This window comes from Clostridium sp. NkU-1 (genome assembly GCA_001312405.1).
On the sequence record BBDR01000001.1, the window covers coordinates 57672 to 283809 of the forward strand.

A 226138-nucleotide genomic window follows, 5' to 3' on the forward strand; every position below is an offset into this window, starting at 1 on the left:
TGTATCCAACCCGCGAAAGATTGAATAGAGAAAAGAAGAGAAATACTGGTTGCTATTAAGAGAATTTTTGCTTTTTTTCATACTAACCTCCTATTGTAGATGTTTTGTATTCAATTATATATTACAAGTAAGTAGATTACAATGAAAAGTGAATCAAGGTGATTACGGTAACGCTGACACCGGATCAGCATGGGGCGTTGCAGTATATGGGATTGGTGGAACAGGGTCCCGAAGGAATTTGTAAGATATATTTAATAGTATGTTCTTAAGTAGAAACATATAATTATACTAGCAGGTACAAACTGCTGGCAATCGTGTATAGGATGGTAGGCCTCGATTCTACATAGAATGGAGGTGTTGCTCATGAAGAATCTTGACTTTAAGGACCTAATGTCTTTTGGTATGTTCCTTCTAGCACTGCTGACATTCGTCATTAAGACATGTCGCTAAATGCAAAAAGCCTTCCCTGTACTTTGGCCGGTTGGGAAGGTCTTTGCTTTTCTAATTAGCCAACCACCCTGTGGCGATTGCCTTTTTTTATTATATTACACCTACTGTTGAAATATTACAACAAATTGCTGCGGGTAACCAAAATTTCGGGTCCGCCTATACTACCATAACCCATCTGCAATTCTTTTGGCGTTTGTCCCGATTCCCAATACTCCCATATAGATTCCTACCTATCGTAGTACTGCTCAAACCACGTTGGATGTCTTTGATTGTTTATTTCCTTTTTAGTATCCGGCTGCCGAAAGAAACCGCAGCTTGTATGGTCCGCCCCGCAACCATCCTTGTCTCTGATGTAATGAGGACACCTGTTAACGTCTTCTGCAAGCCCACATTTCCCTAACATATTGATCACCTCAGCTACATTGTAATTGAATGTATGTTCTGAACGCAATAGAAATAGTGATTTAATTACTTGGAGCATATTTGAATATTTCGATAATTATCTTCCTTTGGAAGGTGCTGAAAATCACTCTGCAGAAGAAAATGAATGGTTTAATAAATATGCGAAAGCTCTTAGAGCGGCTTCCAGCTTTAAATTTGGGTCGTAGAAAGATTCGTGGAAGTGATTTGGAAAAATACATAGAAAACTACCCAGTAGAAAATCAGGTAATAAAGGAGAGCGAAATAAAAGTAGGGAGAAAAGTAAAAATTTAAATTTTGCAATATTTACATAAAGATTCAAATCAGGGTAATATCGTAAAATATCTATCCCAAGAAGTTGAGTAAAGGAGGAAGATATGCATTACATTGACGTAAAAAGCGTGATGGAAGTTATGAAATCCTTATAGCAAGCTAAATTGAATAGCATGGAAAATTCCGTTGTACTAGTACAAGTCCATGGGGTTGACTAGGAAAAGTTATCATGGTTGATATTGTTAACTCGCAGGTATCAGAAACCAAGCATAATAGAGCCGAATAATCGGCTGTATGGTTGACAACGAAATTTTGCACAGTCTAAATAAAAGGACGCTCAATTTTGAACTGTAAGGGTGGAGGTTTCCATTCTTAAAGGGAGCCGTTTTATGAAAATACAAGATGAATTACCAGAAAGCAAGGTGATATTATGAAAGATACAATTACCACTGTTGGTACACTCGATCCCTGGAAAGCTTTTGAAGCCCTTGGAAGGATCATCGGTGATAAGTATGGGGCGGAAGTTAAATTGATAAGTCTCAGAGAAAAAGAAACTAATGAATATAATTCTGAAAAAGAAAAGTCCGGCTGTTACCGGGAAAAGTAATTGCACATTGAAATTGGATATGTTACCATTGTGACATGGAACAATCGTGTCACTGCAAGGGATTGGCCTTCCATCATACATAGATGGGAGGTGATGCGGATGAAGTATGACTTTAAAGACCTTATGGCCTTTGGTACATTCATTTTAGCATTGCTTCCCTTTATTTTTGTTAATTGTAAGTAGCATTTTTCTATAAAGTCCCAGAGATGGGCAATAGAAAATCCCCCTTGTATACTTGGTCGGTATCGGGGGATTTCTATCTTCAATATGGGCCAACCCCTTGTATTGGGGCGGTTGTTCCTTTTGTAATTCTAATATAGCATATCTGACAATGGCATTCAAGCTATTTAGGAATTTTCAACTATAATTTTTTTTAAATCGTATTTTCATCTCTGTTTGAAATTCCTCAGTTCCATGATTTACTATCCAATTTAAAAGTTCATCCGGAGTTCGTATATGTTTCTCACGAATTATGACAGAGGACTCAGATCTAAAAGCCTCTTGAGTGTTACGCAAAAAACAATCTAAGCTGAGGTCGGCATTATCAGATATCATGGTACTGCTTGTCTTTTTTTGGGTCTAGGCAATGAAATGCGTCATAAAGTCCTTCGACATTTACAATATAATTACCGTCTTTAAGTGATATGATTCTAAAATCAATATTTATAGCTTGTTCTATAGCACGATTAATAAAGGCGGTCGTGATTTCGCCCATATTTACTGCGTGCTGCTTCACCTTTTCTCTGTGTTCAGGGGTCATGCGAACTTTAACTTCTACAAAATTTTCCATATATTTTTTTGTGGGCTTTGATTTGGGCTGCGGTGTTCTTTTTCTTGATTCTTCCATATTTGTTCTCCATTCTACTTTACGGGTGAGTTAGTAACGATCTCTATATGATTTCGTATATATAATAACACAAAGGATAATATACGACTATATACATAATGAATATACGACCAAATAATCGTTCATTATTACTATAGATATATACGACCATATACAATGTGATGTAATTACAAGTTAGCAAACCACCGATAACCCGAAAAGATTATGAAATTCCAGTCAATATACCTGTGAGTGAGCCAAGGTAAAACCAATAGCCAGGAAGATTACCGGAACAGTGCAAGGATTCAATCCCAATGAGGAGGTACCAAGGTTGGCGAACAATAGGCCGGTAAGAATCCAACAGAAGGAAAGAAAAACAATCGCATGGGAGAAAGGACCATTGAAAACAGAGTAAGAAAGCTCAAAGCAATTGAGGAGCAGATGAAAACACTGGAACTGGAGGTGGACAAGCTTAAAGAGGAAATCAAGAAGGAAATGGAAGCCAGAGGAGTGGAGGAGTTAAAAGCCGGGGATTTCCTTGTAAGGTGGAAATGTGTTATAGGTGGTCGATTTGACAGCAAGGCATTCCAGAAGGAGTATATGAGGCCCTCTATAGCCAGTATGTGAAGCAATCAGTGGGTAAGCACTTTACGATAGCATAACAGGCCAGTAAGCGTCCAGGGCTAATAAAAGAATTTAACCCGATCACACACCAATGCAAAGGGGTACTCTGATTATATCACAGATTTATCCCGTTGCAAACCCAAGGTAAAGGAGAAGTTAAAAAATGAGCATAGCAGAAGAAATGATTGTAAAACTCCTTAAAATGTCAATCGATTTAAGTATAGAAGAACTTGAGTCCCTTCGGTCACTATGGATAAAAGAGATAAATGCTGTTGATCAAAGTAAGGAGTTGCAGCATTCTTGTAATAAATTCATGGATTTGGTTATTCAATTTAAGAAGGAAAACTTGGAGTGTGAATATGCAAAAAATGATTCTTGTGTCGGTTGAGCGGTACAGTCGCTTGGTAGATAGCTATTATGAAGCAAGGGAAGAATTGAAAGAGCTTAATAAATCTTTGGAATCAGTAAAGCAGTTTAGAGAAATGCCATGGCGTATTGATAGAGTATTAAGGCTCCTAATGGAGATGGATGAGAAAGCATTGGATCGTGTATATTATTTATCTTTGGGAGTTTCGGGAAAAGCAGTTTGATGTTGAAGAATGTGGAGAAGAGCAGCATATAGTGTTTTTAGTTGCTGCCTTTCTAAAAAGGAGTGAAACAATATGGCAGTAGATAAGAACGGAAAGACGTTACCAAAAGGAGTTACCCTGCGTTCAGACGGTAGATACATGGCCCGTTTCCAGTATGATGGAGAGCGGTATACCATTTATGATATTAATGTCAAAGGCCTACTGGAAAAGATGGATAACATGAAATATGAGTTGAAGCATGGAATTTTCTGTAAGCCCAAAGAAATTACGGTTTCTGCCTGGTTTGAAACATGGTTGGAGCAGTATAAGAATAATACGAGCAAAGCTTCGACAATCCAGACATACAGTCAATCTTACGCAAGTTATATTGATCCGATCTTAGGCAAAAGAAAAGTGACAGATATTCAGCCGCAGGCTTTACAGAAAATCATTAATGATCTTTACAAAAAGGGATTCTCCAAGTCCAGGGTTAATTTTGTATTTGTTATATTGTCGGGAATGTTTAATCAGGCACAAAAGAATAAGTTAATAATAAATAACCCGGCTGATGCTCTGGTGTTTCCCAAATACAGGAAAAAGGGTCAAAGTGAAAAGAGGGTAATGTCACTGGAAGAGCAGAAGGTATTTTTGAAATATGCAAAAGGGTCTGTATACTATGCTTTTTACATTATGGCTTTATCAACGGGAATGCGTGTCAATGAGATAACCGGCCTGCAATGGTCTGATATAGATTGGAAGAATAAGCTGATCCATGTAACAGGGACCCTGGTATATCTTCGTGAGGGAACGGGGCGGTACAAGGATAGCCCGAAGACAGAGAGCAGCCGGAGAGATAGACCAATGCTTAATAATATAGAAGAACTCCTGAAAAGCATCAGGCATAGGCAGCTTGAAAACCGGTTAAAACTGGGCGAAAAATGGAAAGAAGAAGATAACCTGAAAAATATGGTCTTAACTTATGAAGATGGCGGAGCATTTTGGGATACGGGGATACGGGCAGGCATGAAAAAAATTGCCAATAAGATCAAGAAAGATGGTATAGAATTCGATCCGATAATCCCGCATACCTTACGCCATACATTTGCCACAAGAGGCCTGGAACAGGGAATTCCATTAAAGGCCATGCAGGTGATCTTAGGCCATAGCAGCCTTGCCATGACTGCAGATTTATATTCGCATGTACTGCCAGATACGAAAGCCGAGGAAATGAAAAAGATCGAAAAAAATACTGTGAAAAATTAGAAGTGGTGTCAAAGTGGTGTCAAGTCAAAAAAAGAGGACTATCCAAATTATTTTGGAAGCCCTCTTTTTCCTTGTAAATAAAAGGTTTAAAGCAGATAACGGGAATCGAACCCGCCTCCTCAGCTTGGGAAGCTGATGTTCTACCAATGAACTATATCTGCTTAGTCTTATTTGACACGTTTTATATTATACCATAGGGTGCTGGAAAAGTTCAATACCTTTTTATAAATTTAGCAAAAAAAATGCCAGAAACTTGCCAAAAATGGAAGAGGCATTGTATAATGGGATATGACAATACCAGATGTGGAGGAGTATCATGGCAAAAGCACAGTATAATGCGGACAGTATTACCGTTTTAGAAGGCCTTGAGGCGGTTCGAAACGTCCGGGCATGTATATAGGAAGCGTTGGGACAAAGGGACTGAACCATTTGATTTATGAGATTGTAGATAATGCGGTGGACGAGCATCTTGCCGGTTACTGCAATCAGATATGGGTCACCCTGGAAGCGGATGGGTCTTGTACCGTAAAGGATGCAGGGCGTGGAATTCCGGTGGAGATGCACAAAAAGGGAATATCGGCAGAACGTGTGGTGCTGTCCACCCTTCATGCAGGCGGTAAATTTGATAATGATGCCTATAAGACCAGCGGCGGCTTCATGGAGTCGGTTCCTCAGTTGTGAACGCCCTGTCTGCCCACATGAAAATTAAAATATATAAGAATGGTCTGATTCATTACGACGAATATGAGCGGGGCATACCAACGGTAGAACTGGTGGATGGCCTGCTTCCCACGTTAGGAAAAACAAAGGAGTCAGGAACAGAGATCAATTTTCTTCCAGATGGAGAGATATTTGAAAAAATCCGTTTTAAAGCGGAATGGTTAAAAAGCCGTCTTCATGAAACCGCGTATTTGAATCCGGAGCTTCATATTACCTATGTCAACAAAAGGCAGGGAGAAGAGGAAACCGTCATTTATCATGAGCCGGATGGAATTATCGCTTATGTGAGGGAATTAAATACCGGAAAGGAGGCAATTCACGATCCCATTTATTTTAAGGGGACCCTGGATAAGGTTGAAGTAGAGGCTGCCCTGCAGTTTGTGGATACCTTTGAGGAGAATATCCTTGGCTTCTGCAACAATATTTTCACCCAGGAAGGGGGAACCCACCTGGCTGGATTTAAGACCCGTTTCACGCAAATGATCAACAACTATGCAAGGGAACTGGGGATTTTAAAAGAAAAGGATGCCAACTTTACAGGAGCGGATACGAGAAATGGTTTAACGGCTGTTGTAGCGGTAAAGCATCCGGATCCTATTTTTGAAGGACAGACCAAGACAAAGCTTGCAAGCGCCGATGCCACAAAGGCAGTATTTACTGTGGCAGGAGATGAGCTGCAGCGGTATTTTGACCGGAATCTGGAAGTTTTAAAGGCAGTGATCGGCTGTGCGGAAAAGTCTGCGAAGATCCGTAAAGCAGAAGAGAAGGCAAAGACCAACATGCTTTCCAAATCAAGGTTTTCCTTTGACAGCAACGGAAAACTGGCAAACTGTGAAAGCCGTGATGCAAAAGAATGTGAAATTTTTATCGTAGAGGGAGATTCTGCAGGCGGTTCCGCAAAAACGGCCCGTAACAGGCAGTATCAGGCCATCCTTCCTATCCGTGGTAAGATACTGAACGTGGAGAAGGCATCTATGGACAAGGTACTGGCCAATGGGAGATCAAGACCATGATCAATACCTTTGGCTGTGGCTTTTCGGAAGGGTACGGCAATGATTTTGATATTTCAAAGCTGCGTTACCATAAAATCATCCTTATGACCGATGCCGATGTGGATGGAAGCCATATTGACACCCTTCTTCTTACCTTTTTGTACCGGTTTATGCCGGAGCTTATTTATAATGGACATGTGTTTATAGCCATGCCGCCTCTGTTCAAGGTAATTCCAAAGCGGGGAGAAGAGCAGTACCTTTATGATGAGAAGGAGCTGGAGCGCTACCGCAGGACCCATACGGGAGAGTTTACCCTGCAAAGGTATAAGGGACTTGGAGAAATGGATGCAGAGCAGCTGTGGGAAACAACTCTGGACCCTGAACGGCGGGTGCTAAAACAGGTGGAGATCGAGGATGCCCGTATGGCTTCAGAAATAACCGAAATGCTCATGGGAAGCGATGTGCTTCCAAGGCGGCAGTTTATTTATGAGCATGCGGATGAAGCCGAGATTGACGCGTAAGGAGAGGTAGTAATGGCAGAAAAAAATCATTAAAACAGAATATTCCGAGGAAATGCAGAAAAGCTACATGAATTATTCCATGAGCGTAATCACTGCCAGAGCGATCCCGGATGCAAGAGACGGCTTAAAGCCGGTACAGCGGCGAGTATTATATGATATGAGCGAGCTTCGTTTGAATCATGATAAGCCCCATCGGAAGTCGGCGCGTATCGTGGGTGATACCATGGGTAAATATCATCCCCATGGGGACAGCTCCATTTATGAAACGTTGGTAGTCATGTCCCAGATATTTAAAAAGGGGATGCCTCTGGTCAATGGCCACGGAAACTTCGGCTCCATTGAGGGGGACGGAGCAGCGGCCATGCGTTACACGGAAGCCAGGCTGGAGAAGTTTGCTGAGGAAGTCTATTTAAAGGACTTGGATAAGACGGTTGATTTTATACCCAATTACGATGAAACGGAAAAGGAACCGGAAGTCCTTCCTGTGCGGGTCCCAAACCTGCTGATCAACGGGGCGGAAGGAATTGCAGTAGGCATGAGCACCAGCATTCCTCCCCACAACCTGGGTGAAGTTATAGATGCAGTCCGGGCATATATAGACAAACCGGATATTACCATAAAGGAATTAATGGAATATTTGCCTGGACCGGATTTTCCTACTGGCGGCATCATCGCAAATAAAAGCGATCTGCCTGCCATCTACGAAACCGGTGCAGGAAAAATCAAGCTCAGAGGCAAAATTGAGGTGGAGCTTGGAAAACGGAAGGCAGATAAGGATAAGCTGGTAATCACTGAGATCCCCTATACCATGGTGGGCGCCGGGATCAATAAGTTTCTGATTGATGTGGCAGACCTGGTTGAGAGCAAAAAGCTTACGGATGTGGTGGACATTTCCAACCAGTCCAACAAAGACGGGATCAGAATTGTTCTGGAGCTGAGAAAGGATGCAGATGTGGAGAGAATCCGCAACATCCTATATAAGAAAACAAAGCTGGAAGACACCTTTGGCGTCAACATGCTGGCCATCGCGGAGGGACGTCCGGAAACCCTGGATTTAAAGGGAATCCTTAAAAATTATCTGGATTTCCAGTATAAAAATGCTACCAGAAAGTACCAGACCCTTTTGGAAAAAGAACTGGAAAAGAAAGAGATCAGGGAAGGTCTTATAAAAGCCTGTGATATCATTGATTTGATCATCGCAGTTTTAAGAGGTTCCAAGAACTTAAAAGACGCCAAAAACTGTCTGATGACCGGAGATATTTCCAATATAAACTTCCGGGTCAAGGGATTTGAAGAGGATGCGAGGAAGCTGTGCTTTACGGAAAAACAGGCGGGAGCCATTCTGGAAATGCGCCTTTACAAGCTGATCGGCTTAGAGATCCTCCAACTGGAAAAGGAGTATAAGGAAACGCTGGCTAAAATCGCTGAATATGAAAAAATCCTGTCCAGCCGCAAGAACATGGATGCGGTCATTAAAAAAAGACCTGGACAATATCAAAGCAGAATATGCAACTCCAAGAAGAACGCTTATTGAGGATGGAAGGGAAGCAGTTTATGAGGAAGAGGCAGTTGTCATATCAGAGGTCGCCTTTGTCATGGACCGGTTCGGCTACTGTAAGGTGCTTGATAAGAATACGTATGAAAGAAATAAAGAAACCATTGAAACAGAGAATCCTCATGTGGTAAACTGCTTTAATACGGATAAAATATGTATCTTTACCAATACGGGAAATTTACATCAGGTGAAGATTCTGGATATCCCCGGCGGCAAGCTGCGGGATAAAGGAACGCCAATTGATAATCTGAGCAAGTTTGACGGAACCAGGGAAGAGATCATATACTTATGCAATGCACAGGGCCTAAAGGGCCGTAAATTATTGTTTGCCACCAGACAGGCTCTTGTAAAGCTGGTACCGGGCGAGGAATTTGAAACAAATAACAGGACCGTAGCAGCAACTAAGCTTCAGGATGAGGATGGAGTCATCAGCGTCCAGCTTGTGGAAGGACAGACAGATGTGGTGCTTCAAACATCGGCAGACGTATTTTTGCGTTTCCAGGTGGAGGAGATCCCCGAGATGAAGAAGAACGCCAGAGGCGTGCGGGGAATCAAGCTGGCGCCCGGTGAGGAGCTGGAGACCGTGCATCTTTTAGGCGAGGATCCTATCATTCATTATAAGGAAAAAGAGGTCCACTTAAACCGGCTGAAGATTGGAAAACGTGACGGGAAGGGCAGCAAGGTACGCCTTTAATGCTCTGCTGCAGCATACATTTTAAAGAAATGTATCTGTGTGACGCACAAATGTATTTTTCTGGCGAATAAATATTGATTTTTTTTCACTTTGTTATAGGATAGTTAAGAATTTAGCATATGATAGGATTACAAAATGAAAAGAAAAGAGGAGAAAGCGATGGAAAAAAAATTGCGAGTTGGCGTTTTAGGAGCAACCGGTATGGTGGGACAGAGATTTATTTCTCTTCTTGAGGACCATCCATGGTATGAGGTGGTGACAGTGGCAGCAAGTCCTCGTTCTGCTGGCAAGTCTTATGAGGAAGCAGTGGGCGACCGTTGGAAAATGACCACTCCAATGCCTGAGTCCGTAAAAAAACTGACTGTTATGAATGTAAATGAAGTGGAAGCGGTTGCTGCCAGTGTTGATTTTGTTTTCAGCGCCGTGGATATGACAAAGGAAGAAATTAAGGCCATTGAGGAAGCTTATGCAAAGACCGGTACGCCGGTAGTATCCAATAACAGCGCCCATCGCTGGACACCGGATGTCCCTATGGTGGTGCCGGAGATCAATCCTGAGCATTTTGAAGTCATTGAGGATCAGAAAAAGCGTCTGGGTACGGATCGGGGATTCATTGTGGTAAAGCCCAACTGTTCCATTCAAAGCTATGCCCCTGTTTTAACGGCATGGAAGGAATTTGAGCCCTATGAAGTGGTTGCTACCACCTATCAGGCAATCTCAGGAGCAGGAAAGACCTTTAAAGACTGGCCGGAGATGGTAGAAAATATCATTCCTTATATAGGAGGAGAAGAAGAAAAGAGCGAGCAGGAGCCTCTTCGCCTCTGGGGAAAGGTTGAAAATGGAGAGATCGTAAAAGCAAGTGAACCTGTGATCACCTGCCAGTGCATCCGTACCCGTGTTAAATGGACATACAGCGGCTGTATTTGTAAAATTCCGCAAAAAACCGACTAAAGAGGAATTAATTGACCGCTTAGTGAATTTTAAGGGCCTTCCTCAGGAACTGAAGCTTCCAAGCGCTCCCAAGCAGTTCATACAGTATTTAGAAGAAGATAACCGTCCTCAGGTAAACCTTGATGTAGATTTTGAAAAAGGAATGGGAATTTCTGTAGGGCGTTTAAGAGAAGATTCGGTTTACGATTATAAGTTTGTTGGCCTTTCCCACAATACGGTCCGCGGAGCGGCCGGCGGTGCGGTTCTTTCAGCAGAGCTTTTAACCGCAAAGGGATATATCAAAGCCAAGGAATGATTGGATCATAAAGCTCCCGGCCTTCAGAGGGAGCTTTCAATAAAAGGCATATGGAGGAAGGAAAATGGCATACAAGAAAGAGCTTTGGGGAAACATGCCCGATAAAAGGGAAGTGTATTTGTATACACTGGTAAATAGAAACGGAGTTTCCGCTTCTTTCACAAATCTGGGTGCAGTTTGGGTCAACATGAATGTGCCTGACAGGGATGGAAAAATGGTTGATGTGGTCCTGGGATTTGACAGTGCAGATGAGTATCTTTTAAATCCGCCTCACTTTGGAGCTCCCATTGGAAGGAACGCCAACCGCATTGCAGGTGCGAAATTCAGCATTAATGGAAAAGAATATAGGCTTAAAGCAATAATGGACCTAACAATCTTCACAGCGGCCCGGATCTTTACCAGAGCCGTCTTTGGGACAGTGAGGCAGAGGAAAATGATCTGGGAACCAGTGTCAGCTTTTCCCTCCTTTCACCGGATGGAGACCAGGGATTCCCAGGGAATGCAAACATTACCGTAACCTATACTCTTACACCGGACAACAGCCTTGAAATTTCCTACCATATGATCTGCGATGCAGATACCGTAGCAAACTTTACCAATCATAGTTATTTCAACCTGGACGGCCAGGGCGGTACAGATGCCATGAAGCAGCGTGTCTGGATTGACGGAGATGCTTATACGAGAGCGGATAAAGGTTCGATTCCCACCGGAGAGATCACTCCTGTTAAGGGGACTCCCATGGATTTCACGGTGATGAAACCCATTGAGCAGGATATCCATGAAGAATATGAGGCCCTGATATACGGCGGAGGTTATGATCATAACTGGGTCTTAAACCACCTGCCAGGTGAGGTTTCCCTGTGTGCCGCATCGGAGTCAGATAAGACAGGCATCCGGATGGAGGTTTATACAGACCTTCCGGGAATGCAGTTTTACACTGCAAACTTCTTAAATGATGGAATGAAGGGCAAAGGAGGAGCGGTATATGAAAAACGCTGCTGCTATTGCTTTGAAACCCAGTATTATCCTGATTCCGTGAATAAACCGGAATTCCAGTCTCCAGTCTTAAAGGCCGGCGAAGAATACAAGACAACAACCATTTACAAGTTCTCCAATATAAAATAGAAACGAACAGGAAAATAAACCAGGGACGCAGAACACTGCGCCCCTGCTCTTATGTGAAAGGACTTTAAAATATACATATGAACAAGCAGAATGGAAAAGGGAGAAAGGCGCTGTCTGTCTTAGGCCTGATTGTAACAACCATCATATGGGGCAGCAGCTTTGTTGTGATGAAGAATTCGGTGGAAGTGGTTACCCCGGTCTACTTGCTGGCTTTACGCTTTACTATTGCTTCTGCCTCGCTGGTAGCCGTGTTCTGGAAGCGGGTGAAAAAGATCTGTAAAACCGATCTGATGTGCGGCGGGCTTTTAGGCGTGTTTTTGTTTGTCAGTTATTTTTTTCAGACCTATGGGCTTAAATATACCACTGCCAGTAAAAATGCATTTATCACCACATTGTACGTGATTCTGGTGCCGTTTCTCCATTGGTTTTATAATAGAAAAAAGCCTTCCCGGAACAATGTGGCAGCAGCAGGGATCGCAGTGCTGGGGCTTGCTCTGTTGTCCCTGGAGGGAAACTTATCGGTGAATGTTGGGGATCTGATGACTTTGGTATGCGGCTTTTTCTTTGCGTTTCACATTGTTTTTATTGACCGTTATACCGAAGACCATGACCCCATTATTTTGACTGTGATCCAGATGGCCGTGGCGGCAATATTAAGCTGGGTAATTGCTCCGCTTCTGGAAGGTTCCTTAGATTTAACTGCGATTGATCCTTCCATGATGATGGGGTTGCTGTATCTGGGGATTTTTGGCACCATGATCTGTTTTCTTCTGCAGAATATGGGGCAAAAGCATCTGACTCCCAATACTTCTTCCATCATTTTATCATTTGAAGCCGTATTCGGGCTGACGTTTTCTGTTCTGTTTCTGAGGGAACAGGTGACGATAAAACTGGCTGTTGGATGTGTTCTGATGTTGGCCTCTGTTATCTTATCTGAGTATAAAAGGAAAGGCGCCGCAAAAGCATAGTTATCAGAAAGATTTGCCATTCATGAATTTTAGTGTTATAATGGAAGAGTTACTATCATAAGGCGGTAGGGAGATATATGTCGAAATCGTTATACATTGCAGAAAAACCAAGTGTGGCCCAGGAGTTTGCCAATGCTTTAAAGGCGAATGGACGGCGCAGGGATGGATATATAGAATCGGATCAGGTGATCATTACCTGGTGCGTAGGACATCTGGTAACGATGAGCTATCCGGAAAGCTATGATCCCAAATTCAAGCGGTGGAGCCTTTCCACCCTTCCTTTTCTTCCCAAGGAATTTAAGTACGAGGTGATCCCAAACGCTGAAAAGCAATTTAAAATTGTAAGCAGTCTGCTGAACCGTCCTGATGTGGAGACCATTTATGTGTGCACGGACTCCGGGCGGGAAGGAGAGTACATATACCGTCTGGTGGCGCAAATGGCAGGGGTCAGGGACAAGAAGCAGAAGCGTGTGTGGATTGATTCCCAGACAGAGGAAGAGATTTTAAGAGGCATCCGGGAAGCAAAGGATGAATCTGAATACGATAATCTTTCGGCCTCCGCCTATTTAAGGGCAAAAGAAGATTATCTCATGGGAATTAATTTTTCCCGATTGCTTACACTAAGATATGGGCAGAACATTTCCAATTATTTAAAGAGCGGGAAGAATACGGTAATATCCGTCGGCAGGGTCATGACCTGTGTCATGGGAATGGTGGTACGGAGAGAACGGGAGATAAGGGAGTTTGTTAAGACCCCGTTTTACCGTGTAATCGGAACCTTTTCCAGAGAGGATGCAGCAAACCCCGAACTATCGGGCATGGATTTTGACGGGGAGTGGAAAAGCGCCCCAGGATCCAGGTATTTTGAATCCCCGTTCCTTTATAAGGAAAACGGCTTTAAGGAACGAAAATACGCAGAAGAGCTGATCAGTACCCTGTCTCTTATGAATCCCATGGAAGGAACCGTTGCTTCCATAGAAAAGAAAAAGGAAACAAAGAATCCTCCCTTGCTTTACAATCTGGCTGAGCTTCAGAATGACTGTTCCAGAATGTTTAAGATCAGCTGATGAGACCTTGAAGCTGGTTCAGGAGCTTTATGAAAAGAAGATGGTCACTTACCCAAGAACCGATGCCAGAGTTTTATCCACGGCGGTTGCAAAGGAAATCCATAAGAACATAGCCGGGCTTAAGGGCTTTGAACCTATGGCGGAAGCAGCGGCAGAGGTTATGGAGAAGGGTTCCTACAAGACCATCGAAAAAACCAGGTACGTCAATGATAAGCAGATAACGGACCATTATGCCATCATACCCACCGGTCAGGGACTGGCCGCATTAAGGGGCCTGTCTCCCTTAGGACTAAAGGTTTATGAGGTCATAGCAAGAAGATTTATATGCGTCTTTTATCCGCCGGCTGTCTATCAGAAATATGCACTGGAGCTTGTGGCGGATACAGAGCCTGCACCGGTTAACCAGGTGCCGGGCAAGGAACATTTCTATGCCAATTTCCGTGTCATGCTGGAAGCGGGCTATTTAAAAGTCGCCGAGGTATCCTGGGGAAAAAAAGAAGCAGCAGGATGAAGGAAAATCAGAAACTCCCTCTGAAGACAACGGACAGGAGGAAAGCAATCCAGAATCCTCTCAAAATCAAATGGACAATCCCGCATTCATTGCCATGCTTGGAACCCTGAAAAAGGGAATGAAGCTTTCTCTTAAAAAGCTGCAGATTAAGGAAGGAGAAACCTCCCCGCCCAAGCGCTATACATCCGGTTCCATGATCTTAGCCATGGAAAATGCCGGACAGCTTATAGAAGATGAAGAGCTACGCGCCAGATAAAGGGAAGCGGAATAGGAACCAGTGCTACCCGGGCTGAGATTTTAAAAAAAGCTGTTTCATATCAAGTATCTTTCTTTAAACAGCAAGACTCAGGTAATTGTTCCCACTCTTTTGGGAGAAATGATTTTTGACGTAGTCAATGCTTCCATCAGACAGCTCCTTAATCCGGAATTGACGGCAAGCTGGGAAAAAGGGCTGAATTATGTGGCTGAGGGGACCATTACCCCGGAAGAATATATGCAGAAACTGGAGAATTTTGTTGCCGGGCGGACCGCAGGAGTTTTAAGACTCAATAATCATTACGATCTGCATGGTGTATTTGATGCTGCGGCAGCTAATTATAAAAAAACAAAAATAGGAGATTATAAAATGAAAAAAAGAAGATATGACAAACCAGGACTTATTTGATACCACTCATACCATAGCCAAATTATTATTTGAACAGACCACTTATCCATGGGAAATTCTTCCTAAAATCAGTGAATTCATCGTTTCCCTGGGACAGCGTCTTCCAAAGGATGAGTATGTTCACGTAGGAAAAGCGGTGTGGATCCATAAATCCATAAATCTTCCGCCAACAGCCTGTATGGGTGAGCATGTAATCATCTGCAAGGGCGCACAGATCCGTCATTGTGCATTTATCAGAGGCAATGCCATCATAGGAGAAGGTGCTGTAATAGGAAACTCTTCTGAAATTAAGAATTCCATTCTTTTTGACGGTGTACAGGTTCCTCACTATAACTATGTAGGAGATTCCATTTTAGGATATAAGTCTCATATGGGCGCTTCTTCTCTGGCTTCCAACGTAAAAACCGATAAGTCTCTTGTTACAGTTCATGCAGAAGACGGAGATATTGAGACAGGGCTTAAGAAATTCGGCGCGATCATTGGCGATTTCACTGAAATTGGCTGCGGTGCAGTCTTAAATCCAGGAACCGTAATCGGACCGAAATCCATTGTTTATCCTCTTTCCTGCGTCAGAGGCTGTGTTGACGCTAATTCCATCTATAAGAATCAGGGAGAAATCGTAGAGAAAAAAATTATTGAGGAATAAGGAACAATACAATGGATAAACAACACACTGCGACGAAGAACGGGACCTTTGGTTCACGGATCGGGTTTATTCTAGCTTCTGTTGGCTCTGCGGTAGGTATGGGGAACATCTGGATGTTTCCCTACCGCCTGGGGCAGTATGGGGGAGCTGCTTTTTTATTGGTGTATTTCGGCTTTATTTTTTTGTTTGGCATGGTCGGGCTTTCCGGCGAGTTTGCTTTTGGAAGGCTGACTGGGACAGGCCCTATTGGTTCCTATGATTATGCCATGAAGACCAGGGGCAAAAAGGGCGGAGCCTTTCTTGGAGCCATTCCTTTGATTGGTTCTCTTGGCATTGCCATTGGCTACGCTATTATTGTAGGCTGGGTTCTTAAGTATCTGTTCGGTTCCCTGACCGGTGTAATGATGAATACGGATGCAAGGGAGTACTTTTCCGGCATGACAGGAAAATTCGGCAGTGTGCCCTGGCATTTTCTTGTGGTGGTCATTACTGTGGCAGTACTGGCAGGAGGCGTTTTAAAGGGCATTGAAAAAGTGAATGCAATCATGATGCCGTCTTTTTTTATTTTGTTTGCGATCATTGCAGTACGGGTCTTTTTTTCTTCCAGGCTCTCTGGCAGGCTATGAATATCTGCTGGTTCCAAGATGGGAGTACTTGCTTAAGCCGGAAACCTGGGTGATGGCCATGGGACAGGCATTCTTTTCCTTATCCATTACAGGCTCCGGAATGGTCATTTACGGAAGCTATCTGGATAAAAAGGAAGATATTCCCAAGGCGGCCCTTACTACCGCATTGCTTGATACAATTGCGGCGCTTTTGGCTGGTTTTGCCATTATTCCGGCGGTCTTTGCCTTCCAGATGGATCCTGCAAGCGGTCCTCCTCTTATGTTCATCACGGTCCCCAAGGTCTTTTCCATGATTCCGGCAGGAAGATGGGTGGCAGTGCTGTTTTTCCTCTCCGTGTTGTTTGCCGGGGTGACTTCTTTGGTAAACATGCTTGAGGTGTGCTCAGAGGCTGTCCAGACCCACCTCCACCTGTCCCGTAAAAAGTCTATTTTCTTAGTAGGGGCCGCAGTATTTATTCCTGGGCTTTTCATAGAATATGAGCCGTATATGGGATTCTTTATGGATCTGATTACAATATATGTAGTTCCTTTTGGTGCTGTTTTATGCTCCATCATGATTTACTGGGTTTTAAAAGACGGCAGGATCATGGAAGAATTAAACAGGGGACGGAAGAAGCCATTAGGGGCAGCTTATCTTTTTACTGCAAAATTCGTTTATGTTTTTCTTGCTGCATTGGTGTTCGCACTTAGCATCCTATATAAAGGAATCGGATAAAAAATATCTAAAAGAAACGCGCATGAAGCGGCTTAATATGCCAAATCAATGCGCGTTTTTTGCATTCCTTTGTGTCTGCTACTTTGTGCCGAAAATTCTATCCCCTGCATCTCCCAGTCCAGGACAGATATAGGCGTTTTCATTTAACTGGCGGTCCAGATGTCCGATGTAGATCTGTATGTCCGGATGTGCCTCACGAAGCTTCTCTAAGCCTTCCGGAGCAGCGATAATGGCCATGAACTTGATATTCCTTCCACCATGCTGTTTAATGAAATCCACAGCGGCTATTGCGGAACCGCCGGTTGCCAGCATGGGATCGGTGACAACAATGGTTCTCTGCTCAATAGGGCTTGGCAGCTTACAGTAGTATTCGTGAGGCTCATGGGTAACTTCATCACGATAAAGGCCGATGTGGCCCACTTTTGCGGAGGGAACCAAAGCCAGGATTCCGTTGACCATGCCAAGTCCTGCACGAAGAATGGGAACGACAGCCATTTTTTTACCGGCAATCATAGGAGTCATGCAGGTCTCAATGGGAGTTTCCACCTCTACATCCTGTAAGGGGAGATCTCTTAAAGCTTCAAATCCCATCAGCATTGCAATCTCTTCGATAAGGGCGCGGAACTCATTGGTTCCTGTCCTTTTATCTCTTAAAATAGAGATCTTGTGCTGAATAAGCGGGTGGGTAAAAACAGTTACATTGTCCATTGAAAAGTCCATAATAGTTTTAAATCCTTTCTTTATACTCTTAGTGTATCAGGGGTTTCCAGCAATATGAGGCTCATAAGAGCTCCGATTATGTCCGCTGGAAACAGACCTGAAATGTTTCATGAAATGGGGCTTTCTTTAACATTAAGTTCTCCAAGCTGTGGGAATCCAAGTCAAAATACCGCAAAAATAATTCCACCCTGTGCTAAAGGCCGGTTTCCTGGGATCACGGTTCCTTCCGGTCGGATAACTGCGGTGGCAGCGGCCAAAAGCGAAGGAGGAACCAGGGAATACAGGAACCTTAAATTTAGTACAGCAGTGGAATATTAAGGTGCCAACACTTAAAGAAAATAGTGCCGGCCATGGAATGAAACTTATCAGTAAGGGTATGCACCGCAGCGCCGGATATAGGGAACAGGTGCTGGATGCTGAGCGGATAATCCCAGGTTGTCAGTTTTTCGTTGTTACTCATTATTTTACCCCATTTCTTTTTATTTTCCGTCCTATTTTATCAAAGAAAGGGGTAAAAGGCAACTATTTTTCCTATTTTGTCTCGGGAGTATATTTTATCAGTGCAAAATCCCCCAGGCTATGAGGAACTGGAATGGAAATAATAATGGTGCCGTGATCTTCATAGCTAAAGGATTCCGGAAAAGCAGGAGTGGAGTCTGAGGATACTGATTCCATGGGAAAATCCCCTTGTTTGAACATTTTTGCATATGTTTCCTGACTGGTTTCAGCAAGGAAAGGAATTAAGGCTTCTGTAAGTTCAGGAGAAGTATTGTAGAACTGGCAGTTATCGGAACGGATGTATTCAGCCAGCACGTTTGGATCGGCATAATCCTTGAGTCTTATATTCTTTGCCTGGGATATATCAACCGTATTGGTAAAAAACACATTGACCGGATGAGCTGCTCCATCCCCGGAAATAAGTCCGGTGTATATGGCGGTGATCCGCTTTCTGTCTACGGAGTTTACCTTGGCTGTAATAGAAAGGCTGTCCTTTTCTGTGTTGACAGAATAGGCTTTTAATATCTCCAGGGCATTGCTTTTTAACAGAGAGTTGATTTTTTCCTCCATTGCGCCATCCTCTAAACCGGAGATGGCAGGGTATTGAATGGAAACATTTCCTTCTTTATAGGTGTGGAGGGCAGCAGTGATGCCGGAGACAGAGGTGCTGTTGTCTGTTTCTTTTTGCTGAGCCTGGTTATCAGGGTTTTCGATTTTTACAGGCTCTGGCGCTTCGGTGGCAGAGGACATGGATTCTCCGTCCGCAGCCGCAGAGGTGCCTGGCAAATCGGTCTTAACATAATTTTTTTGTCCGCAGCCGCTTAAAATCAGGGCGCAGGTGATGAAAAGGGCTGGGATAACTGTGTTTCGTTTCATAGGATTACCTCCCTTCATTTTTGCGGATTTTTTACAGTATATCACAAATATCGGGGCTGTGTCCGGGATTTTTCACGAATTAAGAAAAAAAATAGGAAATTATTGGAAGTGGGTGCTGCCAAACAGAGAAAAGGCCCTGGAAATCTGATTCTTTCAGATCTCCAGGGCCTTGCTCCCTGCCAAGGGTGTAGTGCCGGCAGTGGGACTTGAACCCACACGATGTTGCCATCAACGGATTTTGAGTCCGCCTCGTCTGCCATTCCGACATGCCGGCCTTTACTTGCAACGCTCATTATTCTATCATAGGATTTTCCATTTGGCAAGTGTTTTTTTGTGATTATTAAATTGAAAATGAACAAAATATATTGTATGATAGATAGAAGATGTATTTAAGGAGGTGTCTGGACCATGACATGTAAAGAAGTAGAACGTCTGGTCATGCCATACATCAATGACGAACTGACGGACGACGAACTGGAGGAATTTCTGAAACATATGGAGTCCTGTCCGGATTGCCGGGAAGAGCTGGAAATATACTTTACTGTGGACGTGGGAATCAGGGAACTGGATTCTGAAACGGGGAATTATAATATAAAAGGAGCGCTGGAGTCAACCATAGAACAGTCCAGACAAAGGCTTCAGGTCATTCGGTGTATTAAAATTGCCAGGTATGCGGTAGCTACAGTCAGCGCAATGGCACTGATTTTTACAGTCCTTCTGCAGTGCCGGATCTGGATGCAGTGGGGCTTACTATGATGGGAAAACGTACCCTGCAGGTATAACCTTGTGCCCCAAACGTGTGGGCAGGAAAGAGGAAACACCCTGCGGGTATACTTTTATGCCCAAAAAGCATGGGCAGGAAAGAGGAAACATGAGCAGAAAAAAAATAGTATTAGTAGATGGAAGCAGTATGCTAAGGAACGCCTTTTATGGACTTCCTTCCAATGGAGCGAAAGGGATTCAAAGCCTGATCATGAAGCTTTTGGAGGCAAAAGAAGCGGACTACCTTGCTGTTGCCTTTGATTCTGAAACAGAAGGCAGACAAAAGGAATCATATAAAAATACAGCAGTGTACGAGGGGCTTTTAAAGGAGGAAGAGGGTTTAAGGGAAACGCTGCTTACCCTGGATATTCCTGTTCTTAAAAAGGAAGGATATACTTCAACCGATGTTTTGGCTTCATTGGCAAAAAGATGCCAGGAGGAAGAGGGGGAAATCGTGATCCTGTCTGATGAGCGAATACTTTTACAGGCAGTGGAAGAACATGTGACCCTTAAGATTCCGGCTGTCGGGGAAGAGGGGCTGGAGTTTAAAGCCTATTCCACAGAGCTTGTACGGGAAGAGCTTGGCCTGGAGCCAGAGACTCTTGCAGGTGTTTTTGCACTGGCAGGAGAATGGGGAATCGGTGAGAAAACCGCCTGTCAGCTGATAAGGGAACATCACAGCGTTGAAAATATTTATAATCATATAGAAGCAATAGAATCTCAGAGAATCCGGGAAGCACTTAGCGGGAATCAGGAAGCAATAAGGCGGAAGCAAGCGCTTGCTACCCTTCGCAGGGATTGCGATATCCACCTGGATTACACGAAAACCCTTGAACAGGCAGAGATTCAAAAAATAATTGATATGGATTTCGTTCCGGCCTCTTTCCCGGGAGAAGAGGAGGAGCCGTCACTGGAATCAGGCTTTCACGCAGTTACAGACCTTTCAGAGGCTGAGTCCATATTCTTAAAGTGCGCAGCAGGCAGCAGGCTGGGGCTGCAGCTGGTGGTTGAGGACAAGGCCGTATCAGCCTGTCTCTTTGCTGCAGTGAGACAGAAGTGTACTGCTTTATTCCACAGGGCGCTCTTAAGCCGGAATACCTGGCAGAGAAAGCAGAGGAAATCTGTAAGAGGGCAGGACAGACAACCGTCATTCACTTAAAGAGCCAGCTTGCGTTTTTAAAGCTTATGCCGGAAAGTCAGGTTTTTGATGCAGCGTTGCCGGATATCTGTTAAATCCGTTAAAGGATTCATATGAATACAATGATCTGGCAGAGGATTATCTGGATCTTTCCATCCCATCCAAAACAGAGCTTTTAGGAAAAAGCTCCTTTAAGTGCGGGCTGGAGGAAAACAGGGAAAAAGCCGTTTCCTGCATCTGTTATATGTCCTATATTGCCTTTAAATGTCATGACCTGCTTTGTGAGTCACTTAAAAAGGCAGCCATGGATAAGCTGTTTTATGAAATCGAAATGCCTTTGATCTACAGCCTGTTTCATATGGAGGAAGCAGGAATCCGCGTGGAAAGGGAACGCCTGAAGGAATATGGGGATCGTTTAAAGGTCCGTATCGCGGAGCTGGAGCAGAAGATATATGAAGAAACGGGAGAAACCTTTAACATCAATTCCCCCAAGCAGCTGGGAGAGGTACTCTTTGACAATATGAAGATTCCGGGAGGGAAAAAGACAAAAACCGGTTATTCAACAGCAGCTGATGTATTGGAAAAGCTGGCGCCTGACTGGCCTGCGGTCAACTTAATTCTGGATTACAGACAGCTGACCAAATTAAATTCCACTTACGCAGACGGGCTGGCAGCCTACATTGGGCCGGATGAGCGGATTCACGGAACCTTTAACCAGACGATCACAGCTACGGGAAGAATCAGCAGTACGGAACCTAATTTACAGAACATTCCGGTCCGCGTGGAGCTGGGAAGGGAAATCAGAAAGGTTTTCGTGCCTCAGGAGGGCTGCGTGTTTGTGGATGCGGACTATTCCCAGATTGAACTGAGAGTGCTGGCCCATATGTCAGGAGACCAGCGCCTAATCGGGGCCTACCGACAGGCGGAGGATATCCATGCCATCACGGCTTCCCAGGTGTTTCATGTTCCTCTTGATGAGGTGACTCCTCTTCAGAGAAGGAATGCAAAGGCTGTAAACTTCGGCATTGTATATGGAATCAGCTCCTTTGGACTGAGTGAGGGCTTAAGCATCACCAGAAAAGAGGCTTCGGAATACATCAGCAAATATTTTGAAACCTATCCTGGAGTGAAATCATTTTTAGACGGTCTTGTGGCTGAGGCAAAAGAACAGGGCTATGCGGTCAGTATGTTTGGCAGACGCCGTCCCGTTCCTGAACTGAAATCCTCCAACTTCATGCAGCGCTCCTTTGGCGAACGGGTCGCATGAATTCTCCTATCCAGGGCACTGCGGCAGATATTATCAAGATAGCCATGATCCGCGTGGACAATGCCTTGAGAAAACAGGGATTAAAATCTCGGATCGTCCTGCAGGTCCATGATGAACTTCTCATTGAAGCATATCAGGATGAGGTTGATAAGGTAAAAGAGCTTCTGGTGGAAGAAATGAAGCATGCGGCAGAGCTTGCAGTGTCCCTTGAGGTAGAGGCCAATGTAGGGGATTCCTGGTTCGATGCAAAGTAAAATATCTTTCAGACTGCTGTAAGGTATTTTATGGGCTGGCGCCGGATAGACCTGGAGCTATGTCCATCCGGCGGGGCGTTGCCTTCATAAGAATAAAGGGTTGGTGTAAGGATGAGAGTGATTGGATTGACCGGAGGGATCGGAGCCGGAAAAAGCCTGGTTCTTTCTATTTTAAAGGAGGAATACGGTGCGGAAGTGATCAAGGCGGATGAATTGGCCATGAGCTGATGGAGCCAGGAAAAGAAGGGTATCTGGCTGTGACAGAAGCTCTGGGGGAGAACCTTTTAAAATCCGATGGAACCATTGACCGTAAAGCCCTGGCCGCACGTATTTTTCAGGATGACGGGGCAAGGAAAACCGTGGATGACATCATTCACCCTATGGTATGGAAAACCATAAGGGATAAAATTTCTGCTTCCCAAGCAGAGCTTATTGTGGTAGAATTTGCAATTATGAATGAAAAAATGGATGACAGCTGGGAGGAGATGTGGTACGTCCGTGCGTCAAAGGAGAACAGGATCCGCCGTTTAGCGGAAAACAGGGGCTATACGAGGGAGCATTCGGAACGCATCATAGCGAGCCAGGCCTCTGAATCGGAGTTTTTAAAACGCTGTACGCGGGTGATTGAAAATGACGGTTCCATGGAAGATGTGAAAAGCCAGCTGGCTGAAATATTGAAAAGCAGAGGGAAACACCCTGCGGGTATATCATTGCCCACAGAAAGCAGGCTGAAAAGAGGAAAGAATGAGATTGGTAAGTATTGCAAGCGGAAGCAGCGGAAACTGCATTTATGTGGGCTCCGATTCCACCCATATCCTGGTGGATGCCGGGATAAGCAACAAACGGATCGAACTGGGATTAAATGAGATAGGAATAAAGGGTAGTGAGCTGACCGGAATCGTCATCACCCATGAACATTCCGACCATACAAAAGGGCTTGGAGTCCTGGCCAGGAAATATGGGGTTCCCATTTATGGGACAAGAGAGACTCTGGAAGAGATATCAAAACAGAAGTACCTGGGGGAATACCCCAGGGAGTTATTTTGTGCCATCAGGCCTGACGTGGATTTTAATGTGGGGGATCTGGAAGTAAAGCCCTTTTCCATTGACCACGATGCGTCAAATCCGGTGGCTTACAGGATCCAGCATGACCGCAAGTCTGTTGCGGTTGCCACGGATATGGGACATTACGACCAGTATATTATCGAGCATCTTCAGGGACTTGATGCAGTGCTGATAGAGTCCAATCACGATGTGAATATGCTGCAGGCAGGACCTTATCCCTACTATCTGAAACGCCGGATCCTGGGAGATCACGGACACCTTTCCAATGAGAATGCGGGGCGGCTTTTGTGCTGTATTCTCCATGAAAACTTAAAAAAGGTACTGCTGGGCCATTTAAGCAAGGAGAACAATTATGAAGAGCTTGCTTATGAAACCGTAAGGCTTGAGATCACAGAAGGAGATAATCCATTTAAGGCATCGGATTTTTCCATAGCGGTTGCAAAAAGAGATCAGATGTCGGAAATTATCACCGTATAATCTAATGAAAGAGGAGAAACATTATGAACAAAACGATTATTACAGTAGTTGGAAAAGACACCGTAGGGATCATAGCAAAGATTTGTACTTATCTGGCAGGCAACCAGGTGAACATATTGGATATTTCCCAGACCATTGTTCAGGGCTTTTTTTAATATGATGATGATTGTGGATATCAATGACGCAGCAAAGCCGTTCGGGGAGCTGGCTGACGAGCTGGAACAGATTGGTGATGAAATCGGGGTAAAGGTAAAATGCCAGCGTGAGGAAATTTTTACCAGCATGCACCGTATCTGATAACAAGTTCAAGGCTTAAGAAAAGGATGGGTTCCCGATATGTTAAATATGTTTGAAGTGAATGAAACCAATAAAATGATCGAACAGGAGCTGCTTGATGTGCGTACCATTACCATGGGCATCAGCCTTCTTGACTGCAGTGACGGTGACTTAAAAGCTGTGAATGAAAAAAATTTACAATAAAATCACAACCGTTGCAAAAGATCTTGTGGCAGTGGGAAAGGAGATTGAAAAGGATTTTGGTATTCCCATTGTGAATAAAAGAATTTCCGTAACTCCCATTGCCATAGTCGGCGGTGCAGCCTGCAAGAGCCCGGAAGATTTTGTGACCATTGCACAGACCCTTGACCGTGCTGCCAAAGAAGTGGGAGTAAATTTCATCGGCGGCTATTCTGCCTGGTGAGCAAGGGAATGACAGCAGCAGATAAAAACCTGATCTGCTCCATACCTGCAGCCCTTGCCTGTACGGAACGTGTATGCAGCTCTGTCAATGTAGGTTCCACAAAAACAGGCATTAACATGGATGCAGTGGCCCTTATGGGAGAGACTGTAGTGGAAACGGCAAAGGCCACAAAGGACAGTGATTCCCTCGGCTGCGCCAAGCTGGTGGTATTCTGCAATGCGCCGGATGATAATCCTTTTATGGCAGGAGCGTTCCACGGGGTGACGGAAGCGGATGTTATCATTAATGTGGGAGTCAGCGGTCCGGGGGTTGTTAAGACTGCCATTGAAGCGGCCAGGGGAAAGGATTTTGAGGTTCTCTGCGAGACGATTAAGAAAACTGCCTTTAAGATAACCCGTGTGGGCCAGCTGGTTGCCCAGGAAGCATCTAAAAGGCTGAATGTTCCTTTTGGAATCATTGATTTATCTCTTGCACCGACTCCTGCCGTTGGCGACAGCGTGGCTGAAATCCTGGAAGAGATCGGTCTGGAACGGGTAGGCGCACCGGGCACCACGGCAGCCCTTGCCCTGTTAAATGACCAGGTAAAAAAAGGGCGGCGTCATGGCCTCCTCCTATGTAGGCGGTTTAAGCGGCGCGTTTATTCCGGTCAGCGAGGATCAGGGAATGATCGATGCAGTAGCCATGGGAGCTTTGAACATAGAGAAGCTGGAAGCAATGACATGCGTTTGCTCGGTTGGCCTTGATATGATTGCAATTCCGGGAGATACACCTGCCACAACCATTGCAGGTATTATTGCAGACGAATCTGCCATCGGAATGGTTAACCAGAAGACCACGGCAGTCCGCATTATCCCGGTTATTGGAAAATCCGTTGGAGAAACAGTGGAATTCGGCGGTTTATTAGGATATGCTCCTGTTATGCCGGTCAGCCGGTACTCCTGTGAAAAATTCATAACCAGAGGCGGACGGATTCCGGCACCTATTCACAGCTTTAAAAATTAATTGCCCTGGAGGAAGGATACAGGAGATGAATATTTATTTGATTCGCCATGGACGGCAAAGCAGCAAACTCTGTAATGTTGATGTGGATCTATCCGAGGCAGGCTGCCGCCAGGCGGCATTAGTCGGGGAACGGCTGGCTTTAAAGGGCATTGAAGCAGTATATTCCAGCCATTTGATCCGGGCTGTGGAAACTGCCAGGGAGGCAAACCGGTATTGGAATGCAAAGCACATCATAAGGCAGGAGCTTAGGGAGATTTCCTTTGGAGAAATGGAAGGCATGGCGGATGAGGAGATAGCAGCAAGATTTAAGGATTTTAAGAAAGAACAGGAACGGATGGCGCAGGATTTGCCTTATCCTGGAGCGAGAGCGCCGGGGACGTAATAAAACGGGCCATTCCTGTCCTTGAAGAAATTGCTGCAAGCGGTTACCAGAATGTTGCAGTTGTGACTCACGGAGGAGTGATCCGTACCGTGACCACAGCGCTGCTTCATATGGAACCGAAATATTACCGCCTCCTTGGAAATTCCCTTGAGAACTGCAGCATCACGGAAGTGTGCTGGAATGAAAAAACAGGGCGTTTTTTTCATGGAACGTTTTAATGATTTTGCACATCTGGAACCTTACCCGGAGCTTTTGCGGGTAAGCTGGGTGGAGGCAGAAAACTGAAAGCAGAAACACCCTGCGGGTATGCCTTTATGCCCAAAAAGCATGGGAGAGAAAAGAGGAAACACCCTGCGGGTATACCTTTATGCCCAAAGAGCATGGGCGAAAAAGAGGAAAGGAATTGCCTGATTTTATGGAACAGAAGGAACAAGAACATTTAATTGAAATAGTCAGAGAATTTCTCGATGAAAATCTGCTTCGGATCGTAATCAGCAATCCATCGGATAAGCAGGGCGTTTCCAAGGTAAAGGTACGCCCGCTTTTGCTAAAGGGAAGCCTGGTATTTCAGGCGGAGGAGCTGGTGGGAAACCAGGCTTTTCATAAGAATTATTCTGCAGAGGAATGCATAACCTATATTGCAGATCTGTTAGATGGAAAGCTGCGCCAGATGGAACTGGAATCCCGTAAGGGCCAGGTAAGAGTTCTGGTGAGTAAAAAGGGAAGTCCCAGCATCAAGGTGAAGCGGCAGCAGAAAATTGAGGCACCTTCCCTGTTCCCCAGCATAACAGGCAGAAGAGTTATATTATAAAGGAAGGAACCCCGGTTCCTTTTCTGGTGGATCTAGGAGTTATGACGGCGGAAGGAAAAGTCATTGCTTCAAAGTACGATAAGTTTCGTCAGATCAACCGTTTTTTGGAATTTATTGAGGATATCCTTCCCAGGCTTGATAAAAAAAGAGAAAATGTGATCATTGATTTTGGATGCGGGAAATCGTATCTGACCTTTGCCATGTATTACTATCTTCATGAGCTGAAAGGGTATTTGATCCGTGTCATCGGGCTGGATTTAAAGCAGACAGTCATTGATGACTGTAATCGCCTGGGAGAACGGTATGGATATGATAAGTTAAAATTTTATCATGGAGATATCGCTTCCTATGAGGGAGTGGACCATGTAGATATGGTGGTGACCCTTCACGCCTGTGATACCGCTACGGATTATGCCCTGGCAAAAGCGGTCCGCTGGGGGGCTTCTGTCATTTTGTCAGTTCCCTGCTGTCAGCATGAACTGAACAAAACCATGCATCAGGAGCTAATGGGTCCTGTATTCCAATATGGACTGATCCGGGAACGGATGGCCGCCCTTTATACCGATGCCCTCAGGGCGGAAATTCTGGAAAACCAGGGATACCGTACCCAGATCCTGGAATTCATCGACATGGAGCACACTCCGAAGAATATTCTGATCCGGGGAGTAAAGCAGGGAGGAAAGAAGGATAACCGCAGGGAGATTCAGGAAATCATGGAATTTCTCCATGGGAAGCTGACCCTTGCAGGTCTGCTGTTAAAAGAGGATGGGAAATAGAAAGCAGATGGTAATTTTTGATCATTTGTGGTATGATATAATAAACAGCTTAAGGAGGAGTAATCAGTGCCTTTCATCAATTCTAAAGTAAATATCACATTATCAGAAGAAGAGAAAACAGCACTAAAAACAAGGCTTGGACAGGCTATCAGCCTCATTCCAGGTAAGTCGGAAAGCTGGCTCATGATTGGCTTTGAAGATAACTGTTCCCTTTACTTTAAAGGAAAAAATAATACAAAACTGGCTTTTGTGGAAGTGAAGATTTTTGGACATGCATCAGAACGGGATTACGACAGGCTGACTGCTGAAATCTGTAAAATCTATAAGGATGTGCTTTCCATTGCCCAGGATAAAATTTATGTGAAGTATGAGGAAGTGGATCACTGGGGTTGGAATGGAGGAAACTTTTAACTGCGCTGCTGATTCTTAGGTCAGGAGGAATGGCTTATGGAGCTTTGGGATGTTTATGATGAAAACCGGGCAGCTACCGGTAAAACCCATGTTCGCGGAGTTCCGCTGGGTACAGGAGAATACCACCTTGTAGCGGATGTATGGCTGGTAAACGAGAATCAGGAGATTCTGCTGACCAGAAGGCATCCGGATAAACCCTATGGCCTTATGTGGGAATGCACCGGAGGCTCTGTTCTTGTTGGAGAAACAACTGTCCAGGGAGCTCTGCGGGAGCTTTCAGAAGAGGTTGGGATTCGGGCGGAAAAAGAGCGGCTCCTTCTGATTCATTCCGTCCGTCTGAAGGAGCGGTTTGTGGACACCTATATCACCAGACAAAATGTTACCATAAAAGACATAACCATTCAGCAGGAAGAAGTGGTAGATGCGAAATTTGTCACATTTGAACAGCTTCTTGAAATGTGGAAGCGGGGAATCGTAGTTCCCAAATCCCGGTTTCTTCTATATAAAGATAAGATCAGCGAATTCCTTCAACCGCCGTCATAGGATGACGACGGAATGAGTGAACTCATTTTTCATTTTTATTCCATATTTGTCCTGAGCAATAGTCTGATAAATATGGGAGCAGTAAAAATCCTGCCGGAGCATGGACCAGGCTGCTCCGGAAAGAATGAGCCTGGAATCGGCAGTTTTTGTGATGAGAGGGATGCTCCCTCTCTTTTTTATTTCTCCCATAAGGTCTGTGGAAGTTTTTTTAAAGCCTAAAACACGGGCATATGGGGCATAACCGGCGTTCCGTCCCAGAGTGACCTGGTGGGAAGTGATCCCAAGGGCGATATGGAGAAGGGCCCGGCTGATCCGGGTATAGGTATACTGCCTTGTTTTTAAGTGGTTGATTTTTTCCTCAAAAGAAAAGAAATCCGGAAGCTGCCTTAAAAGTCTGGCCGCCAATTCCTCTGAAACATCGGCATACTTTTCAAAGGGAATTCCCTCATAGTCCAGTTTAAGCAGGGTAGTGTTCAACAAAGCGCTCAAATCATCAGGAAACACTGGAAAGCCCTTGGCCATCATCTGTTTTACGGAATCCGGCACCTGTATCAGAGAAGATTCCCCCTTTGTGAGAATATCCGGGTTTTCATGAAGGGCCTTCCGGATTCCGGTGGCAGAGCTGAAACCTTCTGGGGCAAGGCTGGTATCGTGATATCCATACCCTTTTCTGGAAATGGTGACGGGAGTCATTGGGCTTTTCTGCCGGTAAAGGGCCTTGCAATATTCAACTCCCAGAATGTTATTTGGGGATGCCAGAATGGAGGCGTCCTCTTCGTCCAGGATCCCGCAGGAGATGAGGCCTTGTTTCTGGCCTGGGGAAAGGTCGCCCCTTTTTTCAGCTCCCTGCGCAGCTCCTTCGTATAAACAGGGGGTTCCGTGGCTAAAATAGAAGCAATACCGGAAAGTTTTTCCACATTTCCGCATTCGCTTCCAAAGCAGAGGCCGCCAACTACTCCCAGATTATTAAGGAGGGCAACACCGCAGGCGGCAAAATCCTCAGCACTGCTGGAGGCAAAGACTGACGGAAGCTCGATCACAAGATCAGCTCCGCAGGACAATGCCATGGCTGTTCTGGTATATTTATCATAGATGGCAGGAGATCCTCTTTGGACAAAATCTCCGCTCATGGCAACGATGCAGTACTCTGCCTGTGTTAGCTCCTTGGCCCTCCTGATATGATAGGCGTGTCCATCGTGAAAAGGGTTGTATTCAGCGATAATGCCAACGGCAAGAGAATCTTTGTTTTTCATCTTAAAAAAAATATCCTTTTTCTTTTTATTATACTCTATTATGCGATTGTTTCGCAAAAAAATGCAAATTATTTTAGCACAACACTTGAAAATTTTAACGAATCCTCATAGAATAGAGTGAGAATCGGTGAAAAACATCGATTAAAAGAACAGGAGAATAGATAGGTATGAATTTTATCGTTGAAACATCAGCTCGACATGTACATCTAACTCAGGAACATCTTGAGATTTTATTTGGAAAGGGCTATGAGTTAACAAAGAAAAAAATATTTATCCCAGCCAGGTCAGTTTGCCTGTGAGGAGAGAGTAACTGTTATAGGATCTAAGGGTGAGTTTAAAGGAATTTCCATTTTGGGACCGGTTAGAAAAGCGACTCAGATAGAGCTTTCCGCAACCGATGCCCGTTCCATTGGAATTGCTGCGCCCTTGAGAGAATCCGGCGACGTTGCTGGCAGTGGTGCGTGCAAGATCATTGGACCTGTCGGTGAAATCGAGATAACAGAGGGCGTGATCGTTGCAAAACGTCATATCCATGCAACTCCTGCAGAAGCAGAAAAGCTTGGTGTTAAGGATGGTGAAATCGTATCTGTGAAGGTTGCTACAGATGGTAGAAGCCTTATCTTCGGAGATGTGGTTGTACGTGTAAATGAAAAATATGCTTTGGCAATGCACATTGATACAGATGAATCCAATGCAGCAAGCTGCAGCAGAGAACAGTACGGTGAAATTATTAAATAAATAAAGGAGAATCAAAAAAATATGAAAATTTTAGTTATTAACTGCGGAAGCTCTTCCTTAAAATACCAGTTGATCGATATGGAGAATGAGGGAGTCTTAGCAATCGGTTTATGCGAGAGAATCGGCATTAACGGTTCCAGGCTGTCCCACAAGGCAGAAGGAAAAGAGAAAATGGAACTAGAAAAAGAGATGCCGGACCATACCGTTGCTATCAAGATGGTTATGGATGCCTTGGTTGACCCAACATACGGCATAATCAAAGATACCAGTGAAATTTCTGCAGTAGGACACCGGGTTCTTCATGCCGGCACAATTTACAGCGATTCCATCGTAGTAAATGAAGATGTGAAAAAGGTTATCCGTGACTGTTTTGATTTAGGACCTTTGCATAATCCGGCAAACTTAATGGGAATCGAAGCATGTGAGAAAGCAATGCCAGGAGTTCCTAATGTAGCGGTATTTGATACCTCTTTTGGTATGGGAATGCCTGAAAAAGCCTCCATGTATGCAATTCCTCAGGAGTATTATGAGAAATACAGCATTCGCCGTTACGGCTTCCATGGGACAAGCCACAAATTTGTATCCAATGAAGCCTTAAATTATTGTGATCTGGATCCTAAGAACGGCAAGGTAATTGTTTGCCATTTAGGAAACGGAGCCAGCATTTCTGCCTCCATCGGCGGCAAGTGCGTGGATACCAGCATGGGACTCACTCCTTTAGAGGGACTTATCATGGGTACCAGAAGCGGTGATATCGATCCTGCCGTTGTACAGTTTATCTGCAATAAAGAAGGCAAGAGCGTCAATGAGGTACTGGACATTTTAAATAAAAAATCCGGTATCCTTGGTATGTCCGGCGGTATTTCCAGCGATTTCCGTGATGTGCAGAAGGCACAGGGAGAAGGAAACCATCTGGCTGATGTTGCCATTCAGGCATTTATTTACCGCGTGGCAAAATACATCGGCGCTTATGTAGCAGCAATGAACGGCGTTGACGCCATTGCGTTTACTGCAGGCGTAGGTGAGAACGATAGACCTATCAGAGGTGCAGTTTGCGAATATTTAGGCTATCTTGGTGTTTCCATTGATGATGAAGTCAATAAGACAAGAGGAAAACGTGTCATGATCTCCACACCTGATTCCAAGGTAAAGGTATGTGTAATTCCTACCAATGAAGAGCTGGCCATTGCAAGGGAGACAAAGGCTCTGGTATAATCCGGGGGAAAATGTACATGATGTTGTGTATGGGTTACAGTTCAGCCATACCATTCATAATTTAACCGACAAGCAGCGATCGCTGCTTGTCGGTTATGAGCAAGTAGTAAAGTGGATTGCGAATATCTGCTTGACCGCCCTATGGAAACATTTGTACAATTTGGTGAGCAGGTTTCCACCTGCGAACCGCCAAATGTTTCTACATGGCTGAACTGTTACTTCAAATATGGAAATATTTGTTGACAAATTGTGCACCCATATGTATAATAACATAGGTGCGTATTAGGAGACTAGTATGCTTATTAATTTAACTGAGTTGTTCACCCTGGAAGGGAAAGAGAAAACTTACACACCCGATCTTGAGATGAAGGTCTATCACGGACCAGGTGGTGATTATGAAGTGGTGGATGCAGAACCTGTGCTGCTGCGGATTATGAACCTGGGAGACAAAAAGCTGGAAGTGGAAGGCAAGGCGAAATTAACTTTGCTCATTCCATGTGACCGCTGTTTGGAGCCAGTGCGTGTTGACCTGAGTTTTGATGTGATCCGTGCCCTTGATTTAGGTGAGACGGATACGGGAGTTGTGGAAGATTTCGAAGAACAACCATTTGTTAATGGTTATAATCTGGATGTAGACCAGTTGGTTTGTGATGAACTCATACTGAACCTGCCTATGAAGGTTCTCTGCAGTGAAGACTGTAAGGGGATTTGTAATAGATGTGGAACAAATCTCAATCATGAGACTTGTGACTGCGATATTAGGTCTACAGACCCTAGAATGGCAGTCATCCAGGATATTTTTAAAAAGTTTAAGGAGGTGTAACCATGTCTATCTGTCCAAAGAACAAATCTTCTAAAGCGAGAAGAGACAAACGTAGAGCAAACTGGAAGATGAGCGCTCCAAATTTAGTGAAGTGCAGCAAGTGCGGTGAACTTATGATGCCTCACAGAGTATGCAAGGCTTGTGGTTCTTACAACAAGAAAGAAATCATCAACGTTGAGGCTTAATAATTTCTGCAAATGTTGTGGAAATATTATTTAATGCCGTATCAGGTCTTATTTAAAAGGAGACTTTAAGAAAAAGCTGTTGCTCAGAAATTGGGCTCCAGCTTTTTTATTCTCATTGTTAAGATATGTTCCATTCTCCGCGTTTCCGGCAGTTCTTTAATATCTCTGATTTTCCTTAAATCCATGTAATTCAATACGAGCAGCACATACAATTTTAAAGTTCCAAAAAAACAATATGCTATTCGCAAGTTTCAAGCAAAAAGAGCATCTTGCCTCATTAAAGGCTTAAACGGAAGAAGGAGAAAAAGTGTATAATACTAAGTTTGCTTTAATTAATAGCCAGGAGATATATCCGGAACATAAAAACCATGAGCATGACAGAGGTTGTAGTCGGTATAGAGCTGCATTAGGAGAGCCGGAAAGACACACTGCATATGTTATGAATGATGAAGATGGCCGAGTCACTACATATTTTACTTTTAATCCGAAAAATTTTTAATAATTTCATTTTTCCTGAAGCGCTTGAATTTGCAAATATTGGCTTTTATGTTATAATAATAAGTAAAAATAAAGGGTTCTGGAGGTGTGATTTGGCAAAGCAATATACTAAAAAAAATGATTCGGGATATGTGCGTTAAAATGCTGAATGAGCGCCCGTTGAATAAAATCACAGTAAAAGATATTGTTACAGCCTGTAATATTAACAGAAATACTTTTTATTACCATTATCCTGATATATATGCCATTCTATCGGAAATCTTCCATTCGGAGCTTCAAACTGCCATTGATGAATATAACGATACCCTTTCATGAGGAAGGCTTTCTTGTTGCAGCGAAATTTGCAATGGAAAACAGAAGAGCCGTTTATCATGTATATAATTCCATGCAGAGAGAGGAATTGGAAAACTATATTTTCAGCGTCGCCGGAAATGTTATGTACCGTTATGTCGAAAGGGAAAGCGAAAGCAACGGGATCCAAGCTTCCACCAAAGATAAAAAACTCATAGCCTCTTTCTATCAATGCGCTCTTACTGAAATGGTGCTGCACTGGATAGGCTCAGGAATGAAAGAAGATCCCAATGTAATTATCAGACGCATCGGCGAACTTTTTGACGGTCATATTACACTGTCTCTTAAAAGGAGCGGAAAGCTCAATTTTTAAAATATTGTCAAATAAAATCGATAATTAAAGCAAACAAACCTTAAAATAAGCAAATAGGCCGGATAGACAGGGCAATATTTCAATCTGATTTTTCTGAAGCATTTGCCGCTTACGGAATTCGATTATTTTAAGATCAAAATGTTAGACAAATAAGCCCAAGTGTTCAATTTTCGAACACTTGGCTTATTTGTCTAATGAAAAGTTGTGAAAATGTTATATGATAAACTCAGTTAGGAAAAAAGAGCGCCGGCTTTCGCAAAAATTGAAGAAATTTTGCCTGTTGTTAAGGCCGGATGAACGCTCAAAACTCTAATTACAGCAAAATAGCATGAAGGGAGTAACAAAAGCCTGTTATTCATTTATTTTGCTATACATCACTTTAGTTACTATTTAAAGTAAAAATCTTGAAAGAGGGGCTAAGAATGAAAATTAAAACTCATGATGAAAGACTTACTCTTACAAACGGCACCTATCATGCTTTGGTTCATGCAAGAAAGCCGGAAGGAATCGATGATAAGAAAGCTTATTTAATCGGTACAGGCATCGGAGCTTGGCAGCAGGCTGTTTTTTGATTCGGGACGCCCATATGGACGGCAGCAAAATTGTTTTTTTTAGAGCAGCTTGACCTTCCGGGAGGTTCTTTGGACGGTGCAGTTATGCAAAACGCAGGTTATGTAGCACGCGGCGGCCGTGAAATGGGCCAGTGTTTCGAGGTTCTCTGGAACTTGTTCAGTTCTTTACCTTCAACAGAGGATCCGAATATGACTGTATTGGATCATCTGTATTATACAAACCTTGAAGACCCCAACTTCAGCAATTGCCGTATTACAAAAGAACGCGGCGTTCGCTATGACAACGGTAAATTCAATTTAGGCCAGAAACTTGCAAAAGAACTCGCTATGTTTGTATCAACATCCGATGAAGAGCTTGAAAACAAAACCATAGAAGACGTATTCTCCGACGAGCTTCTTGACAGTGATTTCTGGACATATTGGAGAACTATGTTTGCCTTTGAAAACTGGCACAGCGCACTTGAAATGAAGCTTTACATGAACCGTTTCATACATCATGTGGGCGGTTTACCTGACCTTTCAGCTTTGCAGTTCTCACGCCATGACCAGTATACTTCCTTCGTAATGCCTATGGTTAAATATTTGAAGGAAAATGGAGCAACATTCAGATATGGAATTACCGTAAACAATGTAGAGTTTGCGATTTCTCAAGAAAAGAAAGCTGCTACAAAGATTATTGCAGTAGATAAAGAAGGAAAAGACATTTCCATAGACTTGTCGGAAAATGATTTAGTATTTATTACAAACGGTTCCATGACAGAAGGTTCCGGATACGGTGATGACAATACGCCTGCTCCTTTCAATAAAGAGCTTGGCGGATGCTGGAAACTTTGGAAAAATATTGCCGATCAATGCGATGAATTCGGAAGACCGGATAAATTCTGCGGAGAGCCTGAAAAATCCAATTGGGAATCCTGTACTGTAACATGCCATGACGAAAGCGTGCCCAAATATATTGAAAAGATTACAAAACGCTCACCTTATACAGGCCGTACAGTAACAGGCGGTATCGTTACCGCATTGGATTCTTCATGGCTTATGAGCTGGACAATAAACCGTCAGGAACAGTACTACGGACAGCCTGAAAAAGACGTTGTAGTCTGGGTATACGGTTTATTCTCTGATGTTCCGGGAGACTATATTAAAAAGCCCATGAGAGACTGTACCGGCAAGGAAATAACAAAAGAATGGCTGTATCATATAGGCGTACCTGTTAATGAAATAGAGGAGTTAGCCAATACATGTACAGGTATCCCGGTAATGATGCCGTACATAACTTCTCAATTTATGCCCCGTGAATCTGGTGACCGTCCTTATGTAGTGCCTAAGAATGCAGTAAACTTTGCTTTCCTTGGACAGTTCGCTGAAACATTGGATGATCCCGGCCGCGATACAGTATTTACCATTGAATATTCCGGGCGTACAGCTATGGAAGCCGTATATGTTTTAACCGGAGTGGAAAAGGGTGTTCCTGAAGTATTTGCTTCCCGTTACGATATTCGTTATCTTCTCAGCGCAGGTATATGTCTGCTTGACGGAGAAAAACCCAAGTTAGACTTGCCACCTCTTACAAAACGCAAGATTATGAAGCAATTAGCTGGAACGGACATTGAGGTAATGCTGAAAGACCATGGGGTTTTATAAATTAGCCAAAGTTGTGAAATCAGATAAAAAAGTTAAAATCCCGGTTTTTTTAAAAGCCGGGATTTTAATTTATAGCCAGTCAAGTTAAAAAAATGTATAAATTCCGTTTAAGAAAGGTTCTAAAAGTCCTATAACGGTTTTCAATTTCGTTTACGGTAAAAATAAAAGTAACAGAAGCCTATATCAGTCATAGAGCATGTTTTGAAACTTCTAAAAATGCATTGTTCATGGATTTTAAAACAAGCTCTGGTTCAGAAAAAACGGACCGTTCCCAAGGAACCGGGATGATGAACTGCGGAAAACAGGCTTTTGTTACTTATTTGAATTTATTTGACTATAAATATTGTGCAAAGGGGAATTTTCCATGAAGGATAAACACAACATTGAACCGCGCTGTATTCCCTCAATTGAAGCCATGCAGGAGCAGTATGAAAAGCAGCTGCGAAAGGAAGCTTCACAGTTATTAGAGGATGAGCACAATAGAATTACAGACGGGCAAGGAGGCTTTTTTTTAAGGCCTTTAGAAGATTTGAACAGATAAGCGAAAGCTCTGTGGCGGATGAAAATACAGACATTGAATATTTTGAAAAATACAGGGCCTATGTTGAAAAGGAAACAGCAAATCAGGGTCTGACAATAGAGGAAATTGAAAATCTTATTGAGTACGAGACTTTTTTTTCTTAAATGGGAAAGGCGGGTTAGCTATGAGAGCAATCATTATTCCCATCACAGAAGCAATTCCGCTACGAGATACAGAATTGACCGTATAGAGCGCCTAAAAAAAGAGATAGAAACGCTTTTGGACAGCTCTGCCGAAGCATGGGAATTTTATCATACCCGCCAATTGCTGAGCGATATAGAAACCCAGCATCAGCAGCGTTTAGTAACGGTTCCTTATGTAATGGAAGCAAAGGAAAAGGTAATAGATTCTTTAAACCTTGGAATGCCGGTATATATTGTAGGGCATTTAGGAAGCGGAAAGACCCAGCTTGCCACGGAAGCTGCCATGGATTTTTCAATACAGAATAAAATTCAGGCAGACCTTGAAGATCAAATGGAGAAATGGTATTGCGCCAATCCAAAGGCCGGAGAAAAAGAGGCTATTGAAAAATTCAAGGAGATAAATACACAGCGAAAGCAGCATTATAAGGAAATATTGACAAATGGAACGCAAGAAGAAATAGAGTATTTGCAGCCGCTCTTTATATCCGGTTCTCACAATCTGACCTATGAAGATATGTTTGTGGAGAAGACACTGACCCTCAAACATAGCTTTTCTCAAAAATCCTATAAAGATTATCTGGATATGATCATCGGAGATTTTTATCAGTGGATGCATGAAAACGAAGATAAGCTTCAGCAGATGACGGAAGAAGAAAAGCTTCAGCTTAAAATACAGATATGGAACAGTTTCTCCGATTTATTGGTTGCAAGCAACAGTGCTTTCGGTACGGAAATCAAGAAAATTGAGAAGGAAATATTAATCGCGGTAAAAGAAGGCCGGCCTGTAATAATTGACGAGATTAACACCATCGCGATGCAGAATCTCATTGCATTAAACGATATACTGCAGCGCCATGCAGGGGGTACGGCTTATATAACAGGGGTAGGCCCTGTCTTGATTAAGCCTGGGTTTGCATTTATAGGAACAGGAAATTTGTCTACCCAGATGGTTAATTACGAAGGCACGAACGAGCTTAACCCTGCGTTTAAATCCCGGTTTGTAACTATAGAATATAATTATGTTCCCCAGAATACCAAAGGCTCTATGGAAGAACAGGCAGACCCGGAAAAAAATGAACTTTTCAGAGTTATTATTGCAAGGCTTTCAAATGCCAACGGAACAATTCAAATTCCCAATCCCAAACGGACCCTTGAAGAGCTGTTTCGGTTTTCTCAGCTTTGCCGTGTTACCCAAAATGTATTTATGGGAAAATGGAAGGATGAAGAGCAGAAGGATTTTTCCGGCGAGGAGCTGGAGCTTAGAGAATCTGTATTGTCCATAAGAAATATTCTGCACGTTTTGGATAATTGGAATCAAGGAGAAGAAAAGGATTTAAGCAAGGCCCTGTGGGATGGATTTATAAGCTCTATCACTTATTCCGACGATCAGAATTATATTCTTTCTCAGGCAGTGCGCTTTGGCTTTTTTTCCGGCAGAGGAAGGCTGGAAGATTGAAACCAAAGGCATAGGAGAATCAACCACCACTTACGACGAAATCAGAACCCGCCCGTATCGCTATGTTCGCCCCAAACCCAGACCTTGAGCCATTTGGATGTAGTTCATATGCTTTTTGGAAAGGGTACCCAAAGAAAAAACATACCGGAAGAATTAAAGAATATTTTTCAATCGGACCTGGAAGATACGCTGAGGATTGATGCAAAAAAAATATCAGCTGCTGGATCAGAAATTATCCCATTTAGAACATTCAAAAGCTCTCCTTGAGCATTTGGAGAATCATGGAGGCTAAAATGAAGCTGAATTTATCGGTTGATGAGGAAGAATTTAAAAAGCAGGTAAAAGACCTAAGGCAAAAACTAAATAAAATTCGGGAAACAGGCATTTTAGACGATGATTTTGAAAAATGCCTTGAAGTGCTTTCTGCTAAGGAGGAAAAGCTTCTTACGGAGATGATTCCCCATTACAGGGCATATGCAGGAAATTCAAAAGACGCCATAAAAACAGAATCTGTAACAAGGCTGGGTGCCTGTGGCTTTGAAGGATTTTTTTCAAAGTGTTTTAAGGCTTTCCGAGGATATGTTTGTTGCCGGAAGTACAGATTGTGCATTGCAATTTTTTCAGATAAGCAAAAGAACGGAACCTTCCGGCAAGGAAAGGATTCAGGAGGAATGGAGTCCGCCTGTTAAAGATATTAAAGAAAAAATCTCGGCCTTTCACAGGCTTAATAAGAATGAAATTCTGCTTTTTGGAAGCAAAGGTGGCTGCTATTTATTATCGTGCAGCAATTTTAAACAAATCCCCAATGGAAGCGGGGAGATGCATATAAAAAAGATAGAGACAGAAACAGGAATGAGCTGGTTTGGACAATGTCTGTCCATAAGCCATAATTTGATAGCCGCGGAAAAAGAGCAGGAAGAGCTGGTTTTGCTGGAACTAGTTAAAGAAAAAGAAGAATACCGCCTGATCCTCCATAAAGACGCTTCTCTTCCTATTTCAAACATAAACGGAATGGAGAAAACAGGAGCGGATGATTTTGCCGTCGGCACCAAAACAGGAGAAATATATTTTATAAAACGGAACTATCATAATCTTTCTATCGTAAATAAAATTAAAATTCCAGATTGCGAAATACGCAAAATCCATTGTCTTGAAAATGAAAAGGGGCAGAAGGATACTCTATTGTCCATAGGGAATAATGGTAAGCTTCATATCATTTCTCTTGACGGAGGGGATATAAACATTCCTGATGAAGGAGATTTTCTTAAAGGGAATCTTTTTGATGCAGAGTCTTCAAAAGGAACAGCCGTAATATTAAGCGAAGACGGAATTATATATTTGCTGGAAGAAAATTTCGGAAAATGGCATATCAATAAGGATTCAATTATGGAAGGGGCCTTTTTTTACCGATGTGCTGAAGCTTTATCCATCAAAGTATTTGCTGATGGGAGTAGAAGGCGAATTATGCACACTAAATATTAATAGAATCGATACCCCGGAAGCTTTGTGGGAGCTGCCGTTATATCAGTAGGAGGGAAAGGGGCTTGCCTAATTATGATGAACAGAAGCTGATAGAAGAGTCAACAAAATATGTGGAATCCTTTTTGCAGAGAGAGCAGCGTTCGTTAGTTACGTTTACTGGGGATTCCAGTTTGATGTATATACCTGATCCAAAGCTTGAAAGATTTTTGTTAAATCCGTCCAAGGGCATATTATATCTTCCGCTGGCGGCTTTTTTGGACAGGGACTTAGACGAAAATCAGATTTTATGGCATATTTATTATGAGCTTGCCATGTATCCCGATTGGAAAAAAACAAACGAAAGCCTATCTGTACAGAGGCAAAGGGTGGAAAAAAAGAAAAAGACAGAATGACCGGATATATCCTTCATCGCATTGAGAAAGAAGGGCTTGGAAAAGATAGCGCATATCAGCCGGATATTATAGCCGGATATGTTAAAAAGGAAATACTTGATGCTCTGCACAGGCTGGATAAGCTTACTTCCTTTTTAAGGGTACTGCAAATGTGCCCTGTTTACAGAGATGAAGCTAATTTTAAAAAGATAGCTGCATATATGGAGCAGACAGGCAATAAAATGAAGGCTATTGATGAAATGCCGAAGCACAGGGCATTTATCAATAGTTTTATCCTTAAGGAAATTTATAAATCAACGCCTGAGATAAAAGGATGCGGTGAGAATCCATTGAGCAAAAGGATATTGAATCAGCCTTTTTGGATTTTATTCATTCTCAATTAGTTAGGCAGATAAACAGCGAAGAGGGTGTTTTAGAAAGAGATTCCCTGATTCGTTCTTTTATTTATCCTGTATTTGAGCAATTATGGAAAGAAGAAATAGATGCAATGGACTTTTTTTAAATCCCAAGGCGCATCTCAGGAACAGGTAAGTGAAAGAAAAGGCCCTTTTGAACAATCAGAAGAAGAAAAAAAGGGATACATTGGAATCCACTGAGGAAGAAGAAAAAACGATCCTTGAAGAGATGCTGGACCAGCAGGAGAAAAACAATGAAATAGTTCAAAATACAATGATTGGAAAGGTGGACTTAACATCTTACGGCATCAGCCAGAATGATCAGCAGCTTTTTCAGTATTATTCAAATAAAATGAAGCCGGAAAGAGAGCAGATGCGTCAATTCTGGAGTAAACTTATTGGTGATGCCAAAAAAAGAAATCAGCGTAAAAAAAGACAGGCAAATAAAAGGTAAGCTGGACGTTAACAGTTTTATTGCCGCCTATCCTGATTTTGTAGAAGCGGAGAAAAAAGGAAATTATAAAAATCTTCCCGTGTTCAGCAGATATTTGCTGGAAACCCAGGCAGATCAATTGCCGGAACGAATCGAAATTTCTTTTGTTATAGATAATTCAGGCTCCATGAATGCTGCAAAGATTGAATCAGCAAGAGAAGCACTGGCCGTAACGTTGCTGTCAATTGATGATTTGAACAGATATCTTAAGCGAAATGCTGAACAATTAAACCAGAAAATAAAAGTCTTGAGCGAAACATGGTTTTTCGGAAGTCAATATTATCATATGAAAGAATTTAACGACAAAACCTCCGGAGAGAAAGAATCGGCGGATATAATCCGTTCCATCGTAAGGCTTAATTCCACCGATGGCGCTACAGACGATGCAAGCTGCCTGAAAGAAATATCCGGAAGCATCACTCCTGCAGAAGAAAGGCAGCTTAAAATGGGAAAGCTAATAAAAATAGTTTTTGAAATTACTGACGGAGCCTCCAGTTTTCCCGGCCTCACCAAGGACGCTGTCCAAGAGCTTTTATCGAAAGATGTCGCCCTTTACGCTTTTCAAATCGGAAAGAACAGTGCAGCCAGCGAAAGCACATTTAATTTTATATGGAATGACGGCTGCAAGGAGCTCACGGCATAATTTTAGGGGAACAAGTAGAGAAGCTTCCGAAAGAACTGGTGAAAGCCGTAAAAAAGAATATGCAGTCTATTTTCAAGGGCTGACGGATAAGCCTGAATGCGGGGAATGCCAACTGCGGCTGATTGGGATCCGGAGGATGCATTAGTGATGAAAAAAATCAATTAGTAGAATAGATAAGTAATGAGAAGGTAAATAAGAAGCAATTTTCCCACTTTTATAAAAAAAAGTTCAAAAGTCATTGTAAAAAAATGTTAAAAAACACTTTACATTCAATATATAATATGTTAATATGCATATGTAACCGGTTACATAAAGGAGATTTAAGAAATGAACATACGGGATATTGCCAAAAAGGTGGGGGTTTCTTCTGCGACTGTATCCAGAGTGATCAATCAGTCTGGATATGTAAAGGACGAAACGAAGCAGAAAGTTTTAGCAGCGATTGAAGAAGCAGATTTCGTACCGAATGCCATAGCAAGAAGCTTAAGCATCCGTGACTCTTCCAGTATTGGGGTTATTGTCCCGGATATAGCCAATGAATTTTTTTCCAGCATCATAAGCGGAATGGGAGAGCTGGCGGCTAATAAACAGTATAACATTGTTTTGTTTGATACAGGCGAAATGCAGGAAAGAGAACACCAGTACCTTCAGATGGCAGAAGGCCAAAGACTTTCCGGATTGATCATAACCCCGGTTTCCGAGCTTGACAGGGTGACTCTGGATAAGCTGATCCAATTTGAAAACAAGGGGATTCCGGTGGTTTTAGTTGACCGTAACATTAAAAATTCCAGTCTGGATGGGGTTTTTGTAGAAAATGACGCCGCTGCTTATAAAGGAGTGGAAGCGCTGATTCATGCCGGTCACCGTAAGATCGCAATCATTACAGGCCCAAATACTTCTATGCCAGGAAAAGACCGGTTAAAGGGATATAAGGCGGCCTTAAGCGATTATAAGATTGAGCTTAAGGAAGAGTATATTGTATCCGGTGACTTTAAGATCATCAAGGCATATGAACGGACAAAGGAATTGCTTCAGCTTCCGGATCCGCCGACAGCGATTTTTGCCTCCAATAACCAGACCAGTCTGGGAGTGCTCAAGTATCTTACCGAGCAGAGACTTAAAATAGGCAGGGACATATCAATCGTAGGCTTTGACCAGATTGAATCCCTTAAAATAATTGATTACAGGTTATCAACCATTGAACGTGATGCAAAGAGACAGGGATATGAAGCAATGGCAATGCTGATTGACAAGCTGTCCAATAAAGAGAGCAAAAGCTCCGGCAGAAAAATCTTTGTTCCGTATCAGGTGGTGCTTCGCGGGTCAGAATTAACAAAATAGGCTGCGGTTAGCAGTTTATTTTTACCCCGGGTATGTAACCGGTTACATACCCGGGTGATAGATAATAAAAGAAAAGAGGAGAAAAAAATGGATATTGCAAAATTAGTGGATCACACGATGTTAAAGGCAGATGCTACATCAGAAACAATTAAGAGATACTGTTCAGAGGCAAAAGAATATGGATTCGCATCGGTGTGCGTGAATACATGTCAAGTACCTCTCGCCGCACAGGAATTAAAAGGCAGCGGCGTAGCTGTTTGCTGTGTGGTTGGTTTTCCCTTGGGAACCATGATGACTTCAGCAAAGGCATTTGAAGCCTCCGAAGCAGTGAAGGCAGGCGCAGATGAAGTGGATATGGTAATGAATATCGGCGCCATGAAGGATGAAAATTATGATCTGGTGCGTGATGATATAAAAGCAGTTGTAAAGGCTTCCCAGGGCAAGGTCGTTAAAGTTATTTTAGAAAACTGCCTCTTAACAAAAGAGGAAATCGTAATGGCCTGTGAGATTTCTATAGAAGCCGGAGCAGATTTTGTAAAGACATCCACAGGTTTCAGCACAGGCGGAGCAGAGCCGGAGGATGTGGCACTCATGAAGAAGACAGTAGGTGACCGGGCAAAAGTAAAGGCAAGCGGAGGAATCCGCACATCGGAAGAAGCCCGGGCTATGATAGAAGCCGGAGCGGACCGGATTGGGGCAGGCAACGGTATTGTCTTACTATAAGGAAGGAGAAGAGTTATGGGGAAAAAGGTAACAGTTTTCGGAAGCTTTGTAGTGGATCTGATGGGTAGAAGTCCCCATCTTCCGGTTCCGGGAGAAACCGTTAAAGGAAGCATTTTTAAAATGGGTCCAGGCGGCAAGGGATTCAACCAGGGGGTAGCTGCTTATAAGGCGGGAGCCGATGTGACCATGGTAACAAAGCTTGGGGAGGATGGATTCGCTGATGTGGCCTTAAATACCATGAAAAAGCTGGGAATGGATACGGGACGGATATTCCGTACCAGTCAGACAGAGACAGGCTGTGCGCTGATCATGGTGGATGAAAACACCAGCCAGAATGAAATCGTCGTTATTCTGGGCGCCTGCGACACGATTACAGATGAGGAGGTAGAGTCAATTTCAGACCTGCTGGATCAATCAGAATTTCTGCTGACCCAGCTGGAAACCAATATTTCTTCCGTGGAAAAAGTAATCGATCTTGCATATGAGAAAGGCGTAAAAATCATTTTAAATACAGCTCCTGTACAGCCGGTCAGTGACAGTATTTTAAGCAAGGTGGATTTAATCACGCCTAATGAAGTAGAAGCTGAGATATTAACCGGGATACCGGTGGATGGGGAAGAGAATGCAGGAAAAGCTGCAGACTTCTTTTTTTGAAAAAGGAGTCAAAAATGTACTTATTACCTTAGGGGGAAAAGGAGTTTACCTGGCAACTCCTGAGAAGAGGGGCATCCTGCCTGCTTACCGGGTAGACGCAGTTGATACAACCGGAGCAGGGGATGCATTTAATGGCGGCCTGGTGGCAGCCCTGGCAGAAGGAAAGGATTTATGGGAGGCGGCGGCCTTTGCCAATGCATTAGCCGCAATTTCGGTACAGAGAATCGGAACTACACCGGCCATGCCTGACCGGGAGGAAATTGACTCATTTATAAGAGAGCAGAAGGAGGAACGGTCATGTTAAAAACAGGAATTTTGCACCCTCAATTAGCAAGGGTCATGGCAGAGCTCAGGCATATGGATATGCTGGTGATCGGAGATGCCGGGCTTCCTATTCCCAAGGGAGTGGAACGGGTAGACTTAGGCTGGAAGCCGGGAAGTCCCTCTTATCTGGAGGTTCTGGAAGAAATAGAAAAGTATATGGTAACGGAAAAGGCCATATTTGCAGAGGAGGCCCTTGATGTGAGTCCGGGACTTCATGAGAAGGCGCTGGCTCTCTTGCCGGAAGGCATTCCGGTAGAGTATGTGCCCCATAAGGAATTAAAAAAAGATCACTGAGGGGCCAAGGCGATCATCCTGACAGGCGAATTTACAGGATACACCAACGTAGTCCTGGTCTCAGGCTGCGCATATTGACCGGAAGCAAAGGGGAAGTGGTGAAAACATATGGGAGGAAGGTTAGTTTTAAAACTGGAATCAATCGTAAAGACGTTTCCCGGTGTCAAGGCTCTTGACGGGGTGCATCTGGAGATTTATGAGGGAGAGGTACATGCCCTGTGCGGAGAAAACGGAGCGGGGAAATCTACCTTAATGAAGATAATTGCGGGAGCACAGCCTTATACTTCCGGCGCCATGTACCTGGATGGGGAAGAGGTGGTGTTCCATTCCGCAAAAGACGCAGAAAAACATGGAATCGCCATGATCTATCAGGAATTTAATATGGTTCCGGAATTGTCGGTGGCTGAAAACATGTATCTTGGAAGGCTTCCGGTCAATCAGTTTGGGAAGGTGGACTGGAACAGGCTGTACCGGGACGCACAGGAAAACCTGGATCATCTGGGCTTAAAGTTCAGTGCAAGGACTAAAGTCAGAAATTTATCTGTGGCAGAGGCTCAGATGACGGAGATTGCCAAGTGCCTGACCATTGGAGCAAAAATCATTATTATGGATGAACCAACCGCAGCGCTGGCAGAAGAGGAAATCCAGATTCTCTTCCGGACGATTGAGGAACTGAAGAAAAAGGGAATTGCAATCATTTATATATCCCACCGAATGGATGAGATTTTTCAGATTTCAGACCGCCTTACCGTCTTCCGGGATGGAAAGTTCGTTGCATCAAAACTCATTGGAGAAACGGATTATGATGATGTGGTATCCATGATGGTCGGACGCAATGTATCCAACCTGTACCCGGTAAGGGATTATACCCCTGGGGAAGTGGTATTTGAGGCCAGGAAGGTGAACAGCCGCGGAGTCCATAATGTCAGCTTAAAGCTTCATAAAGGAGAAATTTTAGGAATCACAGGCCTTTTGGGTGCCGGTACCATAGAACTCTCCAAGCTGATTTACGGTGCTATGCCAATGGACAGCGGGGAAATTTATGTACATGGTGAAAAAAAGGACTGTTCTTCTCCTAGAAAAGCATTAGAAGCAGGTATCGGCTTTGTCTCGGATGACAGGAAACAGGAAGGGCTTGTTTTAATAAGAAGCATCAAAGAAAATATTTCCATGTCTTCTTTAAAGAAGCTGACCAAAGGATTCCGGTTAGACAACAAGCTGGAAATGGAACGCGTAAAGGAACAGGTTAAAGCGTTGAATATTAAAGTCAGTTCTGCACACCAGCCTGCCGGAAAATTAAGCGGCGGAAACCAGCAAAAGGTAGTGTTTGGAAAGGTGCTTTTAGCAGATTCTGATATTCTGATTTTAGATGAACCACTCGGGGAGTAGATGTGGGAGCCAAGGCGGAAATCTATGCCATTATGAATGAGCTGACGAAGGCAGGCAAGAGCATCCTGGTAATTTCCACGGATCTGCCGGAGCTTATTGGAGTCAGTGACCGTGTCATTGTCATGCGGGAAGGAAGAACGGTATTAGAGATCTCCAAACAGGAAATGAATCAGGAAAAAAATATTAGCGCATGCATCTGGAGGGGTAAGCGAAAATGAATCAGGAAACTAAAAAAACGGTTAATCAACCAAATAAATATATATCGCTCGGTTTTGATCTTACTGGTAATCTGTCTCTTTGCCGCCTTTTTATCGGAAAGCTTTTTAAGTGTTTCCAACCTGTTTAATGTGTTTAAACAGGTGACAGTTGCCGGTATTATCGGATGCGGCATGACCTTTGTGATCCTTACCGGCGGAATTGATCTGTCTGTAGGCTCCATTCTGGGGTTTGCCGGAGTTGTAGCCTCCGGTGTGCTGGCCTCTACCGGTAATACCTTTCTGGCGGTACTGACAGCAGTTGCAATAGGAATTACCTGCGGAATTGTAAATGGATTTTTTTATTTCTCAGTGCGGGATTCCCCCATTTATTGCAACCCTTGGAATGATGACCCTGCTTCGGGGCTGCGTTTTGGTCTACACCAAAGGTTCTCCCATTCCGGTCAAGGTAGATTCTTATAAATTTATTGGAAAAGGTACGGTTCTGGGGATTCCGGTGCCTGTTATTATATTGATAGCACTTTTCCTGCTGGCACATTATATATTGACACAGACCAGCTTTGGACGCAGCATTTACGCATTCGGCGGAAACCGGGAAGCAGCCCGTTTATCCGGAATTTCAGTAAAAAAGACGGAATGGATGGCTTACATCATTAACGGTTTCTTAAGCGGCATTGCGGCAGTGGTTTTAACAGCCAGACTGGGGTCTGCCCAATCCACCAGCGGACAGGGGATCGAGATGGATGCCATTGCAGCGGTCATACTTGGAGGTACCAGCTTAAGCGGTGGAACCGGATTTGTGCTGCCTACTGTGGTAGGTGCCATGATCATGGGAATTATTGATAATATTCTTACGCTTATGAACGTAAATCCCCATGCCACCAATATTGTAAAGGGCGCAGTTGTACTCATCGCAGTGTTAGTGGACAAAAAGGTTAAGGATTTATCTGCAAAAGCAGAATAAATAAAACTATTAATGTAAAAGAAGAAGGGAAGGTACAAAATTATGATGAAAAGAAAACACATGGCAGCAGTAGCAGCCGCAGGACTTGTCCTTGCATCACTGGCAGGATGCAGCAGCGGAGAGAAGGCGCCTGAAACCAAACAGGAGACCGCACAGACGGAAGCAGCTACGACAACAGGAGAGGCCCAGGCAGAGGCTAAATCAGAGGGCAAGAAATACGTGGTAGGACTTGCCATGAATACCCAGACAAATCCATTCTTCGTGGATGTAAAAGACGGGGTACAGAAAGCCGCAGATGAATTAGGAGTGGAGCTTTATATTACAGATGCCCAGGATGATCCTGCAATTCAGATGAAGGATGTAGAAAACCTGATCACCAAAAACCAGACTGCATCATCATTGATACCTGCGATTCTGATGCAATTGTTTCTTCCATTGAAGCATGTAACGAAGCCGGTATCCCGGTGCTTACCATGGACCGTGAGGCAAGCGGCGGGGAAGTAGTTTCCCATATTGCTACGATGCCATCAAATCCGGAAAACTGGCCGGCCAGTATCTGGTAGACACACTGGGAGGCAAAGGAAATATCGTAGAAATCCAGGGTATCATGGAACCAATGTGGCCCAGAGCCGTTCCCAGGGCTTTAATGAAGTTATAAGCCAGAATCCTGACATGAAGATCGTTGCCTGCCAGGTTGCAGATTTTGACCGTTCCAAGGGCATGAGCGTAATGGAAAACATCCTTCAGGCCAATGACCACATCGACGGATTATATGCAGCCAATGATGAAATGCTTCTCGGTGCTTTGGAAGCGATTGAAGCTGCCGGCCGTTTGGATGAGATCACCATGATCGGCTGCGATGCCATTGATGACACTCTTGAAGCCATTAAGGCAGGTAAAGTCGAAGCAACGATTGCAGAACCGCCTTTCTTCCTTGGAAAAGCGATTATGAACTCTGCATACAATTATTTACAGGGCAAAGACGTAGACAAGTATGTGATCCTGGACAACGAACTGGTAACCTCTGATAATGTAAATGAATTAGTTACAAAAGAATAATTGATATATATATATTGGCTGGGGCATCAGACTGGTTTAATCGGTCTGGTGCCCCAGTTCTTTTTATGGGACGTGACAATATCTGTAGATTCTGAAAAGATTTTCGCTATTGCTTGTGATATAATTTCTACAGTTTTAAATAATGTTGGCCCAATTAAAAGAATGCATTGATTCAATTGCAATGAATGCGTTAATCATAACAGGTATAGGGCTTCTGAATGTTCAGAGCCTTTGTTTTTCATTTCCTGCAACTTTTTTTGCATCTGAAATCATCTATATAACAGAAAGGCAAAAATGTCTGGTAAAGGACAGAAAGGGTAACGAATGAGACAAGAGATTTATGATAAGATGACAGGCTACATCATTGAAAACCAGAAAAAGTTTTACCGGCTGGCATTCAGCTACGCCCGAAACCAGGAGGATGCTCTGGATATTGTTCAGAATGCGGTATTAAAAGCGCTGGATCATTATGAATCCTTAAAAAAATACCGATGCCATCAAAACGTGGTTTTACAGGATTCTTGTAAACGAAAGCATTTATTTCCTCAAGAAAAACAAAAAAGAGATTGCCTCAGGAGAAGAACTGGGTCTGGAGATCCCCTATTATGAACAGGGCTTTGAACCATCGGATGACCTTTATAACGAGATCAACCGGTTGGATATGGAAATACAAAATATCATTAAGCTTCGTTTTTTTTGAAGAAATGTCGCTGAAAGAGATTGCAGAGATCACCGGTGCCAATTTAAACACGGTAAAGGCAAGACTGTACCGTGGCTTAAAAATGTTAAAGCAGAATATTCAGGAGGTAAACTTATGAACCAGTTGGAGGATGCCAAAAAAAGATACGATGAGACTCCCATTCCCGAGGAATTAAGCGGCCGCATACAGGGGGCCATCGAGCAGTTTGAAGGTAAAAAAGCAGCAAGCAGCCAGAATAATACTGGGAATGGAAAGAGACGGAATTATAAATGGGGGCTGGGAACAGCGGCTGCTTTCTTTATTACATTTACAGCGGCGCTGAATATAAACACAGCATTTGCAGAGGAGGTACATCAGCTTCCGGTTGTCGGTGCCATCGCCCGGATCCTTACCGTAAGCTCTTATAAAAAGACCGTTGGGGATGAAAAAATTTCGGTAGAAGTACCGGGTGTGGAATTTATCCAAAATGACACCCACGGACTTTCTAAACAAATAAATGAAGAAATCCAGGAGATCTGCAGCAAATATGCGGATGAATCATTGGAACGGGCAAAGGAATACAAACAGGCATTTTTGGATACAGGCGGAACAGAGGCAGAATGGGCGGAACATAAGATCGAGATCAAGGTGTGGTATGAAATCAAGGCCCAAAGCGATGATTATCTTTCCTTTGTTGTAAGGGGAACAGAGAGCTGGACCTCTGCCTACAGCCAGGAAAAGTACTATAACATAGATTTGAAATCAGGAAAGCTATTATCCCTTAAGGATGTTCTTGGAGAGGATTATATCAAGAAATCGAACGAAAGCATTAATAGCCAGATGGAGGAAAAATCAAAGGAAATTGGTATTCCGTTTTTTACTCCTGAAGAGGGCGGCTTTGAAAGCATTTCGGATGAGACAAAATTTTATATGAAGGAGAATGGAAATCCGGTCATAGTTTTTGACAAATATGAGATAGCGCCTGGAGCAGCCGGGTCGGTTGAATTTGAAATAGAAAGGTAAAGAGCGAATTGTGTTTATTGCACTGTAAGACAGGCCGACTGGAAACCAAGGGTATCTTCCCAATTCTTGCACTTTTCATTCCTATGAGTTACAATTAAACCCTCCACTATAACACCAGACTTTTATATGCTGCTATTATGGTGGAATAGAATGGTGGTGATAGAATAAAATGAATACTTACAAGACCTCTGAAATTGCCCATAGTATAGGAATCCATCCCAATACGGTACGTCTTTATGAAGAGCTTGGGCTTATTCCCAAACCAGAGCGGAGGGCAAATGGTTATCGCATTTTTACAGATTTTCATATGGAACAGATTAAGTTCACAAGAATCGCCCTAAAGGTTGAGGTTTTGCAAAATGGATTGAGAAAACAGGCAATTACAATTATTAAGACATCGGCAACTGGAAATTTTAACAAGGCAATTGGTTTGACGGAACAGTATCTGCAGCAGATAAAAAATGAGCAAAGAAACGCGGAAGAAGCCATAGGGATTACTCAAAAGCTGTTATCAGGCGGCAGCAGGAGCAAAAAACTGACACTATGGTTTTAACCAGAAAAGAAACGGCCGATTATTTACAAATTTCAATGGATGCTTTAAGAAATTGGGAAATGAACGGCCTGCTCACGATAAAACGAAAACAAAACGGTTACCGGATTTATACGGATGAAGATATTAGACGGCTCAAAGTCATACGTTCCCTGCGCTGTGCCAATTACTCCCTTTCGGCAATTTTGCGGATGCTGAATACATTATCCCAAAATCCCAAAGCGGATATCCGGCAGGTGATTGATACGCCTGACAAAAGCGACGATATTATTTCCGTATGTGATAAACTTCTTACCTCTTTGCATTACGCTGAGGAAAACGCAGAAGCTATGCTGGCCCATCTTAAGAAAATGAAAAAAACGATTTGAAACAAACCCTACACTTTAACACCAGACTTTGCTCTGGTGTTATTCTTTTGGTGAAAAGAATAAACAGGAGGGATTTTATCGCATGGAAACAACCATTGAAGTGAAAGGACTTTGCAAGTCTTACGCCCAGGTTAAAGCGGTGGAGAATATTAATATCTCAATTCGCCGGGGGGAAGTGTTTGGCTTGCTGGGAGCAAACGGCGCGGGTAAAAGCACCACAATCGAATGTATCCTGGGAACGAAAAAAACAGGATAGCGGAACAATATCCATTTTGGGAATGAATCCGCAAAAAGACCGGAAAAAGCTTTTTGAGCGGGTTGGGGTTCAATTTCAGGAGGCCAATTATCAGGACAAAATCAAGGTACATGAGCTTTGTGAGGTTACTGCTTCGCTTTACAAACACACCCGGGATTTTGGTGTTCTTCTAAAACAGTTCGGACTTTCTGACAAGTTAAAAAGCCTGGTCAGTGAACTTTCGGGAGGTCAGAAGCAACGGCTTTTTATCGTCCTTGCTCTGATTCCAGATCCTGAAGTGGTGTTTTTAGACGAGCTGACAACAGGACTCGATGCCAGGGCGCGGCGGGAGGTGTGGAAGAGCCTTTCCCAGTTAAAAGAAAAAGGGATCACCATTTTGCTGACCTCTCATTTTATGGATGAGGTGGAAGCCCTTTGTGACAAGATCATGATTTTGAAAAGTGGGGAGAGCATATTTTGCGGTACCATAGAGGAAGCGGTTGCAGCCAGTCCTTATGAAAAATTGGAGGATGCGTATCTTTGGTATACCGATGGGGAGGGTGAACATGAAAACATTTAAAACGATGCTTAAAACAGAAGGAAAATTGTCCCTTCGTGGGCTGGATATGTTTATTTTTGCTATCTGCATGCCGGTTGTGGTGGTTGTGATCTTAGGAGCAGTTTTTGGAAATAAGCCCGCTTTTGATGGCGCTGATTATACGTTCCTGGAACAATCCTTTGGTGCAGTGTCAGCCATTGCCATTTGCGCCGGAGGCGTGATGGGGCTTCCTCTTGTTGTATCTGATTATCGAAGCAGAAAGATATTAAAACGGCTTAAGGTGACGCCAGCTGCCCCCGCCCTTATTCTGACGGTACAGGTTGTCATTTATGCGCTTTATTCTATTGCCTCCCTTATCCTTGTTTACATGACAGGGACGATATTTTTCGGATATCAATTAAAAGGTTCATGGCTACCGTTCCTGGGGGCATATTTGCTGGTCATGTTATCCATGTTCAGCATTGGGCTGTTGGTGGGCGGAATTGCGCCCAACACGAAAATAGCCGGTGCCGCCGCCAGCCTGCTGTACTTTCCGATGCTTATTTTTTTCTGGTGCTACCCTGCCTTATGAGGTGATGCCTGCTGCATTTCAGAAAGCAGCAGATATCCTGCCATTGACACAGGGAATTAAACTTCTTAAGGCTGCTTCACTGGGGCTGCCAATGGACAGGGTTTTCATTCCGGTTACGGTAATGATCGGGATTGCAGTAATATGTATCAGTATTTCCCTCCGCTTTTTCAAGTGGGAATGACAGAACTTACCGCGTCAATGATTATGGCTGTTTTTCTTTTTTTACACTACTTCCTTCACCCAGGCGGACATGTTATAATGACAAAAGAATCGGGGCAGAGCAGGGGGATAATCATGTTAAAAGTACTAATAGCGGACGATGAAGAAAAGATCTGCCAGTTGATCGAGAAGCTGATCGACTGGCAGGCACTGGATATGACGCTCAGCGGTGTGGCAAATAATGGGATCGAGGCACTTGAAAAGATCGAAGCCCTTTCTCCTGATGTGGTGATTACGGATATCCGGATGCCGGGATATGATGGACTGGACCTGGTAAAAAAAGACCCGGGAACTGAATGTAGGCATGGAATTTGTGATCATCAGCGGATACCGCCATTTTGAATATGCCCAGACGGCGATCAAATATGGGGTCAGCGATTATTTGTTAAAGCCCATCAAAAAGCAGGAACTGACGGAAACTCTGGAAAAAAATCAGAGTAAGGTATAATGAAAAAAAGCGAGCAGCTGACCTACGAGGAGCGGGTCAGGCTGGCAAGAAAAAGCGATGCAGAAAGGCTTAGGACCACCTGGTTTTCCAATGTCCTGTACCGGGATCGGAGCGAACAGGATTGTTCCAGCCTGGAGGAAATCAATAAGCAGTATTATTATCAGCTAAAGCCGGGATACTTTCAGATCGTTTGTGTCAAATTTGATGGAATTTCCATGCCTGACGAGAAAAACCTGGAATTTCTGACAGAAAAGACAACTCAGATTGCAGAGCAAATGCTGAAAGGCCAGGTATTTGACTGGGAATTGTACGTGGAGAACAGCCATATTTACCTGTTTCTGAATTATGGAGAGGAAAACAGGAAGCTCATCCGCCGGCAGTGTAAAAACATATTAAATGAGCTTGCTGTGCTGGAATCCATTCTGGAAGGACTTCGCGTGACCATTGGCTTTGGCACAGCCGTTTGGAATATCACCCAGATAAGAAGCTCCCTCAAATCCGCCAGGCACTTAGTGGAACAGCGGCTGGTGGCAGGAAACGGCAAACTCCTGGAAGGGGAACTGCGCAGTTCCTTTCATCTGGCATCAAGCCAGTGGTTCACCCAGTTTAACCAGAATATGAACGCGGCTCTGGAAACCTGGACCGGCAGCAGGTGGGTGCTTGTCTGATGAAGCTGAAAGAAGGACTTTTGGAGCAGCCGGATATGACCGGGCATGAAATTCTGCAGATGTGCAGGGAAGTTTGCAATCTTTATCTGTTTTTCATGAAAATCATAAAATTCCAATTGAACAGAATTTTATGGAACGGTTTAATCAGGGAGTGGAATTTTGTTCCTCTGCAAGAGAGGTCCTGCACTACCTCATAAGGGAGATTTCCACATCCTACGATAAGGCCGTAGCCGGAAAGATGCAGGAGAATAACCGCCCCATACGCATGGCTAAAAAAATATATCAGGGATCATTACAGGGAAGCAATTACCCTGGAAACCGTCAGTGAAGTCGCCGGATTCAATCCTACATATTTCAGTTCCCTGTTTAAGAAAGAGACCGGAAAGAATTTTCTGGAGTTTTTATCTGAGGTGCGTATGGAACAGGCGAAAAGCCTTCTAAAGGAAACGAATTTAAATGTTGCATCCATATGTGAGGAAGTGGGCTATAGCGATGTAAAGTATTTTACAAAGAACTTCACCAAATATTCCGGTTTAAAGCCAAATGAGTACCGGAAGCTTTATTCCTGATGGGAGGCGTATTATGAAGGAAAGGTTACGGTTTCTGTCCGTCAGGGTGATTCTTCTTTTGGCCGGTCTTTTGGCCGGGTTCATACTATTGCTTTGCTATTCCCTGTACTTAACCAGGGGGCAGCCGGAACAAATCTGGCTTTTCATGGCGGCGTCCGTACTTCTGGCCCTGTTTTTTTACGGCGGATATTATGGAATTTATAAGCCATGCAGGAGACCAAACGGGTGGAGCGGCAGTTCGCTTCCGGCAGTGTTTTAAATGACTTATTTATAATACGCTATCCCTACTGTCCGGAATCCGAGAAAGTAAATCAAAGGTTTCTGGAAATGCTGGGAACCAGGGAACTGATCAATGTTTCAAAAAAGCAGGCGGAATATCTGGCCCTCCAAAACCAGATCAATCCCCACTTTTTGTACAACACCCTGGAAGGCATACGAAGTGAGGCGCTGAGCCTTGGAGTGGACAGTATCGCGGAGATGACAGAGGCTCTTGCCACCTTTTTCCGCTATACCATTTCCAATGTAGACCATCTGGTAAACTTAGAGGATGAGCTTGCAAATATTGAGAATTATTATTATATCCAGCAGTTCCGTTTTGGAAAGAAATTACAGTTAAATATTCTTTATGCATGTTCCGAGGAGCTGGATGAAATGGATATCCTGCAATACCGTCTGCCAAAGCTGACCCTCCAGCCGGTTGTTGAAAATTCCATTTATCATGGGATCGAACGGAAAATAGGAGAAGGGCATCTGATTATTAAAATTTTAGTGACCGATTCCCGGCTGATCATCAAGGTATCTGATGATGGGCTTGGCATGGAGGCCGGCAGAGTCAGGAAGCTGAATGAAAAGCTTAAAAGCCTGTCCTTAGATGACGTGAACCCTGATATGGACCGGAAAGGCGGAATTGCAATCCAGAATGTCAACAACAGGATCAAGCTGCTCTTTGGAGAGGAATATGGGATCCACGTCTACAGCCAGGTGGGAGCAGGGACAGATGTTGAGATATCCCTTCCTCTGGTAAAGGATTGACCGGACAGAGAGGTGATGAGATGAGAAAGGAAATTCTCCGGCTGAATCATGTTACTCTGGAAGAAAACGGGGAGCGTTATCTGGATAATATGGACTTTTATATTCTCCAGGGAGAAATTATGGGGCTTATCGTTTCTGATGCAAAGGGCTGCTCTCAGCTGATCCGCCTCATCTGCCATAATATTCCCATAAGCTTTGGCGGAGTGTATTATGAAGAAAAACGGGTAAATCATTATTCCCACCCGGATTTCACTGAGAACCGGGTTTATGTCATTGAGGAGAGGGGACGGCTCATAGACAGCCTTACCATATCCGATAATCTGTTTGTTATGCGGAAAGGGTTTAAAAAGTATATTATTAACAGCAGAGTGCTGGATCGTCAGGTAGAGCTATTGATGAGGCCGCTGGGGCTGTCCATTGATCCCAAGCGCCGGGTTTCAACCTTAAGTGCCTTTGAGCGCTGCGTTGCTGAGCTTTTAAAAGCCATTCTGACTGGCTGCAGGCTCATTATTCTGGACAGGATCAGCAATTTTTTTAAGCCAGATGGAGCTAAAACAGTTTCAGGATATTATCAGAGAGCAGGCAAAGCGGGGAACCGCATTTCTTTATATGGGAAACCATCATCAGGAGGTGTTCCAGATCACGGACCGGGCGGCTCTTTTTCACCAGGGTACCATTTGGAAGGTGTTCGAGAAGGAAGAAATGGTGGATACGGCCCTTCAGCCTATACCATATCCTTTGACTTATCCGGCAGCCAGATCCGGGAACCAAAGGAGGAGGCTGTCCTTAAGCTGGAGGGAGTGCATTTGAATGGGAAAGAACCGGTGGACTTTTCTCTGAGAAAAGGGGAATGCCTCATGATACTGGATACGGATAACCAGACCTGGGAGCCTCTGGTGGAGGTTCTGTCCGGCAGCAGGGGAATCAGGGGCGGCAGGATTTACCTGGGGGAAAGGGCTTTTGCAGGAGAGGAGCCTACGGACTTTTTTTAAGGAAGGGGTAGCCGTTATTCCCGATGATCCGGCAGAAACCTTTCTGTTTCGGGATATGAGCTATATGGAGAACTTAACCTTTCTTCTGGACCGGAAGGTGCGGCTTGGAAATCTAAAGCGCAGCCATCTTCGCAGTGTTCGAAAGGAATATATGAATAAGGCGGGACCCTGTATTGATGCGGTGAAGATTGACCGTTTAAGCCTGCGGGAAAAATACGGACTGGCCTATTACCGGATCCATCTCCTTCACCCCAAGGTCGCCGTGTGCGTACAGCCCCTGGCAAAGGGGGACATGTACTTAAGGCGTTATGTGCTGGATTTGATCCAGGAGCTGAAAAACAGCGGGATCTCGGTACTCATTCTTACCAGCAACCTTGCCGACAACATGGATGTGTCGGACCGGATGATAGTCCTGCAGGATGGAAAGGCGGCGGCAGAATACACGAAAGAGGAATTCTATAAAGTTGGCTGGTGATAAAAAGGATTAACAGGCGGTCTGACTGCCAAAGATTGCCCCCCTTAAACGGAAGAATCTCCCCTACTTTCCATGAACTTCCGATGGTATACTGATTACAGAAGCTAGAATTTGAGAGAAGTATGAGGGTGAGAGGTATGCAGGAAGATATTGTGCAGATGCAGAATATTACAAAAACATTCCCTGGTGTAAAAGCGCTTGACGATGTTTCATTTTACTTAAAGTCAGGCGAAGTCATGGCACTGTTGGGTGAAAATGGGGCAGGAAAATCAACACTTGTTAAAATATTGAGCGGTGTCTATCCAAAAGATGGAGGGACCATTGAGGTATTCGGTTCTGATATTCGGGAAATGACCACACAGAAGGCAAAGGAACTGGGAATAGCGATCATTCATCAGGAACTGAACATGTGCCAGCATTTGACGGTAGCGGAAAACATTTTCCTGGGACGGGAACGGACAAGGGGAATGGTCCTTTCTGAAAAAGAGATGAACAAGGCGGCGGCCGAGATTCTGGGACGGATGAATATTGATTTAGATCCGGAGGAGCTGGTAGGCAGCCTGGCAGTATCTAAGCAGCAGATGGTTGAGATCGCCAAGCACTTTCCATGAATGCCAGGGTCCTGATCATGGATGAGCCTACGTCGGCCCTGACATCAAAGGAGATCAATGATCTGTTTGCAATCATTAAAAAGCTGAAAAAGGAAGGCTGCGGAATCGTATACATATCCCACCGTCTGGAAGAACTGAAACATATCGTGGACCGGGTCACAATCATGAGGGACGGAAAATTTATCACTTCCATGGATTTTGATCAAAGGCAGATGGAAGAGATCATTGCCCATATGGTAGGCCGTGAAATAAAACAGAAGTTCCCCCGTGTTTCATGTCCAAAAGGGAAAAGGATCCTGGAGGTCCGTAACTTAAATGCCGGGCGGATGGTCCGAAACATTAATCTGGAGCTGTACGAAGGTGAGATCGTGGGCATTGCCGGGTTAATGGGGGCAGGGAGGACGGAAACCACCAGAGCCATATTTGGAGCGGATCCAAAGGAAACAGGGCAGATTTTCCTGGATGGAAAAGAGGTCAGCATACATAACGTGGAGGATTCCATAAAAGCAGGCATTGTACTGGCTCCTGAGGACAGGAAAAAGGATGGCCTCTGCACGAAGCTCAGCATACGGGACAACATCTCTCTTCCCAATCTGGATATCCTGTGCGGAAAGCTGGGGATCGTCAACAGGAAAAAAGAGAGGGAAATGACGGATAAAACAGTGGTTTCCTTAAAAATCAAGCTGCCAAGCGCAGAGGTGGATGCCGGAAGCCTGTCAGGCGGCAACCAGCAAAAAGTAGTGGTGGGTAAATGGCTGGCAAGGAATTCACGGGTGGTTATTTTCGATGAACCTACCAGGGGAATCGACGTGGCTGCTAAGGTAGAGATCTATAACCTGATGAACGAATTAAAACAAGAGGGGATCGGCGTTTTGTTCGTTTCATCGGAAATGCCGGAAATCCTTGGCATCAGCGACCGGATCATTGTCATGTGTGACGGGAAGATTACAGGGGAAGTGATGACAGCTGAGGCGACACAGGATCAGATCCTTAAATTTGCGACTCAGTTTGAAAGCAAGATCAGTTAAGAGAAGGGCAAGGAGAGGTAACATGAATAGTAAAAGACAGAGTTGGTATAAAAGGCTGTTCGCCGTTAGGGGGATGGGGCAGGTAGTCACCGTGGGAGTGGGACTTATCGTCATGTGCGTTGTTTTTGGCATCATAAACTACATTCTTTTCCGGGAAAATGTTGCGAATCTATTGCGCCAGATTGCGCCCATCCTGTTAATCGGCATCGGCCAGTCCTATGTATTGATCACCGGCAATATTGATTTGTCCATTGGTTCCGTTGTCGGCATGAGCTGCATGATATCTGCGACCATGATGACAAATGGCATAAATCCGTGGGCAGCGGTACTTCTTACCCTGATATGCTGTCTGATCGTAGGAGTGGTCAACGGTTTACTGGTAGCCAAGTGCAAGCTTCCGCCCTTTATTGCAACCTTAGGCACCATGACGATTGCCAGGGGCGTTGCCAGATCGTCAATAATAACTACAATACCGATGCCATCGGAGACGGGGCAAAGGGGTTTCGGGATTTCTTTTATTATGGAAAGGTTGCCGGAGTGTATAATACGGTGATCATAGCCATTGTTTTATGGCTGGTATTTAATTTCCTCTTAAGCAAAACAAGGACCGGCCGGCATATTTATGCAATCGGAAGCAACATAGAGGCCTCCAAGCTATCCGGGGTAAATATTGTCGCCACCACCACAAAGGCTTATCTGGTCAGCTCCTTTTGCTCCTGTATCGTAGGACTGGTGATCTGCGCAACAAGCGGCATGGGTACCATGGATGCCGGCAATGCCTATGAAATGTATGCTGTGGCAGCTTCCGTAATCGGAGGAGTGTCAACCTGGGAGGACAGGGAATCTTAATCGGTACGGTGATCGGTGCTTCCATCTGGGGCGTTCTGCAGAATGGCCTTCAGTTTGCAGGTGCTCCGGTTGCGATCCGTAACATTGTTATCGGCGCCATTGTGGTGATCTCCGTATTGATCGATGTAATTGTTAGAAGCGGAAAGCTTGGTAAGAAAAATAAGTTAGAACCATAAACAAGGTATTGGAGCCTAAGGCTTTGATATAGGCAGACTATAAAATATCCAAATTTAAGGAGGAAAAGGTTTATGAAGCGGAAAGTATTGGCGGCTATTCTTTCTATGGGAGTGATTGCCTCTATGGCAGGCTGCAGCAGCGGGCAAAAAGAGGCAGCAGCGACGACTGGGGCAACAACTAAGGCTGCAACCGAAGCTGCAACCACAGCAGCAGAAACTGCGAAAGAGGCAGCTTCCGGCGGAGGCTCACACAAGGTTTACTTAATCACCATGGATCAAATGGACCAGCACTGGGTAAACGTGGATGCAGGTGCCCAGAAAGCCGTAAAGGAGCTTGGAAATGTAGATTATAAGTGGCTGGCTCCTGATGTAAAGGATGACGCAAAGCAGATCGAATGCATTAACAATGCCGTAGCAGGAGGCGCAGAGGCCATTTTACTGGCGGCAAACGGCCTGATGCAGTGACTGCATCGTTACAGGAAGCCATTGACGCTGGAGTGAAGGTGGTATACGTAGACTCCGCAGCATCCCTGCCGGCAGTCCAGACCCTTGCAACAGATAACAAAGCAGCCGGAAAAACAGCCGGTGAAGAAATGATCAAAGCCTTAAAGGCCAATGGAATCGAATCAGGCAAGATCGGCATCGTAAACGTAAATGCTGCAACCGCATCCACAGTAGCCAGAGAAGAAGGCTTCCGTTCTGCATTTGAGGGAACAAAATTTGAGATTCTGGAAACTCAGTACGGAGAAGGCGATGCGGCAAAATCCAAGGATATTGCTGCAAACTATATCACCCAGGGCTGCGTAGGCATTTTCGGAGCCAATGAAGGCTCTACCGTAGGAACCGGCAATGCCATTCAGGAAGCAGGCGAGACTGTAATCGGCGTAGGCTTTGACAAATCCGACATGATCCTTCAGCTGATTAAGGAAGGCTATCTCCTGGCAACCATGCTCAGAATCCTGATGTTATGGGATATGAAGGAGTGAAGACAGCGGTTAATGCCCTGGAAAGCAAGGACACAGGAGATAAGAACGTAGACACAGGAGTTTCCGTCCTCACAAAAGAAACAATAAAATAAAATGCGAATATAAGCGCAGATATATTTCATAATAGGAAAAGAGCAGGGCCGGTACTTCGGTTCCTGCTCTGTTGGCATATGTTTCTTAATGAAGGGAAAATAGCTGTTGGATGAGCCGGCAGGCAAAGCGGATTTACTTATAATAATAGAAGGGCTGAGGTTTTACGATGCATATACTGGGATTTGATATTGGAGGAACAAAGTGTGCGGTGTTTCTTTGCCGCCTGGAGGGCGATACGATTATATGGATTGAACGGAAGGAAATACAGACAACATCAGATTGGAGAGCAGTGTTGGACACCTTATGCGGCTGTGGGGAAGGGATGCTTGAAGCCCATGAGGTTTCCCGGTCTGACTGCCGTATCGGGATATCCTGCGGAGGCCCGTTGAGTCCTGACCGCACGGTCATCTGCTCTCCTCCTAACCTGCCGGGCTGGGACGAAGTTCCCGTTGTTTCCTATCTGTCGGAAAAGTTCCAGATGCCTGCCAGGATGTTAAACGATGCCGATGCCTGTGCCCTTGCCGAATGGAAATATGGGGCTGGAAAAGGATCTCTTCATATGATATTCCTCACCTTTGGCACCGGCCTTGGCGCAGGTATGATTTTAAATGGCCGTCTATATACAGGAGCCTGCGGCATGGCAGGAGAAGTGGGGCATGTCCGCCTTAAGGAGGACGGGCCTGTTGGATATGGAAAGGCAGGGAGCATGGAAGGATTTTGCAGCGGCGGCGGAATCCGGCAAACGGCAGTACAAAAGGCAAAGCAGATGGAAAAGCAGGGGAAAAAGGCCTCTTTTCAGACAGGAGAAATGGAGAAGATCAGGGCAAAGGATGTGGCAGAGGCCGCCAGGGCCGGCTATGAAGATGCCGCAGAATTATTGAGTGAGTCGGGAACGTATTTCGGAAGAGGACTGTCCATGCTTATTGATATCCTGAATCCGGAGGTAATAGTTGCCGGCAGCATATACGCCAGAGCCCATGAATTCATGGAAACAGCCATGTGGGATGAAATCCATAGGGAGGCTCTTGCTTCTTCTGCAGCCGCATGCAGGATCGTGCCAGCCGGTTAGGTGAGAAGATAGGGGATTATGGAGCCGTTATGGCTGCGGTTTATGAATAGTATTTATGATTTTTTTGAAAAGGAGTGACAACTGGCGGGGAACGTGATAAAATAACCCATGCGCCTCTTAAAGAGCGATATAATTTTTGAACAGAGGATGGAAAATAATGGAAACCGATATGACAAGAGGCAATCCTCTTCCAATCATTTTAAAATTTACGCTTCCGCTTTTAATGGGAAATATTTTTCAGCAGCTATATAACATGGCAGATACCATTATTGTTGGCCGTTTTGTTGGACTGATGCCCTGGCCGCAGTAGGCTCTACCGGTACTATCATGTTTCTGGTTATTGGATTTTCCCAGGGAATGAGCACTGGATTTACGGTTCTTACCAGCCAGCGCTTTGGAGCAGGGGATGAAAATGGTGCGAAGCGCTCTGTGGCTAATGGGATCATCCTGTCATTTTTTGTTGTTGCGGCCATGACAGTATTAAGCCTTGCCTTTATGAGAACACTTTTAAGGGCCATGAACACACCCGGGGATATTTTTGAGGATGCTTATACCTACATTTCCATCATATGTATGGGAATTGTTGCAAATGTATTTTACAATCTGTTTTCCTCTTATCTCCGTTCCGTCGGAAACAGCCGGATCCCCCTTTTGTTCCTGATGTTTTCTGCCAGCTTAAACGTGGTGCTGGATCTTATTTTTATTATTAATTTTAAGATGGGAGTGGCCGGAGCTGCCTGGGCGACCAATCTTTCGCAGGGGATATCCGCAATCCTGTGTATCTTCTATATTTATAAAAAGGTGCCGGTTTTAACTCCAAAGAGGAATCACTGGAAACTGAATGAGGCGGATACAAGGCGCCAGCTTTCCGTGGGAATTCCCATGGCTTTTCAGTTTGGAATCACTGCATCAGGAACCATCATCATGCAGTCAGCTGTTAATCTATTCGGTTCAACCGCAGTAGCAGCCTATACGGCCGCCAATAAGTTTCAGGGCATGGTCATTCAGGGAATGCTTGCCATGGGTCAGACAATGGCTACGTATTCGGGTCAGAATTATGGAAAGGGTGACATAGGAAGAATCCGCCATGGCGTCAGGCTGGTGCTTGGGACGGGGGTCGTGTATTCGGTTCTTTGTTCTGTTATTGTCTGCTTAGCCCTTCCCTATGCTTTAAGGCTGTTTTTCTCGGGAGATGTGGATATAACGGAAATGCTTCCATGGGCGAAAACCTATATTTATCTATGTGCCGTTTTTTATATTCCTCTTGGAATGATTTTCATATTCAGAAACACCATGCAGGGATGCGGCTATGGCTTTCTTCCATGCTGGGAGGAGTTGTGGAGCTTGCTGCCAGACTGGTAACGGCTGCAGTGGCGATCAGGCTTTTAAGTTTTCCCTTAGCCTGTGCCTGTGATCCGGCCGCCTGGTTAAGCGCCGGGCTGTTTACATTAATTTCATATGTCTATATTATGAAAAAGGTGGAAAAAAACAGGGAAAGCAAAGGTCCTGTCTGATCTTTTATTTTTCTTAATTTAATATTGATTTATAGTATAATATTTAGTATATTATGTAATAGATTATCTTAGGCGATATTTGAAAGGAGAATCATGATGATAAAAGTAGCTGTTGACGCCATGGGCGGTGACTATGCACCGGTAGAGATGGTAGCCGGAGCCGTAGAGGCGGTGAACGCGAATAAAGAAATCCAGGTTCTCTTAGTAGGGCAGGAGCATATTGTATCAGAGGAGTTAAGGAAACATACGTATCAAAAGGATCAGATACAGATTGTGAATGCGTCAGAGGTAATCGAGACGGATGAACCTCCGGTTAACGCCATACGAAAGAAGAAAGATTCTTCCATCGTTGTGGGGATGAATCTGGTAAAGCAGAAGGAGGCGGATGCATTTGTATCGGCTGGCAGTTCAGGCGCTATACTGGTTGGCGGACAGGTAATTGTCGGACGGATAAAAGGGGTGGAACGACCGCCGCTGGCACCGCTTATCCCAACGGAAAAAGGCGTTTCCCTGCTGATTGACTGCGGAGCCAATGTGGATGCAAGACCATCCCACTTGGTACAGTTTGCCAGGATGGGATCCCTTTACATGGAGCATGTAGTGGGAGTTAAGAATCCAAGAGTGGCTATCGTTAATATCGGCGCAGAAGAAGAAAAGGGAAATGCGCTTGTAAAAGAAACCTTTCCACTGTTAAAGGAGTGCAAGGATATCCATTTTACCGGAAGCATCGAAGCCAGGGAGATTCCGCATGGCGGTGCAGATGTCATTATTTGCGAGGCATTTGTAGGCAATGTAATCCTGAAGCTTTACGAAGGAGTAGGAGCGACCTTAATTAATAAGGTAAAACGCGGTATGATGGGAAGTTTAAGAAGCAAAATAGGAGCTCTGCTTGTAAAGCCTGCGTTGAAGGAAAGCCTGAAATCATTTGATGTATCTGAGCACGGCGGAGCGCCGTTATTGGGACTTAATGGCTTGGTTGTAAAAACCCATGGGAATTCAAAGGCAGTAGAAGTGAAGAACTCCATACTTCAATGCGTAACCTTCAAAGAACAGGGAATTAATGATAAGATAAGAGAAAGTCTTAAAAAGAATGATGAAAATCAAGAATAGGAGAGAGGAAGGAAAAGAGATGGAATTTGAGAAGTTACAGAACATAATTGCAGAGGTATTAAATATTGAGCCGGATGAGGTGACCATGAACTCCACATTTGTGGATGACCTTGGTGCTGACTCCCTTGATGTGTTCCAGATCATTATGGGTATTGAGGAGGAATTTGATATTGAGATTCCAACGGAAGTGGCAGAAAACATTGTAAGTGTCAATGACGCAGTAGAACAGATCAAGAATGCTTTAAATTAATAGATGTGGGTGCTGCCGGGGACCTTTGGGTCTGTCCGCAGCACCTTCTTTCATAATGAGAAGAGGTGTATGATGAGCAGAAATTTAAAAGAACTGGAGGAGCGGATCGGCTACCGTTTTTCGGACAAGCGTCTTATGACACAGGCCATGACCCACAGCTCCTATGCCAATGAACACCGGTTAAATAAGCTGGAATGCAACGAACGCCTGGAGTTTTTGGGTGACTCTGTGCTTGAGGTGGTTTCCAGTGACTGTCTGTATCACAAGTATCCGGATAAGCCGGAGGGTGATTTGACAAAGATACGTGCCAGTATCGTCTGCGAACCCACTCTTGCCTATTGTGCAGAGGATATAAGGCTTGGAGAGTATCTGCTTTTAGGCAGGGGGGAAGAAGCTACCGGAGGCAGAGGACGTGCGTCGATTGTTTCTGATGCTATGGAAGCGCTGATTGGGGCCATTTATCTGGACGGTGGTTTTGCTAATGCAAAAGAGTTTATCCTTCGTTTCATCATGAATGATCTGGAACATAAGCAGCTCTTTTATGATAGCAAGACTATCTTGCAGGAGATCGTACAGAGTAAGACAGAAGAGCCTTTGAGCTATGAACTTTTGCGGGAAGAGGGACCGGATCATAACAAGGTATTTGAGACGCAGGTCCTCATAGGCCAGGAGATTATCGGCCAGGGAACCGGACGGACGAAAAAGGCAGCGGAGCAGGTGGCTGCCTATCATGGGATTCTCAGCCTTAAGGGCATGGACAATAATAAGGAAACACCCTGAGGGTATACCTCTATGTCCAAAGAACGTGGACAATAATAAGGAAAAGAAAGGGCAGGCCCTGTGAAGCCTGTCGGAGTGAAATATGTATCTAAAAAGTATTGAAATCCAGGGTTTTAAATCTTTTGCCAATAAGATCGTCTTTGAATTTCATAACGGGATCACCGGCATCGTAGGCCCTAACGGCAGCGGCAAGAGCAATGTTGCCGATGCCGTGCGCTGGGTGCTTGGTGAACAGAAGGTAAAGCAGCTTCGAAGCTCCAACATGCAGGATGTGATTTTCTCCGGAACAGAATTGAGAAAGCCACAGGGCTTTGCCTATGTTGCCATTACCCTTGATAATTCCGATCACCATCTGGCCATTGATTATGACCAGGTAACGGTTTCAAGGAGAGTATACCGTTCCGGCGAAAGCGAGTACATGATCAATGGCAGTGCCTGCCGTTTAAAGGATATTTATGAATTGTTCTATGATACCGGAATCGGAAAAGAAGGCTATTCCATCATCGGACAGGGACAGATTGATAAGATTTTAAGTGGAAAGCCGGAGGAGCGCAGGGAATTATTTGATGAGGCCGCCGGCATTGTTAAATTTAAACGGCGCAAGCTCATTGCCCAGAAAAAGCTTGAAGATGAAAAACAAAACCTCATCCGTGTCAATGACATTCTAACAGAGCTTGAAAAGCAGGTAGGCCCCCTTGCAAGGCAATCTGAGGCGGCAAAGGAATATCTCCGTTTAAAGGAAGATTTAAAAAAAGTATGATGTCAACCAGTTCCTGATGGAGACAGAGGGGATCCAGGTACAGGTGAAGGAAAACCAGGAAAAGGAAACCATTGTATCCCGTGATCTGGAGGATGCAAAGCAGGCATCGGAAGGCATCCGGGAAAAATATGATGCTCTGGATACATATTTAGCGGAGCTGGAGGAGGCCATCAGCAAAGCCGGCAATGAGAAAAATAAATCCAACATGGAAATGGGAAGCCTGGAAGGCCGGATCAATGTATTAAAGGAACAGATCAATACGGAACAGATGAATGCGGAGCACATAGCCGGACGCATGAGGGCTATTGATTCTGAAATCCAGATGAAAATGGCTCAGGCAGCCACTTATGAGGAAGAGCGTTCCGTGATTGCCGACCAGGTAAAAACCGCGGTAAATGAACTGAAAGAAGCGGAAGAAGTCCTGTATTCAGAGGAAGAGAAAATCCGCCTTTTGGAGCAGCAGATTGAGGAAGGAAAGAGCAGCATCATTGATATCCTCAATGAAAAAGCTTCCCTTACAGTAAAACAGCAGCGGTATGAAACCATGCTGGAACAGGTGAATGTGCGCCGTTCTGAGGTTTGCCAGAAGCTTTTAAAATTTAAGAGCGATGAGTCGGAACAGGAAGAACAGCTGGGAGCTCTTCAAAAGGAAGCAGATGAGATAGAAACCAGAATCGCGGAAGGCCAGGAAGCCCAGGCATTCAGCGAGAACCGGGCTGAGGAACTGGAAGGCGAGGTCAAAAGGCTTAACAAAAACTTAAATGACAAGCAGCAGGAATACCATACCAGTTATACAAAGCTGGAATCCTTAAGAAACATTGCTGAACGGTATGAAGGCTATGGCGGCAGCATCCGCCGCATTATGGAGGTAAGGGACCGGGTTCACGGCATCCACGGGGTTGTGGCGGATCTAATTACAGTGCCGAAAAAAATATGAAATTGCCATTGAGACCGCTCTTGGCGGAAGCATTCAGAATATCGTTACTGATTCCGAAGAAACTGCCAAGCAGCTCATTGAATACTTAAAGAAAAACCGGTATGGAAGGGCCACCTTCCTTCCCTTGACCAGCGTCGGCAGCAGGGACTCTTTTCGCCAGGACCGGGTTTTAACGGAGCCGGGAGTTTTGGGGCTTGCCAATACCCTGGTGGAAGCGGATAGCCAGTATAAGGGCCTTTTAAATCACTTGCTGGGCCGTGTGGTTGTGGTGGATACCATTGAACACGCCATTGCCCTTGCAAAAAAAATTCCAATATTCTTTCCGGATCGTAACACTGGAGGGAGAACTTCTCAGCGTAGGCGGTTCCATGACAGGCGGTGCTTTTAAGAACACAAGCAATCTTTTGGGGCGCAAGCGTGAGATGGAAGAACTGGAAGAGATCTGCTCCAAGGCTCTTTCCGATGTGGAGCGGCTGGAAAAAGAACTGGTGATGAACGAGGGACTCCTTGGGGATAGCAGGGAAGAACTGGAAAAGATCCGGGCAGAGAAACAGCAGCTTTATTTAAAGCAAAATACGGTCAAAATAAATATACGCCGGATTGAAGATAAAAAAGAAGAAATCAAAGAATCCTACGGAGACTTGGAGCGGGAAAACGGCCAGCTTGAAGTGCAGATACGGGAGATTGGTGCCAGCCAGCAGGAGATTTTACAGCCATTGACAAGCTGGAAACCCAGAACCAGGAAACAGTTGGAGAGCTGGAACAATTAAATGGCCGGCTTGAAACTGCCAGGGCAGACCGGGAGCAGTATTTAAAAGACTTATCATCAGTTCAGCTGAAAACCTCAGGTCTAAAGCAAAAGGATGATTTTGAACTGGAAAATATCCGGCGTGTAAAGGAAGAGGTTCACCGTCTGGAGGAAGAACGTTCCGGCCTTTCAAGCGGAACCAATGGTTCCAATTCCATTATTGAAGAGAAACAAAAGGAAATTGAGGCATTAAAGGGAAAAATCCAGGAAGAAAAGGTATATTCGGAAGAGTTGGAAGGGATCATAAACGAGAAGTCCACACAAAAAGAAGCAAGTTCCAGGGAACAGAAGGAATTATTCCGGAAAAGAGAGGAGCTTACGGGAAGAATCAGCCTTTTGGATAAAGAACTGTTCCGCCTGCAAAGCCAGAAGGAAAAGCTTGATGAGTGGATGGAGAGCCATGTCAATTACATGTGGAATGAATATGAACTGACTTTTTCTACTGCAAAGGAATTAAAAAATCAGGAATGGACGTCACTGCCTGAGATCAAGCGCATGATCCAGTCCTTAAAAGATGAGATCCGGAAGCTTGGCAATGTCAATGTCAATGCCATTGAGGATTACAAAGAGGTATCAGAGCGTTATGAATTCATGAAGACCCAGCACGATGATCTGGTAGCCGCAGAGGGTACTGTTAAAGATCATCGATGAGCTGGATACGGGAATGAGAAGACAATTCGAAGAAAAGTTCCGTGAAATACGGCTGGAGTTTGACAAGGTGTTCAAGGAGCTTTTCGGAGGAGGACGGGGTGCTTTGGAGCTGGTGGAAGGTGAGGATATCCTGGAAGCGGGAATCCAGATCATATCCCAGCCGCCCGGCAAGAAGCTTCAGAATATGATGCAGCTTTCCGGCGGGGAAAAGGCTTTGACGGCCATTGCGCTGCTGTTTGCCATCCAGAACTTAAAGCCTTCTCCATTCTGCCTTCTGGATGAGATCGAAGCAGCCCTTGATGATTCCAATGTGGACCGTTTTGCAAAATACCTGCATAAGCTGACAAAAAAATACGCAGTTTATTGTTATTACACACAGACGTGGTACCATGGTGTCTGCAGACCGTCTGTATGGTATTACCATGCAGGAGAAGGGCGTTTCAACGCTTGTATCTGTAAACCTGATTGAAGAAGATTTAGAAAGTTAAGGAGGCCGACTATGGGTGAGAAAAAGGGATTCTTTGGGAAGCTGGTTGCTGGGCTGCAGAAAACAAGGGATAACATCATCGCGGGCGTAGATTCCATATTCAGCGGTTTTTCAGCCATTGATGATGAGTTTTATGAGGAAATTGAAGAGATCCTGATCATGGGAGATCTGGGCATCCAGACTACCATGTCGATTATGGAGGATTTGAGGAAAAAGATAAAGGAACAAAATATCAAGGATCCCATGGAATGCAAGCAGCTTCTCATGGACAGCATCATGGAGCAGATGGATCTTGGGGAAAATGCCTATGAATTTGAGAGCCGGCGGTCCGTCCTTTTGATCATCGGCGTAAATGGAGTGGGAAAGACCACATCAGTAGGAAAGCTTGCCGGACAGATGAAGGATGACGGAAAAAAGGTGATCGTAGCCGCTGCGGATACGTTTCGTGCGGCAGCCATTGAGCAGCTAAGCGAGTGGGCAAAAAGGGCCGGAGTGGACATCATTGCCCAGCAGGAAGGTTCCGACCCGGCGGCAGTTGTCTATGATGCGGTAGCTGCGGCAAAATCCAGACATGCGGATATCTTAATCTGCGATACAGCAGGACGCCTGCATAACAAGAAAAACCTGATGGAAGAGCTTAAAAAGATCAACCGGATCATTGACAAGGAATACCCGGAGGCTTACCGGGAAACCCTGGTAGTGCTTGATGGGACCACAGGACAGAATGCTCTTGTCCAGGCAAAGCAATTTATGGAGGTTGCTGATATTACCGGGATTATCCTTACAAAGCTTGACGGAACCGCGAAAGGGGGAATCGCGGTGGCTATCCAGTCGGAGCTGGGGATTCCTGTAAAATACATTGGGGTAGGAGAGAAACTTGATGACCTGCAGAAATTCAATGCAAAAGAATTTGTAAGCGCATTGTTTCACGTAGAAGAGAAAGAAGAGGCGTAAAGTATGTTGACATTGGAAAAGTTTGAAGAAGCATCAGAAGCTGTTAGCAAAGTTATCCTGGAAACAAAACTGGTATACAGTGAGTATTTCTCCAACCAGACGGGCAATAAGGTATATTTTAAGCCGGAAAATATGCAGTATACCGGCGCTTATAAGGTGAGAGGGGCTTATTATAAGATCAGCACCCTGTCGGAAGAAGAGAAATCCAAAGGCCTTATTGCCGCCTCTGCAGGCAATCACGCCCAGGGCGTTGCCTATGCGGCAAAGCTGGCAGGCATTCCGGCAACCATCGTTATGCCAACTACTGCGCCTCTGATGAAAGTGAACCGTACCAAGGGCTATGGTGCGGAGGTCATACTGGAAGGTGATGTCTTTGATGAGGCCTGCAATTATGCCTATAAGCTTGCAGAAGAACGCGGGCTTACCTTTGTCCATGCCTTTGATGACTTAGACGTGGCGTCCGGACAGGGAACCATTGCCATGGAGATCATCAAGGAGCTTCCTACCGTTGATTATATCCTGGTTCCCATTGGAGGGGGCGGTCTTTGCGCAGGTGTGTCCACTCTGGCTAAGATGCTAAACCCCAAGATCAAGATCATCGGCGTGGAGCCGGCAGGCGCCAACTGTATGCAGGAATCCTTACGTCAGGGAAAGGTGGTTTCCCTTCCAAACGTCAACACGATTGCAGACGGAACTGCCGTGAAATGTCCGGGAGGAAAGCTTTTCCCCTACATCCAGGAAAATGTGGATGAGGTCATCACCATAGAAGATTCTGAACTGATCGTGGCATTCCTTGACATGGTCGAGAACCATAAGATGATCGTGGAGAATTCAGGACTTCTGACGGTTGCGGCATTAAAGCATATGAACGTGGATAATAAAAAAATTGTTTCCATCTTAAGCGGAGGAAACATGGATGTGATCACCATGGCTTCCATTGTCCAGTTCGGACTGATGCAGAGAGACCGCATCTTTACGGTGTCCATTCTGCTTCCGGATAAACCGGGAGAGCTTGCAAAGGTTTCCGCACTTCTTGCAAAAGAACAGGGAAATGTCATCCGTCTGGATCACAACCAGTTTGTCAGCATCAACCGGAATGCGGCAGTGGAACTTCGCATCACCCTGGAGGCATTCGGAACGGAACATAAGAATATGATTATGGCAGCACTTACGGCAGCGGGGTACCGGCCCAAGCTGGTTAAATCAAAAGGGACTTACGGGGATTGATATTATTAACCAGCGACATAACTTCATATCCATTTGTATCTGAATTAAATAATGTCGAAAATAGTCAAATAGTGTCGATAAATTCAAATTGTAAAAGTTTGAGAGGAGAGTATAATTATAATGTAACTAATAATTTATATAAATGAAGTGATTACGAAACTCAAAAAAAACAATTAATGTGTCTAAGTTTAAAAAGACCAAATATAATTATGAGTCTTAAAATAAGATTATTACTAATTAAAATAAAGTAAAATAAGATGCATTTTCACAGTTCTTGAAGAGAAGGATCTAATTATAGCTAGATAATATGATATTTTCAACGGTTTTGGAGTTTCGCAAACACCTGTTTATATAAATGTATATAAGGAGGGATTGGTTAAATTGAAAAAGTTGAAAAAATGGACAGCAGTAATTTTAATGGCCTTAACTGTCAGTACCATGGCAGCACCTCAGGCGATGGCGTCCACGCCCATGGAAGATTTCAGGAAGGAAGACAAAGGACCGGATGCAGCAAAAGGGATACTGATATCGGAAGAATGGGGGTTCGATGAAAATGGTGAGCCATATGTTGAGCGGACCTATGTAAAACCACAAAATCCGAGATTGCGTGTTCATGACAGTAAGGATGTTACCAAAACCAGGGTATGTGGCACAGGAAGTGCAAAAATGACTGTTGAACTCAGTGCAAGCTTTGAATGGGACAGCAGTGATAAAAGAGTAGAAGTATATGATGTGGAAGGTCAGGTTACCGATATGGATGGAGTGTATGAAGTATATGATGAAAAGACTGTAATTTCTGGAAATGGGACCAGCAAAGCTACTGCCACATACACTTGTAAAGGAAAAAAATCACTTAGTTATGTAAATGGAAAAATTAATATTTCGTGTAATTATAATGGGAAGATTACCAGCAATGGGACGAGATGATGGTAGATGAAAGAACATCTGTAAAATACATAGGGAAAATATGTTTATTCTCACTTCTTGTAACCATGGCGGTAGCTGGCTGTTCCTATGGACTGATTTATTTTCAAAGTGAGTGGAATTGGGTATTGGGTATTGCTTTTACCCTGTTGCTGCCCATATTTATACGGAAATTTTTTTTCTAAAATTGACATCTATTGGATGAATGCTCTTGGAATATTATTGTTTTGGTGTATTTCCAGTTCTGTGAGCCTTTATGTGAACGATTTTTTCATAGACCATGACATTTTTTTGGACAGTGATTTGTTTGCCTTCATTCATGGCCCGGATTGGACAAAATCAATACGTCAGCTGTTATTCCCCATTCCCATTGTTCTATTTGCCTTCTGTGTAAATGTCAGACAGTTCAAAGTCTGGAATCATATAATAACAAAAAAGACTTTTTTGCCTCTCTGTGCATTAGTTAAAACGGGTATAGTTGGAATAATACTGGGAACCAGCAACATATATGGAACTTATATGGTTTATACTTCAACCACAATGGTTGAGTATACAAATAATGGAACCATGGCGAAAAAAACAGTTGAGCACTCTTCCAATCTGGCATTGGTATTGATTTTTGCCGTAGTTTTTACTGTTGTAGTCTGGAAACTGTACCCTCAATTAAAAAAGTATTATATACTGATTATAACATTTTACTGCGTAAAATACTTTTTGTTTAATTTTCTGGATTGGTTTTCTCTACTACTGGCAACTGAAGACATGAGAAGTCTTTTTCCATACTTGGCTTTTAATGCGGGCATTTGTATAGTCATGTTTTTGCTTTCTGCGGTTATAAGCAAGATGTTGATTATTTGTGAAAAAAAGAGGGAACTGTTTATATCGTAATGTGACAGAAAAAGATAATTAGTTTTACAGGTTCATGAAAGTGCATATGTTTTACAAAAGGGGGCTACTCTACAGATGAAAATCATCTGTAGAGTAGCCCCCCTTTTTCTTTATGCTGCCTGATTGAACCTGTATTCCCTGGGTTCTTCCAGTCATAATACAATCCCTGCGGCACAAAGGCTATGGATTAGGGCTTGTGTCAAAAAAATATTATATTGAATATTATTATATTGTAAGTATATATTAAGGGGGCGCAATATTGTTATGAAAATACAGGGAAAAGAATTAAACGAATTGAAAGAAGAAGTATTGAGATCTGTAGAAGGAAAAACAGATGAAGAAAAGAGAGAAATGCTGAGAGAAAGATTTAATATTGATTGGGACATTCCTAGACGCTGTGGCGATTCCAGAGGACCATGTAAATTTTGGTATGCCCAAGTTTTCACTTATTGCAGCACAAGGGAGTTAGAGGAAGAATTGAATTTCTTCTTATTCTTAATCAATTTTTTTGGACATCTTTTTGGTTTTTGTTTCAGCGAAGAGAGTACAGTTTTCTTAGGCTGTACATGCCCTTGCGGCAGTAAACAAATAATTCTTTATTATTCAATCGTATTTAAGGATTAATGATCTTACCCTCTTTTGATGGTGCTGGAGGTTCCCCCGGTTGATTTACCGCCAGGGGGGGAACCTCTTTTTTGCATTGATTATTCCAGTCTATATTATAAAAAAAATAATTGATTTTACCTGCAATCTGCATAAGCCTTGAAAGCTGGTTTGATCAAAAGATAAACCGGAGGCATGATTTAATTTCCTTCATCTTTATACGGATAGGTGATCCGGTTTTCGTGTTCTCTTGGTGATATGCCGGTAACCTTTTTAAATACCTTGCTGAAGTAATAAGGATTATCAAACCCCAGTTTATCAGAGATTTCATACATCAGGTACTGGTGGGTATCAATAAGCTCCATGGCATGCTGTATCTTGACCTGGGCAATGTAATCAGACAGGGTGGTCCCTGTGAGTTTTTTAAAGGTGTTGCTTAAATGCCCGGAGCTTATATTTAAAGCTTCCGCAACATCAGCCAGGGTCAGCTTCTCCATGTAGTGCTCCTTAATGTAGCTTCTGGCCAGATCCACCAGCTTGTCGGAACGGGTGGACTTCCGGTCCTCCAAAAGACGGCACAGCTTCTGGCAGAAGCTTCTCAGCCATTCTAAGATGTCCTCCAGACTGTTAAAATGATTCAGCTGCTCTGCAATGTTGATGGTATAGGGAAAGATCTCCTGATAGCTGTCATCCCCTGTTTCAAAAAATGAATAAAGATAGGTGTAAATATTGATGCAGGCGCTGGTGGCCTGTTCCTTACGAGGCCTATTTTCCCGGAACAGGGTGATGATGTCTTCAAAGATGGAGGCCAGCTTTTCACTGTCGTTCTGGCTTATATAAGCAGCCAGATCCTTTTTAAATACATTGATGTTGAATTTCTTCGCATGGCTGGAATGGGAAGACTGTCCTTCGTAAAATACCACCTGGGATGAAGAATCAAAGTAGTAATATTCCAGTGCGGTCAAGGCCTCTGAGAATGCCTGTGGAAGCTCTGAAATTTTTTTTCTTTTGCCCAGCTGACACCGTAAACAGCGGACAACTCAAAATAAGTCTTTAAAGCAACACTGAACTTCTGGCAGAATTCCCTTATAACGCTTTGGGAAAAGGCTCATCTTTTAAGGAGGCTGTAAGGAGAAAAGTATCCTGCCGGTATTCCAGGACCGTATAATGAAAGAAAAACCTTGCTGCAATTCCGCCCAGTATATCAATAAGCTGCCTGCTGACGGAATGAAGGTCATAGCTCCCCCCGCCTGCTTCAAAATCAATATGGATAGGGTTTAAGGAAAACAGGATGACAAAAGGAGCCGGATACTGCTCTTCAAGTTCTGCAGGGATATCAGGAACTGCCTCCTGAGTAAGAAAAAGGCGGCGGAATGTTGTCTTTGCCAGGTCCTCCTGGTTATTCTTAAGCTGGCTGTCAAGGAGCCGGTTCTGCTTATTAGCCAGCAAATCAAAGGCTTCCTTGGCCCGTTCCAAAGCGGCCACAAGGGCTTCCTCATTTAAATCGATTTTCACAAGATAATCGGAGGCACCCAGTGAAAGGGCCTTTTTCACCAGATGGAATTCCTCTAAGTTTGTTAATACGATAAAAGCAAAGTCACAGCCGTTCTCCTTGCATTTTTCCACCAGATCCAGTCCGTTCAGCACGGGCATCCGGATATCTGTTATGACGATATCCGGACGAAGATCCATGATCATGTCATAGGCGGAAGGACCGTTGGTTGCCTTTCCAATAATAGTGCATTCATAGTTTTCCCATATGATCAGGGATGCGATGCCGGCCAGAATGAGCGGCTCATCGTCTATAATTATAATTCGGTACATGCTGTCTTTATACCCCTTTGTCAGCCCTTTCTAAAATTCCAGAGGAAGGGCAATGGTAATCAATGTGTATTGGTCTAATTCGCTTTCCAGCGTTAATCCGTATTCTTCTCCGTAAACCAGCTTTAATCTCCGGTCCACATTCGGAAGCCCGATTCCGCTCATGTTGCTTCTCGTGATGCGGGAAGTATCTGTCAGCAGTGTTTCAATGCCTTCCGGGGAAATGCCGATGCCGTTGTCCCTTACTGTAATATAAAGAACGCCGTTTTCAGCAAAAACGTGTATCTGTATCAGCGTTTCTTCCGCTTGGTTCGATTCCGTTAAAGATGGCGTTTTCCACAAGCGGCTGAAGGGTCAGCTTCACGATTTTGGCATCGTATAAAACTTCCTGGTCAACCTGGGTGGTCACATCAAAAAGTTCAATATACCGGATCTTCTCTATAATAACATAATTTTGCAAAAAATCCAATTCCTGACGAAGTGTTACTTTTTCATTGAATCCCTTTGCCATGTTCTTTAACAGAGAGGACAGGGCAGTGACCACCTGGACGATCCCGCTGTTTTTCTGCATGGTTGCGATCCATTTGATAGAATCCAGGGTATTATATAGGAAATGGGGGTTGATCTGGGCCTGAAGCATTTTGATTTCCAGATCTCGTTTTTCCTTTTCACTTTGAACTCTGGTTTCCAGAAGGTCAGAGATCCTGTTGGACATCTGGTTGATCTGTTTTCCTATGCTGCCGATTTCGTCATCTGTTTCAATGGAGCGGTCCGGGTCGAAATTTCCCTGGGAAATAAATTCCAGGCGTTTTTTTCAAACGGCTGATCGGGGCGCTCAGCTGGCGGGCTATGAACCAGGACAAGGTCAGGCCGATGCCGCAGCAGAAAAAGAATATAAGGGCAATGGTCCCCCCGATCATGCCATGATCCAGATTTAAGTCTGAAATTGGAAGGATCTGAAAGAAAATCAGCGCTGACGGCTTGTCTCTGATAGGAAATGATGCAATCCTCTCCGTTCAGCCAGGTGCGGAAATTGCCCTGAGGCTCTTTTAAGTTTTTAAAAGTGACCAGCAGATCGGAAACATCATAAGCATTTCCATTAACAGAGGAAATGATGCTTCCATCTAAAGTGGCTGCATAGAGAATCTGTCCATCGCCCATGCTTTCCAGGGTATCGGAAAACAGGCGGGGAGAAATGGCCAGAAATATCCAGGCATCTTCCGGCTGGCTTCCGGAGACATATTTTAAAGGCCTTAAAAGAGGAAGAAGCTTTGGGGTGTAATTCGTTGGAGAAAAAGGGTTGTCCTCAAGGGAAAGAAGATACTGTGTATTTTCACGGGAAAGCATATCATGGAACCAGAGCGCATTTTGAATGTCATTGACATCGTGAGTAGAGCCGTAGGCACTTCCTGCCTGCAGGACTTCCCCGTTGTTATAAAGTGCAATTTTATAAATATATTTGCTGTATCCTGAAATCGCACAGAAATCCCTCAGCACATTGGAGGCGTACAGCTTGATATAGGCGGATTCCCCGTCTGACCGTTTCAGGGGGGGAGCAGAAAATAAAGACTTTCTTTCGGAACAGGTCACAACAATGTTGACCATCTCCTCATAGGCGACTTCCATCCGGTCGGACAGAATCTGGATGCGGTTGACGGAATTTTCCGTTTCGTTCTGAATGGCATCCTTATAATAAGAGCGATAGTTATAAAAGCTGACTGCGCAGGCAATACTTATAACTACCAGAAGATTATACAGAAGAAATTTGTACTGGAATGTGCGGGGCATGGCAAGGATCCTTTCACGAGAATAAATTCAATAATATCATATCCTTTATTCTGTATAAATTCAACGAATATAGAAATTAATCTTAAAAAAGTATAAAAATCTGAATATAATACATGTTTGAAACCATGAAAGTCTGGTAAGGGTAAAAAAAATAATAGAATTATGCAAATCGTTTATTCCGATATGAACTCAAATCTGGTATCTTATATACCATAAGGAACACACACGCGTGGTTCTAAAAAAAAGGGAGGTTTCAATCTAATGAGATTAAAACGAGTTTTAGCTATGGCGCTCGCAGCCGGAATGGCATGCGCATCTCTGACTGCCTGTGGCAGCAAGACATCTGAGAGCAGTGCTGCAGGTGCAGACGGAGCAACAACTGCTGCAGAAACAACAAAAGCAGATGATAAAGCAAAGGGCACAGGGGAGAAGAAAGTTCTTTCCGTTACTACATGGGATTATGATACGACACCTACATTTCAGACAGTCGTTGATGCTTACATGGCGAAAAATCCAAATGTTGAGATTAACGTTATTGATACATCAGCTGACGAATACAATAATTCCCTGGGAATCAGCTTATCCGCAGCACAGCCGGATCCAGATGTAATCTGGGTAAAGGACATGGGCTCCATGCTTCAGATGGCAGATAAAAATCAGCTTCTTCCTCTGGATGATTTCATGAAGAAGGACAACGTTGATTTATCTGTTTACAATGGTGCAGCAGAGCAGCTTCAGTACAACGGAGCCACTTATGGACTTCCATACCGTTCCGACTGGTATGTATTATACTATAATAAAGATCTTTTTGATGCAGCTGGTGTTGCCTATCCGTCAAATGATATGACCTGGGATGAGTATGATGCCCTTGCAGCTAAGCTGACCTCCGGAGAAGGCAGTTCAAAGGTATATGGAGGACATAACCATATATGGCAGGCACTTGTATCCAACTGGGCTGTTCAGGATGGAAAGCACACAGTGTTGAAAAGGATTATTCCTTCTTAAAGCCATGGTATGAAGAAGCTCTTTCCTTACAGGATAATGGTTATATTCAGGACTTCTCTACCTTAAAAACAGGAAATATCCATTATTCTTCCGTATTCAAAAATCAGCAGTGTGCCATGATGCCAATGGGAACCTGGTTTATCGCAACCATGATCCAGTCCCGCGCATCAGATGAAACATCCTTTAACTGGGGCATTGCAAGGATTCCACATCCTGCTGATACAGAGGCTGGCTACACAGTAGGAGCTCTTACTCCTGTTGGAATCAGCGCTTACACCGATGAGCCTGACTTATCCTGGGATTTTGTGAAGTTCGCAACCAGTGAGGAAGCAGCAAATATCCTGGCTGAACAGGGAGTATTTACCGGTATCCAGACAGAAGATTCATTAAAGACCATTGCTTCTGCACAGTTCTTCCCAGAAGGAGAATCCAATCTTGAAGCGCTGTCTTATAGCCACTATATATTTGACCGTCCTTTAGATCCGAAGATTACTGAAATCAAAACTGTACTTGAAGAAGTTCATGAAATGATCATGATTAAGCAGTACACCGTTGATCAGGGAATCGAAGAGCTGAACAAGCGTGTTGCGGAGATCAAGGGCTGGTAAAAAAATTGATTGCCCGGAGAGCGCCTTTTCTAACATTATGGCAAGGCGCTCTTTTGCGGCAAAAGCAGGTGAAAAGGAGGTTAACCCTGTATGAAAGAAGTAAAAAAGACAATGACGTCACATCAAATGAAGGCGATCCGAAGTAACCTGATTGGTTATTCATTTATTCTACCTAACTTAATCGGATATGCAATTTTTGTATTCATTCCCGTTATCTTTTCTTTTGTTTTAAGCGTTATGAAATGGGATGGCTCCCGGGCGCCCATGGAATTCGTAGGATTAAAAAAATTTCGCTCAGATTTTCGGTGACAGGATATTTGTTCAATCCTTTATTCACACGATTCAATACGCACTGCTTACGGTAATCCCAACCTTAGTGCTGGCGCTTTTACTGGCAGTTCTGTTGAATAACAAGTTAAAGGGGATCGCAATTTTCCGTACAGCACTGTATTTCCCTTATATTGCTTCCATCGTAGCAGTAGGCGCGGTGTGGAATATGCTGTTTCAGCCGGACTTTGGACCAATCAATGAATTCCTGAGATTCATTGGAATTTCCAAGCCCCCCAGGTGGGTTGTGGATGTGAAATGGGCCATGGTAGCCATTTCTGTGGTAAGCGTATGGAAATACATGGGATACTATATGATCGTATATTTGGCAGCCCTTCAGGGAATCTCAGGTTCTCTTTATGAAGCGGCCGGAATTGACGGGGCCAACGGCTTCCAGAAGCTTCGGTATATTACCATTCCCATGCTGACGCCAACCACATTCTTCGTGCTGATCATGCTGACGATCCAGTGCTTTAAGGTATTTGACCTTGTATATGTAATGACAGGAGGAGGTCCTGGTAATGCCACCAAGACTCTGGTCAATTACATTTATGAAAAGGCGTTTACCAGCTGGGAGTTTGGACCTGCAAGCGCGGGAGCCTGGTTCTGTTTTCAGTAGTACTTGTTGTCACCCTGATTCAGTTTGCCGGTGAAAAGAAGTGGTCTAAAGATTTGATGTAAGGAGGGAAAGCGATGAGAACAAAAACAAAGAATTTAAACATATTTCTGTATCTGGGATTGATTGCTTTATCCCTTTTTATGCTGGTGCCCTTTTATTGGATGGTGATTTCTTCTTTAAAGCTTAATAAAGACGTATTTTCCGTACCTATGACGTGGTGGCCGGAATCGATGCATTGGGAGAACTACAAAATCATCTGGAAGAAGCTGCCCCTTGTGACCTTCTTTCTCAATACCGCCAAGCTGACGGTCATCACGACCATAATCCAGCTGTTCACCAGCTGCTTTGCTGCTTACGGTTTTACAAAGACACGTTTTAAAGGCAGAGATTTAATCTTCCTTATGTATGTAACGACTATAGCCGTACCATGCAGGTCTACATGGTTCCTCAGTTTATTCTGGTTTCCAAGCTTGGCCTAAACGATACCCACTTAGGATTAATCCTGATGCAGGCCTTTTCCGCATTCGGCGTATTTTTGATCCGCCAGTTTTATATCAGCATTCCTGACGAATTATGCGAAGCAGCCAGGATTGACGGGTTAAACGAGTACGGCATATTCGCAAAAATCGTATTTCCTCTTGGAAAACCGGCGATGGCAACTTTGACTATCTTTACGTTTACCAATGTATGGAATGATTTCATGGGACCGCTCATCTATTTAAAGACAAAGGAATTAAAGACCATTCAGTTGGGAATCCGTATGTTTATATCCCAGTTTGGAGCTGATTATGCATGGATCATGGCTGCTTCTGTATGTTCTTTGATCCCGGTTATCATTGTATTTTTAAGCTGCCAGAAGTTCTTTGTAGAGGGCGTTGCAGCCAGCGGAATCAAGGGCTAACTGGAAAGATCAGGAAACACCCTGCTTTACACCTAATGCCCGATAAGCTGGGCAGGCTCTAAAGCTGGGTGGGCTCTGTCCGAAAAGATGGACAGTAAGAGGAAACACCCTATGGGTATACCTTTATGTCCAAAAAGATGGACAGTAAGATGAAACACCCTATGGGCATACCTTTATGTCCAAAAAGATAGACAGAAAGAGGAAAGGAAAAGTATATGGCACAGACATTGGAACAAATAAAAACTTATCCTGGAATGGAAGAGGGGATGATTCAGAAGGCTCTTGATGATGCGGCAAAGATCGTCAAAGAAAACCTTTCGGTATTTACGGATAAATTCCAGTCTTCCAACAGTTTTAACGGATTTTATGAGGCAACAGAAAATGTAGAATGGACAACAGGATTCTGGACAGGAGTGATCTGGCTGGCTTATGAGCATACCGGTGATGAGGCATTTCGGAAAGCAGCGGAAGTACAGGTGGAAAGCTTTCTTAACAGAATCGAGAATAAAATTGATGTGAACCATCATGATATGGGATTTTTATTCAGCTTGTCCTGTGTGGCAGCCTATAAGCTGACCGGCAATGAACATGCCAAAAAGGCGGCCCTTTTAGCAGCGGACCATCTGGCAGAACGTTACAGGGAGAAAGGAAAATTCCTTCAGGCCTGGGGAAATCCGGGAGAGCCGAAGGAATACAGACTGATCATTGACTGTCTGTTAAATCTTCCCCTGCTTTACTGGGCAACGGAAGTAACGGGAGATCCTTCTTATGAAGAAAAGGCGGAAAACCATATAAAGACTGCTATGAAATGCATTCTGCGTCCCGATGATTCCACGTACCATACTCATTTCTTTGATGTGGAAACAGGAGAGCCGACTTATGGCGTGACCCACCAGGCAACCGCAATGGCTCTGCATGGGCCAGAGGCCAGGCCTGGGCATATACGGAATTGCCTTAAGCTACCGGTATTTAAAGAATACAGAATACATGGATTTATTCTGCCGTGTAACCGATTATTTTATCGAACATCTGCCGGCTGATCTTGTTCCTTACTGGGATTTTGACTTTGATACTGGAAGCACGGAGCCGAGAGATTCTTCCGCTTCAGCCATTGCTGTCTGCGGAATCCTGGAAATGGCAAAATATCTGGAAAAAGATAAAGCCATGGTATATTTAGATGCAGCTGACAAGATGCTAAGAGCACTGGCAGATCATTGTGCCAATAAGGATTACAAAAAATCCAATGGACTTTTGCTTCATGGCACCTATGCCAGAGAGTCCAAGGAGAATACCTGTACAAACAGGGGCGTTGATGAGTGCAACACCTGGGGCGATTATTTCTACATGGAGGCTCTTACCAGGCTTTCAAAGGACTGGGAACTGTACTGGTAAGAACTGTGTAAGTATAAGGAGAAAAAAAATGAAAACAAATCTGCTGTATGTCTTTGCCGACCAGTGGCGGGCTCATGCCATGGGATATATGAACATGGACCAGGTGGTGACTCCAAACATTGACTCCTTTGCCCAGGAGAGCATGAGGTTTACCAATGCTTACAGTACGTACCCCTTATGTTCTCCTCACAGAGCTTCCCTGATGACAGGGAAATATCCCTTCCGCGCGGGGATGTGGACCAATTGCAAGATAGGTCTGGAAGAAAAGGTCATGCTAAGACCCCAGGAGATATGTATCGGAGATGTGCTGAAGACGGAAGGATATAGCACGGGCTATATTGGAAAATGGCATTTAGATGCTTCGGAGCTTAACTTTACCTCTGATCCAAAATCAGGCGCAAGAGACTGGGATGCCTATACGCCGCCAGGGGAGAGAAGACATGGATTTGACTACTGGCTGTCCTACGGAGCCTGGGATGACCATTTGGATCCCCATTATTGGCAGGATGATGAAAAACAAATAAAACCGGGTAAATGGTCTGCGGAATTTGAAACAGATAAGGCCATCGAATACATGGAAGCCAGGAAAGGGGATGAGCAGCCTTTTGCGCTGTTCTTATCCTATAATCCTCCCCATCTTCCTTATGAACTGGTACCGGACCGGTATTATGAAAAGTTTAAGGATCTGGAAATCCATTACCGGGAAAACGTACCGGAGGAGATGCGGGAAAAAGGCGGGCTTCTGGAAACCCAGACAAGGCAATACTATGCCGCAGTCTATGGGATTGACGAACAGTTTGGAAGAATCCTTCAATATTTAAAGGATCATAATATGGAGGAAAATACCATTGTCATCCTGTCTGCGGACCATGGAGAAATGCTTGGTTCCCATGGACTGATGAGTAAAAACATCTGGTATGAGGAATCCATCCACATTCCCCTTATGATACGTCAAAAGGGGAGAGTTAAAACCGTGGACAATGATGGAATCTTTGCAAGCCCGGACCATATGCCTACCATTCTGGATCTTTTGGAACTTCCCATTCCGGAAACCTGCGAGGGCTACAGTCATGTAAAAGGAATGTTCGGAGAGGACGAGAACGAGCCTCAGGATATGCTGATCTGTTCCTATCCTGGCGGAGCAGAGCTGGTAAAGTCATTTTCCGACAAAGGCCTGACCCATAAGGCTTATGGCTGGAGAGGTATCAAAGATAAACGTTATACCTATGTCATTTTTAATGGATATGCTCCTGGAGAGGAGCAAAAGGAATATCTTTATGATAATGAGGAAGATCCTTATCAGAAAAATCCGGAGCTATTGGAACCGGACTGCCAAAGAGCGGAAGTTTTGGCATACCGGGAAAAGCTTAAAAATTACCTGCGCCAGACGGAAGATCCGTTTTTATGGGAGCGGCAGGATAAGATATAAGATCAATGAAAAATAGGAGGCAGCCGATTTATTCGGCATCCTCCTATTTCATTATGGATAGATGAAAGCTGTTTAACGATTTTTGAACTTTTCCCATCATACGTATGGATACGGAGTAGGTTTCTTTGTTATCCATGAGAAGCATGGCGTTTTCCCTCGAATATTTTAATACATGTTTCAGATTTACAATGGTGGATCGGTTGCATTGACAGAAACCAGAATTCAAGGTCGCATGGAATTCTTTTAACGAGCCTGAAATCTGCCGGATCCCGGTTTTGGTATGTATGGTGAGTTTGTGGGAATCATCGCCAGTTGTGATAGCTACAATGTCATTTTGATCCAGAACCAGAGAATCTTTATCAACTTTTATTGACAAGAGGCGGTTGGAGGAGTCCAGCTGCGCCTTATAGTTCCTTTCTGCGTTTTGAATGCAGGAGCAGATTTGTTCTGGCAGGGTATCCGTATCATCTTTTGCAATAAAGTCCATTGCTTCTACCTTATAGCGGAAGGTAAGAACAGCCATTTCACTATGAGTAGTTACAAAAACAATATAACCGCGGGGATCATATTTGCGTATTTCCTGGGCCAGCTCAATTCCATTTTTATTTGCCTGCAAATCAATGTCTAAAAAAATAAAGCCCAGTAGTACTGGAACGTCTCCGTATGGAAAGTAGATCTTCTGGTTTTGAAGCTGAGCAGAAAAGTTTGGATTCCGTTGGATTCATTATTAGATATTTTTCAATGATGTCTTCCCAACGGTCTAACTGTTTTTTTATTATCTTCACAAAGGTAGATGTGGATCATTCTTGTACTCCTTATGAACCATTATGTACTAGGATCAGTTCCTGTGTGAAATATGGTTCTTCATATGTAGTGTTCCAAATAGCATTTTCATAGTTTTTTAAAATCATATCTACGTTAAAAAGGCCGATTCCTCTATGCTTGCTTTTGGTAGAAATTTCAAGGCTGCGAAGCATTGATATTGCATAAGTTGGAGGAAAAGCCGTATTTTGTATAATGAGATGGAGATCCTCTTCTTTATAAAACATGCAGAAATGAACTTCCTTTTCTTCTGTTTCCATAGCAGCTTCCATGGCATTGTCTAAAAATATACCTAGGATTCGGGACAAATCCAGGCAATCCATGTTCAGTTCATTGATAGGCTCAGTCAGTTCTATTTCCGCTTTAACGCCAATTTCCATCATATAGACAAATTTGGAGGAAAGAAGACTTTTTAAGGCGGTATTTTTTATATTGGAAAGATTTCCCAACTTGGTATCTGATTCTGTAAAAGCACGGCTGATAGGAAGTATTCTTTCTCCATAATATTCTTTTAGGCTATCCATATCATTTTCTTTCATAAACCCTGACATAGTAATAAGTATATTCATGTAGTCATGCTTGAACTTTCGCATAACGCCGTAGGAATTTTCCAAGCGTTCCGTATAGGCACGAAGATTTTCAAATTGTGCCATGCGGTGCTTGTAAGCCTGTTCTCCCATAGTGACCTTATATACAGAATACATGAGAAAGACTGTAATTGCAAATAATAATAGAAAGATAATTCCATTTAATGCAATGACACCGTAATTGTAGCCAAGACGTTCCCCATAGGAAAAATTAAATATATATAGTAACACTAAAAGAAACAGATTAATAAAAATGGCTTTCAGTAAATGATGATTAGTTAAATATTGCGAAAGTTTCAACTTTTTGTGAATATACCAACCTATCAACTTTGTTGTAGTTCCACAATATACAGAATAAATCCATGCAAAGGTTATGATTGCCTTACCATTGACTGAAAAGTCGGTTAAATCTATATTAAGAAAGAAGGTCATTATCCACATAAGTAAATAGCTGAAAGAAATACTATATAGATAGCCAAATAAATAACAGGACATACTTAGATAGTGATTATTAGTAAATAAAAACATTAAAAGTGTGAGACCTGAAAAGGTTATAAATGTACTGGCTTGTCCATATATCTGATTAAAAAGATAGAGAGTAATAAAAGCATATAAAAATATAATAAGTCGTTTAAGTTTTGTCAATTTATTAGGAAGCAAATGTACACAAAAAAAAGTAATCACATAACGCTCCCGTAAATGTATAAATAAAATAAGTCATGATGTATCTCCTCGCCAGTAGATTTATGCCTTTATTTTACATTGTTGTAAATGGAAAGTAAAGGAAATTGTATGAAAAGTAAACGCATTTTACGCTTAAGAAGAATAATGCTACGAAAATTACAAAAACATCTTTTGGCAAAGAGATATGGTAATATATAGTCAAAAGGTGGTGATAAAGTGAGTATTTCCCAAATTGCTGTTGATTTTTGCGATTGGCTGAATAAGATAAATCCCAAAAGTCCAGAAGAGAATGAAGTGATTCAATATGGGATGGAATTATTTTTAGATAATATTATCAAGTTTATTGTTATCTTGATAATCGGAATTGTCTTGGGAAAAGGATTTGAGACACTTGTAGTATTATCCACATTTAGTGGCTTGAGATTACAAGCTGGTGGCATTCATGCTAAAACAGGCTGGGGATGTGGATTAGGTTTGTTATTGGTATGGGGAATATCAATTTTAGGTCATACCTTCGTTGAGGTAAAATCGGTATTTATACCGTACATCTATTTCGTTTCTGTCTTAATTATTGTTTGTTGTGTTCCAAGGTCAATAAATATTGAGTATTTTAGTTCACAAGACAAATTGAAAAAGAAATTGTCTTCCGTTATTGTCTTAACCTTGATGGTGGCAGTTGCATTTTTTAATCCGGTTTTTAGAGGCCTGATTATTTATCCAGTTATTTTGGAAGTATTAACGTTACTTCCTGAAAATAAAGTAAATATTAAAGGAGAAAATGAATGATGAAGAAGACAGCAGTAGAAAAATTGCAGAAAATGTTAGTGAAAGTATCCCTTAACTCTGTAGGTAAAAGTTTCCCGGCTTCAATTTATGAAAGAAAGATTCCAAAATCAGTTTTAAAGATGCATGATGAGAAAGCTAAATAGGAAATTAATGAGGAAAAGAATGTTGTTTATTAATTTAAGCACAGATAGTCCGGTATGAGTTATATAATGATTTCATTATAAAAAGAAAAAAGCGTTGTTATGCAAAAAAAGTAATACATATAAATTATTGTAAAATTTTCAAATCCAATTAGTTGAATGTGTATTAATGACTACTGTAGTAACAAGGGGGAAACTTTTGTCTGGATCAATTAAGATTCCAATAAACAGCTTAAATAAATATATGGAATTTTTATTCATTCAGGAGTTTTATGGATACTCAGTAGAATAAGCTAAAAATAATTGCTGCCCTTTGAATTTACTTCAAAGGGCAGTTAGTCAATTACATGAAATTGAATGAAAACTGTTTTAGACTTGATTTACTTGCATGAAGTTTACCGGACCTTTCCTATGAAAAGGGAAGACAAAGATAGGAGAAAAGCAGATGAGAGAAAACTTATTTCGTAGAATTCTAAGACTGGAAAAGAATTTAGCAGACGCTTCTGTGCAAAAGAATATCATGTCAAAGCACAGAAAGAGAAAGATCATTCCAGATGAATATTATATAGATGTGATAACAATCATACCGGAAAGGAAAGCTATGGTAGAGATTGAGAGTATTGATCTTTAACCAGAATCAGTAACTGAAGGAGTGTTAGCAAAAGTAGGAATAGAGAAAGAATGTGACGTTCGTTATGTTCCTGCAATTATTGTCTGTGCTGTTACCATTTAGTACACCAAATAACATTCCCGCCTATCTTTCCATGAAATATAGAGAATCAAACAGGCACGTTTTATTAGCGTCGGATTTCCTCCGGCGCTTTTTTATGTTGGTTTGTATCCCAGTTGAGCATGCAAAACGTTCGAAACATAAACTACCCCCTATGCGGACAATGTCAATTTGAGCAAATGACTAATAAAATTCATAAGCACAAAACACTTGACAAAATAATCAAAACTTATATCCGCAAGCCATTGTGAAAAAGAGTCTCAGCCGGACTACTCCATGAATATCTCCGTTATATATGCGATTTCACTGGCAGGAATCTTAATCCCGAAAATATTTTCTGCATATTCTAATTTGTGTTCTACCGTGTACATAAGCTCATGGTTTTCAGTGGTAAAACCGTTGAGCCGGGAATAGCTCCAGGTCTCTCCGCGAATGGCCCGCTCCAGCATATTACAGCAATGGCACAGATATTTGGCTGCAATTTCATTGGAATAAGGGATTTTGAGATCCAGCAATGTAGCCTTCAGGCATTTTTCAAGTACATTAACAGCCTTGGTGGTGTCTAGAAATACCGTAGTTTTTGAAATTACCTTGTCTACTAAATTCTGAATAAAAGCTTCCTGGGAGCTTAAGTTAGCTGCACGGGTACTGTGGGTCTGACTGGCAGGAGTCAGGAGAGAGAAGTCCGAGCGGTTAGACAGAATCTGACGAATAGTTTGCAGAAGCAAAGGCAGGGTGACGGGGTAGAGGATGTTGGTGTCGATGCCAGTTTGTCTGGTAATATATTCGTTGATGGTGGTCAACGGCTCCATATCGGTGAAAATCAGGATGCCGGAGCCACGGTTTAACTGTTTTGCCTTTTCCACTGCCAGATCCAGGCACTCCTTTAAGCTCATGGAAGAGGAGAAGTTGATATAATCTATAATATAGTCATCATAAATGGTTTTCAGGGCATAACTCACCATGTCCGAGGCAATCGTTTCTCCATGGCAGATCACTAAAAGTCCCAGATTTACTGTTGTTATCCAGTTGGAAAAAATGGCAAAATAGGAGGCCAGGTAATCAATCTCACGGTTGGAGAAATAACAGGAGTAAATTTGAGATAGATTTTCCATGATATCCAGAGCCATCTGATATTCTTCCGGGAAACTGTCCATGGAAGCGGCGGGAGCCTCGTTAGGATCTGGCAGCGAATGGCTGTCTGCTCTTTTTAAAAAATTGGTGATATGCAAAAGAATCCCATATAAAAGATGGATATGCTTTTTGCTCTCATCAAACTTGCCTTTCTTTTGCAGCTGAGCGATAACAATCTGGAATACAATAGGATAGATATTCCGCTTAATGGCGTGAAGCTCCGTATCCCTGCAGTTGGACAGCCGGGCGATGTTGTCCACTACGGTCTGATAAATGTTGTCAATGGATTCGATATCCATGCTCAGATGGTTTTCCAGAAGCTGCTGGTGGCTGGTCCCGGATATGGAGGGAGCGGATTTAAAAGAATTTAAGTATTTGGAACCTCCGTTTTGGTCCAGCTCAATGTACTGGTCAGGTATTTCCTCCAGGATATGGCGGACAAGATCCTGTTTGTTTGCGGTACAATCTGTGAAAGAAAGAAGCTCTTGAGACAGATCGTGAAGATGGACGTAAACAGTCCTGCAGTGGTTAGAGAGGCTGTCCAGATAGGCGCGGGAGCAGGCGGTCTTGATCTCATTAGCCAGTTGAATGATATTTCTAGTATAGTTCATGGCCGCCAGACAGGAAACTGCGTCTTTGGAAATTTTTATAGGAAGATGGATGGTGCGTGCTTCCTCAGAAAAGAGCTGGATTATCAGCTCTATTTTTTCGTGGATACCCCGATCCTCCAGATCAGGAACGGAAATGGCAGAAGGAAATCTTTCCGCCAGAATGCGAATGGGATCATTGCTGCTTTTGCAGGTAGTGGAGGCGATTATCATACACTGGATGTCACGCAGGGAGGTATCACCGATGCGGTTATAATAGTTTTTAGTTATTACTGAGGCAATAAGTTCCATGGAGGCAGGGGATAAGTACTCGATTCCATCAAAGAAAAGGATTCCCCCTTTTGCTGCGTCCAGGAAGCCCCGCCGCGATTTGTTAGAGACTACATCTCTGGCCAGCCCCAGAAGCTGTTGGGAAAACAGTTTGGGATTGTCAGAAAAGCTATGGCAGGTCACGGGAATAAAGGGAACGGCACTGTCAGATGAGACCAGCGTTTTTTTGTATAGATACATACAGTGAGCGAATTTGCTTTTGCCCACGCCGATGGAGCCGCAGAGCAGGGTGTGCAGCCCATAGGGCGGATAGGAAACGGAGGCCTTGGCAAGGGCAATGATTTCCTTAAGACTGGTGTCCGCTCCGATCAGCTCTTCCAGAAAGATGGCTTTGTCTGATTGTTTCCTGTTGTCTGAAGCCTTGATCAGATTGGAAAGAACTTCACCTTTTGCCACGGTCTGAGGGATAAAAAAGCCCGGATGGTATTCTGACACCAGCTTTCTGTCCAAAAACAAGGTGGGTTTTCCCTGAAATTTAATCAGGAGGCCATCCCGCCAGAGATCATTTAAGGCTCTGGATACGTTGGCTCTGTCCATTTTAAGATCAATGGCAAGGGTATAGGCATCGACGCCCCGGCCGTCAATATTTCCGCTTTCAAGAATTTGCAGGGTCTGTTTCCGTACGGAATTCAGTATTATTGTGTTCTGTGCCATTGCAGCGGCTCTCCTTTGTATTTTTTTATAAAAATGAGTGTAATATCTTGGTGAAATTTTAACACGGATCATATTGAAACGCAAGGAGATATATGAAAGTGTGTAAAAACCATTGTCGTACTTTGACACACTTTACACAAAAAGTGTTTACTTCTTTTATAAAAAAAATAAAAATTATGTAAAATGCATAAACACAAATAAGAAATGTGTGGATTTATGATGAAATTTTACAAAATAAACCCTGTTACAGTATGATGAGAGCAAGAAAAATCATGTAAGGAGGTTATATGAGTAAAGTACTTTTATTAAGTCATGGGGATTTAGCCAGGGAAATATGGGCCACATCCAACATGGTGCTGGGAGAGATGTCAGGAGTGGAGTATTTGACGCTTCCGCTGGGTACAGATTTAAACCGTTATGAGCAGGACATCCGCCGTAAAATAGAGGAAGCGGAAGATGGGCTCCTGATACTGACTGACATTTTTGGAGGAACGCCGTTTATCACAGCCTCTCGTGTGTTCGCCTCACTGGAGGACAAGGACCGGGTGGAGATAGTAACAGGCATGAATCTGGCCATGGCCATTCAGGTATTTAATTTTGTGGGAAATATGCCGGTAAAAGAACTGAAAAAAAATCGCGGTGACAGCGGGGGCTGAGGGAATCGTGGACTTGAAGGAACGGATATGAGAGAAGGGAAAGGAGCAGAAAATGAGCGTCAGGATGATTCGAATCGATGACCGGCTGATCCATGGCCAGATTGTTGCGGCATGGGCGAAAAACCTGTCCATCAAACGGATATGGATTGTAGATGATGATGTGGCTAAGGACGCATTTATCACGAATGTAATGAAAATGGTATCTCCGCCGGATACAGAGCTTGTAATTACTGGTACTGACAAGGCAAGGGAAATGGCGGAGGAATTCGATGCTGCGGACAAAAACACGCTGATCCTGGTGAAATATCCAAAGGTCGCCAGGCTGTTGTTTGACACAGATATCAGACTCAGAGAACTGAATGTGGGCGGAATGGGGGCAAATGCAGAACGCAAAAAGCTGTTTAAGAATATTTCTGCCAGTGAGGAGGAACGGAAAACTTTAAAAGATATGAAGGAATCCGGAGTAAAGGTGTATTTCCAGGTAACACCCAATGAAAAGCAGACACTATTTGAAGGATAAACGGTAAAGGGGGAAACAACATGTTAATTCAATCGATTTTAGTAGCTTTCTGGGCATGGTTTAACGGCATGGTGGTATCGGAATATCTGGTATGGATCGTCAGAGGTGCGCCGCTTGTAAGCGGAACCATTACTGGGATTCTGATGGGGGACTGGCGTTCCGGCGCAATGATCGGTGCTACCATCCAGCTGCTGTATATGGGGCAGGTGACAGTAGGAGGCATTTCATCTTATGATAAATCCTATGCTGGCATTATCGCAACTGCAGTTACCATTGCATCCCACCAGACACCGGAGATTGGAATCACGCTGGCAGTTGCTCTGGGGACTCTGGGCTTGATTGCCAGCAATATTTTCATGACGGTTTGCGTGGCATTTGTGCATATGGCTGATAAATATGTGGAAGAGGGAAAAACCAACAGGATATGGATTTACAACTGGCTGCTTCCCAACCTTTTGTGCGGGCTGCTGTGGGGAATTCCAGCTTTTCTGGCCGTATACTTTGGCTCCTCTTATCTGGAGGCGTTTATGAATCATATTCCGGCATTTGTGTCCAAGGCACTGACCACCGTGGGCATGATTCTTCCGGCTTTGGGGATCGCGATGATGCTTAAGACTGTGTTCAACCCCAGGTTTGCTCCATTTATCGTGGTAGGGTTCCTTTGTGTGGCATACCTTCATATGGATATCATCGCCTGCGCCCTGTTAGGCGGGGCCTGCGCAGTTCTTTACTGGACCCTGAATCTGGACAAACTGACAGAAGGAGGAAATTAAAGATGGATGAAAACATTGTTGCAGCAAATGAAAACAATGAAAAGAAGCTAAGAAAATCGGATTTGCTCCGTTGCTTTTTGATCTGGGAGACCACTTCCGAATCCTGCTTAAGCTATGAACGTTTAATGTCCTTAGGCTTCTGCCATGCCATGACACCTGTAATCAACCGTCTTTACAAGACAAAGGAGGAGCGGGCGTCCGCATTGAAGCGCCACATGGTATTTTTCAACACAGAGAACAATTGGGGGGCGTTTATTCCAGGAATTGTGTGCTCCATGGAAGAGGAGAGGGCCAACGAAGGCACCATCAGCGAAGAGATGATCAACAGTGTCAAAATTGGTCTGATGGGACCTCTGGCAGGTATTGGGGATACCATTACCCAGGGATTGTTCAAAACCGTTCTGCTGGCAATTTTTGTGGATATGACTTTAAAGGGAAACATTGCGGCGCCGTTTATTTATGCAATCCTTATGGGTGCTTATATTGGAGGGATGGGGTATTTTACGTTCTTCTCCGGCTACCGCCTGGGGCAAAATGTGCTGGGCAAGATCACTGATGTAGCAATCATGAGGAAGATCACTAACAGTCTTTCTATCCTGGGACTGATTATTGCAGGAGCCATGATGGTGAATAATGTTTCCATTGTGACGCCTCTTGCTATCAATATTGGTAAGACCTCTGTCATCATTCAGGATTTGCTGGATTCTATTCTTCCTGGTATGTTAAGCGTGATTTTTGTTATGCTGTGCTTTGGGTTAATGAAGAAAAGAGTCAGCGTGTTCAAAATCATGATCATTTTGTTTGCAGTTGCGATTATTGCGGCATTATTTGGAATTTTATAAAATCGCGAGATCAGGTCGCAACGCTGATATAATCTTAATGCACTTATAGTCTGAGATGCTATAATGGATTTCTTATGAACATCCATGCCACAGCAGACAAAAAAATTTGAAATGAAAGCTTGCAGCAACACTTATTATATTTTCAAGGGTAAATATGACAGTAAAATAAAATGAAGTTCAAGTACTTTTATCACGATTTGTGCCTGAGCTAAGCGAAAGGAATGTGAGTTATTATGAGAAAAACCTGGCTTTCAGATGTAATTGGAACAGAAAAAGCGGCTTTCGGTCTGGTTCACCTGTTGGCGCTTCCCGGTGATCCGCTGTATGATGCAGAGGGAGGACTGGAAAGAATATACGAAGCAGCTTTGGCTGATGTACAGTCTCTTCAGGAAGGAGGGATTGATGCACTGCATTTCTCCAATGAATTCAGCTTTCCCTACCAGAAGAATCCTCCCAGAGAAATCATGTCTGCAATGGCCTATATGATTGGCCGTCTGAAACCGTATATCGAAGTCCCTTACGGCGCAAATGTCATCAGTAGTCCCAGCGACAGCGTGGCGCTGTGTGCCAGCGTCGGAGCAAAATTCACCAGAGGAACATTTTCTGGGGTTTACTCCGGAAACCTGGGGCTGTATGACACTGCCATCGGAGATTATGTGCGTCTGCGTCACAATCTTCATGCGGATGACGTGAAGATGATCCATTATGTGGTGCCTGAGTCAAGCGCTGATATCGGTGGGCGTGATCCTTTGGCCTCTGCGGTAGCGTCCAAGTTTATGAATATGCCGGACGGATTTGCCGTGCCGGGAGCAACTGCCGGACAGTCTGCAGATATGTCTTTGCTGCATCAGCTGAGAAAGTCTATGCCGGATATGGTCCTGGTGGCTTCCACGGGCGTGAAGTATGAGACGGTTGATGATATATTCTCAATTTGTGATGCGGCATTTATTGCCACCAGCCTGAAAAAGGACGGAATATTTGAAAATCCTGTAGATAAGGATCGGGTAAAACGATTTATGGAAAAGCTGAAGGATTTTAGAAGCAGCCTGTAAAAGAGGGACCTATGTTAAAGGCAGTTTTATTTGACTGTGACGGCGTACTGTTGGACAGCGAGAGCATCTACTTTCCTGCGTTTCCCAAATACTGGGAACCCTGGGCAAGGAGGCTTCAGTGGAGGAACTGGCATATCTGATTGGGGCAGATATCCACGTTATCACTGAACGGCTGAAACAGGACTTCGGCCTGGAGAATTATGACACGGAAGAACTGATCCGCGTTCAAAGGACGCTGTTTAACGAGCGGTTTTATAAGGGAAAATTAACGCCCATGGACGGGCTTGAAGGCTTTTTGGAAAGTCTTAAAAAAGAGGGGATTCTTCTGGCAGTAGTTTCTTCCTCTGGCCAGGACTATGTAGAATATGTACTGGATCAATTAAGAATCAGGGAGTATTTTAATCTTTATATCGGCAAGGAGGCAGCCGGTCGTTCTAAGCCCTTCCCAGACCTGTACCTGGAGGCAGTCAGGCGGCTGGGGATACACGCAAATGAGGCGTTGGTGGTAGAAGATTCCCTTAACGGAATCCGTGCAGGACTTGCTGCAGGCTGTTACGTGATTGCCTACAAGGGGGCAGAGATAAAACAGGACACCTCTGGCGCCCATGAAACGGTGGAACATTACCGGGACTTGGATGGAAAAAAACTGGGGGAGAGTATCTGGCGGTTTAAATAAGTCTTCCTGACCGGCAAACGCAGAACGCGGCTTTGAGATAACAATCAAAGCCGCCGTTCTGCGTTTGAATAAACTTGATGATGCAAATAATAATTCATTTTTACGATGTCATAATAAAAATCATATTTTTAAATTTACTTACACTCTTCCAAAAGAATCCGGGGCTCAGCAACCATAGAATAATTGGTGTGGTAGATAACAAAGCCAGGAGCAGCCCCGGCTACCTTCTTTATCTGCTTTTTCTGTACATAATCCACTTCCACCTTATCATTTTCACGGCCCTTGGAATAGTAGGCAGCTAAAGCCCCGGCTTCTTCAAATACCCGGTCGGGAAGTTCCTTTCCTTCGGACTTTACGATTACATGGGATCCGGGGATTCCTTTTGCATGGAACCACCAGTCACTGTTGCCAGCCACTTTAAAGGTCAGTTCTTCATTCTGATAATTATTTTTCCCTACGTAAATATGGAATCCGTCAGAAGAAAGGTAGTGGAAGGGCTTGCTTGTGATCTTGGGCTTCTTGTCGCCGGAACGGCGATGCTTAATGTAACCGTATTCCATCAGCTCTTCCTTGATCTGAACAAGATCCTCTTCCATTAAGGCGATGTCCAAAGAGGCGCTTACGGATTCCAGATGGTCGATTTCCTGTCTGGTTTCAGCAATTTGTTCTGTCACGGCTTCAAAGGTACGCTTTAATTTGTTGTACTTATCAAAATATTTCTGCGCATTCTCTTTTGCAGACAACTGATCGTCCAGGGGAATGGTAATTTCCTCATTGGTGTAATAATTAAGGCAGACTAACTGCTTATCCCCGCCAGCTAATTCATATCCATAGGTATTGATAAGCTCGCCATAAACCTTATACTTGTCCCGCTTGTCCGTATCCTTTAGCTGCTTGGCCTGCAGGTCATATTTTTTATAATTTCGTTCCAAAGCGGTCTGCACAATTTTCCGTAAGTCCACGGATTTCTGGCGGATCCTGGTAATGGTATTTTTTGAGGCATAATAGGTTTCCAAAAGGGAACTGATGGAATCAAAGCATTGGGAAACATAGTTATCTCCCTGATAACAGGTTAAGGGAAGGGCGGAAAATTCCACAGGCTCTTCCTTTTTATATATGATATTTGGAGTAAAATGCCCTTGCTTTACATCTTCCATGATAAAGGAAAACATGTGATACAAATGAACCAGTTCCAGTTCCGTCATCCCATTGGCAGACCGGTCCCCGTCAATGGAAGCCAGGCTGCATAGTTCATGCCCCATAATGGGACTTATACCAGTCAGTTTCATATACAGCGCTTTTTGTATGGGAGCAGCCGTATTGCCGATCACATCTATAAATTCTTCTTCTGTGATGGTCAGAGGGTCCTTCTTGTCCATGGTTTGTGGAATGAAATAGGTTCTTCCCGGCAAAACCTCACGAACGGAGCTGACCTGGGCAGAAATATGCTTTATGCTGTCTAAAATCAAGTCTTCTTCATTGCAAAAAATGATGTTGCTGTGTTTTCCCATGATTTCAATGATCAGTTTTTTTGATCCTTTTGTCACCTAAATCATCAAAATGCTCTACTTCCATGCATAGGATCCGTTCCAGTCCCGGCTGGCTCACCCGGATGATGCGCCCGTTTCCAATGTGCTTTCTTAAAAGCATACAAAAATTAGGGGCGGTCATGGGGCTTTGCTTGTTTGACTCCGTAAAATAGATGAGGGGGAGACTGGCGCTGGCCGATATCAGGAGTCTCCATGTATTTTTCTGGTTTTTAACAGTAAACAGCAGTTCATCCTTTTCCGGCTGGGCAATTTTAGCGATTTTTCCGCCTTCCAGCCGGTCTTTCATCTCTGCTGCAAGATTTGCCATAACAATTCCGTCTAATGCCATTATTTGTTTTCCTCTTTCCTGCCCGCGCGATTTGGGCATAATGGTATCCCTGGAAGGGGGTCCCTCCGGTAAATGGTCTATATAATAAGGATAGTATAGCACAGAATCATATTTCTGTAAAATTTAAAACCAATTGACTTGTATTTTATTATGAATTATAATGGATGATATCTATGGCGAAAGAGAGGCATATGGAATGATCAAGAGCATGACAGGTTTCGGCAGATGCGAAACCGTCACGGATGAATATAAGATTTCCGTCGAGATGAAGGCTGTAAATCACAGATATTTGGATTTAAGCATAAAGATGCCGAAAAAGTTTAATTTCTTTGAAGCAGGGATCAGGAATCTGTTAAAGAATTATATCCAACGTGGAAAGGTTGATGTATTCATCTCCTATGAGGATTACACAGAGAATAAACTGTGCTTGAAGTATAACAGTGCGCTGGCTGCTGAATATATGGATTATTTCGCAAAGATGGAGACACAATTCGGTATTCAAAACGACATTAAGGTATCGGCCCTGGCCAGATGCCCGGAGGTCCTTATCATGGAAGAGGTGCCTGAGGATGAGGACCAGATGTGGAAGCTTCTTTCAGAAACCATTGAGGAAGCCGCAAAGCGTTTTGTGGAAACCAGAGTAGCAGAAGGAGAAAACCTAAAGAACGATCTCCTTGGAAAGCTTAAGTTTATGACTGAGCTTGTGGAATTTATTGAAGAACGGTCCCCCAGGATTCTTTCGGAATACAGAGCAAAGCTGGAGGACAAGGTGAAGGAACTGCTGGCAGGCGCTTCCATTGATGAAGGAAGAATTGCCACGGAAGTTACGATTTTTGCTGATAAAATCTGTGTGGATGAAGAGACCGTACGGCTCAGAAGCCACATTGAAAATACCTGTGCTGAGCTTAATGCAGGCGGGAGTGTGGGAAGAAAACTGGATTTCATCGCTCAGGAGATGAACCGGGAGGCGAATACCATTCTTTCCAAAGCCAATGACTTAGAAATCTCTGATAAGGCCATCGCACTGAAGACCGAGATTGAAAAGGTAAGGGAACAGATCCAGAATATTGAGTAGGAGAGTATCAGAAACATGAATGAAAATGGCATATTGGTAGTCGTATCCGGATTTTCAGGGGCAGGCAAAGGCACCTTGATGAAGGAACTTTTGAAACGGTATGATAATTACGCGCTGTCTATCTCCGCTACCACCAGAAATCCCAGAGCGGGAGAAGCAGACGGCAGGGAATATTTCTTCGTGGCAGAAGAACGCTTTAAGGATATGATAGAAAAGGAAGAATTGATCGAATATGCCCAGTACGTCAACCATTACTATGGCACACCCAAGGAATATGTTTTAAACCAGATGAGAATGGGGAAGGATGTAATCCTGGAAATTGAAATTCAGGGGGCACTAAAGGTAAAGGAACGTTTCCCTGAAGCGATTTTGGTTTTTGTTATGCCTCCCAATGCAGAGGAATTAAAGCGCCGTCTCATCGGCCGCGGGACAGAAAACATGGATGTGATCAATGCCAGGCTCCGCCGGGCGGCTGAGGAAGCGGAAGGCATGGAGGCCTATGATTATATCCTTATTAATGATAAGATAGACACTTGTGTGGAAGAGATGCACCGCATGATCCAGGTACAACATAACCGGGCTTCCAATAATATGGCGTTTTTGTCCCATATTCGGGAAGAATTAAAGAATATATAGAGCCGATTGAGAAAGGGGAATAAATGATGTTACATCCATCTTATTCAGATTTGATTAATGTAGTAAACAGCGAGGTAGAGCCAGGAGAGGCTCCTGTTGTGCAGAGCCGTTATTCTATCGTGATCGCCGCAGCCAAGAGAGCAAGGCAGATCATCGGCGGCTCAGAGCCGGAGATTCTGGGAGCCGGTAAGAAACCGCTTTCTGTTGCCGTAGAGGAACTGTATGAGGGCAAAGTGAAGATTTTAAGCGAAGCGGATGCAACAGAAGAAGACGATAATTAGGAAGAAGGCCGTCTCACTTTTGGATGAGATGGCCTTTCTCATGACATAATCTACGATCTACTAAACCTTTTATAATGAAAGACAGGAGTTTAAACATGAAGTTATTATGTGTTTCACTGGGCTGCGACAAGAATCTCGTAGATACGGAGATGATGCTGGGCCTTCTGAATAAAGACGGATATACGTTTACGGATGATGAGTATGAGGCGGATGTGATTGTGATCAATACCTGCTGTTTCATCGGTGATGCGAAAGAGGAAAGCGTAAATACCATACTGGAGCTGGCCCAGAGAAAGGTAGACGGCAAATGCAAGGCATTGATTGTAACCGGCTGCCTGGCCCAACGGTATAAACAGGAGATCATAGACGAGATTCCTGAAGTGGATGGTATTTTAGGAACCTCCACCTATGACGAGATTTCCCACGTTCTGTCAGAGGCCCTGGGCGGAAATGAACACGTTCAGCGCTTTCACGATCTGGACGGGATTCCTGAGATGGAAACAGAGCGGATTCTGACAACAGGAGGCCATTACGCCTTTTTAAAGATTGCGGAAGGCTGTGACAAGCATTGTACTTACTGTATCATTCCTTCTCTGCGGGGAAATTACCGCAGTGTTCCCATGGAGCGTCTGATAAAGGAAGCAAAAGGACTGGCTGAGAAGGGGGTAAAAGAGCTTATTTTAGTTGCTCAGGAGACAACCCTTTACGGTGTGGATCTATATGGGGAGAAATCACTTCCAAAGCTGCTTAAAGGTTTATGCCGCATACCCGGGATCCAGTGGATCCGGATCCAGTACTGCTATCCGGAAGAAATCACGGATGAGCTGATCCAGACCATAAAGGAAGAAGAAAAGGTATGCAAATACCTTGATCTGCCCATTCAGCATGCCAGTAACCGGATTTTAAAACGCATGGGCCGCAGGACCACAAAGGCACAGCTTCAGGAAATCGTGGAAAAGCTTCGGAGAGAGATCCCGGATATGGCTCTCAGGACCACCCTGATCTCCGGATTTCCAGGGGAAACTCAGGAAGATCACGAAGAGCTGATGGAGTTCGTGGATGAGATGGAATTCCAGCGTTTGGGAGTGTTTGCCTATTCCGCAGAAGAGGATACACCTGCTGCAGAATTTCCGGATCAGGTTTTGCAGGAGGTAAAAGAGGAACGCCGTGATGCCATTATGGAGCTTCAACAGGAGATTTCCTATGATTTTTCAAAGTCAATGATCGGGAAAACCCTGGAAGTCATGATCGAAGGCAAGGTGGCGGATGAAAATGCCTATGTAGGCCGTACTTATATGGATGGGCCAGGTGTGGATGGAATGATTTTTGTTCAGACGGGCGAAGAACTGATGTCAGGTGATTTTGCCAGGGTCCGGGTGACAGGGGCTATGGAATATGATTTGATAGGAGAGTTGGAGGATGAATTTACCGAATAAGCTTACGATTTTAAGGGTTTTTATGATTCCGTTTTTTGTTTTGTTTATGCTGCTGGACGGAGGTGCAAATGCATCCTACCGTTACATTGCAGCTGTCATATTCATTGTGGCCAGCTTTACGGACTTACTGGATGGAAAGATTGCAAGAAAATATGGCCTGGTGACTAATTTTGGCAAGTTTATGGATCCTTTGGCAGATAAACTGCTGGTCTGTGCCGGTCTTATCTGCTTTACAGCCCTGGGCCAGCTTTCTGCCTGGATCGTTATCGTGATCATAAGCCGGGAATTTATTATCAGCGGTTTCCGTCTGGTGGCTTCCGATAATGGCGTGGTGATCGCAGCAAGCTATTGGGGCAAATTTAAGACGGTGTCCCAGATGGTCATGTCGGTTCTTCTCATCCTGAATATTCCGGCACTGTCCTTTGTCACAATGGCGTTTATCTGGATTGCCACTATCCTTACTGTGGTTTCACTTGTTGATTATATAGCAAAAAAATTACCGTGTTCTTACGGAAGGGAGTATGTGATCATGGTTGTTGAACTGATTTCAGTTGGAACGGAACTTCTTCTTGGAAATATTGTAAATACCAACACACAGTATCTGGCGGAGAAATGTGCCTTTTAGGGCTTTCCATGTACCATCAGGTTACGGTGGGCGATAACAGGGAACGTCTTTCGGAAGCTTTGAGACAGCCTTAAAGCGCTCGGATGTTGTCATATTGACCGGAGCCTGGGGCCAACGGAGGATGATCTGACAAAAGAGGTCTGTGCAGAGGTTATGGGGTTTTCTCTGGTGGAAGATGCCCATACAAAGGAAAGGATCAAGGAGTATTTTAAAAACAGCATTTATAAAGAGATTCCAGATAATAACTGGAAGCAGGCTCTTGTTCCCCAGGGAGCGGTTGTACTGGACAATGACAACGGTACTGCTCCCGGACTTATTATGGAAAAGGATGGAAAGGCGGCAATCCTGCTGCCAGGGCCTCCAGGTGAATTAAAGCCTCTGTTTCGCGGCCAGGTAGTTCCATATCTTCAGAAGGGCCAGCCTGAAGTGATCCGTTCTCAAATGGTCAAGATCTGCGGACATGGAGAGAGCCAGGTTGAGAAAAAGCTTCTTGACCTCATTAACGGCCAGACCAATCCAACCATTGCCACCTATGCGAAAACAGCTGAAGTGCATTTAAGAGTCACGGCAAAGGCATCAAGCGATGAGGAAGCCAAAAGCCTTTTAAAGCCGGTGGTAAAAGAGATTAAAAGCCGCTTTGGGGATGATGTGTATACCACAAAAGAGGAAGAGACCATTGAAATGGCAGTTGTCCGTCTCCTTAAAAAAAATACGATTTAACGGTGACTACGGCGGAATCCTGCACAGGAGGACTGATCGCAGGGCGCCTGGTGAATGTGCCTGGGGCTTCCCAGGTGTTCCGGGAAGGCTTTATCACCTATTCCAACAAGGCAAAGAGAAAACATCTTGATGTAAGCAAGAGCACCTTGAAAAAAACACGGTGCGGTCAGCGAACAGACTGCCAAAGAAATGGCCATCGGAGGTGTTTTTGCAGCCGATTCGGATGTCTGCATCGCAGTGACAGGAATCGCAGGACCGGATTCTGATGGAGAAAAGCCGGTGGGACTTGTTTACATGGCCTGCTATATGAAGGACAAGGTTTCAGTGGAAGAATATCATTTTAAGGGGAACCGGGAAAAAATCAGGGAACAGTCCGTAGTAAAGGCACTGGACCTGCTGCGCCGTTCCATTCTTAAGAATTACCATTCATAAGACCTTACGGAAGGAGATAAATTTGGAGACCCGTTTGCTGAAAAAACAGATGACTGCAGCGTACCAGTACTCCTATGTAAGGCTGGTGCTGAATTATTATACTTTATTTGAAACCATTGGGGAAGAACCTGTGATTCCGGAAAGTTTCATTGCCTACTGCCGGCAGCTTAACGGTCTGCTTAAGGAGCATTTCTCCGGAAAAGATGTGGAAGAGGGACTGCTTAAGCTTCGGGAGGATATCACTCATGAAGTGGAAATCCTGACTTCCTACACCGACTGCTTTCAGATTTATGAATATGTTTTAAACCGTCTGGAACGGAAGTTTATAACTTTGCCGGAGACAGGACATGATGATGAAAGCTTTGCCATGCGTCTCACAGGATTTGTAAGGGATACCAGGGAAACAGCTGTTATGAACGGAAGGATCAGGCAGATCATCGGCCAGCTTCCGGTGCGTCTGACAAAACAGAAGTTTTTCAGCCTTGTCATGGAAGGACTGTCCGTTTACATTGGTTCTCCCTTGGAAAATCTTAAAGATATGATGTATACCCTCCGCAGGTCATCCATGGCAAAGCTTCCCTTGGGAATGGAAGAGGGGCATAAGGACTTCTTTGAGCTTTTGGAACAGTTCCGCCATGAGGATTACACCAATATGACCGCCGAAGGCTATGAAGAAGCTTCTTCAAGGCTTGCCATTGCCTGCCAGGGCTTATGGATGAATCCGGCCTTTACATCATGCTTCAGGATATTATCAATGATTTTTGCGTCCTGGTGTTTGCCAGGCCGGGAGCGGTCATTGATGTGAAGGAGGAGGAGCTTTATTGCTCCATGGTGGGAGAGATACTGGATAAGTTTGAAAAAGAAGATTATTCTCCTGCAAAAGAAGAATTTTTTTGACGGGCTCACCCGGCTGGAAGGCAGGCAGGAAGCTTATTATGAGCGTTATTTAAGGACTGAACTTCCGGAAGAGAGCGATGAATGGAATAAAGATCCGGATTACGTGAAAGCTGTAAATGTAGACAGGCTTTTATCCGGAAGCTCTTTTGTGGAATTAAAAGGACGGAATAAGGAGAAAGAGGCAGGCGAGGCGGAAGAAACGGCTGTTGTTGACCGTCCTTACCTGGAGAAAACGGTAAAGGAATACTTTGAGGAGCTTTTGGAGGTATTTTCCGGTGTTTCCAGGCCTGTGGCCCGGGCATCATGGCTAAGGTTTTATCAGACCTTCCTGTCTATTTTAATTCGATTGAGGAAATACAGGCATATATCGAAGGAAGTTTAAAAAGCTGCCTGGATGAAGCGGAAAAGGAAACTTGCAAGGAATTATTGGAAGAGCTGATGGATGATGAAAATAAGCTGGTTTGACCGTTTGTACGTAGGCGAGAAAGCGAAGAAGAAACGTTACCGGATCATTCAGGGAATCCGCAGGTCAAAACCTGGGTCAGGGATTTATGTGATTACGCCTGCCATAAATGGGAATAATATACTTGATATCTATCCGGCAATGACGCTTTTATGGCCCCTTTACCGGGAGGAGGAATTTCTCATTTTAGGCATTGCGTCCGGATATTGGGAAGCATTAGAGGTGGCAGGGAATATCATTAGTGATATGTACCGGAAAACAGGAGCTTTGATCTGCCTGCTTTTATAGAGGGACAGGGATACCTGTATGCCCAAAACGCATGGGCGAAAACAGGGAAAGAAGCCGGTAAGGTGTGAGGTGTTCATGCTTCATATAATTTTGTTTATACTTAAAATCTTAGGGTTGCTGGTGCTTATTGTTTTAGGACTTATCCTCACTGTGGTTCTGCTGGTCCTTCTGGTCCCGGTCCGGTACCAGGCAGAAGGATCCTATGATGGAAAGGTGAAGGGAAAAGCCAGGATTACCTGGCTTCTACATATCCTTTCCGTGTCGGCCCAGTACGAGGAGGACTTAATCGTGAGGGTCCGGTTCTTTGGCTTTCGCATTGGAAAGCCAAAGAAGATGGACTCAGAGCTTAAGGAAGCGGAGGAGATCATGGTTCAGGCCATGGAAGTCATGGAACCGGAACCCATAAAAGAAACGCTGGAAGTGAAAGATGAAATCCATGACAGGATTCAGGAAAAACCCAGGACCCTGCCGCCTCCAAAGGAGGAATCAAGGAATTTTCCGCTTCCAAAGGAAGAACCAAAAAAAGAAAAAAAAGATTCGGGATTATGAAGCTGTATGAAAGGGCCAGGAAAAAGGTTCTTATGGCTTTTACAAAACTTAAGTTTTTTTTCCTGCGGATCTGTGATACACTGAGAACAATAAAAGACAAAAAAGATGAGATTCATGCCTGGATTTCCAATAAGGAGAACCAGAAAACCGTAAAGCTGCTTTTTAGGCAGGGGAAAAAACTGATCCGTCATATCCTTCCCCGCCGGGGAAAGGGAAACATAACCTTTGGCTTTGAAGATCCGTATCTGACCGGACAAGTGCTCACCTATGCAAGCGTTATTTATCCGCTCTGTCATAAGCATTTAAACCTGTATCCTGTTTTTGACCGGAAGTTTACGGCTGAAGGAAGGTTTCGGGGTAGGATCCGCACGGGGACGGTTCTTTTCATTGGATCGCGTATGCTGCTTAATCAGAATTTCAGGCGTTTATTAAAGGGATGGCTTCATAAAGGAGGAATTGCTTAACGTGGCAGAGAATAATTTTACATCTACAGTAGAGTCGCTGTTTAAGGGAATGGATTCTTTTGTGGCAACAAAAACTGTGGTAGGAGATGCGGTAAAGGTAGATGATACGATCATCCTGCCTTTGGTGGATGTGACCTGCGGCATGGCTGCCGGATCTTTTGCAGGAGATGCAAAGCATAACGGGGCAGGAGGCATGCATGCAAAGATGAGTCCCAGTGCGGTGCTCATCATCCAGAATGGAGTAACAAAGCTGGTAAATATCAAGCAGCAGGATGCTGTAACGAAAATTCTGGATATGGTTCCGGATTTTGTCAATAAATTTGCCGGCGGTACAAAAGAGGTTTCCCCGGAAGCCTTAAAGGTGGCGGAGGAGATGGCCGCTGCAGAAGATAAGAAAAAAGCGGAAGAATAAGAAAGGGATAAGCCGCATAGGATGTCATATAGCCTGAATGGATTGAGGGATGATATGAGAAGAGTATGCGGACTTATGCTGTTCTGCTTTGGAGCAGGCATGGCAATCCTGCTTTTTATCCCGGCGACTATCGTAACGATCCTGTTTATCATTGGATGTCTGGTTCTGGGATATAACCTGTTCTGCTGCTGAGCAAGCAATGCTGTTAAAATAAATGAGGCCAGCCTTTTAAGAGGGCAGGCTCATGATAAAATGACAAAAAAATACTCCTGACTGATGCCAGCCAGGAGTTTCCTTCGATTAAGCTCTTTCAACTAATCCGGATCTTAAGCAGGAAGTACATACGTACATCTTCTTATTAGCGCCGCCATTAACTTTTACTTTAACGGACTTTACATTTGCTTTCCACATCTTATTGGATCTTCTATGGGAATGGCTCACTGCGTTGCCAAAGTGAGCAGCTTTTTCACAAATTGCACATTTAGCCATGATTGCACCTCCTTAAAAGCGACTTGGACTTTTTATGGTTGAAAAATCCACAACAAATGTATGATAACAGAAAACACATGGATTTGCAAGTGAAAATTAAAAATTTGTTTCTTTTTTTGGAAAAATCATGTATAATCAAATCAGACAGAAAGAACGGAGGTAAAGACTATGAAGGGTTATATTAACAATAGACTGGGCGAGATCCAGGTAAGCCCTGATGTTATCGCTATGTATGCCGGAACGACTGCAGTGGAATGCTTTGGTATCGTTGGCATGGCGGCTGTCAGTATGAAAGACGGACTTGTTAAGCTTTTAAAACGGGAAGGCCTGACTCACGGAATTAATGTGAACATCCAGGACAACCATATCACCATCGATTTCCATGTAATTGTAGCCTATGGGGTCAGCATTTCTGCGGTGGCGGATAACTTGATTGAAAATGTAAAATACAAAGTAGAAGAATTCACAGGTATGACAGTAGATAAGATAAACATCTTTGTCGAAGGCGTAAGAGTGATTGATTAAGGAGGAAACTACCCGTGGGTATGAAGTTTATAGACGCCAAAATGCTGCAGAAGGCATTTCTGGCAGGAGCAAAAGGACTGGAAGCGAAGAAAGAATGGATTAACGAACTGAATGTGTTTCCAGTGCCGGATGGAGATACCGGAACCAACATGACCATGACCATCATGGCGGCGGCAAAAGAAGTTGCTGCCATTGAGAATCCTACCATGGAATCGTTAGCAAAAGCGATTTCCTCCGGTTCTTTAAGAGGAGCGAGAGGAAATTCCGGTGTGATCCTGTCCCAGCTGTTCCGGGGTTTCACAAAAGAGATCGCTGCCGCCAATCAGGTGACTGCCACCGTTTTAGCCAATTCCTTTGTAAGGGCAACCGAAACTGCTTATAAAGCGGTAATGAAGCCTAAAGAGGGAACCATTCTTACTGTAGCCAGAGGAATGGCAGAGAAGGCTGCGGAGCTGGTTACCGAAACAGAGGATATTCTTGAGTTCGGCCAGAAGGTGATCGATCACGGTGATTACGTATTGAGCCAGACGCCGGAGATGCTTCCGGTTTTAAAACAGGCCGGAGTAGTGGATTCCGGTGGTCAGGGGCTTATGCAGGTAATGAAGGGCGCCTTTGACTGCCTGATGGGCAAAGAGGTGGACTTATCTGTAGAGGTTGTAAAGCAGCCGGTTGCTTCAGCTGCAGCCCATGGGGCACAGTCTGCTGACATTGATATCCGGTTCGGTTACTGTACCGAATTCATCATTAACCTGGAAAATCACTATGATGATAAAAAGGAGCATGAATTTAAGGAATATCTGGAATCCATCGGTGATTCCATCGTAGTTGTTTCCGACGATGACGTGGTAAAGGTCCATGTCCATACCAATGATCCGGGACTTGCAATCCAGAAGGCCCTTACTTTTGGCTCTTTATCCCGCATGAAGATCGATAATATGAGGGAAGAGCACCAGGAAAAACTGATTAAAGAATCAGAAAAGCTGGCTGCCCAGCAGAAGGCTGAGAGCGAGAAAAAGGCGGAGCAGAGAAAGCCCTACGGCTTTATTTCCGTTTCTGCCGGAGAAGGTCTTGATGAAATATTCCGGGGGATCGGTGCAGACTATCTGATCCAGGGCGGGCAGACCATGAATCCCAGCACAGAGGATATGCTGAACGCCATTGAACGGGTTAATGCCGACACCATTTACATCCTCCCGAACAATAAAAACATCATTTTGGCGGCCGAGCAGGCAAAAAGCCTGGTAGAGGATAAGAAGGTCATTGTGATCCCTTCAAAAACCATACCTCAGGGAATCACTGCCATCATTAATTTTGCTCCGGATTTATCACCGGAGGATAATGAAAAGATCATGACAGAAGAGATGTCCCGTGTAAAAACCGGACAAGTTACCTATGCGGTCCGGAATACCATGATCGATGACATTGAGATCCGGGAAGGGGATATCATGGCGTTGGGGGATAATGGAATTCTGGCGGTTGGAAAAGAAATTGAATCCACGGTGCTGGAAGCCCTTAAATCCATGGTGGAAGAAGAATCTGAATTAGTGACCGTTTATTACGGCAAGGATGTCAGGGAAGAGGATGCAAAAGAGCTTAAGGAAAAAGCGGAAGAGCTGTTTTCACACTGCGAGGTAGAGCTTCATGCAGGCGGACAGCCGATTTATTATTATCTTATATCTGTAGAATAAAAAAAGCCAGCGGCATTTATTATACCGGGCAGACGAGGCCTGTCTGCCCGGTTTTGCTGTGCAGGAAAAAGAGAGGAGGGGAACCTGTCTTTGAACCGGGAGCCAATTGATTCCTTAAAGGGAATCGGAGAAAAAAAACAGGAAAATTGTTTCAAAAGGTGGGAGTGATAACCGTTGGGGATCTTCTGGAATATTATCCGAGAGCTTATGATACCTATGAGGAGCCTTGTCCCATTGGGGATCTTAAGCCGGATCAGGTGATGAGCGTAGCCGGAATGCTTTACAAGACTCCGGATGTAAAACGGTACAGCCACATCCAGGTCATCACAACGACTTTAAAAGATGTGACGGGAACCCTTTTGCTTACCTGGTACAACATGCCCTACCTTCACTCCACTTTAAAAGCGGGAATGAGGGCTGTTTTCCGTGGCAGGGTGGTAAATAAAAAGGGACGTCTGACCATGGAACAGCCTGAGGTGTTTACGGCAGAGGCCTATGAACAGGTGATTCATTCCATGCAGCCTGTTTACGGCCAGACCAAGGGACTGAGCAATAAAACCATTGTCAGAGCCCAAAGGCAGGCCTTAAGCTTCGGGGCATGGTGCGGGATTATATGCCTTTTGATCTGCGCAAAAAACACGAATTGGCGGAATATAATTTTGCTGTTGAACATATTCATTTTCCGACGGACCGGAACGAACTGCTATTTGCCAGAAAAAGGCTGGTGTTTGATGAGTTTTTTTCTTTTTCTCATGGCGGTCCGGCGTTTAAGAGACAAAAGAGAGGATAAAAAAAGCGCTTATATTTTAAATCTCTCCCCCCAGGTGGAGTCTTTAAAGAAAAGCCTTCCCTATTCCCTTACTAGTGCCCAGGAAAAGGTTTTAAATGAGGTATACGGCGATCTGTCAGGAGGGCATGTCATGAACCGCCTTATTCAGGGAGACGTAGGCTCCGGCAAGACGATCATCGCCATACTCGCCCTTCTTCAGGCAGCTTATAACGGATATCAGGGAGCCTTAATGGCGCCTACGGAGGTACTGGCAAAGCAGCATTTTGAGTCCATGACAGAGCTGTTTGCCATGCATCAGATCGACAAAAAACCCATACTTGTTACGGGCTCCATGACGGCAAAGGAAAAAAGGATTGCCTACGAAAAGATTGCTTCCCATGAGGCGGATATCATTATCGGAACCCATGCCCTTATTCAGGAGAAGGTGGTATACGACAATCTGGCGCTGGTAATTACCGATGAACAGCACCGGTTCGGGGTCAGCCAACGGGAAATGCTGGGGAAAAAGGGTGAGGAGCCTCATGTTCTGGTAATGAGCGCCACGCCCATTCCGCGGACCCTGGCTATTATCATTTATGGGGATTTGGACATTTCTGTCATTGACGAGCTTCCTGCTAACCGTCTGCCCATTAAAAACTGTGTTGTGGATACCGGCTACCGGGGGAAAGCCTATGAGTTTATCCGGAAAGAGATCGCAGGCGGACGTCAGGCCTATGTGATCTGCCCCATGGTGGAAGCCAGCGAGATGATTGATGCAGAAAATGTAGTGGATTATACGAAGACCTTAAGGGAAGCGCTTCCGGGGATTTCTGTGGAATATCTTCACGGGAAAATGAAGCCAAAAGAAAAAAAACGGGATCATGGAGAGATTTGCCTGTGGGGAAATCAAGGTTCTGGTATCCACCACTGTAATCGAGGTAGGAGTAAACGTTCCCAATGCAACGGTTATGATGATCGAAAATGCAGAGCGCTTTGGCCTGGCTCAGCTTCACCAGCTGAGAGGGCGTGTAGGGCGGGGAAAATACCAGTCTTACTGTATTATGGTAGGAGCCTCGGACCAGGAGGGGACAAAAGAGCGTCTGGATATTTTAAATCAGTCCAATGACGGCTTTTTTATTGCCTCAGAGGACTTGAAGCTTCGGGGACCCGGTGATGTTTTCGGTATCAGGCAGAGCGGGGATCTGGAATTTAAGCTTGGGGATATTTTTACGGATGCCAATCTGTTAAAGATCGTATCAGATGAAGTAAAACGGCTTTTTGAGGAGGACCCGGAGCTGGAAAAAGAGGAACACCAGGAGCTTAGGGGCAAGTTAAAGGAGTACCTTGAGAAAAGCTATGATAAGCTTAATTTATAGTTAAAATCATCTGATCTTATGTTTTTTTGCAGAAAATATTTGCAATAATCGACGGCAAATGATAAACTTATTTACGTAAATTTATCAGAATAAGGAAGCAGGAGGAATGTAATGAGTAGAAAAGCTTTAAAAATGGATGCAAAAGATGCCATGAGGGAGGCGCTTGTAAGCCCTTATATGGTCACAATAATTTTTGGTGTCATTACGGTTGTATTATCTGTTGTGCAGGGATTTCTGAATGTATGGCAGGAGATGATAGAAAACGCCGGCTCTTATGGGGAAATAGGCCAGGTAGGAGCGTTTGCGGCCAGCAGCATTGTTTTTCTAATTATTTATATTCTTATCAGTACGATTATCCAGTTCGGATATCAGTCTTACTGTTTAAAGGTTGCTAACAGGGATAATACTATGTCATACGGAGATTTATTCAGCTCCATAAGGTATTTTTTTTAAAGCCCTGGGATTGCTTTTTTATGGTGTCCCTGCTTACTTTCTTGTGGGCATTACTTCTTATCATTCCGGGAATCATAGCTGCTTACCGCTATTCACAGGCCATTTTTATTATGGTTGAGGATCCCAGTAAAGGTATCATGCAGTGCATCCGTGAAAGTAAGGAAATGATGGTAGGGCATAAGTGGGAATATTTTGTTCTGGAGCTGTCCTTTATTTTATGGCAGCTTTTGGGCCTTGTCACTTGTGGCCTGGCTTATATTTATGTTTATCCCTATATGAAGGTTACTTTTGCTAATTATTATAATGCAGTAAAGCCAAAAACTGTTGTATATGAGGAAGAAGCTGTATTTGAGTAAACGATCAAAGGTTCAATTCTTTTTTTAAGAGGTTGGACCCTTGGATTATTTATGAAGATTTGCGGCTTATATGGCAAATAAATGGAGGAGCACGGAAGATGAAGTGTGTATTAATTGGAATTGCCGGAGGAACTGGTTCAGGGAAGTCGACCTTTACCAACCGGTTAAAGGCTGCATTTTGTGACGATATTGCGGTTATCTATCATGATAATTATTATAAAAAGCAGGATGGAATTTCTTTTGAAGAGAGAAAGAAGATGAATTATGACCATCCCGAAGCTTTTGAAACAGAGCTTTTGCTGGAACAGCTTCGTAAGCTGCGGGCAGGAGAAGCTGTTGATTGCCCTGTTTATGATTATTCCATGCACAACCGTTCTCAGAATGTGGTGAAGGTAGAGCCTAAAAAGGTTATTTTAGTCGAGGGGATCCTGGTTTTTGCAGATGAGCGCTTAAGGAGCATGTTTGATATAAAAATCTTTGTGGAAGCTGATGCCGATGAACGGATTCTTCGCCGTGTGATCCGGGATGTTAAGGAAAGAGGCCGGGATATCGAAGGTGTTGTAGAACAGTACTTAACTACGGTTAAGCCGATGCATTATTTGTATGTAGAACCTACGAAGCCCATGGCGGATGTTATCATAAACAGCGGCATGAATGAGGTTGCCTTCCAGTTGGTGAAAACGAATATTGAGAAGATATTGGAGACTGGTCAAGAGGACTAAAAATGTATCTGCATGAGAATGTTTATGAAGGCTCGATTTTTTTCCTAAAAATTAACATTTTACGAAAAACCTTCTAGTGTATTTCATTCTATTCCAGCCATAATAGGAGTGTAGCACAAAACACACCATGAATTATTAAAAAAAACAAAACATGGTGAATAGATGAAAAGGAGGCATATCATTATGTCAGGTAGCTCTAATACTACAAATGTACCAGAAGCAAAGGAAGCAATGAATCGTTTTAAAATGGAAGTTGCCAATGAGATTGGTGTTCCGTTAACCAATGGTTATAACGGAAACTTAACTTCCGCTCAGAATGGTTCCGTAGGCGGTTATATGGTTAAGAAGATGATCGAAGCCCAGGAAAGACAGATGGCAGGTAAATAATCTGTAAAAAAACAAAGAAACACCCTTTGTATAAACATTATGCCAAGTAAAAAAAGGATAATGGAAGGGAAACCGGGAGCTGCAGTTTCGTAACTGATAATCAGTTATAGGAGCTGCGGCTCCTATTTTTTTGAGGAATCAGTTGTATATCTTCCGAATTCATACTATAATGGTTTGGAAAAATAAAGTGAGGAATTGTTATGAGAGTAATTGCGGGGAAAGCCAGAAGGCTTGTTTTAAAGACCATAGAGGGGCAGGATACACGGCCTACCACAGATAGAATTAAAGAAACACTTTTTAATATGATTCATGGGGACATGCCTGACTGCTGTTTTCTGGATTTATTCTCCGGAAGCGGGGCCATTGGAATAGAGGCACTTAGCCGGGGAGCCAAGCTGGCGGTTATGGTGGAACAGAGCCAGGGAGCAGCAGAATGCATCCGTGAGAATTTAAAGACCACAAGACTGGAAGACGGCGCTGTTGTGATGAACTGCGACGTCATGACAGGACTTAGAAGACTGGAAGGGAAAGGGTATGTGTTTGATTTTGTATTTATGGACCTCCCTATAATAATGATTGGGAAAAAAAGGTCCTGGAATATCTGTCCGGTTCCAGCCTGATTGATGAAGATACGGCCATTATTGTGGAAGCCTCTTTGGAAACCTCCTTTGATTATCTGGACAATCTGGGATACCGGATTATAAGGGAAAAGGATTATAAGACGAATAAACATTTGTTTACTGCAAAGAAAGAGCTATAGGAATTTTTCCAAAAAGCATGGACAAAATTAAGGAAAAGGAAGAAATCATATGAGAAAAGCAGTGTATCCGGGAAGCTTTGATCCGGTGACCTTTGGCCATTTGGATATTATTAAACGTTCCGCCAGGATGTCGGATCATCTGATCATAGGAGTTTTAAATAATAATTCAAAAACGCCGTTGTTTTCTGTAGAAGAACGTGTTAATATGTTAAAGAGCCTTACCAAAGATATTCCCAATGTGGAGGTGAAATCCTTTGGAGGGCTATTAGTTGATTTTGTACGAGCTAATCAGGCGGATGCAGTTATTCGCGGGCTTCGGGCTGTAACGGATTTTGAATATGAATTGCAGATCGCACAGACAAACCGGGTTATAGCTCCGGAGATTGATACTGTGTTTTTGACGACGAATTTAAAATATTCTTACTTGAGTTCCAGCATTGTGAAGGAGATTGCCGCCTATGGCGGGGAGATAAACACGTTTGTACCTGCATGCGTTGCAGAGCGTGTAATGAAGAAGATGGAAGATAGAATGAAATAAAAGTAAGGAGTGTTCGTATTATGATGAGCAGAATTGAACAGTTAATCGGTGAAATTGAAGAATATATTGACAGCTGCAAGTACCAGCCGCTCTCAAACAGCAAGATCGTGGTCAACAGGGATGAACTTGAAGAGCTTCTGGTAGAACTCCGTCTGCGCATTCCGGATGAAATCAAGCAGTATCAGAAGATCATCAGTAACCGGGACGCCATTATGAATGAAGCCCGCCAGCAGGCGGATTCAATTTTGGCCCAGGCCAATGCTCAGACAAATGAGCTGGTCAATGAGCATGAGATCATGCAGAAAGCATACACCCAGGCCAATGATATCATTGAACAGGCCAATAGCCAGGCCCAGCAGATCGTGGAACAGGCGGTATCTGACGCCAATGGCATCAGACAAAGCTCTGTTCAGTATACGGATGACATGTTAAAGAGTCTTCAGACCATAATCAGTCATTCCATGGAAGGGGCACAAGGCCGTTTTGATGCCTTTATGACTTCCATGCAGTCAAGCTATGATATTGTTTCCTCTAACCGCCAGGAGCTGACAGGAGCAGTCACGCCCATGGCAGGAGCAGAAGAAGACGGGACAACAGAATAAAAAATATGATGGTAAGGAAGCTGTGAAGTACTTTCCAAGCTACATAGTGCCGGATGGATAATCCGGCATTTTTTATAACACTCTTTGTCTGGAAGATACCGGATAATCCTCCGAATGCGGTTACAGCCCCGATCCATAGGCCGCCGGACATCCCTGAAAAGGCATGGGAAACGGCCTTGATCCCTGTGGTGATTTCAACAAATCCCAGGATAATGGCTTTATACTGGGGAAGGTCTATGGGAATCGTAGTTATGTAAAGGGCCAGGATGGAAAAAAGCATGATATATCCCCCGATTTTCACCATGACTTCGCAGGAATCCATCAGGCTGTCATCAAAGGACTTCACGGATTCTCTGGTTATGGGAAGGGATTGGGCAGGCCCGTTTATGCCATAACAGCTCCGGGCTGCTATGGAAATAGGAAATATGGGCAGGTAGACACAGGCAAGAAGGAGCCAGGCCGGTACTGATGGAGGAAGCCCTCCGGCGGCATAGCCTAACAAAAACATGGGGCTGGGATGATTGCATATGGCTAAAAGATATTTTCCTTCTTTTTCCGAGATTCGTTTATTATCCATGAAATCACTGCAGGTCCTTGCTCCCATTGGATAACCGCAGAGAAGACCGGAAATAAGGGTATAGCTTCCTGCATCCGAAAGACAAAAGAACCGGTGAAGGATCCTTTTGACAGGGAAAATGAGGATGCGGATTGCATTTAAGGCCACAATGACATTAGAGCATATCATAAAGGGCAAAAGAGTGGGCACGACCACAGAACCCCATAAAACAAGTCCGTTTCTTGCTCCTTCAAAGGCAATGGCCGGAAATAAAAGCAGCAGAACCAAGGCGGCAACGGAAAGCAGACGGAAAAAGGATTTTTTCATGTACACCTGAATAGATTGTTTTATATAATTATATGAAATGGCATGACTGATATGATGGTGATTCTTCTTTTCATCCTGATCCTTTCCGTTTTCCAGGTAACCATGATCGATTACCTGTATAATAATCCCACCTTTTACCAGCTTGACGCTTACACCTGGGAAAGCGATGATTTCAGAAGCTTAAAGCTTGGGAAAATGGTGGTGGAATGGGATTTACTGGATTACGATACTTTGACTTCCTTAATGGTGGAGCATCAATATGATCTGACAGGGGTCACTGATCCTGCTACCCATACGGACAGACTTTTAAAGGTAAAGCCGGCAGAGTATAGAAAGCTTCGCCAGGCCTATGAGACCATTTTAACTGATTTAAAGTATTTTCCGATCCCCCAAACCGTCCAATCCGGTTCCCCGGATATAAGCTATCAAAACGGCTGGATGGATACAAGGACTTATGGGGGAGAACGTGGACATGAAGGCTGCGACATCATGGGAACGGAACAGCCCAGAGGGCATTATCCGGTGGTGAGCATAAGCGACGGAGTGGTGGAAAAAGTGGGGTGGCTGGAAAAGGGTGGCTGGCGGATCGGGATACGGACTCCAAAAGGAGCCTATCTTTATTATGCCCATCTTTACGGCTACAGCAGGCAGTGGAAGGAAGGGGACGAAGTAAGGGCAGGAGAGCTTTTGGGGTTTATGGGTGACACCGGCTACAGCCAGGTAGAGGGGACTACCGGCAATTTTCCGGTCCATTTGCATTTGGGAATTTATTTGCGGACCGACCATAATGAGGAGATGAGCGTCAATCCATACTGGATCTTAAAATATCTGGAGAAATACCGGTTAAAATATTCGTATTAGTATGTTACCGGAAGCAAAAAGCGCTTCCGATAATCGGATGGACGGGCTAAAAACTTGCCTTGCAAATTTCCATAAGCTATATTAAGATGCTTACATAGGCATAATTTACTTAATGAAGGAAAGGCTGTGCAGCCTGAATTCAGTAAATCAGCTGTTTGATGGGCTGAAAGTAAAAGGAACTTCCTTAACATATAGGAGCGACAACGTGAAAGAACGAAAGATTTCGGAAGAATTTTTAAACAGAATGAAAAATTTATTAGGGGAAGAGGAGTATGAAGCATATTTAAGAAGCTTTGATGAGGAACGGCTCTATGGGCTGCGAGTCAATACTCTTAAAATAACCCCGGAACAATTTACTAAAATGACAACCCTTAAGCTTGAACCCGTTCCATGGATCCATAACGGTTTTTACTATGAGGGAGAAGAACGTCCGGCCAAAGATCCTTATTATTACGCCGGGCTTTACTATCTCCAGGAACCCAGTGCCATGACGCCGGCAAGCCTGCTTCCCGTGGTGCCGGGAGACAAGGTCCTTGATCTGTGTGCAGCGCCTGGAGGGAAAAGTACGGAGCTGGGGGCAAAACTGAAAGGCAAAGGCCTTTTGGTGTCCAATGATATCAGCAATTCCAGGGCAAAGGCCTTACTTAAAAATCTGGAATTGTGGGGAATTGAAAATATTTGTGTCACCAGCGAGGAACCAAAGAAATTAAAGGAAGCCTTTGGCGAATTTTTTGATAAAATACTGGTAGACGCTCCCTGCTCGGGAGAAGGGATGTTCCGCAAGGATGCAGATATGGTAAAAAGCTATGAGGAACACGGACCGGAGTATTATGCCGCGATCCAAAGGGAAATTATGGATCAGGCGGTAGACATGCTTGCTCCCGGCGGGCTTCTTTTATACTCCACCTGTACGTTTTCTGTCTGTGAAAATGAAGATATCATCAGCAAGACCCTGGAATGCCATGAGGAAATGGAGTTGATTCAGCTTCCTCTTTTTGAAGGGGCTGACGGCGGCATCGGTCTTACCGGCTGTCTCCGTCTTTTTCCCCATAAGATCAGGGGAGAAGGGCATTTTATGGCAATGCTGAAAAAGAAAGGCTGCCCGGAAAGATATGAAACTTGCGGGAAGGCTGGCAGCAAACAGCCTCCTCTGCCTGATGAACTTTCTGATTTCCTTTCCATGGTATCAAAGCCCCTGGAGCGTTCCCGTATCCGGATAAAGAATGATATGGTTTACTATTTGCCGGAACATTTCCCGGACAATAAAAATGGACTGCGCTACTTGAGGACCGGACTTTTCCTGGGAGAGATGAAGAAGGGCCGTTTTGAGCCGGGACAGGCATTTGCCATGGTCTTAAAGCCGGAAGAGTTCAAACAGGCTATTTCCTGGGAAAAGCAGGATGAGAGGGTGATCCGCTATTTAAAAGGGGAAACCATTTCCTTAAAAGATGGGGAGGAACCTATAAAAGGCTGGTGCCTGGTCTGTGTGGAAGGCTTTCCTCTGGCTTTGCCAAAGGAGGCGGAGGGACATTGAAAAACAAATACTATCCGGGATGGCGGTGGCAATAATGAAGGAACTAAGACTTGATAAATATTTAACAGAGATGGGAGAAGGGACGCGAAGCCAGATCAAAGAAATGGCCAGAAAAGGCAGGATTCTGGTAGACGGCATACCGGAGAAAAGGGCGGAGCGCAAAATTGATCCAAAACAGCATCAGGTATCTGTTGATGGACGTCCGGTTTCCTATGTCCGGTTTGAATACTATATGTTAAACAAGCCTCAGGGCGTGGTATCTGCCACGGAAGATTCCAGGTACGAAACCGTGGTGAGCCTTATTAAGTCACGGAAAAGGGAGGACCTTTTCCCGGTGGGACGGCTGGATATTGATACGGAGGGGCTTCTTCTTATCACCAATGATGGAGACTTGGCTCATCAGCTTCTGTCTCCTAAAAAGCATGTAGATAAGGTTTATTTTGCCAGGGTAGAGGGGCAACTTCCGCCTGATGCAAAGGAACGCATGGAGGAAGGACTTGTGCTCTCCGATGGAACTCCTACGCTGCCGGCCCATTTAGAAGTGTTAAAGCAGGGAAAGGAAGGAGAGCCTTCTGAAATTCACCTGACCATCCGGGAAGGAAAATTTCATCAGGTAAAGCGGATGTTTGAAACTCTTGGGTGCCGTGTGATATACTTAAAGAGGATGTCTATGGGAAGCCTGATCTTAGATGAGGCGTTAATTCCAGGGGAATACCGCCCGCTTTCAGAGGAAGAGATCCGGGAATTAAAAGAATAAGGAAACACCCTTCGGGTATACCTTTATGCCCAAAATGCATGGGCAAGAATAAGGAAAGGAAGACAAAAGCAGAGAATGTTAGAGCAAAAGAAAGCAGTGATTTTTGATCTGGATGGAACACTGGTTGATTCCATGTGGATGTGGAAATCCATTGATATAGAATTTCTTGGCAGCAGAGGGCTTGCATGTCCGGAAGATCTGCAAAAGGAGATTGAAGGGATGAGCTTTTCGGAAACTGCTTTTTATTTTAAAGAGCGTTTCAAGCTAAAGGAATCCCTTGAGGAGATTAAAGACGTGTGGACGGGAATGTCCATTGAAAAATACAGGAATGAGGTTTTGTTAAAGCCGGGAGCAGGCGATTTTCTTAAATACATCACCCAAATGGGATTAAAGGCAGGAATCGCCACCAGCAATGGAAGACAGATGGTGGATGCGGTGATTGATTCCTTAAATATCGGGCAATATTTTCAGGTAGTGGCTACCTCCTGTGAAGTGACTTATGGAAAGCCCGCCCCGGATATTTATTTGAAGGTTGCCGGAGAACTTTCCGTATCTCCGGCCAATTGCCTGGTCTTTGAGGATGTCCCTGCCGGAATTCTGGCAGGAAAGCGGGCGGGAATGACGGTCTGCGCCATTGACGATGAATTTTCCAGAGAGATGGAAGAGGAAAAGCGGCAGTTAGCTGACTACTTTATATACGACTATCACCAGATACTGAAAAGAAAGGTCGAAAAATCATGATGCACGATTATCTTCCCATGAGCCGGTCTGATATGAACATCAGAGGGTGGAAGCAATGTGACTTTATCTATGTCACCGGAGATGCCTATGTAGACCATCCATCCTTTGGCCATGCCATCATCAGCCGCCTTTTGGAAGCTCATGGCTATAAGGTGGGAATCATATCCCAGCCGGACTGGAAGGATCGGGCAAGCATTCAGGTTCTAGGGGAGCCCCGCCTTGGCTTCCTGGTTTCAGGCGGCAACATGGATTCCATGGTAAATCATTATTCTGTTTCGAAAAAAACGCAGGCAGCAGGACGCCTATACACCGGGAGGAGTCATGGGAAAGCGTCCTGATTATGCAGTTACGGTTTACTGCAACCTGATCCGGTCCGTATATAAGAAAGCTCCTGTTATCATCGGCGGCATTGAAGCAAGCTTAAGGCGTCTTGCCCATTACGATTACTGGTCGGACCGGTTAAAGCATTCCATCCTGATTGATTCCCAGGCAGATTTAATCTCTTATGGGATGGGAGAAAAATCCATTGTAGAAATTGCGGACGCATTAAACAGCGGGATCGATATCAAGGATATCACCTTTATCGATGGAACGGTCTATAAGACGGACAGCCTGGAATCCGTATATGATGCTCAGATCCTCCCTTCTTACGATAAGATGAAGGCTGATAAAATGGATTATGCAAAAAGCTATTATATTCAGTATAATAATACGGACCCATTTACCGGAAAACGTCTGGTAGAGCCATATAAGGACAATCTGTTTGTGGTTCAGAATCCTCCGGCCAAGCCTCTTTCCATGGAGGAGATGGATGAGGTGTATGCTCTGCCTTATCTGAGGAATTATCATCCTTCCTATGAGGATCTTGGGGGAGTTCCGGCCATTCGGGAAATAAAGTTCAGCCTGATCAGCAACCGGGGCTGTTTTGGCGCCTGCAGCTTCTGCGCCCTTACGTTCCATCAGGGCAGGATCATACAGGCCAGAAGCCATAACTCCCTTCTGGAGGAGGCAAAGCTTTTGACAGAAGAGCCGGACTTTAAAGGATATATCCATGACGTAGGCGGGCCTACGGCGGATTTCAGGTCACCGGCCTGTGAGAAACAGATGACAAAGGGAGCCTGTCCCAACCGGCAGTGCCTGTTCCCGGAGCCTTGCAGGAATTTAAAAGCAGACCATACGGACTATATTGAATTACTGAGAAAATTAAGAAGCCTGCCAAAGGTGAAAAAGGTATTCATCCGGTCCGGCATCCGGTTCGACTATGTGCTGGCGGACCCTGGCAAAAAGTTTATCAAAGAGCTTTGCCAGTACCATGTCAGCGGACAGTTAAAAGTGGCTCCGGAGCATGTTTCAGATAAGGTGCTTTCAAAGATGGGAAAACCCCGGAATCAGGTATACCGCCAGTTTGTGAAGGAATATAACGAAATGAATGGGCGGCTTGGAATGAAACAGTATCTGGTGCCTTATTTAATGTCCTCTCATCCAGGCTCAGGGCTTTCGGAAGCCATAGAGCTTGCGGAATATTTACGGGATCTAGGATATATGCCGGAGCAGGTCCAGGACTTTTATCCAACTCCCTCCACCATATCCACCTGTATGTATTATACAGGATATGATCCACGTACCATGGAAAAGGTGTATGTGCCGGTCAATCCTCACGAAAAGGCCATGCAAAGGGCGCTGATCCAGTACCGGAATCCGAAGAACTATGAATTGGTTTCCGAAGCATTAAGGCTGGCAGGCCGTACCGATTTGATCGGATATGACAAAAAAAATGCCTGATCCGTCCAAGAACAGGTGCTCCGGGAGGTTTCTCAGACAATAAAACAGGGAAAAATCCTGGCAGCGGGAATAGAAGGCTGGCTTCAGAGACAAAAGACCGCCGGGAACACAAGAAAAAGACCATAAGGAACGTCCATAAAAAAAGCAGGAAAAAAATAAATCCAAAATAAAAGAAAAGAAGGAATCAATTATGAAGATTGCCATTGTAACAGGCGCGTCTTCCGGCATGGGAAGAGAATTTATCATGCAGATTGCTGACCGTTTTAATGGAATTGGAGAAATATGGGCCATTGCAGGAGAGAGGAGCGGCTGGAGGAGTTGTCCCCTCTTGTCCCGGTTAAGGTCCGGTCCTTTGCCATTGACTTAACGGATGACAGCAGGCTGATGAGCTTACAGGATATCCTGGCAAAGGAAAAGCCGGATGTAAAGTGGTTAATCAACGCGGCAGGTTATGGGAAAATCGGCGATGTAGGGACCATAAACATAGGGGATGAAATGGGCATGGTGGAATTAAACTGCAAAGCCCTCTGCGCTGTGACCCATATGGTTCTTCCCTATATGTCATTAAACAGCCGGATCATACAGTTTTCCTCTGCAGCGTCCTTTTTGCCCCAGCCTGGTTTTGCCATTTATGCGGCTACAAAATCCTTTGTGTTAAGCTATAGCAGGGCGCTGAATGAAGAACTGAAGGAAAAGGGAATCTATGTGACGGCAGTATGCCCGGGACCTGTGAGAACCGAATTTTTCGATATTGCGGAAACTACAGGAAAGATTCCTCTTTATAAGCGGGTGGTGATGGCCAATCCTAAAAAGGTGGTGCGTCTGGCTTTGCGGGACAGCATGATGGGGCGTCCGGTTTCCGTATACGGAACCACCATGAAGCCTTCCGGCTTTTATGCAAAACAGTGCCCCACACCGCAATCTTTCGTCTTATGAAGGGGTTAATGAAGGCCATTTAACCGAATCAAAAAGGTCGCGGATTATGAATATCCGCTTGACAACAGCAGGCAAAGGAAGAGGATTACAAAAGTGAAACGATACAGGAAGGGACAGTACGGTTACCGTAATTATCACAGAAGAACAGAACTTGGGAAGGTCCTTTCCGGGGCGGCCCTGATACTCATACAGCTATTGGCCCGGGCTATGGCAGACAGTTCATCCTGGAAAAACATCCTGACAGTCACAGCCATTCTTTCCGTACTTCCGGTGGCCAATTGGGCTTCGCCCCTTCTGGCCTCATGGAAGTACAAAACGCTGCCAGAGGAACTTTATAAAAAAAGTTTCATCCCATGAAGGAAAAAGCAGAATGCTTTACGACCTGATTATCACCTCAAGGGAAGCGATCATACCGGTGGATGCGGCTGCGGTCCATCCCACCGGCGTCTATGCTTACTGTACCGCCAAAAGGCTGGATACTGGAAAGGCGGAATGTTTTTTTAAAGGACATGTTCCTCAGCCATCAGCTAAAGATGGATGTAAGGCTCATTCTGGATGAAGAGGAATTTTTAAACAGCCTTTCTGGCTTGAGACCGGAAGCAGAGTGCAGGGATGACGGCAGCGTGGAGCGTGGAATTATGCTGTTAAAAAGCCTGTCCATGTAATCGGCAGGACAGAAATACCTTTATGCCAAAGCTCATGGCAATAGTTATAGAAATACCCTTGGGGTATCCCTCTATGCCAAAATTCGCGGCAATAATATTGAAAGGACAGAACATGCAGTCTTTGATTGTATCGAAAAATGAAGCAGGGCAGCGTTTGGATAAACTGCTTTCCAAATATTTGAATCTGGCAGAAAAAAGCTTTCTTTACAAGATGATGAGAAAGAAAAACATTACTTTAAACGGAAAAAAAGTGCGAAGGTTCGGAAAAGCTTGTAGAAGGAGACGAAGTCAAGCTTTTTCTTTCTGATGAAACCATTGGGAAATTTTCCCAGGTCAAGCTTCAGGAGGTAAAGAAAGTCTCTTTAAACATTATATATGAGGATGAGCACATCCTTTTGGTAAACAAGCTGGCAGGCATGCTCTCCCAGAAAGCCAGGGAATCGGATGAATCCCTGGTGGAATACATGATCGATTATCTGGTATCAAGCGGACAGTTATCCACAGACCAGTTAAGGAGTTTCCGGCCTTCCGTGTGCAACCGTCTGGACCGGAATACCAGTGGTTTAGTGGTAGGAGGTAAGTCTTTAGCAGGTCTTCAGCTTATGTCTGCCTCCTTTAAGGACAGGAGCATTCATAAGTATTACCAGTGTGTGGTAAAGGGCAAGATTACAGACAGACAGGTGATCACCGGCTATTTGACAAAGTCGGAAGCATCTAATCAGGTGACGGTCCATAAGCAGGAGGTCCCGGGAAGCGCTCCTATTGTGACGGAATATGAGCCGGTTAAGTGGCATGAAGGTTATACCTCCTTAAGGTAACTCTGATCACAGGACGCACCCATCAGATCCGAGCTCATTTATCTTCCATCGGGCATCCTATCGTAGGAGATTATAAATATGGGGACACCAGGGTCAATGAGGAAGCAAAAAGACTTTACCATATCAATTCCCAGCTTCTCCATTCTTATCAGGTAACATTCCCTGAGCTGCCGGAGCCTCTTGCCTATTTATCAGGCCGCACCTTTTATGCGCCTCTGCCAAAGACCTTTTCAAAAATATGCAGGGACTGGAGATAGGAGCAGAGATGGGAACCTGGAATACCAGAGGGTTAAGAGGCTCTGCCCTTGAAGACCTGATTAACCGCAGCAATGAAAGCTACCGGGAAAAAGGATTGGCCCTGATTCAGAAGATACCGACGCCGATCACTCCCATTTCCATTGATAAGGAAAGCCGCCACATCACTCTTGCCTATTTTGACCAGAAGAGCACGGTGGATTATATTGGGGCCGTACAGGGGATTCCGGTATGCTTTGATGCAAAGGAATGTTCGGCCTCCACGTTTCCCCTTCAGAACATCCATCCTCACCAAGTCGCTTTTATGGAAGAGTTTGAAAGCCAGGGAGGTATTGCTTTTATCATTTTATCCTATACTCAGAAGGATGAGATTTATTATCTTCCATTTGACCGGCTGAAATTGTTCTGGAAGCGGATGGAGGATGGGGGGCGGAAAAGCTTTACCTACGATGAGGTGGATAAAACCTGGCAGATCCGGAGGTGCCGGGATATTTTCGTTCACTACCTGGAACTGATTCAAAAAGATTTGGATAGAAGAGATTGACAAGAACCACTTTTTCCCCTATAATTGACTACACGTTATCGAATTATCACTTTACCATAAGAAAGCGATATAAAATGATAAACCGTGAAAATAATTTTCTTCACTGCATTTATGGCGGCTTATCATGGAAGAGCAAAGCAGAAGACGGAGGTTATTATGGCAAATAAACTGTTACATACGCCGGATGGAGTCCGGGATATTTATGGAGCGGAGTGTACGAGAAAGGCTGCTGTACAGGAAAAGATGTTAAAGGTTTTCCATCTGTGCGGATATCAGGACATTGAAACTCCAACCTTTGAATTTTTTGATATTTTCAACGAATCCCGGGGAAGTGTCAAGGCAAAGGAGATGTTTAAGTTTTTTGACAGGGATAACCACACCTTAGTGCTCCGTCCGGATGAGACGCCTGCCATAGCCAGATGTGCGGCAAAATATTTTCTGGACGAGGATATGCCCATCCGTCTTTGCTATATGGAAAGAACCTTTATCAATAACTCCAGCTATCAGCAGGCTAAAGGAAGCCAGCCAGACCGGAGTGGAGTTTATTGGTGATGATTCTGCGGATGCAGATGCAGAGATCCTTTCCATGGTGATAGGGGCCTTGAAGGCAGCAGGGCTTACGGAATTTCAGGTGGAATTAGGTGAAATGGATTTTTTTAAAGGGCTCATAGAAGAGGCCGGCATGGACGAGGAAATGGAAGAGAGCCTAAGGGAGCTTATTGAAAATAAAAATTATTTTGGCGTAGAAGAACTGGTAATGGCCCAGCCCATTTCAGAGGAGTTAAAGCAGGTGTTTTTAAAGCTTCCGGAGCTGTTTGGCTCCCTGGATCAGATCCAGGCGGCTCGGGAACTGACTTCCAATCCTAGAGCGCTGAAGGCGATTGAGCGTTTGGAGGAGGTACACCGGATTCTTGAATATTACGGGCTTTCTGATTATGTTTCCTATGATCTTGGCATGCTGAGCCAGTACCAATATTATACCGGAATTATTTTTAAGGCCTACACTTATGGAACCGGAGATTATGTGGTCAATGGCGGCAGATATAATAAGCTCTTGGAACAGTTTGGAAAGGCTGCTCCTGCTGTGGGATTCGGAATATCGGTTGATGAGCTTTTACTGGCCCTTTCCAGGCAGAAGATCGAGATGAAGGTTGATCTGGTGAATACCATGATCCTTTATGAGAAGGAAGCCAGGGAAAATGCCATCCGCCTTTCCGGCCATTTCAGAGGTTCCGGCATGGCGGTCCAGCTCCAGCTGAAAGATCCGGCCCGTTCCATTGAAGACTATCAGGCATACGCACGGCGCAGGGATTTAAATAATCTGCTGTATCTGGATCACAGCGGTTTTTCCGTAAAGGTCATGAACCTTATTCTGGACCGCACAGATGAGATACCGTTGTCGGAATATTTGAGATAAATGGGGGAGCATATGAGATATCTGACTTTTGCCCTGGCAAAGGGGCGGCTTGCGAAACAATCACTTGAAATGTTCGAAAAAAATCGGGATTACCTGCGAAGAGATGAAGGACAAGGATTCCCGGAAGCTGATCTTCACCAACGAGGAGCTGGGCGTGCGGTTCTTTCTTGCAAAGGCCAGTGATGTGCCTACATATGTAGAATATGGGGCGGCTGATCTTGGTGTGGTGGGAAAAGATACCATCCTGGAAGAAGGAAGAAAGCTTTATGAGGTCATGAACCTGGGGATAGGAAATTGCAGAATGTGCGTCTGCGGCCCTCCATCGGCAGGGGAACTTTTAAAGCATCATGAAAGGATCCGTGTTGCCACCAAATATCCGGCTATTGCCAAGGACTATTTTTACAATAAAAAGCATCAGACAGTTGAGATCATAAAGCTTAACGGCTCCATTGAGCTGGCGCCTATTGTAGGGCTTTCTGAGGTCATCGTGGACATCGTGGAAACGGGAACCACCCTTAAGGAAAACGGACTTACGGTATTGGAGGAAATCTGCCCATTGTCTGCCCGCATGGTTGTCAACCAGGTAAGTATGAAACGGGAAAACGACAGGATCACAAAGCTGATCCATGATCTGCGTACCCTGCTGCAGGAGGAAAACCGATGAGAATTGTAAAACTTAACGAAACTTCCAGACAAAATATTCTTGCTGATTTATTAAAAAGAGATCCTAATAATTACGGCGCATATGCCGATACGGTTCAGGAAATCGTGGAAACGGTAAAAAGGGAGGGAGATAAGGCGGTATTTGCTTATACAGGAGAATTTGATAAGGCGGAAATAAACAAAGAAAACCTTAAGGTAACAGAGCAGGAAATTGAGGAAGCCATGAAGGAAGTGGATCCCGGGCTTATGGAGATCCTTCAAAAATCCATGAAAAATATCCGGCAGTTTCACGAAAAACAGAGGCAGTACAGCTGGTTTGACAGTAAACCGGATGGCACCATCCTGGGCCAGAAGGTCACACCCTTAGAAAGCGTAGGCGTTTATGTTCCAGGCGGAAAGGCTGCTTATCCGTCTTCGGTCCTGATGAATATCATTCCGGCAGAAGTAGCAGGAGTGAAACGCATTGCCATGGTGACTCCGCCGGGAAAGGATGGAAAGATCAATCCTGTTACATTAACGGCAGCTCATCTGGCGGGAGTTACGGAGGTTTATAAGGTGGGCGGAGCCCAGGCTGTGGCGGCCCTTGCCTTTGGAACGGAATCCATCCCTAAGGTCAATAAGATTGTAGGGCCTGGGAATATTTTTGTGGCTTTGGCAAAAAAAAGCGGTTTACGGGCATGTGAGCATTGACAGCATTGCAGGGCCAAGCGAGATCCTGGTGCTTGCAGATGAGAGTGCCAATCCCCGTTTTGTGGCGGCGGATTTGCTGTCCCAGGCAGAACACGATGAACTTGCTTCCGCTATTTTAGTAACCACCAGCATGGAGCTTGCTGAGCGGGTATCAGAGGAAATCGAAATCTTTACAAGAGAACTGCCGCGCAGGGAGATCATTGAGAAATCCCTGGATAATTACGGCTATATTCTTGTGGCAGATACCATGAAGGAAGCCATTCAGACTGTCAATGAGATCGCTCCGGAGCATTTGGAGATCATCACCAGGAATCCGTTTGAAGATATGACCAGGATTCAGAATGCAGGCGCAATCTTCATCGGGGAATACAGCTCAGAGCCTTTGGGAGATTATTTTGCCGGACCAAACCATGTGCTGCCTACCAATGGTACGGCTAAATTTTTCTCAGCCCTCAGTGTAGATGATTTTATAAAGAAATCAAGCATTATTTATTACTCAAAGGAAGCTTTGGAAGAGATCCACAAGGACATTGAAGCTTTTGCCGAGTCAGAGCATTTGACCGCCCACGCCAATTCTGTGAAAGTACGTTTCTCCACGTAAGCAATGAGCAGTGCGGAATAGGACAGGAGCGAGTAAAACCGCAGGTTTTGCGAGCGCCACTGCGGACTTATCCAACAATAAAGTGATGAAAGAAGGTTGAACGATGGGACGAAGTGCAGATATTTTCCGGGTAACCCGTGAGACAGATATCCGGCTGAACCTTGACTTAGATGGCAGCGGAAGGGCTGAGATCCATACGGGGATTGGATTTTTTGATCACATGTTAAACAGCTTTGCCCGTCATGGCTTTTTTGATTTGACCCTGTCGGTAAAAGGAGACCTTGAGGTAGATACCCACCATACCGTTGAAGATACAGGCATTGTCCTGGGAACTGCCATCAAACAGGCCCTTGGTGATAAAAAAATCCATAAAACGTTACGGCAGCATGATCCTTCCCATGGATGAAACTCTGGTCCTCTGTGCCGTTGACCTATCCGGCAGACCATATTTAGGCTACGATGTTTTGCTTACGGGAGAACGGGTGGGGGATTTTGAGACAGAAATGTTAAAGGAATTTTTCTATGCTGTTTCTTATGCTTCCGAAATGAACCTGCATATCAGGAAACTGGCAGGAGAGAATAACCACCATGTGATCGAGGGGGCTTTCAAGGCTTTTGCAAAGGCTCTTGATGAAGCAACGTCACCTGACCAGAGAATCTCGGGTGTATTGTCCACAAAGGGAACATTATAAAGGAGAATCCATATGCAGCTTTATCCAGCAATTGACTTAAAAGACGGGCAGTGCGTCCGTTTGAAACAGGGAGAATTTAAGGAGATCACCGTTTATTCCCAAAACCCGGAGGAAGTAGCTGCCCTCTGGCAGTCCCAGGGAGCCACGTTTCTTCATCTTGTGGACTTAGACGGGGCTTTGGCCGGCCGTTCTGTAAATGATAAGGTGATCAAAAAAATAACGGATACCGTTTCCATACCAATCGAAATAGGCGGCGGCATCCGAAGCGAAGAGGCGATTGAATCCATGCTTTCCCTGGGAGCTGCCAGGGTGATCATCGGGACAAAGGCCGCCGAAAACCCGGAATTTATCCGGGACATGGTGAAAAAGTTCGGGCAGGATCGGATCGTGGCAGGGGTTGACGCAAAGGATGGAATGGTGGCAGTAGAAGGCTGGGAAAAGATCAGCGGAATTTCCGCATCAGAGCTTTGTGGCAGGATGAAGGAATACGGCGTCCGCCATATCGTTTACACCGACATATCCAGGGACGGGATGATGACGGGGCCCAATGTGGAGTATACGAAAAAGCTGACAGAAGAAACCGGAATGAATATCATTGCATCCGGCGGAATGTCTTCCATGGAAGATTTAAGACAGCTTTACCATGCTGGTGTCCGCGGTGCGATCATCGGGAAGGCGTTGTATGAGAAACGGATCGATTTAAAGGAGGCCATTGAAGCCTTTGAAAAGCAGGATCATCAGGGGAGGATATGATGGAGTATAAAAAACTAATTGCAGGTTTTGGTATCAGGGAGGGGAAGGCAGTCAGGCTTGATGACCAAAAGGTATGTTATGGGGAAAATCTTTTGACTCTGGCCTGTTTTTACGGAGACAGCGGAGCTGATGAGCTTTTTCTCCATGATCTGTCTGAGTCAGAAGAAGATCATGAACGGACAATCGGCCTTATGAAGGAGATTGCAAGACTGTCTGATATTCCTTTAATCTTAGGGGGAAGAGTCAGGCGTTTTGAGGATGTGAAGAAATACCTTTATGCAGGTGCAAAGGCAGCGTTTCTTGACGTAAGCCTTGATGAAAATGTGGATTTGATGAAGGAGGCGTCAGACCGGTTCGGAGATGATAAGATTTATGCTTATCTCCCGGACTGTTCGTATTTGGAGCGGACCAAGGAATATGCCAGCTGGGAGCTTCCGTCATGATCCTTGGTGATATGGGAGTCACCGGGGAAAAGCTTCAGGCTGTTTCTGCCTGTGAAGAAGCCTTTTTGATCACCGGATGCGGTGAGGATGCAGAGCTTTTTGCCTATGCCCTTGGAATGGAAAATGTGAATGGCCTGGTGGGAAGCTTTGACGGGGAAGTGAACTGCATGGATTTAAAACAGGATCTAAAAGCCCTGGGAGTGGGAGTTGATACCTTTGAAAGCCCGGTAGGCTTTGACCAGTTTAAGCTGAATGATGATGGACTGATTCCTGTGATCACCCAGGATTACAGGACAGGAGAAGTGCTTATGCTGGCTTACATGAACGAAGAGGCATTTCATGAGACCCTTAAGACCGGCTGCATGACCTATTACAGCAGAAGCCGTGAAAGCCTTTGGCGGAAGGGAGAAACCTCGGGCCACTATCAGTACGTGAAGTCTCTGGCCCTGGACTGTGACAATGATACGCTGTTAGCGAAGGTGAACCAGATTGGAGCTGCCTGCCATACAGGGGCGAGAAGCTGTTTTTATCAGAATCTGGTAAAGAAGGAGTATCAGGAGAGCAATCCCTTAAAGGTATTTGAAGAGGTGTTTAAAGTAATTCTTGACAGAAAGACGAATCCAAAGGAAGGTTCCTATACCAATTACCTGTTTGACAAAGGTCTTGACAAGATATTAAAAAAAAGCTGGGGGAAGAGTCAACGGAAATTGTCATAGCAGCCAAAAACCAAAATCCAGAGGAAGTAAAATACGAAATTTCAGATTTCCTTTATCATATGATGGTGCTGATGGCTTATAAAGGCGTGTCCTGGGAAGATATTACCAGGGAACTGTCCAACCGTTAACCTGATAAAAACGCTGGAAAGGCTGCTCTCTTTTCCAGCGTTTTTGTGTACATAGAGTCATGGACAGCCTTATTGTTCCATGGTATAATAAAATAATTGAAATTATGGGAGGATATGGGAATGAAAGAACAGATGTCCGGCAGGATGAAAAGGATGACACGGATTTACAGCTGGGTGATGCCGGTCATTTTCCTGTATATCACTGCCGTTTCTTTTTTGGGGGCCGGAATGGGAATGAAGCTTTTAGGCAATACAAAACCTGATGTGGAACCCATAGAGTTTCATGTATATGATGGGGCAGATATTTACAGCAGGTTAAATGCCCAGATGATGACCCGGGAATTTGCGGCAGATTTTAAGGAAACAAATCATTATTACTTTGCTTATGATGAAAACCTTCTTCCCTATATTGTACAGGTCCATGGAGACTTGTCTGAGGAATATTTAAAGATTCAATCCTACTTGTACGATGAATCCGAGGAAGCGCCGGAGCCGGTGACATTTTATGGCATGTCATCGCCTATAAAGGATGATATCAGAGAGTATGCCATAGAAAGTTATAATGGCATGTGGGGAGAGGAACTTGTAACAGAGGATAATTTTTCGGATTATTTTGGAGAATACTATTTGGATACCACCAGAAAACCGGCCTCCAATGCTTCTGGAATGATTTCAACTGTTTTTTCCTTTGGATTTATAGCTGCCCTGGCAGGAACCCTGATTTTGGCAGGAAGTCTTAACAGCCAGAGATTTAAGAGAAGCCGGGCCACATTAAAGGCATGGCCGGCAGAAAAGCTGCTTGCATTAGACAGACAGCTTAATGAGGCTCTTACCACTTCTTATGAAAAGGAACAGCTTTATCTGACCAATGAATATATCATTGCCAATGCAGAGGGCTTTGATATCATCCCATACGAGGCCATTGAGCGGATTTACGATACTTCCTCTACAATAGGAAAAAGGCTTATGGCTGAAACAAAGGATCAAAGATACCATACCCTTGCTCTGGAAAAAGGAAAGGGACAAAAGAATAAGGAAGCGTTCCAGGAACTCATCAGTCAGGTGAAAAGGAAGGCTGCGGTTAAAAAAGAAGAATTTCCAGATCGTTTTTTTAACTGGGGAATATCACATGAGCTCTGAAAATATGGATTCGGAAGCAGTCCTTCAGGTATCCGCTGCTCTGGAGGAGAAGCCGTCTAATCTGCTTTTGGGCGTGATCGGCGCACTGTTTGCATCTCTTTTGGGAGTAGGACTGTGGGTACTCATCGGTCAGGTGGGATTTGTTGCCGGAATAGCCGGATTTGTTATGCTGAAGCTTGCTTTGGGCGGTTACCAGAAGCTTGGCGGTTCACTGGACAAAAAAAGGGGCCGTTATATGTCTTATCATAACAGCCGGTATGATCACTGGGGCAAATCTATTGGATTATGTAGTATCCATGACAAGGGCATACTTCCAATATGAAGCCAGTTTTGAAACTCTGGCCTATGTCTTTTCAAATTTTGGAACACTGATGTCTGATATGGATATGTGGAGAGGATTTTTCATTGATCTTGCCGTTGGTTATGGCTTGTCCATATGGTCCATGGCAGGCGCTATAAAAGCCATTTTAAGTATGGAAAAATAAAATATAGAAAAAGAGGCGGTTTTATTATGTCACAAGTGTTAGATAATTTTTTTAAAGTATATATCCTTTGACACCCAGTCTAAAGAGGATATGGAGGCAGTTCCAAGTACGGAAAAGCAGCGGGTATTAGCCATGGAACTGGTTTCCCAGCTTAAGGCCATGAAAGCGGAAAATGTCACGGTGGATGAGCACAGCTACGTTTATGCCACCATACCAGCCACCACAGATAAGGCTGTCCCGGTACTTGGTTTTATTGCCCACATGGACACAGCCCCAGCCTATTCCGGGGAATGTGTAAAGCCGCAGATCGTTAAAGACTATGACGGCGGCGATATTCTGATGAATAAAGAGACCGGCCTGATCATGAAAACCAGTGATTTTCCGGATCTTTTAAAGTATAAGGGACAGGACATTATTACAACAGACGGCACCACCCTGCTGGGGGCGGATGACAAGGCCGGAGTTGCTGAGATCATGGCTATGGCGGAGCATCTCTTATCCCATCCGGAGATACCTCATGGAACAATCCGAATTGGCTTTACACCGGATGAAGAGGTTGGAAGAGGCGCTGATTTCTTTGATGTAAAGGGCTTTGGTGCAGATGTGGCCTATACCGTAGACGGCGGCGGATTAGGAGAATTAGAATATGAAAATTTCAATGCTGCTTCTGCAAGAGTCATTGTCCATGGCTCCAGCATACATCCGGGATCTTCCAAAGGAAGAATGAGAAATGCCCTGCTGATGGCCATGGAGTTTCATAACATGCTTCCTTCCGCTGAAAACCCCATGTATACAGAAGGATATGAGGGATTTTACCATTTGGATTCCATGTTCGGAACGGTAGAGGAAGCCCGTATGGATTATATTATCCGGGATCACAGCAAAGAGAGATTTGAAGAGAAAAAGGCATTTATGGAGAGAGTGGCGGAATATCTCAACAGCCGCTATCTGGCTGGAACCATAGACCTTACATTAAAAGACAGTTACTTTAACATGAAGGAAAAAATCCAACCTCACATGTACCTGATCGACATTGCAAAGGCTTCTATGGAGGATATAGGAATAGAGCCTATGGTAACGCCTATCCGCGGTGGTACGGATGGAGCCCGCTTGTCTTATGAGGGCCTTCCCTGTCCAAACCTGTGCACAGGTGGCTATAACTTCCACGGTAAGTTTGAATTCATCCCGGTTCAGTCCATGGAAAAGGTAGTGGAGCTTCTTCTTAAGATCGTGGAGAAATTTGGGGAAAGAGAATAAAGAGCCAAATGGCATATTAAGTATGATGGTTTATTATTCGCAGCTGCATGAAAAAAAGCAAACAAAAGCCGATAACCAGGTTATTTTCAACAGGTTATCGGCTTTTTCTCTGTATTGCAGCAATAAATTTCAATGTAATGCTATCTGCGGTATTCCAAACACCATTTAATACAATAAAAAACTGTGGATACAACAAGCAATATTGTCAGCAGCAGTACGCTGACAAAATATATACTGATATTTTCATGGGTAAATAGTGCGAAAAATTTAACGCCTCCAATTATCGCTATAATAACAATCAAACCACCTACCAATATTTTATATGATGTTTTCACTGCTTCGGATACGATTACTTTTTCTCGTTCATCTGAAAATGACAGTTCGGAATTATCTTTTTTGTTCCATTTGAGTTTTTTTCCAGTAATATAATAAACAACGGGATATATAATCAGGTAAATAACCAGTAGTATGGGATAGATTGTAAAAGTTCCCCGAAACCCGGTGGTTTCAATCTGGTAAATTTCTGAAAAAGGAAACAAAAAAGTCAGGCCAAACAGTAGAAATAATATTATGTTACCAACACTTATAAATATAGTTTTTTTCATTAGATATTCTCCTTCTTAAATATTTGTTCAATCGGTGCTTCCAGCACCTCAGATATCCGCATAGCCAAAAGCAGAGAGGGTACATAACTGCCTTTTTCCAAAGAAATAATGGTTTGTCTGGTGACTCCAACGAGTTCAGCCAGTTTTCCCTGTGATATATCCTTTTGCGTTCGTAGATCTTTTACGGTATTAGATAATGTTTCCATAGTCTCCTCCTTTCAGCTATAGTATAGTTGATTTTACATGTAAAGTCAACTATACATATGAAAAAAAATAAAAAAGAGGTGATTTATCATCAATTGCAGCTTTACAATTGATTCCATATTCTATACCGACTTTTGTGATGGCAGAAGACGAGATTGAGATTGGAATGGGGAGTGCCGGTTATTATGGGCAAAGAAATAAAATATAGCTGACAGGAGAGCATAAATGACAATATTTCTGCCTTGAACTTTTCGCTATGCCGAAGGGGTCAGGGCAGAATTTTTTTGAGGAAAATGCCCCGGCCAATCCCACTGGTGACAACCACCCTTGTACTTACTGCGGGAATGTACTATAATGTTAGAAGTCCATGGGCATCAAGCAGTAGGGAGATATTAGCATATGAGAAATGAATCAAAAATAAAGTTTACTGACCACATCGGATTTCACATGCTTTTGGCAGCAACAGGCGGACTTATGGATGCGTATTCTTATGTTGAAAGAGGCAATGTATTTGCCACGGGCCAGACCGGGAATTTTGTGTTGGTTGCAATCCGGTTTCTCTCAAAGAATTATAAAGGAATGGGTGAGGCATGTGTGCCGATCGGAGCATTCTGGATAGGCATTTTCCTTGCGAGACATTTTTATTATAAAATTTATAATGAGAAACACACCAATTGGATATCAGGTATTTTATTTCTGGAAATTGCCGTATTATTTTTGGTCGGCTTTATCCCCAATACCCTGCGCATCTGTTTGCCAATACGGCAGTATCATTTGCCGCAGCGGTTCAATTTTGTACTTTTCGAAACTTTGGAGGGAATGCCACCTACGCGCCGGTCTTTTGTACGGGTAATATGCGTTCCTGTGCGGAAATGTATTACGAAGGCTTTGTCAGAAATAACAGAAGGTGCCGGAAAAGGGCATATCATTACACTGGAATCCTGTCAGCGTTTTTTGTCGGAGCACTTTTGGGAGCAGGGTTGTCTGTATGGCTGGGAGAAAAAGCGATTTGGATGGCTTGCCTGCTGTTATTTGTATCATGGAAAACAGTTGACGTACAAAAGAAAGGCCAAAAAGCAAGGCAGCCTCTGCTTTTGTAAACGGCGGGATCCCGGGAACGTAAAAAAAAGACCCCATGGATCACTGCCTTTTTCTGTGCTCACTGGTTTTTTCCGTGTCTGGGGGTTCCCACAGGTAATTTAGGAGTTGATTAATCACCGAAAGTATCCTATAATTATGCAAAGTATCATCATGTAATGATTTGCTGGAAAAAAATAAAGAGACTGCAATTCTACTAAAAAGATTCATAAACTGCAAATAATAAAAAGGAATGACCATGAGAAAACTAGCATTAAGCGATGAGATTTTATTAAGTATTGAAAAACCGGCCCGCTATATCGGCGGCGAGGTAAATATGGTAAAAAAAGGACTTGTCTGCCGTGGACATCCGCTTTGCCATGTGTTTCCCTGATGTTTATGAGATCGGGATGTCCCACCTGGGAATGCAGATTTTATATGATATGTTTAACCGCAGAGAGGATATTTACTGTGAACGCATCTTTTCACCCTGGACGGATTTAGACCAGATCATGAGGGAGCAGAATATTCCTCTTTTTGCTTTGGAATCCCAGGACCCTGTTAAGAAATTTGATTTTATCGGAATCACCCTCCAATATGAAATGTGCTATACAAACATCCTGCAGGTTCTTGATTTGGGACAAATCCCCCTTCACTGGGCGGACCGGACAGAGGAAGATCCCATTATCATAGGAGGCGGACCATGTGCATACAATCCTGAGCCTTTGGCGGAGTTCTTTGACATGTTCTACATCGGCGAAGGGGAAACCGTTTATTTTGAGCTTATGGACCGTTATAAGGAAAATAAGAAAAACGGAGGAAGCCGCCGGGAATTTCTGGAGATGGTCTCGGAGATTGATGGCATCTATGTTCCGGCTTTTTATGATGTGACCTATAAAGAGGATGGCACCATAGAGAGCATGAAGCCTAACAATCCTCATGCAAAGGAAAAAAATAACAAAGCAGCTGGTTGTTACCATGGATGAGGCTTATTATATTGAAAAGCCGGTGGTTCCTTTTATCAAGGTGACCCAGGACAGGGTGGTCCTGGAAGTCATGAGGGGCTGCATCAGGGGCTGCCGTTTCTGTCAGGCCGGCAATGTTTACCGTCCTTTAAGGGAACACAGCCTGGAATATTTAAAGGATTATGCCTGTAAGCTGTTAAAGAGCACCGGGCATGAGGAAATTTCCCTAAGCTCTTTAAGCTCCAGTGATTACAGCCATTTAGAGGGAATTGTGAATTTCCTCATTGATGAATTTAAGGACAAGGGGGTCAATATTTCCCTGCCTTCCCTTCGTATCGACGCTTTTTCCCTTGATGTCATGAGCAAGGTCCAGGATATCAGAAAGAGCAGCTTAACCTTTGCCCCTGAGGCTGGTTCCCAAAGGCTTCGTGATGTAATTAACAAGGGGCTGACAGAAGAGATCATCTTAAAAGGAGCGGGAGAAGCCTTCCAGGGCGGCTGGAACCGGGTAAAGCTTTACTTTATGCTGGGACTTCCTACTGAAACCGTAGAGGATATGGAAGGGATTGCAGAGCTGTCGGAAAAGGTGGCAGAGGTCTACTATGAGATTCCAAAGGACCAGAGAAACGGAAAAGTCCAGGTAGTAGCAAGCTCCTCCTTCTTTGTTCCAAAGCCTTTCACACCGTTCCAGTGGGCGAGGATGTGCACAAAAGAGGAATTCTTAGAGAGAGCCTATATTGTTAAAGACAAATTTAAAAAGATGCTGAATCAGAAGAGCTTAAAATACAATTATCATGAAGCTGATTTGACGGTCCTGGAAGGCGTTTTGGCCCGCGGGGACAGAAAAATCTCCGCTCTGATTGAAGAAGTCTATAAAAACGGTGCTATTTATGATTCCTGGTCAGAACATTTTAAAAATGATATCTGGATGAAGGCATTTGAAACCTGCGGCTTAGATGCGGATTTCTATACGGTCAGAGAAAGAGGCTTAGAAGAAGTGTTCCCCTGGGACTTTATTGATGCAGGTGTGTCAAAAGAGTTTTTAAAGAGAGAATGGCAGAATGCCATCAATGAGAAAGTCACCCCCAACTGCAGGGAGAGATGTTCAGGCTGCGGGGCTATGGATTTCAAGGGAGGTGTCTGCTATGAAGCTTAGAATCAAATTTTCCAAGCAAGGTCCAGTCAAATTTGTGGGTCATCTGGATATCATGCGTTATTTCCAGAAGTCCATGAGAAGGGCTGGCATTGATATCAAATACAGCGAAGGCTTCAGCCCCCATCAGGTCATGTCTTTTGCAGCACCTTTAGGAGTGGGGCTTACCAGCAATGGAGAATACATGGACATTGAAGTTCATTCCATGGAAGATTGCAAAACCATGATGAACCAGTTAAATGAAGTAATGGCAGAGGGAATCCGGATCACGGAATGCCATATGCTTGATGAACGGGCGAAGAACGCCATGTCACTGGTTGCTGCAGCGGACTATACCCTGACGTTCCGGGAAGGAAAGCAGCCAGAAGATCTGGATTCATTTTTAAAGGGCCTTTCGGAGTTTGTGGAGCAGGATCATATCCTCATTACCAAAAAGACGAAAAAAGGCGAAAAAGAAGTGGACTTAAAAGATTTTATCTATGAACTCTCGGTCCAGGGAGAGGCCATCTTCATGAAGGTGTCTGCCGGAAGCGCAGATAATTTAAAGCCTGAGCTGGTGATGGAGGCTTATTATCAGTGGCTGGGACAGACCTGCCCGGAGTTTGCCTTCCAGATCCAGAGAGAAGAGGTCTACGGCAACACGGGAGATGAGGAACATAGAATACTTGTGCCTTTAGGGCTTATAGGAGAATCCCTTGAATAAGTTAATCATAACAAGATGGAACGGCTCGGTCATCACCCTTTTTCAGTCAGGAAAAGAAACGGTTCAGGTGGACATTGAGCCGGAGGAAAACCAGTCCGTTTTGGGCAACATCTATATCGGAAAAGTTAATCACATCGTTAAAAACATCAATGCTGCTTTTGTAGATATGGGAGGGGGACAGATGGGATATTTAAGCCTGTCTGACGCCAGCATCCATTTCGCAGACCAGAGGCCCTTTGACGGAAGACTGCGCCAGGGTGATGAAATCATCGTTCAAGTAGAACGGGATGCAGTGAAGACAAAGGCTCCGGTTCTCACCGGAAACTTAAATTTCACCGGCCGCTATTTCGTCCTGACCTCTGGAAAGAAGCAGATTGGCTTTTCGACTAAGATTACGGACCAGGCATGGAAACAGGATATGAAGCCATTTCTGGAATCAAGGAAAGAAGAAGACTTCGGCATAATTGTCCGCACCAATGCCTATAAGGTTCCAAAAGAGGAACTGGAATCGGAACTGATCCAGTTAAAGGAATCTTTTAAGATGATGCTGGACAATGCAAAACACAGAACCTGTTACAGCCTTCTTTACAGCTCGGCTCCTTCCTACTTAACTGGCTTAAGGGACAGCCTTAAGTCTTCCCTGGAAGCAGTCATTACTGATGAACCGGATATTTACCAGGCTGTAAAAGAATATCTTACCCAGTTCCAGCCGGAAGACTTAGGACTTCTTACATGGTATGAGGACAGTCTGCTTCCCTTAAGAAAGCTTTACCGGATAGAAAAGACCATGGAAGAGGCCTTGGGGAAAAGGGTCTGGCTGAAATCAGGAGGTTACCTGGTCATCGAACCTACAGAAGCCTGGTAGTCATTGATGTAAATACAGGAAAGTATTCCGGGAAAAAAAGAACTCAGGGAAACCATCAAAAAGGTTAACTTAGAGGCTGCCGAGGAAATCGGGCATCAGCTGCGTCTCAGGAATTTATCTGGTATCATTATTATTGATTTTATTGATATGGAAGCAGAAGAAGACAGGCGAATCCTTATGGAACGTCTGGAGGGGATTTTATCCAAAGATCCGGTCAAGACGACTGTTGTTGAAATGACAAAATTAAACCTGGTGGAAGTGACCAGAAAAAAAATACGAAAGCCTCTTTATGAGCAGGCAATGCAGATGAAGGAGAAGGTTTCATTATGAAGATCATTATAGTGGGTTGCGGTAAGGTGGGAGTGACCCTGGCAGAGCAGTTAAATAACGAGCATCACGATATTATGCTCATTGATAAAAACGCCGATGTCATTAACTCTGTTACAGAGAGAATAGACGTTATGGGCGTCGTGGGAAATGGGGCGGTTTATAAAGTACAGATGGAGGCAGGAATTCAGGAGACAGATCTTTTGATTGCCACAACCAATTCCGACGAGCTGAATATGCTTTGCTGCATGATTGCAAAAAAAGCAGGAGACTGCCATACCATTGCCAGGATCCGTAATCCGGAATATCACTCTGAAATCAACTATATCAGGGAGGAACTGGGACTTTCCTTGGCCATTAACCCGGAGATGGCTGCGGCTATGGAAATCTCCAGGCTGCTGCGTTTTCCATCTGCAATCAAAATTGATACCTTTGCCAAGGGCAGGATTGAGATCTTAAAATTCCGTGTACCTGATCACTCCATCCTTCATAACATGAAGGTGCGGGAGGTCCTGACCGCGCTTCACTGCAATGTGCTGATCTGTGCTATTGAGCACGGCAGCGAAGTCATCATACCAAGCGGTGAATCCGTTATGGCGGCAGGAGATAAGATATCCTTTATCGCCTCCCCTGCGGAAGCCAACGAATTCTTCAAGCAGGTAGGGATTGATAACAATACAATTCGAACAGCAATGCTGGTAGCGGCGGAAAGATTACATATTACGTTGCCAAATTATTGGAAAACACAAAGATTAACGTTAAGATTCTGGAGCAGAATATGGAACGCTGCAATGAGCTGAGCGAGCTTCTGCCAAGGGCCATGGTCATTCATGGGGATGCCTCCAATCAGGAGCTGCTTCTTCAGGAAGGAATCGGACAGATCGATGCTTTTGCTTCTCTTACGGGCTTTGACGAAGAAAACATCATGCTTTCACTTTACGCAGCAAGCCAGTCCAAGGCAAAGCTTATTACTAAGGTGAACCGGATCGCATTTGAAAATGTCATTGATTCCATGAATTTAGGCAGTGTGATTTATCCCAAGCTCATTACCGCTGAAACCATTCTCCAGTATGTCCGTGCCATGCAGAATTCTATGGGAAGCAATGTAGAAACCCTTTATAAAATTGTGGCGGACAGGGCGGAAGCTTGGAATTCCGTGTGGCAAATGAGTCAAGTATCGTAGGGATACCACTTGAAACGCTTGAGCTTAAAAATAACCTGCTTGTAGCCTTTATCAACCGGAATGGGCGTTTTATCAGTCCCCGTGGAAAGGACACCCTGGAAGAAGGCGACCGGGTAATCGTGGTCACCACGGTGACCGGGCTCAATGATTTGAAGGACATACTAAGGTAGGAAAAGGCGAAAAGGCTATGAATAAAAAAAGTTATCATTTATCTGATGGGCTGGATTTTAAATATTGAGGCAGCTTTTATGTTGCTGCCGTGTATCACAGCATTGATTTATAAGGAAACCGGCGGTTATTGGTTTCTGGCAGTTATGGCGGTCTGCGGAAGCATCGGGTTTATTTTTACCCGCAAAAAGCCTGAAAACATGGTTTTCTTTGCAAAAGAAGGTTTTGTTACCGTTGCACTAAGCTGGATCGTATTAAGCTTTTTTGGGGCAATGCCCTTTTATTTAAGTGGGGAAATCCCCAGGTTTGAAGACGCCATGTTTGAGGTTATTTCCGGCTTTACCACAACAGGCTCCAGTGTTTTGCCGGATGTGGAATCTCTTTCCCATTGTATGATCATGTGGAGGAGCTTTACCCACTGGATTGGTGGCATGGGGGTTCTGGTATTTATTTTATCCATCCTTCCTCTTGCCGGCGGTTATAATATGTACATTATGAAGGCGGAAAGCCCCGGCCCTTCCGTAGGAAAACTGGTGCCCAAGGTGCGGACGACTGCTAAAATCCTTTATACGATCTATTTATTTATGACAGTGCTGCAAGTCATCCTTCTGCTGATAGGAGGTATGCCCCTTTTTGACTCACTGGCAATCAGCTTTGGTACAGCCGGTACAGGCGGATTTGGTATTAAGAATAGCAGCATGGCTTTTTATGACAGCTATTATCTGCAGGGAGTTGTTACCGTATTTATGATCTTATTTGGTATCAACTTTAATGTGTATCACCTGCTTTTAACCCGCCATCCAAAGGATGCTTTCCGCTGTGAGGAAGCCAGGGCATATCTGGGAATCATTGCGGTGTCTGTTCTGTTTATTACATTAAACATCCGCGGCAGCTTTGGAAGCCTGTTTTCCGCTTTTCATCATGCGGCCTTCCAGGTGGCTTCGATTATCACCACAACAGGTTATTCCACCGTTGACTTTGATTTATGGCCGGAATTTTCAAAAGGGATCCTGGTTGCTCTCATGTTTATCGGTGCCTGCGCAGGAAGTACGGGCGGAGGCTTTAAGGTATCACGAGTCGTTATCCTTTTAAAGGCTGTTAAAAAGGAACTGGCATCCATGATCCATCCCAGAAGCGTGAAGATCATAAAGCTGGAGGGAAAGCCCGTTGAACATAATGTGCTCCGGTCCATCAATACATTTTTAGGTGCTTATATCGTGATTTTTACAGTTTCCGTTCTGCTGGTCAGTCTGGATAACTTTGATTTCACCACCAATTTCACCGCTGTAGCAGCAACCTTTAATAACATCGGGCCAGGACTGGCAGGAGCCGGTCCTCTCCAGAACTTCTCCCATTTTTCTGCTTTGTCCAAATATGTTATGATGTTTGACATGCTGGCGGGGCGTTTGGAGGTATTCCCAATGCTATTGATTTTTGCACCGTCTACATGGAAAAATAACTAATAAAGGAAAAGGCCGCAGATTTTTAAAGCTCTGCGGCCTTGGTTCGTAGATAGAAAAATGAAATGTTACTGGGTTTCCTTTGTGCATTTTTCCGGAAGACTGGTGTTTCCGTTATGGTTGCCGCAGTAAACCCCTTTCTTTATTGGCGCGAATAAAAAGCCCAGGACGCAGCCCAATAAAAGTGCCGATACGATTGATAATCGTTTTTCAGCTAAACTCCATTCTCTGTTAAAAAAAGATTCTCATAGTTTAATCTCCTTTCATTTGCTTATGAAAATTTTTAGGTTCATAACTGTTCTTATAATAAAAATGATCATGATGATAATATACAGAATCATGGCGGCCATGGCACCGGAAGGATGGCAGCACAGTAGGCCAAATGTTTCTTTTGCTGACAACATGTCCATGACAAAAGCTGGTAAATATATGATTATAAATACCAGGCTGTTTTTATTCGTATCCCCTTGTTTTATCCTACGGCTTCTATTATACTAGGTGTCAGAAAGAAATACAAGAAAAAGCCAGGCTGCAGGCGGGAAAGCTGATTATTTTTATTTAAAAGATATTGACAGAACAGTTAGGGAATGATATATTAGTACAGTATGCCGCACAATGAGGTTTATAAGTTTCTGGATTTTTCTGGAACACCACAGTTGGCGAGTAATGATAATAGGAGGTGCCATATGTACGCGATTATTGCAACAGGTGGAAAGCAGTACAAAGTAGCGGAAGGCGATATCATTAAAGTAGAAAAGCTTGGTGTTGACGCTGGCGAAGCTGTCACATTTGACCAGGTACTTGTTGTAAACAATGGTGAATTAGCTGTTGGCTGCCCGACCGTAGCAGGTGCTACCGTAACAGGTACAGTTGTAAAGGAAGGCAAAGCTAAGAAAGTTATTGTTTACAAGTATAAGAGAAAATCCGGATACCATAAGAAAAATGGTCACAGACAGTCTTATACTCAGGTTAAGATCGAAAAGATCAATGCTTAATTATGATAAGAGTAACCGTAATGGTTGATTCAGAACAGCATTATGCAGGAATTCAGATGTTGGGACATGCCGGTTTAGCTGATGATCATCAGGAAGGGCAGGAACTTGTCTGTGCTGCGGTGTCAGCGCTTACATTTAACATGGCCAACAGCGTGGAACAGTTTACAGAAGATTCCTTTGAAGTGGATCAGGAGGAAAAGACAGGTGCTTTTCAATTCCGTTTTACTTCAGATATAAGTTCAGGATCACAACTCCTCATGAATTCTTTGGTATTGGGATTACAGGATATTGAAGAAGAATATGGAGAACCATATATTAAAATCCGATTTAAGGAGGTGTAAGTAATGTTAAGAATGAACCTTCAATTTTTCGCTCATAAAAAGGGTGTTGGTTCTACCAAGAACGGTAGAGATTCCGAGTCTAAGAGATTAGGCGCTAAGAGAGCTGATGGTCAGTTCGTATTAGCTGGCAATATTCTGTACAGACAGCGCGGAACTCACATTCATCCAGGCATCAACGTAGGCCGTGGCGGTGATGATACATTATTCGCTTTAGTGGATGGCGTTGTAAGATTTGAGAGAAAAGGCAGAGACAAAAAGCAGGTTTCTGTTTATCCAAAAGCAATTAACGAATAATTGGACCGGCTTCATACCTTAAACGTATGGAGCCGTTTTTTTAAGATACAGGAACTGCCTGGCTGCCTGTATTCAAAAATTCGCTGCTCATGCTCAATTTAGGGTTGAACCCTTTAAGAAAGGGGCTTAACCCTTTAAAGGAAAGGGTTAAGCCCTAATTTAATCGAAAAGAAAGGTAACAGGTGAATGAATGTTTGCCGATAGAGCAAAAATATTTATTAGATCCGGAAAAGGCGGCGATGGCCATGTCAGCTTCCGGAGGGAACTTTATGTTCCGTGCGGCGGTCCTGACGGAGGTGACGGAGGCCGCGGCGGTGATATTGTATTTGAGGTAGATGAAGGCCTAAACACATTAAGTGATTTCCGGCATATTCGCAAATATACCGCACAGGATGGGGAATCAGGCGGAAAACGCCGCTGCCATGGTAAAGATGGCAGGGATCTGGTGATCAAGGTCCCGGAAGGTACGGTACTCAAGGATTTTGAATCCGGAAAAGTTATAGCAGATATGTCCGGCGAGAACCGCCGGGAAGTTATTTTAAAGGGAGGCAGAGGCGGACAGGGAAATATGCATTATGCAACCCCCACCATGCAGGCTCCCAAATACGCCCAGCCTGGACAGGCTTGTCAGGAACTCTGGATCCAGCTTGAATTAAAGGTTATTGCGGATGTGGGACTGGTTGGTTTCCCAAATGTTGGAAAATCCACACTTCTTTCCAGAGTCAGCAATGCAAGACCTAAAATAGCCAATTACCATTTTACAACCTTAAATCCCCATTTGGGAGTTGTGGATGTGGATGGAGGAAAGGGCTTTGTTATGGCTGACATTCCAGGGCTTATTGAGGGTGCTTCTGAGGGCGTTGGATTAGGACATGATTTTCTCCGCCATATTGAACGGACAAGAGTCCTGGTTCATGTAGTGGATGCTGCATCTACGGAAGGCAGGGATCCCATTGCGGATATCCATGCAATTAATAAGGAGTTAGAGGCTTATAATCCGGAGTTGATGGAACGTCCTCAGATCATTGCAGCCAATAAGACTGATGCAATATATGATGACGGTGATGATCCGGTTGAAAGGCTTAAGGCAGAATTTGAACCTCGGGGTATTAAGGTGTATCCTATATCCGCAGTAAGCGGTCAGGGCGTAAAAGAACTGTTATATGCCATTTATGAGCTGCTTCAGACTGTGAATTTAAGTCCGATCATATTTGAAAAGGAATTCGATGTTAATAGCCTGGCTTATACACTGCTTCCTTATACTGTAGAAGTTACAGAAGATGGTGTATACGTGGTAGAAGGTCCCCGCATTGAAAAGATGTTAGGCTACACAAATCTGGAATCAGAAAAAGGCTTCAGCTTCTTCCAGAAATTCTTAAAAGAAAACGGAATTTTAGACGAGCTTGAACAGGCGGGAATTGAAGAAGGAGATACGGTCCGCATGTATGGTCTTGAATTTGACTATTACAAATAACGAGGAGAATAATATGACGAGTAAGCAGAGATCCTATTTAAAGGGATTGGCGATGAATATAGATCCTATCTTCCAGATTGGAAAATCCAGCCTGACACCGGAGATCACCAATGCGGTTGCAGAGGCGCTGGAAGCCAGAGAGTTAGTAAAAATTACTGTGCTCAAGAATTGTCTGGATGATGGAAGCAGCATTGCTGCAGTGTTATCAGAAAGGACCCATTCCGAAGTCGTTCAGGTGATTGGAAGGAAGATCGTTCTTTATAAGCAGGCGAAAGAGGAGAATAAGAGGAAGATCGTGCTTCCTAAATAATCCTGTTTCATTTTGGGGTCAGGGAGTCGAAGATTATGGGTAAAATTGGTATTATGGGCGGTACATTTGATCCGATCCACAATGGACACTTGATGATTGGCGGTCAGGCGTATAAGGAATACGGCTTAAAAGAAATCTGGTATATGCCTTCCGGGCATCCGCCTCACAAAAAGAACCGTAATGTGGCAGAACCGGCCATGCGCCTTGCCATGACGGAACTCGCCGTGAAAGATCATGAAGGTTTTGTCTGTTCGGATTTTGAGATAAGGCGGAATGGGTATACGTATACGGCGCAGACATTAAGATTGCTGCGGAAAGAACATCCGGAGCATTCCTTTTATTTTATCATTGGAGCTGATTCTTTATATGAAATTGAGAATTGGTATGAGCCGGATCAGGTGCTGGCCCAGGCAGTCATACTGACCGCCAGGCGGGAATATGAGGAAGCGGACCGTTCCATGGACAAGCAGATTGCTTATCTGGCCTCCAAATATGGCGCAGATATCCGCATGCTTCACTGCGGAGAAATGGACATCTCTTCTGCAGAATTACGCCGCATGATTGCCAGAGGCCAATCCATAGCAGACTATGCACCGCGGGAGGTCATTGAGTATATCAGCGCCCACGGTTTATATCAGGAGTTAGAATCATGAAAGATCTGATCTTAGAGTTAAGAAGTGATTTAAAGGGAAGATTAACTCCTTCCAGGTTTGAGCATACGGTCAGTGTATCATTTATTTGCACCGCATTGGCGATGCGCTATGGATATGACTTAAATAAAGCGGAGCTGGCCGGCCTGCTTCATGATTGTGCCAAGCCTTATGGAGATGACGAGATTATCAGAAAATGCAGGAAACAGAATCTTCCATTAACTGACGATGAATTAAAGGCTCCGGTAGTGCTCCATGCAAAATATGGGGCATGGCTGGCAGAGCATAAATACCGTATAAATGACGGAGAGATCATAAATGCCATCCGTTGGCATACCACCGGAAGACCGGAGATGTCAACATTGGAGAAAATCGTTTTTACTGCGGATTATATTGAACCCAGACGTGACAGGGCAATGAATCTGGCTTTTGTACGGTCTGTGGCTTTTGTAGACTTAGATGAGTGCGTTTATCAGATCCTTAAGGAAACCTTGGATTATCTGGAAGGAAAAGGCAATTTTGTGGACTCCATGTCAAAACAGGCATATGCTTATTATAAGCAGGTTCACGAAAACAAGAAGGGAGAGCAAGGATGAATCAGTCAGTTGAGATGGTAAAAACCGCTTATGCGGCTTTATCGGATAAGAAAGGGGAAGATATCAGAATCATTGATATCTGCAAAGTATCCGTAATGGCAGATTATTTTATTATTGCCAGCGGTACCAATGCAAATCAGGTTCAGGCCATGGTTGACAATGTAGAGGAAGAACTTGGAAAAAAAGGGATTTGTCTGCAAACAGGTGGAAGGCTATCAGTCTGCCAACTGGATACTCATGGACTACGGCGATATCATCGTCCATGTGTTTGACCGTGAAAATCGTTTGTTCTATGATCTGGAAAGAATCTGGAGAGATGGAAAGACAATTGAAGCTGAAGATTTGGAAGCTTTATCATAAAAACGGAAATTAATTGGGTAAAACGGCTTAACAGAACCTGTGAGCCGTTTTTTTTGCTGCAATTTTATAGAAGCATGAAAAGAATGAAAATTATCAGCTTTATTCAGAATCAGTATGCTTTATTTAATATCTTAAAATAACGAATCAATAGATGTTTTATCTAACCGATAGTTACATAATATAATTATGTAACTATCGGTTAGAATTATGTTTCCCATCTAAAATCTCAATGAATTCCCAAACGGAACAAACCGATTACTTTACCCAGGATTTCCACGTTGTCTACAATAATCGGGTCCATGGTATCATTCTCCGGCTGCAGGCGGTAATGCCCTTTTTCTTTAAAAAAAACGTTTTACAGTTGCAGAATCATCAACCAATGCCACCACGATTTCTCCGTTATTGGCTGTTGGACAGTGTTCAACAATAATCTGATCACCCTCGAGAATGCCTGCGTTGATCATGCTGTTTCCCTTAACTTTTAACATAAAGGTCTCGGCGTTTGGGAGAATGTCTGCAGGTATGGGATAATAGTTTTCAATGTTTTCCTCTGCATAAAGAGGCTGTCCGGCAGCTACGGTTCCAAGCAGCGGAACATTTACAACCTCCCGGCGTGTCAGCTGGAAACAATCGTCTATGATCTCGATGGTTCTGGGCTTGGTAGGATCCCTTCTTATGTATCCCTTTTCCTCAAGCGTTTCCAGGTGGGAGTGGACGGATGATGTTGATTTTAAACAGACGGCTTCGCAGATCTCCCTGACTGCCGGCGGATAGCCCTTCTTTAGAATCGTTTCCTTTATATATTCTAAAATTTCCTTCTGTTTTGGGGTAATTCTCTCTTGTGCCATGGTCCGGCCTCCTCAATCCTTATTCATTAAGTCTATAGTAACATATGTTCGAAAAAAATGCAAACCTTTGTTCGAAAAAATGCAAAACCAATTGACAAACGTATGTTCGGAATGATATGATGAGGACAGAAAAAGAACTTACGTTCTGTTTGGGACTGTTTTAGAGGAGGTATGCATATGATAAAGCAATTGATTGCACTGTCACTGGTCGTTTTGCTTGGTTCCCACTTTTTTGGTAATTCCATAATGAATGCCCTTGCCGGAGAGACGGAAGGGCCGGCGGCCGAGAAGTATTATACCAGCATTGAGATACAAAAAGGGGACAGCTTATGGAGCATTGCCGGAACGTATTTGGAAAACAGCGGAATGACCACTGCCCAATATGTGAAAGAATTAAAGAATATAAATGGATTAAAGGAAGATACCATTCACAGCGGACAGTATCTGACTGTTATCTACTTTGCATCAGAATCTGATTCAGGAGTAAGGTAAGTGGGGCGACAAGGAAGCCGCTATTTTTAAATCCATTGATTTTATTGAAATTATACCTTAGAATAATAGAAGCACCGTCTGCTTAAGAGGTGTTTTTAAGCTCAGAATTATTCTTATAGTCAAAGGATTTAATATAATTATGAAGATAACTTTCGGAATTCTGGCTCATGTAGATGCCGGAAAAACCACTTTTTCAGAGCAGGTATTATACAGAGAAGGAGTAATCAGAGCTCTGGGCCGTGTAGATGCTAAAAACGCATGTATGGATCATGATGACATTGAAAAGGCGAGGGGAATAACTATATTTTCAGATATGGCCGGTTTTACTCATGGTGATGATACCTATTATCTGATTGATACTCCCGGTCATACAGATTTTTCGGCCGAGATGGAACGGGCCCTGGAGGTAATGGACTATGCGGTCTTAATGATTAACGGGACGGATGGAATTCAGGGTCATACAGAAGCCATCTGGAACCTTCTGGAGCGATATAATATTCCTGTTTTCTTATTTGTCAACAAGCTTGATGTGATTTCGGCATCTTATGAAAGAGTTTTGTCTGAGGTGCGTGAACGCTTTTCTGCCAATATTCTGGATTTTAAAAACATCAGCTTTAAGAAAGGAAGTGAAGGCACCCTGACAGACGATATCATTGAGAATGTATCTGAATGGGATGAAACATTACTTGATAAATGGTTGAATGGGGCTATTACTTTTGAAGACCTGCGGCCTGCAGTGGTTTCTCAGATTAAAACCGGCGTTTATTCCCCTGCTTTGGCGGCTGCGCTCTGAATGGAGAGGGAATAGAACCGTTTCTTGATTCCTTTTATTGTTTCACAGAAACTTCCTATCCGGTATCAGCTCCTTTTAGTGGGAGAGTGTTTAAGATCCGTTATGACGGCCATGGAGAGCGAATGACGTACTTGAAGATATTAAGCGGCTCTCTCAATGTCAGGGATTCCTTATTAACAGATGAGAAGGTACATCAGATAAGGGTTTTTCAAGGGGAACGGTTTACAGCCCTTCAGAAGGCTTCTGCAGGAGACGTGGTAGCCGTTACCGGGCTTCGGACTGCCAAAGCAGGCCAGGGACTTGGAGAGTGCTGTGATACGGTGGAGCCGGCACTTCAACCTGCCCTTCAGGCAAGGGTTCTGTACCCGCCTGAAGTTCCTGACCGGACAATCTTACAGATGTTTTACATTCTGGAAGAGGAAGAGCCTGCGTTAAGTGTGGTATGGGAAGAGTCTTTGCGGCAATTAAAAATAAATATCATGGGAAAAATTCAGCTTGAGGTTTTGGAACAGGTTGTTTTAGAAAGATTTCAGGTGAAGGTATCCTTTGGACAGCCTGAGATCATATATATGGAAACAATAGCGGAACAGGTTACAGGATACGGACACTTTGAGCCACTCCGCCATTATGCGGAAGTGGCATTGAGAATAGAACCGGAGAGAGAGGGAAGGGAATTTCATTTGAGAGTCAATGTCATGTGGACAGGCTTGGGATCAATTATCAGAATCTTGTACGTACCCATGTTTTTGAAACCGTTCATAAAGGAGTTCTAACCGGATCTGAACTGACGGATGTTAAGATTATTCTGGTTGATGGGATTTCTCATATCAAGCATACGGAAGGCGGTGATTTCCGGGAGGCAGTATACCGGGGGATCCGTCAAGGGCTTATGAAGGCCAGAAGCCTCCTTCTGGAGCCTTATTACAGCTTTGCGATATCAATTCCGGATCCCTTAACAGGAAGAGTATTAAATGACATTACAAGGTATTCCGGCCGGTTCGAAGCTCCGGTTCCGGACGGTAGCGGGAGAACGGTAATAAGAGGTCTGGGTCCTGTTGGATCTTTTATGAATTACGGAGAAGAACTGATGATAATGACCGGTGGCAAAGGAAGTATATCTATGGTATTTTCTCATTATGATATATGTCATAATCAAGATGAGGTTCTAAATCACTATCAATATAACCCAAATGAGGATACTGATAATCCTTCCTGTTCCGTATTCTGCCAAAAGGGCACTTCCTTTGTGGTTAATTGGGATCGTGCGGAAGATTATATGCACACTCTTAGATAATTGTTATTTATTATTATTTTAATCTTAACATCCAGTTAAAGGATTGTTGATATATATTCTGAAGTCTGGAAACCTTTTTTTTAATAGAGGTTAAAGGGATTTTATCGTTAATTGAAAATGACAAAAAGAAAAGCGGCAAAGAAAATGAAGCTCGTTTGCTGCTTTTCTTACAACAGCGCGGAGTGACTTTCCTTTGGAGTTGTAAAGTTCGCTTAATTCCCATTGGTTTTTGTGTGTTAGGCAAACAAATAAATGATGATAAATTGATGAAAGCACGGAATCCCGTGCTTTTTGATTACATCTTTTCGTTTCAATATGTAGGAAGAGTAAAAATAAGTAAAAAAAATAGATTTTATTAATTTCCTGAAGTTTTATTGTAAATACGTAGTCTGCAGGATTTTATCCACTTTGCTAACGAAAACTTGACAATTGTCAGATTTATACTATACTATTAATTATATGTTATTTGAAACTCTATGTGATTTTTTAAATAATAAATAAAATAAGCTTGTATTAAAGAAATAAATTAAAATTTAATTCTAGGATAACTTATTTAAAATACATTTTCTTTTGGAATTATATTTTCTTTTGACAATTTATATTTTGTTATGTTAAATCACATTGAAATTTAGGTAACAGGTTTTCATCATTGAATCATAAGATTTTAGATGATTGCCATAATATAATTATAAATCAAGGAGGCTTATAACTATGGAAAATACTGGAGTTATGAACGTTGAGTTAAGAAAAAGTACCAGAAAGGGTGACAATAATCAGTTAAAAAGAGAAGGATATTTATTGGGAAATATAGCTGGTAAAGGTGTTGATTCAATCTCAATAGCTGTTAAGAAAGATGTATTTAGAAGATCAATGAAAGAGTTTGGCCGGAATGGCATTTTTAAACTGGTTGTTCCTGATGGCCAGAGTTATACCGTAATGGCAAAAGAAATACACATTGAACCTGTTAAGAACGAAATCTCTCATTTGGATTTTCAAATGGTATCTTTTTCGGAAAAAATCAAACAAGAAGTGGCTATAAAAATTACCGGAGCAGAACTTCTTGAGTCAAAAAGATTGTTGATTAACAGTACCATAGATTCAATTTTACTGGAGGGCTTACCTCAGAATATTCCCGATGAAATAGTAATTGATGTTTCTAATATGGAGGCTGGTGAAAGTATTCAATTTAGTGATATTAAACTTCCGGAAGGACTTACCTCAACTATTGATCCGGAACAAAAAATGATAACAGTTGTTGGCTCTAAGATACGTGAAGCAGTTGAAGGAGAGGCCGAAAGCTAAGAGGAATAACGGCATTCACTTTTCGTATGAAAATATTATAAGAGCCTGATGATAAAGGTGAAAAAAGAAAGCTCTAATTTAGATATTAGATGCTTTCTTTTTTATAGCAAAAAAATTAAAAAGATAGATAGCAACTTCCCATTATATTTATATCAGGTCCTTACGTGCAGGTGTCATGTCCTCTTACATAAGACACATGTTCGCAGACCATTCGCCAAAGCTTTCAAAGTTTCCAAAAAGACAAAAAAAGAATCCGCCAGGGATACAGTTGCTTATGATATATGAATAATTTCGCATCAGATAATTTTACACCTTTTTAAAGATTCTATTTTCCGGTTTTGCGTTTTCATCTTGGAGGGGGCATAACATTAAATGAGATGGACTTGGTGGGGAATGGGAGTATTATATACCAAGTAGAATAAGGAATGGAGACAGAATATATGATGTTTTGGATGTATGACCAGTAAAATATTCAAAAGGGCGTTGAGCAGGTTAATCGGTTCGCTGTTTGTGACAATGACACTAGGAAGCTTATACTCTGATAGCAAAGTATTTTGAGCAAAATTAAAACGCCACTTTTCAGCGGCGTAGTCTTTTTGAAAAAAACAGCAATTTCTGGTTTTTTACTTATAATAATCAAAAAAACCATTTTTGAACAAAACTCCTTAAAATTTTTTTTACTTATTGGATTATAATAAGTATAAAAATGTATGTAGGAAGAGTAAAACTTTAAATTTTTTTTGTTTAATTGTTTTCCCGTAATTTTACCTTATTTCTGGCGCTGCGCGGCGTTCATCCTCCAAAGCAGCATAGTGTTTTTTTGTGGTGTTGACATCTGAATGTCCTAAAACATCTGCAACCAGATAGATATCCCCGGTTTCCTTATACAGGCTTGTTCCATAGGTGCTGCGCAGTTTATGGGGGGTGATCTTTTTCAGCGGTGCTACGAGTTTAGAATATTTCTTCACCAGATTTTCGACGCTGCGGACTGCAAGTCTTTTCTTTTGAAGGGATAGGAAGAGAGCCTTTTCATGGCCTTCCTCGGGAATGACTAAATTACGTTCTTCCAGATAATCAAGAAGAGCGTCCTCCACTTCAGAACCAAAGTACACTGTAACTTCCTTTCCGCCCTTTCTATGGATTCGAATCCCGCCATTTTTTAAGTCAATATCATCTATGTCCAGTCCAACACATTCCGATACCCGGATCCCAGTTCCCAGCATGAGAGTCAATAGGGCCAGGTCGCGTATTTTAGTTTTCGCATGATAGGTTTTTTTGTTTCTCTGTTAAAGCTTCCCCGCTTTCTACTTCATCAAGCAAGAGAGCAACCTCATCAATATCTAATCGGATAATATCCTTTTCATGCAGCTTTGGAAGCTGTACCAGAGAAGCGGGATTTGTTTGAAGCCGCTCATTCCGGTAATAATAATTATAGAAGCTTTTAAGAGAGGAGATTTTTCGCATGATTCCCCGCTCTTTGTTGGTTACTTCCTGATTCTTATCATTAAAACGGTATTTCAAATATTCCATATATTCTTCAATATCCACGACCCGAAGTGCATCCAGGTGGTCCAATGTGATATCTTGAATGTGAAGTTTGCCGATAACGGGGTTTTCTTTAATTAGAAAATCAAAAAACACCCTTAGATCATAAGCGTATGCGATCCTGGTCCGGGAAGAAGTACGGGGCTCAATCCCTCTGAAGAAATCTCCGCAGAAATTGGGAAGTTCTTTTACCAATTGGCGCAGGTGCTTTACATTTTCAATATCTTTTTGCTGATGGTAGGAGAGAGAAGAACTCATAATTGGGCCTCATTTCTTTAATTATTGGATTGATAAATGTTTTCTGAAAGACCAGTTATTTATATTTTCCTCATTAATTAGTTTTTCTTCTTTTAGACTTAGTAGTACGATTCTTGGGTAGAGGTTGCTTAAAGAGCTTTGTGTACTTTGATATAAAGAAGTATGAGGATTGGAGTTAGTATATCAAAAACATAAATCAAGGTTATGAGAGAAAAGGTTGCTTTAAGCGATAATATTAAATACATAATTGCAGTTTCCTTGTTCTCTCTGTCAACTATTCGTTAAACTAGACTTTCGCGAATAGTTTGAAATCACTACTTTATAGTATAATAACCGAAAAAAATTTACTGCTGCATTGAATTGTACATTATTGCTATTCTTAGTTTAAATATAATGTGCCTTAAATCATAATATTTCCTGGACTCTCCCCACTTGTCCATTCGTTAACATTACTTTGATACCATGAGGGTGAAAGCTACTGTTTGTTAGTATTTTTCCAACGATTCCCTCTGTTAGTTTTCCGGTTCTTTGGTCAGATTTCAATACAATTTTTACTGTTGCACCTATTTTAACATCAATTCTATTTTGTCCGTTCATTTTTCTCCTCGTTTTAGCATCGGTTACCTAAATTCCATTCCTTCATCATATCAGAATGTAATGCTTTGAATGAAGTTTTTCCATGTATAGCTTCTCTTCCATTACAATAAGGGCAATCTATTTTACCATCAATTCTATCTTTTATCAAACCATTCCAAGGCAATCCACAAGTTATGCAATCCCCAATTTTCTTACTTCAAAATAACGTTAATTCATCTGTTTTTCTCCGTTAAAGTGCTTATTGAGTTTCTAAATGATTTAATTATTCATTGTCATCTTTGTTAATAAATTCTGGAACAATTTTAAAATTTATTAACAAAGATGAATTAGGCTCTTTTTAATCATTATTTCTTTTATCAATCATTTTTGTTTTTTTACATCTTAATTATGTATTCGATTTTCGTTATATCCACAATCCATAAAATGCTCATAATATTTTTTTTGAAATCGTCCCCATATGTTGCCGCTAAGTCCATGTTATTGTCTTTATATATCATTACATCAAAATTATCGCATCCTTTACGCCCTTCTGCCATACCATAGGAAACAAAATGTTCTAGCAGCTTCTGTTCATTGTTTCCTATCGTAGTCTGCAGATCTGAATTATTATTATAATAAAAGGTCGAGTCAAATACCAGCTTATAATCCTGAACATTTAAAAGTGACTCTTCTTTCTTTTCCGATGTTGAGCTAGAGGTCTGCTTAGAAGAAGATGCCCCATTACCATTTTCATAAGGACACACTCCGTTTGGATGTAAATGGGCTGAATAACCATGATGATAATGATAACTGCCCAAACCACTTTTGTTTTTATAATCATGATGTCCGCCTTGGGAATCTGTACGCCCAGAATGCGCCTGTGCAATTATAATACAACCAGGATAACTTGTCTCCATAGACCCAATTATCAGAATTGCAGCAATTAACAAAGCAATCCATTTAACCTTCTTTACCAAAACTTTTAGCTTCCTGCTTATAACTTTTGAATCCATATACTACTTCCCCCGTTTCTATTTTTTTAATAAATATATCATATCATAAGGTGGCATATATTACAAATATAGAGGTGAAATTATACAATTGACCTGCAGGAGCATAATGCTTTAAAAGAAGCTTTCCCTGGAAAAGGTTTTCTTGTCACTGGAATAAGGACATTCTACTCTTCCATCTACCCTATCACTAACTGAACCATCCGTAAAAATCATATTACATTTATAGCAATTCCAAGTAATAAGCCGATTATAGATTAAAAGAATGCTATCTAAAACCCACATCTTTATTGATTTTGAAACATTCAGAATCGTTTCAGGATGCAAAGTTTTAAAAGAATCGGTGATTTTAAAGTATCATACCTTTCATATCAATAAAACCGTTGGCATTTGAGAATCTTTTTCCCCATCATAGTAAAGCCCGTCTTATGACATTTACGCTGATTATACCATAGGAAGGACTGGGAATGAATTAATTTGTCAACAGAGGCCTCTTTGAAACAGTCTCAAAAAGGAGCCGGTTGCTTCCCAGCTGAGTAAACTCAGCTATGGAGCAACCGGCCCAAGTTGTTAGCTTTTTACGCTTCTATTGAAGTAAAATCAAACTTTGTTACATCAAAAAGTCCCATATCTGTAATTTTTATCTCTGGGATAACCGGCAGAGACATAAAGGCAAGGGTCATTAAAGGTTCTACTCCCAAATTTACCTCAAAGTCTTTATGTAGCATGTTCTGAATACGTTCAAGCTTCTCAGCAACCCATTCACCACCCTTATCTGACATCAGACCGCCAATAGGTAGAGGCATGCTTTCAATTGCTTTTCTATCTTCCACTACAGTCGCACCGCCATTTATTCTTATAATCTCCTGAATCGCCGCCATGATCTCATCATTATTTACGCCTACAGCTACGATGTTATGGGAATCGTGAGCGATAGTTTGAGCAACGGCACCTTTCTTGAGTCCATATCCACGAAGAAGACCTACTGCTACATTACCAGTCATCTGATGCCGCTCTACAATTACAATTTTAACAATATCTTGATTTTCATCGAAGATAAAATCGCCGTCAGCGGTTAGTGCAACCTCTGCAGTTCCCATTTTTGTTACAATGCTGCCTTCTGAAATATCAATGACCTTGACGTTTGTAGATTTAGAGTTCAATTTGAGCTTTTCCATGGTCAAATCTTTTACATGGACACTACCGGCCACTTTATCAATTGGTGCACTTTTGTATTTTCCAAGATAAGTATTTTTCTCTGCTGCCAGCTTTCCCTGGATAAATACTTTTTCTACAATGAATTCCTTCAGATTATTTATGAGAACAATGTCCCCTCTTAAGCCAGGAGCAATTGCGCCCCTGTCGGTAAGGCCATAACATTCCGCAGGATTAATAGTAGCCATTTGAATGGCTGTTATTGGGTCAATCCCCTCTTCTACACAAATCCGCAAATGATCATCTAAATCACCTTTTTCAAATATATCCTTAGGCTGACGGTCATCAGAACACAGCAGACAACGTCGGCTGTTTGCTGCTGTTACCCCTTTTAGCAGGGTGCGCAGATTGTGACAGGCAGAACCTTGCCTCAATTGAATATACATACCTGAATTGATTTTTTTCAATCATTTCCTCAACAGTGGAGCATTCATGATCTGTCTTAATGCCTGCCGCAACGTAAGCATTTAACTCATTACCAGAAAGCCCTGGCGCATGCCCATCAATGATTATATCTGCATTTTTAGCTGCCACTATTTTTTTTGTGACTTCTTCATCATTGAAGATGACGCCAGGAAAGTTCATTAATTCACCAAGGCCAAACGCACCTTCATGATAAGTCAATTTTTCAATAACATCACTGTCAATAATTGCTCCTGAATGCTCAAAGGCTGTGCAAGGAACACACGATGGTATTTGATTTTTTTATATCTAAATCCGTACCTTTTGCAGCTTCAATCATATACTCAAATCCGTTAACTCCACAAACATTTACAATCTCATGAGGATCGGCAATAACAGTAGTTGTACCATGAGGAACAAGCACACAGCCAAGATTTTCTGGAGTTAAAAAGGTGGATTCAATATGCATATGACCTTCAATCAATCCTGGAATCGCATAAGAACCATTGGCATCGACCTCTGTCTCACCTTCATAATCGCCAATACCAGCAATTAAACCGCCGCAAAGTGCGATGTTTTTCTCTAAAACAGCACCCGTGTAGACGTTTACCACTTTACAATTTTTAATGACTAAGTCGGCTTTTTTTCTGCCTGCAGCAACATCAATTAATAGATTTAGATATCTTCTTTTCATATAAGCACCCCTTTTCGTTATTTTATTCGTTCTCCACTTACACATTTGACATAACTTACGGTAAGCATCACCATAGGATTTGCCTTTGGATAAAACTCTTAACCCATGCTGAGATTGTATAGGAAGCCGTTCTACCTTAACAATATATCCTATGCTTTTTCTGCAGATTCTAAATTAGTGTATTTTTCCTCTTCAGGTAGAGCAAAATATTTATTCAATCAAGCCGCTATAAATCCATCCCCTTATTATAAGCATAAATAATTTACATTACAGTTATTCTTCACCACCAAATGCCGGTACTGTATAGCCGAACTTTTTCAAAGATGGAATTGTAACTTTCGTAGTCCAGAAACCAATAAATGGCCCTAAGCATAGTGCGGCTATAAAAGTGGAAGGTCCGACTAGAAAGGTAGGCATATTAATGGCATCAACCGGTCCTAATTTGTTAAATGTAACCACACCAAATATTAGACATAGTATTAAGAAGCCTGCATCAGCTATCATACGGCATTTAAAGAACTTCCAGTTAGTATAGCTTTGGATCAACGGTCCAATACCATCATAAGGACCTGCACCCAAACCTGCATTAGAATAAAGGGAGATTCCAAATGAATAGACTACCAGCGCTAAAAAAATAAGGATAATCTGTCCGATGCTAATGCTATAAGTAACAATTGACAAGTCAATAGACGCAATATGGCCAAAACTAAAAATCTGTCCTAATGGTCCGAAGTGATTTATGAAGAATGAAATAAAATATCCAGTTAGAAAGACATTGATAATAGATCCAATACCAATCAGTTCTCTTCTTAACATGAAAATAATCACTGCAAATATGATACTAAAAATCATTTGATAGGTTCCCATACTAAGACCAATGAGGTTTGCTACTGGTCTGATTTGACCGGTGAATAAGTCGGAGCCAAGCGCAGCATGAACCAACATAGCAGCACCAGCCGCCAAAATCACATTACCAAGTAAAGCATAAATGAATCGTACAATATAAGCTTTTTCTGATTTCATTGAAAATCCTCCTTTTGTGAAAGCAATATTTTTACTTATTATCGGGTTGCATGTAGCGTCGACAACTTCACTGTTTATGCTTAATTTCTTGGCAAGAGCCATCAAATCCGGGAATAACATGTTCTACTTCTTGAATAAATCACCCACTTTCCATAAAAAGCACAAAAAAAAGATTATAAAACGTTTGAATAGGCACACTAACCAGAATTACATTAAAATTCAAGTAATCATGCCACATTCAAAAATTTTATAATCAATTATTTACGGTAATTGGTAGAAACGCCCAACCATATTATGGGCTTATATAAAATTCTCAACATAAGTTATAAAAATCATACATTATTAACAATGTAAAATCAATAGGTAGTTTATATAATATATACTTATTATATTTGTTGATTATGCATATATTTCACGGGTTTAAAATCCATAAATTGGTGATTTATTGCTTTCACATAAAAAAAATCACCCCTGACATTCCAATGCTGTCAAAAGCAGTGCTCAAGTACGCGATTGGGGCTCGATTTATTTTTTGGTCACCTTTTTGAAGTATTTCGCATTCAAAAATATCTATGAACACGAAATAACTTCAAAGGTTTTATATAATCGCATATCTCTGCAACTTCTATTCTTTCTGATCTTTCTAAAATTCAATTTTCACACAAATCAGCTAAAGTTCCATGATTTCCGGCAGGCTCTCTCTTGCCACTTCCTCGAAATCAGTTGCTGTGTTCTTAAACCTGATCTGTGACCAGGAGCCAGACCACCAACGGCTATACGACCAACAGCGATACCGGTTCCCCCCACAGGCTCCGCAGCCGGCTGTTTGGCATTCCCATCGCCTAAAACTTCTTTGACGCCCCAACAGAAGAAAGCGTCCGTTGGATCCCGTCAAAATCCATTCCGCCGACCGCGTCAATCGTTGCTACTACTGCCCCCTCAACAAGCGGGCAATCCACCATCGCTACTTTCATGTCGTCCATCGTCTCCAGCACCATCTCGGTCGTCATTACCGCACTGCCCATATCCATCAGCACCAGCACTCCGTCATCCGAATACACAGACTCGATGGCTGCATGAATTTTCTCAAAACTCGTACCAAAACTGCCGTCATCCAGACCGCCGGCCGGTGCGATCCTGGCATCAGGTGCCATCATGGCGGTAAGCTCTACAACACTTTTTGCCAGACTCTCGCTATGCGAAACAATCACAATCCCAACCATTTTTCTTATCCTTTCTACCGGGCAATCACTTCAAGCATATAGGAAAATGACGTTGCACCGGGATCCTGATGGCCCAGCCCGCGTTCACCCACATAACTGGCCCGTCCTTTGGTGGCGATCAAATCCTTTGTATGTTCCGTACCAGCCAGGCTGCCCGCACACCGGCGTCAAGCATCTCTTCCGCTGAAGCGCCGGCGGCGTCAGCTTCCTCCATGGCCTTAAGTGCCGGAAGGATTGCATCCAGCATGGTTGCCTCTTCGGCGACCGCCTTGCCTCGCTGCATCACGGCGTCGGCAGCCGCCTTCATCATTTCCAGGAAATCCTTCTGATCTATCTCGTTTTTTTCCAGCCAGTGCCATACCGGCCTTCATATAAGCCGAACCGTAGAGAGGACCGGATGCTCCGCCAACGGTGGAGACCAGGGTCATCCCGACTGTTTTTAAGATCGTTCCGATGTCTTTCCCTTCCAGCTCCGGAAGCTTCTTTTCAACCGCTTCAAAGCCACGGGCCAGATTAATGCCGTGATCGCTATCGCCGATGGGCTGATCCAGTGCCGTCAGTTCCTCCTTGTGCTCTTCCATGCTGAAACCGATCGCTCTGATAATCTCGATTACTTTACTACTGTCTACCATGCTGCATCACCTTTCCTTGTGTTTTATCGCCATGCCGGTGTATCGGCTGGGGCGTCTAAAAGCTCCTTCAACTGATCATCCAAACGGAGCAGCGAAATGGAAAAGCCCTGCATCTCGATCGAAGTCATATATTCGCCGACAAAGGTTTTATACACATGAATATTCTTTTCTTTCAGGACATCTGCGACATGGTTATTGATGATAAACAGTTCCATCAGTGGTGTCGCTCCGGCACCATTGATCATAACTGCGACTTCACTGCCGGTGTAATCAATATCAGCAAGAATTTGCGCTAAAAGGAGATCCACAATCTCATCTGCCAGTTTCAGCGGTTCCCGGTGTGTTCCCGGCTCGCCGTGAATGCCGATGCCGACTTCCATCTCATTATCCGCCAGTTCAAATCCGGGTTTTCCTGCCGCCGGCACTGTACACGGCTCAATCGCCGCCCCCATGGTGCGGACCTGGTCAATCACCTTCTGTGCAACGGCTTGTACTTCATTCAGGGAAGCTCCCTGCTCAGCCATCGCACCGGCAATTTTATGCACAAAAACGGTGCCGGCCACGCCACGGCGGCCAACCGTATACAGGCTGTCCTTGACGGCCACATCGTCATTCGTCACCACGTATTTTACCTGAATGCCTTCCATCTCCGCCATCTCGGCAGCCATCTCGAAGTTCATTACATCGCCGGTATAGTTTTTGACTACCATCAGCACACCGGCATCCGTAGCAATTGCCTTGATACCTTCATAGATCTGATCAGGAGTGGGCGAGGTAAAGACCGCTCCGGCAACCGCTGCATCCAGCATACCTGTGCCCACAAAACCGCCGTGAGCCGGTTCATGACCGCTTCCGCCGCCGCTGATTAGGGCAACCTTGCCTTCCTTCTTATCGGTACGCACTACCACATTACCGCAATCCAGCTTCTTCAGATACTGAGGATATGCCTTTACCATTCCAAGGATCATCTGTTCCTCAACCAGTGCCGCATCATTGATGAATTTTTTCATTATAAAACCCCCTTTTCATGACGTTCTGACATACGTTTCAGAGACTCCTATAATAAGAAGTCTCTGAAATTTAACAAATCTTCATCTTTACTCATCCAGACAGTTCATATCATTCAGTCCGCAGGTTTTGTCGTCCTCTTCTCCCAGACAATTCATGTCATTGAGCCCGCAGGTGTTCACATCTTCTTCACCGACACAGTTCATGTCATTGAGTCCGCAGGTTGTGTCTTTGTCTTCCGTCACACCGTTCATATTGGTGAGATCCAGTTTCTTTTTCTTCATGCATTACCCTCCTTTCCTGGCTTTCACGCATCTTTCGCGGCGACAATATCAATTCCAGTTCCAACAACAACCGTAACAATATAAATTCCGGTTGCAATAGCAATTATTCTCCATTCAACTTAATTTATTCCATTTCACCGGGTACTATGACCGTCGTTTGCGGTGCCGGACCCGTTTGCCGCCGAAATACACACTGATATAACAATTCGGATACACACTGCTGATATGGAACCGTGGAACCTGGGTATCTTCTATCGTTTATTATTATATCTGTTATGTGTCGTTAATTGTATCTTATTGCCAGGGAATCGCACCATAGAGAAGCACCGCTGCAATTGCCCCGATAAGTGGACCGATAATGACAACCGGCGCATAACCCCAGTTGGAATCGCCCTTGCCCTTGATCGGCAGAACCGCATGGGCCAGACGGGGGCCCAAGTCACGGGCCGGATTGATAGCATAACCGGTCAGACCGCCTAAGGACATACCGATGGATACGATGATTCCGAAGACCAGGAGGTTAGTCACTCCAGCGGGAACCGCACCTGCCTGAGCAATTCCTTTAATTGCAAACACCAGGACAAACGTTCCCACTGCTTCACTTAAAATATTGCGTCCCGTGTTCGGAACGGCAGGTCCGGTTGAGAATACACCCAGCTTTGTAGCTGCGGAATCCGTAGCGTCGAACTGATCCTTAAACAGGAAGTAAACCAGACAGCCGCCCATAAATGCACCGGCAAACTGTGCAATGACATAACCAGGAACCAGGTTCCAGGCAAGGCTGCCGTCGACCGCCAGCGCGATCGTCAGCGCCGGATTAAAGTGTGCTCCGGAAGCGCCACCGAAGATAAATGCAGGAAGCATAACAGCAAGACCCCAGGCAAAGGTAATCTGAATCGAGCCCGCCCCTTTCATACCCGATTTATTTAAAGTTACATTGGCCACAACTCCATCACCCAGCAATATCAGTATTAAAGTTCCAATAAACTCAGCAATATAAGCTAACATTGTAGTACCCCCTTTTTCTATTATGGTTCATATGAATTATCCTCAGTGTGTCAATCAGTCTTCCTTAGACCAGCCGTAAGCATATTTAACTGCCTTATTCCAGCCGCGGATCATCTTCGTTCTCTGCTCTTCCCCGATTTCAGGCTGGAACTGTCTGTCGATTGCCCAGTTCTTGACCACATCTTCCTTGGTTGCCCAGTAGCCAACTGCCAGACCTGCCAGATAAGCGGCTCCCATCGCCGTTGTTTCCACACACTGCGGACGGTGAACCGGGGCGTTGATAATATCAGCTGGGTCTGCATCAGATAGTTGTTGGCACTGGCACCGCCGTCGACTTTAAGAGCTGCCAGCGCAATCCCGGAATCTGCTTTCATCGCCTGCAGGACATCATTGACCTGATAGCAGAGTGAATCCAGGGTGGACCGGATAATATGGTACTTGTTGACACCGCGGGTCAGACCTACAATGGTTCCCCGTGCATACTGATCCCAGTGCGGTGCTCCCAGACCGGTAAATGCCGGTACCACGTAACAGCCGTTGGTGTCTTTTACTTTCTTTGCCATATATTCGGAATCAGGAGCGGAGTCAATGATTTTCAGCTCATCACGCAGCCACTGAATAGCCGCACCGGCCACGAATATCGAACCTTCCAGAGCATAATTGACTTTGCCATCCAGGCCCCAGGCAATGGTAGTAACCAGTCCATTCTTTGAGAAGACAGGCTTCTCTCCGGTATTCATCAGCATGAAGCATCCGGTTCCGTATGTATTCTTCGCCTCACCCGGATTGTAACAGGTCTGGCCGAATAGTGCAGCCTGCTGGTCTCCTGCCGCACCGCCGATCGGAATCATACCGCCCAGGAATTGCGGCTCTGTCTCTCCATATACGCAGCTTGACGGTTTAGCCTCCGGAAGCATACATTTCGGAATGTTTAGTTCTGCCAGAATTTCCTCGTCCCATTCCAGGGTATTGATATTAAACAGCATGGTCCGGGACGCATTGGAGTAATCGGTGACATGCACAGCTCCTTTGGTCAGCTTCCAGATCAGCCAGGTTTCCACGGTACCAAACAAAAGCTCGCCTCTCTCCGCACGCTCCCTGACACCTTCCACTTCATCCAGGATCCATTTCAGCTTGGTTCCGGAAAAATATGCGTCGATTACCAAACCGGTCTTCGCACGGAATGAGTCAACCAGACCCTTTTCTTTTAAGGAGTCACAATATTCCGAAGTTCTCCGGCATTGCCATACGATTGCGTGATAAACCGGCTCACCGGTCTCCTTATCCCATACAATCGTGGTTTCACGCTGGTTTGTAATACCGATTGCCGCAATATCTTCGGCCCCCGCACCGATCTTTGACATAGCTTCTACCGCAACGCCCAGCTGGGTGGACCAAATCTCATTCGCATCGTGCTCAACCCAGCCGGGTTTCGGAAAATACTGTGTAAATTCTTTCTGAGCAACACTGCACATCTCACCCTTCTCATTGAAGAGAATACAGCGATTACTTGTTGTCCCCGCATCCAATGCCATTACATACTTTGCCATAAAAGACCTCCTTTAACAATTTGGTTATTATTTGCCTTTATTGTACCAACTATTCTTTCCGGAAAGAACAGTATAGTTACCCCATATATTGCAGTTAAAGCTTCCACACATCCTGGTTTGTGGACGATACCGAGATGGCCCCCGCCAGCAATGCGGCCATCACATCCTCCTTCTCTGAGATCAGCCCTCCGGCAATCACCGGAACCTTTACGAGCCGGCTGACACGCCGGATCATCTTCGGCATCAGCCCCGGCAGAATCTCGATGATATCCGGCCGTACCTGATTCACCTGTTTTTCAATATTTTCAAACGCCATCGAGTCCAGGATAAAAACTCTCAGCGTCGTGTACAGCGACAGCTCCTTGGCACGCTTAATCATCGCCGGCCTGGTCGAAATGATTCCGTCTACTTCTGTGTAATTTTTGATATAATCCACAGCAATTTCCTTGCTGCTGAGCCCTGCAATCAAATCGATATGTACCATCACAACCTTGCCTGACTGCTTGATCTCTTTTACTATAGAATCTATATTGCAGATATCACCAAACAGAACAAAAACTACTTTTACATCTTCCACCTCGCAGCAGGCCTTTAGGCCCTCCATATCCTTAACGGCTGCGATTACCGGGCTTGCCTCAATCAGGTCGTATAATTTCTGATCCATGGAATCTCCCTTTCCTGCATACAATGTGCCCTAGAAAAAAAGAGCATAGAATATAAACAACATTTCTGTTGTTATCCCATGCTCTCCGTCATCTCTGCACAATGTATTAACCTTAATTTAATATAGCACATTGCACACGAATTTTCAATAGCTTCAATTTATTTGTGATGATTTTCACATATTTTCAACTTATTTGTTGTTTGCATTTATTGAGTTTTCACAAATATTTATAAAGTTTTAATGCTTTAACAGTTAAAATTTTAACAAATTAACGATTTCCTCAATAGTTTTACTTCCCATATAAATATCACGGTCATTCGTGATCATCATAGGCACTCTTGAGATGTTAAACTTTTCCACCAGTTCCGGGTAAAGAGCCGCGTCAATCATCTCGGCCTCAATGCTGGGTTTAAAATAGCGATCTGCTGGCAAGCCGCTACCACCGCCGGGCAGTGATGGCATGACAGGGACACACAGATCTTGATATTTGCTTTTTTTCTTCAGCTTGCCAATGCGTTTTTTTTAACTTTTCCGGTACTTCCTGACCGCCTCCCGACAGATTCAGTACAGCAAGAACAAAGGAGTTGATCTCCTTTCCTCCGGGCACCCCGTGAAAGGTCACCCGCCGGTATTCGCCGTTTTTGTAAAGCCCGGTTACCGGCAGATAAGCCGTATCGAGCTCAGGAACCTGTTCGGCTGCCTCCGCCGGGGTGTAGAGCTCCACACTCAGCTGCTCCCCCAGCTCCGAAATAACATGCAGAAATGACGCCATCTCGGAATCCTTTTCCTGTTCCATGTCAACCACAGCCTTTAGCACTACCGGTTCCGGCATCTTGGAAAAAAATGCCGTTTAGCTGCTCTTTTAATGCTTCGTCGATCAGGCTGCTTGTCTTTGGTATCCCTGACAAATCAATCATTTGAATTCCTCCTGTCCGGTTTCGCCTGCGGCACATTTGCTGTGCCGTGATACAGTAGCAGTTTCATCATACCATATCAGCGAAAGATTGGCTATAATTTCTCATTATGTGTTCGCACCAAACCAATGAATGTGAATTTTCCATAGTTTTATTCAGTTCCGCTTTGTTGAGCTTTATGATTGTTTAATGCTCTTTATCAATATGCAAAATTGTATTTAGCAGTACATTAGCTCCTTTTAAGCAGTTTTCTACTGGAGTATATTCGATCTCACAATGGCTATGGCTCCTGCACTTGGAACAAATATCATGGTAGTTGGAATCATATCTATAGCAAACTGCGCATCATGACCAGGTCCGCTGTAGATTCTCCGATTGGAATAGCCGCATTCCTGTGCGCTCATTTCTACATAATCAACCAGTTCGGAAGTAAAGCTTACGGTTTTACGTGACCATGCTTCTTCATAGCTTACTTTGCATTGCTCCACAACGCTTGGTATTTTCTTTATTACTGCAAGTACCTGTTTGATCACTTCCGGATCCTGATGTCTCGCATCCAGGGTGATTTTTACTTCATCCGGTATTATGGTATGAATGTTCGGATGGGCAGAAATCTTTCCTGTGGTATAAACCAGTTTATCATCTAACTGGTCCAGCTCATCATGGAGATATTGAATGGTTTTTACTGCTGCATAAAGAGCATCCTTACGGTATTTCATAGGTGTTGTTCCGGCGTGGCCTGCCTGTCCGGTAAAAGTAAATTCGTAATTGATCATACCGCAGACACCTTCTACTACTCCAATATCTATTCCTTCTGCTTCCAGTACCGGGCCCTGTTCAATATGAAGTTCCACCAAAGCCTTTGTTTTAGACGGGTCCAGCCGGTTTTCTTCCCTTCCTTTAAAACCGCTTTTTTTCCAAAGCTTCTCCGAATGTATATCCTGGAATGTCTTTTGCCTGTGAAGCCAGCATGGTTTCCTTGTTAAATTTTCCACAAATAACGCCGGAAGACATCATTGCCGGTTCAAATCTGGCGCCTTCTTCGTTGGTCCATACAATAACTGTAATTGGATGCCTGTGAGGTATTTTTTTTCTTTTACTATGGTTTCTGCCACCTCCATTGCTGTTAAGACACCCAGTATCCCATCATAATTCCCACCCTGCCGGACGGAATCCATATGAGAACCTGAGACTATGGCAGGCAAATCTTCTGTTCCGTCAATGGTTGCATATATATTTGCCATATCGTCTGTTGCAATGAAAGCACCGATTGCTCCATGCGCTTTACGAATTCTTTTCTTGCGGCTAAGGCTTCTTCCGATAAGGAAAATCTGGTAATTCCACCCCTTCCAGTATCTCCAAACCGGCTGAAAGTTTTAATCTTATCTTCCATTCTTTCATAATTGCACTGAATCATGTTACATACCTCCTTTTATGTACAACACATACAAGATTACCTTTTTAAAGGATTTGCTGATTTCGTGCTGTCAAAAGAAGTATAACATATTTATAGACAACTTTGAACATGTTATACTTCATAGATTTTATGCAACTATATAGAATGTAATCTTTTGGATCATTCCAAGCTGATAGGCAGCATAGCCGCCACTGCCCTTTCGGCGGTTTGGTTCAATCATTGAATCCATACTCCATTGCTGTCAACCAGCCTGCCATCTGGAGTCACATCGTTCATGTATAACGATCCGCGCGGGCGGGAGTGACCTTCCGGCTTTTTATATTCCCATTTCTCCTGATTCAGCGTCCAGCCGGATGAGCCTTCTGCATTTGTGGTTAAATAATACCATTTCCCATCTAAGAAATTCCATCCCTCTGCCATAGCTCCGGAGGGATCCAGGTAATACCAGCAGCTGTCCATCTGATCAAAGACCCAGCCGGTCTGCATGGCACCATCTGAACTGAGCCAATACCATTGTCCATCGATTAGGAGCCAGCCTGTTGCCATATTGCCCTTGTCATTGAAATAGTACCACTTTCCGTTCGCTTTTTTCCAGACAGAACTAACTGTGGCCAGTTCAGAGCTTCCCTCTCCATCCAGATTTGTTTTCCGGAATTCACCTGTGATATAAGTATCCTGCTGAAGCAGAAACTCATATTTCCCGGTTTTGTCCGGCGACACTGTTTTTCCATTAACAGATATGTGTTTCAAACGATATCCAATATCAGGAACGGCCTTCACAATCACCTTTGTTCCCTTTTTTTCCTTCTGAGAGATTTGCAGTAATGCTGCCGCCTTCCAGACTGTCATCGATGGAAACTAGAAAGTGTTCTTCTTCTACTGCAGTGCCATCCGTTATTAAGTTCACTGTTCCGTTATCCGTCAACACAAAAGAAATCCTATCCATTTTATAATCCACAGATACGGGCAAGTGTCTGGTCTTGCCATCCAGCCCCTTAAATGCCGCAGTAATGGAACTACTGCCCTTTCCCTGATCTGGAATGTCCATCCACACTTTCACAGGAGCATTTAGCGAAAGGGGCCGTTTATTTCCATACCTATCCTCCAGCTGAAGCTGAAGCCCAAAGGACTTTCGGAATTCTTCTTCTGTTTCCGATCCATTATAGTCTGTGACTGACAAAACTGCCGTACGGAACTCCGGTTCATCCTCCTCATCTTCAAAGATCCTGAAAGCGAATGAGGGGGATGCCTTGCTTGCATTGGAGTCGGTCGCTCTGGCTGCATTGGAGGGAGTTGCACTGTTTCCTGTGATTTTAATGGGTATGCTTAACGCAGCACCTGCAATCTGAATACCAGTAATTTCTGTCTCTGAGGAATCCACCTGCTGTCTATCATACAGTCATTTGCTGCCATCGAAGCCTTATACAGTTCTTCTAATGTGATTAGTTGATCCATCATATACTTTGCCAATTCCTCATTTGAGACTGCTGTTAAGGAATTGACTGCCGACCGGATGGCTTTCTGTACCTTGTAATCACTGTAATCATCGCTGGTTAATGCCTCTGTTACCGCATTTTCAATAAGAGACTGGACTTTTTGAATGTTTTTCGGTAATTCTGACTCCACTTTTCCGCCTAAAGAGACAAAGGCCTGAAGATTTATTCCATTTTCCAGCTCAGCAGTCACTTTTAACCGGCTGTTCTCTTCGCAATCATCAATATCAAGACAGCCTTTTTCATCGATGCCGGTGCCTGATTCCAGAGGCTTTTCTCCTGTTACTTTCCAGGAAATATTCCCTGCATTATTGGTATAATCATTGACTGCAAAGGACATGCTTTGTCCGGGAGCCAGGGTAATGGCCTGCGGATACAGGGAAGCAGCCAGCTGCATTGTTGCATAAGAGCTGGAACCGTTGGTTCCTTTCGTCTGAATGGTAAGTTTTGCTCCGTATTCTGTCAGTTCTGCTTTTACATTCTTGTCTGATGAAAGAATTTCTGTCACAGGTTTATTAATTTCAACCACAATAGTACCTGTATTTTTCATCGTTGGATCAGAGGCAGAGACAGTCAGAATTCCATTCTCATCTTCTTTTGCCATCAAAGAGGCGGCACCTTTGATGGATAAATCTCCGATTTTCGCAGCAGCATCTGTCCAGATATTGGCTCCAAGTATATTTTCAGATCTGCTGTAGACCGCCTGCATCTGAGGAGTGTTTGACAGGACTGTGATTTGTGGTTCCCTGGAATACTGCTCGGTTTTTTCTAAAGTCAGCCCTGGAAGAAGAATATACTCATAAGCGGCATTTTCAGGATTTTTTCCATGGTCAAACCACATTTCGAGATAGTTCTCTTCCGATTTTCCATTTGATGTTCCGACCAGTGACCAGTCTCCGGCATTCCTTGCTTTTCGCACTGATATGGTCTGGGAACCGGCAGGGAAATAATAACCGATATCACTTCCGGCTGTATTGCCCTCCAAATGGGCCCAGGAAACATCAGAAAGCATTGTTCCTGACACATCCACGTTTCCGTCTACAATATCTTCTAAGGATGCGACTCCGTCATAAGAACTTTTTTTCTCTCCATTGATGATCAGGGCATTGTCACCTTCCTGCCTCAGACGCCTGTTTTCAATAATGCTTTCCACCGGATATTCTTCACCGGAATTAGAAATGCCGGCGCCAAGGCATACGATCTGTTCTCCAAACATAAACCAGGATTTCTTTGCTGACAGATGAGGAGAATATGTCACGGCAGGAGAACCCTCTCCTTCCTTAACCCGGACTTCTCCTGTTAATGACATTCCGTTAATTCCGTCATTGTCTATGGAACTGCCTCCGACCCAGGATTCTCTTGAACGGAAATCTCCGCCCTGGGCAAAGCCTGAGCTATCCGGCTGCCCATTACCGATATTCTTGGAAACAAGGGTCGTTCCCGCCAATCGGAGGGGATTTACAGTATTCCAGAAATTTTCCGTATACTGCATGGTATCCTGATTGTATAAGTAGGTCATACCGCTTCCCTGATGCCAGCCATAGCGGTTTTCATGATTCATGATTTCCGTATTCTGAATACGTTCGGAATACATGGAAAGTGCCATCAGGAACTTGTCGGTCCGGTGAATCGCCCGGTCCATGAGAGGAAGATTTTTATGTATCGGAGCAATGGAATTAGTAATAGAATCATCTCCCAGAATCTCCAGGGCTTTTTCCTTTATTATTATATACTCTGCTCCGGATAAGGTATCTATAAAACCAGGATCAATTTCCATCCAGGCTTTTAGTGAACTTTTTAATTCTTCCTGCACATCAAGGGAAACTGAGTCCATAAGCTGGATCATAAGAACCATTGCTTCTCTTCCTGCATCCCGGTTACTGCCGGCAGGCCTGGATACAGAACGTCCTTTCAGAGAATCCAGCATCAGACCGTCATACATTCCATTTAAAAATCCTTCTTTCAAGTAGAATTCCAGATTTTCCTGCACTTCTCTGGGATATTCCCATGGAGTTCCGGCAAATAGCGGCGGCATTCCTGCCCCGCCTTTAATAAATTCGATTCCATAAGATCCTAAATACGGCACATGGGAATGGTCAAGATAGGAACCATCTGCATAAAAACCGCTGGTATAGCCCTGATCCGCAATTTTGGTACTGTCTTTCAAACTCTGGATTATGAAAGTCTCCGAAGAAGCTTTTTGAGCCAGGTGGACAAGCTCATTATCTTCCCTGAGAATTCCCAGTCCTAAGGCGATCCTGGAACAGTCAATAATATTAGCCCCCTGAGCCGTCCGGTATCCCTGGGCATGGTACTTCCGGTTCCAATGATGCTTCATGATAAGGATCCAGCTGAAAGAAATATAGCCCCTGGGTATAAAGGCTGATTTCTTCCTCTGTCAGGTGATCATATAAAAGGACCAATATGGGAATTAAGTCTTTGGGGATGCCGATTTCCCACGTCCACCAGTTATCTGTCTGGGTCTTTGGTGAGTAGCAGCGGGAGCACAGGTAGTTCATGATCTGCTTCATGTCCTTTAACAGCTCATCATTTTGGTAGTAAAGGTTACCTTTTGCTGCATATGCCTTTGCCATTGCCAGCATTTTTTTTAAAAGCCGGACGAAACTCTACCGCATCATTCTCAAAGGGAATGTCCGGGTTTCCGGCAGCTCCTTCATCCTGCAGCCAGGGGATCCCGGCACAGGAATCCTGTCCTTTATAAGCATATGTTTCCCAGGCGGATTTTGCCTGAGCCTGAATGTCGTCAAGGATCTCTCTGCCTCCATCAAGTTCAGTCAGATCATTTCCGATGAGGGAATCCTTCCATCGTCTGCGGATTATTTCGTAATCTTCCGGTCCTGCCTGAGGCAGATTTGCCGGATCCTCATAAAGGACTGTTACGTTCCACTTTTTTTTGTTTGCCGTTTTCATCAGTGGCCAATACTGTGACAGCTCCCTTTTCATTTGCCGTCAGCAGTGCACCTTCACCGGAAAGCTTTCTGACAGAAGCAATGTGGCTACCATCCGTATCTCCGGCTTTTCTGGTTCCATCTGTTTCTCCTTCCAGCAATTCTCTTTTGATTTTACTGCTGCCTGCATTGCGTACATAGTTCCCGTCGGCCCTGGGTATTTTAACTTCCCAATGAATGCTGCCGGACATTTCAGCCGGTTTCTCAATCCGGCCCTCTTCTCCTCTCACCAAAACAATCTCATCTCCAGTTATTGCTTCAGCCGCCTTTCCTTCAATCGTCAGGTCCACAGGCTTTGTTCCCATTTTGGAAGCATCGAATTTAAGGAAGATTTTTGAATCAAAGGCAGATTCTGCTAATGCCATGGGATTTGAATTTGTTAGGATACCTGTTCCACGGGTTTCCAGTGTTACTTCCAGATAACCATTGTTTTGGTTTTCCGGCTTTGCTATGCTTAGCGTTATGTTACCAGTAGAAGGATCTTTTTTTACGGTAAGTGCCATACACTCATTCATTGTTAAAGGCACTACCTGATTATCCAGCCGGATGCTGCCGGAGGACCACTTGTTTACAGATACAATCCCCTCTCCCACGTTGGAAGCAGCCTGTATCTGCGGCGTATTTATGAGAAGCTTTGAATCCGTTCTGTACAGGCTTAAATTTGGATAATCAGCGGTTGTTTTACCTGCAACCATGGTATACTGGTAGCTCTCCCCGGGAGCAATAAAAAACTCGGCTAACTGAGCGGTATCAGACTCTTTCGTGTTCAGCCGATAGTATACGTTAGAGGCAGACAGATGGGATCCGGTCTCCCCGTCTCCAAATACGTAGGACCATTCCAGCTTATTATCGGCCAAGGCAGACGCGCTGAGCCAGTTTCTCTGGGCATGGTCCCCTTTTGTCGGTTTATTGATGAGGGGACTCCATACTCCATTTGTACTTGCTTTCAGTACATTCCGGTATCCGTTGCTGGGATTTGTCAATGCCAGCTTTGTATCCTTTGTAACCGGAATATTATCTACAATGGTTATGATTTGCCCCCTGTTTTTTGTTTGTGCCTGGATGCCTGCTCCGGCACAAAGGATTTCGCTGCCGAATAAAAACCATGACTTTACACCATGAACCTCTTTCCCCAGCTTTACTCCTTGTACACCGTAGGTTTTTGAAAGTGACTGCATTGACATTTCTGTTGTGATTTCAGCCCCCCGAAAACTGTTTTCCCCTTCCCAGAACATGGTTGTTCCAGGTATCAGTGCTTCATTCATGGTGTTCCATTGCGAAGCCGTATCACTGCTTTTTGATAGTGACAAACTTCCCCCTCCCACTGTAGGATTAATGGACGCAGCGTAATTTCCTGTGTTTAATAATTTTGATCCGGATATTACCGGTAACGTCTGTCCGGCAGCTGGAACTGTTATAATCATCTGCATTGCCAGACACATGCTTGTTACACGCTTCCATTTGTTCCTAATCTTTTGCTTCACACAAACTCCTCCTTTTTTTAATAGTTATATTAATGGTCTTGAACCTGCTGGTAAATTATCCGTGAACTCAGGTTTTTAAAGTAATATCATTTTGCTTATGGAATCTTCCTGATTTTCCGCCTGTTATCACAGAAATGTACATGTAACATAAAAACAGTCAAGAATATAATATAAAAAATTTATTTAATTATATGGAACCTTTTGAAAATAATAAATGAACTATTTTTGAAATAATTGTAATATTTTAATATTTTTAACAATAATAAATTTAATTTTATATTATTTTTGTAAAAGATGTATTATTTGCGGAAAAGACAAATATTTTAATAAACGAATTTATTCATTTAATTTGTATCATACAAATGAAGTATATCCTGTTCAAAGAGAGGGAAAATTCATACTTAATAAGACCGGAAGCTGGTATCAACCATTCAGGACAGGGGGGACACAGATAAATTGGTAGTCACAAATTTATCTGGCTTAATTCTCTTTCTCAACATTCAATAATTGTTTTAATCTGAAATATTATGATAACTATTGAGTTTTATAGAATTGTTTTTTTCATGCGGTTGACGAAGCAACAACTTTACTGTTATAATTGAGTTGTTGCTTTGAACCAGTTAAAATAACAAACAAATAAACAGGAATTATATGGGAATCATATTGTTAAATATTTTCAGTATGATTTCCCTGATCTGACATTATAATCCATCATCATATCTTAAATTTATAAATAACCAGTAACGTTTCATTTTCCAGCAAGCAAGGCCCGTTGCAGGCTGCCTGGCAGATAAAACCACAGGTTTGCTGGAAGACCTTGGAAGATGTATTGTCCAATCATCCCATATAAGAACTTTTAAAATAAAATTTGAATAAACTTCTGATAGTTTCGTAAAAGTAGAGAAGCTTTCGTTTTTCGCTGCAAAAATCTCCATAGAAAGTTTGTTTCTTATGGAGTGAATAAAATATGTAAGGAGAGATTAAATGGGAAAAAGCAAAAAGCGGCAGGTGTCAATTGAAAGAACAGAGGAATTAAAGGGGAGAATTGAAGATTTTTTTAGAAGCCCGAAAGGGGATTCCAAAGGGAATGGACCTGGAGAAAGAATTCATTAAAAGGAAAACCAAAATATTAGAGGTACTGGATGCCACAGAAGAAAACTGGAATGATTATCAGTGGCAGTTAACCCATAAGATAACGGATGTTGAGACCTTAAGTAAAATCATTGTCTTAAGTGAAAAAGAAAAAATGCGCATTAAAAAAAGTTGAGAAAAAGTTCAGGTGGGCGGTTTCTCCCTATTATTTAAGTCTGGCAGATCCAGATGACAGGTATGATCCGATACGGTTATTATCCATTCCAACCTATAAAGAATTGGATGATTCCTGCACGGATCTTGACCCTATGGGTGAAGAATTCACAAATCCGGCAGGCTGCATTACAAGACGGTATCCAGACAGGTTGATTATAAATGTGACTAATGAGTGTGCCATGTATTGCAGGCACTGTCAGAGAAGAAGGAATATCGGAGAGGAAGATGTCCATAAATCCCGTAATTTGATCCAGGAGTCCATTGATTATATAAGAGAAAATGAGGAAATCAGGGATGTGCTGATCACTGGCGGGGACGCTGTGTCTTTCTGATGAGGACCTTGAGTGGCTGATAAAGCAGCTGAAAGAGATACCCCATATTGATTTTATCCGCCTGGGTACCAGAAGCCTGGTAACCATGCCTCAAAGGATAACAGATCAATTATGCTCCATGCTGAAAAAATATCATCCGATTTATATAAACACTCATTTCAATCATCCCATAGAAATTACGAAAGAGTCAAAAGCGGCATGTGAAAAACTGGCTGATTCCGGGATCGTTCTGGGAAATCAGGCCGTGCTGTTAAATGGAATTAATAATGATAAGTACATTATGCGGGTGCTCAATCATGAGCTGCTCAAATGCAGAGTAAGACCTTATTACATCTTTCATGCAAAACATGTTCAGGGAACCGCCCATTTTAACACATCCATTGAAGACGGCATAGAGATCATGGAATATTTACGGGGCTATACTTCGGGCATGGCGATTCCCACATTTATAGTAAACGCTCCCAAGGGATTGGGGAAAACTCCTATCTTCCCCAATTACATTGTATCCCGGGGGCCAGGCTATGTTCAGCTGAGAACCTGGGAAGGGAATATCGTTAAATACGAAGATCATGAAACAAAGGATATCAGGAGCTATCTTGAATCCTGATGATATTCCTGTCGCACTGGCAATCATTCTGAGCGGGACTATATAGGAAAAAGCATAGATTGAACATTGGACAAGATGACTAACTTTGTTAGTTTCTTGTTTGGTGTTCAATCTATGCTTTTAATAAGTTGTCATTACGGCAGTTTTGATAGCCTTGGGTATTTTTCCCGTAATAAATCTAAGTTTCTTTCCTGTATGAATACTTCACATTCTACGGTAAAAAGTTTTTAAATTCTTTCGGAAAAGTAATTGAATTGCAGATTGTAATTGCATTCATTAATTCCTTTCTTTCTGTGTTAGCCCTGACTATTATGGGATTTCCGCAGACATTAGGGCTTGGAGCCATGATTTTTATTCTGGGCCTGATTCCCGTTGCCGGGGTGATTATTTCCATGGTCCCACTTACAATTATTGCATTTAACATCGGGGGCACCATAAAAATCCTGGAAGTTATTGCGATGATTGTTGTTCTCCATTCTTTGGAAACTTATGTGTTAAATCCAAAATTAATGTCTGCCAAAACAAAGATCCCGGTATTTTTAGTATTTATTATTCTAATGATCAGCGAACATTATATTGGAGTCTGGGGACTGCTTTTTGGTATTCCACTGTTCATGTTTTTCCTGGATATCTTAGATATTAAAGTAGGGGCAAATAATCGGTAGAAAGCATTGAAGATATATGTTATTCATCAAAAAAGAGGTCAGGCCACCCATAAGCTCGGATGGTCCTGATCTCTTTTTCATTATAAATCCATATCCATAAAAACCTTTGAAGCTGCCCTGCCCTTTTTCCTATACTCCGGGACCGATCTCTCCGTCAGCTCCAGGACCTTCCTGTACTTCCGGAATTTCCATGGTTTCTTTTTCCGGTTTTGTTTCCTTTTCTGTTTCTTTCTCCGGTTTCTTCTCTTCCTTGGTTTCCTTTATATTGGCCCCAGGTCCAATCAGGCTTCCGTCGTCGTTGGTGGGGGCTTCTGTACGCTCCTGCTCTGTTGTCTCTGGAACTGTTTCTTTCGTATTTTCAGCTGTAGTCTCTTTCACGCTTTCCTCTGTAGGAGCCTCCGTTTGTACAGGAGCGGTATCTCTTGAAGAAGAATCCCCCTTTTTCTTGCCGCCTGAACTTCCCCCGGCCGGAGCATTCTTTCCAGGCTCCTTAAGGCCGCTTTCCTGGGCGATCTTGTCGCTGATCTTTTTTTTACAGTTGAAGACGGAGAATAATTCTCCTGATTATAAAGAAACTGGTGGAGCTGGATGACGTTGCTTTCCAATGTAGTAGGGATAACACAATCCATTCTTCCGATCTTCATTGTAGTACGTGAAAATGGGAAACCGTTTGTTTCTCCTATGTGGTATTTATTGATTCCCTTGGCAATGGACAGAACATCATTCATGCCAATGCTGGTGGATATCTGTGGGAATACAGTAGAAACCAGGGTGCTTAGTGTACTAAAATCAGCCTTTTTTTGCCTTCTCCATTGCAAGACTTATTACCTTGCGCTGCCGCTCTGTCCGGTTAAAATCCGTATCCATGAGACGGAGTCTGGCATAAGCCACAGCTTGTACTCCATCCAAATGGTTCATCCCGGCTTTTTTTTAACTGATAAGAGCCGATTCCGGTGGAATTAACGGTTTCAGTTATAAAACCGTTGATATAGGCGAATTCTGAATCCGTAATTTCCAGATCTACCCCGCCTAAAATGTTAATGGCATCAGCAACGGCCTTCCAGTTAAATGTGGCGTAATCATCTATGTTAAGATCCAGATTCTCATTTAATGCGTCGACTGCCTGTTTATGGCCGCCTTTAAAATAAGCCTCGTTAATCTTGTGATACGTTTCTTTGCTGTTGATCTTTAAATATGTATCTCTGTAAACGGATACCAGTTTGATCTCGCCGGTAGCTTTATCAATGTTGCAGATCATTTCCACGTCAGATAAGGAGCCCTTTTCCAGCCTGCCGTCTCTCGCATCCACGCCAAAAACTGCAATGGTCCAAAATCCTTTCTGATGGGTACGCTGCTTCAATATAAAAAACCCGGCCAGCAGCACCAGAGCCAAAATTACAAGCTCCGTAAAAATCACCCTCTGCTTGTGTTTGCGCTTCCGTTTTTTATTTGCCTTCCGATTGGCGTTATTTTGCGGCCCATTATAACGGACACGCGGATTCCTTCCATCACCTGTACTATAATAAGTCCTGTCCCCTTTTACCGTATGCGCTCCGTGCTTTTTTTCTGCCGGGCGCGCCCTGTCTGCGCTCCCCGCTTTTTTTGCTGCCCTCCCGCTTTTTGCGGGCCCGCATGCGGTCTAATTCATCCTCATAATCCATGACCGAATAATCAATCCTTTCCAATATTTTCTTTGGCAGATCCTATCTATTCTATCAGAAACCAGGCTGTAATTTCTTGCTTTTCTCTTAATTTTATCAGTCAATCAGCTTTCTGCAGTAGGGCCAGTCTGCATCCATTGTTGTAACCGTTACATTATTGACCAATGCGCTGGATTCGTGGATCACCGTCATATTTCCGTTGCTTTCCCAACAGAGGAACATGACCACATGGGCGTCATCTCCTGTCTTTAAAAGAATATCGCCTGGCTGCAAGTCATTTCTCTGGATAGGGGTTCCGCAGGAAATCAGGCCTCCTGTACTCTCACAGGACAAACGCTTACCAAGAGCCGACCAGTATACCCAGCTGATCCAGCCGGAGCAGTCCAGCCCCTTCATGGAACGGCCTTTTTCATCCGGTGATACAAGGGACCCGAAATTGTTTTTTTTCATAGCCTGCCGATGATGGCTTGCCGCCCCAGTAGTAAGGAACTCTTCCTACTGAGGACAAGGCATAATGGATCAGTTTTTTTTCGGTTTTCTGAAAGATTTTCAGGAAGGCGGCTCATATAATTGTTAATTTCCTCATAGGAAAGGGGATTGGTGATAAATGAAGGGGAAAGGGTTAAGCCGTAGCATTCTGACCAGTCCTGTTTTGCCAGATCAGAAGCATAGGTTTTGTTCTCCTCCGTCCAACCCTGCCAGAGTCCCTCTTCCTTTGGCTCATTTCCAACGGCATCAAGGGCAAATAAGCCTTTCTTTTGGTCTGTAAGTCCTGCAATCACTGCTTTCACGTGAAGATCCACGTGTCCGGGACAGACGGAAGGCAAAGCTGCTTCGGTTTCTGCAGGAGCTTCCGTTTCGGGTTCTGCGGCAGCTGCTGCGGCTTCCCTAAGTGCGATACCAGGTCCGATTTCCTTTGAAGGAAGGGGCGCCTCCGTATTGCCTGCGCTTTCTCCGGCGGCAGAGGATTCCGTAACAGCAGCCGTTTCTGCCTGGGCCGGTGTGGCTGTCCGTTCCAGCTGGGGCTGGGCTGTTTTCCCTTCCAGGGTACCGCCGCAATCATAGACCTCACTGATGGAATACTGGAAGCTGTGAGAGCTTTCCCACAGCTTAAGGGCATAACTTAAAAATGCATCGTAATCCTCCGGTGCGGTATAATAAAAATATGTATTGGCCATTGCCATGATTTCCTGGATATTGGACTGAGGCGAAATCATTTTTCCCTTTTCATCATAAAAGGTAATATCAATCTTATTGAAGGAAAGCCCTTTTAATTGGGCTGTTGGAACTCCAAGGCTTGCTGCGGCCTGTTCAGGGCTTTTATTGGCCAGCTGGTAAATGGAAGCCAGCCAATCCGAATCCTTGCGTGAAAGGGCTTCCGCTGCTTCTGCTCCCAGGCTTTTTTTCCTGGCTGTCACCTTCTCCATAAAGAAATGCAAGATTAAATGAGGAAAGGGAAGGAACAAAGGGAGCAGGTTCGTCCGCTGCCGATGTTTCCTCATGGATTTCCTCTTTTATTTCGGCTTTTGCCAGAAAGGCGGTTTCTGCTGCCGGTATGATATTAAGTCTATCCCAGGGTGAAGAATAAGATTGGGAATATGTGCAAAGGCACACACTCATAAGAGCCATAAACATGGCGGCTGATATCTGTACTTTGACCGTTTTTTTTCAAATTCATCTGCTATCGTTCCCGTAATATTTTTCTAGAATAGAACTATAGCATAGTCCGGGGCCAAAATACAGAAAAAAAAGATTTAATAGTTTATTAAGATTGGTGAAAGAGTCAATAGACTGTGGCTGCATCAGAAAGGATCAGGGCATCTATGGCAGCAGCAACTCCATCCTCATCGTTATTTCTGGTTATGAGGCGTGCTCTGCGTTTTATTACTTCTGAGGCATTGCCCATGGCAATGGTATACCCTAAAGGAAGGGTGAGCATGGATAAGTCGTTTTCGCTGTCTCCAATGGCAAGAATTTCCCTGGAATGGATGTTGGCGTTTGCCGCATAATCCATCAGGACTGATCTTTTGTGCCCTTATGTGAGTCAGTTCCAGATTGGAGGGGGCTGATGAAGCAATTGAGATTCCTTCTTCTTTTTCCAAGGTGCAGCGAATCTGCTTTAAGACTTCCGGATTTTCATGGACAACAGACATTTTATAAATCTCCCAGGAGGATCCAAGAAGCACTTCTTCTGTTGTAAAGCGAAACCGGGCTGCAATGGTCTCGCAGGTATGCTCATGGGAAACCATAGGAAGAAAAATCTTATCCTCAAAGCTTCTCCGAAAGTCTTCCATGGTGGAGGTGGTGTAGCTTCCCTCTTCTGTCATAAAGTCATAAAGAACGGAAAATGGGCGGCAAATGTTAAGAATACGGTTTATCTGGTTTTTTTTAACAGCGGCTGCTTTCTCAGTTGTCTTCCAAAGCTGTCAAAAACGGCAGCGCCGTTCATGCAAATGATGTCACAGGAAATTCCGGCTTCCTTTAAGGGGGAGAAAGCATCCTCAAAGTTTCTGCCTGTGCAGACTACAAAACCGATATTTTTCCGCCTGAGAGCCTCAATGGCGGCGATATTTAAGGAGGAAATCTTTCCATACCGGTTCAAAAGAGTTCCATCCATGTCAGATGCGACTAATCGTATCATATGATCTTCCTTTCTTATCTATAATTTCTTTTGCAATATCAGGATAATTGGTAATTATGGCATCAATCTCCTGCTCTGCAAGGTATTTCATCATGTATTTGTCATCCACGGTCCAGACATGGAGCAGAAGCTTTCTTTTTTTTCGCCCCCTTGATCAGTTTTTTTAGACCGGAGGAGGTTGAGAGACGGATGAAGTGCATCTGCCCCCAGTAATTTTGCGTATCCTGTAACGTTAATGAAACTGTCTGAAAAAAGAAGGCCGGTTAATGCTTTGGGATCCAGTTTCTTTACCTTCACAAGGCTGGGGTGATGGAAGGAGGAATAGATGACCCGTTCCTCTAACCCGGCATTTTTAACCTGCTTTAATACTTCCTTCTCAATTCCTCTGTAACGGAAGCCCCCTGTCTTTAACTCGATATTGACAGTAAGATCATAAGGCTTTACAAGCTCCAATACCTCTATCAGTTCTGGAATGACTGGGCAGCCAAATTCCGGATGGATTTTGCTGCAATGAAACCTTTTCAGTTCTTCCATGGTGAAGTCTTTTACATAACCGGTGCCATTGCAGGTACGGTCAATGGTCTCATCATGTATGACAGCCAGTTTTCCATCCTTTGTCATCTGTATATCCAGTTCTATTCCGTCTGCGTTCTGCCTGATGGCCAGTTCAAAAGCCTCCAGCGTATTTTCCGGTGCATAAGCGGAAGCGCCTCTGTGAGCCCAAACTTTTGTTCTCATCTGTCACTATCCTTTCGAAATAAATCCAGTCGTTAATAAGATTATAGTCTTCCATGGACGTATTGATGCTTTCTGCCATCTTTGCAACTGCATTTTCCGGGGTGCCATTGTTGTTGATCATGCTTTCGATCTCTGTTTCCACGATCTGCCTTTTTTAAAGCCCTGCTGTCATGGACAGGGTCGTGGATTTCCCGCAGCCGGATGGGCCTGGGTCACTGTTCCTTTCTGCATATTATAAATACATTTTATAGAATTGATGTAAAATGAAAAAGGAACTTTTCGTAAAATGAATGTAAAACATGGTATTGACGCACAAACGATCAAAGGCTATAATAAACTAGATTTATGAAGGAGGCATAAATAACAATAGCAAAGCTAAGCGCCATGTACCTGTTGATACGATCGTGAACATTTTTCCCAGGAAAATGGTATCAAGGGTTGACGAGGTGAAGGGTTATCGAATTTTCGGCGGATGCCTTCCATGCCCCTCCGGGCGTGTATCTAACGTGAAATATGCGGGTAACTGCAAAACAAACGCGTTGGAACCGGAGAGATAACAGAATGTGATAAAAGCTGCCGTTTTTAAAATTTGGACCAGACAGCTTGTTTTTTGTTTGCCATTTTTAAGAATAAGTGCAGATATAAAATGAAAATTTAAGGAGATTGCAAAATTATGTGCGGAATTATTGGATATACAGGACCATTGGACTCTAAAAGAATATTACTGGAGGGATTGTCCCAGCTGGAATACCGGGGGTATGACAGCGCAGGCATTGCTCTTTTTATGGAGAATTCCCATACCCGTCTGATCAGACATACAGGAAAAGTATCTAATTTAAAGGAAGAATGCAAAGGAATCACAGAGGTGTCCCATTGTGGTCTTGGACATACCAGGTGGGCAACCCACGGAGGTGTGACGACCCAGAATACCCATCCCCATCAGGCCGGACGGATCACCCTGGTTCACAATGGCATTATAGAAAATTATCATCAGCTTACCCTGGATTTTCATCTGGAAGGGAAGCTTCGCTCTGAAACAGACAGCGAGGTGGCTGCCTGGGTATTGGAAAGCATTTATCAGGGAGATCCTGTGGAAGCTATTTCAAAATTTACCGCTTATTTAAAGGGTTCCTACAGCTTTTGCGTGATGTTTGAGGATCACCCTGGTGATATTTATGCAATCCGCAACGTCAGCCCTCTGGTAGTGGCCTATACCCGTTCCGGTTCTTTTGTAGCTTCAGACCTGACGGCCCTCATTCCATATACCAGGCAGTATTTTGTAGTTCCGGAGGATCATATTGTAAAACTCACCTCCTATAAGGTGCATCTTTATAATCTTAAACAGGAGGAAGAAGTTCCGGAGCTTATGGAGGTAAACTGGAACATGGATGCAGCCATGAAGAACGGCTTCCCCCATTTCATGCTGAAGGAAATCCACGAACAGCCGGATGCCCTTAAAAATACCATATTGCCGCGCCTGGTAAAGGGGCTTCCGGACTTTGGCGATGACGGCATACCGGATACCGTGCTGAAACAGTGCAGCCAGGTTCATATTGTGGCCTGCGGTACTGCCATGCATGCAGGGATGGTGGCAAGGGCTCTTATGGAGCCGCTCCTTCGGATCCCTGTTACAGTTTCCATTGCTTCTGAATTCCGTTATGCGGATCCCCTCATTGATCGTAACACCCTGGTCATCATCATATCCCAGTCAGGGGAAACCATTGATACCCTGGCGGCCTTACGCTTGGCAAAAGCCTGCAGCGCTGCTACCCTCTCCGTGGTCAATGTAAAAGGCTCTACCATTGCCAGGGAGAGCGATTACGTTCTTTTCACTCATGCAGGCCCGGAAATTGCGGTAGCCAGCACCAAAGCATATTCTGTCCAGCTGGCGGCTCTTTATATGGTGTGCTGCCGGATGGCCTTTGTCCGGGGAAATTATGACCATGAAGAAGCCGAAGACTTTATAAAAAAGCTGCTTGATGCCATACCGGCCATGGAGGCCATGATTGAAAAAAAGGATGAGGTAAAAGCTTTGGTAACACACCTGATCAATAAGCCGGATGCCTTTTTTTATCGGGCGTGGCCTTGATTACGCTTTTTCATTGGAAGGAGCTTTGAAATTAAAAGAAATCTCCTATATTCATGCGGAAGCCTATGCTGCAGGGGAATTAAAACATGGGACAATTGCTCTTATAACGGATCAGGTTCCGGTTATTGCCATTGCAACACAGGAAAAGATTTTTTCAAAGACCATCTCCAACATCCGGGAAGTAAAGGCAAGAGATGCATTTGTTATTTTATTGACAAAGGAGAAATCAAAGGTTGAGCCTGGAATTGCTGATGTTCAGATCAATATTCCGGAGATTGGCGACCGGTTTACCGTATTTCCAATAGCGGTTGTGCTTCAGCTTATTGCATATTATGCTTCTGTGGGAAAGGATCTGGATGTGGATCAGCCAAGGAATCTGGCGAAATCTGTGACAGTTGAGTAATCTCATAGGAAAAGAAAGAATCATGAGGGGGCGGCCTTGGCTGTTTCCCTCATGATTCTTTTATGGTTAAATTTCTTAATTTCAATTTTTTTTAATTTTCAGAACCTGCAGGAAGGATTCTCCGTTTTGAGGCACGTCTGTGCCAAAATAATCACATACGGCCGCGCCTATGTCAGACAGGGTTTTTCTCCCTCCAAGGCTTCTTCCTGTTATTCCCTTTTTATATACGAGAAGAGGGACACGTTCCCTGGTATGTTTACTGTGACCGATATCAGGATCATTTCCGTGGTCAGCCATGATCACCAGAATGTCCTGGCAAGTCAGCACTGGTAAAAGCCTGCTGATTCCCTGGTCTGCGATTTCCAGGATTTTTTTATAAGTCATGGAGGACTGGGAATGCCCGGCCAAGTCGGTTTCCTGCACATTGGTACACAAAAAGCCCTGATTCATGGCCTCTGTTTCCCGAAACGTAAGGTCCATCACTTTCTGTGTGGGTACACAGGAAATGCTCAGTCCCCTGTCATTGGATACAATGTCAGCTACTTTTCCAATCAGGGTACAGTCAAAACCTGCTTTTGTGAGAATTGTGGGAGCCTGTACGTTCTGATCCACTCCGTAGCCTAAGTGTCTGCACTGGTAGCCATGATCGTAGGACTTGGATTTTGCAGACGCAATGCCGATGAAGCGGCCTTGTTTCACTTCTTCGGCGTTCCAGAGGTCTTCCATGGTATTTCCGGTTCCGCCAAACACAATCACCCGGCCTACGGTCACTACTTCCCTTACCTTTCTGGCAATGGCATATTCCTCTTCAAAGGAGATCAGATCCAAAGGAGCCGTTACGTTATAGCACATCCCTAAATCCGCTTCCAGATTATCTGCTACGGTTACATATTGGTCCACCAACAGATAGCGCAGCCCCTGCCGTTCTATGACCTGTACCTGATGTCCATTTGCCTCCAGATGGGCTTTTACTGCGTCTGCCTTTTCCTGAAAGGGGTGGACTTCCGGCCTTTTGGGAAGCGTTCCCATGATCTCCTGATGGCCCATAAACGTGTCTGCCCCAAAATGCATGAGCCCGCAGCTTCCGAAATTGGCTTCAGGTGAAAATTTCATGAAGGCGCTTTCCTCCCCATAGGCATTCATAAGGCCCAGCTTCTCCAGTGCCGGCAGCTTTAAATCGGGGTAATCCTTCAGAATGCTTCTTAAGGTATTGGCCTTTTCATCTCCCGGCCTGGCAATACGGGCATCTTCCATAGCTCCGATGCCGAATCCATCCAAAACGATGACAATAAATCTTTTCTTCATATTTTGTCTCCTAATGAATCAAGCAGATATGCCTGCATATCCAGCTGACGTCCGATGAAGCAACTATCTTTCGCTCTTTTTTCCCATGCTGTCATATATTCCAACAATTTGCGGCTTTTTTCTTTTTTAATCCTTCCACCAAAACCACATCCGACCGGGTAACGAAGATCTGATAACGGAATGCCATTACCACAGTATCTCCTACCGCCCCTTCTTTTGTCAGGCCGAAATGATAATCAATGCTTTCATTGGAAGGCGGAATAACTCCCATTTCTGTGTAATGATCAAAAGCGGTTCCAACCAGGGCAGACTTTACGTGGGAGCGTCTGTAATATCCGCCGCCGTAGCAATAGGCCTGCCCCTTGAAATTGTGGGATATTTCGCTTACATAAGTTACACACGGGACTTCCTTAAGCATATGGTCTGCATGCATTGGAGTGGTTCCGGTCAGGCCATGGCCCGGCTCGGCACAGTTTCCTCCCAGTTCTTTGATTTTGCTTAGGGTGTAGGTGCAGGAAGCAGAAGGTGTGTTTAAAACGGTTACAGGTAATCCGCTCTCCTTTAAAATGATAGCCGCCTGTTTTACGGTATCCATATTCCCGGTAGGGATCAGGTCATGGGTATTTTCTTCATATAAAAAACAGGGGAAAGATGTAACGCCTGCAATCCTTACACAGGGATACTGGGTTTTGACCCGTTCCGCCAGATCTTTTAATGCATCAAGGGGGAATCCTGCTGTCTGTCCCGAGTAGATGATATCCGAATCACTGGTAACACGGAGAAGGATATCCTGTAAAAGTCCCAGCTTCTTTGCCGCATGATGGATCTGGCTGATTTTTTCTTCGGAATAAACTGTGATCATCTGAGGGCGGTATGCTACGATCTCTTCTACCTGGGCAGTAGGAATCTGTACCAGATGCCCTGCATTTGCAATGGGGATCTGGTGGTCCATCATGACTCTGGCTTCCTTATAATCCACCACAACTGCTCCTTCATAGCCCAGTTCCACCAGTTTCCTTGCCAGATAGGGATTTCTTCCTGCCTGTTTCAGCATGAAGAACAGCCGGATTTCTTTTTCTTTTGCTTCCTTTAACATGAAAGATGCATTTTCCAGAAACGTATCCACATCTATCACATAAGAATCCGGCCTAATCTGCCCGCTCTGATGAAGCTCAAAAGAGGCTTTGATCAGTCCCGGGTTTCGTTTTATGGTCTGCTCTAAAAACATTTACATCACTCTTTCTACGGCTTCTTTTATAATGCGTAAAATAGTATCCGACCCGGAACGCATGGGGTTAATGCGGATCATGCGGCTTTCCAGTGTGGGGTCCGCATTCCGGAAGGTGCCGGATATCCGGTAAAACATGGGAACCAATTCGTATTTTGATTCTGCCCCCACCGGATTCGGTGCTGCTCCCAGTTTTTCGGCTTCCCTGAGGACTTTTTCTGCAATGTTCTCATAAAACTCAACCAAAAGTACCTTTGACTGGGCATTGGCCAGAAATGCCTGTTTCACATGAGGAATCTCACCTGCGTTCAGCCGCTTTACACATTCTTCATTTACCTGGCCTGGATGGCCAGGGCCACAGGCGCATAGACGAGGCCGCGGAGTACATCCATGGCTTCATGGCCCTGAACCTGCATGCCTCCGGAATAACTTTCTTTTACAAGTCTTTCAATATAGCATGCCTTTCCAACGATAACGCCTACGCCTTCCGGGCCCAACAGCTTAAATGAGGAAAAGCAGGAAAGGTCGGCCCCGCACTGGATACCAATCCGGTTCACTTTCATGGCGGCATAGTTGTCATCGGTCAATATGGGAATATCTCTGCATTCCTTAATGGTCTTTATTACCTGGGACATGTCGTAGCGGTCATCCGGCTTTTGCCTTGTGTATTGGATGAGCGCTCCCTTAATATCATTGTTTTCTTTCATCACCCGGCGTATATCGTCCGGATCATTGTAATCAGCCTCGATAGCCGGTATGTTTAACATTTCAAGAGATGTGGCAGTGGTGCTGTAAATAGGCGCTTTGTGTACCAGGATTTTTTTCGGCCGGCTTTAACATGCTGTGGAGTCCGAATCGTATTGCTCCGCTTCCGGCTCCTCTTACCAGAATACAGGCTTCCCCGTCAAACAGGTCCGCAATAACCTGCTCTGCCTTTTTTGTGGTTAAGGGCTTATTAAGTCCCGGAACAACCCCTAGATCTCCCCGGTTTAAAATCTCACGGCCGCTGTATGCTTTTGTGATACAATCAATCACCTTGAACTGCAGCCTGGCGGCGGCCTCCACCGAGATGCTGGATAACGGATAAGTCTGCATTTCTCTTCCTCCTTATTTCAAAATCCGGTCTGGATTATCAATCAGCAGCATATCGATTTGTTCCTCAGATAAACCATATTCCAAAAGCTGCGGAAGAAAGGTTTCAAACAGATATGCATAACCCGGGCCTCCCCATTTTTTTAAATGAGATTTTCTGGTAATATCCATAGATAATACCACCTGCCCCAGGAATCCTTCTTTTGCGATCCGTTTTAACGTTTCTGCACGGAACCGGTCAGGGCAGTAATTATTTTTGCCCACAGTATCAAACCCGATGTTGACGCCTTCCTTAAGAACAGAAAGAATATAATCCGGGTTCTGGGAAAGGTCTAAATGACCGATGATGATCTTCTCCGGCTTTACCCCGGCATTTATTAAATATACGGCCTGTTCCAGGGCCATGGTTCCAAGGGTGGTATGTGTGGTAACCACGGCTCCGGTACGAACCGCTGCCAGAGCCATGGAGTGAAACACCTTTTTTTCCATATCTGTCATGGTGTTTTTACTGGTTCCAAACTCACCTATGACTCTTGCTTTGATGCCGGAATCCCCAATTCCTTCCGTCAATTCCTTCTCTGCCAGCTTTGCCAGCTCCATTTCAGACATGGAATACACAAAATCCGGAAGAAACGGCTCTTTATAAAAGCCGGTCGCCTGCAGGATCCGGATGCCCGTGGCTTTTTCCATATTGCTTACGTATTCCGGATTCCTTCCCATACCGATGTTGGTTACATCCAGAATACGCCTGACACCAAGCTGATACAGAGAGCGAAGCTCGCTTTTCGTTTCCTCAAAGCAGTCCAGCCGGCAATCCAGGTCTTTTTTTTACCCCGGATAAGTCTATGGTAATGTGTTCGTGCATCAAGGTATAACCTTTTTTTCATATTTTGTCTCCTAATGAATTAAGCGGATATGCTTGTATATCCGTTTCTAAAAATACATATCAAAATTCATAAAGTACCGCTCAATCAGCCGGGATCTTTTGCAGGCCAGTAATCTGGCCTTTCGAAACATGGCTTCAATGTCCTCTTTTTTTACTTTCACAGATCAGAACGGTACAGCATCCCAGCTCACTGGAAGGAACAGTCAGTGCGGATTTACCGCACATATTGGCCACCCGCATCAGCCCTTTTCCCGAATGAGCCTGACTCTGTTCTGTTTCCATATCAAAATGGCCGTAAATGCTGTCTCCCATGGCGTTCACATCCACAGGTCCTTCCCTTGAGATCAGAATGGTTCCCGGACTTATGATCCCGTTTAAGTATTGGATCAGTGGTTCCCGGTGCCCATAGATATCCGGCTGCCTCTTTGGAACCTCTTTCCATTCCCAGCCGGAATCCCAATTCGTGGATTCCTCTGTAAGGCTCATTCCCAGTAATGGATTTAAAACCTGTTCCAGGGTCTTTAAATCTCTGGCAATGGCGCCCAGACTGGGAGAAAACACGATTCCGTCAGTGGACGTTTTTGAATGCTGACTCATATGATCCTGCTCTATTAGCGGGGAAATGAATCCATAAAGATTGAGCGCAGCGGCAGGTGCCAGGACACTGCCGCCTCCGTCCGTTCCGATTCCTGCATCATTGATTCCATAGAATACATTAAGGGCTGTGCCGCTGCTGGAGCCGGTCATCCATTTACCGGTTATGGGATTGATGAGCTGTAGATCCACCGCTCTTCCGCCCAAGGCCATTTTATCGGCGGTATGAAGTAAAAATCCGCTTTCATTAAGGCGTTCTTTTAGTTCTTCGGGAATGACCGGAGTATCCTTGATTCCGGTATACCAGGCAAACCCATGTTTCTGATGTGATGAAGCGACCAGATCAATAACCCGGGGATTTACCTTATTTACGGTGCAGTAGGGATTCTTAAGTGCCAGAAATGTTTTCTTTGCATATGTTTCAAGTTTTTCCATATCAATTTCCAGACTACTTTGCTGCCGGGACTGCAATGAGTCCGATTATAAGAAACAGGTTCAAAAGCACTCCGAAAACGATACATGCCACAGGACCAACTGCCAGGTCCACAATGGGCTTTTTCGCTTTTTTATTTAATAGAAAGGCCCCGATTACAAACAGTGCTCCGATGCCGGTGTATCCGGAAGAGGAAACCGCCATTTTTTTCTGCCGCAACAATACCGCCTGCCAGCAAAGAGATTTCCAGGACCTTGTTCATGGATGTTCTCACATACTCTCCCATATCCTTGACTCCAGGAAATTTATCCATGTATTTTGCAAAAATGTTGATCAGGAAAATCTCCGCTACCATAACTGCAAATCCGATCACAAAGGCAAAGAACGGGTTTCCATGAAGGAACAATCCGACCACAAACACAAAGGTGCAGCCGGCTGCGCCGTACACGCCTGTAACAATGGCCGTAGTAAATACTAAAGGTATGAAACCAATGGCTCTTGCCAGTGCGGTTAATGCGGCGTTGCTGTATTCCTGGCTGGCTAAGAGGGCCAGGGAGGCAGGATCGCCGGCGATAATGGAAAGGCTGGTTCCGGCTGCGATCAGACCACCCATAACAGCAAGCAGCAGCCAGTTTTTGCGGATGCGTAAAATATTGCCCTCAAAGCCCTGGGTCAGTACTTCATTGGTATGCTCTGTTCCTTTTTGCCGGGCAGCATAAAGGATCATCATAATCATGCCTGCAAGCATTGCCATGCCTTCCGCATTTAAAGAAACCTTGCCTGCGCCAATGGTAAAAGTACCAAATTTTTTTAACAAGAAAATATACAAGTACGGTTACGGTTCCAGCTGTCATGCCTTTTTTTAAAACCATGCTGGTAAGCAATGCCCACTGCCGGGAACACGGCAAATGCAACCGTTATATAGCCGGAAACGCTTCCTAAATCACTGGTAAAGTTATATGGCATATAGCTGAACAGTTTCACAACAAACTCAAGACCAGCCAGAATAGCTAAGCCATAAGCAGCTCCGATGACAGCGGAAAGGATCATCCCGTTTTTGCTGTTATTACAGAAGGATCCGATGATATCCGTAGTCAGCAGCAGACAGTGGATCAGGATAATGCTTGCTGCAATGGAGGTCGGTATACCAAAACCGATGACCAGGCCAAAGCTGATGGCAAAGCTCATGGCTGCCAGTTCTTTCCGGTTGATCTCTCCATTAAAATACTGCCCTACAATTGGCCGGAACCCGTCATTAAATACTGCAATCCCCTGATTGGATAAAACGGAAGCCAACGCCCCGATTAAAGCAATAACAATGTATTTCATACCTATTAAACCTCCTCTTTTTCCATGATTGCCTGCAGCAGAACCGGAAGGACTTCTTCCTTGTGCTGTGCCGTAAATCCGAATGCTTTTTTCCCCTTTTGAACCTCTTCCCTGATAAAATCCCCGCTCTTTACATTTCCTGGCATGGAAATCGTAGAACAGAGCCCGGAACCCAACATGGCCATAGCCATAGCCAGGCTCCGCCGCCGCCAGTATTGCAGGCACCCACATAATAATCATACTTCCCGTTTTTTTACACCCAATGCAGCATCCAGATCCCCCTTGATCTCGATCTCTGCCCGGCCATTCATCTGTTTTGCCACCAGTCCGGCAATTTCTTCCTTGTCAATCTGACCACCAACCACAATCTTCATTGCTTCTATCCTCCTCTTTATCCTTGTATCATTTCTTATAAAGGCCATTGGCCTGATACCTTATTATGAAAGCAGATTGCATAGATGAACGGTCAGAAAACCCCGCTCTGCTTCCGGGAACTGGATATCCGTTTCCTTTAACAGCTCTTCTTTTAACGCTTCTGCTCTTTGGTAAATTGGTTCTTGTTTTATTCCATCAAGGAGCGTGTTATCCAGAGGGTGCTCCACGACCCCGTCTAAGACCCTCTGTCCGGCCATGGCCAGATGGGTGATGAACATTGCTGCCCTATCCTCCTCTGCATCAGGATTTTCTTCCAGGATCCGTTCCACTGCTTTTCTGGAATAATCTGCAACTTTTTTTGCAGATCACATGATTCTCCTCCAGTATGTCAAGACGCTGGTTTAAAATATCTTTTAATTCCATTGGTTTTCCTCCCTGTCTCAATATGGCTTATTGTCACTTGTTTTGCTGGTGAGAATAAAAGGGCTGTTTTTCAAACCCGTCCATCGGATTGTTGAAGTGGCCTTCACTTTCAACAATATACATTATTTTGTACTTTGCTTCAAAAAGATGACCTTTTAAAAATAAGGCTCTCTTTTTTTCTCCCTTACCTCCCGGATGATCTCAACGACTTTAGGTACGCTCACATACTTTTCCAGCAGTGCTTTTAGATACTCATCCTCTTTTCTGATCACCATTACAGCTGTTGAAAACAGATTGTTGTAATCCGAATCGTCTAAAAATGCTACGTTCAATTGTTCATGCTTATGTTCCTGGATATCGTCATAGTTCCATACGCCGGCGTCTATGATACCATCCATCAAGGCGTTAACGGTCTGCTGGGTCCGGATTGGAACCAGGGTAACCTTTTTGCCGTGGATAATATTTCTGGTAATGCAGCTCTGGTCAATAGAGCTGCTGTCATATGCTACTCTCATGCCATCCTGAATGCTGTCAAATCTGGAATCCGCCAAAAGAAGCACATGCCTGGAAAGGAAACTGCCGGGTCCAAAATTAATTGCTGCCTCAATCTGCTTTCCTTCTCTTATGGACTGCTCCGCCGCATACTGGGAACAGACCGCAAATTGATAGGTTCCTGATTCTACCAGTTCAATACGCCCCACTGCGCCTCTGGCGTAAGCCATATTAAAGTTAAGAGGTGCGAACTGGGTATACATGGCCGTGGCAAAACCCTCATAAGTCACAGAATAGGGAAGGGGCATGATTCCAAGGATTTCTTTGCGCATACAGTTCTCCTGCAGCTTCTTATAATCAATCTCTTTGATGCAGGTTCCCTGATGTCCATGATTTTCCAGTGACACAGCATTGCACTCTTTTAAACAGGCAAATGCGTTCTGAATGGTCCCCCTGGATACCCCGAACTTATCCTGGTACTCTGAGATAGGCAGAATCCGGTCCCCGGCATTCCTGGACATTAGATCCAGCGACAGCATATTTTTTTGCCAGGCCTATTTTTTGATATAAGTTTCCTGCTTCTAAACATTTGTTCTTCATGAAATCACTCACTTTTGCCAATTTACATTATTTTGTATATTCAAACAATACCATATTGCATGTGCAATGTCAACAATATTGTCTTTTATTTTTTTGTTTCTTGCACAGAAAGTACAAATCCCCAAACGAAAAGACGGATATCTCTGTTGTATCACAGAAATGTCCGTCTTTATACGATTCAATTACAATAATATCGATTCCAAAAGGAAATTCATCTTTCAGCGGTTCGCTTTATTCCATTCCATCTTTGTGTCAACAAATTGTGGATCAGCTTAACGGTTCCGTCTATACCTATGGAGCTTCGGTTAATGCATAAGTCGTAGCTTCTTACATCTCCCCACTTTTTATTGGAATAGTAATTATAGTAGCTGGAACGCTTTTTATCCGTTTTGACCATAATATCCTTTGCCTTGGTATCATCAACATGATAAAGTTCTTTTAAGGATTTAATCTTGTCTTCTTCATCGGCAGAAATGAATACGGAAACAAGGTTGGGATAATCCTCCAGAGCATAATCGGCACATCTTCCTACAATTACACAGGATTCTTCATCTGCCAGCTGTTTGATGGTATCAAACTGTGCTAAAAAGATCTTATGATTAATTGGCATATCCATGTAACCAGAGGTGGTGAATCCCATGGAATATGTATCCATCACAAGAGAGTAGAGAAAACTGTTGGTTGGCTTTTCATCATGGGTCTGGAATAGTTCTTCGCATAACCCGCTGTTTTTTGCTGCAAGCGCCAAGAGCTCCTTGTCATAGCACTTAATTCCCAGTTCTTCTGCCAATTTCTGTCCGATGATTTTTCCAGAACTTCCGCATTGTCTTCCGATTGCAATCACTAAATTTCCACTCATATAGGCAGCTCCTTCCAGTTATCTTGTAATTATAGTATGAAAACATCTTTTTGTTTTCATAATTGGATGGAATGGGCTAAAAACAGCCCTTTTATCTTTACTTGCTTTGCAGGTGAAGATATGTCATGTTATAACGCCAGACCCGCAGTGGAGCTGGTAAAACCTGCGGTTTTACCAGCTCACGGGCATTCGCCCTATGAAATAAGGCATAAAAAGATTTTCTTATGTGCGGGCACAACGAAAATCTTTTTATGCTTTATTTCGCACTGCTCGTTGCTTTCGTGTATATTATACCTTAAAATTTCTGAAAAATCTATATTTTTATTTTGATTTAACTGTATTTTAGGAAGGAATCTTTTGGATAGGCTGTTAAGTTGTCCTTAATTTTCTCAATAATTCTTCAAAATAGTCAGGAAGAGGGGCTGTAAATTCCATGTATTGGCCAGTTCTGGGATGGCTGATTCCCAGCACACCGGCGTGAAGCGTCTGTCCCTGAAGGCGGAAGGGGCACTTTGCAGGGCCATAGACTAAATCTCCTAAAAGAGGATGGTTTATGCTTGCCATATGGACGCGGATCTGATGGGTCCGCCCTGTTTCAAGCTGGCATTCTATATAGGTAAACTGCTTAAAATGCTCCAGAACGCGGTAATGGGTCACTGCTTCTCTTCCATTTTTCTCATTAATGCTCATTTTCTTCCGGTCGACAGGATGACGGCCAATGGGAGCATTGATGGTTCCCTCGTCTTCCTTTAAGACACCATGTACGATTGCAGCGTATTTTCTGGTAATGGAATGTTCCTTCAGCTGCTCAGAAATGGAATTGTGGGCCATGTCATTTTTACACACAATAAGAACCCCGGTGGTATCCATATCAATCCGATGGACGATTCCAGGGCGCATAACTCCGTTGATTCCAGATAACTCACTGCGGCAATGGGACATCAGTCCATTGACCAGGGTTCCGCTGTAATGGCCTGCGGCGGGATGGACTACCATCCCCTTTGGCTTGTTAATGAGAATGATATCCTTATCCTCGTAGATAATGTCAAGAGGGATATTCTCCGGCATGATTTCCGGTTCCCTTATTTCAGGAAGGGTCAGGGATATCCGGTCCCCTGCATTTACTTTATAATTGCTTTTTACCGGTTTTTCTTCAACCAGTACGGATTGTTCTTTTAAAAGCTTCTGAAGGTAAGAACGGGAAATGTCCTGGCATTGGCCGGATAAATACCGGTCGATCCGGACTCCGGCTTCTTCAGGAGCAACTACAAATTCTTGACTCAACCCAGGTCCTCCTTTTTATGAATGGAAAGACAGGATAAGTCCTCCTCCTTATAATAAAACAGAAACATAAGCATGAAAACGAACATGGAAACCGTAACGTAGCAATCTGCAACATTAAAAATCGGGAAATCGATCAGCTTAAAATACAAGAAATCTACCACATAACCTCTGACAAAGCGGTCGATCATGTTGCCCACTGCTCCTGCTGAAAGAAACATGGCAATAAGGTGCAGCGGCAGGTATTTTTTGTCGGCAGGCATGCGGCTGACGGCAAAAGCCGCTGCTGTAAGCACTGCCAAAGCAACCAGCAGAAAAAAACGCCTGTTTTCCCTGGAGCATTCCAAATGCTGCCCCCCGGTTTTCGGAATAATAAAACTCAAATACCCCATCCCAGATGGCAAAGGGAGGCCGGTTCATGAGATGCTTAACTGCGAGAAGCTTTGTCCATTGATCCAGGCCAATGGAAAGAAAAAAGCCGATGATCATTCCAATGATCAGTTTTATTTTTTTGATTCATGTAAATCTCCTTAAGCTAAGATTTGGCGGAGTCCTTCTGCCATTTCCGTTTCGGTGACGGTCTTGCAGGTGCAGGCTTTACCAATCTGTTCTAACAGGATAAACCGGATGGTGCCGGAATCCATTTTTTTATCACTTCTTGTAGTAAGAACTATATTTTCCGCAGAAAGTCCGCCCACCGTAACAGGCATGCCAAACTGTTCCATTACCTTTAAAAGCCTTGGAAGCTCTTCCTCCCGGATCATTCCCCTATTTACGGAAATTGCCATGGCAGCGATGCATCCTAATCCCACACAGTGACCGTGCACCAGCCTGAAGTCTGAAAGCTTTTCAATGGCATGGCCCAGGGTATGTCCCAGATTTAATAGAGCCCGTTCTCCCTGTTCCGTTGGATCCTTTTCTACCACATCCCGCTTGATCTTGTTGCTTACAAGAACCATCTGGCTTAATACTGTTAAATCCCTGTTCCCGATTTCAGAGGCATGTCCATAAGCCATTGGTAATAGGAAGCGTCTTTGATCAGCCCATGCTTGATAATCTCTCCCATTCCTGATGAAAACTGTTCTTCTGAAAGAGTTTTTAAGGCCGCAATATTTCCATATACCAGCTTTGGCATATGGAAGGCTCCTACCATATTTTTGTAGGAGTCAAAATCAACGCCGGTTTTTCCTCCGATGCTGGAATCGACCTGGGACAGCAGGGTCGTAGGCACCTGGATAAAAGATATGCCCCGCAGATAGGTGGCAGCACCATAGCCGCATAAATCCCCCACAACTCCCCCGCCCAAAGCGAGCAGGCAGTCATGGCGGTCAAATTGTTTTAATATAAGGGTTTCATATAAGTTCCTGACGGTATCCAGATTTTTATTTTCTTCTCCGGCAGGAAAGATAAAATGCTCTGCTTTTTTTGCAGCAGGCAGAAACAATTGTTTCTACTTCCTCAAGGTAAAGAGGGGCCACATTGGAATCCGTGACAATACAGATCTTGCGGTCTCCCAGGTTCAGCTTTTTCAGCTCTTCCTTTAGCCCGTCAAATCCAGTTTCCATGACAATCTCATAAATGAAGGTACCGTTCATGTGTACCGGGATTCTATATCCCATGGTATTTTCCTCCTTCTTGTCCATGCTTTTTGTACAAAGCCCGCCCGCTTTACCGGGCGTTCTTGTGCTGTATTTTTTATATTCCTATATCATGGAAGAAAGCAAACAATCTTCCTCTCCGCTTTCTGCATTGCAATGCTGCAACGATTTAAAGAAGCGGGTGATGTGGAAAATCGTCTGCTTGTACCATTTTAAGAAATATATAATGTCTTGTGGGGAAAATCTGTTAAAGGCGTAAATTCATTCCGCCCATATCCAGGCTTCCATTATTTAGCAGGTCTTGAAAATCACCGGAGAGTTCAACGGATTCCGGGGTCGCTATGAATATGTAATTTGATATTTTCTGTAAATTACCATTCATGGAATAAGTGGCGCCTGAGGTAAAGTCAATGATTCTCTGGGCAACTTCCGTATGGATTCCCTCCATGTTAAGGACAACCGCCTTTCCGGCCAGCATATGATCGCAAATTTCTTTTGCATCTTCAATGGAGGTAGGTTTTATCATGGACACCTCCATGGAACGCGACTGCTTCATGGGCACTACTTTAGGGGAACGGGACAGAAAACGAGGCTTCTGGTCATAATCATCCTCATCATCATAGTAATCCTCTTCATTCTTTTTTGAGAAAAGGGTTCTTTTGGCAGGTTTATCGTTTTCATCCTCGTAGTCGTCATCTAAATAGTAATCATCATCTTCTGTATCATTTAAGCGCATGCTATCCATCAGTTTGCCTAAAATGCTCATACTTCATTCTCTCCAATCTTACACCATGGTTCTTAAGGCAGAAAAGATCTTCCCAGGACCAGGCAAATATTCTCACTAAATTATGCCAGATCATGCGCGGCAGGCTCTGCTTCGCTTTTCCTGCATTCATTAAGTGTTCATATAATACAGCTTATCCGAACTTGCAAAGCAAGTGAGATAAAAGGGGCGTTCTTTGCCCCGTCCATCCGATTATGGGTAGTTCTTTTTACATCCCATAATATCTTGTACCGAAAATTCCGGTACCAACTCTTACCAGAGTAGCACCTTCTTCTATGGCAATCTCATAGTCTCCGGTCATACCCATTGAGAGCATATTCATACTAACATTATCAATGTTTTTGCTTTGCATGTCAACATAAAATTGTCTTAATTTTTTTTAAAAACTGGACGATTTTCCTCAGAATTTTCTACAAAAGGCGCAATAGTCATGAGACCTTTTATCCTTACATGGGGAAGGCTGGCGATTTTACGGATAGCGCTTTCCGTCTCCCCCAGTTTAAATCCAAATTTGCTTTCCTCTTCTGCCACATTCACTTCCAAAAGGATGTCCACAATCAGGTTTTTCCTGGCTGCATCCTCTTCGATCTGCTCCGCCAGACGGACAGAATCTACACTGTGGATCAGCACAGCCTTGTCAATGACCTGTTTCACTTTATTTCGCTGCAGATGCCCAATCATGTGCCAGCGGATATCTTCCGGAAGTGCAAGGTGCTTTTCGCAGAGCTCCTGCACTTTATTTTCGCCAAAATCCCGGACACCGGCAGAGTATGCCTCTGATATCATGACAGCCGGTTTTGTCTTGCTCACCGCTATTAAAGTTACTTCTTCCGGATTTCTTCCCGCCCTTTTACAGGCGGCTAAGATCCGGTTATTAACTTCTTTCAGATTTTCCCTAACCAAACCAATCACCTCTTATTTATAAATTAATTCCCCTTCATTGACAGTTTCTGCATTGAGAACAATATGATCGTATACTGCCAGTCCATAGGTCATGTTCTTCTTTACTGTGTAATATTCATCATTGGAAGCCAGTACGTCAATCTGTTTAAAGACAGCATACCCTTTGTTTATGTTATAAACACCCTGAAGGGAAGCACTTGTCCCAATCTGATAGCGCTCTGTTGAATTAGGCTTTACAATATAGTCTCCGGCCTTAAAGCATCCTCAATACCCATATCAATATAGTAATTATTCCCTTCGGAATAGTAGATCTCGGTAGGGACAAAAACAACGGAAGTCCCTGATTGGGAGTACACTTCTTTGTTGAAACCGGTGGATTGGCTGTCACCGCCCTGAGTGACGTAGTCCATGGGCACCAGATAAAAATCTTTTTTTCGTAACGGCTGTTACAGGAATCTTCAACCCATCTACCCGGTCTGAAACGATTTCAAAATCAACGTACCGGTCGGAAGCAAATTGAACCATGTATTTATCAAAATCCAATTTTCCAAAGGCTTTTCCATCTGTTCCGTTAAGCACGGAAAAGCTTCCCGAGGCTTTTAAATCCCGCCCGGCAAATTCTACGGTGAGATTTGTCTTGTCACCGTAAGCCTTCGCATCTTCTTCCGTCATTGGAAACACAATTGACCATAAATCAGAAGTGATGATCTTATAAACCGGAGCGCCCTTTTCTATAAGATTCCCTGATTTTGTGATGGTCTTTGTATAGGTACTGCGGTCAAATGCGGCTTCCGAGACCTCCGATGGCTGAAATCCTTCATAGGAATCCACTCCATAGGAGACGATGCCTGCATGGTCTGCTTTCACCTGCTCAAAGTTAATGCCTGCCTGATCCATCAGGCCTCCAAGGTTGTTAAGTGTGTTAAAGTTCATGTATTCCATGACTTCTGCCTCTAAAGCGTATTTGGTATCATAGACAGAATGAAACTGGTCGTTGTCATAAGTAAGACTGAATGCGGTCAGCTGCTTTTTCAGTTCGCCAAGATTTTCCGGGGTCAGTGTGACCTTATCCTCTGAATTTTCAGCCAGAAATGAGGTCAGATTCCCTGTCTCATCAATGGAATAGACCCGGGTGCCGTTAGAAGCCCTCTTTCCTTCCCTTACGTAGTAATTGACATAGCCGGAACGGTCTGCATTCTTCACTTCTTCCTGCCGGAGGATAATTCCCGTGTAATTCTTGTTATTGACGATGCTGCCTTCCTGTACTTCATAAAACTGTACCTTATCTCTGCGAATATAAGCAGATACACTGAACACCATATAAACAAAGATCAACGCAAAGATGATCATGCCAACATTAATATTCAGAGGCCGCGGTACCGGATGATTTTTTTTATTCTTCTTTGGACGGGCAGCCCGTTTTAATGGCTGCGGTGCCTTTTGTTTTGCCATCCTGACGCCTCCTTTCCTTATTCCTGCCCACGTCTTCTGGGCATAGAGGTATACCCCTAGGGCGATCCTTCTAGTATTATAAAAGGAAAATCCAAAAAAATTCAAGCAAAACAAAGGGGACTGCTGTGCAGCCCCCTTATCTTTATGTATGATTATAATGAAACAACCACATTAGCCCTGGCATTCTCAGGCATATTCTCCGCATCTAAAGAAACGCTGAGAACAAAGGTTACGTGATACTTTTCACCGATTTTTTCCAAAGTTGCAATGGTCTCAGATATGTCTTCCCCTTCAAGGCAGGCCAGCTTTAAAAAGCTGTCAAAGAACATCATTTCTAAATCATGATCCTGAGATATGATACCACAGATAAAACCTATAAATCCTTCGCTTGATGTAATCGGATACTCATTGACATTAATGAGGCGGATCTTGTTGCTTAATTCGTACATGTGCTTGGAACTTTTGTCCAGGTAGGCAATAGAACCTGTTGATTCTTTTACGATGGAATTAGCTCTGTCTAACAGATGTTTTGTTTTCCCCTTACCCTTTTTTTTCCTGCTATTATCTGCACCATAGCAATCTCCTCCTTGCGTTATATAATTTGTATAAAAAGTCTATTCGGATTAATATAATTATAGTACAAATCAATAAGAAAGGCAATGACTATTCTACAATTTTATTTAATATATTTGTCATATTATCGTAGAGGCCTGCATGATTCGGCGCTTTCAAAACTACGGTGACATATTCCCGCTTAGAGGAATCCGAGCTTCCCATGATCAGGCAGCTTCCTGCCGCCTTTGTGGTACCTGTTTTTCCGCCCAGGATGGTAAGGCTCTCCGGCATCTGGCGCTCTCCTGTCATATACCAATTGGTACCTTTCCAGGTTGCGTTTACCGGCTTTCCAGCTCCATCCTGATAGGTAGTGGTGTACTCGGTTGTACGATTATCTTGCGAAATTCGGGATACTTTAAAGCTTCATGAAAAATCAAATACAGGTCATAAGCTGTGGTATAGTGATCTTCATCACTCAGTCCATGTGGATTAAGGAAATGAGTGCCTGTAGCTCCGATCTTTACTGCCTCATCATTCATCATTTGAGCGAACTGGTCATTTCCACCGGCCATATGGGTCGCAATAGCAGCTCCGGCATCATTACCGGAAGGGATCATGAGACCATATAAAAGCTGTTCCATAGTCAGCTTGTCCCCTGGCTTTATCCCACATAAAGTGGCCCCGGCTTCCGTAATGACAGCATCTTTGGTCACCGTGACCTCATCCGATAAATTTCCGTATTTCAAAGCAATAAGAGCTGTCATGGTTTTCGTGATGCTTGCAGGATACAGACGCTCAAAAGGATTCTTGGCAAACAGGACTTTCTTATCCGTTAAGTCAAAGACAGCGGCAGCTTCGGCAGTAACCGCATTGTCCTGGCTGGAAGTATCCTCTGAAACGATGCAGAGATCATGAGCAAAGGGTTCTGCTCTGCCAGACACTGCACTGGACTGGTAAAGGGCGGTCCTTTCTGAATATACATAAGGATTATCAAGACCCTTTAAACCGGCGCAGCTGTCAGGAACACGTACATAAGGCAATGCAGCCTGATTTTACAAAAACTCTTTTCTTCACGGAATCTACCTCTGCTATTTGTACATCTCACGCCATTCCATATCACCGCGCTCCAGAGACTTGATTAAAAGCTCTGCAGTAGCCAGATTGGTCGCAAGAGGAATGTTGTGCATATCACAGGTACTCATGATATTTACGATATCCGGTTCATGGGACTTGGGTGTAAGCGGATCCCTTAAAAAGATTACCAGATCAATCTCATTATGCTCAATCTGGGATCCAAGCTGCTGCTCTCCGCCCAGATGTCCGGCCAGATACTTATGAACATTTAAGTTTGTGACCTCTTCAATCAAGCGTCCGGTGGTTCCGGTAGCATATAACATGTGTTTACTTAAAATACCCCTGTAGGCAATGCAGAAGTTCTGCATAAGTTTTTTCTTTGAATCGTGTGCAACTAGTCCTATATTCATGACGATATACCTCCTTATTAATTACCGATTTTTAATTGCCGATTTTGCGCTGCAGTCCAACATTCAGCACCAGTCCCATACCCATAAAGATGCTGATGAGCGAACTGACTCCCGAACTGATAAAGGGGAGCGGGAGGCCTGTATTAGGAAATATCTGCGTTGCTACGGCGATATTGGCAAAGGCCTGGAAGCCAATCAGGGCCGCCATGCCGGTACAAATCAGTCTTCCTGACATATCCTTGGATTTGGATGCCAAATAAAGGCATTCAAATACAACCAAACCAATAAGAACAATGACGATAACGCTGCCTCGAAATCCCATCTCTTCGCCGATAATGGCGAAAATAAAGTCGGTTTCCCCGGCTGATAAGAAGTTTCCATCTTTCACCGATGCAATGGTTGTATTAAAAAGTCCTTTCCCTTGAAGCTGTCCGGAACTGATTGCCATAATTGAATTTTTTTTGTTGGTACAGATTTTCTGCATACTGCTCTGCATGAGGGTAAATCCATGCGAGGATACGCCGTGCCTGATAATCGTGGATAAAAGGGATCAGCCCTTTGGTCAGCAAAAATATGAAAAGCGCTCCTGCCGGTATTGCTACGGCAAGGACGCCCCCGATCCAGCGGTAACTGATTCCTGCGGAAAATACCATACACAGGATAATGATAGAAACCACTAGGCTGGTGGATAAATTCGGCTCCGCAAAAATAAGGCCGATGGGAATGGCCGCAAGCAAAGCGGCCAGCCCTATCATAACCGGCGTGTTCAGCCTTTCCTGGTATTTGTTCCAATACCAGGAAAAGAACACGATTAATCCGATTTTAACGAACTCAGACGGCTGAATCCGCCCGATGCCAGGAAGGTTAATCCATCTGGTGGCCCCTCCAGCCGTATGTCCCATAACCAGAACAGCACCCAGCAAAAGGATGCAAGCCGCATAATCCAAAGCATAAAGCTTGATGATTTTATGATATCTATGATGGAAAGCCCGATAGCCAGGGCAAATCCAACCATTACGCCGATAATCTGTTTTGTCACTGTGCTGGAATCCTGGTTGGAGGCGCTGGCCACCACAAGAATCCCGATAACGGACAGCGACAGCATGTACAAAACTAACCGATAATTATAGTATTTAAAATTGTAGTCAGAAAACATAATTAGTATATCCCCTTGTCAGGTACGTCGCGAATAGGGATGTTTGCATAAAGAACCGGTATAAAACGTTCGCAATCCGGTTGCTTCAGCTTCTTCATCTGTATCTCTATTCTGTCGGAATCTATATCCATGTATCTTGAAACAACACGGACCATATCGTCTTTTATCATCTGCATGATCTCAGGAGAACAATCAGCCTTGTCCGCAACCAGCAAAAGTTTCAGACGATTTCTTGCAATTTCTCCTGAATTCTTCTTGCGGAATACAGGAAACAGTCTCATATCACACCCTCCTATGCTCTCTTTAGGAGATGGGAGAGTCTAAAGAACAGGCCTTCACGCACAGCCGGATTTTGAAGCGGTACGTTTTCACCGGTAATCCGCCTGCAGACATCCATATAGGCCTGTCCGGCCGGGGTTCCCATGCCAACAAGAGGTTCTCCCTGGTTTGTGGAAATGACGATATCCTCGTCATCCGGCACGGCGCCGATAATATCAACGGCAAGGATGTCCATGACATCATCAAGAGACATCATGTCTCCTCTTTTCACCATATCCGCACGGATCCGGTTTACGATGAGTTCAATGGTTCCCATGTCAGCGGCATCTAAAAGCCCGATGATCCGGTCGGCATCCCGGATGGCGGAAACCTCCGGGGTGGTAACAACAATGGCTCTGTCAGCGCCTGCAATGGCGTTTTGAAAGCCTTGTTCAATGCCTGCGGGACAATCCAGCAGGATATAATCAAACTCTTCCCTTAAATCATCAACCAGCTTCACCATCTGTTCGGGAGTGACTGCTGTCTTGTCCCTGGTCTGCGCGGAGGGAAGTAAAAATAAGTTCGGATATCTTTTGTCTTTTATCAGGGCCTGCTTCATACGGCAGTTGCCCTCTACCACGTCTACTAAATTGTAGACAATGCGGTTTTCCAGACCCATAACAACGTCCAGGTTCCGAAGTCCTATATCTGTATCGATCAGGACTACTTTTTTTACCCAGAATCGCCAGTCCGGTACCAACATTGGCAGAGGTTGTTGTCTTGCCTACCCCGCCTTTTCCAGAAGTGATTACGATAATTTCGCTCATACCATATCCTCCTGATTTTAAGGTATAATTTACTTAGCGAAGGCAAGTAAATTATCCGTTCGATGGGCCAAAGGCGAATCGAACTTCCTTTTTCTATTCTACCTTAGTTTTTGGAATATTTCCACACTTTTTTTCATTGGTTTTATTAAGACTTTGTTATTTTCCATAAAAGCCTTCATCGGACCCCGTCCCAGACGCTTGCCTCTTCCGTCCAGACCTGAGGTGCAATCTGCGATGCGCAGCTGGGTCGGAGCCATTTCCAGGGCTGTAATGAGCGCTCCCCGGTTGCCTGCCACACCTGCACATACCGTTCCGGAAAGCTTTCAAGAACGATTACGTTGCCCTTTGCCAAAACCTTTGCCCCCTTGCCAACATCACCGATGATAACAATACTGGCTTCAGATTCCAAAGTCTCTCCGTTTTGTAGATTGCCTTTAAAGAACTGTCCTGTCTGGCAGGACAGCTCCATGAGTTTTTCGTTCAGTGCTTTTTCGCAGCGTTCCGTACGGTTTATATCCGTATCAACCAGGCAGATAATCTCCACATTGGAGTTTTCCGTGATCTGGTTGATGATTGCGAACTCTTCCTCGGGAGTCAGTTCCCGACCCTCCAGGGTCAGAGTCATTTGTACGGATCCCCAGAATTTTGCATGATCCCCGAATTTTTTCCCAATATCAGAAAGAAGCTGAGGGAAGGGGATATCTGGGTCCAGGATGACAGTCATACCTGCTCTGTTGCTTTTAATTACTACGGTATTATGCATCATATCACCTCTTATCCTAGTTAATCGCGAATGTTGACCTTCGCTGCATCCAGGGCGCCGGCATTTACAATCGATTCTAAGTCCGTATAGCCGTAATAATACTTATAGACGTTCTTCGCAATATTGGCGGCGTTGGATGATGAATAGCCATACGGAATATTCACGGTAACACAGATTTCCGGATTGTCATATGGCGCATAAGAAATAAAGAATGCGTGATTGGGCTTGTTGCGGGCCTCCTGGGCAGTACCGGTTTTACCGGCAATTTCCACTTCAAGGTCAGTAAACAGCCTTTTACTTGAACCGTTTGCAATCACTTCTCTCATTCCTTGTTGTACAGTATCCCACGTTGAAGCCGCCGCGTCAATATGAGAAGAAATCTTAGGGGTATAATCTTGTATCAGATTGCCTTCAGAATCCGTAGTCTTGTCTAATAAACTGAGCTCAAATACGGTTCCCCTGTTTGCGATGGCAGCCACATATCTGGAAAGCTGGACATTGGTGTAAGCATGGCTTCCCTGTCCCATGGCAGAACGCTCCGGTGCTTCTTTTGAAATCTGGGGATCAAGCTCTGCGATCTCTACCCCGGATTTGTGATCCAGCCCAAACATGGATGCATATTTCCGTAAGACTTCAAGTCCCTGGTCAGGAGAATATACTCCGCTGGCATCCATTGACAAACGGTGCCCCAGATCAGCAAAGAAATAGTTACAGGAATTCCCGATTCCTCCCACAATGTTCAGAGGACCATGCTGGCCGGGATAAATCCAGCACTTGATAGGCGGTTCCACATCCGTATAAATACCGGTACAGGTAATGGTTTCATCCGTTGCGACGACACGCTCTTCCAGAGCGGCTACCGCGGTAATGGGTTTAAAGGTAGAACCAGGCGCTTTTCTTGTCTGGGTCGCATTGTTGTATAACGGAAGGGACAAGTCCGCCTGCAGCTGGCTGAAATAGGAGCCGTCGCCGATCCGGTTGTTGTCATATCCCGGATAGGATACCAGAGCAAGCACTTCTCCTGTTTTGTCGTTTGTAACCACTACACCCGCATTACATGGGGATAATGCCAGCTGTGCAGGCGTGATTTCCAAGGTGGACAGCTTTTTGATCAGGAAGGCGTAAGCATCGCCTGTAGCTCTCAGTTCTGCAGCATCCTGACCGCTATCTGTTAAAACTCCCTGGTCATATAAGGCAAGGCACAGCTCCTGCCCTGTAATGACATCGTCATTGATCAGATACCGGTATATTTTCTTTGTAAAGTTCCTGTCATCCTTTAACTTGTCCAGCGCATAAGCCACAAGGGCTTCAAAGGTGTCATCCGCGCTTGAATATTTGCTGCCGGTTCCCAGCTTGGTGGTGTCTACCCAGCCGCCGGCTATTCCATAATACAAATAGTCCCTTAAGCTGATCTCATCCGATTTCCATGCTTGATATTCTACGCTGGAGGTATCAATGGCGTCTTCCTTGATGATCCCCTCCGTAGGACTGGAAAGATAAGTATATATATAAAACATATAGGCTTTCATGTCTTCCGAAAGATCTTTCATTGGTGTGGCATGAGTGCTCATCAGTTCATTGTTCAGATTGGTGAAAATCTGCTGTCCGGAAGACATATATTTCCGGTATATGTTTTTTTTCAGTTTCAGAAGCGTCTTCCGCTTCCATTTCCTTTAAGGAAAGGACATTGTTGTTGATCAGCTGGTAATAAGCATCCTTAACAGGTATCTTCATATTGGAACCATCGGTGGTGGTGCCTGTACGGTAATCACTATTTACAATGGTCTTAATGAGAACTCCGGCTAAAGACTGTTCGATTAAGTGGTAAATGCCTTTCTGAAGATCTGCATCCAGAGTCAGATACACGTCGTTCCCTGCAGAAGCATCAGTTTCATCCTTTGTTTCGCGTATCCGTCCTACACTGTCCTTGTAAATTGTTTTTTTTCCTTTTGTACCCTGAAGATCATGCTCCATGGTATATTCAATTCCAGCCCGTCCTACGATGTCATTGATGTCGTAATCGTCTTTTTTTCTTCTGAAGGCCCTCCAGCTGGTCTTCCGGGACCTTTCCGGTATAACCGATGACCGGAGCAAAGGGAATGCTGTCGTTATAGGCGCGGATCGTGGTTTCCTCCACATTTACTCCCTGCATGTCCCCGATATGTTCCAGAATATCCGCCACGGTTTCATCGGATACCTGGCTGGCAACCGTAGTGGCTTCGTATTTGCGGTAAGACATGAGGCGAAGGGCGTATTTGATATTGATGATATCCAGTGCCTCCTGGTCCGTCAGGGTTAAGGGCTTTCCATCCTGGTCTTTCATATCCGTAAGGCCATTGTCCTTGCAGGCCTTTTCAAACAGCTCTCTTGCGCTTAAATTAGAGGGATTCTCTCCTTTTTCATCATCTAATTCTTCCACCTTTTTCAGGCCGTAATAATCTCGCAGAAAGCGCTTTCTGGAGGGCTCAGAGGGAGAAGTATAGACCATGTCGCCGTTGGGATCAATAGCGACTTCAAATTTTCCCTGTATGGTTTCCCCGTGCTTTTCAAGGATCTGCACCAGCCTTAAGTACATGTTATTTTTGGCTGCTGAATTCTTATAAGCTCCGGTATCCTGTACGGTAACGGAATAGGCCAGCTTATTATAAGCCAGGACTTTTCCGTTCCGGTCATAAATATTGCCCCTTGTTCCGGCAGTTGTAATGGTCTGTTCCGTAAGCTGCAGGTATTCGTTAAGGGCCTCTTCTCCATTGATGATCTGCATGTTAAAAAAGTTTATTTATTAATCCTGCATACATGAAAAGGGCGATGATTCCAAGTATAAAAAGCCGTGAAGACACTGCTTTTTAAAAAAAATTCCTTTATAATGTCTAACAAATCACTAAACAATTGCCGAATCACCTCTTTTTCCTATCTTTTCCAAGTGCCGGTTCAAAATCAGGAATGCCCGATAAAGAAGCAGGGTCGTTACAACGGTAAAAATGATTTCCGGAAGCATCAGATTGATAAAATAATAACCGACCCTTATTTTCTGTCGGATCAGGAACCGGAAAACATAAATATACAGGTTGTAAGCTAATTCGTTCAGTACGCTTAGAATCAAGGGAAGCGTAATATAATCTTCATAATAATATTTCGTACAAATTCCATTAATATAACCAATGTAGATAAAAATCAGGGTGTAAAAGCCAAAAGGCCCGCTGTAAAATAAATCCATTAGAAGCCCGGCCAAAAGCCCGTAATACATCCCGGCTTCTTTTCCATGCATGAAGCCAAAGGAAAAGGTGAGGATTAAGAGCAGGTTAGGTGAGGCTGATAAAAACGGAAGCAACGGAAATAGGCAGTTTTGAATGGTAAATGCCAGAATTATCATCAGCACATTAAAAATTATCCGTCTCATGTTACTCCTTTATTGAGAATTGCTCTCTGTTGTTTCTGCTTCAGAGGAAGCCGGCTCCTGGGGAGCTGTTTCCTCTGAAGCAGCTTCTTCCTTCATCATGTCAGATTTCAGTTTCGTGATAACCAGAACCTCCTGCAGGCTGTCAAACTTTGCAGCCGGAATTAAGTACCCTGATTTGGTGACGTTATTGGTATCATTGGTAATGTCAGAGGCATAACCAACCAGGATGCCGGGCAGGAATACGGAACTGATGTTGGAGGTTACGATCTTATCTCCGTCTTTTACATCACTTTCCTTTAATACGTTGGTGATCCGGAGCCTTCCTTCCTTAAACAGGGTTAAGTCACCGGCAACGATGCAGCTGTTACCGGACTGCATGGCCATGCCGCTCACACGGCTGGAATCATCAATAATGGAACGGACGGTTGCATAATTCGCTCCCACATCCGTAACAATGCCAACCAGACCGCCCCCGGCCACAACATTCATATCCGGGGCAATGCCATCCTTTGAGCCTTTGTCTATGCGGAATATCTGGAACCAGTTGCTTGAGTCATTGGCAATGACCCTGGCTCCCACCTTTGTATATTGGGCGTACTCCTGATCCAGGCTGTAAAGCTGGCGAAGCCGTTTTAATTCAAATTCTTCCGCCTGAAGCCTGGTGTTTTCTTCGGTCAGCTGTGTGATGATATCCTTCATCTCTTTATTTTCTTTCAGTGCGTCATGAAGCTTTGTATAATCGATAATTTCATCATAAATGGCCGAGCCAGCCGCATTGACGCCAGATTGCACCGGGATCAGGAAATACCCCACCCCGGTCCTAAGGGGCGTCAGCCATTCGTCACGAATGGAGGTCAGCCCGATCAACAGGACACAAAATACCGTTAAGGCAATAAGAACATATTTGCTGCGTTTTGATTCCATCTATAAGATTCCCCGTTCCTTCAAACTGATATAGGAATTATCTCCTATGATAATATGGTCCAACAGCCGGATGCCAACCAGCTCCCCTGCCTCCTTTACCCGTCGGGTGAAGCTTACGTCTTCCCTGCTAGGGGACGGATCTCCGCTTGGATGGTTATGGACCAGTACCAGGCTTACTGCATGATATTTCATAGCCTCAATGAAAATCTCCCTGGGAGAAACTGCGGAAGCATTCACCGTTCCCTGAGAGATCATAATGTCCCTTATCAGGGCCCCTTTTGTATTCAGGAGCACGATATAAACCATCTCCTGTTCTTTATGGCGCATGTCCTCCACAAAGTAATTTACAATATCAAGGGGATTACGGAATGAATCCCCTTCGGAGCGGGCGGCTCTTTTCCAGATACGTCTGGAAAGCTCTCCCACGCATAAAAGCTGGGCACCTTTGACAGCTCCGATTCCCTTAACTGACATAAGTTCAGGCATTGAAAGATGCAAAAGCCCTAAAATACCCTCTTTGGGATAATTTAAGGCCAGTATCTTCTGTGCCAGCGCCACGGAGTTGCTCTCCCTGGAACCTGTGCGGATGATGATAGATAAAAGCTCCGCATCGCTTAACCCTTCCGGCCCTTCCTTTAAACACTTTTCATAGGGCCGTTCATCCGCAGGAATGTCTTTCATCGTTATTCGTTTCATATGCCTCCTGACCGTTACTCTCCAGGCACGTTAAAAAAAGACATATGTAAGATAAAGCGGCTGTTTGCAATCCGCTTCGATACTTGCTCATGAACGCAGGCGTTCAAATTAACCGATATGTAATGAGGGCTGCCGCCACTCCTATAATGCCGGCCATGGTAATTTTAATGTTAATGCCAAAGGTAATTACCAGAATGCGAGATTGACGACCAGAGGGGTGTCAAATCCAAAAGATTGTCCTGCGTTTAACCAGGACAGCCAGGAAATTCCCCGGGTCAGATCTCCGACAAAGCCTCCGAGCACTACGCCGGCCAGCATAAGAAGAAGCAGTACCCAGCAGTTTTTGTATTTCATCTGCTTTGCTACCCCTTTTGGTTTTATGACAGGATTGTCCATACCTATCAAATCATTTTATCATAGTTTCGCAGTTGTGTATACCGTTTTTTTATAATTTGCCTCTAAGGGACAAGGGCAGGAGCTTGCTTGTGAAAAATAATTTTATTTACAATCGGATCAGACCGGCCTCCAAAAGCTTTTGCGCTGACATTAAAATTCCAAGCTTTGCGTGGTACCAGGTAAGACCTCCCTGAAAATAAACTGCATAAGGCGGTTTGATAGGACCGTCGGCGCTCAGCTCAATGGATGAACCTTGTACAAAAGCACCAGCCGCCATGATGACAGGGGCGTCATAGCCCGGCATATCCCATGGTTCCGGGGTGACAAAGCTGTCAACAGGGGCTGCTGCCTGAATTCCCTGGCAGAAAGCAATCACTCCTTCCGGCTTTCCGAAGGTAACGGCCTGGATAATGTCATGGCGGGACTGGGAACCGTCAGGCACCACCGCAAAGCCCAGCTTTTCATAGACATTGGCGGCGAAAACAGCGCCCTTTAAGGCTCCTGCCACTACGGTAGGCGATAAGAATAATCCCTGAAAAAAAGGACTGGTTAAGGCCCAGAGTAGCTCCTACTTCCTTTCCAAGGCCAGGTGCTGTCAGCCGGTAGGAAGCCCGGTCAATGCAATCGGTTCTTCCTGCGATGTAGCCGCCGATGGGAGCAATGCCTCCCCCTGGATTCTTTATGAGTGAGCCAACCACCATATCGGCCCCTACGTCAGACGGTTCCATCCGTTCAACGAATTCCCCGTAGCAGTTGTCAACCATACAGATCACATCCGGTTTCAGCTTTTTCATGAAGGAAATCAGCTCACCGATCTGGGAAACCGAAAAGGTAGGACGGGTATCGTAGCCTTTGGAACGCTGGATGGTGACCAGCTTTGTTTTTTTCGTTCACCGCTTTTTCTATGGATTCGTAGTCAAAGGTTCCATCGGACAGAAGGTCTACCTGCCGGTATACCACTCCATACTCTTTTAAGGAACCCACACTGTCCCTGATGCCGATCACTTCCTCCAGGGTATCATAAGGCTTTCCCACGGGTGAGAGGAGCTCATCCCCAGGGCGGAGATTTCCGGAAAGGGCAACGGTCAAGGCATGGGTTCCGCTGATCAGGTTCGGCCTTACAAGAGCGCTTTCTGTATGGAATACGCTGGCATAAACCGCTTCTAACGTGTCACGGCCCAGGTCGTTGTAGCCATAGCCTGTGGTTGCCGCAAAATGGATGTCACTGACCCGGTTCTCCTGCATGGCCTTAATGACCTTCATCTGATTATATTCTGCCGTTTCATCGATTTCTTTAAAACGTTCTCTTAACGCTTCTTCGATTTCTTTCCCAAAATCCATTACCTGACGGCTGATTCCCAGGTTTTCATACATTTCATTTATTTCCATTGTTTATTTTTCTCCAATCCGTACATCTCATTTATGTCCTGTGAAATTTTCAAAAGCACCTGATCCAGGTCATTGTTAAAATCAGGAAGATTCAGCCATCTGACATCCCTTTCCCGTTTAAACCAGGTGATCTGGCGCTTTGCAAAATGCCTGGTGTCCCGTTTCAGAACATAAATGGCCTCTTCCAGTGTAGATATCCCCTGTAAATAATCCAGGATTTCTTTGTAGCCAAGGCCCTGCATGGAAACCATGTCCCTGGTTAAGCCCATGTCCTTTAAATGCATTACTTCTTTCACAAGACCCTGCTCAAGCATGAAGTCCACGCGCCGGTCTATCCGTTCATAGAGGCAGGCCCGGTCTGTATTTACAACATAATAGAGGAAATCATAAGGAGACTTTTTCTGCTTTTCCCGTTTGTTGTGCTCTGAGATCCGCTCCCCGGTCTGCCGGTAATATTCGATTGCCCGGATCACCCGTTTCATATTATTCTCATGGATCTCATCTGCAGAATCCGGGTCAATGTCCTGAAGAAGATTATGGAGAAACGCTGCTCCCCTCTCCTGTCCCAGCCTTTCCAGATCCGTGCGTATGGAGGTATCTTCTCCATTTTCCGTAAAATCAATATCATAAAGAAGGGCCTGGATGTAAAAACCGGTTCCTCCGGCCACAATTGGAATATGACCGTGGGAATAAATTTCTTCCACGGCCTCTTTGGCCATTTTTTTGAAAGACTGTCACATTAAATTCCTCTTCCGGATCAAGGACATCGATCAGGTAATGAGGAACACCTTCCATTTCTTCTTTTGTGATCTTTGCGGAACCGATGTCCATATGGCGGTATACCTGCATGGAATCAGCACTTATAATTTCTCCTCCGATTGCCTTTGCAAGACGGACCGACAGAGCGGTCTTTCCCACTGCCGTCGGCCCGGTTAAAATAATCAGCGGTCTCATCATACGATCCTCTTAAATTTCTTCTCTAACTCATATTTGCTCATGGAAATGATCGTTGGCCTTCCGTGAGGGCAGGCATAGGGATTTTCCAGGCTTAAAAGCTGGTCGATAAGCTGGTTGGCTTCCGCTGCAGATAAGCTGTGCCCTCCCTTTACTGCTGCCTTGCAGGATAAGGAGGCGACCCGCTCATAAATGATATCCGGGTTATGGGATGAGCCATCCTCAGACAATCCATCAATCATCTCAATCAGAAGTTCTTTTTTTGGCTATGGAAAACAGGTTTGCCGGAACCCCTCTGACCGCGTATTCCCTGCCGCCAAAGGGCTCGATCTCAAAGCCCATATCCGTAAAATATTTTAAATGGCGTTTTAATAAAACTTCTTCATTCTGGTTTAAGGTCAGGATGATAGGGGGGCTTACCAGCTGGGAAATGCATTCCATATTCTTAAGTGTTCCCATGGTTTTTTCATATAAAACCTTTTCATGGGCAGCATGCTGGTCAATGATAAAAAGCTGTTCATTAAATTCCACCAGCCAGTAGGTATCGAACAGCTGCCCGATGAGCTTGTGCATGGACCGGGCCTTTGGTTCCAAAAGCTTTCCATCAAACAGATCCAGTTGTTCCGGCTCCTTTTCTCTTTTAGGAGCCGCATCCATGGCTGGAACCTCTGCCGGCTTATCAATGGGCGGGGCCTGAGATTTTAACCAGTCAATGGACGGGGCCTGGGGTTTTAACCAGTTGTCTGACAGTTCCTCCCCTTCCTTTATAAAGGAAGGCTGGGACGGAGTTAACCTTTTAGGAAAGAGACTTGCCGTTTCCTTCATCTCTTCCGTGACAGCCTGCTGCTCCATGGCCATAAGCCGGCGCTTTTCAAAAGGCTCCGGGCTTGGCTCGTGTTTTTTTTCCCGCAAAGCCCTGCTTTTCCTCCGCCTTTTTCTCCAGTTCCACCTCCGGGATCAGCTCTTTGTGGGCCAAAGCGCTTGATACCACCTGATGTACCAAATGATAGATCATTTCCCCATCCCGGAACCGAAGTTCCATCTTGGTGGGGTGGACATTCACATCGAGCAGTTCCTGGTCAATGGAGAAATGAAGCATGGTGAAGGGATATTTATGCTGCATCATAAATGGCCGGTAAGCTTCTTCAATTGCTCTGCAAATGATGCTGCTTTTTATGTATCTGCCATTGATGAAATAGTTTTCGTAATTACGGTTGCCTCTGGCGATCACCGGCTTTCCGATGTAGCCATGAATGGAAACCTGGGGCTTGTTCACCGAAACCTCCAAAAGGTTTGATGCAATTTCCCGTCCAAAGACTGTGTATACAATATCCTTTAAGTTGTGGTTTCCGGAAGTGTGCAGCTTGTTCTGGTTGTTCTGGATAAAGCGGATGGATACTTCCGGATGAGACAGGGCCAGTTTTTCCACCAGCTCCGCTACATGAGCACCTTCCGTTGCAGGAGTCTTTAGAAAATTCTTCCTGGCAGGAGTGTTATAAAACAGGTTCCTGGCAATAAAGGTAGTCCCTTCAGGTGCTCCGATTTCTTCCACGGACCGTTCTTCGCCTCCGTCAATCTGATATCTGGTTCCGGTAAGCCCTGCACTGGTCTTGGTAATAAGCTCCACCTGGGAGACTGCAGCAATGCTTGCAAGAGCCTCTCCCCGGAATCCAAGAGAGGAAATGGTGAACAGATCCTCTACCGATTTGATCTTGCTTGTTGAATGGCGCAAAAAAGCCAGAGAGACTTCCTCTTTTGGGATTCCACAGCCGTTGTCGGTCACCCGGATAAAGGAGGTTCCTCCTTCTTTGATCTCCACGGTAACTGCGGTGGATTTGGCGTCAATGGCGTTTTCCAAAAGCTCCTTTACAACGGAGGCAGGACGCTCTATGACCTCTCCTGCCGCTATTTTGTTAATGGTGTTTTGATCCAGTACGGTTATATTCGGCATGGTACGTCTCCTTTCTCCAGGGCGTGTCAGTTTGTTCGGGATTTGCAGATACGCCTTACTGCCAACGGTTCTTTAGCTTTGTCTGCAGACAGTACAGGGTATTGAGCGCGTCAATGGGCGTCATATTACCCAGTTCTAAATCTCTTAATTCCTTGATGATGTCATCATCCTTTACGGTATCAAAGATGGACATCTGCTGTAAATCCACCTCGTCCGGCTTGGGAACTGCTTTTCTCTGGGGAATATTGGCGTTGATCCCGGCGATTTCCCTGGCCTTAGCTGTGATGTCCGCATCACTTAATTCTAACAGCAGCTCCTTGGCCCTTACAATGACGGTATCTGGTACGCCTGCCAGTTTTGCCACCTGTACACCGTAGCTTTTATCGGCTCCGCCCTTTATGATTTTTCTTAAGAAAACAATGTCGTCGCCCTGTTCCTTTACTGCGATGCAGTAATTATTTACCCCGCTCATGGTTCCTTCCAGCTCGGTCAGCTCATGATAGTGGGTGGCAAACAGGGTCTTTGCTCCCAGGATTTTCGGATTGCTGATGTGCTCCACCACGGCCCAGGCAATGCTGAGTCCGTCAAAGGTACTTGTTCCGCGGCCTATTTCATCTAAGACGATCAGGCTGTTTTTTTGTGGCGTTCCGAAGGATATTGGCTACCTCTGTCATCTCCACCATAAATGTGCTCTGGCCGGAAGCCAGATCATCGGATGCACCGACCCGGGTAAAAATCCGGTCGCAGATTCCAATGCTTGCCTCCTCGGCAGGAACAAAGCTTCCGATCTGGGCCATAAGGACAATTAAGGCAGTCTGGCGCATGTAGGTAGACTTTCCTGCCATGTTGGGACCGGTGATAATGGAGACCCGGTTTTTTCCGTTGTCCAGATAGGTATCATTGGAAACGAACAGATCATCCCGCATCATTTTTTCTACGACCGGATGACGTCCGTTTTTAATGTCGATCAGTCCCTTTTCATTGATCTGGGGCTTAACATAATTGTTCCTCGTGGCAACAGAGGATAAGGAGGCCAGGACATCAACTCCTGCTATGGCCCTTGCAGTCTTTTGGATCCGGAGAACCTGGTCTGCCACCGAATCCCGGACCTGACAGAATAAACTGTATTCCAGGGAAAACAGCTTGTCCTCAGCACCCAGTATTACATTCTCAAGTTCCTTCAGTTCATCAGTGGTGTAACGCTCCGCATTGGCAAGAGTCTGTTTACGGATAAAGTAATCGGGTACAAGGTCCTTAAAGGAATTGGTTACTTCAAAATAATAACCGAATACTTTATTGAATTTTACCTTCAGGTTTTTGATCCCGGTTTTTTTTCTTTTTCCCGTGCTTCCAAATCAGCCAGCCAGTTCTTGCCCTCTGTTTTGGCGTTTCTCAGCTTATCGGCTCCCTCCTGGAACCCATCCTTAATAATCCCACCGTCTCTTAAAGTGACCGGCGGGTCGTCGATAATGGCGCGGTCAATCAAGTCCCTGACATCCTCTAAGGGATCCAGTTCCCCCCATAAGTCCTTCAGCATGTCGCTGGTGAATTCTTCTAAAAGATTCTTGATGTGGGGAAGCATTTCCAGGGAGTTTTTAAATGCGATCATATCTCTGGGATTGGCTGTTTTATAGCTGATCCGTCCGATCAGACGTTCCAGGTCATAAATAGGGTTTAAATATTCACAGATTTCTTCCCGTGATATGAAATTCATATTCAGCTCTTCAATGGCGTTCTGGCGTTTTATGATCTCTGATTTATGGATCAGGGGCTGCTCAATGTAGGTACGCAGCATTCTGGCACCCATGGCTGTCTTTGTCCGGTCCAGGACCCAGAGAAGGCTTCCACGCTTCTGCTTTTCCCTTAAGGTCTCCAAAAGCTCCAGATTCCGCCTGGTAGAAGTATCAATAATCATGAATTGCCCGGTGGAATAAGGGGTAATGGTGGTTATATGGGAGAGGCTGTTTTTCTGGGTCTCGTACATGTACTCCATAACTGCCCCGGCAGCTATGACTCCGGTGTCATAATCTTCCAGTCCAAGCCCTGTGAGTGCGCCTACCTTGAAGTGTTCTTTTAGAATTTTCCGGCAGACTTCATCGGAAAAGAAATGATGATCCAGAGATGAAATAACCGCATGGTGACGGTTCTTTATTTCTTCAACATCTACCCCCGAAACATAAAATGCTTCGTTGCAGATGATTTCGGAGGGGGTAAACTTATTGATCTCATCGATCAGCTCCCGCTCCGACTCTACCTCTGTTACAAGAAAGTCACCGGTGCTGATATCCGCAACTGCAATACCAAAGGTTTCGCCGATATAGACGATACCCATCAGGTAATTATTTTTTTTGTCTCATCAAGAGCCTGGGCGCTTGTGATGGTTCCAGGTGTTACCACGCGGATGACCTCCCGCTTTACCAGTCCCTTGGCAAGTCTGGGGTCCTCCATCTGCTCGGCAATGGCAACCTTATAGCCCTTCTGGACAAGACGGTTTAAATATGTATCAACGGCATGGTAAGGAACGCCGCACATAGGTGCCCGTTCCTCCAGTCCGCATTCTTTCCCGGTTAAGGTAATTTCCAGCTCTTTTGATACGGTAACCGCATCATCAAAAAACATTTCATAAAAGTCTCCCAGCCTGTAAAACAGGATACAGTCCGGGTATTCCTTCTTTGTTTCCATGTAATGAGTCATCATTGGTGATAATCCAGCCATGCTCTTTTACTTCCTCTTTTCTGTATACCGCCCATGTTTTTGGGCAGAGCACACCGCTTTGCCGGGTGTGATGGCATGCCCGCAGGGCGTTTCTATTATGGTCTTAAAGTTCCCATGTAGTAAAATCCTCTGGATTCATCCAGATATACGTCCACGATTTTTCCTATGAGAGAAGAATCTCCCTTAAAGTGAACGGTAGTGTTATTACCTAAGCGGCCGGTTAAAAGGCCTTCTTCATGATCATTCACTTCTTCTGCAAGTACCTTCTGAACGGTGTGTTCCTCTCTTCCGCAGACCTCGGAGGAAATTTTCTGGACTTCACCCAGCAGACGGTCAAAACGGTTCTTTATTACTTCTTCGGAAACCTGCTCCTCCATCTTTGCTGCCGGCGTTCCGGTCCGCTTGGAGTAGATAAAGGTAAAGGCGCTGTCAAAACGTACCTTTCTCACTACTTCAAGAGTTTCGTTAAAATCTTCTTCTGTCTCTCCGGGGAAGCTACAATGATATCTGTGGTCAGAGAAATATCCGGCATGGCTGTCCGGATTTTTTCTACAAGCTCCAGATACTGTTCCTTGGTGTATTTCCGGTTCATGACCTTTAAAATCCGGCTGCTGCCTGACTGAAGAGGCAGGTGAAGATGATTGCACACCTTTTTTTGAATTTTTCATGGCTTCAATCAGTTCGTCTGACAAATCCTTTGGATGAGAAGTCATAAAGCGAATCCGCTCCAGGCCTTCCACCTGATCGATCTGGGTCAGAAGTTCTGCAAAGCTTACGGGTGTTTCCAGGGTCTTTCCGTATGAGTTGACATTCTGCCCTAAAAGCATGATTTCCACAACTCCGTCATTTACCAGTTGCTTTACCTCTTCCAGAATGTCTTTGGGGCTGCGGCTCCGTTCCCTGCCCCGTACATAGGGCACGATGCAGTAGCTGCAGAAATTGTTGCATCCAAACATAATATTAACGCCGGATTTAAAGGAGTACTTCCGGTCCGTGGGGAGATCCTCCACAATCCGGTCCGTTCCCTCCCAGATGTCTACAACCATCTTTTTTTCTTCCAGGCGTTCATACATAAGCTCTGCCAGTTTAAAAATGTTGTGAGTGCCAAAAATAATATCCACAAAGCGGTAGCTCTTTTTGATCTTGGCAACTACTTTTTCTTCCTGCATCATGCAGCCGCAAAGAGCGATCATCATATGGGGATTTTTCTTTTTTTAAGCTGTTTAAATAACCAAGACGTCCGTAGACTCTGTCATTGGCATTTTCCCTGACTGTACAAGTATTATAAAGAACAAAGTCAGCCTCTTCCGTGTCATGTTCCACAAACCCGATGGCTTCTAAGATACCTTGAAGCTTTTCGGAATCTCTGGAATTCATCTGGCAGCCAAAGGTGGCGATGTGAAAGGTAAGCTGCTCCTTTCCTGAGACTTCTTTTAATTTTTCCAGAATATCCTGGCAGCGTTCTATAAAAAAGTATTGTCTTGCAGGCTCCTCCTGGGGGGCATGGCTGAGGGCTTCTTCGTAAGTCATATTTATATCATTCATTTACATAACCTCTTAATTTTTTCATTATAGCATATATCCGCAGTGAACAGTATATCATAAATCCTTTTTATTGCAAATACCAAAAAAAATTCCCATAGCAGCCTGCGTCCTGCTCTTATCTAAAATAATTATCCTGTTCCGAAACAACTTCTATGGGCTGCTGTAAATCAAACTCCTTCATCTTCTGAATCCCAAGTACAATGCACAGCACGGAAAGACCGAAATTGATGATACCGAACGTGGGTATGGAAAACGGCAGAAAGGATACAATTGCATTTATCAATAAAGGCAAGGTCCCTGCGCAGACTCCCATTTGCTTCTGTCCTTTCTCTTATGTATCTTTAATGCATATTAAGCTTATCATATGGCTGTATTTAAGTAAAATATTATTTTCTATCGGCTTGCGTAATATACCCTGGATCAAAACTGCTTTTGGAGTCCATTATTTCCAATGGAAAAGAGCCGCTGTACATAGGTGATTACGTTCCTATTTACAACGACCCTTTTACGAAAAATCAGGTGAGGTTTTCTCCGTTTGTTTCAATTATCCGTTTAAACCATTCAAAGGAATCTTTTTTTATCCGGTCCATGGTACCTTCCCCATGATCATCCAGATCCACATAAATAAATCCATAACGCTTACTCATTTGTCCTGTTGTGGCACTGACCAGGTCAATTGGCGCCCATGTTAAATAGCCAAAGCAATCCACCTGATCCATTTCAACTGCTTTTTTTTAGCTGGGCAATGTGTTTTTTTCAAATAATCAATTCGATATTCATCATGGATTTTCCTGTCTTCCGTCAATTGGTCTACCGCACCAAGGCCATTTTCTGTAATAATAATCGGGATCCCATATTTCCGGTAAGTATAATTTAGTAAATACCGAAGGCCCACAGGTCAATGGTCCAGCCCCATTTGCTAGCTTCCAGATAAGGATTTTGCAAGCCGCCAAACAGGGCGCTTTTTCCTTCTCCTGCCCCTTCATATTCAGCAACTGACGATGCGTAATAATTCATCCCAATAAAATCGATTGTTCCATCACGAAAAGCCTGGCGATCTTCCTCATTTAGAGCAATTTCGATTCCCTGCAATTTGTATTCCTGGATTTTATAAGAAGGAAACCGTCCGCTGCACATTGCGTCAAGCTGATAAAAATCCCGGTCCATTTGCTTGAACGCATTCATTACGTTTACTGGATTGCAATCTATGGGATAAACCGGTTCTATTCCAAACACACAGCCGATCTGAACCTGCGGGTCTATGGCATGACCCAGTTTAACTGCCAAACAGCTTGCAAGAGTCATGTTATAACCAATTGTCGCAAGAGTCTGCTTTTTATTCTCCAATTCAGAATATTTTAACCCGGCAATTATATAGGTAAAGATGTCACTTGCTTCTGTTTGAGGATCAATATGGTTCATTTCATTAAATGTGACCCAGTATCTTACTTTTCCTTTCAATGCCTCAAACATTGTCCGGCAAAACGTTAAATAATAATCAATTACCTTTCTGTTTGCCCAGGAACCGTATTTTGTTACCAGATGAACGGGCATTTCAAAATGATACAAAGTTACAATAGGCTCTATTCCATACCTTTTTAATTCATCCACAACCTTTTGATAGAACAGGATTCCTTCCTGGTTCGGGAGCTCTTCATCTCCTTTTGGATAAATTCTTGACCAGTCAATGGACAGCCTTAAAGCTTTAAACCCCATTTTGCAAAAGGGCAATATCCTCTTTGTATCGGTGATAAAAATCAATTCCATGATGAGACGGATAATGTGCAGATCCGGATAACTGCTTATGGATTTCCCTGGGCTTCCCATATGCTCCCACAGTCACAAGATCCATGATCCCTAAGCCTTTATGTCCTTCCTCATAAGCACCTTCGCATTGGTGGGCGGCAATGCTGCCGCCCCATAAAAAATTGTCCTTTAATTTCATATCTGATTTTTTTACTCCTGTTCCAAGACAATATTCATGATCTGATCATCAGCGTGAACTTGTTTGCTTCCCTCAGGAATTACATCCAAATAATCATTGGTATTTGTTATTACAACAATTACAGTAGGATCATAACCTGCATCTATGATGCTTTCAAAGTCCACAATCGCTAATTTTTGTCCTTTTTTTACGATGTCTCCCTGATTAACCATTACCTCGAAATATTTTCCTTCAAGTTTCACAGTATCAATGCCAATATGAAGCAAAACCTCTTCGCCATGTTCACCCTTAATTCCAATTGCATGTTTTGTAGGAAAAACAGCTGCAACTTCTCCAGCAACAGGTGCAAAGATACTGTTTTTTTTAGGGATAATTCCCACCCCTTTTCCTAAAGCACCAGTTGAAAAGGCCTGATCGTTCACTTCTGATAATTGAACTAATTGACCTTCAGCGGCGGTTAATAAAGGAATTGTACGGAAATTTGGATTTTCGCCTGTTATTTCACTTGGATCATCTTTTTTATCGGTATCATCTTCTGATGGCACTCCTAATAGATAAGAAACGATAGCTGCACCCACGAAACTGATAATAACTGCTGAGACCATCAGCCATAAATTTTTTAAAATCACCTGTACCAATGTAAGCCGGCAGGCCAAACAGGCCCCATGCGATGGAATAAGCCTTTACGCCTGTAATTCCTGCAAACAGACCGCCTAAACCGCCGCCGATCATTACCGCTGCAAACGGCCGGCGGAATTTAACAAAAACACCATAAATGGCAGGTTCCGTCACGCCTAAGATAGCAGATAATGTTACAGTTCCGAAGAGCTGTTTTTGTTTGCTGTTTTTTGTCCGTAAAAAGTACCCTAACATCGCTCCGCCAACAGCGATATCGGAAATCGTGCAAGAAGAAATAAACGCCGGATCATAACCATTAGAAGCAATCAGGGAAGCCACCACCGGCATAATAAAATTACCTGCCCCCAGCATGATAATAAATGGCTGCAATGCAGAGTAAAGCATCATTACAAACCAGCTTCCCACATATTTCATCAAAAAGTTAAAGAAAGCAATGATTCCTTCGCCAAGATAAAACCCTAAGGGACCAAAAACCAACAAGGTTGCCGGAAGCATAACAATCATGATCAGCAAAGGAGTTAAAAAGTACTGTAAGGCTGTTGGAACAATCCTTTTTACATATTTTGTTACATATCCCATAAACCAAACAGCTAATAAAATAGGTATAAAGCTATTGGAATAGGTAATTTGAGGCAATGGAATGGTAAATAAGGTCAGACCTTCTGCTCCGTTAATTGACCCGGATAAAATGGTTGCCGCTAAAGCCACTGCCAGGTAAGGACTTACCCCTAATCGTTTGGCACAGCTCATTGCCATAAAAATAGGCAGGAAATAGAAAACAGCATTTCTTAAAGCATCAAATATTTGGTATGTGGGGCTCTCAGGAGAAATAAGCCCTGTAAGGGAAACAATGGATAAAAACGCTGCAAGCAATCCTGCACAAATAATTGGTTCCAATATAGGTTCATAGATTCAGACACAACGTCTAAAGCAGCCTTTACAAAATTCTTATTCTTGCGTTTCTGTGAACCATCTTCTCCGGCACTAATGCCAAGCATATCGATTAATTCTTTATATACGTCATTTACGTGAGTTCCCACAATAATCTGATAAGCCACATTGTTATCGACCACATCGATAACGCCTTTTAAATTTTTTAATTTCCTCTGTCTTAGCTTTCCTTTTATCTTTTAAAGTAAAACGTAAACGTGTCATACAGTGAACAACTGCCTGTACGTTGTTTTTACCGCCGATTAAGTCAATAATCTGCTGATTAAACTGTTGGTATTTCATGATTCGTTTTCCTTTCTTTCCAAAATGCGGTTAATGTGTATCATTAAATACGCATATTCATCTTGCGATAAATACTGATTAAACTTTTTCTTCACATAAATATCAATTTTTTTCTGCTGCTGTATAAGCATAGGGGTAGATCTCCTTTACCTGCTGAAACAAAATGGAATCACTTTGTCCATGATTCTTATCTTTTCTTAAGCGTTCAATAAAATATTGAAGATGCGTTACTAACCGCATATAGTTCATTGAAGATTCATCAAAGGAGAGATTAAAATGATATTTGATAATGTTCAGCATATCCTGCAGCGTTTCCATATCTTTAATTTTTTCATCCAGAAAAGATTTTTCTTCCTGGATATTTACAAAGTGTAAGGCGATTGAAACAGCTTCGTCATCGGGAAAATCAATTTGATAGCATTCCCTCATCATCTGTAACGCATGGAGGCCGATTTTATAATATACCGGATAAAACTTTTGAACCTCCCAGGATAAAGGGCTGCGGATAAACTGATTTTTCTTCCCTCGTTTCCAGGCAAAAGTAATATGGTCAAGTAAGGCCAGATATAAATAATCATTTGCTTTTTGTTCTAATATTTTTTCACCATAATCAACTAAATCATTAATCAGACCAATGGTTTTATCATCGGTATTGGTGAGTAAATAGCTTAAATGTTCAAGGCGGTCTTTTGAATCTAATACATACGTCTTTTCAATTTCAGAGTCTGTAATTTGTTGGCCAACTTTTTTTTGAAAGAAATCCCTGATGAAAAGACGATGGATTCATGGCCTCCTTTTTCAACAATTGCAATGTTATTATTCAGTATCTTTTTTTACCCGCACCGTGTACTCCTTTCCAGAAAAAAAACTCAGATTACATACCAACTAACCCAGGAAAAAATGGGCTGATTAATATGCAATCTGAGTTCTGCCTGCTTATCAGTAACATAACTCAAGAAATAACTGCTTTGTTATTTCTGGTTTTTTCTTTCTTACACATAGGTATAATATCACTAATTTATTCCTATGTCAACGCCTAACTTTTGTATAAATAGGGCAATTTACAGCCTTTATTCCCTATGATCATGGATCTCCACCACTTCAGTTGCCACCTTCCCGGTAAATGCATCGTCATGCTCCACAAGCACCATGGTAGGCTGGAATTTAAGGATCAGATTCTCGATCTGAATCCTGGAATATACGTCAATGAAATTAAGAGGTTCATCCCAGATATACAGATGGGCCTGCTCACAGAGGCTGCGGGCAATAAGAACCTTTTTCTTCTGCCCTTCGCTATAGGATTCCATGGGTTTCTCCAATTGCTCCCTGGAAAAATCCAGCTTGCGCAGAAGCGCTTTAAACAGGGGATCTTCGATACCGCTTTCCTGGGAGTATTCTGTCAGGCTTCCTTTTAAAAATGAAGTATCCTGAGATACATAAGAAATTTTAAGGCCGCTGGCTGTTTCCTTATCCCCCTCATAGGAAATACTTTCACCTGCAACGTCTTCGCCCAGGATCAGCTTCAGTATGCTGGATTTTCCGCAGCCGTTTTTCCCCTGCAAGGATAAGCGCTGTCCCTGTTCCAGGGTAAAGCTGACCGGCTCACAGACAGGCATATCATAGCATGGAACAACCTCCTTTAAGGATAGAATTCTGGATGAGTGGTATTTCAAAGGATAAAGCTTAAGATCCTCCGCCTCTTCTATATTTTTTTAACAGGCCCTTTTTATCCTCGATGGCACGGTCCTGCCTGCGTTCCAGATTCTTCCTGCGCATCTGCATGCGCCTGGATTTTTCACCAACATAGGCCCGTGTATCAATGGATTTTTCACGGACCATGGACTTTTTTTTCCGATCTTTGTTGATTCCACCTGGTCTGCCCAGTCACCTGATTGCCTTGCGGCCGCCTCTAAATGACGGATGTCCTTTTTTTAACCGCTGGTTTTCAGATTGTTCGAACTGGTCCTGCATTTGCTTGTTCTCATACCAGGAGGTGAAATTTCCTTTCTGAACTTCAATGTTGGTTTTGTTTATGGACAGGATATGGTCCACGGATGAATCAAGGAATTTCCGGTCATGGGATACCAGGATAAATCCCTTTTTGCTGTTTAAATACTGGCTCACCAGTTCTCTGGCTTCCCGGTCCAGATGATTGGTCGGCTCATCGATCAGCAGAAAATGGCCTTCCCTTAAGAACAGGGCTGCTAAGAGGGTCTTGGTCCTTTCCCCGTTTGAAAGCGTGTAAAACGGGCGGTATAGCACATCCTCGGAAACTTTCAGCCGGGATAATTCTCTTTTAAGCTCCCAAAAAGCATAATCCCCAAGGAGAGAGTCCAGAATTTCCAAAGTGTTCAGCTCCTCATCCGGTACAGGAAATGGAAAGTAATCAAACAGGACATTGGAAACAATGGTTCCCGTATATTGATACCGGTTCATCAGAAGATTTAAAAATGTGGTCTTTCCTCTTCCGTTTCTTCCTGTAAAGCCCAGATTCCAATCTGTATCAAGTTGAAAGGAAACGTGCTCAAAGACTGGGTTTGGGCTTCCTTCATAGGTGAATGACAAATCAGTGACTTGTATTAATGACATAGATATTCCTCCATTCGGGCAGGAAATAAAATTTCCGCACAAAAAACGACTGCAAGAATCCTTTTTCTCACAGCCGTTCGCATCAAAACAAGCCCGACGGGCAAAATTTCTGCTTTATCCATGTCTTATTATGACATAAAAAGGGTATGAGAATGAAATAATATTCTTGCAAAAACAGGCATGACAAAAAAAGACAATGTCCTTTCCTTCTTAATCATGCAGTTACTTCAGCAAGAATTATTAAATCATCCTTTCACCTCATTTCGCTTTATATGCCCGTAGTCTATCATAAATATATAAAATTGTCAAACAATAATCAGCGCAATCCAGGAGATTATTCATAGTATGTACGAAATCCCCTTAATTAGCCCGTCCTGTAATGGTAATTTCTACCCGGCGGTTTTTCGTTCTCCCCTCTTCCGTATCATTGGAGGCGATGGGATTGTAATGGGAATTTCCCTCAATGGACATTTTGGCCGGCTCCAGTCCCATAGCAGTCATCTGGTTTAAGACTGCCACTGCCCTGTTTACGGACAGCTGCCAGGAATCCGCTTCATTAGCAGCATCATGATGGCCTAAATCGGCTGTATTACCCGTAATCGTAATGTGGTTGATGTCACCGTAAATGGCTTCAAGGCTGCTGCTGATTTCCTGAATGACCGGCTTGCTGTCAGGGAGCAGAATAGCTGTATCCGGTTGGAACAGCATGGCATCTTTTAAATGTATGCTTACAGCTGATCCGTTGGAAGATACGTTGATCATGTTCCCCAGATCGCGGTCTGCGATATAAGCTTTCAAGGCCTGGTAGACATTGTCCAGATTATCTGCAGAAACAGAAATGTTGCCTCCTGCAGCAGAACCGTTCACCTGATCTGTATGGTTTAAAACCTGTTCAAGCCCATGGGACATTTCTTTTAGCTTCATCGTATCAACCGAACTCATGCCGTACATGATAATAAACAAAGCCAAAAGCAATGTGATCATATCAGAATATGTAAGAAGCCACCGCTCCGAATTATCTTTTTCTACTTCTGATTCCACGACTCTTCTGCGCATCCTTTATCCCTCCCAATGTTAGTTTTCAATTCCCTGTTTGTACCGTTTGGCTCCATCTGAAAAAGCCTGGAAATAAAGGGCCAGCTCATTTTCAATATTTCGGGAGGTATTACCGTTGGCAATCATGCATACGCCATCCACGATCATTTCTTTTTGAATATGCTTTCTCTTAAGCTGTGTTTTTAATTTGTTGGCAATTGGCATGTAAATCAGGTTGGCGAAACACACACCATAGAGGGTTGCAACAAACGCAGTACCGATGGAACCTGCAAGCTCTGATGGGTCCTCAAAGCCGGAAGCAAGTACCATGATCAGTCCCATAACGGTACCTATAACTCCCATAGTAGGAGAAAATCCAGCGGCAGCCTCAAATACACTTGCTTCAATGCTTTTTTGCTGGACATAAGCTCTGATATCAGATTCCAGAGTGTACTGGATGGATTCCGGCGACTTTAATTCCTGTATAAGAACCAGGCCTTCTTTAAGAAGCAGATATTCCTCCTGATTCAGTTCCGGATCCCTGCTTATATCTTCCAGGCAAGTGACTCCCTCCGCCCGGTAGCGGGTCGCAATCATTGATATTTTAGCAATCATTTTTTCCAGGCTGGCTGAATGGGGATGCTTAAAACTTCTAAACATGGCCCGCATAGCCATAGCTATGTCGTTGAGAGAATAGGAAGCAATGACAGCACCGATTGTTCCTCCTACCACTATAATAAAAGGGCTTAAGAGGAATAAAGAATATATGGCACCTTTTTCCATAACAAAGCCTGTTAAAAGGGCACCTATTCCGATAACGATACCAATAAGCAGTGAAAAATCCATAACTTTTCTCCTTTGTAACTAGTATTTGTAACATCATAATTCTATCATAAAATGAAGAATCTCTGACGCTAAGATGTTGCTAATATTACAACGGGATTTAGTTATGGATTTTTGATTTATATTGCTGTAACGCCCAGGGAACTACGTATTGGCTGCGTTTTCATCTTACTGCTCATTGATCAGTTTAACAAAATCCAGGGCCTCATCGGCCGGGACCATCTGGGCTGTAATTGTGACTCCCTTCTCAGACAGATAAAGAAAATCTGCAATATCTTCTGCTGATACACTAACGGCTTTTTTTTAACATTCGGGTGTTTTGCTTTCCTCCCATATTTCCAACATTCACCTTACCCATGTGGAAGCCCCCATCGTAAAGCCTGCATATGGTTTTCGGGCTTTTGGCAACCAGGAAGACCTTTTCTCCTTGGTATTTTTCAGCACATAAATTGGCGGCTGCCTTTTCTACAGTA

251 protein-coding genes, 2 tRNA genes, 51 pseudogenes and 1 riboswitch (2 of these 305 only partly in view) are annotated in these 226138 nt (G+C 43.9%); of the genes and pseudogenes, 180 read left to right on the top strand and 124 right to left on the bottom strand.

The genetic code is table 11. The features are described from left to right. Positions 1-65: the 5' portion of a hypothetical protein gene (locus JCM10519_RS00250; RefSeq protein WP_347842902.1), read on the bottom strand. The gene continues 613 nt to the left of window position 1, outside the view; 65 of the gene's 678 nt are visible here — the first part of the coding sequence; it begins with the start codon at positions 63-65; the stop codon falls past the left edge of the window. A gap of 928 nt (positions 66-993) precedes the next feature. Here JCM10519_RS00250 and JCM10519_RS00260 point away from each other — a divergent pair. Together JCM10519_RS00260 and JCM10519_RS24575 are read left to right on the top strand one after the other, a co-directional pair. Beyond that, a complete protein-coding gene (locus JCM10519_RS00260) occupies positions 994-1164 on the top strand; it encodes a hypothetical protein (RefSeq protein ID WP_347842640.1) in 171 nt (56 codons plus the stop codon). Between the two features lie 409 nt (positions 1165-1573). Then, positions 1574-1750 (top strand): hypothetical protein, encoded by a 177-nt coding sequence (locus JCM10519_RS24575; protein WP_347842641.1) that lies wholly within the window; start codon positions 1574-1576, stop codon positions 1748-1750. A 544-nt stretch (positions 1751-2294) separates the two neighbouring features. On the opposite strand, the gene JCM10519_RS24580 is transcribed toward JCM10519_RS24575, so the two are convergent. Continuing rightward, positions 2295-2597: a hypothetical protein gene (locus JCM10519_RS24580; protein ID WP_347842642.1), complete on the bottom strand. Its 303-nt coding sequence runs from the start codon at positions 2595-2597 to the stop codon at positions 2295-2297. Between the two features lie 363 nt (positions 2598-2960). On the opposite strand from JCM10519_RS24580, the gene JCM10519_RS00275 reads away from it, so the two are divergent. From JCM10519_RS00275 to JCM10519_RS00285, 4 genes are all read left to right on the top strand, one after another. Further along, positions 2961-3203 (top strand): hypothetical protein, encoded by a 243-nt coding sequence (locus tag JCM10519_RS00275; RefSeq protein WP_054737630.1) that lies wholly within the window; start codon positions 2961-2963, stop codon positions 3201-3203. 160 nt (positions 3204-3363) lie between these two features. Further along, on the top strand, positions 3364-3588 hold the full coding sequence (locus JCM10519_RS00280) for a hypothetical protein (protein WP_054737631.1): 225 nt from the start codon (positions 3364-3366) through the stop codon (positions 3586-3588). Between the two features lie 13 nt (positions 3589-3601). Beyond that, positions 3602-3790: a hypothetical protein gene (locus JCM10519_RS24585; RefSeq protein WP_347842643.1), complete on the top strand. Its 189-nt coding sequence runs from the start codon at positions 3602-3604 to the stop codon at positions 3788-3790. 72 nt (positions 3791-3862) lie between these two features. Beyond that, positions 3863-5032: a site-specific integrase gene (locus JCM10519_RS00285; RefSeq protein ID WP_054737632.1), complete on the top strand. Its 1170-nt coding sequence runs from the start codon at positions 3863-3865 to the stop codon at positions 5030-5032. 90 nt (positions 5033-5122) lie between these two features. Here JCM10519_RS00285 and JCM10519_RS00290 read toward each other — a convergent pair. Continuing rightward, positions 5123-5193 (bottom strand) — tRNA-Gly (locus tag JCM10519_RS00290). Between the two features lie 155 nt (positions 5194-5348). Between JCM10519_RS00290 and JCM10519_RS00295 the strand changes: the two are divergent. The 9 genes and pseudogenes from JCM10519_RS00295 (at position 5349) to JCM10519_RS00330 (ending at position 17082) form a co-directional block, all read left to right on the top strand. Beyond that, a pseudogene (locus JCM10519_RS00295) lies at positions 5349-7265 on the top strand (DNA gyrase subunit B). A gap of 52 nt (positions 7266-7317) precedes the next feature. Then, positions 7318-9514 (top strand): annotated as a pseudogene (locus JCM10519_RS00300) (DNA topoisomerase (ATP-hydrolyzing)). Positions 9515-9673: 159 nt separating this feature from the next. Continuing rightward, positions 9674-10760 (top strand): annotated as a pseudogene (asd, locus tag JCM10519_RS00305) (aspartate-semialdehyde dehydrogenase). Between the two features lie 94 nt (positions 10761-10854). Next, on the top strand, positions 10855-11277 hold the full coding sequence (locus tag JCM10519_RS24590; protein ID WP_347842903.1) for a hypothetical protein: 423 nt from the start codon (positions 10855-10857) through the stop codon (positions 11275-11277). Then, positions 11178-11885 (top strand): annotated as a pseudogene (locus JCM10519_RS00310) (aldose epimerase family protein); the annotation flags it as partial. The gene JCM10519_RS24590 and the pseudogene JCM10519_RS00310, both read left to right, overlap by 100 nt. A 77-nt stretch (positions 11886-11962) precedes the next feature. Continuing rightward, the gene (locus JCM10519_RS00315; protein WP_054737633.1) at positions 11963-12853 is read left to right on the top strand and encodes an EamA family transporter; all 891 of its coding nucleotides are present in this window, start codon (positions 11963-11965) and stop codon (positions 12851-12853) included. 77 nt (positions 12854-12930) lie between these two features. Next, positions 12931-15095, top strand: a pseudogene (locus tag JCM10519_RS00320) (DNA topoisomerase). Next, positions 15073-15741, top strand: coding sequence for a UDP-N-acetylglucosamine pyrophosphorylase (locus JCM10519_RS00325; RefSeq protein WP_054737634.1), 669 nt, complete (start codon positions 15073-15075; stop codon positions 15739-15741). Before JCM10519_RS00320 ends, JCM10519_RS00325 begins: the two are co-directional and overlap by 23 nt. A gap of 11 nt (positions 15742-15752) precedes the next feature. Continuing rightward, positions 15753-17082: pseudogene (locus JCM10519_RS00330) on the top strand (sodium-dependent transporter). Between the two features lie 78 nt (positions 17083-17160). Here JCM10519_RS00330 and upp read toward each other — a convergent pair. The 3 genes from upp to JCM10519_RS00350 form a co-directional block, all read right to left on the bottom strand. Next, positions 17161-17790 (bottom strand): uracil phosphoribosyltransferase, encoded by a 630-nt coding sequence (gene upp, locus JCM10519_RS00335; protein WP_054737837.1) that lies wholly within the window; start codon positions 17788-17790, stop codon positions 17161-17163. Positions 17791-18333: 543 nt separating this feature from the next. Beyond that, positions 18334-19176 (bottom strand): hypothetical protein, encoded by an 843-nt coding sequence (locus JCM10519_RS00345; protein ID WP_054737636.1) that lies wholly within the window; start codon positions 19174-19176, stop codon positions 18334-18336. A gap of 191 nt (positions 19177-19367) precedes the next feature. After that, positions 19368-19450, bottom strand: a tRNA-Leu gene (locus JCM10519_RS00350). 134 nt (positions 19451-19584) lie between these two features. On the opposite strand from JCM10519_RS00350, the gene JCM10519_RS00355 reads away from it, so the two are divergent. The 14 genes and pseudogenes from JCM10519_RS00355 (at position 19585) to JCM10519_RS00400 (ending at position 28764) form a co-directional block, all read left to right on the top strand. After that, the gene (locus JCM10519_RS00355; protein ID WP_054737637.1) at positions 19585-19932 is read left to right on the top strand and encodes a zf-HC2 domain-containing protein; all 348 of its coding nucleotides are present in this window, start codon (positions 19585-19587) and stop codon (positions 19930-19932) included. A 115-nt stretch (positions 19933-20047) separates the two neighbouring features. After that, positions 20048-21097, top strand: coding sequence for a 5'-3' exonuclease H3TH domain-containing protein (locus JCM10519_RS24595; protein ID WP_347842644.1), 1050 nt, complete (start codon positions 20048-20050; stop codon positions 21095-21097). Positions 21098-21434: 337 nt separating this feature from the next. Continuing rightward, positions 21435-22597 (top strand): annotated as a pseudogene (locus tag JCM10519_RS24600) (DNA polymerase). Between the two features lie 111 nt (positions 22598-22708). Beyond that, positions 22709-23463, top strand: a pseudogene (gene coaE / locus JCM10519_RS00365) (dephospho-CoA kinase). Beyond that, complete coding sequence (locus JCM10519_RS00370; RefSeq protein WP_347842904.1) at positions 23348-24139, top strand: MBL fold metallo-hydrolase; 792 nt, start codon at positions 23348-23350, stop codon at positions 24137-24139. The pseudogene coaE and the gene JCM10519_RS00370 overlap by 116 nt, the downstream one beginning before the upstream one ends. A 23-nt stretch (positions 24140-24162) precedes the next feature. Beyond that, positions 24163-24436, top strand: a pseudogene (locus JCM10519_RS00375) (ACT domain-containing protein). A 39-nt stretch (positions 24437-24475) separates the two neighbouring features. Further along, positions 24476-24619, top strand: coding sequence for a DUF711 family protein (locus JCM10519_RS24605; protein WP_347842645.1), 144 nt, complete (start codon positions 24476-24478; stop codon positions 24617-24619). Continuing rightward, positions 24600-25582, top strand: a pseudogene (locus JCM10519_RS00380) (DUF711 family protein). Before JCM10519_RS24605 ends, JCM10519_RS00380 begins: the two are co-directional and overlap by 20 nt. Next, positions 25479-25841, top strand: a complete 363-nt coding sequence (locus tag JCM10519_RS24610; protein ID WP_347842905.1) for a DUF711 family protein — start codon at positions 25479-25481, stop codon at positions 25839-25841. Before JCM10519_RS00380 ends, JCM10519_RS24610 begins: the two are co-directional and overlap by 104 nt. Before the next feature lie 25 nt (positions 25842-25866). Then, positions 25867-26441: pseudogene (locus JCM10519_RS00385) on the top strand (histidine phosphatase family protein). Positions 26442-26590: 149 nt separating this feature from the next. Continuing rightward, complete coding sequence (locus JCM10519_RS24615) at positions 26591-27034, top strand: hypothetical protein (RefSeq protein WP_347842646.1); 444 nt, start codon at positions 26591-26593, stop codon at positions 27032-27034. A 41-nt stretch (positions 27035-27075) separates the two neighbouring features. Then, positions 27076-27810: an SAM-dependent methyltransferase gene (locus JCM10519_RS24620; RefSeq protein WP_347842647.1), complete on the top strand. Its 735-nt coding sequence runs from the start codon at positions 27076-27078 to the stop codon at positions 27808-27810. Between the two features lie 66 nt (positions 27811-27876). Further along, positions 27877-28221, top strand: a complete 345-nt coding sequence (locus tag JCM10519_RS00395) for a phenylpyruvate tautomerase MIF-related protein (protein WP_054737639.1) — start codon at positions 27877-27879, stop codon at positions 28219-28221. 36 nt (positions 28222-28257) lie between these two features. Then, a complete protein-coding gene (locus JCM10519_RS00400; RefSeq protein WP_054737640.1) occupies positions 28258-28764 on the top strand; it encodes an NUDIX domain-containing protein in 507 nt (168 codons plus the stop codon). Here JCM10519_RS00400 and JCM10519_RS24625 read toward each other — a convergent pair. Further along, entirely contained in the window at positions 28759-29562 is an 804-nt protein-coding gene (locus tag JCM10519_RS24625; RefSeq protein ID WP_347842906.1) for a nucleotidyltransferase family protein, read from the bottom strand. The two genes, JCM10519_RS00400 and JCM10519_RS24625, sit on opposite strands and share 6 nt — an antisense overlap. Beyond that, on the bottom strand, positions 29454-30017 hold the full coding sequence (locus tag JCM10519_RS24630) for a nucleotidyltransferase family protein (protein ID WP_347842648.1): 564 nt from the start codon (positions 30015-30017) through the stop codon (positions 29454-29456). Before JCM10519_RS24630 ends, JCM10519_RS24625 begins: the two co-directional genes overlap by 109 nt. A 167-nt stretch (positions 30018-30184) precedes the next feature. On the opposite strand from JCM10519_RS24630, the pseudogene JCM10519_RS00410 reads away from it, so the two are divergent. From JCM10519_RS00410 to JCM10519_RS00630, 65 genes and pseudogenes are all read left to right on the top strand, one after another. Beyond that, positions 30185-30755, top strand: a pseudogene (locus JCM10519_RS00410) (phosphate propanoyltransferase). A 21-nt stretch (positions 30756-30776) separates the two neighbouring features. Next, positions 30777-31970: an acetate/propionate family kinase gene (locus tag JCM10519_RS00415; RefSeq protein WP_054737641.1), complete on the top strand. Its 1194-nt coding sequence runs from the start codon at positions 30777-30779 to the stop codon at positions 31968-31970. Between the two features lie 295 nt (positions 31971-32265). Then, positions 32266-32793, top strand: a complete 528-nt coding sequence (locus JCM10519_RS00420; RefSeq protein ID WP_054737642.1) for a YceD family protein — start codon at positions 32266-32268, stop codon at positions 32791-32793. 2 nt (positions 32794-32795) lie between these two features. Continuing rightward, positions 32796-32978 (top strand): 50S ribosomal protein L32, encoded by a 183-nt coding sequence (rpmF, locus tag JCM10519_RS00425; RefSeq protein ID WP_024835773.1) that lies wholly within the window; start codon positions 32796-32798, stop codon positions 32976-32978. Between the two features lie 615 nt (positions 32979-33593). Beyond that, positions 33594-34140, top strand: a pseudogene (locus JCM10519_RS00435) (TetR-like C-terminal domain-containing protein). A gap of 422 nt (positions 34141-34562) precedes the next feature. After that, complete coding sequence (locus tag JCM10519_RS24635; protein ID WP_347842649.1) at positions 34563-34712, top strand: hypothetical protein; 150 nt, start codon at positions 34563-34565, stop codon at positions 34710-34712. Between the two features lie 30 nt (positions 34713-34742). Then, a complete protein-coding gene (locus JCM10519_RS00440) occupies positions 34743-36356 on the top strand; it encodes an oleate hydratase (protein ID WP_347842650.1) in 1614 nt (537 codons plus the stop codon). 364 nt (positions 36357-36720) lie between these two features. After that, positions 36721-36897 carry a hypothetical protein gene (locus JCM10519_RS24640; RefSeq protein ID WP_347842651.1) on the top strand — a complete coding sequence of 59 codons (177 nt, stop codon included), beginning with the start codon at positions 36721-36723 and terminating at the stop codon, positions 36895-36897. An 11-nt stretch (positions 36898-36908) separates the two neighbouring features. Further along, positions 36909-37040: a hypothetical protein gene (locus tag JCM10519_RS24645; RefSeq protein WP_347842652.1), complete on the top strand. Its 132-nt coding sequence runs from the start codon at positions 36909-36911 to the stop codon at positions 37038-37040. After that, positions 37015-38535 carry a hypothetical protein gene (locus tag JCM10519_RS00445; RefSeq protein WP_347842653.1) on the top strand — a complete coding sequence of 507 codons (1521 nt, stop codon included), beginning with the start codon at positions 37015-37017 and terminating at the stop codon, positions 38533-38535. Before JCM10519_RS24645 ends, JCM10519_RS00445 begins: the two co-directional genes overlap by 26 nt. A gap of 108 nt (positions 38536-38643) precedes the next feature. Beyond that, on the top strand, positions 38644-38802 hold the full coding sequence (locus JCM10519_RS24650) for a hypothetical protein (RefSeq protein WP_347842654.1): 159 nt from the start codon (positions 38644-38646) through the stop codon (positions 38800-38802). 26 nt (positions 38803-38828) lie between these two features. Then, positions 38829-39224 (top strand): hypothetical protein, encoded by a 396-nt coding sequence (locus JCM10519_RS24655; protein WP_347842655.1) that lies wholly within the window; start codon positions 38829-38831, stop codon positions 39222-39224. A gap of 322 nt (positions 39225-39546) precedes the next feature. Continuing rightward, positions 39547-40017 carry a hypothetical protein gene (locus JCM10519_RS24660; protein WP_347842656.1) on the top strand — a complete coding sequence of 157 codons (471 nt, stop codon included), beginning with the start codon at positions 39547-39549 and terminating at the stop codon, positions 40015-40017. A 62-nt stretch (positions 40018-40079) separates the two neighbouring features. Next, on the top strand, positions 40080-40409 hold the full coding sequence (locus tag JCM10519_RS24665; RefSeq protein WP_347842657.1) for a hypothetical protein: 330 nt from the start codon (positions 40080-40082) through the stop codon (positions 40407-40409). Beyond that, on the top strand, positions 40406-40792 hold the full coding sequence (locus tag JCM10519_RS24670) for a hypothetical protein (RefSeq protein WP_347842658.1): 387 nt from the start codon (positions 40406-40408) through the stop codon (positions 40790-40792). Before JCM10519_RS24665 ends, JCM10519_RS24670 begins: the two co-directional genes overlap by 4 nt. Positions 40793-40940: 148 nt before the next feature. Further along, positions 40941-41258 carry a hypothetical protein gene (locus JCM10519_RS24675; RefSeq protein WP_347842659.1) on the top strand — a complete coding sequence of 106 codons (318 nt, stop codon included), beginning with the start codon at positions 40941-40943 and terminating at the stop codon, positions 41256-41258. Beyond that, a complete protein-coding gene (locus JCM10519_RS24680; protein ID WP_347842660.1) occupies positions 41209-41940 on the top strand; it encodes a vWA domain-containing protein in 732 nt (243 codons plus the stop codon). Before JCM10519_RS24675 ends, JCM10519_RS24680 begins: the two co-directional genes overlap by 50 nt. Positions 41941-42267: 327 nt before the next feature. Further along, on the top strand, positions 42268-43281 hold the full coding sequence (locus tag JCM10519_RS00460; RefSeq protein ID WP_054737644.1) for a substrate-binding domain-containing protein: 1014 nt from the start codon (positions 42268-42270) through the stop codon (positions 43279-43281). 87 nt (positions 43282-43368) lie between these two features. Further along, complete coding sequence (deoC, locus tag JCM10519_RS00465) at positions 43369-44004, top strand: deoxyribose-phosphate aldolase (protein WP_054737645.1); 636 nt, start codon at positions 43369-43371, stop codon at positions 44002-44004. A gap of 15 nt (positions 44005-44019) precedes the next feature. Continuing rightward, positions 44020-44658 carry a ribokinase gene (locus JCM10519_RS00470; RefSeq protein ID WP_347842661.1) on the top strand — a complete coding sequence of 213 codons (639 nt, stop codon included), beginning with the start codon at positions 44020-44022 and terminating at the stop codon, positions 44656-44658. Continuing rightward, a complete protein-coding gene (locus JCM10519_RS24685) occupies positions 44615-44962 on the top strand; it encodes a PfkB family carbohydrate kinase (RefSeq protein ID WP_347842662.1) in 348 nt (115 codons plus the stop codon). Before JCM10519_RS00470 ends, JCM10519_RS24685 begins: the two co-directional genes overlap by 44 nt. Beyond that, positions 44956-45276: an RbsD/FucU domain-containing protein gene (locus tag JCM10519_RS00475; RefSeq protein WP_347842663.1), complete on the top strand. Its 321-nt coding sequence runs from the start codon at positions 44956-44958 to the stop codon at positions 45274-45276. The genes JCM10519_RS24685 and JCM10519_RS00475 overlap by 7 nt, the downstream gene beginning before the upstream one ends. A gap of 108 nt (positions 45277-45384) precedes the next feature. Further along, positions 45385-46665 (top strand): ATP-binding cassette domain-containing protein, encoded by a 1281-nt coding sequence (locus JCM10519_RS00480; RefSeq protein WP_054737646.1) that lies wholly within the window; start codon positions 45385-45387, stop codon positions 46663-46665. A gap of 2 nt (positions 46666-46667) precedes the next feature. Beyond that, the gene (locus JCM10519_RS00485) at positions 46668-46883 is read left to right on the top strand and encodes a hypothetical protein (RefSeq protein WP_054737647.1); all 216 of its coding nucleotides are present in this window, start codon (positions 46668-46670) and stop codon (positions 46881-46883) included. 54 nt (positions 46884-46937) lie between these two features. After that, entirely contained in the window at positions 46938-47342 is a 405-nt protein-coding gene (locus JCM10519_RS24690) for a hypothetical protein (RefSeq protein WP_347842664.1), read from the top strand. Beyond that, a complete protein-coding gene (locus JCM10519_RS24695) occupies positions 47266-47844 on the top strand; it encodes a hypothetical protein (RefSeq protein ID WP_347842665.1) in 579 nt (192 codons plus the stop codon). The genes JCM10519_RS24690 and JCM10519_RS24695 overlap by 77 nt, the downstream gene beginning before the upstream one ends. Before the next feature lie 42 nt (positions 47845-47886). Continuing rightward, entirely contained in the window at positions 47887-48348 is a 462-nt protein-coding gene (locus JCM10519_RS24700; protein ID WP_347842666.1) for a substrate-binding domain-containing protein, read from the top strand. Between the two features lie 114 nt (positions 48349-48462). Then, entirely contained in the window at positions 48463-48903 is a 441-nt protein-coding gene (locus JCM10519_RS24705; protein ID WP_347842667.1) for a substrate-binding domain-containing protein, read from the top strand. A gap of 324 nt (positions 48904-49227) precedes the next feature. Further along, positions 49228-49512, top strand: coding sequence for a sigma factor (locus JCM10519_RS24710; RefSeq protein ID WP_347842668.1), 285 nt, complete (start codon positions 49228-49230; stop codon positions 49510-49512). Continuing rightward, positions 49509-49721, top strand: coding sequence for a sigma factor-like helix-turn-helix DNA-binding protein (locus JCM10519_RS24715; protein WP_347842669.1), 213 nt, complete (start codon positions 49509-49511; stop codon positions 49719-49721). The genes JCM10519_RS24710 and JCM10519_RS24715 overlap by 4 nt, the downstream gene beginning before the upstream one ends. Then, a complete protein-coding gene (locus JCM10519_RS00510) occupies positions 49718-50605 on the top strand; it encodes a DUF3298 domain-containing protein (protein ID WP_054737649.1) in 888 nt (295 codons plus the stop codon). The genes JCM10519_RS24715 and JCM10519_RS00510 overlap by 4 nt, the downstream gene beginning before the upstream one ends. 169 nt (positions 50606-50774) lie before the next feature. Next, positions 50775-51523: pseudogene (locus JCM10519_RS00515) on the top strand (MerR family transcriptional regulator). Between the two features lie 82 nt (positions 51524-51605). Beyond that, a pseudogene (locus tag JCM10519_RS00520) lies at positions 51606-52338 on the top strand (ABC transporter ATP-binding protein). Further along, positions 52325-53069: pseudogene (locus JCM10519_RS00525) on the top strand (ABC transporter permease). Before JCM10519_RS00520 ends, JCM10519_RS00525 begins: the two co-directional pseudogenes overlap by 14 nt. A gap of 113 nt (positions 53070-53182) precedes the next feature. After that, positions 53183-53449, top strand: coding sequence for a response regulator (locus JCM10519_RS00530; protein ID WP_347842670.1), 267 nt, complete (start codon positions 53183-53185; stop codon positions 53447-53449). After that, on the top strand, positions 53421-53555 hold the full coding sequence (locus JCM10519_RS24720; protein ID WP_347842671.1) for a hypothetical protein: 135 nt from the start codon (positions 53421-53423) through the stop codon (positions 53553-53555). Before JCM10519_RS00530 ends, JCM10519_RS24720 begins: the two co-directional genes overlap by 29 nt. Further along, positions 53555-54223: a hypothetical protein gene (locus JCM10519_RS00535; RefSeq protein ID WP_054737650.1), complete on the top strand. Its 669-nt coding sequence runs from the start codon at positions 53555-53557 to the stop codon at positions 54221-54223. Before JCM10519_RS24720 ends, JCM10519_RS00535 begins: the two co-directional genes overlap by 1 nt. 130 nt (positions 54224-54353) lie before the next feature. Next, entirely contained in the window at positions 54354-54551 is a 198-nt protein-coding gene (locus tag JCM10519_RS24725; protein ID WP_347842672.1) for a hypothetical protein, read from the top strand. Then, positions 54535-54792, top strand: coding sequence for a helix-turn-helix transcriptional regulator (locus JCM10519_RS24730; RefSeq protein ID WP_347842907.1), 258 nt, complete (start codon positions 54535-54537; stop codon positions 54790-54792). The genes JCM10519_RS24725 and JCM10519_RS24730 overlap by 17 nt, the downstream gene beginning before the upstream one ends. Before the next feature lie 13 nt (positions 54793-54805). Then, positions 54806-55051: a hypothetical protein gene (locus JCM10519_RS24735; RefSeq protein WP_347842673.1), complete on the top strand. Its 246-nt coding sequence runs from the start codon at positions 54806-54808 to the stop codon at positions 55049-55051. Then, positions 55018-55824 (top strand): histidine kinase, encoded by an 807-nt coding sequence (locus JCM10519_RS00545; RefSeq protein WP_347842674.1) that lies wholly within the window; start codon positions 55018-55020, stop codon positions 55822-55824. The genes JCM10519_RS24735 and JCM10519_RS00545 overlap by 34 nt, the downstream gene beginning before the upstream one ends. A gap of 20 nt (positions 55825-55844) precedes the next feature. Next, positions 55845-56816 (top strand): ATP-binding cassette domain-containing protein, encoded by a 972-nt coding sequence (locus tag JCM10519_RS00550; protein WP_054737652.1) that lies wholly within the window; start codon positions 55845-55847, stop codon positions 56814-56816. Beyond that, positions 56785-57291, top strand: coding sequence for a hypothetical protein (locus tag JCM10519_RS00555; protein ID WP_054737653.1), 507 nt, complete (start codon positions 56785-56787; stop codon positions 57289-57291). The genes JCM10519_RS00550 and JCM10519_RS00555 overlap by 32 nt, the downstream gene beginning before the upstream one ends. 137 nt (positions 57292-57428) lie before the next feature. Then, a pseudogene (locus tag JCM10519_RS00560) lies at positions 57429-58930 on the top strand (sugar ABC transporter ATP-binding protein). Between the two features lie 22 nt (positions 58931-58952). Beyond that, positions 58953-59955: pseudogene (locus JCM10519_RS00565) on the top strand (ABC transporter permease). 72 nt (positions 59956-60027) lie between these two features. Further along, complete coding sequence (locus tag JCM10519_RS24740; RefSeq protein ID WP_347842675.1) at positions 60028-60420, top strand: hypothetical protein; 393 nt, start codon at positions 60028-60030, stop codon at positions 60418-60420. Continuing rightward, complete coding sequence (locus JCM10519_RS24745; protein WP_347842676.1) at positions 60417-60941, top strand: substrate-binding domain-containing protein; 525 nt, start codon at positions 60417-60419, stop codon at positions 60939-60941. Before JCM10519_RS24740 ends, JCM10519_RS24745 begins: the two co-directional genes overlap by 4 nt. Positions 60942-61200: 259 nt before the next feature. Next, positions 61201-62103: an ROK family protein gene (locus JCM10519_RS00575; protein ID WP_347842677.1), complete on the top strand. Its 903-nt coding sequence runs from the start codon at positions 61201-61203 to the stop codon at positions 62101-62103. Positions 62104-62260: 157 nt separating this feature from the next. Next, on the top strand, positions 62261-62413 hold the full coding sequence (locus JCM10519_RS24750) for a hypothetical protein (RefSeq protein WP_347842678.1): 153 nt from the start codon (positions 62261-62263) through the stop codon (positions 62411-62413). A gap of 17 nt (positions 62414-62430) precedes the next feature. Further along, positions 62431-63465, top strand: a complete 1035-nt coding sequence (locus JCM10519_RS00580) for an MATE family efflux transporter (protein WP_347842679.1) — start codon at positions 62431-62433, stop codon at positions 63463-63465. Next, positions 63441-63617 (top strand): hypothetical protein, encoded by a 177-nt coding sequence (locus JCM10519_RS24755; protein ID WP_347842680.1) that lies wholly within the window; start codon positions 63441-63443, stop codon positions 63615-63617. Before JCM10519_RS00580 ends, JCM10519_RS24755 begins: the two co-directional genes overlap by 25 nt. A 96-nt stretch (positions 63618-63713) precedes the next feature. After that, the gene (gene plsX / locus JCM10519_RS00585; protein ID WP_054737654.1) at positions 63714-64727 is read left to right on the top strand and encodes a phosphate acyltransferase PlsX; all 1014 of its coding nucleotides are present in this window, start codon (positions 63714-63716) and stop codon (positions 64725-64727) included. 19 nt (positions 64728-64746) lie between these two features. Further along, the gene (acpP, locus tag JCM10519_RS00590) at positions 64747-64977 is read left to right on the top strand and encodes an acyl carrier protein (RefSeq protein ID WP_054737838.1); all 231 of its coding nucleotides are present in this window, start codon (positions 64747-64749) and stop codon (positions 64975-64977) included. 72 nt (positions 64978-65049) lie between these two features. Further along, on the top strand, positions 65050-65757 hold the full coding sequence (rnc, locus tag JCM10519_RS00595; protein WP_054737655.1) for a ribonuclease III: 708 nt from the start codon (positions 65050-65052) through the stop codon (positions 65755-65757). A gap of 82 nt (positions 65758-65839) precedes the next feature. Next, entirely contained in the window at positions 65840-66517 is a 678-nt protein-coding gene (locus JCM10519_RS24760; protein WP_347842681.1) for an AAA family ATPase, read from the top strand. 16 nt (positions 66518-66533) lie between these two features. Then, positions 66534-67454 carry a hypothetical protein gene (locus tag JCM10519_RS24765; RefSeq protein WP_347842682.1) on the top strand — a complete coding sequence of 307 codons (921 nt, stop codon included), beginning with the start codon at positions 66534-66536 and terminating at the stop codon, positions 67452-67454. Between the two features lie 40 nt (positions 67455-67494). Continuing rightward, positions 67495-67842, top strand: a complete 348-nt coding sequence (locus JCM10519_RS24770) for a hypothetical protein (RefSeq protein WP_347842908.1) — start codon at positions 67495-67497, stop codon at positions 67840-67842. Beyond that, on the top strand, positions 67823-68224 hold the full coding sequence (locus JCM10519_RS24775) for a hypothetical protein (protein ID WP_347842683.1): 402 nt from the start codon (positions 67823-67825) through the stop codon (positions 68222-68224). The genes JCM10519_RS24770 and JCM10519_RS24775 overlap by 20 nt, the downstream gene beginning before the upstream one ends. Positions 68225-68493: 269 nt before the next feature. After that, positions 68494-68913 carry a hypothetical protein gene (locus tag JCM10519_RS24780; RefSeq protein ID WP_347842684.1) on the top strand — a complete coding sequence of 140 codons (420 nt, stop codon included), beginning with the start codon at positions 68494-68496 and terminating at the stop codon, positions 68911-68913. Positions 68914-68926: 13 nt separating this feature from the next. Then, positions 68927-69382, top strand: a complete 456-nt coding sequence (locus JCM10519_RS24785) for a hypothetical protein (protein ID WP_347842685.1) — start codon at positions 68927-68929, stop codon at positions 69380-69382. 30 nt (positions 69383-69412) lie between these two features. Beyond that, positions 69413-70354, top strand: coding sequence for a signal recognition particle-docking protein FtsY (ftsY, locus tag JCM10519_RS00605; protein ID WP_054737656.1), 942 nt, complete (start codon positions 69413-69415; stop codon positions 70352-70354). 3 nt (positions 70355-70357) lie between these two features. Continuing rightward, positions 70358-71581, top strand: coding sequence for a threonine ammonia-lyase (gene ilvA / locus JCM10519_RS00610; protein WP_054737657.1), 1224 nt, complete (start codon positions 70358-70360; stop codon positions 71579-71581). A 381-nt stretch (positions 71582-71962) separates the two neighbouring features. Beyond that, positions 71963-72508: a hypothetical protein gene (locus JCM10519_RS00615; protein WP_054737658.1), complete on the top strand. Its 546-nt coding sequence runs from the start codon at positions 71963-71965 to the stop codon at positions 72506-72508. 255 nt (positions 72509-72763) lie between these two features. Further along, the gene (locus JCM10519_RS00625; protein ID WP_347842686.1) at positions 72764-73393 is read left to right on the top strand and encodes a hypothetical protein; all 630 of its coding nucleotides are present in this window, start codon (positions 72764-72766) and stop codon (positions 73391-73393) included. A 264-nt stretch (positions 73394-73657) separates the two neighbouring features. Further along, on the top strand, positions 73658-74017 hold the full coding sequence (locus JCM10519_RS00630; RefSeq protein ID WP_054737661.1) for a hypothetical protein: 360 nt from the start codon (positions 73658-73660) through the stop codon (positions 74015-74017). Between the two features lie 179 nt (positions 74018-74196). Here JCM10519_RS00630 and JCM10519_RS24790 read toward each other — a convergent pair whose 3' ends face one another. The 5 genes from JCM10519_RS24790 to JCM10519_RS24810 all read right to left on the bottom strand — a co-directional run bounded on the left by JCM10519_RS24790 (position 74197) and on the right by JCM10519_RS24810 (position 77605). Continuing rightward, the gene (locus tag JCM10519_RS24790) at positions 74197-74961 is read right to left on the bottom strand and encodes an AraC family transcriptional regulator (protein ID WP_347842687.1); all 765 of its coding nucleotides are present in this window, start codon (positions 74959-74961) and stop codon (positions 74197-74199) included. A gap of 121 nt (positions 74962-75082) precedes the next feature. Next, positions 75083-75820 (bottom strand): response regulator, encoded by a 738-nt coding sequence (locus JCM10519_RS24795; RefSeq protein ID WP_347842688.1) that lies wholly within the window; start codon positions 75818-75820, stop codon positions 75083-75085. Between the two features lie 30 nt (positions 75821-75850). After that, positions 75851-76159, bottom strand: a complete 309-nt coding sequence (locus tag JCM10519_RS24800; RefSeq protein ID WP_347842689.1) for an ATP-binding protein — start codon at positions 76157-76159, stop codon at positions 75851-75853. Then, positions 76086-76622 carry a histidine kinase gene (locus JCM10519_RS24805; protein ID WP_347842909.1) on the bottom strand — a complete coding sequence of 179 codons (537 nt, stop codon included), beginning with the start codon at positions 76620-76622 and terminating at the stop codon, positions 76086-76088. The genes JCM10519_RS24800 and JCM10519_RS24805 overlap by 74 nt, the downstream gene beginning before the upstream one ends. Further along, positions 76550-77605, bottom strand: coding sequence for a hypothetical protein (locus tag JCM10519_RS24810; protein WP_347842690.1), 1056 nt, complete (start codon positions 77603-77605; stop codon positions 76550-76552). Before JCM10519_RS24810 ends, JCM10519_RS24805 begins: the two co-directional genes overlap by 73 nt. A 261-nt stretch (positions 77606-77866) precedes the next feature. Between JCM10519_RS24810 and JCM10519_RS24815 the strand changes: the two genes are divergently transcribed. The 7 genes and pseudogenes from JCM10519_RS24815 to JCM10519_RS00665 all read left to right on the top strand — a co-directional run bounded on the left by JCM10519_RS24815 (position 77867) and on the right by JCM10519_RS00665 (position 83886). After that, the gene (locus JCM10519_RS24815) at positions 77867-78610 is read left to right on the top strand and encodes an extracellular solute-binding protein (RefSeq protein WP_347842691.1); all 744 of its coding nucleotides are present in this window, start codon (positions 77867-77869) and stop codon (positions 78608-78610) included. Then, entirely contained in the window at positions 78535-79218 is a 684-nt protein-coding gene (locus JCM10519_RS24820; RefSeq protein ID WP_347842692.1) for an extracellular solute-binding protein, read from the top strand. Before JCM10519_RS24815 ends, JCM10519_RS24820 begins: the two co-directional genes overlap by 76 nt. Positions 79219-79308: 90 nt before the next feature. Beyond that, positions 79309-79527, top strand: a complete 219-nt coding sequence (locus JCM10519_RS24825; RefSeq protein ID WP_347842693.1) for a hypothetical protein — start codon at positions 79309-79311, stop codon at positions 79525-79527. Positions 79528-79621: 94 nt separating this feature from the next. Continuing rightward, positions 79622-80164 carry a sugar ABC transporter permease gene (locus JCM10519_RS24830; protein WP_347842694.1) on the top strand — a complete coding sequence of 181 codons (543 nt, stop codon included), beginning with the start codon at positions 79622-79624 and terminating at the stop codon, positions 80162-80164. A 74-nt stretch (positions 80165-80238) separates the two neighbouring features. Then, positions 80239-81065 (top strand): annotated as a pseudogene (locus JCM10519_RS00655) (carbohydrate ABC transporter permease). A gap of 215 nt (positions 81066-81280) precedes the next feature. Then, positions 81281-82457: pseudogene (locus tag JCM10519_RS00660) on the top strand (glycoside hydrolase family 88 protein). Positions 82458-82485: 28 nt separating this feature from the next. Further along, positions 82486-83886, top strand: coding sequence for a sulfatase-like hydrolase/transferase (locus JCM10519_RS00665; protein WP_054737662.1), 1401 nt, complete (start codon positions 82486-82488; stop codon positions 83884-83886). 43 nt (positions 83887-83929) lie between these two features. On the opposite strand, the gene JCM10519_RS00670 is transcribed toward JCM10519_RS00665, so the two are convergent. Next, positions 83930-84607, bottom strand: a complete 678-nt coding sequence (locus JCM10519_RS00670) for a LytTR family DNA-binding domain-containing protein (RefSeq protein ID WP_347842910.1) — start codon at positions 84605-84607, stop codon at positions 83930-83932. A gap of 94 nt (positions 84608-84701) precedes the next feature. Next, positions 84702-85979, bottom strand: a complete 1278-nt coding sequence (locus JCM10519_RS00675; protein ID WP_347842695.1) for a GHKL domain-containing protein — start codon at positions 85977-85979, stop codon at positions 84702-84704. A gap of 216 nt (positions 85980-86195) precedes the next feature. Here JCM10519_RS00675 and JCM10519_RS00680 point away from each other — a divergent pair, with 216 nt between their 5' ends. The 3 genes from JCM10519_RS00680 (at position 86196) to JCM10519_RS00690 (ending at position 87536) form a co-directional block, all read left to right on the top strand. Beyond that, positions 86196-86765 carry an accessory gene regulator B family protein gene (locus tag JCM10519_RS00680; RefSeq protein ID WP_054737665.1) on the top strand — a complete coding sequence of 190 codons (570 nt, stop codon included), beginning with the start codon at positions 86196-86198 and terminating at the stop codon, positions 86763-86765. Continuing rightward, positions 86762-86908 carry a hypothetical protein gene (locus JCM10519_RS00685; protein ID WP_054737666.1) on the top strand — a complete coding sequence of 49 codons (147 nt, stop codon included), beginning with the start codon at positions 86762-86764 and terminating at the stop codon, positions 86906-86908. Before JCM10519_RS00680 ends, JCM10519_RS00685 begins: the two co-directional genes overlap by 4 nt. A 442-nt stretch (positions 86909-87350) precedes the next feature. After that, positions 87351-87536, top strand: coding sequence for a hypothetical protein (locus JCM10519_RS00690; protein WP_054737667.1), 186 nt, complete (start codon positions 87351-87353; stop codon positions 87534-87536). A gap of 368 nt (positions 87537-87904) precedes the next feature. On the opposite strand, the gene JCM10519_RS00695 is transcribed toward JCM10519_RS00690, so the two are convergent. Next, entirely contained in the window at positions 87905-90361 is a 2457-nt protein-coding gene (locus JCM10519_RS00695; protein ID WP_054737668.1) for a sigma 54-interacting transcriptional regulator, read from the bottom strand. Positions 90362-90648: 287 nt separating this feature from the next. On the opposite strand from JCM10519_RS00695, the gene JCM10519_RS00700 reads away from it, so the two are divergent. From JCM10519_RS00700 to JCM10519_RS00725, 7 genes are all read left to right on the top strand, one after another. Beyond that, positions 90649-91017 carry a PTS fructose transporter subunit IIA gene (locus JCM10519_RS00700; RefSeq protein WP_054737669.1) on the top strand — a complete coding sequence of 123 codons (369 nt, stop codon included), beginning with the start codon at positions 90649-90651 and terminating at the stop codon, positions 91015-91017. 52 nt (positions 91018-91069) lie between these two features. Continuing rightward, a complete protein-coding gene (locus tag JCM10519_RS00705; protein WP_013272608.1) occupies positions 91070-91537 on the top strand; it encodes a PTS sugar transporter subunit IIB in 468 nt (155 codons plus the stop codon). A gap of 20 nt (positions 91538-91557) precedes the next feature. Continuing rightward, entirely contained in the window at positions 91558-92310 is a 753-nt protein-coding gene (locus JCM10519_RS00710) for a PTS sugar transporter subunit IIC (RefSeq protein ID WP_054737670.1), read from the top strand. A 2-nt stretch (positions 92311-92312) separates the two neighbouring features. Beyond that, a complete protein-coding gene (locus tag JCM10519_RS00715; protein ID WP_054737671.1) occupies positions 92313-93152 on the top strand; it encodes a PTS system mannose/fructose/sorbose family transporter subunit IID in 840 nt (279 codons plus the stop codon). 233 nt (positions 93153-93385) lie between these two features. Next, positions 93386-94204 carry a BtpA/SgcQ family protein gene (locus tag JCM10519_RS00720; protein WP_054737672.1) on the top strand — a complete coding sequence of 273 codons (819 nt, stop codon included), beginning with the start codon at positions 93386-93388 and terminating at the stop codon, positions 94202-94204. Between the two features lie 11 nt (positions 94205-94215). Further along, positions 94216-94344 (top strand): hypothetical protein, encoded by a 129-nt coding sequence (locus tag JCM10519_RS24835; RefSeq protein WP_347842696.1) that lies wholly within the window; start codon positions 94216-94218, stop codon positions 94342-94344. Continuing rightward, positions 94323-94880, top strand: a complete 558-nt coding sequence (locus JCM10519_RS00725) for an HAD-IA family hydrolase (RefSeq protein WP_054737673.1) — start codon at positions 94323-94325, stop codon at positions 94878-94880. Before JCM10519_RS24835 ends, JCM10519_RS00725 begins: the two co-directional genes overlap by 22 nt. A gap of 134 nt (positions 94881-95014) precedes the next feature. On the opposite strand, the pseudogene JCM10519_RS00730 reads toward JCM10519_RS00725, so the two are convergent. After that, positions 95015-96758 (bottom strand): annotated as a pseudogene (locus tag JCM10519_RS00730) (NFACT RNA binding domain-containing protein). A 196-nt stretch (positions 96759-96954) separates the two neighbouring features. Here JCM10519_RS00730 and JCM10519_RS00735 point away from each other — a divergent pair. The 13 genes and pseudogenes from JCM10519_RS00735 (at position 96955) to JCM10519_RS24850 (ending at position 105228) form a co-directional block, all read left to right on the top strand. After that, complete coding sequence (locus tag JCM10519_RS00735) at positions 96955-97833, top strand: YicC/YloC family endoribonuclease (RefSeq protein WP_054737839.1); 879 nt, start codon at positions 96955-96957, stop codon at positions 97831-97833. A 15-nt stretch (positions 97834-97848) separates the two neighbouring features. Beyond that, positions 97849-98469, top strand: coding sequence for a guanylate kinase (gene gmk, locus JCM10519_RS00740; RefSeq protein WP_054737674.1), 621 nt, complete (start codon positions 97849-97851; stop codon positions 98467-98469). Positions 98470-98492: 23 nt separating this feature from the next. After that, positions 98493-98750 carry a DNA-directed RNA polymerase subunit omega gene (rpoZ, locus tag JCM10519_RS00745; protein WP_347842697.1) on the top strand — a complete coding sequence of 86 codons (258 nt, stop codon included), beginning with the start codon at positions 98493-98495 and terminating at the stop codon, positions 98748-98750. Between the two features lie 95 nt (positions 98751-98845). Continuing rightward, positions 98846-100186: a 30S ribosomal protein S12 methylthiotransferase RimO gene (gene rimO, locus JCM10519_RS00750; protein ID WP_054737675.1), complete on the top strand. Its 1341-nt coding sequence runs from the start codon at positions 98846-98848 to the stop codon at positions 100184-100186. Next, positions 100170-100713: pseudogene (gene pgsA / locus JCM10519_RS00755) on the top strand (CDP-diacylglycerol--glycerol-3-phosphate 3-phosphatidyltransferase). Before rimO ends, pgsA begins: the two are co-directional and overlap by 17 nt. Before the next feature lie 2 nt (positions 100714-100715). After that, positions 100716-101963, top strand: a pseudogene (locus JCM10519_RS00760) (competence/damage-inducible protein A). Positions 101964-101985: 22 nt separating this feature from the next. Next, complete coding sequence (locus tag JCM10519_RS24840; protein WP_347842698.1) at positions 101986-102768, top strand: hypothetical protein; 783 nt, start codon at positions 101986-101988, stop codon at positions 102766-102768. 48 nt (positions 102769-102816) lie between these two features. Continuing rightward, on the top strand, positions 102817-103242 hold the full coding sequence (locus JCM10519_RS24845) for a hypothetical protein (protein ID WP_347842699.1): 426 nt from the start codon (positions 102817-102819) through the stop codon (positions 103240-103242). A gap of 60 nt (positions 103243-103302) precedes the next feature. After that, a complete protein-coding gene (locus tag JCM10519_RS00770) occupies positions 103303-103611 on the top strand; it encodes a hypothetical protein (RefSeq protein ID WP_347842700.1) in 309 nt (102 codons plus the stop codon). Positions 103612-103686: 75 nt separating this feature from the next. Beyond that, positions 103687-104160 (top strand): hypothetical protein, encoded by a 474-nt coding sequence (locus JCM10519_RS00775; protein ID WP_347842701.1) that lies wholly within the window; start codon positions 103687-103689, stop codon positions 104158-104160. A gap of 32 nt (positions 104161-104192) precedes the next feature. Continuing rightward, the gene (locus JCM10519_RS00780; RefSeq protein ID WP_347842702.1) at positions 104193-104624 is read left to right on the top strand and encodes a DUF2953 domain-containing protein; all 432 of its coding nucleotides are present in this window, start codon (positions 104193-104195) and stop codon (positions 104622-104624) included. Position 104625: 1 nt separating this feature from the next. Beyond that, the gene (locus JCM10519_RS00785) at positions 104626-105036 is read left to right on the top strand and encodes a spore germination protein GerW family protein (protein ID WP_054737678.1); all 411 of its coding nucleotides are present in this window, start codon (positions 104626-104628) and stop codon (positions 105034-105036) included. Between the two features lie 54 nt (positions 105037-105090). Continuing rightward, on the top strand, positions 105091-105228 hold the full coding sequence (locus JCM10519_RS24850; RefSeq protein WP_013272624.1) for a hypothetical protein: 138 nt from the start codon (positions 105091-105093) through the stop codon (positions 105226-105228). Positions 105229-105336: 108 nt separating this feature from the next. On the opposite strand, the gene rpmB is transcribed toward JCM10519_RS24850, so the two are convergent. Continuing rightward, a complete protein-coding gene (gene rpmB, locus JCM10519_RS00790; protein WP_025233002.1) occupies positions 105337-105525 on the bottom strand; it encodes a 50S ribosomal protein L28 in 189 nt (62 codons plus the stop codon). Between the two features lie 168 nt (positions 105526-105693). On the opposite strand from rpmB, the gene JCM10519_RS00800 reads away from it, so the two are divergent. From JCM10519_RS00800 to JCM10519_RS00840, 10 genes and pseudogenes are all read left to right on the top strand, one after another. After that, on the top strand, positions 105694-106050 hold the full coding sequence (locus tag JCM10519_RS00800; RefSeq protein ID WP_054737680.1) for an Asp23/Gls24 family envelope stress response protein: 357 nt from the start codon (positions 105694-105696) through the stop codon (positions 106048-106050). Positions 106051-106064: 14 nt separating this feature from the next. Then, complete coding sequence (locus JCM10519_RS00805) at positions 106065-107738, top strand: DAK2 domain-containing protein (protein ID WP_054737681.1); 1674 nt, start codon at positions 106065-106067, stop codon at positions 107736-107738. Positions 107739-107828: 90 nt separating this feature from the next. Beyond that, a pseudogene (recG, locus tag JCM10519_RS00810) lies at positions 107829-109883 on the top strand (ATP-dependent DNA helicase RecG). Between the two features lie 111 nt (positions 109884-109994). Beyond that, the gene (locus JCM10519_RS24855) at positions 109995-110336 is read left to right on the top strand and encodes a hypothetical protein (RefSeq protein ID WP_347842703.1); all 342 of its coding nucleotides are present in this window, start codon (positions 109995-109997) and stop codon (positions 110334-110336) included. A 20-nt stretch (positions 110337-110356) separates the two neighbouring features. Continuing rightward, positions 110357-110692, top strand: coding sequence for a DUF975 family protein (locus JCM10519_RS24860; RefSeq protein WP_347842704.1), 336 nt, complete (start codon positions 110357-110359; stop codon positions 110690-110692). Between the two features lie 98 nt (positions 110693-110790). Then, the gene (gene udk / locus JCM10519_RS00820) at positions 110791-111414 is read left to right on the top strand and encodes a uridine kinase (RefSeq protein WP_054737682.1); all 624 of its coding nucleotides are present in this window, start codon (positions 110791-110793) and stop codon (positions 111412-111414) included. Between the two features lie 183 nt (positions 111415-111597). Beyond that, complete coding sequence (locus JCM10519_RS00825; protein WP_054737683.1) at positions 111598-111801, top strand: small, acid-soluble spore protein, alpha/beta type; 204 nt, start codon at positions 111598-111600, stop codon at positions 111799-111801. A 200-nt stretch (positions 111802-112001) separates the two neighbouring features. Then, a pseudogene (gene rsmD / locus JCM10519_RS00830) lies at positions 112002-112561 on the top strand (16S rRNA (guanine(966)-N(2))-methyltransferase RsmD). Positions 112562-112610: 49 nt separating this feature from the next. After that, entirely contained in the window at positions 112611-113099 is a 489-nt protein-coding gene (gene coaD / locus JCM10519_RS00835) for a pantetheine-phosphate adenylyltransferase (RefSeq protein ID WP_054737684.1), read from the top strand. Between the two features lie 23 nt (positions 113100-113122). Further along, positions 113123-113701 carry a vacuolar family H+-ATPase subunit H gene (locus JCM10519_RS00840; protein WP_347842911.1) on the top strand — a complete coding sequence of 193 codons (579 nt, stop codon included), beginning with the start codon at positions 113123-113125 and terminating at the stop codon, positions 113699-113701. Here the strand turns inward: JCM10519_RS00840 and JCM10519_RS00845 are convergent. Beyond that, positions 113658-114584 carry a hypothetical protein gene (locus JCM10519_RS00845; protein WP_054737686.1) on the bottom strand — a complete coding sequence of 309 codons (927 nt, stop codon included), beginning with the start codon at positions 114582-114584 and terminating at the stop codon, positions 113658-113660. The two genes, JCM10519_RS00840 and JCM10519_RS00845, sit on opposite strands and share 44 nt — an antisense overlap. 51 nt (positions 114585-114635) lie before the next feature. Between JCM10519_RS00845 and JCM10519_RS00850 the strand changes: the two genes are divergently transcribed. From JCM10519_RS00850 to pepT, 23 genes and pseudogenes are all read left to right on the top strand, one after another. Then, positions 114636-115445, top strand: a complete 810-nt coding sequence (locus tag JCM10519_RS00850; RefSeq protein WP_054737687.1) for a peptidoglycan DD-metalloendopeptidase family protein — start codon at positions 114636-114638, stop codon at positions 115443-115445. A 205-nt stretch (positions 115446-115650) separates the two neighbouring features. After that, a complete protein-coding gene (locus JCM10519_RS00855) occupies positions 115651-116979 on the top strand; it encodes an RsmB/NOP family class I SAM-dependent RNA methyltransferase (RefSeq protein ID WP_347842705.1) in 1329 nt (442 codons plus the stop codon). 34 nt (positions 116980-117013) lie between these two features. Beyond that, a complete protein-coding gene (locus JCM10519_RS00860) occupies positions 117014-117736 on the top strand; it encodes a pseudouridine synthase (RefSeq protein WP_347842706.1) in 723 nt (240 codons plus the stop codon). A 75-nt stretch (positions 117737-117811) separates the two neighbouring features. After that, the gene (locus JCM10519_RS00865) at positions 117812-118477 is read left to right on the top strand and encodes an HAD-IA family hydrolase (RefSeq protein WP_054737689.1); all 666 of its coding nucleotides are present in this window, start codon (positions 117812-117814) and stop codon (positions 118475-118477) included. Next, positions 118474-120429: pseudogene (locus tag JCM10519_RS00870) on the top strand (YgiQ family radical SAM protein). Before JCM10519_RS00865 ends, JCM10519_RS00870 begins: the two are co-directional and overlap by 4 nt. A gap of 20 nt (positions 120430-120449) precedes the next feature. Then, entirely contained in the window at positions 120450-120626 is a 177-nt protein-coding gene (locus JCM10519_RS24865; RefSeq protein ID WP_347842707.1) for a hypothetical protein, read from the top strand. Next, complete coding sequence (locus JCM10519_RS00875) at positions 120578-121195, top strand: SDR family NAD(P)-dependent oxidoreductase (protein WP_347842708.1); 618 nt, start codon at positions 120578-120580, stop codon at positions 121193-121195. Before JCM10519_RS24865 ends, JCM10519_RS00875 begins: the two co-directional genes overlap by 49 nt. A gap of 93 nt (positions 121196-121288) precedes the next feature. After that, a complete protein-coding gene (locus JCM10519_RS24870) occupies positions 121289-121552 on the top strand; it encodes a hypothetical protein (protein WP_347842709.1) in 264 nt (87 codons plus the stop codon). A gap of 92 nt (positions 121553-121644) precedes the next feature. Then, positions 121645-121860: a hypothetical protein gene (locus JCM10519_RS24875; protein ID WP_347842710.1), complete on the top strand. Its 216-nt coding sequence runs from the start codon at positions 121645-121647 to the stop codon at positions 121858-121860. 112 nt (positions 121861-121972) lie between these two features. Beyond that, positions 121973-122935, top strand: a pseudogene (locus tag JCM10519_RS00885) (RluA family pseudouridine synthase). 8 nt (positions 122936-122943) lie between these two features. Beyond that, a complete protein-coding gene (locus tag JCM10519_RS00890) occupies positions 122944-123477 on the top strand; it encodes a Holliday junction resolvase RecU (RefSeq protein WP_054737690.1) in 534 nt (177 codons plus the stop codon). 156 nt (positions 123478-123633) lie between these two features. Beyond that, positions 123634-124029 (top strand): ATP phosphoribosyltransferase regulatory subunit, encoded by a 396-nt coding sequence (locus JCM10519_RS24880; RefSeq protein WP_347842711.1) that lies wholly within the window; start codon positions 123634-123636, stop codon positions 124027-124029. Then, positions 124013-124894, top strand: coding sequence for an ATP phosphoribosyltransferase regulatory subunit (locus JCM10519_RS00895; RefSeq protein ID WP_347842712.1), 882 nt, complete (start codon positions 124013-124015; stop codon positions 124892-124894). Before JCM10519_RS24880 ends, JCM10519_RS00895 begins: the two co-directional genes overlap by 17 nt. 12 nt (positions 124895-124906) lie before the next feature. Continuing rightward, a pseudogene (hisG, locus tag JCM10519_RS00900) lies at positions 124907-125558 on the top strand (ATP phosphoribosyltransferase). Further along, a pseudogene (hisD, locus tag JCM10519_RS00905) lies at positions 125555-126848 on the top strand (histidinol dehydrogenase). Before hisG ends, hisD begins: the two co-directional pseudogenes overlap by 4 nt. A 103-nt stretch (positions 126849-126951) precedes the next feature. Beyond that, positions 126952-127540 (top strand): annotated as a pseudogene (hisB, locus tag JCM10519_RS00910) (imidazoleglycerol-phosphate dehydratase HisB). Positions 127541-127552: 12 nt separating this feature from the next. Beyond that, positions 127553-128293 carry a 1-(5-phosphoribosyl)-5-[(5-phosphoribosylamino)methylideneamino]imidazole-4-carboxamide isomerase gene (gene hisA, locus JCM10519_RS00915; RefSeq protein WP_054737691.1) on the top strand — a complete coding sequence of 247 codons (741 nt, stop codon included), beginning with the start codon at positions 127553-127555 and terminating at the stop codon, positions 128291-128293. Continuing rightward, the gene (locus JCM10519_RS00920) at positions 128290-128736 is read left to right on the top strand and encodes a HisA/HisF-related TIM barrel protein (RefSeq protein WP_347842713.1); all 447 of its coding nucleotides are present in this window, start codon (positions 128290-128292) and stop codon (positions 128734-128736) included. The genes hisA and JCM10519_RS00920 overlap by 4 nt, the downstream gene beginning before the upstream one ends. Next, positions 128733-129452, top strand: a complete 720-nt coding sequence (hisIE, locus tag JCM10519_RS24885) for a bifunctional phosphoribosyl-AMP cyclohydrolase/phosphoribosyl-ATP diphosphatase HisIE (protein WP_347842714.1) — start codon at positions 128733-128735, stop codon at positions 129450-129452. Before JCM10519_RS00920 ends, hisIE begins: the two co-directional genes overlap by 4 nt. Then, entirely contained in the window at positions 129449-129580 is a 132-nt protein-coding gene (gene hisE, locus JCM10519_RS24890; RefSeq protein WP_347842912.1) for a phosphoribosyl-ATP diphosphatase, read from the top strand. The genes hisIE and hisE overlap by 4 nt, the downstream gene beginning before the upstream one ends. 120 nt (positions 129581-129700) lie before the next feature. Continuing rightward, positions 129701-130720 (top strand): hypothetical protein, encoded by a 1020-nt coding sequence (locus JCM10519_RS00930; RefSeq protein WP_054737693.1) that lies wholly within the window; start codon positions 129701-129703, stop codon positions 130718-130720. Next, entirely contained in the window at positions 130710-131042 is a 333-nt protein-coding gene (locus tag JCM10519_RS00935; protein ID WP_054737694.1) for a hypothetical protein, read from the top strand. The genes JCM10519_RS00930 and JCM10519_RS00935 overlap by 11 nt, the downstream gene beginning before the upstream one ends. 205 nt (positions 131043-131247) lie before the next feature. After that, positions 131248-132462, top strand: a complete 1215-nt coding sequence (gene pepT / locus JCM10519_RS00945) for a peptidase T (RefSeq protein WP_054737696.1) — start codon at positions 131248-131250, stop codon at positions 132460-132462. Between the two features lie 140 nt (positions 132463-132602). On the opposite strand, the gene JCM10519_RS00950 is transcribed toward pepT, so the two are convergent. Continuing rightward, positions 132603-133067, bottom strand: coding sequence for a hypothetical protein (locus JCM10519_RS00950; RefSeq protein ID WP_054737697.1), 465 nt, complete (start codon positions 133065-133067; stop codon positions 132603-132605). Continuing rightward, complete coding sequence (locus JCM10519_RS00955; protein WP_054737698.1) at positions 133067-133273, bottom strand: helix-turn-helix domain-containing protein; 207 nt, start codon at positions 133271-133273, stop codon at positions 133067-133069. The genes JCM10519_RS00950 and JCM10519_RS00955 overlap by 1 nt, the downstream gene beginning before the upstream one ends. A gap of 1334 nt (positions 133274-134607) precedes the next feature. Here JCM10519_RS00955 and JCM10519_RS00965 point away from each other — a divergent pair. The 15 genes and pseudogenes from JCM10519_RS00965 (at position 134608) to rsfS (ending at position 146192) form a co-directional block, all read left to right on the top strand. Then, positions 134608-136469: pseudogene (locus tag JCM10519_RS00965) on the top strand (TIGR03960 family B12-binding radical SAM protein). Continuing rightward, positions 136459-137169, top strand: coding sequence for a TIGR03936 family radical SAM-associated protein (locus JCM10519_RS00970; RefSeq protein WP_054737699.1), 711 nt, complete (start codon positions 136459-136461; stop codon positions 137167-137169). The pseudogene JCM10519_RS00965 and the gene JCM10519_RS00970 overlap by 11 nt, the downstream one beginning before the upstream one ends. A 181-nt stretch (positions 137170-137350) precedes the next feature. Continuing rightward, a pseudogene (locus tag JCM10519_RS00975) lies at positions 137351-138364 on the top strand (ribonuclease E/G). Continuing rightward, positions 138361-139161 (top strand): NAD-binding protein, encoded by an 801-nt coding sequence (locus JCM10519_RS24895; RefSeq protein ID WP_347842715.1) that lies wholly within the window; start codon positions 138361-138363, stop codon positions 139159-139161. The pseudogene JCM10519_RS00975 and the gene JCM10519_RS24895 overlap by 4 nt, the downstream one beginning before the upstream one ends. Continuing rightward, positions 139098-139544: an NAD-binding protein gene (locus JCM10519_RS24900; RefSeq protein ID WP_347842716.1), complete on the top strand. Its 447-nt coding sequence runs from the start codon at positions 139098-139100 to the stop codon at positions 139542-139544. The genes JCM10519_RS24895 and JCM10519_RS24900 overlap by 64 nt, the downstream gene beginning before the upstream one ends. Beyond that, entirely contained in the window at positions 139520-139714 is a 195-nt protein-coding gene (locus JCM10519_RS24905) for a TrkA C-terminal domain-containing protein (protein ID WP_347842717.1), read from the top strand. Before JCM10519_RS24900 ends, JCM10519_RS24905 begins: the two co-directional genes overlap by 25 nt. 78 nt (positions 139715-139792) lie before the next feature. Further along, positions 139793-141175: a TrkH family potassium uptake protein gene (locus JCM10519_RS00985; RefSeq protein ID WP_347842718.1), complete on the top strand. Its 1383-nt coding sequence runs from the start codon at positions 139793-139795 to the stop codon at positions 141173-141175. Between the two features lie 683 nt (positions 141176-141858). Beyond that, a complete protein-coding gene (gene rplU, locus JCM10519_RS00990) occupies positions 141859-142167 on the top strand; it encodes a 50S ribosomal protein L21 (protein WP_025233053.1) in 309 nt (102 codons plus the stop codon). Between the two features lie 2 nt (positions 142168-142169). Then, positions 142170-142508, top strand: coding sequence for a ribosomal-processing cysteine protease Prp (locus tag JCM10519_RS00995; RefSeq protein WP_054737701.1), 339 nt, complete (start codon positions 142170-142172; stop codon positions 142506-142508). 3 nt (positions 142509-142511) lie between these two features. Then, entirely contained in the window at positions 142512-142802 is a 291-nt protein-coding gene (gene rpmA / locus JCM10519_RS01000) for a 50S ribosomal protein L27 (protein WP_013272669.1), read from the top strand. A 190-nt stretch (positions 142803-142992) separates the two neighbouring features. After that, positions 142993-144276: a GTPase ObgE gene (obgE, locus tag JCM10519_RS01005; RefSeq protein ID WP_054737702.1), complete on the top strand. Its 1284-nt coding sequence runs from the start codon at positions 142993-142995 to the stop codon at positions 144274-144276. Between the two features lie 13 nt (positions 144277-144289). Next, positions 144290-144586: a ribosome assembly RNA-binding protein YhbY gene (gene yhbY / locus JCM10519_RS01010; protein ID WP_054737703.1), complete on the top strand. Its 297-nt coding sequence runs from the start codon at positions 144290-144292 to the stop codon at positions 144584-144586. A gap of 35 nt (positions 144587-144621) precedes the next feature. Further along, positions 144622-145239: a nicotinate-nucleotide adenylyltransferase gene (gene nadD, locus JCM10519_RS01015; protein ID WP_054737704.1), complete on the top strand. Its 618-nt coding sequence runs from the start codon at positions 144622-144624 to the stop codon at positions 145237-145239. Further along, positions 145236-145832 (top strand): bis(5'-nucleosyl)-tetraphosphatase (symmetrical) YqeK, encoded by a 597-nt coding sequence (yqeK, locus tag JCM10519_RS01020; protein WP_054737705.1) that lies wholly within the window; start codon positions 145236-145238, stop codon positions 145830-145832. Before nadD ends, yqeK begins: the two co-directional genes overlap by 4 nt. Next, positions 145829-146192 (top strand): annotated as a pseudogene (rsfS, locus tag JCM10519_RS01025) (ribosome silencing factor). Before yqeK ends, rsfS begins: the two are co-directional and overlap by 4 nt. 226 nt (positions 146193-146418) lie before the next feature. Here the strand turns inward: rsfS and lexA are convergent. Next, a pseudogene (lexA, locus tag JCM10519_RS01030) lies at positions 146419-147040 on the bottom strand (transcriptional repressor LexA). Between the two features lie 177 nt (positions 147041-147217). Between lexA and JCM10519_RS01035 the strand changes: the two are divergent. The 5 genes from JCM10519_RS01035 to JCM10519_RS01055 all read left to right on the top strand — a co-directional run bounded on the left by JCM10519_RS01035 (position 147218) and on the right by JCM10519_RS01055 (position 150921). Beyond that, a complete protein-coding gene (locus JCM10519_RS01035) occupies positions 147218-147532 on the top strand; it encodes a LysM peptidoglycan-binding domain-containing protein (RefSeq protein ID WP_054737706.1) in 315 nt (104 codons plus the stop codon). A 139-nt stretch (positions 147533-147671) separates the two neighbouring features. After that, the gene (locus tag JCM10519_RS01040) at positions 147672-148325 is read left to right on the top strand and encodes a GTP-binding protein (RefSeq protein WP_054737707.1); all 654 of its coding nucleotides are present in this window, start codon (positions 147672-147674) and stop codon (positions 148323-148325) included. Between the two features lie 86 nt (positions 148326-148411). Continuing rightward, positions 148412-149098: a hypothetical protein gene (locus JCM10519_RS01045; RefSeq protein ID WP_347842719.1), complete on the top strand. Its 687-nt coding sequence runs from the start codon at positions 148412-148414 to the stop codon at positions 149096-149098. After that, positions 149023-149619: a hypothetical protein gene (locus JCM10519_RS01050; RefSeq protein ID WP_054737709.1), complete on the top strand. Its 597-nt coding sequence runs from the start codon at positions 149023-149025 to the stop codon at positions 149617-149619. Before JCM10519_RS01045 ends, JCM10519_RS01050 begins: the two co-directional genes overlap by 76 nt. Before the next feature lie 711 nt (positions 149620-150330). Then, positions 150331-150921: a 50S ribosomal protein L25 gene (locus JCM10519_RS01055; RefSeq protein ID WP_054737710.1), complete on the top strand. Its 591-nt coding sequence runs from the start codon at positions 150331-150333 to the stop codon at positions 150919-150921. 744 nt (positions 150922-151665) lie between these two features. Here JCM10519_RS01055 and JCM10519_RS01060 read toward each other — a convergent pair. From JCM10519_RS01060 to JCM10519_RS01160, 26 genes and pseudogenes are all read right to left on the bottom strand, one after another. Then, positions 151666-152724 (bottom strand): annotated as a pseudogene (locus JCM10519_RS01060) (tyrosine-type recombinase/integrase). A 405-nt stretch (positions 152725-153129) separates the two neighbouring features. Beyond that, positions 153130-153321 carry a YwbE family protein gene (locus JCM10519_RS01065; RefSeq protein ID WP_054737711.1) on the bottom strand — a complete coding sequence of 64 codons (192 nt, stop codon included), beginning with the start codon at positions 153319-153321 and terminating at the stop codon, positions 153130-153132. Between the two features lie 374 nt (positions 153322-153695). Beyond that, complete coding sequence (locus JCM10519_RS01070) at positions 153696-154313, bottom strand: YHYH domain-containing protein (protein ID WP_054737712.1); 618 nt, start codon at positions 154311-154313, stop codon at positions 153696-153698. A gap of 575 nt (positions 154314-154888) precedes the next feature. Beyond that, a complete protein-coding gene (locus JCM10519_RS24910) occupies positions 154889-155923 on the bottom strand; it encodes an adenine deaminase C-terminal domain-containing protein (protein WP_347842913.1) in 1035 nt (344 codons plus the stop codon). Beyond that, on the bottom strand, positions 155811-156110 hold the full coding sequence (locus tag JCM10519_RS24915; protein WP_347842914.1) for a hypothetical protein: 300 nt from the start codon (positions 156108-156110) through the stop codon (positions 155811-155813). Before JCM10519_RS24915 ends, JCM10519_RS24910 begins: the two co-directional genes overlap by 113 nt. A 79-nt stretch (positions 156111-156189) precedes the next feature. Next, positions 156190-156621 carry an amidohydrolase family protein gene (locus JCM10519_RS24920; protein WP_347842720.1) on the bottom strand — a complete coding sequence of 144 codons (432 nt, stop codon included), beginning with the start codon at positions 156619-156621 and terminating at the stop codon, positions 156190-156192. Positions 156622-156894: 273 nt separating this feature from the next. After that, positions 156895-157644: a hypothetical protein gene (locus JCM10519_RS01080; protein ID WP_347842721.1), complete on the bottom strand. Its 750-nt coding sequence runs from the start codon at positions 157642-157644 to the stop codon at positions 156895-156897. A gap of 230 nt (positions 157645-157874) precedes the next feature. Next, positions 157875-157972, bottom strand: a riboswitch (purine riboswitch). Positions 157973-158486: 514 nt separating this feature from the next. Beyond that, positions 158487-158867 carry a dihydroxyacetone kinase phosphoryl donor subunit DhaM gene (gene dhaM, locus JCM10519_RS01085; protein ID WP_054737714.1) on the bottom strand — a complete coding sequence of 127 codons (381 nt, stop codon included), beginning with the start codon at positions 158865-158867 and terminating at the stop codon, positions 158487-158489. 14 nt (positions 158868-158881) lie between these two features. Further along, the gene (locus JCM10519_RS24925) at positions 158882-158959 is read right to left on the bottom strand and encodes a hypothetical protein (RefSeq protein ID WP_347842915.1); all 78 of its coding nucleotides are present in this window, start codon (positions 158957-158959) and stop codon (positions 158882-158884) included. Between the two features lie 26 nt (positions 158960-158985). Next, positions 158986-159177 (bottom strand): DAK2 domain-containing protein, encoded by a 192-nt coding sequence (locus tag JCM10519_RS24930; protein ID WP_347842722.1) that lies wholly within the window; start codon positions 159175-159177, stop codon positions 158986-158988. Beyond that, the gene (locus JCM10519_RS01090) at positions 159086-159499 is read right to left on the bottom strand and encodes a DAK2 domain-containing protein (RefSeq protein ID WP_347842723.1); all 414 of its coding nucleotides are present in this window, start codon (positions 159497-159499) and stop codon (positions 159086-159088) included. The genes JCM10519_RS24930 and JCM10519_RS01090 overlap by 92 nt, the downstream gene beginning before the upstream one ends. A gap of 23 nt (positions 159500-159522) precedes the next feature. Next, a complete protein-coding gene (gene dhaK, locus JCM10519_RS01095; protein ID WP_054737715.1) occupies positions 159523-160509 on the bottom strand; it encodes a dihydroxyacetone kinase subunit DhaK in 987 nt (328 codons plus the stop codon). An 87-nt stretch (positions 160510-160596) separates the two neighbouring features. Beyond that, positions 160597-160791, bottom strand: coding sequence for a hypothetical protein (locus JCM10519_RS01100; RefSeq protein WP_054737716.1), 195 nt, complete (start codon positions 160789-160791; stop codon positions 160597-160599). Positions 160792-161085: 294 nt separating this feature from the next. Continuing rightward, a complete protein-coding gene (locus JCM10519_RS01105) occupies positions 161086-161799 on the bottom strand; it encodes an MIP family channel protein (RefSeq protein ID WP_054737717.1) in 714 nt (237 codons plus the stop codon). A gap of 54 nt (positions 161800-161853) precedes the next feature. Then, positions 161854-163349, bottom strand: a pseudogene (glpK, locus tag JCM10519_RS01110) (glycerol kinase GlpK). A gap of 94 nt (positions 163350-163443) precedes the next feature. Continuing rightward, the gene (locus JCM10519_RS01115) at positions 163444-164013 is read right to left on the bottom strand and encodes a glycerol-3-phosphate responsive antiterminator (protein WP_054737718.1); all 570 of its coding nucleotides are present in this window, start codon (positions 164011-164013) and stop codon (positions 163444-163446) included. Positions 164014-164265: 252 nt separating this feature from the next. Further along, a complete protein-coding gene (locus tag JCM10519_RS24935; protein WP_347842724.1) occupies positions 164266-164445 on the bottom strand; it encodes a thioredoxin family protein in 180 nt (59 codons plus the stop codon). Positions 164446-164449: 4 nt separating this feature from the next. Next, positions 164450-164809 (bottom strand): hypothetical protein, encoded by a 360-nt coding sequence (locus JCM10519_RS24940; protein WP_347842725.1) that lies wholly within the window; start codon positions 164807-164809, stop codon positions 164450-164452. A gap of 304 nt (positions 164810-165113) precedes the next feature. Beyond that, positions 165114-166344: pseudogene (locus JCM10519_RS01125) on the bottom strand (Zn-dependent hydrolase). Between the two features lie 216 nt (positions 166345-166560). Next, positions 166561-167130: a hypothetical protein gene (locus tag JCM10519_RS01130; RefSeq protein WP_054737719.1), complete on the bottom strand. Its 570-nt coding sequence runs from the start codon at positions 167128-167130 to the stop codon at positions 166561-166563. Continuing rightward, positions 167108-167725 carry a hypothetical protein gene (locus JCM10519_RS01135; protein WP_054737720.1) on the bottom strand — a complete coding sequence of 206 codons (618 nt, stop codon included), beginning with the start codon at positions 167723-167725 and terminating at the stop codon, positions 167108-167110. The genes JCM10519_RS01130 and JCM10519_RS01135 overlap by 23 nt, the downstream gene beginning before the upstream one ends. Next, positions 167671-170175 (bottom strand): polysaccharide lyase family 8 super-sandwich domain-containing protein, encoded by a 2505-nt coding sequence (locus JCM10519_RS01140; RefSeq protein ID WP_054737721.1) that lies wholly within the window; start codon positions 170173-170175, stop codon positions 167671-167673. Before JCM10519_RS01140 ends, JCM10519_RS01135 begins: the two co-directional genes overlap by 55 nt. Then, positions 170114-170431, bottom strand: a complete 318-nt coding sequence (locus tag JCM10519_RS01145; RefSeq protein ID WP_347842726.1) for a hypothetical protein — start codon at positions 170429-170431, stop codon at positions 170114-170116. Before JCM10519_RS01145 ends, JCM10519_RS01140 begins: the two co-directional genes overlap by 62 nt. Continuing rightward, on the bottom strand, positions 170403-170768 hold the full coding sequence (locus JCM10519_RS01150) for a hypothetical protein (RefSeq protein WP_054737723.1): 366 nt from the start codon (positions 170766-170768) through the stop codon (positions 170403-170405). The genes JCM10519_RS01145 and JCM10519_RS01150 overlap by 29 nt, the downstream gene beginning before the upstream one ends. Further along, positions 170722-172290, bottom strand: a complete 1569-nt coding sequence (locus JCM10519_RS01155) for a polysaccharide lyase family 8 super-sandwich domain-containing protein (RefSeq protein WP_054737724.1) — start codon at positions 172288-172290, stop codon at positions 170722-170724. The genes JCM10519_RS01150 and JCM10519_RS01155 overlap by 47 nt, the downstream gene beginning before the upstream one ends. A 701-nt stretch (positions 172291-172991) precedes the next feature. Further along, a complete protein-coding gene (locus tag JCM10519_RS01160) occupies positions 172992-173225 on the bottom strand; it encodes a hypothetical protein (protein ID WP_054737725.1) in 234 nt (77 codons plus the stop codon). 49 nt (positions 173226-173274) lie between these two features. On the opposite strand from JCM10519_RS01160, the pseudogene eam reads away from it, so the two are divergent. Together eam and JCM10519_RS01170 are read left to right on the top strand one after the other, a co-directional pair. Next, positions 173275-174537: pseudogene (gene eam, locus JCM10519_RS01165) on the top strand (glutamate 2,3-aminomutase). A 182-nt stretch (positions 174538-174719) separates the two neighbouring features. Beyond that, positions 174720-175202, top strand: a pseudogene (locus JCM10519_RS01170) (AI-2E family transporter); the annotation flags it as partial. Between the two features lie 129 nt (positions 175203-175331). On the opposite strand, the gene JCM10519_RS01175 reads toward JCM10519_RS01170, so the two are convergent. The 11 genes and pseudogenes from JCM10519_RS01175 to JCM10519_RS01210 form a co-directional block, all read right to left on the bottom strand. Then, positions 175332-175580 carry a hypothetical protein gene (locus JCM10519_RS01175; RefSeq protein ID WP_054737726.1) on the bottom strand — a complete coding sequence of 83 codons (249 nt, stop codon included), beginning with the start codon at positions 175578-175580 and terminating at the stop codon, positions 175332-175334. Next, on the bottom strand, positions 175577-176020 hold the full coding sequence (locus tag JCM10519_RS24945) for a hypothetical protein (RefSeq protein WP_347842942.1): 444 nt from the start codon (positions 176018-176020) through the stop codon (positions 175577-175579). Before JCM10519_RS24945 ends, JCM10519_RS01175 begins: the two co-directional genes overlap by 4 nt. Next, complete coding sequence (locus JCM10519_RS24950; protein WP_347842916.1) at positions 175992-176069, bottom strand: hypothetical protein; 78 nt, start codon at positions 176067-176069, stop codon at positions 175992-175994. Before JCM10519_RS24950 ends, JCM10519_RS24945 begins: the two co-directional genes overlap by 29 nt. After that, on the bottom strand, positions 176053-176619 hold the full coding sequence (locus JCM10519_RS01185) for an LCP family protein (protein ID WP_054737728.1): 567 nt from the start codon (positions 176617-176619) through the stop codon (positions 176053-176055). The genes JCM10519_RS24950 and JCM10519_RS01185 overlap by 17 nt, the downstream gene beginning before the upstream one ends. A gap of 100 nt (positions 176620-176719) precedes the next feature. Further along, positions 176720-176887: a hypothetical protein gene (locus tag JCM10519_RS24955; protein ID WP_347842727.1), complete on the bottom strand. Its 168-nt coding sequence runs from the start codon at positions 176885-176887 to the stop codon at positions 176720-176722. Between the two features lie 72 nt (positions 176888-176959). Continuing rightward, on the bottom strand, positions 176960-177313 hold the full coding sequence (locus JCM10519_RS01190; protein ID WP_054737729.1) for an NlpC/P60 family protein: 354 nt from the start codon (positions 177311-177313) through the stop codon (positions 176960-176962). Beyond that, entirely contained in the window at positions 177310-178365 is a 1056-nt protein-coding gene (locus JCM10519_RS01195; RefSeq protein ID WP_054737730.1) for a hypothetical protein, read from the bottom strand. Before JCM10519_RS01195 ends, JCM10519_RS01190 begins: the two co-directional genes overlap by 4 nt. Before the next feature lie 281 nt (positions 178366-178646). Then, positions 178647-178883, bottom strand: a pseudogene (locus JCM10519_RS01200) (HAD hydrolase family protein); the annotation flags it as partial. A 354-nt stretch (positions 178884-179237) separates the two neighbouring features. Further along, the gene (locus JCM10519_RS01205; protein WP_347842728.1) at positions 179238-179504 is read right to left on the bottom strand and encodes an HAD family hydrolase; all 267 of its coding nucleotides are present in this window, start codon (positions 179502-179504) and stop codon (positions 179238-179240) included. After that, positions 179482-179598 (bottom strand): hypothetical protein, encoded by a 117-nt coding sequence (locus JCM10519_RS24960; RefSeq protein ID WP_347842729.1) that lies wholly within the window; start codon positions 179596-179598, stop codon positions 179482-179484. Before JCM10519_RS24960 ends, JCM10519_RS01205 begins: the two co-directional genes overlap by 23 nt. After that, positions 179595-180242 carry a glycerophosphodiester phosphodiesterase family protein gene (locus JCM10519_RS01210; RefSeq protein ID WP_347842730.1) on the bottom strand — a complete coding sequence of 216 codons (648 nt, stop codon included), beginning with the start codon at positions 180240-180242 and terminating at the stop codon, positions 179595-179597. The genes JCM10519_RS24960 and JCM10519_RS01210 overlap by 4 nt, the downstream gene beginning before the upstream one ends. 673 nt (positions 180243-180915) lie before the next feature. Between JCM10519_RS01210 and glmS the strand changes: the two are divergent. Beyond that, positions 180916-182734, top strand: a pseudogene (gene glmS, locus JCM10519_RS01215) (glutamine--fructose-6-phosphate transaminase (isomerizing)). A gap of 81 nt (positions 182735-182815) precedes the next feature. Here the strand turns inward: glmS and JCM10519_RS01220 are convergent. The 65 genes and pseudogenes from JCM10519_RS01220 to JCM10519_RS01425 form a co-directional block, all read right to left on the bottom strand. Next, positions 182816-184039 (bottom strand): phosphopentomutase, encoded by a 1224-nt coding sequence (locus JCM10519_RS01220; protein ID WP_054737733.1) that lies wholly within the window; start codon positions 184037-184039, stop codon positions 182816-182818. Between the two features lie 91 nt (positions 184040-184130). Next, on the bottom strand, positions 184131-185267 hold the full coding sequence (locus JCM10519_RS01225; RefSeq protein WP_347842731.1) for an alanine racemase: 1137 nt from the start codon (positions 185265-185267) through the stop codon (positions 184131-184133). Next, a complete protein-coding gene (locus tag JCM10519_RS24965) occupies positions 185268-185555 on the bottom strand; it encodes a hypothetical protein (RefSeq protein ID WP_347842732.1) in 288 nt (95 codons plus the stop codon). 44 nt (positions 185556-185599) lie between these two features. Next, complete coding sequence (locus tag JCM10519_RS24970; protein ID WP_347842733.1) at positions 185600-186034, bottom strand: aminotransferase class V-fold PLP-dependent enzyme; 435 nt, start codon at positions 186032-186034, stop codon at positions 185600-185602. A 1-nt stretch (position 186035) separates the two neighbouring features. After that, complete coding sequence (locus JCM10519_RS24975) at positions 186036-186362, bottom strand: hypothetical protein (protein WP_347842734.1); 327 nt, start codon at positions 186360-186362, stop codon at positions 186036-186038. 12 nt (positions 186363-186374) lie between these two features. After that, complete coding sequence (locus tag JCM10519_RS01235; RefSeq protein ID WP_347842917.1) at positions 186375-187178, bottom strand: phosphotriesterase-related protein; 804 nt, start codon at positions 187176-187178, stop codon at positions 186375-186377. Between the two features lie 202 nt (positions 187179-187380). Further along, positions 187381-188274, bottom strand: coding sequence for an amidase family protein (locus JCM10519_RS01240; protein ID WP_054737734.1), 894 nt, complete (start codon positions 188272-188274; stop codon positions 187381-187383). A 13-nt stretch (positions 188275-188287) separates the two neighbouring features. Then, complete coding sequence (locus JCM10519_RS24980; RefSeq protein WP_347842735.1) at positions 188288-188476, bottom strand: YhfT family protein; 189 nt, start codon at positions 188474-188476, stop codon at positions 188288-188290. Continuing rightward, positions 188406-189089 carry a YhfT family protein gene (locus JCM10519_RS24985; protein WP_347842736.1) on the bottom strand — a complete coding sequence of 228 codons (684 nt, stop codon included), beginning with the start codon at positions 189087-189089 and terminating at the stop codon, positions 188406-188408. The genes JCM10519_RS24980 and JCM10519_RS24985 overlap by 71 nt, the downstream gene beginning before the upstream one ends. Continuing rightward, positions 189083-189601, bottom strand: coding sequence for a YhfT family protein (locus tag JCM10519_RS24990; protein ID WP_347842737.1), 519 nt, complete (start codon positions 189599-189601; stop codon positions 189083-189085). The genes JCM10519_RS24985 and JCM10519_RS24990 overlap by 7 nt, the downstream gene beginning before the upstream one ends. A 5-nt stretch (positions 189602-189606) precedes the next feature. Next, positions 189607-189792 carry a DUF2620 family protein gene (locus JCM10519_RS24995; protein ID WP_347842738.1) on the bottom strand — a complete coding sequence of 62 codons (186 nt, stop codon included), beginning with the start codon at positions 189790-189792 and terminating at the stop codon, positions 189607-189609. Positions 189793-189837: 45 nt separating this feature from the next. Next, positions 189838-189975 carry a DUF2620 family protein gene (locus JCM10519_RS25000; RefSeq protein WP_347842739.1) on the bottom strand — a complete coding sequence of 46 codons (138 nt, stop codon included), beginning with the start codon at positions 189973-189975 and terminating at the stop codon, positions 189838-189840. 63 nt (positions 189976-190038) lie between these two features. Further along, a complete protein-coding gene (locus JCM10519_RS01255) occupies positions 190039-190305 on the bottom strand; it encodes a PRD domain-containing protein (RefSeq protein WP_347842740.1) in 267 nt (88 codons plus the stop codon). Then, positions 190277-190399, bottom strand: coding sequence for a hypothetical protein (locus JCM10519_RS25005; RefSeq protein WP_347842741.1), 123 nt, complete (start codon positions 190397-190399; stop codon positions 190277-190279). The genes JCM10519_RS01255 and JCM10519_RS25005 overlap by 29 nt, the downstream gene beginning before the upstream one ends. 155 nt (positions 190400-190554) lie before the next feature. Further along, positions 190555-191430, bottom strand: coding sequence for a GntR family transcriptional regulator YhfZ (gene yhfZ, locus JCM10519_RS01260; protein WP_347842742.1), 876 nt, complete (start codon positions 191428-191430; stop codon positions 190555-190557). 272 nt (positions 191431-191702) lie between these two features. Continuing rightward, positions 191703-192350 (bottom strand): cytidylate kinase family protein, encoded by a 648-nt coding sequence (locus JCM10519_RS01265; protein WP_054737735.1) that lies wholly within the window; start codon positions 192348-192350, stop codon positions 191703-191705. A 369-nt stretch (positions 192351-192719) separates the two neighbouring features. After that, complete coding sequence (locus tag JCM10519_RS01270) at positions 192720-193634, bottom strand: RluA family pseudouridine synthase (protein ID WP_054737736.1); 915 nt, start codon at positions 193632-193634, stop codon at positions 192720-192722. Next, positions 193631-194023: a signal peptidase II gene (locus JCM10519_RS01275; RefSeq protein ID WP_347842743.1), complete on the bottom strand. Its 393-nt coding sequence runs from the start codon at positions 194021-194023 to the stop codon at positions 193631-193633. The genes JCM10519_RS01270 and JCM10519_RS01275 overlap by 4 nt, the downstream gene beginning before the upstream one ends. Next, a pseudogene (locus JCM10519_RS25010) lies at positions 194004-194120 on the bottom strand (signal peptidase II); the annotation flags it as partial. The gene JCM10519_RS01275 and the pseudogene JCM10519_RS25010, both read right to left, overlap by 20 nt. A gap of 41 nt (positions 194121-194161) precedes the next feature. Then, complete coding sequence (locus JCM10519_RS25015; protein WP_347842744.1) at positions 194162-194647, bottom strand: hypothetical protein; 486 nt, start codon at positions 194645-194647, stop codon at positions 194162-194164. After that, complete coding sequence (locus JCM10519_RS25020; RefSeq protein WP_347842745.1) at positions 194605-195075, bottom strand: 3-dehydroquinate synthase family protein; 471 nt, start codon at positions 195073-195075, stop codon at positions 194605-194607. The genes JCM10519_RS25015 and JCM10519_RS25020 overlap by 43 nt, the downstream gene beginning before the upstream one ends. Continuing rightward, the gene (locus JCM10519_RS25025) at positions 195014-195250 is read right to left on the bottom strand and encodes a hypothetical protein (protein ID WP_347842746.1); all 237 of its coding nucleotides are present in this window, start codon (positions 195248-195250) and stop codon (positions 195014-195016) included. Before JCM10519_RS25025 ends, JCM10519_RS25020 begins: the two co-directional genes overlap by 62 nt. 226 nt (positions 195251-195476) lie before the next feature. Then, positions 195477-195995, bottom strand: a complete 519-nt coding sequence (locus tag JCM10519_RS01290) for a cell division protein SepF (protein ID WP_054737738.1) — start codon at positions 195993-195995, stop codon at positions 195477-195479. Between the two features lie 226 nt (positions 195996-196221). Beyond that, positions 196222-196916 (bottom strand): annotated as a pseudogene (locus JCM10519_RS01295) (YggS family pyridoxal phosphate-dependent enzyme). A gap of 12 nt (positions 196917-196928) precedes the next feature. Then, positions 196929-197156 carry an HlyD family efflux transporter periplasmic adaptor subunit gene (locus JCM10519_RS25030; protein ID WP_347842918.1) on the bottom strand — a complete coding sequence of 76 codons (228 nt, stop codon included), beginning with the start codon at positions 197154-197156 and terminating at the stop codon, positions 196929-196931. Next, positions 197150-197326 (bottom strand): hypothetical protein, encoded by a 177-nt coding sequence (locus tag JCM10519_RS25035; RefSeq protein WP_347842747.1) that lies wholly within the window; start codon positions 197324-197326, stop codon positions 197150-197152. The genes JCM10519_RS25030 and JCM10519_RS25035 overlap by 7 nt, the downstream gene beginning before the upstream one ends. Then, positions 197301-198368, bottom strand: coding sequence for an HlyD family efflux transporter periplasmic adaptor subunit (locus JCM10519_RS01300; RefSeq protein WP_347842748.1), 1068 nt, complete (start codon positions 198366-198368; stop codon positions 197301-197303). Before JCM10519_RS01300 ends, JCM10519_RS25035 begins: the two co-directional genes overlap by 26 nt. A gap of 152 nt (positions 198369-198520) precedes the next feature. Continuing rightward, positions 198521-198942, bottom strand: a pseudogene (locus tag JCM10519_RS01305) (twitching motility protein PilT). Between the two features lie 89 nt (positions 198943-199031). Next, on the bottom strand, positions 199032-199328 hold the full coding sequence (locus tag JCM10519_RS25040; protein ID WP_347842919.1) for a hypothetical protein: 297 nt from the start codon (positions 199326-199328) through the stop codon (positions 199032-199034). Continuing rightward, positions 199262-199963, bottom strand: a complete 702-nt coding sequence (locus JCM10519_RS01310; protein WP_347842749.1) for a hypothetical protein — start codon at positions 199961-199963, stop codon at positions 199262-199264. The genes JCM10519_RS25040 and JCM10519_RS01310 overlap by 67 nt, the downstream gene beginning before the upstream one ends. 48 nt (positions 199964-200011) lie before the next feature. Then, positions 200012-200407: a methylglyoxal synthase gene (mgsA, locus tag JCM10519_RS01315; RefSeq protein ID WP_025233147.1), complete on the bottom strand. Its 396-nt coding sequence runs from the start codon at positions 200405-200407 to the stop codon at positions 200012-200014. A 31-nt stretch (positions 200408-200438) separates the two neighbouring features. After that, entirely contained in the window at positions 200439-200855 is a 417-nt protein-coding gene (locus JCM10519_RS25045) for an FtsW/RodA/SpoVE family cell cycle protein (RefSeq protein ID WP_347842750.1), read from the bottom strand. Then, entirely contained in the window at positions 200812-201330 is a 519-nt protein-coding gene (locus tag JCM10519_RS25050; RefSeq protein ID WP_347842751.1) for an FtsW/RodA/SpoVE family cell cycle protein, read from the bottom strand. The genes JCM10519_RS25045 and JCM10519_RS25050 overlap by 44 nt, the downstream gene beginning before the upstream one ends. Continuing rightward, complete coding sequence (locus JCM10519_RS25055) at positions 201219-201563, bottom strand: hypothetical protein (protein WP_347842752.1); 345 nt, start codon at positions 201561-201563, stop codon at positions 201219-201221. Before JCM10519_RS25055 ends, JCM10519_RS25050 begins: the two co-directional genes overlap by 112 nt. Positions 201564-201565: 2 nt before the next feature. Further along, the gene (minE, locus tag JCM10519_RS01325; protein ID WP_038284322.1) at positions 201566-201844 is read right to left on the bottom strand and encodes a cell division topological specificity factor MinE; all 279 of its coding nucleotides are present in this window, start codon (positions 201842-201844) and stop codon (positions 201566-201568) included. An 11-nt stretch (positions 201845-201855) separates the two neighbouring features. Further along, a pseudogene (gene minD / locus JCM10519_RS01330) lies at positions 201856-202648 on the bottom strand (septum site-determining protein MinD). 98 nt (positions 202649-202746) lie between these two features. Further along, on the bottom strand, positions 202747-202944 hold the full coding sequence (locus JCM10519_RS25060; RefSeq protein WP_347842753.1) for a hypothetical protein: 198 nt from the start codon (positions 202942-202944) through the stop codon (positions 202747-202749). Positions 202945-203027: 83 nt separating this feature from the next. Continuing rightward, positions 203028-203414: pseudogene (locus JCM10519_RS25065) on the bottom strand (septum site-determining protein MinC); the annotation flags it as partial. 17 nt (positions 203415-203431) lie between these two features. Further along, on the bottom strand, positions 203432-205027 hold the full coding sequence (locus JCM10519_RS25070) for a penicillin-binding transpeptidase domain-containing protein (protein WP_347842754.1): 1596 nt from the start codon (positions 205025-205027) through the stop codon (positions 203432-203434). Further along, the gene (locus JCM10519_RS25075; RefSeq protein ID WP_347842755.1) at positions 204987-205385 is read right to left on the bottom strand and encodes a hypothetical protein; all 399 of its coding nucleotides are present in this window, start codon (positions 205383-205385) and stop codon (positions 204987-204989) included. Before JCM10519_RS25075 ends, JCM10519_RS25070 begins: the two co-directional genes overlap by 41 nt. 31 nt (positions 205386-205416) lie before the next feature. Continuing rightward, on the bottom strand, positions 205417-206175 hold the full coding sequence (locus JCM10519_RS25080) for a hypothetical protein (RefSeq protein ID WP_347842756.1): 759 nt from the start codon (positions 206173-206175) through the stop codon (positions 205417-205419). Positions 206176-206292: 117 nt separating this feature from the next. Next, entirely contained in the window at positions 206293-206811 is a 519-nt protein-coding gene (gene mreD / locus JCM10519_RS01345; RefSeq protein ID WP_054737739.1) for a rod shape-determining protein MreD, read from the bottom strand. Between the two features lie 9 nt (positions 206812-206820). Beyond that, on the bottom strand, positions 206821-207735 hold the full coding sequence (gene mreC, locus JCM10519_RS01350) for a rod shape-determining protein MreC (RefSeq protein WP_054737740.1): 915 nt from the start codon (positions 207733-207735) through the stop codon (positions 206821-206823). Next, positions 207736-208431, bottom strand: a complete 696-nt coding sequence (radC, locus tag JCM10519_RS01355; protein ID WP_054737741.1) for a DNA repair protein RadC — start codon at positions 208429-208431, stop codon at positions 207736-207738. Positions 208432-208534: 103 nt separating this feature from the next. Continuing rightward, positions 208535-208627 carry a DUF4321 domain-containing protein gene (locus tag JCM10519_RS25085; protein ID WP_347842920.1) on the bottom strand — a complete coding sequence of 31 codons (93 nt, stop codon included), beginning with the start codon at positions 208625-208627 and terminating at the stop codon, positions 208535-208537. After that, entirely contained in the window at positions 208618-208785 is a 168-nt protein-coding gene (locus JCM10519_RS01360; RefSeq protein ID WP_347842757.1) for a hypothetical protein, read from the bottom strand. The genes JCM10519_RS25085 and JCM10519_RS01360 overlap by 10 nt, the downstream gene beginning before the upstream one ends. Before the next feature lie 148 nt (positions 208786-208933). Then, positions 208934-209335: a methionine gamma-lyase family protein gene (locus JCM10519_RS25090; protein WP_347842758.1), complete on the bottom strand. Its 402-nt coding sequence runs from the start codon at positions 209333-209335 to the stop codon at positions 208934-208936. Beyond that, positions 209289-209702 carry a methionine gamma-lyase family protein gene (locus tag JCM10519_RS25095; protein WP_347842921.1) on the bottom strand — a complete coding sequence of 138 codons (414 nt, stop codon included), beginning with the start codon at positions 209700-209702 and terminating at the stop codon, positions 209289-209291. The genes JCM10519_RS25090 and JCM10519_RS25095 overlap by 47 nt, the downstream gene beginning before the upstream one ends. Further along, positions 209635-210216 (bottom strand): methionine gamma-lyase family protein, encoded by a 582-nt coding sequence (locus JCM10519_RS25100; protein ID WP_347842759.1) that lies wholly within the window; start codon positions 210214-210216, stop codon positions 209635-209637. The genes JCM10519_RS25095 and JCM10519_RS25100 overlap by 68 nt, the downstream gene beginning before the upstream one ends. Beyond that, positions 210207-211173, bottom strand: a pseudogene (gene miaA / locus JCM10519_RS01370) (tRNA (adenosine(37)-N6)-dimethylallyltransferase MiaA). The gene JCM10519_RS25100 and the pseudogene miaA overlap by 10 nt, the downstream one beginning before the upstream one ends. Beyond that, positions 211170-213121 (bottom strand): annotated as a pseudogene (gene mutL / locus JCM10519_RS01375) (DNA mismatch repair endonuclease MutL). Before mutL ends, miaA begins: the two co-directional pseudogenes overlap by 4 nt. Before the next feature lie 55 nt (positions 213122-213176). Further along, a pseudogene (gene mutS, locus JCM10519_RS01380) lies at positions 213177-215836 on the bottom strand (DNA mismatch repair protein MutS). 95 nt (positions 215837-215931) lie between these two features. Beyond that, a pseudogene (gene miaB, locus JCM10519_RS01385) lies at positions 215932-217381 on the bottom strand (tRNA (N6-isopentenyl adenosine(37)-C2)-methylthiotransferase MiaB). 115 nt (positions 217382-217496) lie between these two features. Next, positions 217497-217664 (bottom strand): hypothetical protein, encoded by a 168-nt coding sequence (locus JCM10519_RS01390; RefSeq protein ID WP_347842760.1) that lies wholly within the window; start codon positions 217662-217664, stop codon positions 217497-217499. 232 nt (positions 217665-217896) lie between these two features. Continuing rightward, positions 217897-218100, bottom strand: coding sequence for a family 1 glycosylhydrolase (locus JCM10519_RS25105; RefSeq protein WP_347842761.1), 204 nt, complete (start codon positions 218098-218100; stop codon positions 217897-217899). Between the two features lie 154 nt (positions 218101-218254). Continuing rightward, positions 218255-219097 (bottom strand): glycoside hydrolase family 1 protein, encoded by an 843-nt coding sequence (locus tag JCM10519_RS25110; RefSeq protein ID WP_347842762.1) that lies wholly within the window; start codon positions 219095-219097, stop codon positions 218255-218257. Further along, entirely contained in the window at positions 219087-219326 is a 240-nt protein-coding gene (locus tag JCM10519_RS25115) for a family 1 glycosylhydrolase (protein ID WP_347842763.1), read from the bottom strand. The genes JCM10519_RS25110 and JCM10519_RS25115 overlap by 11 nt, the downstream gene beginning before the upstream one ends. A gap of 11 nt (positions 219327-219337) precedes the next feature. After that, complete coding sequence (locus JCM10519_RS25120; protein WP_347842764.1) at positions 219338-219904, bottom strand: glucose PTS transporter subunit IIA; 567 nt, start codon at positions 219902-219904, stop codon at positions 219338-219340. Continuing rightward, positions 219855-220838 (bottom strand): PTS transporter subunit EIIC, encoded by a 984-nt coding sequence (locus tag JCM10519_RS25125; RefSeq protein ID WP_347842765.1) that lies wholly within the window; start codon positions 220836-220838, stop codon positions 219855-219857. Before JCM10519_RS25125 ends, JCM10519_RS25120 begins: the two co-directional genes overlap by 50 nt. A gap of 189 nt (positions 220839-221027) precedes the next feature. After that, complete coding sequence (locus JCM10519_RS25130; protein WP_347842766.1) at positions 221028-221198, bottom strand: PTS transporter subunit EIIB; 171 nt, start codon at positions 221196-221198, stop codon at positions 221028-221030. Positions 221199-221300: 102 nt separating this feature from the next. Continuing rightward, entirely contained in the window at positions 221301-221981 is a 681-nt protein-coding gene (locus tag JCM10519_RS01405) for a PRD domain-containing protein (protein WP_347842922.1), read from the bottom strand. Positions 221982-222268: 287 nt separating this feature from the next. Continuing rightward, positions 222269-223787, bottom strand: a pseudogene (gene abc-f / locus JCM10519_RS01410) (ribosomal protection-like ABC-F family protein). A gap of 360 nt (positions 223788-224147) precedes the next feature. Next, complete coding sequence (locus tag JCM10519_RS01415; protein ID WP_054737743.1) at positions 224148-224843, bottom strand: flagellar motor protein MotB; 696 nt, start codon at positions 224841-224843, stop codon at positions 224148-224150. An 18-nt stretch (positions 224844-224861) separates the two neighbouring features. Beyond that, positions 224862-225668 (bottom strand): MotA/TolQ/ExbB proton channel family protein, encoded by an 807-nt coding sequence (locus JCM10519_RS01420; protein WP_054737744.1) that lies wholly within the window; start codon positions 225666-225668, stop codon positions 224862-224864. A gap of 286 nt (positions 225669-225954) precedes the next feature. Then, positions 225955-226138, bottom strand: partial view of a PTS sugar transporter subunit IIB gene (locus JCM10519_RS01425; RefSeq protein ID WP_347842767.1) — the 3' portion only. 182 nt of this gene lie beyond the right edge of the window; the window shows 184 of its 366 coding nt (coding positions 183-366); its start codon lies off the right edge, out of view; its stop codon occupies positions 225955-225957.

Coding starts and splice junctions, on each gene's coding strand:
- JCM10519_RS00930 (WP_054737693.1), top strand. CDS start 129,701: ATGAAAGAACAGATGTCCGGCAGGATGAAAAGGATGACACGGATTTAC.
- JCM10519_RS01055 (WP_054737710.1), top strand. CDS start 150,331: ATGGAAAATACTGGAGTTATGAACGTTGAGTTAAGAAAAAGTACCAGA.
- JCM10519_RS24590 (WP_347842903.1), top strand. CDS start 10,855: ATGCCCGATAAAAGGGAAGTGTATTTGTATACACTGGTAAATAGAAAC.
- JCM10519_RS01205 (WP_347842728.1), bottom strand. CDS start 179,504: ATGATACGATTAGTCGCATCTGACATGGATGGAACTCTTTTGAACCGG.
- JCM10519_RS24620 (WP_347842647.1), top strand. CDS start 27,076: ATGACGGCGGAAGGAAAAGTCATTGCTTCAAAGTACGATAAGTTTCGT.
- JCM10519_RS24575 (WP_347842641.1), top strand. CDS start 1,574: ATGAAAGATACAATTACCACTGTTGGTACACTCGATCCCTGGAAAGCT.
- JCM10519_RS24980 (WP_347842735.1), bottom strand. CDS start 188,476: ATGGCGGTTTCCTCTTCCGGATACACCGGCATCGGAGCACTGTTTGTA.
- JCM10519_RS24700 (WP_347842666.1), top strand. CDS start 47,887: ATGATGAAAAGAAAACACATGGCAGCAGTAGCAGCCGCAGGACTTGTC.
- JCM10519_RS24815 (WP_347842691.1), top strand. CDS start 77,867: ATGAGATTAAAACGAGTTTTAGCTATGGCGCTCGCAGCCGGAATGGCA.
- rnc (WP_054737655.1), top strand. CDS start 65,050: ATGAGCAGAAATTTAAAAGAACTGGAGGAGCGGATCGGCTACCGTTTT.
- JCM10519_RS24595 (WP_347842644.1), top strand. CDS start 20,048: ATGAGCAGAAAAAAAATAGTATTAGTAGATGGAAGCAGTATGCTAAGG.
- JCM10519_RS01415 (WP_054737743.1), bottom strand. CDS start 224,843: ATGCGCAGAAGAGTCGTGGAATCAGAAGTAGAAAAAGATAATTCGGAG.
- JCM10519_RS00685 (WP_054737666.1), top strand. CDS start 86,762: ATGATGAAGAAGACAGCAGTAGAAAAATTGCAGAAAATGTTAGTGAAA.
- mreC (WP_054737740.1), bottom strand. CDS start 207,735: ATGGAATCAAAACGCAGCAAATATGTTCTTATTGCCTTAACGGTATTT.
- JCM10519_RS00315 (WP_054737633.1), top strand. CDS start 11,963: ATGAACAAGCAGAATGGAAAAGGGAGAAAGGCGCTGTCTGTCTTAGGC.
- JCM10519_RS25000 (WP_347842739.1), bottom strand. CDS start 189,975: ATGAAGATTGTGGTTGGTGGTCAGATTGACAAGGAAGAAATTGCCGGA.
- plsX (WP_054737654.1), top strand. CDS start 63,714: ATGATAAAAGTAGCTGTTGACGCCATGGGCGGTGACTATGCACCGGTA.
- rpmB (WP_025233002.1), bottom strand. CDS start 105,525: ATGGCTAAATGTGCAATTTGTGAAAAAGCTGCTCACTTTGGCAACGCA.
- JCM10519_RS24850 (WP_013272624.1), top strand. CDS start 105,091: ATGAGAAGAGTATGCGGACTTATGCTGTTCTGCTTTGGAGCAGGCATG.
- JCM10519_RS24915 (WP_347842914.1), bottom strand. CDS start 156,110: ATGAACTTTCCTGGCGTCATCTTCAATGATGAAGAAGTCACAAAAAAA.
- JCM10519_RS01190 (WP_054737729.1), bottom strand. CDS start 177,313: ATGAAAAAAAACAATTTCGGGTCCCTTGTATCACCGGATGAAAAAGGC.
- JCM10519_RS24960 (WP_347842729.1), bottom strand. CDS start 179,598: ATGATGAAATACCTTGCAGAGCAGGAGATTGATGCCATAATTACCAAT.
- JCM10519_RS00575 (WP_347842677.1), top strand. CDS start 61,201: ATGCATATACTGGGATTTGATATTGGAGGAACAAAGTGTGCGGTGTTT.
- JCM10519_RS24630 (WP_347842648.1), bottom strand. CDS start 30,017: ATGAAAAACAAAGATTCTCTTGCCGTTGGCATTATCGCTGAATACAAC.
- JCM10519_RS25045 (WP_347842750.1), bottom strand. CDS start 200,855: ATGGCAATCAGTTCCGGACAGCTTCAAGGGAAAGGACTTTTTAATACA.
- JCM10519_RS00420 (WP_054737642.1), top strand. CDS start 32,266: ATGCTTATTAATTTAACTGAGTTGTTCACCCTGGAAGGGAAAGAGAAA.
- JCM10519_RS01220 (WP_054737733.1), bottom strand. CDS start 184,039: ATGAAGAAAAGATTTATTGTCATCGTTTTGGATGGATTCGGCATCGGA.
- JCM10519_RS00950 (WP_054737697.1), bottom strand. CDS start 133,067: ATGAAAAAAACTATATTTATAAGTGTTGGTAACATAATATTATTTCTA.
- JCM10519_RS24580 (WP_347842642.1), bottom strand. CDS start 2,597: ATGGAAGAATCAAGAAAAAGAACACCGCAGCCCAAATCAAAGCCCACA.
- JCM10519_RS24835 (WP_347842696.1), top strand. CDS start 94,216: ATGTTAAAGGCAGTTTTATTTGACTGTGACGGCGTACTGTTGGACAGC.
- rpmA (WP_013272669.1), top strand. CDS start 142,512: ATGTTAAGAATGAACCTTCAATTTTTCGCTCATAAAAAGGGTGTTGGT.
- JCM10519_RS25015 (WP_347842744.1), bottom strand. CDS start 194,647: ATGGCTTATGGACATGCCTCTGAAATCGGGAACAGGGATTTAACAGTA.
- JCM10519_RS01115 (WP_054737718.1), bottom strand. CDS start 164,013: ATGGATCAGAAATTATACGACCTGATTGAGGCAAGCCCGGTAATCGCA.
- JCM10519_RS01090 (WP_347842723.1), bottom strand. CDS start 159,499: ATGGTAGACAGTAGTAAAGTAATCGAGATTATCAGAGCGATCGGTTTC.
- JCM10519_RS25075 (WP_347842755.1), bottom strand. CDS start 205,385: ATGGAGCATGATCTTCAGGGTACAAAAGGAAAAAAAACAATTTACAAG.
- gmk (WP_054737674.1), top strand. CDS start 97,849: ATGAATGAAAATGGCATATTGGTAGTCGTATCCGGATTTTCAGGGGCA.
- JCM10519_RS00530 (WP_347842670.1), top strand. CDS start 53,183: ATGTTAAAAGTACTAATAGCGGACGATGAAGAAAAGATCTGCCAGTTG.
- JCM10519_RS24670 (WP_347842658.1), top strand. CDS start 40,406: ATGACCGGATATATCCTTCATCGCATTGAGAAAGAAGGGCTTGGAAAA.
- JCM10519_RS25035 (WP_347842747.1), bottom strand. CDS start 197,326: ATGGACTACGTCACTCAGGGCGGTGACAGCCAATCCACCGGTTTCAAC.
- JCM10519_RS24605 (WP_347842645.1), top strand. CDS start 24,476: ATGTTAAATATGTTTGAAGTGAATGAAACCAATAAAATGATCGAACAG.
- JCM10519_RS00480 (WP_054737646.1), top strand. CDS start 45,385: ATGGGAGGAAGGTTAGTTTTAAAACTGGAATCAATCGTAAAGACGTTT.
- JCM10519_RS00415 (WP_054737641.1), top strand. CDS start 30,777: ATGAAAATTTTAGTTATTAACTGCGGAAGCTCTTCCTTAAAATACCAG.
- JCM10519_RS00665 (WP_054737662.1), top strand. CDS start 82,486: ATGAAAACAAATCTGCTGTATGTCTTTGCCGACCAGTGGCGGGCTCAT.
- JCM10519_RS01100 (WP_054737716.1), bottom strand. CDS start 160,791: ATGAAGAAAAAGAAACTGGATCTCACCAATATGAACGGTGTGACGGAA.
- JCM10519_RS01080 (WP_347842721.1), bottom strand. CDS start 157,644: ATGAAATCAGAAAAAGCTTATATTGTACGATTCATTTATGCTTTACTT.
- JCM10519_RS00985 (WP_347842718.1), top strand. CDS start 139,793: ATGTTGCTGCCGTGTATCACAGCATTGATTTATAAGGAAACCGGCGGT.
- JCM10519_RS00355 (WP_054737637.1), top strand. CDS start 19,585: ATGACATGTAAAGAAGTAGAACGTCTGGTCATGCCATACATCAATGAC.
- mreD (WP_054737739.1), bottom strand. CDS start 206,811: ATGAGACGGATAATTTTTAATGTGCTGATGATAATTCTGGCATTTACC.
- JCM10519_RS24875 (WP_347842710.1), top strand. CDS start 121,645: ATGCTTACTGTACCGCCAAAAGGCTGGATACTGGAAAGGCGGAATGTT.
- hisA (WP_054737691.1), top strand. CDS start 127,553: ATGCAGCTTTATCCAGCAATTGACTTAAAAGACGGGCAGTGCGTCCGT.
- JCM10519_RS24795 (WP_347842688.1), bottom strand. CDS start 75,820: ATGTACCGAATTATAATTATAGACGATGAGCCGCTCATTCTGGCCGGC.
- JCM10519_RS24650 (WP_347842654.1), top strand. CDS start 38,644: ATGCTTTTTGGAAAGGGTACCCAAAGAAAAAACATACCGGAAGAATTA.
- JCM10519_RS00580 (WP_347842679.1), top strand. CDS start 62,431: ATGTTTCTGGTTATTGGATTTTCCCAGGGAATGAGCACTGGATTTACG.
- JCM10519_RS24880 (WP_347842711.1), top strand. CDS start 123,634: ATGGCAAATAAACTGTTACATACGCCGGATGGAGTCCGGGATATTTAT.
- JCM10519_RS00705 (WP_013272608.1), top strand. CDS start 91,070: ATGAGCGTCAGGATGATTCGAATCGATGACCGGCTGATCCATGGCCAG.
- JCM10519_RS24995 (WP_347842738.1), bottom strand. CDS start 189,792: ATGGCTATGGCCATGTTGGGTTCCGGGCTCTGTTCTACGATTTCCATG.
- JCM10519_RS24940 (WP_347842725.1), bottom strand. CDS start 164,809: ATGGAACAGGAAAAGGATTCCGAGATGGCGTCATTTCTGCATGTTATT.
- JCM10519_RS01065 (WP_054737711.1), bottom strand. CDS start 153,321: ATGAACGGACAAAATAGAATTGATGTTAAAATAGGTGCAACAGTAAAA.
- JCM10519_RS25115 (WP_347842763.1), bottom strand. CDS start 219,326: ATGAAATTAAAGGACAATTTTTTATGGGGCGGCAGCATTGCCGCCCAC.
- JCM10519_RS24990 (WP_347842737.1), bottom strand. CDS start 189,601: ATGAAATACATTGTTATTGCTTTAATCGGGGCGTTGGCTTCCGTTTTA.
- JCM10519_RS00630 (WP_054737661.1), top strand. CDS start 73,658: ATGAAAATACAGGGAAAAGAATTAAACGAATTGAAAGAAGAAGTATTG.
- acpP (WP_054737838.1), top strand. CDS start 64,747: ATGGAATTTGAGAAGTTACAGAACATAATTGCAGAGGTATTAAATATT.
- JCM10519_RS01160 (WP_054737725.1), bottom strand. CDS start 173,225: ATGGAGATTTTTGCAGCGAAAAACGAAAGCTTCTCTACTTTTACGAAA.
- JCM10519_RS24660 (WP_347842656.1), top strand. CDS start 39,547: ATGGAGAAAACAGGAGCGGATGATTTTGCCGTCGGCACCAAAACAGGA.
- JCM10519_RS24715 (WP_347842669.1), top strand. CDS start 49,509: ATGAACAGGGCTTTGAACCATCGGATGACCTTTATAACGAGATCAACC.
- JCM10519_RS00770 (WP_347842700.1), top strand. CDS start 103,303: ATGATGAAAATAAGCTGGTTTGACCGTTTGTACGTAGGCGAGAAAGCG.
- JCM10519_RS00840 (WP_347842911.1), top strand. CDS start 113,123: ATGAGCAGAATTGAACAGTTAATCGGTGAAATTGAAGAATATATTGAC.
- JCM10519_RS00475 (WP_347842663.1), top strand. CDS start 44,956: ATGTTAAAAACAGGAATTTTGCACCCTCAATTAGCAAGGGTCATGGCA.
- JCM10519_RS24655 (WP_347842655.1), top strand. CDS start 38,829: ATGAAGCTGAATTTATCGGTTGATGAGGAAGAATTTAAAAAGCAGGTA.
- JCM10519_RS00890 (WP_054737690.1), top strand. CDS start 122,944: ATGGGAACCTGGAATACCAGAGGGTTAAGAGGCTCTGCCCTTGAAGAC.
- JCM10519_RS00285 (WP_054737632.1), top strand. CDS start 3,863: ATGGCAGTAGATAAGAACGGAAAGACGTTACCAAAAGGAGTTACCCTG.
- JCM10519_RS00275 (WP_054737630.1), top strand. CDS start 2,961: ATGGGAGAAAGGACCATTGAAAACAGAGTAAGAAAGCTCAAAGCAATT.
- JCM10519_RS24680 (WP_347842660.1), top strand. CDS start 41,209: ATGCCAAAAAAAGAAATCAGCGTAAAAAAAGACAGGCAAATAAAAGGT.
- JCM10519_RS24725 (WP_347842672.1), top strand. CDS start 54,354: ATGGAACGGTTTAATCAGGGAGTGGAATTTTGTTCCTCTGCAAGAGAG.
- JCM10519_RS00955 (WP_054737698.1), bottom strand. CDS start 133,273: ATGGAAACATTATCTAATACCGTAAAAGATCTACGAACGCAAAAGGAT.
- JCM10519_RS01195 (WP_054737730.1), bottom strand. CDS start 178,365: ATGAGGAAACATCGGCAGCGGACGAACCTGCTCCCTTTGTTCCTTCCC.
- deoC (WP_054737645.1), top strand. CDS start 43,369: ATGGATATTGCAAAATTAGTGGATCACACGATGTTAAAGGCAGATGCT.
- JCM10519_RS00345 (WP_054737636.1), bottom strand. CDS start 19,176: ATGAAACGAAACACAGTTATCCCAGCCCTTTTCATCACCTGCGCCCTG.
- JCM10519_RS24635 (WP_347842649.1), top strand. CDS start 34,563: ATGAAAATTAAAACTCATGATGAAAGACTTACTCTTACAAACGGCACC.
- JCM10519_RS00510 (WP_054737649.1), top strand. CDS start 49,718: ATGAACCAGTTGGAGGATGCCAAAAAAAGATACGATGAGACTCCCATT.
- JCM10519_RS01040 (WP_054737707.1), top strand. CDS start 147,672: ATGAAGATAACTTTCGGAATTCTGGCTCATGTAGATGCCGGAAAAACC.
- JCM10519_RS24685 (WP_347842662.1), top strand. CDS start 44,615: ATGGGGAAGAGAATGCAGGAAAAGCTGCAGACTTCTTTTTTTGAAAAA.
- JCM10519_RS24865 (WP_347842707.1), top strand. CDS start 120,450: ATGAAGATTGCCATTGTAACAGGCGCGTCTTCCGGCATGGGAAGAGAA.
- JCM10519_RS00735 (WP_054737839.1), top strand. CDS start 96,955: ATGATCAAGAGCATGACAGGTTTCGGCAGATGCGAAACCGTCACGGAT.
- JCM10519_RS24785 (WP_347842685.1), top strand. CDS start 68,927: ATGAGAAGACAATTCGAAGAAAAGTTCCGTGAAATACGGCTGGAGTTT.
- JCM10519_RS01140 (WP_054737721.1), bottom strand. CDS start 170,175: ATGAAGCATCATTGGAACCGGAAGTACCATGCCCAGGGATACCGGACG.
- coaD (WP_054737684.1), top strand. CDS start 112,611: ATGAGAAAAGCAGTGTATCCGGGAAGCTTTGATCCGGTGACCTTTGGC.
- yhbY (WP_054737703.1), top strand. CDS start 144,290: ATGACGAGTAAGCAGAGATCCTATTTAAAGGGATTGGCGATGAATATA.
- JCM10519_RS24855 (WP_347842703.1), top strand. CDS start 109,995: ATGAGTAGAAAAGCTTTAAAAATGGATGCAAAAGATGCCATGAGGGAG.
- JCM10519_RS24810 (WP_347842690.1), bottom strand. CDS start 77,605: ATGCCCCGCACATTCCAGTACAAATTTCTTCTGTATAATCTTCTGGTA.
- JCM10519_RS00280 (WP_054737631.1), top strand. CDS start 3,364: ATGAGCATAGCAGAAGAAATGATTGTAAAACTCCTTAAAATGTCAATC.
- JCM10519_RS00970 (WP_054737699.1), top strand. CDS start 136,459: ATGAAGCTTAGAATCAAATTTTCCAAGCAAGGTCCAGTCAAATTTGTG.
- JCM10519_RS01035 (WP_054737706.1), top strand. CDS start 147,218: ATGATAAAGCAATTGATTGCACTGTCACTGGTCGTTTTGCTTGGTTCC.
- dhaK (WP_054737715.1), bottom strand. CDS start 160,509: ATGAAAAAATTCATCAATGATGCGGCACTGGTTGAGGAACAGATGATC.
- JCM10519_RS24735 (WP_347842673.1), top strand. CDS start 54,806: ATGAAGGAAAGGTTACGGTTTCTGTCCGTCAGGGTGATTCTTCTTTTG.
- JCM10519_RS01225 (WP_347842731.1), bottom strand. CDS start 185,267: ATGTTTTTAGAGCAGACCATAAAACGAAACCCGGGACTGATCAAAGCC.
- JCM10519_RS00825 (WP_054737683.1), top strand. CDS start 111,598: ATGTCAGGTAGCTCTAATACTACAAATGTACCAGAAGCAAAGGAAGCA.
- JCM10519_RS00995 (WP_054737701.1), top strand. CDS start 142,170: ATGATAAGAGTAACCGTAATGGTTGATTCAGAACAGCATTATGCAGGA.
- JCM10519_RS01210 (WP_347842730.1), bottom strand. CDS start 180,242: ATGAGAACAAAAGTTTGGGCTCACAGAGGCGCTTCCGCTTATGCACCG.
- ilvA (WP_054737657.1), top strand. CDS start 70,358: ATGTTGACATTGGAAAAGTTTGAAGAAGCATCAGAAGCTGTTAGCAAA.
- rimO (WP_054737675.1), top strand. CDS start 98,846: ATGAAGTTATTATGTGTTTCACTGGGCTGCGACAAGAATCTCGTAGAT.
- JCM10519_RS24930 (WP_347842722.1), bottom strand. CDS start 159,177: ATGATGAAGGCGGCTGCCGACGCCGTGATGCAGCGAGGCAAGGCGGTC.
- JCM10519_RS00260 (WP_347842640.1), top strand. CDS start 994: ATGAATGGTTTAATAAATATGCGAAAGCTCTTAGAGCGGCTTCCAGCT.
- JCM10519_RS25055 (WP_347842752.1), bottom strand. CDS start 201,563: ATGTTTTCTGACTACAATTTTAAATACTATAATTATCGGTTAGTTTTG.
- rplU (WP_025233053.1), top strand. CDS start 141,859: ATGTACGCGATTATTGCAACAGGTGGAAAGCAGTACAAAGTAGCGGAA.
- JCM10519_RS25105 (WP_347842761.1), bottom strand. CDS start 218,100: ATGGATCAGGTGGATTGCTTTGGCTATTTAACATGGGCGCCAATTGAC.
- JCM10519_RS25070 (WP_347842754.1), bottom strand. CDS start 205,027: ATGTCTTCCGGACAGCAGATTTTCACCAATCTGAACAATGAACTGATG.
- radC (WP_054737741.1), bottom strand. CDS start 208,431: ATGAAACGAATAACGATGAAAGACATTCCTGCGGATGAACGGCCCTAT.
- hisIE (WP_347842714.1), top strand. CDS start 128,733: ATGATCCTTGGTGATATGGGAGTCACCGGGGAAAAGCTTCAGGCTGTT.
- JCM10519_RS00865 (WP_054737689.1), top strand. CDS start 117,812: ATGTTAGAGCAAAAGAAAGCAGTGATTTTTGATCTGGATGGAACACTG.
- JCM10519_RS00690 (WP_054737667.1), top strand. CDS start 87,351: ATGAGAGAAAACTTATTTCGTAGAATTCTAAGACTGGAAAAGAATTTA.
- JCM10519_RS01420 (WP_054737744.1), bottom strand. CDS start 225,668: ATGGATTTTTCACTGCTTATTGGTATCGTTATCGGAATAGGTGCCCTT.
- JCM10519_RS00800 (WP_054737680.1), top strand. CDS start 105,694: ATGAAGGGTTATATTAACAATAGACTGGGCGAGATCCAGGTAAGCCCT.
- JCM10519_RS01300 (WP_347842748.1), bottom strand. CDS start 198,368: ATGGCAAAACAAAAGGCACCGCAGCCATTAAAACGGGCTGCCCGTCCA.
- JCM10519_RS00720 (WP_054737672.1), top strand. CDS start 93,386: ATGAGAAAAACCTGGCTTTCAGATGTAATTGGAACAGAAAAAGCGGCT.
- JCM10519_RS01150 (WP_054737723.1), bottom strand. CDS start 170,768: ATGAAAACGGCAAACAAAAAAAAGTGGAACGTAACAGTCCTTTATGAG.
- JCM10519_RS00935 (WP_054737694.1), top strand. CDS start 130,710: ATGAGCTCTGAAAATATGGATTCGGAAGCAGTCCTTCAGGTATCCGCT.
- JCM10519_RS24975 (WP_347842734.1), bottom strand. CDS start 186,362: ATGCAGACTTATCCGTTATCCAGCATCTCGGTGGAGGCCGCCGCCAGG.
- JCM10519_RS01145 (WP_347842726.1), bottom strand. CDS start 170,431: ATGGCAAAGGCATATGCAGCAAAAGGTAACCTTTACTACCAAAATGAT.
- upp (WP_054737837.1), bottom strand. CDS start 17,790: ATGGACAATGTAACTGTTTTTACCCACCCGCTTATTCAGCACAAGATC.
- JCM10519_RS24695 (WP_347842665.1), top strand. CDS start 47,266: ATGATGACCCTGCTTCGGGGCTGCGTTTTGGTCTACACCAAAGGTTCT.
- JCM10519_RS24640 (WP_347842651.1), top strand. CDS start 36,721: ATGAAGGATAAACACAACATTGAACCGCGCTGTATTCCCTCAATTGAA.
- JCM10519_RS24825 (WP_347842693.1), top strand. CDS start 79,309: ATGAAAGAAGTAAAAAAGACAATGACGTCACATCAAATGAAGGCGATC.
- JCM10519_RS24820 (WP_347842692.1), top strand. CDS start 78,535: ATGGCAGGCACTTGTATCCAACTGGGCTGTTCAGGATGGAAAGCACAC.
- rpoZ (WP_347842697.1), top strand. CDS start 98,493: ATGATGTTACATCCATCTTATTCAGATTTGATTAATGTAGTAAACAGC.
- JCM10519_RS01290 (WP_054737738.1), bottom strand. CDS start 195,995: ATGAGCATTTTAGGCAAACTGATGGATAGCATGCGCTTAAATGATACA.
- JCM10519_RS25110 (WP_347842762.1), bottom strand. CDS start 219,097: ATGGGGTTTAAAGCTTTAAGGCTGTCCATTGACTGGTCAAGAATTTAT.
- JCM10519_RS01360 (WP_347842757.1), bottom strand. CDS start 208,785: ATGAAATACAAAAACTGCTGGGTACTGCTTCTTCTTATGCTGGCCGGC.
- JCM10519_RS25130 (WP_347842766.1), bottom strand. CDS start 221,198: ATGAAATACCAACAGTTTAATCAGCAGATTATTGACTTAATCGGCGGT.
- JCM10519_RS00460 (WP_054737644.1), top strand. CDS start 42,268: ATGAACATACGGGATATTGCCAAAAAGGTGGGGGTTTCTTCTGCGACT.
- JCM10519_RS24740 (WP_347842675.1), top strand. CDS start 60,028: ATGAAGCGGAAAGTATTGGCGGCTATTCTTTCTATGGGAGTGATTGCC.
- JCM10519_RS00695 (WP_054737668.1), bottom strand. CDS start 90,361: ATGGCACAGAACACAATAATACTGAATTCCGTACGGAAACAGACCCTG.
- dhaM (WP_054737714.1), bottom strand. CDS start 158,867: ATGGTTGGGATTGTGATTGTTTCGCATAGCGAGAGTCTGGCAAAAAGT.
- JCM10519_RS24950 (WP_347842916.1), bottom strand. CDS start 176,069: ATGGATACGGATTTTAACCGGACAGAGCGGCAGCGCAAGGTAATAAGT.
- JCM10519_RS24920 (WP_347842720.1), bottom strand. CDS start 156,621: ATGAAAAGAAGATATCTAAATCTATTAATTGATGTTGCTGCAGGCAGA.
- JCM10519_RS25080 (WP_347842756.1), bottom strand. CDS start 206,175: ATGCAGATCATCAATGGAGAAGAGGCCCTTAACGAATACCTGCAGCTT.
- JCM10519_RS00550 (WP_054737652.1), top strand. CDS start 55,845: ATGAGAAAGGAAATTCTCCGGCTGAATCATGTTACTCTGGAAGAAAAC.
- obgE (WP_054737702.1), top strand. CDS start 142,993: ATGTTTGCCGATAGAGCAAAAATATTTATTAGATCCGGAAAAGGCGGC.
- JCM10519_RS01105 (WP_054737717.1), bottom strand. CDS start 161,799: ATGTTAGCTTATATTGCTGAGTTTATTGGAACTTTAATACTGATATTG.
- JCM10519_RS00535 (WP_054737650.1), top strand. CDS start 53,555: ATGAAAAAAAGCGAGCAGCTGACCTACGAGGAGCGGGTCAGGCTGGCA.
- mgsA (WP_025233147.1), bottom strand. CDS start 200,407: ATGAATATAGGACTAGTTGCACACGATTCAAAGAAAAAACTTATGCAG.
- JCM10519_RS00850 (WP_054737687.1), top strand. CDS start 114,636: ATGATGGTGATTCTTCTTTTCATCCTGATCCTTTCCGTTTTCCAGGTA.
- JCM10519_RS24765 (WP_347842682.1), top strand. CDS start 66,534: ATGGAGACAGAGGGGATCCAGGTACAGGTGAAGGAAAACCAGGAAAAG.
- JCM10519_RS00470 (WP_347842661.1), top strand. CDS start 44,020: ATGGGGAAAAAGGTAACAGTTTTCGGAAGCTTTGTAGTGGATCTGATG.
- JCM10519_RS00920 (WP_347842713.1), top strand. CDS start 128,290: ATGATGGAGTATAAAAAACTAATTGCAGGTTTTGGTATCAGGGAGGGG.
- rpmF (WP_024835773.1), top strand. CDS start 32,796: ATGTCTATCTGTCCAAAGAACAAATCTTCTAAAGCGAGAAGAGACAAA.
- JCM10519_RS00325 (WP_054737634.1), top strand. CDS start 15,073: ATGACAAACCAGGACTTATTTGATACCACTCATACCATAGCCAAATTA.
- JCM10519_RS25100 (WP_347842759.1), bottom strand. CDS start 210,216: ATGGAAATAAATGAAATGTATGAAAACCTGGGAATCAGCCGTCAGGTA.
- JCM10519_RS01275 (WP_347842743.1), bottom strand. CDS start 194,023: ATGGGGTATTTGAGTTTTATTATTCCGAAAACCGGGGGGCAGCATTTG.
- JCM10519_RS01265 (WP_054737735.1), bottom strand. CDS start 192,350: ATGAGTGGAAATTTAGTGATTGCAATCGGAAGACAATGCGGAAGTTCT.
- minE (WP_038284322.1), bottom strand. CDS start 201,844: ATGAGACTGTTTCCTGTATTCCGCAAGAAGAATTCAGGAGAAATTGCA.
- JCM10519_RS24615 (WP_347842646.1), top strand. CDS start 26,591: ATGCCCAAAGAGCATGGGCGAAAAAGAGGAAAGGAATTGCCTGATTTT.
- JCM10519_RS00775 (WP_347842701.1), top strand. CDS start 103,687: ATGCTTCATATAATTTTGTTTATACTTAAAATCTTAGGGTTGCTGGTG.
- JCM10519_RS24860 (WP_347842704.1), top strand. CDS start 110,357: ATGGTGTCCCTGCTTACTTTCTTGTGGGCATTACTTCTTATCATTCCG.
- yqeK (WP_054737705.1), top strand. CDS start 145,236: ATGAAAGATCTGATCTTAGAGTTAAGAAGTGATTTAAAGGGAAGATTA.
- JCM10519_RS24970 (WP_347842733.1), bottom strand. CDS start 186,034: ATGTTAAACATACCGGCTATCGAGGCTGATTACAATGATCCGGACGAT.
- yhfZ (WP_347842742.1), bottom strand. CDS start 191,430: ATGCTGTCGCTGGATCTAATGTCCAGGAATGCCGGGGACCGGATTCTG.
- JCM10519_RS01240 (WP_054737734.1), bottom strand. CDS start 188,274: ATGGAAAAACTTGAAACATATGCAAAGAAAACATTTCTGGCACTTAAG.
- JCM10519_RS25025 (WP_347842746.1), bottom strand. CDS start 195,250: ATGGGATATAGAATCCCGGTACACATGAACGGTACCTTCATTTATGAG.
- JCM10519_RS00400 (WP_054737640.1), top strand. CDS start 28,258: ATGGAGCTTTGGGATGTTTATGATGAAAACCGGGCAGCTACCGGTAAA.
- udk (WP_054737682.1), top strand. CDS start 110,791: ATGAAGTGTGTATTAATTGGAATTGCCGGAGGAACTGGTTCAGGGAAG.
- JCM10519_RS00845 (WP_054737686.1), bottom strand. CDS start 114,584: ATGAAAAAATCCTTTTTCCGTCTGCTTTCCGTTGCCGCCTTGGTTCTG.
- JCM10519_RS24775 (WP_347842683.1), top strand. CDS start 67,823: ATGACAGGCGGTGCTTTTAAGAACACAAGCAATCTTTTGGGGCGCAAG.
- nadD (WP_054737704.1), top strand. CDS start 144,622: ATGGGTAAAATTGGTATTATGGGCGGTACATTTGATCCGATCCACAAT.
- JCM10519_RS24760 (WP_347842681.1), top strand. CDS start 65,840: ATGTATCTAAAAAGTATTGAAATCCAGGGTTTTAAATCTTTTGCCAAT.
- ftsY (WP_054737656.1), top strand. CDS start 69,413: ATGGGTGAGAAAAAGGGATTCTTTGGGAAGCTGGTTGCTGGGCTGCAG.
- JCM10519_RS00700 (WP_054737669.1), top strand. CDS start 90,649: ATGAGTAAAGTACTTTTATTAAGTCATGGGGATTTAGCCAGGGAAATA.
- JCM10519_RS01070 (WP_054737712.1), bottom strand. CDS start 154,313: ATGGATTCAAAAGTTATAAGCAGGAAGCTAAAAGTTTTGGTAAAGAAG.
- JCM10519_RS00780 (WP_347842702.1), top strand. CDS start 104,193: ATGGCTTTTACAAAACTTAAGTTTTTTTTCCTGCGGATCTGTGATACA.
- JCM10519_RS00860 (WP_347842706.1), top strand. CDS start 117,014: ATGAAGGAACTAAGACTTGATAAATATTTAACAGAGATGGGAGAAGGG.
- JCM10519_RS00715 (WP_054737671.1), top strand. CDS start 92,313: ATGGATGAAAACATTGTTGCAGCAAATGAAAACAATGAAAAGAAGCTA.
- JCM10519_RS25005 (WP_347842741.1), bottom strand. CDS start 190,399: ATGGAATTAAAAGATATTTTAAACCAGCGTCTTGACATACTGGAGGAG.
- JCM10519_RS24895 (WP_347842715.1), top strand. CDS start 138,361: ATGAAGATCATTATAGTGGGTTGCGGTAAGGTGGGAGTGACCCTGGCA.
- JCM10519_RS00710 (WP_054737670.1), top strand. CDS start 91,558: ATGTTAATTCAATCGATTTTAGTAGCTTTCTGGGCATGGTTTAACGGC.
- JCM10519_RS24750 (WP_347842678.1), top strand. CDS start 62,261: ATGGAAACCGATATGACAAGAGGCAATCCTCTTCCAATCATTTTAAAA.
- JCM10519_RS24710 (WP_347842668.1), top strand. CDS start 49,228: ATGAGACAAGAGATTTATGATAAGATGACAGGCTACATCATTGAAAAC.